The 164697-nt window shown below is 67.0% G+C and carries 185 protein-coding genes, 3 tRNA genes and 2 pseudogenes; 77 read left to right on the top strand and 113 right to left on the bottom strand.

Going from position 1 to position 164697, the window contains the following annotated elements; translation table 11 throughout:
* Both AC30PD_RS22830 and AC30PD_RS22825 read left to right on the top strand, forming a co-directional pair.
* A partial coding sequence (locus AC30PD_RS22830) for a sensor histidine kinase (protein WP_489537996.1) occupies positions 1–722 on the top strand: 722 nt, incomplete at its 5' end.
* Between the two features lie 157 nt (positions 723–879).
* Entirely contained in the window at positions 880–1482 is a 603-nt protein-coding gene (locus AC30PD_RS22825) for a response regulator (protein ID WP_489537995.1), read from the top strand.
* Here AC30PD_RS22825 and AC30PD_RS22820 read toward each other — a convergent pair.
* Positions 1439–2797 (bottom strand): sensor histidine kinase, encoded by a 1359-nt coding sequence (locus AC30PD_RS22820; RefSeq protein ID WP_489537994.1) that lies wholly within the window; start codon positions 2795–2797, stop codon positions 1439–1441. The genes AC30PD_RS22825 and AC30PD_RS22820 overlap by 44 nt on opposite strands.
* A 157-nt stretch (positions 2798–2954) precedes the next feature.
* On the opposite strand from AC30PD_RS22820, the gene AC30PD_RS22815 reads away from it, so the two are divergent.
* From AC30PD_RS22815 to AC30PD_RS22800, 4 genes are all read left to right on the top strand, one after another.
* A complete protein-coding gene (locus AC30PD_RS22815; RefSeq protein WP_489537993.1) occupies positions 2955–3656 on the top strand; it encodes a hypothetical protein in 702 nt (233 codons plus the stop codon).
* A 138-nt stretch (positions 3657–3794) separates the two neighbouring features.
* On the top strand, positions 3795–4181 hold the full coding sequence (locus tag AC30PD_RS22810) for an Hpt domain-containing protein (protein WP_489537992.1): 387 nt from the start codon (positions 3795–3797) through the stop codon (positions 4179–4181).
* The gene (locus AC30PD_RS22805) at positions 4181–6436 is read left to right on the top strand and encodes a putative bifunctional diguanylate cyclase/phosphodiesterase (RefSeq protein WP_489537991.1); all 2256 of its coding nucleotides are present in this window, start codon (positions 4181–4183) and stop codon (positions 6434–6436) included. The genes AC30PD_RS22810 and AC30PD_RS22805 overlap by 1 nt, the downstream gene beginning before the upstream one ends.
* A gap of 7 nt (positions 6437–6443) precedes the next feature.
* Positions 6444–8279, top strand: a complete 1836-nt coding sequence (locus AC30PD_RS22800) for a GGDEF domain-containing protein (protein WP_489537990.1) — start codon at positions 6444–6446, stop codon at positions 8277–8279.
* 30 nt (positions 8280–8309) lie between these two features.
* Here AC30PD_RS22800 and AC30PD_RS22795 read toward each other — a convergent pair whose 3' ends face one another.
* On the bottom strand, positions 8310–8678 hold the full coding sequence (locus tag AC30PD_RS22795) for a hypothetical protein (protein WP_489537989.1): 369 nt from the start codon (positions 8676–8678) through the stop codon (positions 8310–8312).
* 180 nt (positions 8679–8858) lie between these two features.
* On the opposite strand from AC30PD_RS22795, the gene AC30PD_RS22790 reads away from it, so the two are divergent.
* The 12 genes from AC30PD_RS22790 to AC30PD_RS22735 all read left to right on the top strand — a co-directional run bounded on the left by AC30PD_RS22790 (position 8859) and on the right by AC30PD_RS22735 (position 18978).
* On the top strand, positions 8859–9530 hold the full coding sequence (locus tag AC30PD_RS22790) for a TetR/AcrR family transcriptional regulator (RefSeq protein WP_489537988.1): 672 nt from the start codon (positions 8859–8861) through the stop codon (positions 9528–9530).
* Positions 9531–9707: 177 nt separating this feature from the next.
* Positions 9708–10283, top strand: coding sequence for a TRAP transporter small permease (locus AC30PD_RS22785; protein ID WP_489537987.1), 576 nt, complete (start codon positions 9708–9710; stop codon positions 10281–10283).
* Between the two features lie 13 nt (positions 10284–10296).
* A complete protein-coding gene (locus AC30PD_RS22780) occupies positions 10297–11577 on the top strand; it encodes a TRAP transporter large permease subunit (protein ID WP_489537986.1) in 1281 nt (426 codons plus the stop codon).
* Between the two features lie 70 nt (positions 11578–11647).
* Positions 11648–12655, top strand: coding sequence for a TRAP transporter substrate-binding protein (locus AC30PD_RS22775; RefSeq protein ID WP_489537985.1), 1008 nt, complete (start codon positions 11648–11650; stop codon positions 12653–12655).
* A gap of 64 nt (positions 12656–12719) precedes the next feature.
* Positions 12720–13625 carry a shikimate dehydrogenase gene (locus AC30PD_RS22770; protein WP_489537984.1) on the top strand — a complete coding sequence of 302 codons (906 nt, stop codon included), beginning with the start codon at positions 12720–12722 and terminating at the stop codon, positions 13623–13625.
* A 36-nt stretch (positions 13626–13661) separates the two neighbouring features.
* Complete coding sequence (locus AC30PD_RS22765) at positions 13662–14540, top strand: VOC family protein (RefSeq protein ID WP_489537983.1); 879 nt, start codon at positions 13662–13664, stop codon at positions 14538–14540.
* A gap of 49 nt (positions 14541–14589) precedes the next feature.
* Positions 14590–15456: a sugar phosphate isomerase/epimerase family protein gene (locus AC30PD_RS22760; RefSeq protein WP_489538000.1), complete on the top strand. Its 867-nt coding sequence runs from the start codon at positions 14590–14592 to the stop codon at positions 15454–15456.
* A 41-nt stretch (positions 15457–15497) separates the two neighbouring features.
* A complete protein-coding gene (aroQ, locus tag AC30PD_RS22755) occupies positions 15498–15944 on the top strand; it encodes a type II 3-dehydroquinate dehydratase (protein ID WP_489537982.1) in 447 nt (148 codons plus the stop codon).
* Between the two features lie 17 nt (positions 15945–15961).
* Positions 15962–16639 carry a 3-oxoacid CoA-transferase subunit A gene (locus AC30PD_RS22750; RefSeq protein ID WP_489537981.1) on the top strand — a complete coding sequence of 226 codons (678 nt, stop codon included), beginning with the start codon at positions 15962–15964 and terminating at the stop codon, positions 16637–16639.
* A 12-nt stretch (positions 16640–16651) separates the two neighbouring features.
* Entirely contained in the window at positions 16652–17290 is a 639-nt protein-coding gene (locus AC30PD_RS22745) for a 3-oxoacid CoA-transferase subunit B (RefSeq protein ID WP_489537980.1), read from the top strand.
* 25 nt (positions 17291–17315) lie between these two features.
* Positions 17316–18518 (top strand): 3-oxoadipyl-CoA thiolase, encoded by a 1203-nt coding sequence (gene pcaF, locus AC30PD_RS22740; protein ID WP_489537979.1) that lies wholly within the window; start codon positions 17316–17318, stop codon positions 18516–18518.
* A gap of 124 nt (positions 18519–18642) precedes the next feature.
* Positions 18643–18978, top strand: coding sequence for a hypothetical protein (locus tag AC30PD_RS22735; protein WP_489537978.1), 336 nt, complete (start codon positions 18643–18645; stop codon positions 18976–18978).
* 10 nt (positions 18979–18988) lie between these two features.
* Here the strand turns inward: AC30PD_RS22735 and AC30PD_RS22730 are convergent, their stop codons facing one another.
* Complete coding sequence (locus AC30PD_RS22730) at positions 18989–19309, bottom strand: hypothetical protein (RefSeq protein WP_489537977.1); 321 nt, start codon at positions 19307–19309, stop codon at positions 18989–18991.
* A 210-nt stretch (positions 19310–19519) separates the two neighbouring features.
* Between AC30PD_RS22730 and AC30PD_RS22725 the strand changes: the two genes are divergently transcribed.
* Positions 19520–20113 (top strand): restriction endonuclease, encoded by a 594-nt coding sequence (locus tag AC30PD_RS22725; protein WP_489537976.1) that lies wholly within the window; start codon positions 19520–19522, stop codon positions 20111–20113.
* Between the two features lie 24 nt (positions 20114–20137).
* On the opposite strand, the gene AC30PD_RS22720 is transcribed toward AC30PD_RS22725, so the two are convergent.
* The 4 genes from AC30PD_RS22720 to AC30PD_RS22705 all read right to left on the bottom strand — a co-directional run bounded on the left by AC30PD_RS22720 (position 20138) and on the right by AC30PD_RS22705 (position 23849).
* Positions 20138–20227, bottom strand: a tRNA-Ser gene (locus AC30PD_RS22720).
* Positions 20228–20263: 36 nt separating this feature from the next.
* Positions 20264–22366 (bottom strand): TonB-dependent receptor, encoded by a 2103-nt coding sequence (locus AC30PD_RS22715; RefSeq protein WP_489537975.1) that lies wholly within the window; start codon positions 22364–22366, stop codon positions 20264–20266.
* 148 nt (positions 22367–22514) lie between these two features.
* Complete coding sequence (gene nikR / locus AC30PD_RS22710; protein WP_489537974.1) at positions 22515–22997, bottom strand: nickel-responsive transcriptional regulator NikR; 483 nt, start codon at positions 22995–22997, stop codon at positions 22515–22517.
* Positions 22998–23045: 48 nt separating this feature from the next.
* Positions 23046–23849 (bottom strand): symmetrical bis(5'-nucleosyl)-tetraphosphatase, encoded by an 804-nt coding sequence (locus AC30PD_RS22705; RefSeq protein WP_489537973.1) that lies wholly within the window; start codon positions 23847–23849, stop codon positions 23046–23048.
* A 48-nt stretch (positions 23850–23897) separates the two neighbouring features.
* Between AC30PD_RS22705 and AC30PD_RS22700 the strand changes: the two genes are divergently transcribed.
* From AC30PD_RS22700 to pcaCD, 3 genes are all read left to right on the top strand, one after another.
* Positions 23898–25208, top strand: a complete 1311-nt coding sequence (locus AC30PD_RS22700) for a hemolysin family protein (RefSeq protein WP_489537972.1) — start codon at positions 23898–23900, stop codon at positions 25206–25208.
* A gap of 74 nt (positions 25209–25282) precedes the next feature.
* Complete coding sequence (gene pcaB, locus AC30PD_RS22695) at positions 25283–26674, top strand: 3-carboxy-cis,cis-muconate cycloisomerase (protein WP_489537971.1); 1392 nt, start codon at positions 25283–25285, stop codon at positions 26672–26674.
* Positions 26671–27906, top strand: a complete 1236-nt coding sequence (gene pcaCD, locus AC30PD_RS22690) for a bifunctional 4-carboxymuconolactone decarboxylase/3-oxoadipate enol-lactonase PcaCD (RefSeq protein WP_489537970.1) — start codon at positions 26671–26673, stop codon at positions 27904–27906. Before pcaB ends, pcaCD begins: the two co-directional genes overlap by 4 nt.
* A gap of 34 nt (positions 27907–27940) precedes the next feature.
* Here the strand turns inward: pcaCD and AC30PD_RS22685 are convergent, their stop codons facing one another.
* Complete coding sequence (locus tag AC30PD_RS22685; RefSeq protein ID WP_489537969.1) at positions 27941–28327, bottom strand: hypothetical protein; 387 nt, start codon at positions 28325–28327, stop codon at positions 27941–27943.
* A gap of 249 nt (positions 28328–28576) precedes the next feature.
* On the opposite strand from AC30PD_RS22685, the gene AC30PD_RS22680 reads away from it, so the two are divergent.
* On the top strand, positions 28577–29002 hold the full coding sequence (locus AC30PD_RS22680) for a hypothetical protein (RefSeq protein ID WP_489537968.1): 426 nt from the start codon (positions 28577–28579) through the stop codon (positions 29000–29002).
* Here the strand turns inward: AC30PD_RS22680 and AC30PD_RS22675 are convergent.
* The 6 genes from AC30PD_RS22675 to prfB all read right to left on the bottom strand — a co-directional run bounded on the left by AC30PD_RS22675 (position 28990) and on the right by prfB (position 35334).
* Complete coding sequence (locus tag AC30PD_RS22675) at positions 28990–29400, bottom strand: VanZ family protein (protein ID WP_489537967.1); 411 nt, start codon at positions 29398–29400, stop codon at positions 28990–28992. The genes AC30PD_RS22680 and AC30PD_RS22675 overlap by 13 nt on opposite strands.
* Before the next feature lie 69 nt (positions 29401–29469).
* Positions 29470–29545, bottom strand: a tRNA-Thr gene (locus AC30PD_RS22670).
* 61 nt (positions 29546–29606) lie between these two features.
* Positions 29607–30863 carry a 6-phosphofructokinase gene (locus tag AC30PD_RS22665; protein WP_489537966.1) on the bottom strand — a complete coding sequence of 419 codons (1257 nt, stop codon included), beginning with the start codon at positions 30861–30863 and terminating at the stop codon, positions 29607–29609.
* 19 nt (positions 30864–30882) lie between these two features.
* A complete protein-coding gene (gene pepN, locus AC30PD_RS22660; RefSeq protein ID WP_489537999.1) occupies positions 30883–33561 on the bottom strand; it encodes an aminopeptidase N in 2679 nt (892 codons plus the stop codon).
* Positions 33562–33585: 24 nt separating this feature from the next.
* Positions 33586–34230 carry an HAD family hydrolase gene (locus tag AC30PD_RS22655; RefSeq protein WP_489537965.1) on the bottom strand — a complete coding sequence of 215 codons (645 nt, stop codon included), beginning with the start codon at positions 34228–34230 and terminating at the stop codon, positions 33586–33588.
* Positions 34230–35334 (bottom strand): peptide chain release factor 2 gene (gene prfB / locus AC30PD_RS22650; protein ID WP_489537964.1). Its coding sequence is split into 2 segments (ribosomal slippage): positions 34230–35252 and positions 35254–35334, totalling 1104 coding nucleotides; the frame shifts between segments, so codons are not numbered across the junction. The genes AC30PD_RS22655 and prfB overlap by 1 nt, the downstream gene beginning before the upstream one ends.
* A 154-nt stretch (positions 35335–35488) precedes the next feature.
* On the opposite strand from prfB, the gene AC30PD_RS22645 reads away from it, so the two are divergent.
* The gene (locus AC30PD_RS22645; protein WP_489537963.1) at positions 35489–35752 is read left to right on the top strand and encodes a DUF4212 domain-containing protein; all 264 of its coding nucleotides are present in this window, start codon (positions 35489–35491) and stop codon (positions 35750–35752) included.
* Between the two features lie 9 nt (positions 35753–35761).
* Here AC30PD_RS22645 and AC30PD_RS22640 read toward each other — a convergent pair whose 3' ends face one another.
* Entirely contained in the window at positions 35762–36703 is a 942-nt protein-coding gene (locus AC30PD_RS22640) for an alpha/beta fold hydrolase (RefSeq protein ID WP_489537962.1), read from the bottom strand.
* 76 nt (positions 36704–36779) lie between these two features.
* On the opposite strand from AC30PD_RS22640, the gene AC30PD_RS22635 reads away from it, so the two are divergent.
* Both AC30PD_RS22635 and AC30PD_RS22630 read left to right on the top strand, forming a co-directional pair.
* Entirely contained in the window at positions 36780–37277 is a 498-nt protein-coding gene (locus AC30PD_RS22635; RefSeq protein WP_489537961.1) for a GNAT family N-acetyltransferase, read from the top strand.
* 13 nt (positions 37278–37290) lie between these two features.
* A complete protein-coding gene (locus tag AC30PD_RS22630) occupies positions 37291–38985 on the top strand; it encodes an acetate--CoA ligase (protein ID WP_489537998.1) in 1695 nt (564 codons plus the stop codon).
* A gap of 13 nt (positions 38986–38998) precedes the next feature.
* Here the strand turns inward: AC30PD_RS22630 and AC30PD_RS22625 are convergent, their stop codons facing one another.
* Both AC30PD_RS22625 and AC30PD_RS22620 read right to left on the bottom strand, forming a co-directional pair.
* A complete protein-coding gene (locus tag AC30PD_RS22625; RefSeq protein WP_489537960.1) occupies positions 38999–39538 on the bottom strand; it encodes a DUF1697 domain-containing protein in 540 nt (179 codons plus the stop codon).
* 25 nt (positions 39539–39563) lie between these two features.
* A complete protein-coding gene (locus AC30PD_RS22620) occupies positions 39564–40037 on the bottom strand; it encodes a MarR family winged helix-turn-helix transcriptional regulator (RefSeq protein WP_489537959.1) in 474 nt (157 codons plus the stop codon).
* Between the two features lie 106 nt (positions 40038–40143).
* Between AC30PD_RS22620 and AC30PD_RS22615 the strand changes: the two genes are divergently transcribed.
* From AC30PD_RS22615 to AC30PD_RS22600, 4 genes are read left to right on the top strand one after another with little or no spacing between them, the layout of a single operon-like run.
* A complete protein-coding gene (locus tag AC30PD_RS22615) occupies positions 40144–41355 on the top strand; it encodes a 3-hydroxybenzoate 6-monooxygenase (RefSeq protein ID WP_489537958.1) in 1212 nt (403 codons plus the stop codon).
* Positions 41356–41388: 33 nt separating this feature from the next.
* Entirely contained in the window at positions 41389–42087 is a 699-nt protein-coding gene (locus AC30PD_RS22610) for a fumarylacetoacetate hydrolase family protein (protein ID WP_489537957.1), read from the top strand.
* 1 nt (position 42088) lies between these two features.
* Positions 42089–43132 (top strand): gentisate 1,2-dioxygenase, encoded by a 1044-nt coding sequence (gene gtdA / locus AC30PD_RS22605; RefSeq protein ID WP_489537956.1) that lies wholly within the window; start codon positions 42089–42091, stop codon positions 43130–43132.
* Between the two features lie 32 nt (positions 43133–43164).
* A complete protein-coding gene (locus AC30PD_RS22600; protein WP_489537955.1) occupies positions 43165–44142 on the top strand; it encodes a Bug family tripartite tricarboxylate transporter substrate binding protein in 978 nt (325 codons plus the stop codon).
* 7 nt (positions 44143–44149) lie between these two features.
* Here AC30PD_RS22600 and arsH read toward each other — a convergent pair whose 3' ends face one another.
* From arsH to AC30PD_RS22570, 6 genes are read right to left on the bottom strand one after another with little or no spacing between them, the layout of a single operon-like run.
* Complete coding sequence (arsH, locus tag AC30PD_RS22595) at positions 44150–44872, bottom strand: arsenical resistance protein ArsH (protein WP_489537954.1); 723 nt, start codon at positions 44870–44872, stop codon at positions 44150–44152.
* Positions 44859–45314: an arsenate reductase (glutaredoxin) gene (gene arsC / locus AC30PD_RS22590; RefSeq protein ID WP_489537953.1), complete on the bottom strand. Its 456-nt coding sequence runs from the start codon at positions 45312–45314 to the stop codon at positions 44859–44861. Before arsC ends, arsH begins: the two co-directional genes overlap by 14 nt.
* The gene (locus tag AC30PD_RS22585) at positions 45295–46008 is read right to left on the bottom strand and encodes an aquaporin (RefSeq protein ID WP_489537952.1); all 714 of its coding nucleotides are present in this window, start codon (positions 46006–46008) and stop codon (positions 45295–45297) included. The genes arsC and AC30PD_RS22585 overlap by 20 nt, the downstream gene beginning before the upstream one ends.
* Positions 45999–46328: an ArsR/SmtB family transcription factor gene (locus AC30PD_RS22580; RefSeq protein ID WP_489537951.1), complete on the bottom strand. Its 330-nt coding sequence runs from the start codon at positions 46326–46328 to the stop codon at positions 45999–46001. Before AC30PD_RS22580 ends, AC30PD_RS22585 begins: the two co-directional genes overlap by 10 nt.
* Positions 46329–46359: 31 nt before the next feature.
* Entirely contained in the window at positions 46360–47289 is a 930-nt protein-coding gene (locus tag AC30PD_RS22575; RefSeq protein WP_489537950.1) for an SMP-30/gluconolactonase/LRE family protein, read from the bottom strand.
* Positions 47286–47966, bottom strand: coding sequence for a class I SAM-dependent methyltransferase (locus AC30PD_RS22570; protein ID WP_489537949.1), 681 nt, complete (start codon positions 47964–47966; stop codon positions 47286–47288). The genes AC30PD_RS22575 and AC30PD_RS22570 overlap by 4 nt, the downstream gene beginning before the upstream one ends.
* Positions 47967–48038: 72 nt before the next feature.
* On the opposite strand from AC30PD_RS22570, the gene AC30PD_RS22565 reads away from it, so the two are divergent.
* From AC30PD_RS22565 to AC30PD_RS22530, 8 genes are all read left to right on the top strand, one after another.
* Positions 48039–49826, top strand: a complete 1788-nt coding sequence (locus AC30PD_RS22565) for a SulP family inorganic anion transporter (RefSeq protein WP_489537948.1) — start codon at positions 48039–48041, stop codon at positions 49824–49826.
* A 31-nt stretch (positions 49827–49857) separates the two neighbouring features.
* Positions 49858–50433 (top strand): GAF domain-containing protein, encoded by a 576-nt coding sequence (locus AC30PD_RS22560; RefSeq protein ID WP_489537947.1) that lies wholly within the window; start codon positions 49858–49860, stop codon positions 50431–50433.
* A gap of 83 nt (positions 50434–50516) precedes the next feature.
* Positions 50517–52070 (top strand): glutamate--cysteine ligase, encoded by a 1554-nt coding sequence (gene gshA, locus AC30PD_RS22555; protein WP_489537946.1) that lies wholly within the window; start codon positions 50517–50519, stop codon positions 52068–52070.
* A gap of 43 nt (positions 52071–52113) precedes the next feature.
* Positions 52114–53169 carry an aldo/keto reductase gene (locus tag AC30PD_RS22550; RefSeq protein ID WP_489537945.1) on the top strand — a complete coding sequence of 352 codons (1056 nt, stop codon included), beginning with the start codon at positions 52114–52116 and terminating at the stop codon, positions 53167–53169.
* 4 nt (positions 53170–53173) lie between these two features.
* Positions 53174–53659, top strand: a complete 486-nt coding sequence (ybaK, locus tag AC30PD_RS22545; RefSeq protein ID WP_489537944.1) for a Cys-tRNA(Pro) deacylase — start codon at positions 53174–53176, stop codon at positions 53657–53659.
* 60 nt (positions 53660–53719) lie between these two features.
* Entirely contained in the window at positions 53720–54415 is a 696-nt protein-coding gene (plsY, locus tag AC30PD_RS22540) for a glycerol-3-phosphate 1-O-acyltransferase PlsY (RefSeq protein ID WP_489537943.1), read from the top strand.
* Entirely contained in the window at positions 54412–54765 is a 354-nt protein-coding gene (locus AC30PD_RS22535; RefSeq protein ID WP_489537942.1) for a RidA family protein, read from the top strand. The genes plsY and AC30PD_RS22535 overlap by 4 nt, the downstream gene beginning before the upstream one ends.
* Positions 54766–54781: 16 nt before the next feature.
* Positions 54782–56083, top strand: a complete 1302-nt coding sequence (locus AC30PD_RS22530; protein ID WP_489537941.1) for a tryptophan--tRNA ligase — start codon at positions 54782–54784, stop codon at positions 56081–56083.
* Here AC30PD_RS22530 and trpS read toward each other — a convergent pair.
* Positions 56077–57072, bottom strand: coding sequence for a tryptophan--tRNA ligase (trpS, locus tag AC30PD_RS22525; protein WP_489537940.1), 996 nt, complete (start codon positions 57070–57072; stop codon positions 56077–56079). The two genes, AC30PD_RS22530 and trpS, sit on opposite strands and share 7 nt — an antisense overlap.
* A 35-nt stretch (positions 57073–57107) precedes the next feature.
* Here trpS and purN point away from each other — a divergent pair, with 35 nt between their 5' ends.
* The gene (purN, locus tag AC30PD_RS22520; RefSeq protein ID WP_489537939.1) at positions 57108–57731 is read left to right on the top strand and encodes a phosphoribosylglycinamide formyltransferase; all 624 of its coding nucleotides are present in this window, start codon (positions 57108–57110) and stop codon (positions 57729–57731) included.
* Here the strand turns inward: purN and AC30PD_RS22515 are convergent.
* Both AC30PD_RS22515 and AC30PD_RS22510 read right to left on the bottom strand, forming a co-directional pair.
* The gene (locus AC30PD_RS22515) at positions 57728–58381 is read right to left on the bottom strand and encodes a DUF1345 domain-containing protein (RefSeq protein ID WP_489537938.1); all 654 of its coding nucleotides are present in this window, start codon (positions 58379–58381) and stop codon (positions 57728–57730) included. The genes purN and AC30PD_RS22515 overlap by 4 nt on opposite strands.
* Positions 58378–58620, bottom strand: a complete 243-nt coding sequence (locus tag AC30PD_RS22510) for a DUF1653 domain-containing protein (RefSeq protein ID WP_489537937.1) — start codon at positions 58618–58620, stop codon at positions 58378–58380. The genes AC30PD_RS22515 and AC30PD_RS22510 overlap by 4 nt, the downstream gene beginning before the upstream one ends.
* A gap of 21 nt (positions 58621–58641) precedes the next feature.
* On the opposite strand from AC30PD_RS22510, the gene AC30PD_RS22505 reads away from it, so the two are divergent.
* Positions 58642–59901 (top strand): RsmB/NOP family class I SAM-dependent RNA methyltransferase, encoded by a 1260-nt coding sequence (locus AC30PD_RS22505; RefSeq protein WP_489537936.1) that lies wholly within the window; start codon positions 58642–58644, stop codon positions 59899–59901.
* Positions 59902–60046: 145 nt separating this feature from the next.
* Positions 60047–61270 (top strand): DesA family fatty acid desaturase, encoded by a 1224-nt coding sequence (locus AC30PD_RS22500; RefSeq protein WP_489537935.1) that lies wholly within the window; start codon positions 60047–60049, stop codon positions 61268–61270.
* Positions 61271–61388: 118 nt separating this feature from the next.
* Here the strand turns inward: AC30PD_RS22500 and rpmG are convergent, their stop codons facing one another.
* From rpmG to trxB, 3 genes are all read right to left on the bottom strand, one after another.
* Complete coding sequence (gene rpmG, locus AC30PD_RS22495) at positions 61389–61556, bottom strand: 50S ribosomal protein L33 (protein WP_056467528.1); 168 nt, start codon at positions 61554–61556, stop codon at positions 61389–61391.
* 16 nt (positions 61557–61572) lie between these two features.
* Positions 61573–61806, bottom strand: coding sequence for a 50S ribosomal protein L28 (gene rpmB / locus AC30PD_RS22490; protein ID WP_489537934.1), 234 nt, complete (start codon positions 61804–61806; stop codon positions 61573–61575).
* 100 nt (positions 61807–61906) lie between these two features.
* Positions 61907–62857: a thioredoxin-disulfide reductase gene (gene trxB, locus AC30PD_RS22485; protein WP_489537933.1), complete on the bottom strand. Its 951-nt coding sequence runs from the start codon at positions 62855–62857 to the stop codon at positions 61907–61909.
* A gap of 201 nt (positions 62858–63058) precedes the next feature.
* Here trxB and AC30PD_RS22480 point away from each other — a divergent pair, with 201 nt between their 5' ends.
* From AC30PD_RS22480 to AC30PD_RS22420, 13 genes are all read left to right on the top strand, one after another.
* Complete coding sequence (locus AC30PD_RS22480) at positions 63059–63724, top strand: Crp/Fnr family transcriptional regulator (RefSeq protein ID WP_489537932.1); 666 nt, start codon at positions 63059–63061, stop codon at positions 63722–63724.
* A 61-nt stretch (positions 63725–63785) separates the two neighbouring features.
* Positions 63786–66167 (top strand): DNA translocase FtsK, encoded by a 2382-nt coding sequence (locus AC30PD_RS22475; protein WP_489537931.1) that lies wholly within the window; start codon positions 63786–63788, stop codon positions 66165–66167.
* Complete coding sequence (lolA, locus tag AC30PD_RS22470) at positions 66164–66775, top strand: outer membrane lipoprotein periplasmic chaperone LolA (protein WP_489537930.1); 612 nt, start codon at positions 66164–66166, stop codon at positions 66773–66775. The genes AC30PD_RS22475 and lolA overlap by 4 nt, the downstream gene beginning before the upstream one ends.
* Before the next feature lie 16 nt (positions 66776–66791).
* Positions 66792–68102, top strand: a complete 1311-nt coding sequence (locus AC30PD_RS22465; protein ID WP_489537929.1) for a replication-associated recombination protein A — start codon at positions 66792–66794, stop codon at positions 68100–68102.
* Positions 68103–68350: 248 nt separating this feature from the next.
* Positions 68351–69274 (top strand): branched-chain amino acid ABC transporter permease, encoded by a 924-nt coding sequence (locus tag AC30PD_RS22460; RefSeq protein WP_489537928.1) that lies wholly within the window; start codon positions 68351–68353, stop codon positions 69272–69274.
* Between the two features lie 15 nt (positions 69275–69289).
* Positions 69290–70375, top strand: coding sequence for a branched-chain amino acid ABC transporter permease (locus AC30PD_RS22455; protein ID WP_489537927.1), 1086 nt, complete (start codon positions 69290–69292; stop codon positions 70373–70375).
* A 13-nt stretch (positions 70376–70388) separates the two neighbouring features.
* Positions 70389–71165, top strand: a complete 777-nt coding sequence (locus AC30PD_RS22450; RefSeq protein WP_489537926.1) for an ABC transporter ATP-binding protein — start codon at positions 70389–70391, stop codon at positions 71163–71165.
* Positions 71166–71176: 11 nt separating this feature from the next.
* Entirely contained in the window at positions 71177–71893 is a 717-nt protein-coding gene (locus tag AC30PD_RS22445) for an ABC transporter ATP-binding protein (RefSeq protein ID WP_489537925.1), read from the top strand.
* 171 nt (positions 71894–72064) lie between these two features.
* The gene (locus tag AC30PD_RS22440; RefSeq protein ID WP_489537924.1) at positions 72065–73051 is read left to right on the top strand and encodes a chorismate transformation FkbO/Hyg5 family protein; all 987 of its coding nucleotides are present in this window, start codon (positions 72065–72067) and stop codon (positions 73049–73051) included.
* Positions 73048–73941, top strand: coding sequence for a MipA/OmpV family protein (locus AC30PD_RS22435; protein ID WP_489537923.1), 894 nt, complete (start codon positions 73048–73050; stop codon positions 73939–73941). Before AC30PD_RS22440 ends, AC30PD_RS22435 begins: the two co-directional genes overlap by 4 nt.
* Before the next feature lie 8 nt (positions 73942–73949).
* Complete coding sequence (locus AC30PD_RS22430) at positions 73950–74681, top strand: lysophospholipid acyltransferase family protein (RefSeq protein WP_489537922.1); 732 nt, start codon at positions 73950–73952, stop codon at positions 74679–74681.
* Positions 74678–75457, top strand: a complete 780-nt coding sequence (locus tag AC30PD_RS22425) for a glycosyltransferase family 2 protein (RefSeq protein WP_489537921.1) — start codon at positions 74678–74680, stop codon at positions 75455–75457. The genes AC30PD_RS22430 and AC30PD_RS22425 overlap by 4 nt, the downstream gene beginning before the upstream one ends.
* Positions 75458–75524: 67 nt before the next feature.
* On the top strand, positions 75525–76442 hold the full coding sequence (locus AC30PD_RS22420) for a hypothetical protein (RefSeq protein ID WP_489537920.1): 918 nt from the start codon (positions 75525–75527) through the stop codon (positions 76440–76442).
* Between the two features lie 19 nt (positions 76443–76461).
* Here the strand turns inward: AC30PD_RS22420 and fabG are convergent, their stop codons facing one another.
* From fabG to AC30PD_RS22330, 18 genes are all read right to left on the bottom strand, one after another.
* The gene (fabG, locus tag AC30PD_RS22415) at positions 76462–77199 is read right to left on the bottom strand and encodes a 3-oxoacyl-ACP reductase FabG (RefSeq protein ID WP_489537919.1); all 738 of its coding nucleotides are present in this window, start codon (positions 77197–77199) and stop codon (positions 76462–76464) included.
* Positions 77196–77651, bottom strand: a complete 456-nt coding sequence (locus AC30PD_RS22410; RefSeq protein WP_489537918.1) for a hotdog family protein — start codon at positions 77649–77651, stop codon at positions 77196–77198. The genes fabG and AC30PD_RS22410 overlap by 4 nt, the downstream gene beginning before the upstream one ends.
* Positions 77648–78475 (bottom strand): beta-ketoacyl synthase chain length factor, encoded by an 828-nt coding sequence (locus tag AC30PD_RS22405; protein ID WP_489537917.1) that lies wholly within the window; start codon positions 78473–78475, stop codon positions 77648–77650. The genes AC30PD_RS22410 and AC30PD_RS22405 overlap by 4 nt, the downstream gene beginning before the upstream one ends.
* The gene (locus tag AC30PD_RS22400) at positions 78472–79653 is read right to left on the bottom strand and encodes a beta-ketoacyl-[acyl-carrier-protein] synthase family protein (RefSeq protein WP_489537916.1); all 1182 of its coding nucleotides are present in this window, start codon (positions 79651–79653) and stop codon (positions 78472–78474) included. Before AC30PD_RS22400 ends, AC30PD_RS22405 begins: the two co-directional genes overlap by 4 nt.
* Entirely contained in the window at positions 79650–80390 is a 741-nt protein-coding gene (locus AC30PD_RS22395; RefSeq protein WP_489537915.1) for an SAM-dependent methyltransferase, read from the bottom strand. The genes AC30PD_RS22400 and AC30PD_RS22395 overlap by 4 nt, the downstream gene beginning before the upstream one ends.
* Positions 80390–81235: a polysaccharide deacetylase family protein gene (locus tag AC30PD_RS22390; protein WP_489537914.1), complete on the bottom strand. Its 846-nt coding sequence runs from the start codon at positions 81233–81235 to the stop codon at positions 80390–80392. The genes AC30PD_RS22395 and AC30PD_RS22390 overlap by 1 nt, the downstream gene beginning before the upstream one ends.
* Before the next feature lie 62 nt (positions 81236–81297).
* Complete coding sequence (locus AC30PD_RS22385; RefSeq protein ID WP_489537913.1) at positions 81298–83730, bottom strand: MMPL family transporter; 2433 nt, start codon at positions 83728–83730, stop codon at positions 81298–81300.
* A 6-nt stretch (positions 83731–83736) separates the two neighbouring features.
* Positions 83737–84354, bottom strand: a complete 618-nt coding sequence (locus AC30PD_RS22380; RefSeq protein WP_489537912.1) for a LolA-related protein — start codon at positions 84352–84354, stop codon at positions 83737–83739.
* Positions 84338–85291 (bottom strand): lysophospholipid acyltransferase family protein, encoded by a 954-nt coding sequence (locus AC30PD_RS22375; RefSeq protein ID WP_489537911.1) that lies wholly within the window; start codon positions 85289–85291, stop codon positions 84338–84340. The genes AC30PD_RS22380 and AC30PD_RS22375 overlap by 17 nt, the downstream gene beginning before the upstream one ends.
* Complete coding sequence (locus AC30PD_RS22370) at positions 85288–85596, bottom strand: ApeI family dehydratase (protein WP_489537910.1); 309 nt, start codon at positions 85594–85596, stop codon at positions 85288–85290. Before AC30PD_RS22370 ends, AC30PD_RS22375 begins: the two co-directional genes overlap by 4 nt.
* Before the next feature lie 6 nt (positions 85597–85602).
* Positions 85603–87000, bottom strand: a complete 1398-nt coding sequence (locus tag AC30PD_RS22365) for an AMP-binding protein (protein WP_489537909.1) — start codon at positions 86998–87000, stop codon at positions 85603–85605.
* 76 nt (positions 87001–87076) lie between these two features.
* Positions 87077–87742: a COG4648 family protein gene (locus AC30PD_RS22360; protein WP_489537908.1), complete on the bottom strand. Its 666-nt coding sequence runs from the start codon at positions 87740–87742 to the stop codon at positions 87077–87079.
* A gap of 10 nt (positions 87743–87752) precedes the next feature.
* Positions 87753–88022, bottom strand: a complete 270-nt coding sequence (locus AC30PD_RS22355; RefSeq protein ID WP_489537907.1) for a phosphopantetheine-binding protein — start codon at positions 88020–88022, stop codon at positions 87753–87755.
* 248 nt (positions 88023–88270) lie between these two features.
* Positions 88271–88744, bottom strand: coding sequence for a hypothetical protein (locus AC30PD_RS22350; RefSeq protein WP_489537906.1), 474 nt, complete (start codon positions 88742–88744; stop codon positions 88271–88273).
* A gap of 112 nt (positions 88745–88856) precedes the next feature.
* Entirely contained in the window at positions 88857–89840 is a 984-nt protein-coding gene (locus AC30PD_RS22345; RefSeq protein ID WP_489537905.1) for a Bug family tripartite tricarboxylate transporter substrate binding protein, read from the bottom strand.
* Between the two features lie 17 nt (positions 89841–89857).
* The gene (locus AC30PD_RS22340; RefSeq protein WP_489537904.1) at positions 89858–90427 is read right to left on the bottom strand and encodes a YceI family protein; all 570 of its coding nucleotides are present in this window, start codon (positions 90425–90427) and stop codon (positions 89858–89860) included.
* A complete protein-coding gene (locus tag AC30PD_RS22335; protein ID WP_489537903.1) occupies positions 90424–90993 on the bottom strand; it encodes a cytochrome b in 570 nt (189 codons plus the stop codon). Before AC30PD_RS22335 ends, AC30PD_RS22340 begins: the two co-directional genes overlap by 4 nt.
* Entirely contained in the window at positions 90990–92027 is a 1038-nt protein-coding gene (locus AC30PD_RS22330; protein ID WP_489537902.1) for a CDP-6-deoxy-delta-3,4-glucoseen reductase, read from the bottom strand. The genes AC30PD_RS22335 and AC30PD_RS22330 overlap by 4 nt, the downstream gene beginning before the upstream one ends.
* Here AC30PD_RS22330 and AC30PD_RS22325 point away from each other — a divergent pair.
* Both AC30PD_RS22325 and AC30PD_RS22320 read left to right on the top strand, forming a co-directional pair.
* Positions 92026–92982, top strand: coding sequence for an NAD-dependent epimerase/dehydratase family protein (locus AC30PD_RS22325; protein WP_489537901.1), 957 nt, complete (start codon positions 92026–92028; stop codon positions 92980–92982). The genes AC30PD_RS22330 and AC30PD_RS22325 overlap by 2 nt on opposite strands.
* Positions 92983–93014: 32 nt before the next feature.
* Positions 93015–93914, top strand: a complete 900-nt coding sequence (locus tag AC30PD_RS22320; protein WP_489537900.1) for an NAD(P)-dependent oxidoreductase — start codon at positions 93015–93017, stop codon at positions 93912–93914.
* Positions 93915–93924: 10 nt separating this feature from the next.
* Here the strand turns inward: AC30PD_RS22320 and AC30PD_RS22315 are convergent, their stop codons facing one another.
* Positions 93925–94515: a rhomboid family intramembrane serine protease gene (locus AC30PD_RS22315; RefSeq protein WP_489537899.1), complete on the bottom strand. Its 591-nt coding sequence runs from the start codon at positions 94513–94515 to the stop codon at positions 93925–93927.
* Between the two features lie 115 nt (positions 94516–94630).
* Here AC30PD_RS22315 and AC30PD_RS22310 point away from each other — a divergent pair.
* From AC30PD_RS22310 to AC30PD_RS22295, 4 genes are all read left to right on the top strand, one after another.
* Positions 94631–94715 (top strand) — tRNA-Leu (locus AC30PD_RS22310).
* 44 nt (positions 94716–94759) lie between these two features.
* A complete protein-coding gene (gene cysM / locus AC30PD_RS22305; protein WP_489537898.1) occupies positions 94760–95677 on the top strand; it encodes a cysteine synthase CysM in 918 nt (305 codons plus the stop codon).
* Positions 95678–95685: 8 nt separating this feature from the next.
* Positions 95686–96225 carry an NUDIX domain-containing protein gene (locus AC30PD_RS22300; RefSeq protein WP_489537897.1) on the top strand — a complete coding sequence of 180 codons (540 nt, stop codon included), beginning with the start codon at positions 95686–95688 and terminating at the stop codon, positions 96223–96225.
* A 31-nt stretch (positions 96226–96256) separates the two neighbouring features.
* Positions 96257–96484: a sulfurtransferase TusA family protein gene (locus tag AC30PD_RS22295; protein WP_489537896.1), complete on the top strand. Its 228-nt coding sequence runs from the start codon at positions 96257–96259 to the stop codon at positions 96482–96484.
* A gap of 24 nt (positions 96485–96508) precedes the next feature.
* On the opposite strand, the gene galU is transcribed toward AC30PD_RS22295, so the two are convergent.
* Entirely contained in the window at positions 96509–97375 is an 867-nt protein-coding gene (galU, locus tag AC30PD_RS22290) for a UTP--glucose-1-phosphate uridylyltransferase GalU (protein ID WP_489537895.1), read from the bottom strand.
* 81 nt (positions 97376–97456) lie between these two features.
* On the opposite strand from galU, the gene AC30PD_RS22285 reads away from it, so the two are divergent.
* Positions 97457–98434, top strand: a complete 978-nt coding sequence (locus AC30PD_RS22285) for an NAD(P)-dependent oxidoreductase (RefSeq protein ID WP_489537894.1) — start codon at positions 97457–97459, stop codon at positions 98432–98434.
* Here the strand turns inward: AC30PD_RS22285 and AC30PD_RS22280 are convergent.
* Complete coding sequence (locus AC30PD_RS22280; protein ID WP_489537893.1) at positions 98376–101333, bottom strand: valine--tRNA ligase; 2958 nt, start codon at positions 101331–101333, stop codon at positions 98376–98378. The two genes, AC30PD_RS22285 and AC30PD_RS22280, sit on opposite strands and share 59 nt — an antisense overlap.
* Positions 101334–101426: 93 nt before the next feature.
* Positions 101427–102404 carry a GMP reductase gene (locus AC30PD_RS22275; RefSeq protein ID WP_489537892.1) on the bottom strand — a complete coding sequence of 326 codons (978 nt, stop codon included), beginning with the start codon at positions 102402–102404 and terminating at the stop codon, positions 101427–101429.
* 135 nt (positions 102405–102539) lie between these two features.
* On the opposite strand from AC30PD_RS22275, the gene mdtD reads away from it, so the two are divergent.
* The 3 genes from mdtD to AC30PD_RS22260 all read left to right on the top strand — a co-directional run bounded on the left by mdtD (position 102540) and on the right by AC30PD_RS22260 (position 107611).
* Positions 102540–103964, top strand: a complete 1425-nt coding sequence (mdtD, locus tag AC30PD_RS22270) for a multidrug transporter subunit MdtD (RefSeq protein WP_489537891.1) — start codon at positions 102540–102542, stop codon at positions 103962–103964.
* A gap of 165 nt (positions 103965–104129) precedes the next feature.
* Positions 104130–105146 carry an NAD(P)H-binding protein gene (locus tag AC30PD_RS22265; RefSeq protein WP_489537890.1) on the top strand — a complete coding sequence of 339 codons (1017 nt, stop codon included), beginning with the start codon at positions 104130–104132 and terminating at the stop codon, positions 105144–105146.
* Positions 105147–105211: 65 nt separating this feature from the next.
* On the top strand, positions 105212–107611 hold the full coding sequence (locus AC30PD_RS22260) for a UvrD-helicase domain-containing protein (protein WP_489537889.1): 2400 nt from the start codon (positions 105212–105214) through the stop codon (positions 107609–107611).
* Here AC30PD_RS22260 and AC30PD_RS22255 read toward each other — a convergent pair.
* On the bottom strand, positions 107608–109137 hold the full coding sequence (locus AC30PD_RS22255; RefSeq protein ID WP_489537888.1) for an alkaline phosphatase D family protein: 1530 nt from the start codon (positions 109135–109137) through the stop codon (positions 107608–107610). The genes AC30PD_RS22260 and AC30PD_RS22255 overlap by 4 nt on opposite strands.
* Positions 109138–109150: 13 nt before the next feature.
* Positions 109151–109846 carry a P-loop NTPase family protein gene (locus AC30PD_RS22250; protein ID WP_489537887.1) on the bottom strand — a complete coding sequence of 232 codons (696 nt, stop codon included), beginning with the start codon at positions 109844–109846 and terminating at the stop codon, positions 109151–109153.
* 184 nt (positions 109847–110030) lie between these two features.
* Between AC30PD_RS22250 and AC30PD_RS22245 the strand changes: the two genes are divergently transcribed.
* On the top strand, positions 110031–112295 hold the full coding sequence (locus tag AC30PD_RS22245) for a PhoX family protein (protein WP_489537886.1): 2265 nt from the start codon (positions 110031–110033) through the stop codon (positions 112293–112295).
* Between the two features lie 233 nt (positions 112296–112528).
* Positions 112529–114436: an acyl-CoA synthetase gene (locus AC30PD_RS22240; RefSeq protein WP_489537885.1), complete on the top strand. Its 1908-nt coding sequence runs from the start codon at positions 112529–112531 to the stop codon at positions 114434–114436.
* A gap of 3 nt (positions 114437–114439) precedes the next feature.
* Here the strand turns inward: AC30PD_RS22240 and AC30PD_RS22235 are convergent, their stop codons facing one another.
* From AC30PD_RS22235 to AC30PD_RS22210, 6 genes are all read right to left on the bottom strand, one after another.
* Positions 114440–116236 carry a DUF885 domain-containing protein gene (locus AC30PD_RS22235; RefSeq protein ID WP_489537884.1) on the bottom strand — a complete coding sequence of 599 codons (1797 nt, stop codon included), beginning with the start codon at positions 116234–116236 and terminating at the stop codon, positions 114440–114442.
* 82 nt (positions 116237–116318) lie between these two features.
* Entirely contained in the window at positions 116319–117665 is a 1347-nt protein-coding gene (gene chrA, locus AC30PD_RS22230; protein ID WP_489537883.1) for a chromate efflux transporter, read from the bottom strand.
* 6 nt (positions 117666–117671) lie between these two features.
* The gene (locus AC30PD_RS22225) at positions 117672–118421 is read right to left on the bottom strand and encodes an SDR family oxidoreductase (protein WP_489537882.1); all 750 of its coding nucleotides are present in this window, start codon (positions 118419–118421) and stop codon (positions 117672–117674) included.
* 35 nt (positions 118422–118456) lie between these two features.
* Positions 118457–119293: a BPSS1780 family membrane protein gene (locus AC30PD_RS22220; protein WP_489537881.1), complete on the bottom strand. Its 837-nt coding sequence runs from the start codon at positions 119291–119293 to the stop codon at positions 118457–118459.
* Positions 119290–120279 (bottom strand): homoserine kinase, encoded by a 990-nt coding sequence (locus tag AC30PD_RS22215; protein ID WP_489537880.1) that lies wholly within the window; start codon positions 120277–120279, stop codon positions 119290–119292. Before AC30PD_RS22215 ends, AC30PD_RS22220 begins: the two co-directional genes overlap by 4 nt.
* Positions 120280–120284: 5 nt before the next feature.
* Positions 120285–120656 carry a hypothetical protein gene (locus AC30PD_RS22210; RefSeq protein WP_489537879.1) on the bottom strand — a complete coding sequence of 124 codons (372 nt, stop codon included), beginning with the start codon at positions 120654–120656 and terminating at the stop codon, positions 120285–120287.
* A gap of 56 nt (positions 120657–120712) precedes the next feature.
* On the opposite strand from AC30PD_RS22210, the gene polA reads away from it, so the two are divergent.
* Positions 120713–123448: a DNA polymerase I gene (gene polA, locus AC30PD_RS22205; protein WP_489537878.1), complete on the top strand. Its 2736-nt coding sequence runs from the start codon at positions 120713–120715 to the stop codon at positions 123446–123448.
* 106 nt (positions 123449–123554) lie between these two features.
* On the opposite strand, the gene AC30PD_RS22200 is transcribed toward polA, so the two are convergent.
* Complete coding sequence (locus AC30PD_RS22200; protein ID WP_489537877.1) at positions 123555–124418, bottom strand: transglutaminase-like domain-containing protein; 864 nt, start codon at positions 124416–124418, stop codon at positions 123555–123557.
* Positions 124419–124656: 238 nt separating this feature from the next.
* Here AC30PD_RS22200 and AC30PD_RS22195 point away from each other — a divergent pair, with 238 nt between their 5' ends.
* From AC30PD_RS22195 to sixA, 5 genes are all read left to right on the top strand, one after another.
* On the top strand, positions 124657–125157 hold the full coding sequence (locus tag AC30PD_RS22195; RefSeq protein ID WP_489537876.1) for a peptidase associated/transthyretin-like domain-containing protein: 501 nt from the start codon (positions 124657–124659) through the stop codon (positions 125155–125157).
* A gap of 102 nt (positions 125158–125259) precedes the next feature.
* Positions 125260–126141: a UDP-2,3-diacylglucosamine diphosphatase gene (locus AC30PD_RS22190; RefSeq protein WP_489537875.1), complete on the top strand. Its 882-nt coding sequence runs from the start codon at positions 125260–125262 to the stop codon at positions 126139–126141.
* Complete coding sequence (locus tag AC30PD_RS22185) at positions 126138–127193, top strand: glycosyltransferase family 4 protein (RefSeq protein WP_489537874.1); 1056 nt, start codon at positions 126138–126140, stop codon at positions 127191–127193. Before AC30PD_RS22190 ends, AC30PD_RS22185 begins: the two co-directional genes overlap by 4 nt.
* Positions 127190–129256, top strand: a complete 2067-nt coding sequence (gene ppk1 / locus AC30PD_RS22180) for a polyphosphate kinase 1 (RefSeq protein WP_489537873.1) — start codon at positions 127190–127192, stop codon at positions 129254–129256. Before AC30PD_RS22185 ends, ppk1 begins: the two co-directional genes overlap by 4 nt.
* The gene (sixA, locus tag AC30PD_RS22175) at positions 129256–129717 is read left to right on the top strand and encodes a phosphohistidine phosphatase SixA (RefSeq protein ID WP_489537872.1); all 462 of its coding nucleotides are present in this window, start codon (positions 129256–129258) and stop codon (positions 129715–129717) included. The genes ppk1 and sixA overlap by 1 nt, the downstream gene beginning before the upstream one ends.
* Before the next feature lie 12 nt (positions 129718–129729).
* Here sixA and ppx read toward each other — a convergent pair whose 3' ends face one another.
* Positions 129730–131259: an exopolyphosphatase gene (ppx, locus tag AC30PD_RS22170; RefSeq protein ID WP_489537871.1), complete on the bottom strand. Its 1530-nt coding sequence runs from the start codon at positions 131257–131259 to the stop codon at positions 129730–129732.
* A 101-nt stretch (positions 131260–131360) separates the two neighbouring features.
* Between ppx and AC30PD_RS22165 the strand changes: the two genes are divergently transcribed.
* Together AC30PD_RS22165 and AC30PD_RS22160 are read left to right on the top strand one after the other, a co-directional pair.
* Positions 131361–132233, top strand: coding sequence for a dienelactone hydrolase family protein (locus tag AC30PD_RS22165; RefSeq protein WP_489537870.1), 873 nt, complete (start codon positions 131361–131363; stop codon positions 132231–132233).
* Positions 132230–133006: a ZIP family metal transporter gene (locus AC30PD_RS22160; RefSeq protein ID WP_489537869.1), complete on the top strand. Its 777-nt coding sequence runs from the start codon at positions 132230–132232 to the stop codon at positions 133004–133006. The genes AC30PD_RS22165 and AC30PD_RS22160 overlap by 4 nt, the downstream gene beginning before the upstream one ends.
* Before the next feature lie 22 nt (positions 133007–133028).
* Here the strand turns inward: AC30PD_RS22160 and AC30PD_RS22155 are convergent, their stop codons facing one another.
* From AC30PD_RS22155 to AC30PD_RS22075, 17 genes are all read right to left on the bottom strand, one after another.
* A complete protein-coding gene (locus AC30PD_RS22155) occupies positions 133029–133463 on the bottom strand; it encodes a universal stress protein (protein ID WP_489537868.1) in 435 nt (144 codons plus the stop codon).
* Between the two features lie 115 nt (positions 133464–133578).
* Positions 133579–134436, bottom strand: coding sequence for a sulfurtransferase (locus tag AC30PD_RS22150; protein ID WP_489537867.1), 858 nt, complete (start codon positions 134434–134436; stop codon positions 133579–133581).
* Positions 134433–135326, bottom strand: coding sequence for a DMT family transporter (locus AC30PD_RS22145; RefSeq protein ID WP_489537866.1), 894 nt, complete (start codon positions 135324–135326; stop codon positions 134433–134435). The genes AC30PD_RS22150 and AC30PD_RS22145 overlap by 4 nt, the downstream gene beginning before the upstream one ends.
* Positions 135327–135349: 23 nt before the next feature.
* On the bottom strand, positions 135350–135631 hold the full coding sequence (locus AC30PD_RS22140) for a DUF2277 domain-containing protein (RefSeq protein ID WP_489537865.1): 282 nt from the start codon (positions 135629–135631) through the stop codon (positions 135350–135352).
* A 45-nt stretch (positions 135632–135676) separates the two neighbouring features.
* On the bottom strand, positions 135677–136039 hold the full coding sequence (locus tag AC30PD_RS22135; protein ID WP_489537864.1) for a hypothetical protein: 363 nt from the start codon (positions 136037–136039) through the stop codon (positions 135677–135679).
* The gene (locus AC30PD_RS22130; protein WP_489537863.1) at positions 136036–136503 is read right to left on the bottom strand and encodes a GNAT family N-acetyltransferase; all 468 of its coding nucleotides are present in this window, start codon (positions 136501–136503) and stop codon (positions 136036–136038) included. Before AC30PD_RS22130 ends, AC30PD_RS22135 begins: the two co-directional genes overlap by 4 nt.
* Positions 136500–136805, bottom strand: coding sequence for a hypothetical protein (locus AC30PD_RS22125; protein WP_489537862.1), 306 nt, complete (start codon positions 136803–136805; stop codon positions 136500–136502). Before AC30PD_RS22125 ends, AC30PD_RS22130 begins: the two co-directional genes overlap by 4 nt.
* Positions 136806–136824: 19 nt before the next feature.
* Entirely contained in the window at positions 136825–137403 is a 579-nt protein-coding gene (locus AC30PD_RS22120) for a cysteine hydrolase family protein (protein WP_489537861.1), read from the bottom strand.
* 37 nt (positions 137404–137440) lie between these two features.
* Positions 137441–137911 (bottom strand): VOC family protein, encoded by a 471-nt coding sequence (locus AC30PD_RS22115; protein ID WP_489537860.1) that lies wholly within the window; start codon positions 137909–137911, stop codon positions 137441–137443.
* 74 nt (positions 137912–137985) lie between these two features.
* The gene (locus AC30PD_RS22110; RefSeq protein ID WP_489537859.1) at positions 137986–138378 is read right to left on the bottom strand and encodes a VOC family protein; all 393 of its coding nucleotides are present in this window, start codon (positions 138376–138378) and stop codon (positions 137986–137988) included.
* Between the two features lie 44 nt (positions 138379–138422).
* Positions 138423–138971: a CPBP family intramembrane glutamic endopeptidase gene (locus AC30PD_RS22105; protein WP_489537858.1), complete on the bottom strand. Its 549-nt coding sequence runs from the start codon at positions 138969–138971 to the stop codon at positions 138423–138425.
* 8 nt (positions 138972–138979) lie between these two features.
* The gene (locus AC30PD_RS22100; RefSeq protein ID WP_489537857.1) at positions 138980–139348 is read right to left on the bottom strand and encodes a VOC family protein; all 369 of its coding nucleotides are present in this window, start codon (positions 139346–139348) and stop codon (positions 138980–138982) included.
* A gap of 20 nt (positions 139349–139368) precedes the next feature.
* A complete protein-coding gene (locus tag AC30PD_RS22095) occupies positions 139369–139956 on the bottom strand; it encodes a GNAT family N-acetyltransferase (RefSeq protein ID WP_489537856.1) in 588 nt (195 codons plus the stop codon).
* 9 nt (positions 139957–139965) lie between these two features.
* Positions 139966–140355 carry a VOC family protein gene (locus tag AC30PD_RS22090; protein ID WP_489537855.1) on the bottom strand — a complete coding sequence of 130 codons (390 nt, stop codon included), beginning with the start codon at positions 140353–140355 and terminating at the stop codon, positions 139966–139968.
* A gap of 17 nt (positions 140356–140372) precedes the next feature.
* The gene (locus AC30PD_RS22085; protein WP_489537854.1) at positions 140373–141122 is read right to left on the bottom strand and encodes a sulfite exporter TauE/SafE family protein; all 750 of its coding nucleotides are present in this window, start codon (positions 141120–141122) and stop codon (positions 140373–140375) included.
* A 19-nt stretch (positions 141123–141141) separates the two neighbouring features.
* Positions 141142–141771, bottom strand: a complete 630-nt coding sequence (locus tag AC30PD_RS22080) for a LysE family translocator (RefSeq protein ID WP_489537853.1) — start codon at positions 141769–141771, stop codon at positions 141142–141144.
* A 75-nt stretch (positions 141772–141846) separates the two neighbouring features.
* Complete coding sequence (locus AC30PD_RS22075) at positions 141847–142827, bottom strand: Atu1372/SO_1960 family protein (RefSeq protein WP_489537852.1); 981 nt, start codon at positions 142825–142827, stop codon at positions 141847–141849.
* An 86-nt stretch (positions 142828–142913) separates the two neighbouring features.
* Here AC30PD_RS22075 and AC30PD_RS22070 point away from each other — a divergent pair, with 86 nt between their 5' ends.
* Positions 142914–143993 (top strand): MBL fold metallo-hydrolase, encoded by a 1080-nt coding sequence (locus AC30PD_RS22070; protein ID WP_489537851.1) that lies wholly within the window; start codon positions 142914–142916, stop codon positions 143991–143993.
* A 6-nt stretch (positions 143994–143999) separates the two neighbouring features.
* On the opposite strand, the gene AC30PD_RS22065 is transcribed toward AC30PD_RS22070, so the two are convergent.
* From AC30PD_RS22065 to AC30PD_RS22045, 5 genes are all read right to left on the bottom strand, one after another.
* The gene (locus AC30PD_RS22065) at positions 144000–144386 is read right to left on the bottom strand and encodes a VOC family protein (RefSeq protein WP_489537850.1); all 387 of its coding nucleotides are present in this window, start codon (positions 144384–144386) and stop codon (positions 144000–144002) included.
* Positions 144387–144455: 69 nt separating this feature from the next.
* Entirely contained in the window at positions 144456–144842 is a 387-nt protein-coding gene (locus AC30PD_RS22060) for a DUF488 domain-containing protein (protein ID WP_489537849.1), read from the bottom strand.
* Positions 144843–144929: 87 nt separating this feature from the next.
* Positions 144930–145181 (bottom strand): hypothetical protein, encoded by a 252-nt coding sequence (locus AC30PD_RS22055; protein WP_489537848.1) that lies wholly within the window; start codon positions 145179–145181, stop codon positions 144930–144932.
* Between the two features lie 107 nt (positions 145182–145288).
* Entirely contained in the window at positions 145289–145708 is a 420-nt protein-coding gene (locus AC30PD_RS22050) for a DUF3052 domain-containing protein (RefSeq protein WP_489537847.1), read from the bottom strand.
* 25 nt (positions 145709–145733) lie between these two features.
* Positions 145734–146144 carry an excalibur calcium-binding domain-containing protein gene (locus AC30PD_RS22045; RefSeq protein ID WP_489537846.1) on the bottom strand — a complete coding sequence of 137 codons (411 nt, stop codon included), beginning with the start codon at positions 146142–146144 and terminating at the stop codon, positions 145734–145736.
* A 144-nt stretch (positions 146145–146288) separates the two neighbouring features.
* On the opposite strand from AC30PD_RS22045, the gene AC30PD_RS22040 reads away from it, so the two are divergent.
* Positions 146289–146774, top strand: a complete 486-nt coding sequence (locus tag AC30PD_RS22040) for a hypothetical protein (protein ID WP_489537845.1) — start codon at positions 146289–146291, stop codon at positions 146772–146774.
* A gap of 30 nt (positions 146775–146804) precedes the next feature.
* On the opposite strand, the gene AC30PD_RS22035 is transcribed toward AC30PD_RS22040, so the two are convergent.
* From AC30PD_RS22035 to AC30PD_RS22005, 7 genes are all read right to left on the bottom strand, one after another.
* Positions 146805–147164 carry a GFA family protein gene (locus AC30PD_RS22035; protein ID WP_489537844.1) on the bottom strand — a complete coding sequence of 120 codons (360 nt, stop codon included), beginning with the start codon at positions 147162–147164 and terminating at the stop codon, positions 146805–146807.
* A gap of 44 nt (positions 147165–147208) precedes the next feature.
* Entirely contained in the window at positions 147209–147637 is a 429-nt protein-coding gene (locus AC30PD_RS22030; protein ID WP_489537843.1) for a DUF1801 domain-containing protein, read from the bottom strand.
* A 48-nt stretch (positions 147638–147685) separates the two neighbouring features.
* Positions 147686–148267: a hypothetical protein gene (locus tag AC30PD_RS22025; protein WP_489537842.1), complete on the bottom strand. Its 582-nt coding sequence runs from the start codon at positions 148265–148267 to the stop codon at positions 147686–147688.
* 82 nt (positions 148268–148349) lie between these two features.
* Complete coding sequence (locus AC30PD_RS22020) at positions 148350–148742, bottom strand: VOC family protein (RefSeq protein ID WP_489537841.1); 393 nt, start codon at positions 148740–148742, stop codon at positions 148350–148352.
* Positions 148743–148877: 135 nt separating this feature from the next.
* The gene (locus AC30PD_RS22015; protein WP_489537840.1) at positions 148878–149423 is read right to left on the bottom strand and encodes a hypothetical protein; all 546 of its coding nucleotides are present in this window, start codon (positions 149421–149423) and stop codon (positions 148878–148880) included.
* 55 nt (positions 149424–149478) lie between these two features.
* Entirely contained in the window at positions 149479–149979 is a 501-nt protein-coding gene (locus tag AC30PD_RS22010) for a hypothetical protein (RefSeq protein WP_489537839.1), read from the bottom strand.
* Between the two features lie 125 nt (positions 149980–150104).
* Positions 150105–150401, bottom strand: a complete 297-nt coding sequence (locus AC30PD_RS22005) for a YciI family protein (protein ID WP_489537838.1) — start codon at positions 150399–150401, stop codon at positions 150105–150107.
* 250 nt (positions 150402–150651) lie between these two features.
* On the opposite strand from AC30PD_RS22005, the gene AC30PD_RS22000 reads away from it, so the two are divergent.
* A complete protein-coding gene (locus AC30PD_RS22000; protein WP_489537837.1) occupies positions 150652–150933 on the top strand; it encodes a DUF768 domain-containing protein in 282 nt (93 codons plus the stop codon).
* A 77-nt stretch (positions 150934–151010) separates the two neighbouring features.
* Here AC30PD_RS22000 and AC30PD_RS21995 read toward each other — a convergent pair whose 3' ends face one another.
* From AC30PD_RS21995 to AC30PD_RS21885, 23 genes and pseudogenes are all read right to left on the bottom strand, one after another.
* The gene (locus AC30PD_RS21995) at positions 151011–151403 is read right to left on the bottom strand and encodes an iron chaperone (protein WP_489537836.1); all 393 of its coding nucleotides are present in this window, start codon (positions 151401–151403) and stop codon (positions 151011–151013) included.
* Between the two features lie 25 nt (positions 151404–151428).
* Positions 151429–151539: pseudogene (locus AC30PD_RS21990) on the bottom strand (DUF4287 domain-containing protein); the annotation flags it as partial.
* Positions 151540–151591: 52 nt separating this feature from the next.
* On the bottom strand, positions 151592–151984 hold the full coding sequence (locus AC30PD_RS21985; protein ID WP_489537835.1) for a VOC family protein: 393 nt from the start codon (positions 151982–151984) through the stop codon (positions 151592–151594).
* A 112-nt stretch (positions 151985–152096) separates the two neighbouring features.
* Positions 152097–152450 (bottom strand): GFA family protein, encoded by a 354-nt coding sequence (locus AC30PD_RS21980; RefSeq protein ID WP_489537834.1) that lies wholly within the window; start codon positions 152448–152450, stop codon positions 152097–152099.
* 181 nt (positions 152451–152631) lie between these two features.
* Entirely contained in the window at positions 152632–153105 is a 474-nt protein-coding gene (locus AC30PD_RS21975) for a thioesterase family protein (RefSeq protein ID WP_489537833.1), read from the bottom strand.
* Between the two features lie 1043 nt (positions 153106–154148).
* Positions 154149–154565 (bottom strand): VOC family protein, encoded by a 417-nt coding sequence (locus AC30PD_RS21970; RefSeq protein ID WP_489537832.1) that lies wholly within the window; start codon positions 154563–154565, stop codon positions 154149–154151.
* Between the two features lie 91 nt (positions 154566–154656).
* Complete coding sequence (locus AC30PD_RS21965) at positions 154657–154989, bottom strand: hypothetical protein (RefSeq protein WP_489537831.1); 333 nt, start codon at positions 154987–154989, stop codon at positions 154657–154659.
* Positions 154990–155097: 108 nt separating this feature from the next.
* On the bottom strand, positions 155098–155466 hold the full coding sequence (locus tag AC30PD_RS21960) for a hypothetical protein (RefSeq protein WP_489537830.1): 369 nt from the start codon (positions 155464–155466) through the stop codon (positions 155098–155100).
* Between the two features lie 163 nt (positions 155467–155629).
* On the bottom strand, positions 155630–155959 hold the full coding sequence (locus tag AC30PD_RS21955; protein WP_489537829.1) for a toxin-antitoxin system YwqK family antitoxin: 330 nt from the start codon (positions 155957–155959) through the stop codon (positions 155630–155632).
* Between the two features lie 635 nt (positions 155960–156594).
* Complete coding sequence (locus tag AC30PD_RS21950; RefSeq protein WP_489537828.1) at positions 156595–156990, bottom strand: MAPEG family protein; 396 nt, start codon at positions 156988–156990, stop codon at positions 156595–156597.
* A gap of 98 nt (positions 156991–157088) precedes the next feature.
* Entirely contained in the window at positions 157089–157652 is a 564-nt protein-coding gene (locus tag AC30PD_RS21945; protein ID WP_489537827.1) for a hypothetical protein, read from the bottom strand.
* Positions 157653–157788: 136 nt separating this feature from the next.
* Entirely contained in the window at positions 157789–158313 is a 525-nt protein-coding gene (locus AC30PD_RS21940; protein ID WP_489537826.1) for a hypothetical protein, read from the bottom strand.
* Positions 158314–158401: 88 nt separating this feature from the next.
* Complete coding sequence (locus tag AC30PD_RS21935) at positions 158402–158902, bottom strand: BON domain-containing protein (protein ID WP_489537825.1); 501 nt, start codon at positions 158900–158902, stop codon at positions 158402–158404.
* Positions 158903–159012: 110 nt separating this feature from the next.
* On the bottom strand, positions 159013–159387 hold the full coding sequence (locus tag AC30PD_RS21930) for a VOC family protein (RefSeq protein ID WP_489537824.1): 375 nt from the start codon (positions 159385–159387) through the stop codon (positions 159013–159015).
* Positions 159388–160035: 648 nt separating this feature from the next.
* Entirely contained in the window at positions 160036–160275 is a 240-nt protein-coding gene (locus AC30PD_RS21925) for a hypothetical protein (RefSeq protein ID WP_489537823.1), read from the bottom strand.
* A 273-nt stretch (positions 160276–160548) separates the two neighbouring features.
* Positions 160549–161079 (bottom strand): hypothetical protein, encoded by a 531-nt coding sequence (locus tag AC30PD_RS21920; protein WP_489537822.1) that lies wholly within the window; start codon positions 161077–161079, stop codon positions 160549–160551.
* A 133-nt stretch (positions 161080–161212) separates the two neighbouring features.
* Complete coding sequence (locus AC30PD_RS21915) at positions 161213–161485, bottom strand: hypothetical protein (protein WP_489537821.1); 273 nt, start codon at positions 161483–161485, stop codon at positions 161213–161215.
* Positions 161486–161708: 223 nt separating this feature from the next.
* Complete coding sequence (locus AC30PD_RS21910) at positions 161709–162110, bottom strand: GFA family protein (protein WP_489537820.1); 402 nt, start codon at positions 162108–162110, stop codon at positions 161709–161711.
* Positions 162111–162251: 141 nt separating this feature from the next.
* Positions 162252–162875, bottom strand: coding sequence for an immunity protein Imm33 domain-containing protein (locus tag AC30PD_RS21905; RefSeq protein WP_489537819.1), 624 nt, complete (start codon positions 162873–162875; stop codon positions 162252–162254).
* Between the two features lie 124 nt (positions 162876–162999).
* Complete coding sequence (locus tag AC30PD_RS21900; protein WP_489537818.1) at positions 163000–163461, bottom strand: hypothetical protein; 462 nt, start codon at positions 163459–163461, stop codon at positions 163000–163002.
* Between the two features lie 112 nt (positions 163462–163573).
* Positions 163574–163906 carry a hypothetical protein gene (locus AC30PD_RS21895; protein WP_489537817.1) on the bottom strand — a complete coding sequence of 111 codons (333 nt, stop codon included), beginning with the start codon at positions 163904–163906 and terminating at the stop codon, positions 163574–163576.
* Between the two features lie 75 nt (positions 163907–163981).
* A complete protein-coding gene (locus AC30PD_RS21890; protein WP_489537997.1) occupies positions 163982–164281 on the bottom strand; it encodes an addiction module antidote protein in 300 nt (99 codons plus the stop codon).
* Positions 164281–164529: pseudogene (locus AC30PD_RS21885) on the bottom strand (type II toxin-antitoxin system RelE/ParE family toxin); the annotation flags it as partial. The pseudogene AC30PD_RS21885 and the gene AC30PD_RS21890, both read right to left, overlap by 1 nt.
* Positions 164530–164697 lie beyond the last annotated feature (168 nt).

The following is a 164697-nucleotide window of genomic DNA, read 5'->3' as shown; positions in this document are numbered from 1 at the left end:
ACCTGCCGCTGGCCGCCGGCCCGGGCCGTGCGCCCGACCAGCTGCTGCTGGTGGCGACCGACGTGACCGAGCAGCGCGCCGCGCAGGAAGCACGCCTCGAAGCCGCGATCGCGCAGCGCGAGATGCTGGTGAAAGAAGTGCACCACCGCATCAAGAACAACCTGCAGGGCGTGGCCGGCCTGCTGCAGCAGATCGGCCAGCGCAAGCCCGAGGTGGCGGACGTGATCGCCGAAGTGGTGGGCCAGGTGCATGCGATCGCGCAGGTCTACGGCCTGCAGGTCGGCAACGGCGGGCCGCTGCAGCTGGCGAGCGTGGTCGAGGCGATCACGGTCTCGGTGCAGCGCACCTTCGGCCGGGCGATCCGCTTTTCGGCCGCCGGCACCACGCCGGCCGAATGGACGCTGCCCGAAGCCGAATCGATCCCGATCGCGCTCACGCTCAACGAACTGCTGACCAACGCCGTGAAGCACAGCGCCCGCACGCCGCAAGACGAAGTGCTGTGCACACTCGACGGTGGAGAGATGGGCGTGCGCATCAAGGTGTCGAACCTGGCCACGCTCGGGGCCGGCTTCGACCTGATGCGCATTCCTGGCGGCGTGTCGGGGCTCGGCCTGGTGCGTGCGTTGCTGCCGCGGCGCAGCGCGCGACTCACGCTCGAACAGCACGAAGACCGGGTCGTGGCCGAAATGGTGTTGCAGCCGCCGGTGGTCACGCGAGGGTGACACCGGCGCGCCAAGGGCGTGCGTTCCGGCACGCGGTTCGCTTTCGTTCCCTTACCCACGGGGGATAAGCCCGCAGTCGCGCCGGGCCGCGTTCACGGACAATCGGCGCAGTTCGATGCGGAGCCCGGCCGGCCGCGAGGCGCCGGGCACAACAACAATGACCTCACATCCCCAAGGCACGATCCTCGTCGTCGACGACGACCGGCTCGTGCTCGCCACGCTGGCGCACGGCCTCACGCAGGCCGGCTACGACGTGATCGACGCCGACAACGGCGACGACGCGATCCTGCTGGCCCGCGAACACCGGCCCGACCTGGCCTTGCTCGACATCCGCATGCAGGGCAAGAGCGGCTTCGACGTGGCTGCCTACCTGCGCGAGTACTGCCAGATCCCGTTCATGTTCCTCTCGGCCTTCACCGACGAAGCCACCGTGGCGCAGGTGAAAGCGCTCGGCGCGGTGGCCTACCTCGTGAAGCCGCTCGACATCGCGCAGATCCTGCCGAGTGTGGCCACCGCCATGGCCGGGGTGCATGCCCAGCGCCGCGCGGCCGTGGTGGCGCCGACGGGCGAAGGCCATTCGCCGGAACAACTTCAGTGGATGGCGGTCGGCCTGCTGATGCAGCGTGACGGCCTCACGGCCGCGCTGGCCTTGCAGCGCCTGCAGCAACTGGCGACCGAGGCCGCCTGCCCGGTGGCCGACCAGGCCGCGCAGTTGCTCAGCCTTGCGGCAGCGAGAAGTGGAACTGCGCGCCCTGGTTGACCTCGGCTTCGCCCCAGATGTCGCCACCATGGCGGCGCACGATGCGCCGCACCGAAGCCAGCCCGACGCCGGTGCCCGGGAAATCGTTGGCGCTGTGCAGGCGCTGGAACACGCCGAACAGCCGGTCTGAAAAGCGCATGTCGAAACCAGCGCCGTTGTCGCGCACCGTGAACTGGTCGGCTGCCTTGGGCGAGCGTTCGAAGACGATGTGCGCTTCGGCGCATTTGCTGGTGTACTTCCACGCGTTGCCGAAGAGGTTCTCGATCACCACGCGCAGCAGGGTCGCGTCGCCCTGCACCTGCACGCCCGGTTCGATGTCGACCTGGACCACCCGCTCCGGCCACTGGCGGCGCAGGTCGTCGGCCACGTAACCCGCGAGCTGCGACAGGTTGACCGTCTGGCGCGCCAGCGGTTGCGACGACAGTTTCGACAGCGCGAGCAGCGCGTCGATCATGTTGTTCATGCGCGCGGCGGCGCCGAGCACGCGGTCGAGGTGGTCGTTGCCGACCCGGTCGAGCAGCCGCCCGTAGTCTTCCTTGACGATCTTCGTGAAACCCTCGACCACGCGAATCGGCGCGCGCAGGTCGTGCGAGATGGTGTAGCTGAACGACTCCTGCTCGGCTTCGGCGACACCGGGGTCGGCCGCGGTGGCGGTGCTCGACGCAGCCGGCTTTGCCGGTGCTGCCGCGGCCGGCACCGCCTCGAGTTCACGGAAAGTGCCGTGATAACCCGCGAAGGCTCCCGACGCGTCGGTGCGAACGCGCGCGCGCAGGTGGCCCGGGCGCATTTCGCCGGAAGCGCCGGTGTGGCGGGCTGCGACGTCGTCGAGCGCTACTGCGCCTTGCAACTGCGCTTGCAGCGCCGCCGGCTGGTCGGTTTCGAAGCGCTCCCACAGCAATTGCGGCCCGGCGGGGCTCGCCCAGTCGGCCTGAGGCGCGCCGTGGGGCGGGCGCAGGCGCACGAGACGGTGTTGTGCGTCGGTCTGCCATTGCCAGACGTCGAGCAGTTCGTCGACGCTTTGCAATTGCTGGCGGGCGGTGCGCAGCGCATCGACCAGCCGGCGCCTCTGGCCCGAGGCGCGCAGGACGATCGCTGCGAAGATCGAGAACATCAGCGCCGGCAGCACGAAGAGGAACACCAGCGCGGCGCTCAGGCCGGTCGAGCCCGGTTCGGAGCCTCCGGCCGCGAGCCGGCTGGCCATCGCGGCCCACAGCGCCCAGGCGAGCAGCAGGGTGGTGAGCAGCACGGCGCCGAACCAGACCCAGGGTCGCCAGCGGGGCTGCAGTTGCACACCGATGCCACTGACACGATTCATGCGCCGGATTGTAGGGGCGGGGTCGGGCCTGCGGCCCGGCGGTCAAGTTCGCCCGGGGGCTGCCGAAATCAAGGGCGCAGGTCTGCGTGCGCCGCTGTGGCCGCGCCTGCCGCCGACCCGTTGTCCGGCGCCCGATCAACCGATTCTTCTGGCTCTCATGTTGCTGCGTTTGTCCCGCCTGGCTTTCTGGCTCGCTGCCCTGGCAGCGGCCGTGGCGCTGGCCGTTCCGACCGGCTGGGAGACGGCTTTGACCGGGTTGGCCGTCGCCGCCAGTGCCGCGGCCTACGTCTTCTGGCGGGCCGGGCTGGGCGAGCTGCGCCGCAGCGAAAGCGTCGACGCGCTGTTGCCCGACGCCGAGCCGCTGACCAGCTCGGCCCTGAACGAGGCTGCTTCGCGGGTCGAGGCCTGCTGCACGGAAGCCCCGGGTTTCGAATCGGCCCTGCATGGCGTGGCCCGCATCCTGAAGACCGAGCTCGGCGCGTTGCATGTCGTGGTCTACCGGGTGCTGGGCAGCGACGCCAGCCACGCCCGGCTCTCCGAACTCATCGAGACGCAGCCCGGCCTGCAACTCGCCGAACAGCGGGTGCATCTGCAACGCTCGGCGCCAGGGCGGGCCATTGCCTCCGGGCGTGAGGTGATCGACGCCGGCGGCCTCGCCGCGGTGCCGGTGCTGGGCCGGGGCGACGCGGTGGCGCTGATCGAGCTGAGCGGCCTGCAGATCGGCATCGACCCCGAGGCATTGACCGCCTTGCTCGCGCTGGCGCAGGCGAGCTTGTCGCAGCGGGCCGAGCCGATGGCCAGGGCCCGCCGCCAGACGCCCGATGGCAGAACTTTCACGCGCTTGGGCGAGAATGCCTGATCTGAAACTTTCCGCACGAACGCCCTGGCGTTCGAGACGACCGGGCACGCTGGCCTCTGGCATGCTCCCCGGTGGTTTCGCGAATCGGGTCTTGATGAGATTGTTTCCAGCTTCCTGCGTGGTGTGCACGGGTTCACGATGACCAACGAGCCCCTGCCCCAGCACGCCCCTGCCGCCGGGCTCGACCCGGAAGCGCTCGCGCGCCTGACCGAGCTCGACCCGACAGGCGAGAACAAGCTGCTCGAGCGGGTGCTGCGCGCGTTCCAGACCTCGGCCGCCCGGCTGATGCCGCAGCTCGAAGTGGCGCGCCAGGCCGGAGACCGCGCCACCGTGCGGCTGGTCGCGCACACGCTGAAGTCTTCGTCGGCGAGCATCGGGGCGCTGAGCCTCTCGCAGGTCTGCGCCCAGGTCGAAGCCCTGATCCGCGCCGAATCTGCCGGCGACCTCGAGCCGCTGCTGCTCACGATGCGCAACGAACTCGATGCGGCACTGCGCGCCATCGAACGCCTGCTCGAAGGCCGCTGATGAACGCCCGTTCCGACATCGCCGCCGACGACCTGCCCGAGAGACCCCGGGTGCTGCTGGTCGACGACGACGAGGTCAACCTCCTGCTCACGTCGATCGCGCTGCGCGAGCGCGGTTTCGCGATCACCGAAGCCACCAGCGGCGAAGCGGCGCTTGCCGCCCTCGGCCACGGCCTGCCCGACGTGGTGGTGCTCGACGCGCTGATGCCGGGGCTCGATGGCTTCGAGACCTGCCGCGAACTGCGTTTTCTGCCGGGCTGCGAATCGCTGCCGGTGCTGATGCTGACCGGCCTCGACGACGACGCGTCGATCACCCGCGCCTACGAGGCCGGCGCCACCGACTTCTTCGTCAAGTCCACGCAGTGGAGCCTGCTCGCCGGCCGGCTGCGCTACCTGCTGCGCGCCGCGCGCACCCGCGCCGAGCTCGAGCGAAGCAAGTCACGCCTGGCACGCGCCCAGGACCTGGCCCGCATGGGCAGCTTCGACTGGAAGCGCGGCGCCGGCGGCCCGGTGTTCTCGGTCGAAGGCCTGCGGGTGTTCGGCCTCGGCCCGGCCGACACGCTGGCGTTCCGGCCGCTGCTGCGCATGCTGCCGCCCGATGACCGCAGCGGCCTGATCGCGGTGCTGCACGAAGTGATCCGCCACAGCACCGTGCTGGCCACCGACATCCCGGCCACGCTGCGCGACGGCCGCCAGCGCATCGTGCATGTCGAGGCAGAACCCGAGTTCAGCGAGCAGGGTGTGCTCATCGGCTACAGCGGCATCGTGCAGGACGTGACCGACCGGCGCCTGGCCGAAGACAAGATCCGCCACCTGGCGAACTTCGACACGCTGACCGGCCTGCCGAACCGGCGCCAGCTGATCTGGCGCGCCGAGCGTGCGCTTGAGCACGGCCGGCGCCTGAACCACCAGGTGGCACTGCTGCTGATCGACCTCGACCGCTTCAAGATCATCAACGACACGCTCGGCCACGGCGCCGGCGACGAACTGCTGATGGAAGTGGCGCGCCGCCTGCGCTCGTGCGTGCGCCACTCCGACCAGGTGATGGAAAGCACGATCGAGTCGATGGGCTCGCGCTCGCACCGCACCCTCGAAGCCGTGGGCCGGCTCGGTGGCGACGAGTTCGTGGCGCTGCTGCCCGAAGTGGTCGACGAGCGCGACGCCGAACGTGTGGCGCAGCGCATTCTCGAGCTGATGCGCGAGCCGATCTTCGTCGGCGGGCAAGAGTGTTTCGTGACCGCGAGCGTCGGCATCGCGCTGTTCCCGCGCGACGGCACCTCGGTGGCCGACCTCATGCGCAATTCCGACGTGGCGATGTATTCGGCCAAGGGCGCCGGGCGCAACGCAGCGTCGACCTACCGGCCCGCGCTGGCTGGCCAGGGCCGCGAGAAGCTCGAACTCGAAAGCGCGCTGCACAAGGCCATCGAGCGCGACGAACTGGTGTTGTTCTACCAGCCCAAGATCGATGTGCGCGGCGCCAAGATGGTGGGTGCCGAAGCCTTGATGCGCTGGCGCCGCAACGGTGTGCTGGTGCCGCCGGGCGACTTCATTCCGCTGGCCGAAGAAACGGGCCTGATCGTGCCGCTGAGCGAATGGGCGATCCGCGAGGCGGCGCGCCAGGCGCGCATCTGGCAAGACGGTTTCGGCTTCGCCGACTCGATCGCCGTCAACCTGCCGAGCCGCCTGTTCGAGCGCACCGATCTGGTCGAGTACATCCACAACGCCGTGACCACCTACGGTGTGCCGCACCACGCGATCGAGCTCGAGATCACCGAAACGGGCTTGATGAAAGACCTGCAGAACGTGATCCCGTCGCTGCACCGCTTGAACGAGATCGGCGTCGAGATCTCGATCGACGACTTCGGCACCGGTTATTCGTCGCTCGCCTACCTGACGGCGTTGCCGATCAGCGAGCTGAAGATCGACCGCAGTTTCATTCGAGACCTGGGCATGACGCCGCAGAGTTCGGCGGTCGTCACCGCCATCATCGCGCTGGCCCGATCGCTCGGCCTGCGCGTGGTGGCCGAGGGGGTGGAAAACCTGCGCCAGATGGAAGTGCTCCACCGCCTGGGCTGCGGCGTGATGCAGGGGTTCCTGTTCAGCAAGCCGCAGCCGCCCGAAGACATCGAGGCCTGGCTGCAGCAGACCATCCTGCCGCGCAAGGCGCCCTGGATCGGCAAGGCCGACGAAGCCGACATGGCCGAGGTGCTGCGTTTCCCCGACGTGCGAGACCCTCGCGCCAAGCCACGCGGCTGAACGAAGCATGGCGACCAGCACACAAGCCACCCGCCCCGCCGGCCTGATGCCGTCCGCCGGCGAAGCCGCGCCGGGATCTTCGCCGGCCCACATCGCCAAGGCCGCATTGCGCCGGCTGGCACTCGAGAAGCTCGAACCCACGCCCGAGAACTACGAACGTGCCTACCGCATCGAAGCCGGTGGTGCTGCCGTGGCGACGCTTCTTCCCGAGCGTGGCCAGCGCCTGGTCGAGCGTGTGGCCCAGCGAGCTTTCGACACCGAAGCCGGTGGCGCTGTTGCCGCGGCCGAGTTTGCACAGGCGGTCGCGCGCGGCCGCTGGGAAGTCGCGGAACGAAGCCTGCAAAGCTCGCCGGCGCCCGATGCTTCGGCGATCGCGGCTTTGATCGAGCGCATCGTTCGGGGCATGGAGCGCGGCGGGCGCAACTGGACCCACGCTCGCAAGAAAGACGGCCTGCAGCGCGTGCTGCAAGGCAGCCGAAGCGACCCCAAACGCCTGCAGCAGCGTCTGGCGCAGCTGGTGGCGAGCTGGGAGACCGACGTCGCCGATGCGCCCACCGAAGGGCTGCAGGAAGGCGGCGCGATGGCATCGCCCGACGCGGCCCCCGAGCTGCTGCAGCCCGACATCGCGGAGGCCTCGCCGGTCGAAGGCGAGGCGGCGTGGAGCCGAGCGCTCGAGCCCCTGTCGAAGACCCTGCAACTGGCGCTGCCCGCCGAGAACGACGTGCCACATGAACTGGCGACCGCACTCGCTGCGCTGAGCCGCCGCTTGCAGCTCGAGGGCGCCACGCCGGCGCTCGTCGACGAACTCGAAGCCCTGTGCCGGCATGCCGGCCAGGTGCTGCAACACCGCCACCACCTGCTCGACCAGCTCCGTGGCCTGTGCCAGGAGCTGACGGCCAGCATTGCCGACCTGGCCGAAGACGACAGCTGGGCCAAGGGCCAGTGCGACGCGATGCGGGTCAAGATGGACGAGGGCTTGTCGGCGCGCGGCGTGCGTGCCGTCAGCGAACTGCTGCGCGACACCCGCGAACGGCAGAGCCAGGTTCGCGACGAGCGCGCGCGTGCACGTGATTCGCTCAAGGGGCTCATCAACCAGATGCTCACCGAGCTGAACGAACTGGGCTCGCAGACCGGCAACTTCCACGACAGCGTGGGTCGCTATGCCGACGTGATCGAAAAGGCCGACTCGCTCGAAGGCCTGGCCGGCGTGGTGCGCGAGATGGTCGAAGAAAGCCGCACCGTGCAGTCGCTGGTGCGCCAGACCCAGTCGCGCCTGCAGGAAGAGCACAGCAAGGCCAGCGGCCTGACGCAGCGGGTCAACGAACTCGAAGAAGAGATGCAGCGTCTTTCCGACGAGGTCTGCACCGACCAGCTCACCCAGGTGGCCAACCGGCGCGGGCTGATGCAGGCGTTCGAGGCCGAGCGGGCGCGTGTGGAACGCACCGGCGGGGCGCTGGCGATCGGCCTGCTCGACATCGACAACTTCAAGCGCCTGAACGACGAACTCGGCCACGCCGCCGGCGACGAAGCGCTCAAGTCGCTCGCGACCCTGGTGGCAAAGACATTGCGGCCGACCGACGTGGTGGCGCGCTTCGGCGGCGAGGAATTCGTGGTCTTGCTGCCCGAGACGCCGCTCGAAGAAGCCGAGCTGATCCTGACGCGGCTGCAACGCACGCTCACCGGCGGCCTGTTCATGCACGAGCAGAAGCAGGTTTTCGTGACCTTCTCGGCCGGCGTCACCGCTTACCGGCTGCCAGAGCCTGTCGAGGTGGCGCTGGAGCGTGCCGACCGCGGCATGTACGAGGCCAAGCACAGCGGAAAGAACCGCACCTGCCGCGTCTGAAGCGGGCGGCCGGGATGGCCGCGACAGGGTTCAGCAGTCTTTCAACTTTCCGGCGCCGGTGGCGTGGCCGCTGCGCTCGAGCGCCGCGCTGACCGCTTCGCGGTCGCTCAACCTTTGCTGCTTGGCCATCGACCCTGCGAGCGTGGCCTGGTCTTCCAGCGTGTTGCGTGTCGGCAAGCCGCTGCAGGCGAGCAGGTACACCACACGACGCGAGGTGCCGAGCGTGACGCCGGTGTGCGAGGCGACCCGCGGTGCCATGGCGAGCAGGTCGTCGTAGTTCATGCCGACACGCGGCGCCACTTCGGCGAGGTGACGGGTTTCGGCCCGGCCGACGAAAAAGACCACGACGAACAGCGTCGAAAGACCGATGCCGGCGACTGTCGCGATGTGCTTGTACATGTGCGTCACCCTAAACGTTGAGCTGAAACGGGCCCGGGGCCGATCTCTCCAGGTGGAGAGTGTGAACCGGCTCGCGGGTTCTTGCACGAAACAGGCCAGGCGGGCGGCAAGTTTGGGGGAGCTTGGGCGAGCGCGTGGCGCGTTTGCCTTCTGCCGACCCGCTGCGGTACCCTGCGCGCCATGAACGAACCAGTACAAACAAAGCGGCGCGTCGGCCGGCCGGCTGCCACGGCTGCGCGCACCAACGACCCGCAACGCACGATGGCCAACATCGTCGAGGTGGCGACACGCGAGTTCGCCGACAAGGGCCTGAGCGGCGCGCGCATCGACGAGATCGCGGCGCTCACGCACACCAGCAAGCGCATGATCTATTACTACTTCACGAGCAAGGAAGGCCTCTATGTGGCCGTGCTCGAAGAAGCCTACCGGCGCATCCGCAGCATCGAGGCCACGCTCAACCTCGACGATCTGGAGCCCGAGGCCGCGCTGCGCAAGCTGGTCGGCTTCACCTTCGACTACCAGCTCGCCAACCCGGATTTCATTCGCCTCGTGATGACGGAGAACATCCACAACGGCGAGTTTCTGGCGCAATCCAAGACCATCCAGGAGCTCAACATTCCGGTGATCCACGCCGTGAAGGCGGTGTACGACCGTGGCGTGAAGGCGGGTGTGTTCCGGCGCGGGCTCGACGCCGTGGACCTGCACATGTCGATCAGCGCCCTCTGCTTCTTCAACGTGGCCAACCGCCACACCTTCGCCTTGATCTTCAAGCGCGACATGACCGACCCCGAGGTGATGGAAGGGCGGCGCAAGAACATCGTGGAGATGGTGGCGCGCTACGTCCACAAGTGAAACGGGCCGCAGCCCGCAGACGCAGGGTTTTCACTGATTCGTAAACGTACTAGTTCGTACATTATTCGATCCGAGGAGCGCGCAGAACGCTCCCATGGGGCGTGAGCCGGCTCGGTTCACGACAGCTCCCCGGCCCGCGGCGGCCGCGCACGTGAGCAACAAGACGCAGGAGACGACATGAACAAGGCCCTCGACCTCTACTGCCGTGCGCTGGAAGCCCTGATGGCTCTGGCGCTGGCCATCATGGTGGTGCTGGTGTTCGGCAACGTGGTGCTGCGCTATGCCTTCGACTCCGGCATCACGGTGTCGGAAGAGGTGTCGCGCTGGCTCTTCGTGTGGCTCACCTTCCTGGGCGCGGTCGTCGCGTTGAAGGAGCACGGCCACCTCGGCACCGACATGCTCGTCGGCAAGCTCGGGCCCGCGGGCAAGAAAGCCTGCCTCGTGGTCGCCCAGGTGCTGATGCTGTATGTCACCTGGCTGCTGATCTCGGGCAGCGTGACGCAGGCGCGCATCAACTACGACGTCGAGGCCCCCGTCACGGGTGCCTCGGTGGCGATCTTCTATGGTGCCGGCGTGTTCTTCGGCGTGTCGTCGGCGGTGCTGCTGCTGCGTGAGCTCTGGCGCACGCTGAGCGGGCAGCTCAGCGAGTCGGAACTCGTGATGGTGCAGGAATCCGAAGACCTTGCCGCACTCGAAGCCCATCAGGCGCACGACGCGCACGACGCTGCTTCTGCAGCGGCCACGAAGCGTTGAAGGAGCGCGCGCCATGACCGTCTTCATCTTCCTCGGTTCGCTGCTCGCCGCGATGGCGATCGGCGTGCCCATCGCCTATTCGCTGCTGCTCTCGGGCGTGGCGCTGATGTGGCACCTCGACCTGTTCGACGCCCAGATCCTGGCGCAGAACGTCATCAACGGGGCCGACAGCTTCCCCCTGCTGGCGGTGCCGTTCTTTATGCTGGCCGGCGAGATCATGAACGTCGGCGGCCTCTCGAAGCGCATCGTGAACCTGGCGCTCACGCTCGTCGGACATGTGCGTGGCGGCCTGGGCTTCGTGGCCATCGTCGCAGCCTGTCTGCTGGCGGCGCTGTCGGGCTCGGCGGTGGCCGACACCGCGGCGCTGGCCGCGCTGCTGCTGCCGATGATGGTGGCCGCCGGCCACGACAAGGGTCGCGCCGGTGGCCTGATCGCATCGGCCGGCATCATCGCGCCGATCATCCCGCCGTCGATCGGCTTCGTGATCTTCGGCGTGGCCGCCAATGTGTCGATCAGCAAGCTGTTTCTGGCCGGCATCGTGCCGGGGCTGCTGATGGGCCTGGCAATCGCCGGCACCTGGTGGTGGGTGGCCAAGCGCGAGAACGTGAAGCCGCCGCCGAAAGCCAGCATGGCGGACAAGCTGACGGCACTCAGGCAGGCGACCTGGGCCCTGGTGCTGCCGGTGATCGTGCTGGTGGGCCTGAAGATGGGCGTGTTCACGCCGACCGAAGCGGCGGTGGTGGCCGCGGTGTATGCGCTCTTCGTCGCGACGGTGATCTACCGCGAGCTGAAGTGGAAGCAGCTCTACGGCGTGTTTGTCGGCGCGGCCAAGACCACGGCGGTCATCATGTTCCTGGTGGCGGCGGCCATGGTTTCGGCCTGGCTCATCACCGTGGCAGACATCCCCGCCAAGATGATCTCGTTGCTCGAGCCCTTCATGGGCAACCAGACGCTGCTGCTGATCGCGATCATGGTGCTGGTGATGGCCGTGGGCACGGCCATGGACATGACACCCACGATCCTGATCATGACGCCGGTCCTGATGCCGGTCATCAAGGCCGCCGGCATCGACCCTGTGTACTTCGGCGTGCTCTTCATCATGAACAACGCGATCGGCCTGATCACGCCACCGGTGGGCACCGTGCTCAACGTGGTGGCCGGGGTGGGCCGCATGAAGATGGACGTGGTCACCAAGGGTGTCGTGCCTTTCATGATCGCCGAGTTCGCGATCATGTTCCTGATGGTGCTCTTCCCCTGGATCGTGACCGGCCCCGCCAAGTGGTTCGCCGGTTGACACCCGTTTTGCCTCCAGCCGTGCCCCCGATTTCGTTCGCCGTTCAACAACAGACCCAAGGAGACTTTCCATGACCCGATTCACCCGTCGTGCCGTCGTTGCCGCGCTCGTCGCCTTCATCCCCTTCGTGGCCGCGCAAGCGCAGGACATCAAGGAACGCGCCTTCAAGCTCGCGCTGCAGAACCCGAAAGGCCACCCGCTGGCCACCGGCGCCGAGAAGTTCGCCGAGATCGTGGCGGCCAAGAGCGGCGGCAAGCTCAAGGTCAACATCTTCCCCGGCGGCACGCTCGGCGGCGACGCGCCCAACGTGTCGGCGCTGCAGGGCGGCACGATCGAATTCGTCCTGTTGAACTCGGGCATTCTCGCGTCGCAGGTCAAGGCCTTCGAGGCCTACGACCTGCCGTTCATGTTCGCCAACGGTGCCGAAGCCGACGCGGTGGTCGACGGCCCGTTCGGGCAGAAGATGCACGCCTCGCTCGCCGAGAAAGGCATCATTGGCCTGGCCTACTTCGAACTGGGCTTTCGCAACATCACCAACAGCAAGCGCCCGATCAACACGGTGGAAGACATCGCCGGCCTGAAGCTGCGCGTGATCCCCAACGCGATCAACGTCGACTGGGTCAAGGCGCTCGGTGCGAATCCCACGCCGCTCGCTTTCCCCGAGGTCTATGCCGCGATGGAGCAGAAGGCCATCGACGGTCAGGAGAACCCGCTCAGCGTGATCCTGGCCAACAAGTTCTTCGAGGTGCAGAAGTTCCTGGCGATCACCAACCACCAGTACAACCCGCAGTCGCTGATCTTCAGCAAGAAGGTCTGGGACACGCTCTCGGCACCCGAGAAAAAGATCCTGCAGGACGCGGCAGTCGAGGCCGGCCAGTTCCAGCGCAAGGTCGCGCGAGAGGCGTCGTCCACCACGCTCGACGCGCTGAAGAAGGGCGGCATGCAGGTCACAGAACTGTCGGCGGCCGAGCAGGCCAAACTGCGCGAGAAGCTCAAGCCCGTGATCGACAAGCACGGCGCGGCGCTCGGCGACACGGTCAAGGAAATGACCGCCGAAATCGCCAAGGTCCGCAAGTAAGACCGCTGGCCGCCGGGCGCGCGCTGCGACGGGCGCGCCCGACCCTCACACGATTGAAACTGCCATGAACGCTAACGAGTCTGCGACTCGCCGCTCCGCGCATGGGAGCAAGGCCCTCGTCGGCCTGATCGGTTCGGGCATCCAGCGCTCGCTCACGCCCGCGATGCACGAAGAAGAAGCGCGCCACCACGGGCTGCGCCTGCACTACCAGCTGATCGACCTCGACGCGACCGGGGCCACGGTCGAAGCCCTGCCCACGCTGATCTCGGCCGCGCGCACGATGGGCTTCGCCGGCCTGAACATCACCTACCCGTGCAAGCAGGCGGTGATCCCGCTGCTCGACGAACTCTCCGAAGAAGCGCGTGCGATGGGTGCGGTCAACACCGTCGTGAACCGCGGTGGCAAGCTCGTCGGCCACAACACCGACGGTTCGGGTTGGAGCTGGGGCTTTTCGCGCACGCTGCCGAATGCCGACCTGGGCCAAGTGGTGCTGCTGGGTGCCGGCGGTGCCGGCTCGGCGATCGCCCATGCGGTGCTGCGGCTCGGCGCAGCCCAGCTCACGGTCGTCGACAGCGACGGCCCACGTGCGGCGGAACTGGCGGCGAGCTTGAACACCCACTACGGCGCTGCTCGAGTGAGCTCGGGCACCGACATCGCAGCGGCGTTGGCCCGCGCGACCGGCCTGATCCACGCCACGCCGACCGGCATGGACAAGCTGCCCGGCCTGCCTTTGCCCGAAGCCTTGCTGCGCCCGGACCTGTGGGTGGCCGAGATCGTCTATTTCCCGCTCGACACCGCGTTGCTGAAAGCCGCCCGCGCGCGTGGATGTCCCACGGTGAACGGCGGCACGATGGCCGTGGGCCAGGCGATCGGCGCCTTCGAGTTGTTCACCGGCCTGAAGGCCGACCCGGCGCGGGTGGAAGCGCACTTCAAGCGCATGCTCGCCGAGCGCGACGCGGCCACGGCCTGACACGACCACGGTTCATTCCCAGCAAGGAGCGCCCCGATGCAGATCACCGCCGATCGCGAATCGCTCGCCGATGCCACCAACCCGCTGGGCCTGGCCGGCATCGAGTTCATCGAGTTCGTCACCGCCAAACCGCAGGCGCTCGGCCAGGTGCTGGAGATGATGGGTTTTCGCCCGGTGGCGCGGCACCGTTCGCGCGAGGTGCTGCTGTACCGGCAGGGCGAGATGAACATCATCATCAACGCGCATTCCGGCGGCCTGCCGCGCAGCGTGCAGCCGAGCGACACGCCGGTGATCTCGGCCATTGCGCTGCGCGTGCGCGACGCCGCCACCGCCTACCGCCACGCGCTCGACCGCGGCGCCTGGGCCGTGCCTACGAACGTGGAAGTGATGGAGCTGAACATCCCGGCCGTGCACGGCGTGGGCGCGAGCCGCATCTATTTCGTCGACCGCTACAAGGACTTCTCGATCTACGACGTCGACTTCACGCTCATCCCGACCGTCGACCCGAAGCCGCCGGCGCTCACCGGCATGCACTGGTTCGGCGTGGTGCAGTACATCGGCAACGACCGCATGGAAGACTGGACAGAGTTCTACGCCGAACTCTTCGGCTTCAAGACCCTGCCAGACGACAAACGCTACGGCATCCTGCCCAAGGGCCGCGTCTTGCAGAGCCCGTGCGGCAGCTTCTACCTGCAGCTGATCGAGCCCGAGCCCGGCATTCTCGACACCGAGGGCGAAGAGTCGCTGCAGCGCATCGGCTTCGGAACACCCGACGTGCTGGCCACGGTGGCCGCGTTGCGCCAACGCGGCGTCGGCTTCGTCGAGTCGCAAGGGGTGCATTCGGAAACGCGCGGCGCGCTGACGCAGAGTTACCTGGGCGGCGCGATGTTCGAGCTGGTGCACCACGCGCGCTGAAGCAGGGGCCGCCTTGAAACACGCTCAGGTCGACATCCGCGATTTCGGCATGGACACGATCTCGCTGGCCGGCACCTTGCCGGCCAAGCTGCAGGCCATCCGCGACGCAGGTTTCACGCAGGTGATGCTGATGGCACGCGACCTGATGGGCCACGCCGAAGGGCCCGAAGACGCGGTGCGCGTGGTGAAGGCCAGCGGCTTGCGCGTCACCGGTTTCCAGGTGCTGCGGGATTTCGAGGGCCTGTCGGGCCACCTGCACGACTACAAGATCGACATCGCCAAGGCGATGCTCGAGATGTGCCATGCGGTCGGCGCCAAGGTGCTGTTGATCTGCTCGTCGACCTCGACCCACGCGAGCAGCGACCCCGACGTGCTGGCGCGCGACCTGCGCAAGCTGGCGATGCTGGCGCTGCCGCTCGGCATCCGCATCGCCTACGAGGGCTTGTCGTGGGGCCGCACGATCAACGAGTTCACGACCGCGTGGGACGTGGTCTGCCGCGCCGACGCGCCGAATCTGGGCATCGGCATCGACTCTTTCCACGCCTTCGCAACCAAGACCTCGCTCGAAGACCTGGACATGCTCGACCCGCAGAAGATCTTTCTCGTGCAGCTCGCCGACTTCATGTGGAACGAGATCCCGTCGGTCGAGGAGCGCATCAACACCGCACGGCACTTCCGCGTGTTCCCGGGCGAAGGCGTGCACAGCGAGCAGGTGGCCGAACTGGTGATGCGCCTGGACCGGCTGGGTTACCGCGGCGACTACAGCTTCGAGGTGTTCAACGACGACTACCAGGGCATTCCGCTGCCCGTGGTGGCCGAGCGCGCGCGCCGCTCGGCGGTGTGGCTGAGCGAAGACGTGCTGCACCGGTCTTTGCCGCTGCCGGGCCGCATGCGCCTGAAGCGCAGCGGGGCCTGAGCGGTAGCGCGCCTTAACATCACGGCTCACCGAAAGCCCGCATGAACAAGATCCTGATTCTCAACGGCCCCAACCTCAACCTGCTCGGCACGCGCGAACCCCAGGTCTACGGCCACACCACGCTCGCCGACGTGGAAGCGCTGATGGCCAAGCTGGCAGCCGAGCGAGGCGTCGACGCCGAGTGCTTTCAAAGCAACCACGAAGGCGCCCTGATCGACCGCATTCACGCCGCGCGCACGCAGGGCGTGGGCTACATCATGATCAACCCCGGCGGCCTCACACACACCAGCGTGGCGCTGCGCGATGCGCTCGCCGGCGTGGCCATTCCGTTCATCGAGGTGCACATCTCCAACGTGCACAAGCGCGAAGAATTCCGCCACCACTCCTACCTGTCGGGCATCGCCGAGGCGGTGCTGTGCGGCTTCGGCACCAGCGGCTACTCGATGGCCCTGCACTTCATCTGCGACAAGCTGCAGGCCAAGGCCTGACCATTCGAGGAAAAGACATGATCGACAAGATTGTTCCCAACGTCGAAGCCGCGCTCGCCGGCATCCAGGATGGCGCGACCATCATGATCGGCGGCTTCGGTGGCGCCGGGCAGCCGGCCGAGCTGATCGACGCGCTGATCGCGCAAGGCGCGAAAGACCTGGTGATCGTCAACAACAACGCCGGCAACGGCGACTATGGCTTGGCCGCACTGCTGAAGACCGGGCGCGTGCGCAAGATCATCTGCTCGTTCCCGCGCCAGACCGATTCGCACGTGTTCGACGGCCTGTACCGCGCCGGCAAGCTCGAGCTCGAGCTGGTGCCGCAAGGCAACCTGGCCGAGCGCATCCGCGCCGCCGGGGCCGGCATCGGCGCGTTCTTTACCGCCACCGGTTTCGGCACGCCGCTCGCCGACGGCAAGGAAACCCGCCAGATCAACGGCCGCATGTACGTGCTCGAACACCCGATCCACGCCGACGTGGCGCTCATCAAGGCCGAACGCGGCGACCGCTGGGGCAACCTCACCTACCGCAAGACGGCGCGCAACTTCGGGCCGATCATGGCGGCTGCCGCCAAGCTCAGCATCGCGTCGGTGCACGAGATCGCGCCGCTCGGCGAGATCGACCCCGAGATCGTGGTCACGCCCGGCCTCTATGTTCAACGTGTCGTCTGCCTGCCGCGTGCGGCGGCGGCCTGAGGAGCACACCCCATGAAAAGACTGACCCGCAACGAGATGGCCGCCCGCGTGGCGCGCGACATTCCCGATGGTGCCGTGGTGAACCTCGGCATCGGCCTGCCCACGCTGGTGGCCAACCACCTGCCCAAAGACCGCGAGGTGCTGCTGCACAGCGAAAACGGCGTGCTCGGCATGGGCCCGGCACCCGCCGACGCCGACATCGACTGGGACCTCATCAACGCCGGCAAGCAGCCCGTCACGCTGCTGAACGGCGGCTCGTACTTCCACCATGCCGACAGCTTCGCGATGATGCGCGGCGGCCACCTCGACTTTTGCGTGCTGGGCGCCTTTCAGGTCAGCGTGGGCGGTGACCTCGCCAACTGGCACACCGGTGCGGCCGACGCCATTCCGGCCGTCGGCGGTGCGATGGACCTGGCCATCGGCGCGAAGAAGACCTACGTGATGATGGACCACCAGACCAAGAGCGGCGAAAGCAAGATCGTGCCGCTGTGCACCTACCCGCTGACCGGCGTGGGCTGCGTGAGCCGCATCTACACCGACCTGGCGACGATCGACGTCACGCCGCAAGGCCTGCGCGTGATCGACATGGTCGAAGGCCTCGACCTCGCCGAGCTGCAGCGCCTGTCGGGCGTGCCGATGCAAGCTGCTTGACCACACCGAATCAGGAACCAGAGCCATGAACCACGCTTTCATCGTCGACGCCATCCGCACCCCTTTCGGCCGCTACGGCGGTGCGCTCAGCTCGGTGCGCACCGACGACCTCGGCGCCATCCCCATCCGCGCGCTGATGGCCCGCAACCCCGGGGTCGACTGGGCTGCGGTGGCCGACGTGATCTACGGCTGCGCCAACCAGGCCGGTGAAGACAACCGCAACGTGGCGCGCATGTCGGCGCTGCTGGCCGGCCTGCCGCTGGACGTGCCGGGTGCAACGCTGAATCGCCTGTGCGGCTCGGGGCTCGATGCCGTGGGCACGGCCGCGCGCGCCATCAAGTCGGGCGAAGCGGGCTTGATGATCGCGGGCGGTGTGGAAAGCATGAGCCGCGCGCCCTTCGTGATGCCCAAGGCCGAGAGCGCCTTCAGCCGCGCCAATGCGGTCTACGACACCACCATCGGCTGGCGCTTCGTCAACAAGCTGATGAAAGAGAAGTACGGCGTCGACTCGATGCCCGAGACGGCCGAGAACGTGGCCACCGACTTCAAGATCGAACGCGAAGCGCAGGACCGCATGGCGCTCGCCTCGCAACTCAAAGCCGTGGCCGCGCAGAAGAGCGGCTATTTCGATGCCGAGATCACGCCGGTGACGATCGCGCAGAAGAAGGGCGATGCGATCGTCGTCTCGAAAGACGAACACCCGCGCGAAACCTCGATGGAAGCGCTGGCCAAGCTGAAGGGTGTGGTGCGCCCCGACGGCACCGTGACGGCCGGCAACGCCTCGGGCGTCAACGATGGCGCCTGCGCGCTGTTGCTCGCCAACGAAGCTTCGGCCGCGAAACACGGCCTGACGCCGCGCGCTCGGGTGGTCGGCATGGCCACCGCCGGCGTGGCGCCGCGCATCATGGGTTTCGGCCCTGCGCCGGCTGTGAAGAAAGTGCTGGCGCTCACCGGCTTGACGCTCGACCAGTTCGACGTGATCGAACTCAACGAAGCCTTCGCGGCCCAGGGCCTGGCGGTGCTGCGCGATCTGGGCCTGAAAGACGACGACGCGCGCGTCAACCCGAACGGCGGCGCGATCGCGCTCGGCCACCCGCTGGGTGCCAGTGGCGCGCGCCTGGCGACCACCGCCGTCAACCAGCTCATGCGCACCAAGGGCCGCTACGCGCTGTGCACCATGTGCATCGGCGTCGGCCAAGGCATCGCGGTGGTGCTCGAGCGGGTCTGACACCCGGCGCCTGCGGGTGCAAACAACTGTAAAGCCGGGTGATCCCCGTCATCGCCGAAGGGGGCCGGGCAGTTGAGTGAAGTACGGCGGCCCATCGTGGCCGCGCACTTCATGGAGGCTCAGCATGCCCAAGCTCAAACTCGCCCTGGCCGCGTTTTCTGCGCTGGCCCTGTCGGCCTGTGTCGTGGCGCCGTACCCCCGATACGCCGTGGCCGACCAGGGCTATTACGAAGGCCCGGCCGTCGACGTGGCGCCACCGGCGCCGTATGCCGAGGTGGTGCCCGTCATCCCGTTCCCCGGTGCGATCTGGATCGGGGGTTACTGGGGCTGGAGCGGTGGCCGCCACCAGTGGGTTCCGGGGCGCTGGGACCGGCCACGGGCCGGCTACACGTGGCAGCCGCACGTCTGGCTGAACATCGGTGGCCAGTGGCGCCAGCGTGGCGGCTACTGGCGGCGCTGAACGAAGACGCTCAGGCGTGGCGGCGCAAGGCTGGAGGCGGGCTGGCCTGAGCTTTCCAAGACGGTGAGTTCACGAACTCGGGGCAGGGTGACGAACCTTCGCCGAAGCGCGTGGAATCGATGTAGCGCAGCAGGTGGGCGCGAGCCACTTCTTCTGGCGTGCCTTCCCAGGCGTTGAACCTGAAGTAACCGTCGGGCGCTTCCAGAAAGCGGTCGCCATCGGTCACGGTGGCCGAATACATCAGCATGTTGCCGTGCACCCCGTAGGCCGCCCAGTAACCCAGCTCGCGCCGGGTTCCGCGTTGCAGGTGCTTGCCATCGAAAGTGGCCATGGTCAGTCCTCTGAGCCGAAGAGTGAAACCTGGGTCTGAACCCTGTCTTGCGAACGAGCCTGCATCTTGGCCCACAGTGTCTGGCGAATGAATCACCCGTTCAGGTGCACTGACTCAAGGGGTGTGAGAACGGTCACGTGACCAGCGCCGCCGATCGGAGCCGGCCCGGTTCGGGCGACACTCCTGCTCTTGCCCCGCCGGAGACCGGTCTTGAAGATTCAGATGGCCAGGAAGTCGCTGTTCGCCGTGTTGCTGCGCTCACCGTGGTGGGTGAGTGCGCTCATTGCGTTGGTGGTCGGCACGCTCGGTTTTGCGCTGCTGCCCGAGACCTTGCGTGTGGGCGGCGCGCTGTCGGGTCTGCCGTTCATCGTGATCGCGTGCATCGCGGCATGGCGCCAGTGGCCGCTGCCGAGCGCGACGCAGATCGACGACACCCGCGTGGCCTTGGGCGCACTCGCTTGGCCCGCGTTTTCGAGCCTGCTCGAACAGGCTTTCCGGCGCGATGGCTACGCGGTGGATCCGGGCACGAGCGAGGGTGTGGACTACCTGCTCGAACGCCGCGGCCGGCTCACGGTCGTGAGTGCCAGGCGCTGGAAGACGGCCCGGGTGGGCCTGGAGCCCTTGCGTGCGCTGCAGGCGGCGCGCGAGGCTGCAGAGGCCACCGATGCGCTGTACGTCGCGCTGGGCACCCTGAGCGACAACGCTGCGGTCTATGCCACCGAACACCGCATCACCGTCTGGCAGGCCGCCGAGCTGACGCACGCGTTGAATGGCTTGCCGCTGGCGCTCGCGAAAGGCAGGTGACTGCGCGCAGGCCCGAGGGCGAGGTGGTGGAAACGGTGAGATTCGAACTCACGGACGGGTTGCCCCGTCGGCAGTTTTCAAGACTGCAGCCTTAAACCACTCGGCCACGTTTCCCGAAAAATCGGCAGGCCATGATTGTATCGGGCGGGCTCAGAAGTTCGCGCTGAGCGTCAGCCTCAGGCTGCGCGGCTCGACCGGGTGGAAGTGGATGTCGTTCACGCCCTCGGCGGGCTCGCCGCGCAGGCGCGAGGCGTAGTAGTAGTCGATGTCGCTGCCCTTGCGGTCGAACAGGTTGAACACGTCGAGCGCGACCTTCACGTTGTTCGTGAGCTTGTAGCCCACCCGCAGGTAGGCCAGCGTGGTCGCCTTCGAGCGCTGGCTGTTGTCTTCGATCAACGGCCGCGGGCCGAAGTAGCGCAGCTGAAACTGGCCCGACCACGGGCCCAGGTCGACCACGGTGGCGCCGAGCGACGCGACCGTCTGGATCGACCCGGGGATGTATTTGCCCACCGTCGGGTCGGCCGGGTCGGGTTCGGTGAAACGCGAGCGCGACGCGGAGATGTCGGCATCGAGCAGCAGCCACTTCGTGGCGACGTAGTGGTTGTTCCACTCCACGCCGTGGCGTTGGCTGGCGCGGCTCGGTTCGGTTTCGCCGGCATCGCCGACGAACAGCAGTTCGGAGTCGAGCTTCAGCGTCCACAGTGCCAGCGAGCTCTGCAGGCCGGGGATCAGTTCGGTGCGCGCGCCGAGCTCGAAGCCCTTCGAGCGCACCAGCGGTTTCACGGGGTCGATGGCCGGGCCGGTCGGGTCTTTCGCGGCCACCGTGGCGGTGGTGCCGCGCGCGTCGTTGCTGTGGAAGCCGTAGCCTGCGTTGGCGAAGAATTCGGTCTTGCTCCACGGGCCGAAGATGAGCGAGAGTTTCGGCGAAGCGATGCTCGCGCTCCGGCTGCCGCTGTTGGCGGCGATCGAGCTTGTGACATCGAAGTCGAAGCGGTCGGCGCGCAGCCCTGCGATGCTGCGCAGCCACGGCGTCCACTGCGTCGCGGCCTCGCCGTACAGGCCGGCGCTGGTCTGGCGCACCGTGCTTTCCTGGATCGTTGCGGCGCGCACGCGGGCCACCGTGCTGTAGAGGCCCACCGGGTCGAGGCGGTCGTGGCGCAGCTGCAAGCCTGCGGTGAAGGTGGTGTCGCGCCCGCCGAGCTGCGTGTTCCAGCTGCGGCTCGTGGCCAGGCCGAAGACGCGGCGCTGCTCGGCCTGCTCGAACTGGTCGCCGTTCACGGCGGCGGGGTCGAGGTCGATCGGGTTCTCGAGAAAGTAGCTGAAGTTGGAGAACAGGTCGAGCCGCGACTGCACGGCATAGGCGTTGAGCTTGAAGCGGCCATCGGAAAGCGTGCGCTCCATCTCGTACGAGAGGCTGTAGCGTGCGGTGCGCCCGCCGTCGCTCGTGTCGAGTGCGCCGAAGCGCCCGACGAGCCCCTGATCGACGGCTCGTTGCGGGATCTGGTCGGTCGAGTGCCAGCCGGCCGAGTAGGCCATCGCGGTGATCGCCGACTTGTTGCCGGCGTCGCCGACGGTGTAGCGCAGCACGCCGTTCGTGCGGTGGAACTTTTCGGGGTTCTCCCAGGGCCCGTCGTTGTGCGCAGCTTCGAAGGCATAGAGCAACTGGCCCGCACCGAGCGCGCTGGAGTTGGCGAGCAGGCCACGCCGGTAGCCGTTTTCGCCCAGCGTGACCGAGGCGATGCCGCTGGGCAAGCTGTCGAACAGGCGGATGTGTGCGGCGCCCGCCGAAGCGAAGTCGCCTTCGTCGGCGTAGTACGGGCCCTTCTTGTAGTTGATGCGGTTCACCAGCTCGGGCAGCAACCAGTTCAGGTCGCTGTAGCCGTGGCCGTGGGCGTGGGTCGGCATGTTGACGGGCATGCCACCCACGAAGGTGGCGAAGTCGGTGCCGTGGTCGAGGTTGAAGCCGCGCAGGAAGTACTGGTTCGCCTTGCCGTCACCACTGTGCTGCGTGACGATCACGCCGGGCACGAACTCCAGCACCTCGGCCGGCCGCAAGGTCGGGCGGCTCTCGATCAGCGCGGCGTTGACCGTGCCCTGGCTCGCCGCGTCGGAGCTGCCGACGGCGTTGTCGTAGTGGCCTTTCACGATGACCGGCGCGAGCTGGGCTGCCACTTCGGCCTGTTGCGCCCCGGCGGCCGTGGTGAGGCACAGGAAGGCTAGCGCCAAGGCGCTGCGGGCAAACGGAGGGGTCATGGCGGTGATCCGGAGTCCAAGGTAATCCTGGCCTTACGCCGGCAGATGGCCTTTGGATTCGAGATCGTATGCGAAAGTTGAAAAAGTTCTTACGGTCGCCGCACCGCTGCGCTGGCTGTGGCACGCGCGGCAGTGCCGCGCGAACCTCTCAGGTCGAGGGTTTCAGGTGCACGTGCGGCGCGGCGTGTGCAGCGCGGCCGCGTGCCGTCGCGGCGCCGTGTGGCTCGTGCAGATCGACGCTGATCAGGTTGAGCTTGCCGTGGTGCACACCGCGCTCGGCGCAGATCGCGTCGGCGAACGCACTCACCAGCGCGGTCTGGCCGCGCAGGATCACGGTCTCCAGACAGTGGTCGTGGTCGAGGTGCGCGTGCATGCTCGAGATGGTCAGGTCGTGGTGATCGTGCTGCAGGGCTGTCAGCCGCTCGGCGAGGTCACGCTCGTGGTGGTTGAACACGTACGACAGGCAGGCCACGCAGTGTTTGCCCGCGGCGCCGCCGGGACGCGACTTGCCGAGCTCGGCGCGCAGCAGGTCGCGCACCGCTTCGGAGCGGTTGGCGTACTGGCGCTGCGCCATCCACGCGTCGAACTGCCCGGCCAGGCGCTCGTCGAGAGAGATCGTGAATCGTTCCATGCGGTGCTCCGGGGCGCTGAGCGCGCACTGTAGCGTGCGCCTTCGCGCTCAGGCGCATTCGACCTGGATCACCTCGCGCGTGTCGCCGTCGATGCGCGCAGCCGAGAGCTGCCGCCCCCACACACAACCGGTGTCGAGCGCCAGCAGGTCGGGCCGATTGATCAGGCCGAGCGACGCCCAGTGGCCGAACGCGATCGGCACGCCTTGCGTGCGCCGGCCGGGGGCCTCGAACCACGCGAAGTGGCCGGCCGGCGTGGCGTCGGCGCCTTCCTTGGTCACCAGGTCGAGCGTGCCGTCGGCCGAGACGAACCGGATGCGCGTGAGCGCGTTGACAACCAAGCGGTGGCGCTCGACGCCCTGCAGCGAGTCGCTCCAGCGCGCCGGCCGGTCGCCGTACATCGCCGCCAGAAAGTCACCCACCGCGGGGCTCTGCAGCACCTGTTCGACTTCGCCGGCCAGCGCCAGCGTGGTGGCCAGATCCCACTGCGGCACCACGCCGGCGTGCACCATCAACCAGCCGTGTTCGTGCACCGCCAGGCGCTGGTGGCGCAGCCAGTCGAGCCAGCGCGAGCGGTCGGGCGCGTCGAGGATCTCGCTGAGCGTGTCGCTCTTGTGGGGCAGGCGCACACCGTGCGCCACCGCGAGCAGGTTCAGGTCGTGGTTGCCGAGCAGGCAGGTGGCGGCGTTGCCCAGGCCGTGCAGGCGGCGCAGCGTGGCCAGCGACGCCGGGCCGCGGTTGATCAGGTCGCCGAGCAGCCAGAGCCGGTCGCGCGAGGGCGAGAAGTCGATCTTCGCGAGCAGCCGCTCGAGCGCGTCACAGCAGCCTTGCACATCGCCGATCAGGTAGTTCATGCACCCATTCTGCTACCCTCGCCACTCCTTCATTGCCGCGCGCCCCGCATGGACGTTGCCCTTTTGCTCTTCCTGATCGCGCTCAACGGTTTGTTCGCCATGTCCGAAATGGCGCTCACCGCGAGCCGCAAGGCCAGGTTGCAGGTGATGATCGAAGCGGAAGAGTCCGGCGCGCAGGCGGCGATGGACCTGCACGAGAACCCGACCAAGTTTCTTTCGGTGGTGCAGATCGGCATCACCTCGATCGGGGTGCTGAACGGCATCGTCGGCGAAGCGGCTTTCTCGGCGCCGCTGGCCGAATGGCTGAGCTGGCGTTTCAACATCAAACCCAACGCCGCCGGCGTGACCGCGACCGCGCTGGTCGTGATGGTGATCACCTTCGTCACGATCATCTTCGGCGAGCTGGTGCCCAAGCGCATCGGCCAGACCCACCCCGAGGCCGTGGCCCGGCTCGTGGCGCGCCCGATGGAATGGGTTTCGCTGATCGGCCGGCCGTTCGTGAAGCTGCTGACCTGGTGCACCAACGCCACGCTGAGCCTGCTCGGCATCAAGGGCGGCCCGGGGCGCAGCGTGACCGAAGAAGAGATTGCCGCGAGCCTGGAAGAAGGGCTCGACGCCGGTGTGATCGAAGCGCAGGAACACCAGATGGTGCGCAACGTGTTCCGGCTCGACGACCGCAACGTCGGCTCGATGATGATCCCGCGCGCCGAGATCGTCTGGCTCGAAGTCTCGGCCAGCGCCGAAGACGTGTTGAAAGTCGTCGGCGAAGACGAGCACTCGCGTTACGCCGTGTGCCGCAACGGCCTCGACGACGTGCTCGGCGTGATCTCGGCGCAAACCCTGCTGCAGCAGGTGATGCGCGGCCAGCCGCTCTCGCTCACCGACGGGCTCGAACCGCCGGTGTTCGTGCCCGAGACGTTGTCGGGCATGGAACTGCTGGAGCAGTTTCGCGCCTCGAGCGCCCAGATCGTTTTTGTGGTCGACGAATACGGCGAGGTGCAGGGCATCATCACCGTGCGTGATGTGCTCGAAGCCATCACCGGCGAGTTCGCGACACCGACCTCTGAAGACTCTTGGGCGGTGCAGCGCGAGGACGGCAGCTGGCTCTTCGACGGCTTGATCCCGGTGCCCGAGCTGAAAGACCGGCTCGAGTTCAAGGAGCTGCCCGAAGAAGACCGCGGCCGCTACAACACGCTGGCCGGCATGATCATGCTGCTGCTCGGCCGGCTGCCCGTCACCACCGATTCCGTCGAGTGGGACGGCTGGCGTTTCGAGGTGGTCGACCTCGACGGCAAGCGTGTCGACAAGGTGCTGGCGAGCCGCCTCGCCGTCGAAGCCGAGGTCGAGCACCAGGCGTGACCGGCGTGGTGCCCATGGTGCTGCGCTAGCATCGCGGGCAAGCGGCCTTTGGCGCCGATACCGAGACCGTTTCCATGTCTGCTCTGGTGTTCGAACGATTCCTGTCCACGCCCGAGATGGTCGAAGCCTTCGGCGAAGTGGCGATCGTTCAGGGCATGCTCGATTTCGAGGCGGCACTGGCGCGCGCGCAGGCCGCCGCCGGCGTGATTCCGGCATCGGCGGGTGAGGCAATCGCAGCCGCCTGCCGTGTCGAAGGCTTCGACCTGAACGCGATCGTCGCGGCCAGTTCGGTGGCGGGCACGCTGGCGATCCCGCTCGTCAAACAACTGCAGGCCGCGGTGGCGCAAACCGATGCCGAAGCGGCTGGTTATGTGCACTGGGGCAGCACCAGCCAGGACGTGATCGACACCGCGATGGTGCTCGCCACCCGCCGCGCGCTGGCGCTGATCGACGTGCGGCTGTGCGACCTGGTCAATGCCTTGTTCGGCCTGGCCCACCGCCACGGCGACGTGCCCTTGCTCGGCCGCACCCTGATGCAGCCGGCGCAGGTGATCAGCTTCGGCTTCAAGCTCGTGAGCTGGGTCGCGCCGCTGGTGCGCTGCCGCGAGCGGCTGGCGCGCGCTGCGCAAGGCGCGTTGAAGCTGCAACTCGGCGGCGCGGTGGGCACCTTGTCGGTGATGGGCGATGCCGGAGGCGTGGTGGCCGACCACATGGCCGCGGCCTTGCAGCTCGGGCGGCCGCTCGGCGCCTGGCACACGCAGCGCGACGAATGGGTCGCACTCGCTTGCGAGGTCGGCGTGCTGTGCGGCGCGCTCGGCAAGATCGCGAAAGACATCTCGCTGCTGGCGCAAGGCGAAATCGGCGAAGTGGCCGAGCCGAGCGGCGGTGGCCGCGGCGGTTCGTCGGCCATGCCGCACAAGCGCAACCCGGTCGCGTCGATGATCGTGCTCGCGGCGGCCACGCGCGCGCCGCACCGAGTGGCGGCCTTGCTGGCCGCGATGCCGCAGGAACACGAACGCGGCCTGGGCAACTGGCAGGCCGAGCTGGCCGAATGGCCGGGCCTGTTCATGTCGGCGCACGGCGCGGTGCACGCGCTGGCCGATGCGGTGGGCGGCCTGTCGGTCGACCCTCAGCGCATGCGCGCGAACATCGACGCGTTGCAGGGGCTGGTGTTCGCCGAGGGCGCCTCGATGCTGATGGCACGCCACATCGGCAAGGCGAAGGCGCACGCCTTGCTCGAAACCCTGTCGAAGAAGGCCGTGGCCGAACGGCGCCACCTGCTCGACCTGACGCTCGAAGCCTTGGCCGCCGACCCGCATCTGCACACCCTCGTCGGTGCGGCCGACTTGCGCGCCGCGTTCGACGCCGACGCGGCCGCGCGGCGCGCCAGCGCGCTGGCCGCACCGCAACTCGTGGCGCTCGCCGCCTCGCACCACGCTCATTCAGAAACGGACTCGACGCCATGACCACGCCCGCCGACAAGCACCCGGCCTTGCAGGACGATTTCGACCGTGGCCTGAAGAACCGCCGCGCGGTGCTCGGTGATGCCTGGGTCGACAAATCGGTGAACAACGCGAACGAGTTCAACGCCGAGTTCCAGAGCCTGATCACCCGCTATGCCTGGCACGACATCTGGGGCCGCCCGGGCCTGGACCACACCACGCGCCGCCTGCTCGTGCTCGGCATGACGATGGGCCTGGCGCGCTGGGAAGAATTCGAGCTGCACTGCAAGGCCGCGATCCGCGGCGGCGTGCCGCTCGGCAAGATCAAGGAAACGCTGATGCAGGGCGCGATCTACTGCGGCGTGCCGGCGGCCAACACGGCGTTCAAGCTGACGATGGACATCCTGCGCGAAGAAGGCCTGCTTCCAGCGCCGCAGCCCTTGTCGGCGGGCGTCCGCGTGGCCACGCACCACACCTTCAGCCAGCCGCAGCTGCGTGCTGCGGTGCAGGGCCGGCCCGGGGGCGCGCCGGTGGTGCTGAGCCACGCACTCGGGCTCGACCTGCACATGTGGGACGGCCTGGCCGCCGAGCTGGCCGGCTCGCGCGAAGTGCTGCGCTACGACCACCGCGGCCACGGCGGTTCGGCCGTGCCGGCGGGGCCGTATTCGATGGACGATCTGGTCGACGATGCCGCACGCCTGATCCGCGAATGGGGACGCGGGCCGGTCGTGTGGGTCGGCTTGTCGATGGGGGGCATGGTCGGTCAGGGGCTGGCGGTGCGCCACCCCGAGCTCTTGAAGGGGCTCGTGCTCGCGAACACGAGCTCGAAGTACCCCGAGGCCGCGGCCGCCGTTTTCGCGCAGCGGGTTCAGGCGGTGCAGACCGGCGGCATGGCGGCCATCGCCGATTCGGTGATGGAGCGTTACTTCAGCCCGGCCTTCCGCAACGGGCAGCCCGAAGCCGTGGCAGCCGCGCGCGCCACCGTGCTGCGCTGCGACACCGCCGGCTATGCCGCCTGTTGCCAGGCGGTGGGCGGCGTCGACTGGCTCGGCCGCCTGAACACCGTGAAGTGCCCTACGCTGATCATCGCCGGCGCGCTCGACCTCGGCGCGCCGGTGGCGATGTCTCAGGCGATGGCCGAGCGCATTCCCGGTGCAGAACTTGTGGTGTTCGACGACGCTTCACACCTGAGCGTGGCCGAAGAGCCGGCGCTGTTCGCGCAGACCGTCCAGCGGTTCCTGAAGACACAGGGCTGAGCGTCGGCGCTGCGCTGCGCGGCCGCGCGCGCACTCAGATCGAGTGGGCGTGCCCGGTGTTGGGCGGCGGGCGCGAGCCGCGGCTGCGCGAAGCAGCGAGCTGGCTTTCGTCGTCAGAGCGTGGCGAGCGCACGCCGGCAAAACCGAGCAGGCGGCTCGTGACCCAGACGATGGCAACGAACAGGCCCATGCCGGCGAAAGCAAAGGCGACCAGCATCGCCGCGTGCATCCATTCGGTGCCCAGGATGGCGTAACCGACGGCCCCGACAAAGGCAGCGGCCCCGGCGAAGCCGCGTACACGCGGTGAAGAGACCAGCGCGCCCTGCGCAATCGAGTAGCCGATGCACGCGACGAAGGCCAGCAACAGCTGAAGCAGGCTCATCGACCTGAGACTGTCGAAGACCTCGCCGATCACTGACATGGCCATCCTCCGGGCGTTACCGCTTGTTGCTGTTGCTTCGATTAAACAGCGAAAGGCCGGCGTCGTGTGAGCGAGCGTGACCCCGACCCGTAGGAACTGTCCTGTTTTGCACGGAGCACGCGGCGCTTACAAAAACCCGGTGCACGATGTCGGTAAGCGCAGGTAAAGCGCGCCGCGGATCGACGGAACCCTGTCTTCGCAGCCCGCTTCGACCGCGTTGTCGATTCACGATCCACTCAGGAGAACGCCATGAAAAAGATCATTGCCCTGGCACTCGGTGCCGCCGCCTTCGGCTCGGCCTTCGCCCAGCCGAGCGTCGGCGTCTCGATCGGCATCAACCAGCCAGGCGTCTACGGGCGCATCAACATCGGCGACATTCCGCGCCCGGCGCTGGTGCTGCCGCAACCGGTGATCATTGCGCCACCGCGTGTGCACGTCGAACGCCAGCCGATCTACCTGTACGTGCCACCGGCACACCAGCAGAACTGGCGCCAGTACTGTGGGCGCTACAGCGCTTGCGGGCAGCCGGTGTACTTCGTGCAGGACCGTTGGGTCCGTGAACGGTATGAGCACGAACACCCGGGCTGGGAGCGTGGCCGCCACCGTGGTCACGACAAACATCACGACCGCCGTGACGACCGTGGCAACGGCCGCGGGAAAGATCACCGCAACTGAGCGGCAGCCCAGCGCGTGAGCAACATGGCGGCCAGTCCACCGACCGCCATGCCGACGATGTCGGCCAGCAGGTCGCCCCATTCGGCGCTGCGCGTCGGCGTGAACGATTGAGCGATCTCGATCGCGCCGCCGAAGCACAACAAGCCACCCAGTACCCACGACAGACTGCGCGGCGAGCGCGGCAAAGCGAAGATCGCCACCACCGTGAGCACCGCGAAAGCGCCGGCGTGGTTTAGCTTGTCCCAGCCGGTGTCGAGCGCTTCGGGCGGCGCGGGCGACAGTGCGAGCCACCCCACCGTGATCACCAGCCCGGCCAGAAGCCAGCGCCAGCGCTTCATGGCCATCGGGCCGGAAGTCGCGGCGAGCAAGCGGTGGCGCAGACGAGACAGGGTCGGCATGGCGAGCGCGGTGAGCGTCAGGATGACAAAAGGGTCAGCCGCCGCGAAGCCGCTGACCCTCGTCTGATCTGGTGCCGGCGAGAAGAGTCGAACTCCCGACCTTCGCATTACGAATGCGCTGCTCTACCAACTGAGCTACGCCGGCCTTTGCCGAACTGCAGAAGCAATTCCGCAAAACGAGCATTCTACCCGGTGCGGCGAACGCGTTACAGCTTGAACTTCGGCAACTTCTGCGCGACCGACAGGTTCTTGAGCGTCACGTAGACCGGCAGGCCATTCTTGTACTTCGGGTGGTCTTCACCCTGGATCAGCGGCGTGAGGTAACGCCTGCACTTCTCGGTGATGCCGAACCCGTCTTTCGTGATGAAGTCGCGCGGCATGAATTTCTCGACGTTGGCCACCTGGGCGAGAGGCGCGACGCCAATGCGGTACTTGTAGGGCGCGTCGCTGAGGCGCTCAACCGTGGGCATCACCGCGTTGTGGCCCTTCAGCGCCAGCTCCACGGCCTTCTGGCCCAGCTCGTAGGCCTGCTTCACGTCGGTCTTGGACGCGACGTGCCGCGCGGCGCGCTGCAGGTAGTCGGCCACGGCCCAGTGAAACTTGTGGCCGAGCGCGTTCTTGACCATGTTGGCCACGACCGGTGCGGCACCGCCGAGCTGCGCGTGGCCGAAGGCGTCGCGCGCGCCTTGTTCGGCCAGGAAGGTGCCGTCGGGGTGGTGGCAACCTTCAGAGACCACGACCGTGCAGTAGCCATGCTTCTTGACCAGCGAATCCACCCGCGCCAGAAACTTCTTCTCGTTGAACTCGATCTCGGGGAACAGCACCACCACCGGGATGCCGTGGTCTTCGATCAGCGCACCGGCGGCCGCGATCCAGCCGGCGTGGCGGCCCATCACTTCCATCACGAAGACCTTGGTCGAGGTGCGCGCCATCGAGCGCACGTCGAACGAGGCTTCGAGCGCCGACACGGCCACGTACTTGGCCACCGAGCCGAAGCCGGGGCAGCAGTCGGTGATCGGCAGGTCGTTGTCGATCGTCTTCGGCACGTGGATCGCCTGCAGCGGGTAGCCCATCTGCTCGGAGAGCTGGCTGACCTTGAAGCAGGTGTCGGCAGAATCGCCTCCGCCGTTGTAGAAGAAGTAGCCGATGTCGTGGGCCTTGAAGACAGCGATCAGGCGTTCGTATTCACGCCGGTTGGCTTCGAGCGACTTGAGCTTGAAGCGACACGACCCGAACGCGCCCGACGGCGTGTAGCGCAGCGCGGCAATCGCCGAGGCCGATTCCTTGCCGGTGTCGATCAGGTCTTCTGTCAACGCACCGATGATGCCGTTGCGGCCGGCGTAGACCTTGCCGATGCGGTCCTTGTGCTTGCGCGCGGTTTCGATCACGCCCGCCGCCGAAGCGTTGATCACGGCGGTGACACCGCCCGACTGTGCGTAGAACGCGTTCGTTTTCTTGGCCATGGTCTCTCTCCCTGTCTGATCAGCTTTGCAAGGCGTGCGTGACGATCTCGTTCACGTCGCTCGACAGGCCCGGCTTGGCGGCCACGCGGCCGATCGCTTCGCGCGCCGCCGTGCGGTACGGCTCGGCGAGCTGGCTCCAGCGGTCGCAGTAGCGCGCCATGCGCGAGGCGAGTTGCGGGTTGACCGAATCGAGCTCGATCACGCGGTCGGCCCAGAACACATAACCGGCGGCGTCGGCGCGGTGAAACGCGGCCGGGTTGCCGGCGCACAGCGTGCCGATCAGGCTGCGCGCGCGGTTCGGGTTGCGGATCGAGAAATCGGGGTGCTTGAGCAACTGCCTGGCGCGTGCGAACACGCGGCCGTCCATCTCGGGCGCGCTCGCCTGCAGCGCGAACCAGGCGTCGATGACGAGCGCTTCGCTGCGGAACATCGCGTGGAACTTCTCGAGCGCGGCTTCGGCCAGCGAAGAGTGCGAGTTCACCAGCGCGCCCAGCGCGCCGATGCGGTCGGTCATGTTGCCGGCGTCCTTGAAGCGCTGCAGCGCACGGCCGGGCCACACGGCGTCGCCCGCCGTGGCCGAGCCCAGGCACAGCATCATGAGCGCGCGGTTGGCCAGCGCGCGCCGCCCGGCCGAGACCGGGTCGGGCGAAAAGGCGCCGCTCACCTGGTGCGCGTCGAACGCCCATTCCCAGTCGGCCCGCAGCGCGCTGGCCAGTTGGGTGAGCATCGCGTGGCGCACGGTGTGGATGCGCTGCGGGTCGACGACCGAGAGTTGCTCTGCCACGTACGACTCGCTCGGCAGGGCCAGCACTTCGTTCTTGAAGGCGGCGTCGAGGCCGGGGTGGCGCAACACCGAGCGCATCGCCTCGATGAAGGCGTCGTCGAGCACCACCGAGGCGCCTGCGTCTTCGCTGCGAACGCCCGCGAGAATCCGGTTCAGCGCCAGCCGTTGCCCGGCCTCGCAGCGATTGAACGGGTCGCTGTCGTGTTGCAACAGCACCAGCAGGTCGGCGTCGGAAAGGCCGTCGACCAGCGTCACCGGGGCCGAAAAGCCGCGCAGCAGCGAAGGCACCGGCTCCACGTCGAGGTTCACGAAGGTGAAGAAGCAGCGCTTGTCTTCGACCAGCAGCACACGCTCGGTGGCGCCGGTGGGCGCTTCGTCTTCGAGCTGCACCGGCAGCGCGCGGCCGTCACGCCCGACCAGGCCAAGCGCGAGCGGAATCACGTTCGGCTCGTTCGTCGTCACCCCGCCGGCCGTGTTCGACTGTTCGACACCCAAGGTGTAGGTGCGCGACGGTGCGTCGTAGCGGCCGCGTGCCGTGAGGCGCGGCGTGCCGGCCTGCGAATACCAGAGCTTGAACTGCGGCAGCGTGCGCGCGAGCTCGCTCGCCGGGTTGGCGTCGGCGATGGCCTGGGCGAAGTCGTCGCAGGTCACGGCCTGGCCGTCGAAGCGTTCGAAGTAGAGCGTCATGCCGCGTGCAAAACCTTCGCGGCCCACCAGCGTGTGCATCATGCGCACGACCTCGGCACCCTTTTCGTACACGGTGGCGGTGTAGAAGTTGTTGATCTCGACATAACTGTCGGGCCGCACGGGGTGTGCCATCGGGCCGGCGTCTTCGGGGAACTGCGCTTCGCGCAGGCGCCGCACGTCTTCGATGCGCTTGACGGCGCGGCTGCTTTCGCTGCCGGCCATGTCCATGCTGAATTCCTGGTCGCGGAAGACGGTGAGGCCTTCTTTCAGGCTCAGCTGGAACCAGTCGCGGCAGGTGATGCGGTTGCCGGTCCAGTTGTGAAAGTACTCGTGGCCGACGACCGACTCGATGCCGGCGTAATCGTTGTCTGTTGCTGTCGCGGGCGAGGCCAACACGTACTTCGTGTTGAAGATGTTCAGGCCCTTGTTCTCCATCGCGCCCATGTTGAAGTCTTCAACGGCGACGATCATGAAACGTTCCAGATCGAGCGGCAGCTTGAAGCGCGCTTCGTCCCACACCACCGACGCGATCAGCGAGTTCATCGCGTGTTCGGTCTTGTCGAGGTCGCCGCGGCGCACGTAGACCTGCAGCAGGTGCTCCTTGCCGGCGCGGGTGCGGATGTTCTGCTGGCGCGCCACCAGGTCGGCGGCGACCAGCGCGAACAGGTAGCTCGGTTTCGGGAACGGGTCGTGCCACTTCGCAAAGTGGCGGCCGCCTTCGAGATCGCCTTGTTCGACGAGGTTGCCGTTGCTCAGCAGCACTGGGTAGGCCGCCTTGCTCGCACGCAGCGTGACCGTGTACACCGCCATCACGTCGGGCCGGTCGAGAAAGTAGGTGATGCGGCGAAAGCCTTCGGCTTCGCACTGCGTGAAGAAGCCGCCACCCGAGGTGTACAGGCCCGAGAGCTGCGTGTTCTTCTCGGGCGCGCAGGTGTTGCGGATCTCGAGCGTGAACTCGCCTTCGGGCAGGTTGTCGATCACCAGCAGGCCGTCTTCGTGGCGGAACGAGACCGACGCGCCGTTGGCCAGCACGCGCGTGAGGTTCAGCTCTTCGCCGTGCAAACGCAGCGGCTGGGCTTCCACGTCGGCATTGCGCACGACCTGCATGCGGCTGATGACCATGGTCTTGGCCGGGTCGAGATCGAAGCTCAGGTCGACTGATTTGATCCAGTAGGCCGGCGCGGTGTAGTCGGCGCGGCGGATCAGCGGGGCGGTGCCTTCACGCATCATGGTGGGTGCTTTCGGGTGTTGTCAGGCGGGCAGGGCGAGCGTGGTGAAATCGGCGGCGATGGCGAGCAGGTTGTCGAACTCGCCGAAGGCGGCCGCCGGCAGCGTGGTGGTCAAGGCCACCGACTTCATGCCGGCGCGGCGCGCGCCTTCCACGCCGAGCGGTGCATCTTCATACACCACGCAGTGTTCGGGAGCGACGCCGAGCCGCCGCGCCGCTTCGAGAAAGATGTCGGGATGGGGCTTGCCCCTGAGCCCGTCGGCCGGGCTGACGACCGTCTCAACCCAGCTGTCGATGCCGAACAGCCGGAATGCGAGCGCCATGTTCTGCGGCGTGGAAGCGGTGCACACCGCCAGCCGCAGGCCGGCCGCCCTGGCCCGCTGCACGAAGTCTTCCGCACCGGAGATCAAGGCCAGCGAAGGCGCCGCGAACTCGCGGTACAGCGTTTCCTTTTCGTCGACGAGCACCGCGATCTCGGCCGCGCTCGTGCCCGGCAGCATGTCGGCAAAGATCTCGTCGTTCGATCGCCCGGCGGTGGCCACGAAAAAAGCGTCGGCATCGATCTTCTGGCCCCGCCGCGCATGCCACTCGACCCAGGCCGTCTGGTGGTGCGGCATGCTGTCGATGAGCGTGCCGTCGAGATCGAAGAGAAGAGCTTCGACCGCCATCAGATGCCCTGCTTCAGGCTGGCCTCGATGAAGACATCGAGGTCACCGTCGAGCACCTTCTGCGTGTTGCTCATTTCCACGTTGGTGCGCAGGTCCTTGATGCGGCTCTGGTCGAGCACGTAAGAACGGATCTGGTGGCCCCAGCCCACGTCGGTCTTGGTTTCTTCGAGCTTCTGCTGCTCTTCCATGCGCTTGCGCATCTCGTGGTCGTAGAGCCGCGAGCGCAGGCGCTTCCAGGCCACGTCGCGGTTGCTGTGCTGGCTGCGGCCGTCCTGGCACTGCACGACGATGCCGGTCGGGATGTGCGTGAGCCGCACCGCCGAGTCGGTCTTGTTGATGTGCTGGCCGCCAGCGCCGCTGGCGCGGAAGGTGTCGGTGCGCACGTCCGACGGGTTGATCTCGATCTCGACCGTGTCGTCGATCTCGGGGTAGACGAACAGGCTCGCGAAGCTGGTGTGGCGCCCGCCGGCCGAGTCGAACGGGCTCTTGCGCACCAACCGGTGCACACCGGTCTCGGTGCGCAGCAGCCCGAACGCGTAGTCGCCCTCGACCTTGATGGTGGCGCTCTTGATGCCGGCGATGTCGCCCTGCGTCTCGTCTTCCATCGTCGTCTTGAAGCCCTTGCGCTCGGCGTACTTCAGGTACTGGCGCAGCAGCATGCTCGCCCAGTCGCAGGCTTCGGTGCCACCGGCGCCGGCCTGGATGTCGATGAAGCAGTTGAGCGGGTCTTCCGGCTTGTTGAACATGCGGCGGAATTCGAGCTGCTCGACGGTTTCGTTCAGCTTGTCGGCTTCGGCCTCGATCGCAGCCAGGCTCGCGAAGTCACCTTCGGCCTTGGCCATGTCGTAGAGCTCGGTGTTGTCGGACAGGTTGCTCGTCAGGTGGTCGACGGTCTCGACCACGTTCTCGAGCGTGCGCTTCTCGCGCCCCAGTTCCTGTGCGCGCTTCGGTTCGTCCCAGACCTTGGGGTTCTCGAGTGCGGCGTTGACTTCGTTCAGTCGCAGTGCTTTGCGATCGTAGTCAAAGATACCCCCGGAGTTCCAGGGTGCGCCGGGTCAGGTCGGCGAGCGAGTTGCCGATGGCATTGATGTGTTCGACGTCCATGGGGTGCTTTCAGTGGGTCTGGCGGTGTGCGAAGGGCGCGATTTTGACATGCGGGCGCAAGGCGCCGCCCGCCCGCCTTCGCAGCGTGCCGGTCTTGTGGCCCAATGAGGCCGGAGTCGCCGCCGGCGATGCCGTGCCTGCGCAAGCACCCGAGATGTCATTGCCCGAGAACCACCGCCAACACTGGGAGAAGAATCTCCGGATCACCGGGGCGCTTCTGGTCGCCTGGTTCGCCGTGAGCTTTGCGCTGGCCTATTTCGCCAGAGACCTCGACTTCTTGTTCTTCGGCTGGCCGTTCAGTTTCTGGGTGGGCGCCCAGGGTGCGCCGGTGGTCTACGTGCTGATCATCGGCTACTACGCCTATTGCATGAACAAGCTCGACAACGCGTGCGGCCTGGCCGAAGGCGACGAGGGCTGAGCCGGCGGTTCAGGCCAGAAAAACTTCGAGCAGGCGCGCCAGCGCTTCGGGCTGATCGTGGTGCAGCATGTGGCCGGCCGGGCCGATCACGTGCCTTTCAGCGTTGGCGACCACGCTCAGGCGCTCGTGGAATTCTTCTTTCGTGAAACGTGTGCCCCACCACTTGGCCACGTCGGTCTGGTCGCCTTCAACCCACATCACGGGTGCGGTGATCAGCTTCCAGCATTCGAGCACCTCGTCGCGCTGGTACAGGTGCGGGTTGATGCGCTTGTGCGCCGGGTCGCCGAGGATTTCCCAGCGGCCGGGCTGCCCGCCGCTGCCCTCGCGCTGGCGCGACCAGTGCGGTGCGAGCCAGGCCGCGCGCTGGGGTGAAAGCAGCGGGTTGGTCTTGCGCAAGCGCTCGGCCACTTCGTCGACGCTGGCGTAGTCGCGCATCAGCGCGGGTTGCTTCAGCTCGTCGAGCCATTGCTGCAGCCGCTTCGGCGCCTGCGTGGGCTTGGTGCGTGGCATGCCGAAACCTTCGAGGTTGATCAGCCGGCGGATCCGTTCGGGCCGCACGCCGGCGTAGAGCATCACCACGTTGCCGCCCATGCTGTGGCCGAGCAGGTCGATCCTGCGGTCGGCCGGCGCGTCGGCGAAGAAGAGCTGGTCGAGCGCCGCATCGAGGTCGCCCAGGTAGTCGGGCATCCAGTAGGTGTCGGCGGCCGGGCTGTCGGTCAGGCCGAAGCCACGCCAGTCGAGCGCGACCACGTGGCGGTCGACGGCCAGCGCATCGACGACGAACTGGAACGACGCGGCCACGTCCATCCAGCCATGCAGCATCACGAGTGGCGGGCGCTCGGCGCTGGCCAGAGTGGCGTCGCCCCATTCGAGCACGTGGTAACGCAGGCCACGCACGCTGATGAAGCGGCTGCGGCCGGGGCGGCGAACGGGGTAGGCGTCGAGACTCATGCGGCGCACTGTACGCGGCGTGGCCGCCCGGGTCTGTCGATGCGGCGACACCACAGCCCGGTGCGAGAATGAAGCCATGAACCCCGCTCCCCCGACCTTCACGCTGCGTGCCGCCGTTGTCGGCGACGTGAGCGCCATCGTGCAACTGATCCGCGACCTGGCGGAGTTCGAGCAACTCACGCACCTGGTGCAGGTCACGCCCGAGAAGCTGCGCCCGCAACTGTTCGGCGAAAAGCCTGCGGCCGAGGCCATGGTGGCCGAGCGTGACGGCGAGGTCGTGGCGTTCGCGCTGTACTTCACCAACTTCTCGACCTTCCTGGCCCAGCCCGGCCTTTACCTCGAAGACCTGTACGTGAAACCCGAACACCGCGGCCACGGCATCGGCAAGGCCCTGCTCAAGCGCATGGCGGCGCTGGCGGTCGAGCGCGATTGCGGCCGCTTCGAGTGGAGCGTGCTCGACTGGAACACGAACGCGATCACCGTCTACGAGAAGATGGGCGCGACGGTGATGCCAGAGTGGCGCATCTGCCGCACCACCGGCGACGCGTTGCGGGCCATGGCGAAAGCGGAGTGAGGCCGTGAGCGCCATGCCCGACGACCACGCCGCGCTGCACGCGGGTTTTCGCTGGCAGGTGCCCGAGCAGTTCAACATCGCCGAAGTCTGCTGCGCGCGCTGGGCCCGAGACACGCCGCGCGCCATCGCGATCCGCTACGAACACGAGAACGGCAGCACCTCGAAGCACAGCTACGCCGACCTGCACCACCACGCCAACCGCCTGGCGAATGCGCTGCGGCGGCTCGGCGTGGCGCGTGGCGACCGCGTGGCCATCGTGATGCCGCAGCGGTTCGAGACCGCGGTGGCGCACATCGCGCTGTACCGGCTCGGCGCGGTGGGCATGCCACTCTCGATGCTGTTCGGGCCCGAGGCGCTCGAATACCGTCTGAACGACAGCGGCACGCGGCTCGCCATCGTCGACGAAAGTGGCATGGCCAACCTGCTGGCCGCGCGGCCGCTGTGTGCGGGCTTGAAGACGATCGTCGCAGTGGGCGCGGCGCAGGGGCAGGGGGACATCGACTGGCGTGCCGCGCTCGAAGGCGAAGCCAGCAGCTTCACGCCGGTCGACACGCGAGCCGACGATGCCGCCGTGCTGATCTACACCAGCGGCACCACCGGCCCGCCGAAAGGCGCGCTCATTCCGCACCGCGCGCTCATCGGCAACCTGAGCGGCTTCGTCGCGAGCCAGAACTGGTTTCCGCACGTCGATGCGCAGGGCCCGCACGTCAGCCATGACGCGCCGGTGTTCTGGTCGCCCGCCGACTGGGCCTGGACGGGCGGGCTGATGGACGCGCTGCTGCCCACGCTCTACTTCGGTTGCGAGATCGTCGCCTACCAAGGCCGTTTTTTCGCCGAGACCGCGTTCGAGTTGATGCAGCGCTACCGCGTGACGCACACCTTCCTGTTCCCGACTGCGCTGAAGGCAATGATGAAGACCGTGCCGCTGCCGCGCACACGCTACGACCTGCGCCTGCGCGCGGTCATGAGCGCCGGCGAGGCGGTGGGCGACGCGGTGTTCGCGTACTGCCGCGACAAGCTCGGTGTGGTCGTCAACGAGATGTTCGGCCAGACCGAGATGAACTACATCGTCGGCAACAGTTCGCAGCGCTGGCCGGCCCGCCCGGGCAGCATGGGCCGCCCCTACCCGGGCCACCGTGTCGCGGTGATCGACGACGCAGGCCACGAATGCGCACGCGGCACGCCCGGCGACGTGGCCTTGCGCCGTCTCGACGTGCACGGCCACCCCGACCCGGTGTTCTTTCTCGGCTACTGGAAGAACGACGCGGCCACCGCGGCCAAGTTCACGGGCGACCCGGGCAACAGCTGGTGCCGCACCGGCGACATGGCGGTGATGGATGCCGAGGGCTACCTCTGGTACCACGGCCGCAGCGACGACGTCTTCAAGGCCGCCGGCTACCGCATCGGCCCGAGCGAGATCGAGAACTGCCTCGTGAAGCACCCGGCGGTCGCGAACGCCGCCGTGGTGCCCAAGCCCGACGCCGAACGCGGCGCCGTCGTGAAGGCGTTCGTGGTGCTGGCGGCCGGTTTCACCGGCGACGCGGCGCTGGTCGCTTCGCTGCAAGCCCACGTGCGCGGCAAGCTCGCGCCTTACGAATACCCGAAAGACATCGAGTTCATCGACGCCTTGCCGATGACGACCACCGGCAAGGTGCAGCGCCGCGTGCTGCGGCTGCAGGAAGAAGCGCGCGCCAGAAAGGGCGGTTGACGGGCAGAGTGCTTCAGGCCGGGTGAAGGGCCGCGAGGCGCTGCACGGTCTTGATGCTGCGGAAGGTGGCGCGCAGCCCCAGCGCCCGCTCGAACGCGGCGTTCGAGAATTTCGATTCGCTCTGCTTGTTGCGGCTCATCCAGTACAGCTCGCGCCCTTGCGGATGAAAGGCGTCGAGTTCGTTGTTGAAGCCTTTCACGATCTTCTGCTGGGCGGCGTCGAATGGCCGCGCCACGAAGCCGACCACGAACGAGGCCGCGTTGTCGAGCTCTCGCGCGTCGAAGGGCCGACACACGGCGATCTCTGCCACTTCGGCCACGCTGCGCACGAAGCTGTGCACCTCGAAACCGAACGCGCCGTAAAGCTGCTTCTCGATCTTCTGTTCCAGCGCCGCCATGTCGCGCGCCCGGGTCTCGAAGACCACGTTGCCACTGGCGATGAAGGTGCTCACGCTGGTGAGCCCCAGCGCCTCGAACTGCGCCTTGAGCGCGTCCATCTTGACGATGCGACCGCCGACGTTGACGGCGCGCAGAAAGGCGATGCAGCGAGACATGGGTGACGAGAGTCGCAGAGCCGGGCTACTGAACGTCGCTCGGCGCGCGGCTGAGTTCGTTGTTCGCTTCGACCAGCGTCTTCAGCATCGCCATGAAGCGCACCCGGTCGGCCGCGGGCAAGGGCGCGAGCATGCGCTGCTGGGCGCGCAACATGCCGGGCACCAGCTCGTCGAGCAGCGCTTCGGCCGCCGGCGTGAGCGTGAGCAGGCGCACGCGCTTGTCGTCGGGCGAGGTGCTGCGCTGGATCAGCTCGCGGCGTTCGAGCCGGTCGATCACGCCGGCGATGGTCGAGGTGTCGAAGCCGATGGTCGCGGCCAGCGTGCGCTGGTCGAGCCCCGGCTGGCGCCGCACCGTCTGCAGCGCTGCGAACTGCACCGGCGTGACGCCGAAAGCTTCGGTCTCTTCGAGGAACACCGCCACCGCGATCTGCTGCAGCCGGCGGATGTAGTGGCCGGGCAGGGTGTCGATGTCGATCTGAGCGGCGCTGCTTTTCTTCATGTGGCTCGGTGACTGCGGGTAAACCCTTTTGCGTTCAGGAATGTTATCACTATACTAATCGTCAGTATGCTGTTAATCAGCACGCAATTCATCAAGCGAGGTCGGCATGAACTCCAGCAACACGTCACCGCCGTTATTGGTCGCCGGTGGCGGCATCGGCGGCCTGGCGGCGGCTTTGGCGCTGGCGCGCCAGGGTTTCAGCGTCAAGGTGCTCGAACAGTCGCCGCAGATCGGCGAAATAGGCGCCGGCATCCAGCTCGGGCCGAACGCGTTCGCGGCTTTCGACGCGCTGGGCGTGGGTGAGCGTGCCCGCGCCGCGGCCGTGTACACCGAGCGCATGGTGATGATGGACGCGGTCGACGAGACCGAGGTCGGCGCCATTCCGGTCGGCGACGCGTTCCGCCAGCGCTTCGGCAACCCGTACGCAGTGATCCACCGCGCCGACGTGCACGGCGCGCTGTTCGACGCGGTGAAACAGACCGAGCGCATCGAGTTCTGCACTTCGACAAAGGTCGAGCACATCGAGCAGCACGCCAGCGGCGTGACGGTGTTCGACGTGAGTGGCCAGGCCCACCGCGGCGCCGCATTGATCGGCGCCGACGGTGTGAAGTCGGCGGTGCGCCAGCAGCTCGTGGGCGACCCGGTGCGCGTGTCGGGCCACGTGGTCTACCGTGCGGTCGTCGATGCCGCCGACTTTCCCGCCGACCTGCGCTGGAACGCACCCGCCGTCTGGGTCGGCCCGAACTGCCACCTGGTGCACTACCCGTTGCGCGGCGGCGAGCAGTACAACCTGGTCGTCACCTTCCACAGCCGCGATGCAGAGACCTGGAGCGTCAGCGAAGGCAGCGCCGAAGAAGTGCAGTCGTACTTCGCTGGCATCGGCGAGCGGCCGCGCCAGTTGCTTTCGCTGCCGAAGAGCTGGAAGCGCTGGGCCACGGCCGACCGCGAACCGATCGCGCAGTGGAGCTTCGGCCGCGCCACGCTGCTCGGTGACGCCGCACACCCGATGTTGCAATACCTCGCGCAAGGCGCCTGCATGGCGCTCGAAGACGCGGTGACGCTGGGCGAAGCGTTGCGCGCGAACGCCACCGCGCACAACGGCGACTTCAGCACCGCGTTTGCCCACTACGAACGCTCGCGCGTCGCCCGGACCGCGCGTGTGGTGCTGTCGGCGCGCGAAATGGGCCGCATCTACCACGCCAAGGGCGTGGAGCGCCTCGTTCGCAACGACCTCTGGCGCGGCCGTGCGCCCGAGCGTTTTTACGACGCACTCGAATGGCTCTACGGTTGGCGTGCCGAACATTGCCTCGCTGCCTGATCTGCTCAAGAATTTCTGCTGGAGACCCTGCTCATGAACTTCGCTCTCGACCCCGAACCCCGCGTCACCGTGCCGGTGGCCGGCACCGACACCGTCTTTCCGGTGCGCCGCATCTACTGCGTCGGCCGCAACTACGCGGCGCACGCCCGCGAAATGGGTTTCGACCCCGACCGCGAGCCGCCGTTCTTCTTCTGCAAGCCCGACAACGCCACCGTCGTCGCATTGCCCGGCCAGACCGTCGACGTGCACTACCCGAGCCAGAGCAGCGACTACCAGCACGAGATCGAGCTCGTTGTGGCCATCGGCAAGGCCGGGCGCGACATTTCGGCCGAGCGCGCCAACGAACACGTGTTCGGTTATGCCGTGGGCCTCGACATGACCCGCCGCGACCTGCAACTCAAGCTGCGCGACAAGGGCCGGCCGTGGGAACTGGGCAAGGCTTTCGATGAATCTGCGCCGATCGCACCGATCCACGCGGCCTCGAAGGTCGGCCACCCGACGCAGGGCGCGGTCTGGGTCAAGGTCGACGGCGCCGACCGCCAGCGCAGCGACATCGCCAAACTCATCTGGTCGGTGCCCGAAGTCATCGCCAACCTGTCGACCTACTTCGAGCTCAAGCCGGGCGACCTGATCTACAGCGGCACGCCCGAAGGCGTGGGCAAGGTCGAACGCGGGCAGACGATGCACGGCGGCATCGACGGCCTGGGCGAGCTGAAAGTGCGGGTGGTCTGAGATGGACCGCGCGCCCAACAACCAAGCCGAGCGCGAGGCCTTCTACGGCCGCGCCGACACGCAGAACATGGCGCCGCTGTGGACGCGCCTGAAGTCGCTGGTGCCGGCCGAACCCACGCCCGTCGGCGTGGCCCACCACTGGCGCTACGAAGACGTGCGCCCCTACGTGCTCGAATCGGCCCGGCACATCAGCGCTGCCGAGGCCGAGCGCCGCGTGATGATTCTCGAGAACCCCGGCCTGCGCGGCAGCTCGCAGATCACGAGCTCGTTGTACGCCGGGCTGCAGCTCATCATGCCGGGCGAGGTGGCGCCCGCGCACCGCCACACGCAGAGCGCGCTGCGTTTCATCATCGAAGGCAGCGGCGCCCACACCACGGTCGACGGCGAGAAGACGCTGATGCAGCCGGGCGATTTCGTCATCACGCCGTCGTGGACCTTCCACCACCACGGCCACGAAGCGAGCGGCCCGATGGTGTGGCTCGACGGGCTCGACATCCCGATCGTCGCGCTCTTCAACAGCACCTTCCGCGAAGACCACCACACGATGGAGGCCGAAGTCACACGACCGGTGGGCGACGCGCTCGCGCGTTACGGCAGCGGCTTGCTGCCGGTCGGTTACCGCTCTCCGTCGCTGAATTCACCGGTGTTCAACTACCCGTATGCCCGCACCCGCGAAGCGCTGCATGCGCTCACCCGCGCCGGTGCGCCCGACGCGCACCTGGGCCACCTGATGCGCTACGTGAACCCGCTCGACGGTGGCTGGGCGATGCCGACGATGGCGACGATGATCCGCGTGCTGCCCAAGGGTTTCGCGACGAAGCCGTATCGTTCCAGCGACAGCATGGTCTTCGTCGCGGTCGAAGGAACCGGCGAGATCCGCGTCGGCGCGCAGCGCTTCGTGCTGGCGCCACACGACGTGGTCGTGGTGCCCGGCTGGCTGGCCTACACCCTGCACGCGAGCGACGACCTCGTGCTGTTCTCGTACTCCGACCGCGTGGCGCAAGAGAAGCTCGGCTTCTTCCGCGAACAACGCCTGGCGAACTGACTTCGATACCAAAAACCACCAGAGACAGACCCATGAAACACAACACGATCTTCGCGGCGCTGCTCGGCGCTTCCGCCTTGTTTCACGCGCCTGCCTTTGCACAGGCCGACTACCCGAACAAGCCGGTCACGCTGATCACCGCGTTCGCGCCCGGCAGCGGCCCCGACGCCACGCTCCGGCTCGTCGCCGAAAAACTCGGCAAGCTCTGGAACCAGCGTGTGCAGGTCGAGAACAAGCCCGGCGGCGGTGGCCTGATCGCGATGGACGCCGTCAAACGCGCCACGCCCGACGGCTACACGCTACTGCAGCTCGACAGCGACCACCTGGCCGCCGTGCCGCACCTCTACAAACAACGCGGCGCCGACGCGGTGAAGAGTTTCGAGCCGGTGGCCTCGATCTTCCGCACGACGTTTCTGGTGGCGGTGCCCACCGACTCCAAGTTCAAGACCCTCGCCGACATCGTCGCCGCCGCGAAGGCCGCGCCCGGCAAGGTGAGCTATGGCTCATGGGGCGTGGGCAGCCCGGGCCACCTGGGCGGCACGCTGCTCGAGATGCAGACCGGCATCGACATGCAGCACATTCCCTACCGCGAGGTGAGCCAGCTCTTCATGTCGGTGGGCGCGGGCGACGTGAGCTGGAGCCTGGGCACGCTGCCTTCGAGCTCGGGAGCCTACAAGGCCGGCAAGCTGCGCTACATCGCGGTGGCCGCGAACAAGCGCTTGCCGCAGGTGCCCGAGGTGCCGACCGCGGCGGAAGCCGGCGGCCCGAAAGACTTCGACGTGAACGCTTTCGTGGTGCTGGTCTCGCCCAAGGGCCTGGCGCCGGCGGTGCGCTCGAAGATCAACGCCGACGTGGCCAAGGTGCTGACCGACGCCGAGGTCAAGGCCCGCTTCGACACCTTCGCGTTCGAGCCGATCGCCTGGTCGCCGGAAGAGATCGGCCGCAACGCCGAAGCCAAGTCGAAGGTCTACGAGCAGCTGGTGAAGAAGGCGAACATCAGCCTGGAGTAGGCGAGCCTCAGATCGCGCGCTGGTCGACCCGTCTGGACAGCATGTCGGCAGATTCCTTGCGCTCGCTGTAGCGGTCTACGAGGTAAGGAGCCACGTCGCGCGTCAGCAGCGTGAACTTCATCAGCTCTTCCATCACGTCGACCACGCGCTCGTAGTAGGCCGAAGGTTTCATGCGCCCGGCCTCGTCGAACTCCTGGTAGGCCTTGGCCACCGACGACTGGTTCGGGATCGTGATCATGCGCATCCAGCGGCCGAGCACACGCAGCTGGTTCACCGCGTTGAACGACTGCGAGCCGCCCGAGACTTCCATCACCGCGAGCGTCTTGCCCTGCGTGGGCCGCACCGCGCCGATGCTGAGCGGTATCCAGTCGATCTGTGCTTTCATGATGCCGGTCATCGCGCCGTGGCGTTCCGGCGAAGTCCAGACCATGCCTTCGGCCCAGGTTGTCGCTTCGCGCAGCTCCTGCACCTTGGGGTGGGTGTCGGGTGCGGCGTCGGGCAAGGGCAGGCCAGCCGGGTCGAAGACCCGGACCTCGCCGCCCATGGCGATGAGCAGGCGTGCGGCTTCGAGCGCCAGCAGCTTGCTATACGAGCGCTCGCGCAGCGAACCGTAGAGCACTAGAAACCGGGGCGGGTGAGTCGATGTGCCGGCGCCAGCCAGGCGCGTGCGGCTCGGCTTGTCGAGCAGCGTGGCATCGAGGTTGGGCAGGCTCAGGTCAAGCAACGACACGACGACCCCTGTTGTCGATGACGGGCTCGCCGTCTTCCTTGCTGAAGGCGCCGAGCTGCGGCGAAGGCAGGATGTCGAGCACGGTCTCGGACGGGCGGCACAGCCGTGTGCCCAGCGGCGTGACGACGATCGGCCGGTTCATCAGGATCGGGTGCGCGACCATCGCGTCGATCAACGCGTCGTCGCTCAAGCCCGGGTCGCCGAGCTCCAGTTCGTCGTAAGGCGTGCCCTTGGTGCGCAGCACCGCCCGCACCGGCACCCCGAGTGCCGCGATGAGTTCGACCAGCTTCGCGCGGCCGGGAGGCGTGACCAGGTAGTCCACGATCACCGGTTCGACACCGCTGTTGCGGATCAGCGCCAGCGTGTTGCGCGAGGTACCGCAAGCGGGGTTGTGATAGATCGTGATCGAAGCGCTGGTCGCTTCAGTGTGCGGGTTTGTCATGTCCGAGCCCGTGGTGGATGGCTGTGCCGATGGCGGCGCCGGCGCATTGCGCCAGCACGAAGCCGAAGACGCTCGCCGGCGCGATGCCGGCGAAGCTGTCGCTGAACATGCGGCCGAAAGCAGCGGCGGGGTTCGCGAACGAAGTGGATGCGGTGAACCAGTACGCCGCGCCGATGTAAGCCGCGACCATCGCCGAGGCCTTGCCGGGCGGCGCGCGAAGAATGACCAGTAGCAGGCCGGCGGTGGCCACGGCTTCGGCGAGCCACTGCCCGGTGCCGCTGCGCAGCTTGCCCGAGAACTGCAGGATCGTCATGTCGAACATCGCGTGGGCCAGCCACGCGCCGAGCATCGCACCGACGAGTTGCGCCGCGATGTACGGAACGAGCGCAGCCTTTGGCAAATCGCCGCGCCACGCCATGACGGCGCTGACCGCCGGGTTGAAGTGCGCGCCGCTGACGGGGCCGAAGACCTCGATCAGAACGTACAGCCCGCCGACCGTGGCCAAGGTGTTCGCGAGCAGCGCCAGGGCCATGTCGCCACCCGACAGGCGCTCGGCCATGATGCCGGAGCCGATCACGATCGTGAGCAGGAGCAACGTACCGAGCGCCTCGGCGAAGAGTTTGCGCGGCAGGGCGCGCGCTCGCTGCGCAGCGAAATCCGTCGCTTCGCCGCCGGCGCCGCCGGTCAGCAACATGCCGACGCGCTGGGCTGCGTCGTCACCAGGCAGTCCTTGCCCTGGCAGCAGTGCGCAGTGAGGTAGGCCAGCACCGCGTTCATGCGTTCGTAGGCGGCGCGGTAGATCAGGTTGCGGCCGTCACGCTGTTGCGAGACGAGGCCGGCGTTCATCAGTTCCTTGAGATGGAACGACAAGGTGGTGGCCGCCAGGCCGAGCTCTTCGCTCAACGCGCCCGGCGTGAGGCCGAGCGGGCCGGCAACCACCAGCGTGCGGAACACGCGCAGCCGGCTTTCCTGCGCCAGCGCGGCGAGAGATCTGACGACGTCTTGTTCTTCCATAATTCAATAATGCTTGAATTATAAAAGTCTGTCAAGCCTCGTGATTCAGCTTCAGCCCGGGCACCGGCCAGTCGTCGATCGCGATCAGCCGGCCGCTGCCCGAGAGCGTGACGAACGCGGTGCGCCGGTCCTTGCCGCCGAAACAAAGGTTGGTCGTGAATCGGTCGGGCAGCGGCACATGGCTCGTCAGGCTGCCGTCGGGCGAGACGATGCTGATGCCGCCGTGCATCAGTGTGGCCACGCACACGTTGCCGAGCGCGTCGACCGCCATCGAGTCGAAGCGTTGCCAGTGGTTGCCGGGTGAGGCTGCGAGCAGCCGGCCGCCGTGGGGTGACGGCCACGCGTCCTTGCGCACCTGGCCCGGCGCGCTGATGTCGAAGGCCCACAGGCGCGCGCCTTCGGTTTCGGCGTAGTAGAGCGTGTGACCATCGGGCGAAAGCGCGATGCCGTTGGGCGTGAGCACCGGGCGCGCGATCACGCTGACGGCGCTGCCGTCGGGCTGGCCGTAGTAGAGGCCGCCGCGGTCCATCTCGGTTTCGCGCACCTTGCCGAGGTCGGTGAAATAGAAGCCGCCGTGCGCGTCGAAGACGATGTCGTTCGGGCCGCGCAGGCCCAGGCCCTCGACCGATTCGTACAGGCGCTCGAAGCGGCCGCTTGCCAGGTCGACCCGCTCGATGCGCCCGCCGGAATAGTCTTCGGCCTGGCCGATCGGCCGGTGCGTGCCGTCGGCCTCGCGCGTCCAGCGAAAGCCGCCGTTGTTGCAGACGTAGACCGCGCGGTCGGGGCCGATGGCCGCGCCGTTCGGGCCACCGCCGAGATCGGCGACGACCTGCACGCGGCCGTCGGGCATGACGCGGCTGAGCGTGCCGCGCGCGATCTCGACCAGCAGCACCGAGCCGTCGTCCATGGCGACCGGGCCTTCGGGAAACTGCAGGCCGGTGGCGATTTCGCGAATCTTCATGGGGTGTCTCCGCTTGTGTTCTTGGCTTGTTCGGGTGGCCGCTTCAGCACGCCGCTGGCAATGAACACACCGCCAGCCATCATGGCTTCGACTTGCAGTTGCTGCAGATGGGGCGCGAGCAGGCTCCAGGGTCTGGCGAGCCCGGCCAGTGTCGTGACAGAGTGGCACGCCGCGCCGAACACGAACAGGTTCACCGGCCAGGCCCAGAAGCGCGCCCACTGCAGGCCGCAGGCCACCACGTGCGCGCCCGGCTGCAGGTGGCGCAGCACGTTCGCGATGGCCCGCGGTTCACGCAGAATGTCGTGAGTGAAATGGAACAGCGCGGCATCGGCCCGACCTTTGAGGCGCGCGGTTTCAACCGGCGCTTCGATCAGCGCCACGTTCTTCCAGCCGCAGCGCGCCACGCGCTCGCGCGCCAGCGCGATCATCTCGGGGCTCTGCTCGATGCCGACAATGCGACCCGCCGCGCCGACGGCAGGGTGCAGCTGCGGCAGGCTCAGGCCGGTGCCACAACCCACGTCGAGCACCTGGTCGCCGTTGCGCAGCGCGAGCCTCTCGATGGCGCGCTGCCGCACCGGCTCGAAGAAGGCCAGTTCCAGGTCGTAGACCACCGCGCGGCGCCGGTATTGCGCGAGCGCTGCGCTGTGGTCGGGAGGCGGGCGGTGAGCGGGGGTCATGGAAGATGCGGCTATCTCGCAGGCCATGCTACGCCGCCAAATCGCCTGCCCGGGCAACGCACAATGCCAGCCATGCAGGATCTGCTTTCGCGAACCTTCGGCCCCTGGGTGCGGCACCTCAGCCCCCAAACGTTGCGTGCCGACCTGGTCGCCGGTGTGCTGGGCGCGCTGCTGGTGCTGCCGCAAGGTTTTGCTTTTGCTGCGCTCGCCGGCTTGCCGCCCGAATACGGCCTGTACACCGCCATCGTGCCGTGTGTGGTCGCGGCGCTGTTCGGTTCGAGCTGGCATGTGGTCTCGGGCCCGACCAACGCCAACTCGCTGGCGCTGTTCGCGATGCTCGCGCCGCTGGCGGTGGTCGGCTCGCCGGCCTACATCCAGCTCGCGCTCGCGGTCACGGTGCTGGTGGGTGTGATGCAGTGGCTGATCGGGGCGCTGCGGCTCGGCTCCATCGCCAACTTCATTTCGCCCTCGGCCCTGCGCGGCTTCACCAGCGGCGCGGCGGTGCTGATCGCGCTGCACGCGCTGACCGATGCCCTCGGCCTGGGCGGGCCGGCGGCACACGGCACCGGGGCGCTGCTGATGCATCTGGGCGAACGGTTCGGCACGCTGCGGCCGGCGGCGCTCATGGTGGCGGCCTGCACGGTCGTGGTGGTGTTGCTGGCCCGGCGTGTGGTGCCGCGCTGGCCGGGCATGCTGCTTGGGCTGGTGGCCGGCACCACGCTCGCGTTCGTGTTGAACAGCGCGTCGCCGTGGCCGCAGTGGGGCAGCGTGGCCGTGGTGGGCAGCCTGCCGGCGATCTGGCCGCGCTTCCAGCTTCCGGCGCTGCCGTTCGGCAACCTGCCCGAGTTGCTGTCGATCGCGTTCGCGCTGACGATCGTGGCGCTCGGCCAGTCGATCTCCATTGCCAAGCTGGTGGCCGCGCGTTCGGGCCAGGCGATCGATGCGAACCGCGAGTTCCGCGGGCAGGGCTTGTCGAACATCGTCGGCGGGTTTTTCTCGTCGTACGTTTCCTGCGGCTCGCTGAACCGCTCTTTGCCGAACCTCGAGGCCGGCGCACGCACACCGCTGGCCGCGGTGTTCGCGTCGATGTGGCTGCTGCTCCTGCTGGCGTTCACGGCGCCGCTGCTGGCGCTGATCGCGTTGCCGGCGATCGCCGGGCTCTTGCTGGTGGTGGCATGGTCGCTGCTCGACGTGCCCGGCTGGCGCCGGCTGTGGCGCGACGGCCGTGACGACTTCGCCATTGCAGCCGTCACGGCATTGGCGACGGTGACGATCCGCATCGAGATGGCGATCGTGCTCGGCACCTTCCTGTCGCTGGTGGTTTACCTGCACCGGACCTCGCGGCCTTACATGCGCGTGATGGGTTTCGACAAGGTGAGTGAAAAGGGCGTGGCCGCCGAGCGGCCCTTTGTCGTGCGCGCCGACGTGCCGGCGGCGCTGCCCGAATGCCCGCAGCTGAAGATGATCCGCATGGAAGGCGAGGTCTATTTCGGCGCCGTGCCGCACGTGGCCGACCAGCTGCGCGACATGCGCGCCGCACCCGACGCGGCAAAGCACCTGCTGGTGATGGCCAAGAGCATGAACTTCATCGACCTGCCGGCCGCAGAGCTGTGGCGGGCCGAGCTGCAGACGCGTCGCGCTGCGGGCGGCGACCTGTACTTCCACCGCCCGCGCCCGCCGGTGCTCGAACTCTGGCAGCGCGTCGGGTTCACGGAGGAACTGGGCAGCGACCACATCTTCCCGACCAAGCGCATCGCCATCCACACGATCTTCGAGCGGCTGGACCGCAACATCTGCGCGCGCTGCCCGGTACGCGCGTTCGAGGAGTGCGCCACGCTGCCGCCGCCCATGGCGCTTTGAGTCGGCGCTGAACTGCGGCCATACTTGCTTCATGGTGACACGCTTGCCCGGCTTCGCACGTCTGCAGGACATCGGCGCCGCTTTTTACGCCGGAGCCTGCAGCCGCGACGAAGCCCGCGCGGCGGTGATCGACGTGATCATCGGCCAGCTGCAATGCTCGCGCGTCAGCCTGTGGCGCTTCGACGGCACGCCGGGCGCGCTCAGTCTGTTGTGCCTGGCCTCGAAGGCGGCCGGCGGTGAGCTCGTCACCAGCGAACGCCACCTGCTGGAGACCGAGTACCGCGACTACTTCGACGTATTGGTGCGCACCGGCATGTACGTCGGCCACGACACGATGCACGACCCGCATCTTCAGCCGATGCGCGAGAACTACCTGCTGCCCAACGGCGTGCTGTCGATGCTCGACGCCGCCTTCACCGTCAACGGGCGCGCTTACGGCATGGTGTGCTGCGAGCAGACCGATCGTGTGCGTGAATGGCGCGCCGAAGAGATCCGCGACCTGCGCGCCCTCGTCGCCAAGCTGGCGCTGCTGATGGCCGCGGCCGGCGACGAGGCGCTCTGGGCTTCACCCTCGCGCCCGATGGCGCCGATCTTGCGCAGGCCCTAGCCGATTTCGCTCCGGCCTTGCGCCAGCGCGTCGGGCACAGGTCTGGTACCTTCCGCCCCAAGACAGATTCTGAGGAGACGCGCATGAGCGTTTTGCACCAACGCCTGCGAGCGCTGCCGGAAGCGCAATTGCGCGGCATGCTGCGCGGAGTCGAAAAGGAGAGCCTGCGCGCGCGCCCCGAGGGCGGCCTGGCGCTCACCCCGCACCCGGCCGCGCTCGGTTCGGCACTGGCCCACCCCAACATCACCACCGACTTCAGCGAGTCGCAGCTCGAGTTCGTGACCGGCGTGCACCCTAGTGCGCAGGAATGCCTGGACGAGCTGACGCAGATCCACCAGTTCACCTACCGCGCCCTGAAAGAGCAGGGCGACGAGATGCTGTGGGTCTCGAGCATGCCCTGCGGCTTGCCCACCGACGAGACCATTCCGCTCGGGCGCTACGGCTCGTCGAACGTGGGGCGCGCCAAGAGCGTGTACCGCATGGGCCTGGGCCACCGCTACGGCCGGCGCATGCAGACGATCTCGGGCATTCACTACAACTGGTCGATGCCGGGCGTGTCGACCGAGCAGTATTTCGACCTGATCCGCAACTTCCGCCGCCACTCGTTCCTGCTGCTGACGTTGTTCGGCGCGTCGCCGGCCTTGTGTTCGACCTTCGTGGCGGGCCGCGAGCACGAGCTGCAGCCGCTCAAGGGCCACACGCTGCACATGCCGCACGGCACCTCGTTGCGCATGGGGCGGCTGGGTTACCAGAGCGACGCGCAGTCGTCGCTTTCGGTCAGCTACAACAGCCTCGAGAGTTATGCCGCGTCGCTGCAGGAAGCCCTGACGAAACCCTACCCGGCCTACGAAGCGGTCGGCATCCGCAACCCGGGTGGCGACTACAACCAGCTCGCCACCAGCCTGCTGCAGATCGAGAACGAGTTCTACGGCACGATCCGCCCGAAGCGCGTGATCTTCCCCGGCGAGCGCCCGCTGCACGCGCTGCGCGAACGCGGTGTCGAATACGTGGAAGTGCGCTGCATGGACCTCGACCCGTTCGAGCCGGTCGGCATCGGCGCTTCGACGATGCAGTTCATCGACCTGTTCCTGCTGCACTGCCTGCTCAGCGACAGCCCGCCCGATTCGCCGGATGAGATCAAGGCGCTGGCACGCAACCAGCAGAAGGTGGCGGCACGCGGGCGCGAGCCGGGCCTGAAGCTGGAGCGCGGCGCGAGCGAAGTGAGCCTGGTGGACTGGGGCGGCGAGTTGCTGGCGGCGTTCGAGCCGATCGCGGCCACGCTCGACGCACTGCACGGCGGCTCTGACTACCGCGACACGCTGGCCGCCGCATCGGCCACGCTGGCGAATACCGACACCGCCCCGTCGGCGCGTGTGCTCGCCGCGATGGCGCGCGATTTCGACAGCTCCTACGTGGCTTTCACCCGCGCGCAGTCGGAGCAGACGCGCAACCGGCTGCTCGCCTTGCCCTACCCGAACGAACTGCAGGCGAAGTACGCTGCCCTGTCGAAGGCCTCGGTCGAGGTGCAGATGAGCATCGAGGCCAACGACAGCATGCCGTTCGAGATCTACCGGCAGCAGTACCTGTCGGTCGAGCGGCTCGGCGTTTCGGGCAAGCGGGTGCCGGCGCACGCCTGAGTCGCCCGGCGCACGCGTGGCGCCGGCGCTAGACTCCGGCGCCATGAGCACCTTCAACACCGTCCCCCTCGGCCGCAGCGACCTGCGTGTCACCCCCATCTGCCTGGGCACCATGACCTTCGGCGAGCAGGTCGACGAGCCGACGTCGCACGAGCTGCTCGACCATGCGCTGGCGCGTGGCATCAACTTCATCGACACCGCCGAGATGTATTCGGTGCCGGTGCGGCGCGAGACCTCGGGCTCGACCGAACGTTTCATCGGCAACTGGTTCGCCAAGCGACCGGGCGCGCGCCAGAAGGTGGTGTTGGCGACCAAGGTGGCCGGCCCGTCGCGCGCGTCCGACTGGATTCGCAATGGCAGTGGCAACGTCACGCCGTCAGAGATCGCCGAGGCCTGCAACGACAGCCTGAAGCGCCTGCAGACCGACGTGATCGACCTGTACCAGATGCATTGGCCGAACCGCAACACGCCCTCGTTCGGCGCGGTGTACTTCGACCCGTCGAAAGACAAGGAATTCAGCAGCATCCGCGAGCAGCTCGAAGCTTTTGCCGGCCTGGTGCGCGCCGGCAAGGTGCGGCACATCGGCCTGAGCAACGAAACGCCCTGGGGCCTGTCGGAATTCATCCGCCTGGCCGACGAGCTGGGCCTGCCGCGCGTGGCCACGGTGCAGAACCCGTACACGCTCGTGAATCGCTCGGTCGACAACGGGCTCGACGAGGTGATGTACCGGCAAGGCGTGTCGCTGCTCGCATATTCGCCGCTCGGTTTCGGCACGCTCACCGGCAAGTACGACACGGGCCTGTCGAACCAGGGCCGCATCGCGCTGTTCGAGTCGGTGCGCAAGCAGCGCTGGGGGCGGCCCGAAACCTTTGCCGCGGCACGCCTCTACAACGAACTCGCGGTGGCCAACGGCCTCACGCCGACGCGCCTGGCGCTGGCTTTCTGCTACACCAACTGGCGTGTGGCGAGCACGATCATCGGCGTGACGACACGCGCGCAGCTCGACGAGAACATCGACGCTTGGGGCACGACCTTGTCGCCCGAACTGCTGGCGAAGATCGACGCGATCCGCTGGACGCACCGCGACCCGGCGCAGTGAGGCCGTGAAGAAGAAGGCCCACGTCAGCGAAACGCCGGCAACGCAGTTCCTGCGCGAGAACGGCGTGGCGTTCACCGAGCACGTCTACGAGTATGTCGAGCACGGCGGCACGGCCGAATCGTCACGACAGCTCGGCGTGCCCGAGGCCGAAGTGATCAAGACGTTGGTAATGCAGGACGAACGCGCCCAGCCACTGATCGTGCTGATGCACGGCGACAAGCAGGTCAGCACCAAGAACCTGGCGCGCCAGATCGGCGCCAAGTCGGTCGAGCCCTGCAAGCCCGAAGTGGCGCAGCGCCACAGCGGCTACCAGGTCGGCGGCACCTCGCCGTTCGGCCTGCGCAAGCCGATGCCGGTGTACGTCGAAGAGACGGCGCTGGCGCTCTCGCGCATCTGCATCAACGGCGGGCGGCGCGGTTACCTCGTCGGCATCGAACCGGCGGTGCTGACGCGCCTGCTCGGCGCGAAGCCGGTGAACTGCGCGCTCTGAATCGGGCCGCGCCGTTACCAAGCGCAAAATAGCGGACCTTTTCTTTTCGCCCTGTCTCCCATGCAGACCCTGTACCCGGCGCTCGCCACCCTGGCGGCCTACCTGATCGGCTCGCTCTCGTTCGCCGTGATCGTGAGCCGGCTGATGGGCCTGAACGACCCGCGCACCTACGGCTCGGGCAACCCCGGCGCCACCAACGTGCTGCGCTCGGGCAACAAGGCGGCGGCGGTGCTCACGTTGCTGCTCGACGCGCTGAAGGGCTACGTGCCGGTCGTGCTGGCCGATCAGTTCGGCGCGCGCTTCGGCCTGGGTGAAGGCACGGTCGCCCTGGTCGCGCTGGCCGCGTTCCTGGGCCACCTGTGGCCGGTGTTCTTCCGCTTTCAGGGCGGCAAGGGCGTGGCCACGGCGGCCGGCGTGTTGCTCGGGCTGAACCCGTGGCTCGGGCTGGCCACGCTGGCGACCTGGGTCATCATCGCGGCCTTCTTTCGTTACTCGTCGCTCGCCGCCATCGTGGCTGCGGTGTTCGCGCCGTTCTACCAGCTGCTGATCTGGGGCGGAGGCCCGGCGGCCATCAGCGTGGCGGTGATGGGCCTGCTGCTCGTCTGGCGCCACAGCGCCAACATCCAGAAGCTGCTCAAGGGCACCGAGAGCAAGCTCGGGCAGAAAGCGGCCGGTGCGGTGGGGCCCGCAGCGGCTGCGAAGAACGCGCATAAACATTCACGTCAACATTCCAACAAGCACGGAGAGAAAACATGAGCCAGGGCCTGCGCCGCTTCCACGTCGGCGACCGACTGTCGGAGATGACCATCCACAACAACACGGTCTACCTGGCGGGGCAGGTGGCTGCCGACGCGAGCCAGGACATCCGCGGCCAGATGACGCAGGTGCTCGCCGCGATCGACAAGCTGCTGCATGAGGCCGGCACCGACAACGCGCACATCCTGATGTGCCAGATCTTCATCCGCGACCTGGCCGACTTCGCGGTGATGAACGAAGTCTGGGAAGACTGGCTCGCGCCCGGCGACGCGCCGCCGCGTGCCACGGTGCAGGCGAACCTGGCAAAACCCGAATGGCGCATCGAGCTGGTCGTGACCGCGGCCATCTGAAGCGGCGGCTGCCTCCATGACACAACGCGTTCTCACCGGCATCACCACCACCGGCACACCGCATCTCGGCAACTACGTGGGCGCGATCCGGCCGGCGATCGAGGCCAGCCGCGAGCCGGGCGTGGAGAGTTTTTTCTTTCTGGCCGACTACCACGCGTTGATCAAGTGCGACGAGCCGGCGCGCATCGAACGCTCGCGCCTGGAGATCGCCGCCACCTGGCTCGCGGCGGGCCTGGACACCTCGCGCGTGACCTTCTATCGGCAGAGCGACATCGTCGAGATCCCCGAGCTGACGTGGCTGCTGACCTGCGTCGCCTCGAAAGGCCTGATGAACCGGTCGCACGCCTACAAGGCCGCGACCGACGCGAACACGGCCGCTGGTGAAGACCCGGACGCCGGCGTCACGATGGGCCTGTTCAGCTACCCGATCCTGATGGCCGCCGACATCCTGATGTTCAACGCGCACCGCGTGCCGGTGGGGCGCGACCAGGTGCAGCACATCGAGATGGCGCGCGACCTGGGGCAACGTTTCAACCACCTGTTCGGCGCCGGGCGCGAGCTGTTCGTCCTGCCCGAAGCGAACATCGACGAGCGTGTGGCCATGCTGCCGGGTCTCGATGGCCGCAAGATGAGCAAGAGCTACGACAACACCGTGCCGCTGTTCGAAGGCGGCGCCAAAGGCCTGCGCGAAGCGCTGGCGCGCGTGGTGACCGACTCGCGCGCACCGGGCGAGGCGAAAGAGCCGGAAGGCTCGCACCTCGTGGCGATCTATGAAGCGTTTGCGAACGATGCCGAGCGCGCGAAGCTGCGCGCCGACCTGCGCGCAGGCATGGCCTGGGGCGACGCCAAGGCCGTGGTGGTCGAGCGCATCGAGCGTGACATCGCCCCGATGCGCGAGCGATATGCGGATCTGATCGCGCACCCCGAGCGCATCGAAGAAACGCTTCTCGAAGGTGCGCGCAAGGCGCGGGCCGTGGCGGCGCCGTTCCTGGCCACGCTGCGCGAGGCGGTGGGCTTGCGGCGCATGGTGGCGGTGGGCGCACCGGCGAGTTCGACGGTGGTCAAGGCGAAAGCCGCGCTGCCGACTTTCAAGCAATACCGCGAGACCGACGGCAAGTTCTACTTCAAGCTCGCGGCGGCCGATGGCCGTTTGCTGCTGCAAAGCGCCGCCTTCGAGTCCGGCCGCGATGCCGGCCAGTGGGTGAGCCGGCTCAAGACCGACGGTGCTTCGGCACTCGGCGAAGCGCCGGTGTCGCGCAGCGAAGGCGTGAGCGCGCAAGACGTGAGCGACGCGCTCGCCGCGTTCGCGGCTCAGTAGTTCAGGCCCATCGCGCCGCGCACTTCGCGCATCGTCTTGCGCGCGACGGTGCGGGCACGCTCGGTGCCGACCTCGACGATCCAGTGCACGTGCTTCGGGTTGGCGAGGTAGGTCTCGGCCCGCTCGCGCCAGGGTTCCTGTTCTAGTCTGATCGCGTCGATCACGGGCTGTTTGCACTCCAGGCAACCGATGCCCGCCGTGGTGCAGCCCTTCACGACCCACGCTCGCGTGTCGGCATCGGAATACAGCGTGTGGAACTGCCAGACCGGGCAGCGCTCCGGGTTGCCGGCATCGGTGCGGCGCACCCGGTCGGGGTCGGTCGGCATGCGTTTGATCTTGCGTTCGACCTCGGCCGGCTCTTCGCGCATCGCGATGTCGTTGCCCAGGCTCTTGCTCATCTTCGCGCCATCGAGGCCGGGCAGCCTGCTGGTCTCGGTGAGCAGCGTCGCAGGTTCGGGCAACACCGTCTGCCCTTTTCCGTACAGATGATTGAAGCGGCGCGCCACCTCGCGCGTGATCTCGACGTGCGGCGCCTGGTCTTCGCCGACCGGCACGAAAGCCGCCTTGTAGATGAGGATGTCGGCTGCCTGCAGCAGCGGGTAGCCCAGAAAGCCGTAGGTCGCGAGGTCACGACCTGCCAGCGCCTTCATCTGGTCCTTGTAGGTCGGCACACGCTCCAGCCACGACAGCGGTGTGCCCATCGCGAGCAGTGTGAACAGCTCAGCGTGTTCCGGCAGTCGGCTCTGGATGAACAGCGTGGCGCGGTCGGGGTCGATGCCGGCGGCGAGCCAGTCGACCACCATGTCGTAGACGTTGCGTTCCAGATCGGCGTGATCGTCGTAGTGCGTGGTCAGCGCGTGCCAGTCGGCGACGAAGTAGAAGCACTCGTGCTCGTCTTGCAGCTTCACCCAGTTCTTCAGCGCGCCATGGTAGTGGCCGAGATGCAATGCGCCGGTGGGGCGCATGCCGGAGAGCACGCGGGGTTTCATCGGCGCAAATTGTAGGCAGCTACACTGCGCGCCCCATGAAAAATATCGTCATCCTCATCTCGGGCCGCGGCTCCAACATGGAGGCCATCGTGCGCGCTTGTGCCGCCGAGCGCTGGCCGGCGCAGGTGGTGGGTGTGCTCAGCAACCGGGCCGATGCGCAAGGGCTGGAATTCGCGCGCGAGCATGGCATCGCCACCGCGGTGGTCGCTCACCAGGCCTTCGCATCGCGCGAGGCCTTCGACGCCGAACTGGCGCGCACGATCGACGCCTTCGCGGCCGACGTGGTCGTGCTGGCGGGCTTCATGCGCATCCTGACCGATGGCTTCGTCGAGCGCTACGCGGGGCGCATGGTCAACGTGCACCCGTCGCTGTTGCCGGCGTTCACGGGTTTGAACACGCACCGCCGGGCGATCGAGGGCGGTTGCAAAGTGGCGGGCGCCACGGTTCATTTCGTCACGCCCGCGCTCGATCACGGGCCCGTCATCGCGCAGGCCGCGGTGCCGGTGCTGCCTGGCGACACGGCTGATGTGCTGGAAGCGCGGGTGCTCGAGCGCGAGCACGTGATGTACCCGCGCGCGGTGAGCTGGCTGGTGCGTGGCGAATTGAATGTCGTCGGGGGCGTGGTCACGCACAAGCGGGGCGAGGCCCAGCTGTTCTAGAACAGGCTCGCCGCGATGTTGATCGTGAAGGCGAGGATGCTCGTGTTGAACGCGAACGACAGCAGCGCCTGCAACAGCACGAGCCGGCGCATCGCACGCGTCGAAACGATCACGTCCGAGGTCTGCGAAGCCACGGCGATCGTGAACGAGAAGTAGAGAAAGTCGCCGTAGTCGGGCTTGAAGTTCTTGTCGGCGTCGGGGAACTGCAGGCCTTCGCCTTCGTGCTTTCGATAGAACAGGCTCGCGTAATTGAGCGAGAACAGGGTCGGCACCAGCAGCCAGGAGCCCACCACCGTGGCCAGCACGTAGAGCAGCCGTGGCCAGGCCTGGGCCGAACCCGGCGACTTGGCGATCGACAGTTCGTAGACCACCGCGGCCAGGCTCACGGTGGCCGCCAGTGTCACGATCACGAGCACGGCGAGTGCGCCTTCGGCCTGCGCCATCGCCACTTGTTTGACCCGCTCGGGGCCGGCGTGCGTCATCACCCACGCCACCAGCACCAGGTACAGCCAGACGCTCACGTTCCAGCCCAGCAGCGCGCGTGTCACCGGGTTCGCGATGCCGGGTGCGGCGAATGCAGCCAGAACGCCGACCGCGCCCGCGAGCATCAGCCGCGGGTGGGCGCGCAGGTGGCTGACGATCACTTTCACGGGCTGGCGACCGGTTCGAAACGCGGGCGCAGAGCGCCATCGATGACGATGCTCTCGAAGAACATCGCGTGCGGCCGCGCCCACCAGCCGGTGGCGTTGTAGAGCGGCCGGTAGACCACCATCGGCTCGTTGCTCTCGCTGTGGCGGGCCACGCCGATCACTTCGTACTCGCCGCCCTTGTAGTGGCGGTAGCGGCCGAGGGGCGTGTGGGGCAGGGCGGGCAGGTCGTCGTCGCTCATCGACCCAAGGATAATCCGCCGATGCACCCGAACGCCTTGCTCGAACTCGCCACCGAACTGCTGCACCGCGTGTTGCAGCTGCAGCACCCCGCCGATGGCGTGGTGTCCGACTTCTTTCGCCAGCACCGCGCCTTGGGCAGCCGAGAGCGGCACACGTTGGCCGAGACCACCTATGCCGTGCTGCGCCAGCGCCCGTTGTTCCAGCACCTGGCGCAGTCGGGCAAAGGCGAGATCGAACGCCGGCTCGTGGCGCTGGCCTGGCAGGGCAACGACGGTTTTCTGCGTGCGGCCCTGAGCGAGACCGAGCAGCAGTGGCTGCAGCAGGTCTCGGCGGTCGACCGTTCGGCGCTGCCGGAAAAGCTGCGCCACAACCTGCCGGAGTGGCTGGCCGACATCCTGAAACCCGCGCTCGGCGACGAGTTCTGGCCGCTGGTCGAGAGCATGAGCGCGGCCGCGCCGCTCGACTTGCGTGTGAATACCTTCAAGGCCAAGCGCGAGGCGGTGCAGGCCGCGTTCAAGGCCGAAGGCATCGAAGCGTTGCCGACGCCTTATTCGCCGCTGGGCCTGCGCATCGACGGCAAGCCCGCGCTGCACAAGCTCGACGTGTTCATGCGCGGCGATGTGGAAGTGCAGGACGAAGGCAGCCAATTGCTCGCCCTGATGCTCGGCGCCAAGCGTGGCGAGATGGTGATGGACTTCTGCGCCGGCGCCGGCGGCAAGACCCTCGCGCTCGGCGCCGAGATGCGCAACACCGGGCGCTTGTATGCACTCGACACTTCGGGCCACCGGCTCGCGTCGCTCAAGCCGCGGCTGGCACGCAGCGGCCTGTCGAACGTGTTCCCGGCGCAGATCGCGCACGAGCGCGACGATCGCATCAAGCGCCTGGCCGGCAAGCTCGACCGGGTGCTGGTCGACGCGCCCTGCTCGGGCCTGGGCACGCTGCGCCGAAACCCCGATCTGAAGTGGCGCCAGACGCCGCAGGCGGTCGAGGAACTGCGGGTCAAGCAGGCGGCGATCCTGGCCAGCGCGGCGCGTCTGCTGAAACCGGGCGGCCGCCTCGTCTATGCCACCTGCAGCCTGCTCGAGCTTGAAAACGAGGAGATCGCCCGCCATTTCACGGCGGAACACGAGCGTGATTTCCAGGTGTTGCCGGCGCTCGAAGCCTTGACGCGCGCCCATGTGGGTGACGCCGAATCGCTGGTCCGCGGCGATTTCATGCGCTTGTGGCCGCACCGCCACGGCACCGACGGCTTTTTCGCGGCGGTGTGGGAGCGGCTCTGAAGCGCGGAGTACCGGATCCAGCTGCATTGGGACCCGGTTTGCGATACCTCAATTTGCCCTTCTCCAGCCCGGTAAATCGGGGCTTCCAGGCGGAGCGCTCGCATACAATCTGTCACCCGCACTTCATCGCGGACATAAGGACCTCATGAACTCGTTGATCTCGGTCTGGGACGCCACCGTGGCCTTGCTGGCCCATGGTTTGATCGAAACGACCTGGTGGGAAGTGCTGCTGGTCACCCTCGTGATGACCCACATCACGATCGCCTCTGTCACGATCTTCCTGCACCGCGCCCAGTCGCACCGCGCGCTCGACCTGCACGCGATCCCCTCGCATTTCTTCCGCGCCTGGCTGTGGCTGACCACCGGCATGGTGACGAAGGAATTCGTGGCCATCCACCGCAAGCACCACGCCAAGTGCGAAACCGAAGAAGACCCGCACAGCCCGCAGACGCGTGGCATCAAGACCGTGCTGCTGACCGGCGTGGAGCTCTACCGCGCCGAGTCGAAGGTCAAGGAGACCATGGTCAAGTACGGCCTCGGCACCCCCGACGACTGGCTCGAACGCAACCTCTACACCCGCTTCAGCTGGCAGGGCGTGGGCGTGATGCTGCTGATCGACCTGGGCCTGTTCGGCGCCATCGGCCTCACCGTCTGGGCGGTGCAGATGCTGTGGATCCCGATCATGGCCACCGGCGTCATCAATGGCCTGGGCCACTGGTGGGGTTACCGCAACTTCGAAGCGCCCGATGCGTCGACCAACGTGTCGCCGTGGGGCATCGTGATTGGCGGCGAAGAGCTGCACAACAACCACCATACCTACCCGACCTCGGCCAAGTTCTCGGTCAAGCCGTACGAGTTCGACATCGGCTGGGGTTACATCCGCGCCCTCGAGATGATGGGCCTGGCCAAGGTGCGCAAGACGCCGCCGACCCTCAAGCTGGGCAGCATTCGCCCCGTGGCCGACGACAAGACGCTCGAGGCGGTCATCGCCAACCGCTACGAGGTGATGGCCAAGTACGCGCGCAACCTGCGCGAGGCAAGCCACGCGGAAGCGCAGCGCCTGAAAGCCGAAGGCGCGGCAAGCGCTGCCAAGCTCGAGAACATGCTGCTGGCCAAGCGCTGGCTGCACCGTGACGAAGACAAGATCCCCACCGCCGTGAAGGCGCGCGTGGCCGCTGCCGTCGAGCACAGCCCGGGTCTGGCCAAGCTGGTGGCGATGCGCGAAGAACTGCGCCAGCTCTGGACGCGCACCAATGTGTCGGCCGAGCAACTGGTGGTCGACCTGCAGGCGTGGTGCAAGAAGGCTGAAGACAGCGGCATCGCAACGCTGCAGGAGTTTTCGCTCAAGCTGCGCGCCGCACACGCGTAACGCCTTCGGCGGTTGACGACAGCGGGGTCGCTTTGCGACCCCTTTTCTTTTGCTTCTCAGTTCTCGCGCAACAAAAAACCCGCCTCACGGGCGGGTTCTTCGTTGAAGCGCCTGGCGCTTACTTCAGCTTCGTTTCCTTGTAGGTCACGTGCTTGCGTGCCTTCGGATCGAACTTGATCATTTCCAGCTTTTCGGGCGTGGTCTTCTTGTTCTTGTCGGTCGTGTAGAAATGACCGGTCCCGGCGCTGGATTCCAGCTTGATCTTTTCGCGTCCACCTTTTGCCATGATCAGCTCCTAGTGTTCAGATTTCACCGCGGGCACGGAGGTCGGCGACGACCTTCTCGATGCCCACCTTGTCGATCAGGCGCAGAGCGGCGTTCGTGATGCGCAGGCGCACCCAGCGGTTCTCGGCCTCGATCCAGAAGCGGCGGTACTGCAGGTTGGGCAGGAAGCGGCGCTTCGTTTTGTTGTTGGCGTGGGAAACATTGTTCCCCACCATCGGGCGCTTACCCGTGACTTGACAGACGCGTGCCATAACGCACTCCCCTAAATATGCCGAAATGAGTATTGCCGAAATGAATGTTGCCGTCGGTTTTCGGCAAAGACGACGATTATAGCCCGATTTGGGCCGTTGCCTACTGCTCCAGGAAGCGCTGCGCGTCGAGCGCCGCCATGCATCCGGTGCCGGCGCTCGTGATGGCCTGGCGATACACGTGGTCCTGCACGTCGCCGGCGGCGAAGACGCCCGGCACGCTGGTCATCGTGGCCATGCCGGCCAGGCCGCTCTTGGTGACGATGTAGCCGTCCTTCATCTCCAGCTGGCCCTTGAAGATGTCGGTGTTGGGTTGGTGGCCGATGGCGATGAAACAACCGGTCAGCTTGATCTCCGACGTGCCTTTGTCTTGCGTGCTCTTCAAGCGCACCCCGGTCACACCCGACGCGTCGCCCAGCACTTCGTCGAGCGTGCTCCACAGGTGCAGCTCCATCTTGCCGGCGGCGACCTTCTCGTGCAGCTTGTCGACCAGGATCGCTTCGGCGCGGAACTTGTCGCGGCGGTGGACCACGTGCACCTTGCTCGCGATGTTCGAGAGGTACAGCGCTTCTTCGACGGCGGTGTTGCCACCACCCACCACGCAGACTTCCTGCCCGCGGTAGAAGAAGCCGTCGCAGGTCGCGCAGCCGCTCACGCCTCGGCCCATGAAGGCTTCTTCCGAGGGCAAGCCGATGTACTTGGCCGAAGCGCCGGTGGCGATGATCAATGCGTCGCAGGTGTAGCTGCCCGAGTCGCCTTTCAGCGTGAACGGGCGGCGGCTGAAGTCGACCGTGTTGATGTGGTCGAAGACGATCTCGGTGTTGAAGCGCTCAGCGTGTTTCTGGAAGCGTTGCATCAATTCGGGGCCTTGCACGCCGTCGACATCGGCGGGCCAGTTGTCCACGTCGGTCGTGGTCATCAATTGGCCACCCTGCGCGATGCCGGTGATCAATAGCGGCTTCAGGTTGGCGCGGGCGGCGTACACCGCGGCAGAGTAGCCGGCCGGGCCCGAACCGAGGATCAGGACTTGTGCGTGGCGGGGAGTTGAGCTCATGGGGCTGGGTGTGAAGGGTTGGATTCGGCGTGTGCGCGACACATGCCGGGCCGAGAGTCTGACATGGGGTTGATTCCGGCTGACGCCCAGCCCCGTAATCGTCACAATAGCGAAAATCTGAAAAACGTGAGCTTCTACCGAAGAATGCCGCAACAGGGTGATGCGGCACATTGACAGCAACAACACGAAAGGCGTTCCCGTATGGCCATGCTTTCCAACCTCGACCTGATCCGGCGTGTACCGCTGTTTTCGTTACTCACCAACGACCAGGCGCAGGGCATTGCCGACAGCGTCGTCAAACGGCGCTTCAGGCGTGGCGAGATCGTGGTGGAACACAACAAGAAGTCGAACGCGCTTTTCATCCTGCTGACCGGCCGGGCGCGTGTGCTGACGGCCGACTCGCGTGGCCGCGAGGTCATCCTGGCCGTGCTGCAGCCGGGTGACTATGTCGGCGAAATGAGCCTCATCGACAACGAACCGCATTCGGCCACCGTGCGCGCCGAAGTCCAGACCGACATGCTGATCCTCGGCCGCGCCGAGTTCGCGCGCTGCCTGCCCGAGAACTCCAGCCTGTCTTACGCGATCATGCGTGGCCTGGTGCAGCGCTTGCGCAGCGCCGACCGCCAGATCGAATCGCTGGCCCTGCTCGACGTCTACGGCCGCGTGGCCCGCACCCTGCTCGACATGGCCGAGGCCGATGGCGACACCAAGACCATCCGCAACAAGGTCTCGCGGCAAGACCTGGCCAAGGTCGTGGGCGCGTCGCGCGAGATGGTCAGCCGGGTCATGAAAGACCTGGAAGAGCGCGGCATGATCGAAACCCAGGAAAACGGCTCGGTGATCATCAAGGAACAGCTCACGGGCTGATGCTCCGGGCAGTGCGGCGGGCCTGGGCCGAAGCGCCCACCGGATCGTCCACAATCCGCCCATGACCTTTCCCCTAGGCTCGCTCCGTTCCGAAGGCGGCCCCTCTGCGGCTGCCGCAAAAGCCGGCTCCTACAGTCGCGATGCGTCGGCACCCGCAGGCGCGGCACCCCACGCCGCAGGGTGGCGCGCACAGTTGCTGCTGCTGGCCACCGGCGTGCTGTGGCTGCTGGCGGTGCTGGCCCTGGCCACGCACAGCGCGGCCGACCCGGCCTTCTCGACCTCCGGCACCGGCGCGCCGCTTGCCAACAAGGCCGGCGTGGCTGGTGCCTGGTTCTCCGATCTGGCGTATTTCATCTTCGGCTACTCGGCCTGGTGGGCCGTGCTGGTGGCGCTGCGCACCTGGCTGGGCGCGCTCGCCCGCGTGTTGCGTGGCGACGTGGCTTTCCCGCCTGGCGCGGCGCCGGCGCGCCATCCGGTGTGGTTGTTCTGGCTCGGGCTCGGCTTGTTGCTCGCTGCCAGCGCGTCGCTCGAATGGACGCGCCTTTACCAATGGGAAGCGCGTGTCGCCGGGGGCAACGCCGGCGGCGTGGTCGGTTATTCGCTCGGCAAGCTGAGCCAGCACGTGCTCGGCTTCGCCGGTTCGGGCGTGTTGTGGATCGCGGCGCTGGTCGCCGGCATTTCACTGGCGCTGCGGTTTTCCTGGCTGCGTGCGGCCGAGGGCATCGGTGCCTGGGTCGAATCTCTGCGCGAACGACGTGTCGAGCGCATCGAGCGCGCCGAAGACGTGCGCGCTGGCGAGAAGGCCCTTCGAGAGCGCGAACTCGTCGTCGATGTGGAACACCAGTTGCACGAAGACCACCTGCCGATCGTGATCGAAGCGCCGGTGATCGAGGTGCCGCCGAGCGCGAGGGTCGTGAAGGAACGGCAGAAGCCGCTGTTCGTCGAACTCGCCGACACCAAGCTCCCGCAGGTCGACCTGCTCGATGCCGCGCCCGGCCGCATGGAGAGCGTCGCGCCCGAAACGCTCGAGATGACCTCGCGGCTGATCGAGAAGAAGCTGAAAGACTTCGGCGTCGAAGTGCGCGTGGTCGCGGCCTCGCCCGGCCCGGTGATCACACGCTACGAGATCGAGCCCGCCACGGGCGTGAAGGGCTCGCAGGTGCTGAACCTGTCGAAAGACCTGGCGCGTTCGCTCAGCCTGATCAGCATCCGCGTCGTCGAGACCATTCCCGGCAAGACGACGATGGCGCTGGAGCTGCCCAACGCCAAGCGCCAGATGATCCGCCTCTCGGAGATCCTCGGCTCGCAGGTGTACAACGACGCGGCCTCCCAGCTCACCATGGGGTTGGGGAAGGACATCGTCGGCAACCCGGTCGTCGCCGACCTCGGCAAGATGCCGCATTGCCTGGTGGCCGGCACCACCGGCTCGGGCAAGTCGGTCGGCATCAACGCGATGATCCTGAGCCTGCTCTACAAGGCTGAAGCGCGCGATGTGCGGCTGATCCTCATCGACCCGAAGATGCTCGAGATGAGCGTCTACGAAGGCATTCCGCACCTGTTGTGCCCGGTCGTCACCGACATGAAGCAGGCCGCCAACGCGCTCAACTGGGGCGTGGGCGAAATGGAGCGCCGCTACAAGCTGATGAGCAAGATGGGCGTGCGCGGCCTCGCCAGCTACAACAAGAAAATCGACGACGCGAAAGAACGCGGCGAGTTGATTCCCAACCCCTTCAGCCTCACGCCCGACGAACCCGAACCGCTGGAGCGCCTGCCCTTCATCGTGATCGTGATCGACGAACTCGCCGACCTGATGATGGTCATCGGCAAGAAGATCGAAGAGCTGATCGCGCGGCTGGCGCAGAAGGCGCGTGCTTCCGGCATCCACCTGATCCTGGCCACGCAGCGGCCAAGCGTCGACGTGATCACCGGGCTGATCAAGGCCAACATCCCGACGCGCTTGTCGTTCCAGGTCAGCAGCAAGATCGATTCGCGCACCATCCTCGACCAGATGGGCGCCGAAGCGCTGCTGGGCATGGGCGACATGCTCTACATGCCTTCGGGCACGGGCTTTCCGGTGCGGGTGCACGGCGCTTTCGTCAGCGACGAAGAAGTGCACCGTGTCGTCAGCTACCTCAAGAGCCAGGGCGAGCCGAACTACATCGAAGGCATTCTCGAAGGTGGCACGATCGACGGCGAAGGCGGCGATGTGTTGACCGGCGAAGGCGGCGTGATGGGTGGCGGCGAAGGCGACGCGATGTACGACCAGGCCGTGGCCATCGTGCTGCAGCACAAGCGCGCGTCGATCTCGCTGGTGCAGCGCCATTTGCGCATCGGCTACAACCGCGCGGCGCGCCTGCTGGAACAAATGGAGAAATCCGGGCTCGTATCGAGCATGTCCACCAACGGCAACCGCGACATCATCGTGCCTGCCCGATCCGAATGAAGAAGAGCCTTTTCGCCGCGTTGCTGTTCATGCTGGCCTCATTCGCCGCACACGCTGACGCCGTCGACACGCTGCGCGAGTTCATTCGCGACGTGAAGACCGGCCGCGCGCAGTTCACGCAGACCGTCACCTCGCCCGACGGTGCCAAGAAGAAGACCTCGAGCGGCAGCTTCGAGTTCTCGCGCCCGAACCGTTTCCGCTTCGCGTACGCCAAGCCCTTCGAACAGGTCATCGTGGCCGATGGCCAGAAGGTGTGGATCTTCGACGCCGACCTTAACCAGGCCAGTTCGCGCAAGTTTTCTTCTGCGCTCGGCGCCACACCGGCCGCCTTGCTCGCCGGTGGTTCGCTCGACAAGGACTTTTCGCTCTCGGCCCTGCCCGCGAAAGACGGGCTCGAATGGGCGCAGGCCACGCCGAAGGCCAAGGACGGCGCGTTCAAGTCGGTGCAGGTCGGCTTTCGTGGCAAAGACCTGGCGGCGGTCGAGATCGTCGACGCTTTCGACCAGCGTTCGTTGTTGTTGTTCAGCCAGTTCGCCGCGGGCGTGAACTTGCCCGCCGACACCTTCCGCTTCACGCCGCCGGCCGGTGCCGATGTGATCGAGCAGTAGGGCGGCGTCGCGCGCGATGAGTTCGCTGCCCCTGCCGCTCGATCAGGCCCCGGGCCACGCGCCGCTGGCCGAACGCCTGCGCCCGAAGACGCTCGACGAAGTGATCGGCCAGCAGCACCTGCTCGGCCCCGGCAAGCCCTTGCGCACCGCGTTTGAATCGGGCCGGCTGCATTCGATGATCCTGTGGGGCCCGCCGGGCGTGGGCAAGACCACGCTGGCCTTGTTGGTGGCGCAGGGTTTCGACGCGCAGTTCATCGCGATCTCGGCGGTGCTTGGCGGCGTGAAAGACATCCGCGAAGCGGTCGAGCGCGCGCAGGTGGTGCGCGCGAGCGGGCGGCGCACGGTGGTGTTCGTCGATGAGGTGCACCGCTTCAACAAGGCGCAGCAAGACGCCTTTCTGCCGCACGTCGAATCGGGCCTCTTCACCTTCATTGGCGCGACCACCGAGAACCCATCGTTCGAGGTCAACTCGGCCCTGTTGTCGCGCGCGACCGTGCACGTGCTCAAGCCGCTCGAAGCCGCCGATCTGGGCGAATTGCTGTCCCGCGCCGCGGCCTTGCTCGAAGCGCCCGCGTTCAGCAACGCAGCGCGCGACCGCCTGATCGCGTATGCCGACGGCGACGCGCGGCGCTTGCTCAATGCCTTCGACAACCTGGTCAGCATGGCCGGTGGTGTGGCGCTCATCGACGAAGCCTTGCTCGAAAAGTCGCTCGGCGAACAACTGCGCCGCTACGACAAGGGTGGCGAGCAGTTCTACGACACCATCTCGGCCTTGCACAAGGCGGTGCGGGGCAGCGACCCCGACGCCGCGCTGTACTGGTTCGTGCGCATGCTCGACGGGGGTGTCGACCCGCGGTATGCGGCGCGCCGGCTCGTGCGCATGGCCAGCGAAGACATCGGCCTGGCCGACCCGCGCGCGCTGCGCATGACGCTCGACGCTGCCGAAACCTACGAGCGCCTCGGTTCGCCGGAAGGTGAACTCGCGCTCGCGCAGGCGGTGGTCTACCTCGCTGTGGCGGCCAAGAGCAACGCCGTCTACACGGCCTACAAGGCAGCCAAGGCCTTCATCGCACAAGACGGCACGCGGCCGGTGCCCTTGCGTCTGCGCAATGCACCCACTTCGCTGATGAAGACGCTCGACTACGGCAAAGGCTACCGATACGCCCACGACGAGGAGGGCGGCTTCGCCGCCGGCGAAAGCTACTGGCCCGACGGTATGGAAGCGCCGCAGTTCTACCGCCCCGTGGATCGAGGCCTGGAAATCCGTATCAGCGAAAAGCTCGCCGAACTCAAGCGTTTGAACGACGCCGCGCAGAAGCCGCGCTGAAGGTCAAGCCCCGGGAAAGTCTGAGGCGGGCGCGCAGAATGGCGAACCTAGAATTCGCTGCGCTCGGGGCGGCGGTCATGCCGGCCGGCCCCGGCGTTTCGAGACCGTGGCCGGAATATTGCTACCGGCAACAGACACGGCATGGACCCCGCAACAAGGCAGGTGCCCAAGGGTCGGCGAGACCGGGTTTCGTCTGAAGCCACGTCGCTTCAGCGGCGGCCCGGGTTGACAACGCAGGAGAGTCAGGAATGGACACCTTCATCCAGCAGATCATCAACGGTCTGGTGCTCGGCAGCGTGTATGCGCTGGTGGCACTGGGCTACACGATGGTCTACGGCATCATCAACCTCATCAACTTCGCGCATGGTGAAGTGTTGATGGTCGGGGCTCTGACGAGCTGGACCGTCGTCGTCTCCCTGGCAGGCCTGGGCCTGCCCGGCTGGCTGCTGCTGCTGATCTCGCTGGTCGCCGCCATCGTGGTCTGCTCGGTGCTCAACTACTCGATCGAGAAGATCGCCTACCGGCCGCTGCGCAACGCACCCCGGCTCGCGCCGCTGATCACCGCGATGGGCATGAGCCTCTTGCTGCAGACGCTGGCGATGATCATCTGGGAGCCGACCTACAAGTCGTACCCGATCCTGCTGCCGAGCGAGCCGTACCACATCGGCGGGGCGGTGATCAACAACGTGCAGATCATGATCCTGACGGTCACCGCGATCACGCTCACGGGTCTGATGTACCTGGTCAACCGCACCAAGCTCGGCCGCGCGATGCGCGCCACCGCCGAGAACCCGCGTGTCGCCGGCCTGATGGGCGTGCGGCCCGACACGGTGATCTCGGCCACCTTCGTCATCGGTGCCGCGCTCGCCGCGCTGGCCGGCGTGATGTACGCGGCCAACTACGGTTCGGTGCAACACACCATGGGTTTCCTGCCGGGGCTGAAGGCGTTCACGGCGGCGGTGTTCGGCGGCATCGGCAACCTCGCCGGAGCGATGGTCGGCGGTGTGCTGCTCGGGCTGATCGAGTCGCTCGGCGCGGGTTACATCGGCGTGCTCACCGGCGGTGTGCTGGGCAGCAACTACCAGGACATCTTCGCGTTCATCGTGCTCATTCTCGTGCTGACGCTGCGCCCGCAAGGCCTGCTCGGCGAGCGTGTCGCTGACCGCGCCTGACCAGGAGCCCACACCATGAAGACCAACAAGCTCGTTCAATACCTGCTCATCGGCGTCGGCCTGCTGATCCTGCCGCTGATCGCGCAGCAGTTCGGCAACGCCTGGGTGCGCATCATCGACATCGCGCTGCTCTACGTGCTGCTGGCGCTCGGCCTGAACATCGTGGTCGGTTATGCCGGTCTGCTCGACCTGGGCTACGTCGCCTTCTACGCGGTCGGCGCCTACATGTTCGGCCTGCTCGCGTCTCCGCAGCTGACCGATGCCTTCCCCGCCATCGCGGCCATGTTCCCGAACGGCCTGCACACGCCGTGGTGGGTGGTGATCCCGCTCGGCGCGGTGCTGGCGGGCCTGGCCGGCATGCTGCTCGGTGCCCCCACGCTGAAGCTGCGCGGCGACTACCTCGCCATCGTCACGCTCGGTTTCGGCGAAATCGTGCGCGTGTTCATGAACAACCTCGACGCGCCGGTCAACATCACCAACGGCCCGAAAGGCATCGCGCAGATCGACGACATCTCGATGTTCGGCGTGCACTTCGGCAAGACCCAGGAACTGTTCGGCATGGAGTTCCCGAAGGTCACGAACTACTACTACCTGTTCCTGGTGCTGGTGCTGATCGCGATCGTGGTGTGCTACCGCCTCGAGCGCAGCCGCATCGGCCGCGCCTGGATGGCGATCCGCGAAGACGAGATCGCCGCCAAGGCGATGGGCATCAACACCCGCAACCTGAAGCTGCTGGCCTTCGGCATGGGCGCCACGTTCGGCGGTGTGTCGGGTGCGATGTTCGCCACCTTCCAGGGCTTCATTTCGCCCGAGTCGTTCAGCCTGCAAGAGTCGGTGATGATCGTCGCGATGGTCGTGCTCGGCGGCATCGGCCACCTGCCCGGCGTGATCGTCGGGGCCCTGCTGCTGTCGGCGCTGCCCGAGGTGCTGAGGTACGTGGCTGGCCCGCTTCAGCAGATGACGGGCGGCCGTCTCGACGCCTCGATCCTGCGCCAGTTGCTGATTGCCTTGGCGATGATCGGCATCATGCTGTCGCGACCACGCGGCTTGTGGCCGGCGCCCGAGCACGGCAAGGCCGCGCCCATGGCCCCTTCGAAGTGACCGGGAGCACACCATGAGCGAAACCATCCTCAAGGTCGGCGGTGTCTCCAAGCGCTTCGGCGGGCTGCAGGCGCTGTCCGAAGTCGGCATCACCATCATGAAAGGTCAGGTCTACGGCCTGATTGGCCCGAACGGCGCCGGCAAGACCACCTTCTTCAACGTGCTCACCGGCCTGTACACGCCCGACTCAGGCTCGTTCGAACTCGGCGGCAAGCCCTACAAGCCGACGGCGGTGCACGAGGTGGCGAAGGCCGGCATCGCGCGCACCTTCCAGAACATCCGCCTGTTCGCCGAGATGACGGCGCTCGAGAACGTGATGGTGGGGCGCCACGTGCGCACCGAATCGGGCCTGATCGGCGCGGTGTTCCGCACCAAGACCTTCAAGGCCGAAGAAGCCGCGATCGCCGCGCGCGCGCAGGAGCTGCTCGACTACGTGGGCATCGGCCGCTTCGCGCACTACAAGGCACGCACGCTGAGCTACGGTGACCAGCGCCGCCTCGAGATCGCGCGCGCCCTGGCCACCGACCCGAAGCTGATCGCGCTCGACGAACCGGCGGCCGGCATGAACGCGAGCGAGAAGGTGGTGCTGCGCGAACTGATCGACCAGATCAGAAAAGACGGCCGCACGATCCTGTTGATCGAGCACGACGTGAAGCTCGTGATGGGCCTGTGCGACCGCCTGACCGTGCTCGACTACGGCAAGCAGATCGCCGAAGGCACCGCCTCCGAAGTGCAGAAGAACGAGAAGGTGATCGAGGCCTACCTCGGCGCCGACCACAAGAATCACTGAGGGCGCACGACATGGCCAACACATTGCTCAAGGTCACCAGCCTGAAGGTCGCCTATGGCGGCATCCAGGCGGTCAAGGGTGTTTCTTTCGAAGTCCACGAAGGTGAACTCGTCAGCCTGATCGGCGCCAACGGTGCCGGCAAGTCGACCACGCTGAAGGCCGTCACCGGCCTGCAGCCGGCGGCGGCGGGCGACATCGAATACCTCGGCAAGTCGATCAAGGGCCAGGGCCCCTGGGACCTGGTCAAGCAGGGCCTGATCATGGTGCCCGAAGGCCGCGGCACCTTCACCCGCATGACGATCACCGAGAACCTGCAAATGGGCGCCTTCGTGCGCAACGACGACGCGCAGATCGCGGTCGACATCGAAAAGGTGTTCACGATCTTCCCGCGCCTCAAAGAGCGCCGCAACCAACTCGCCGGCACCATGAGCGGCGGCGAACAGCAAATGCTGGCGATGGGCCGCGCGCTGATGGCGCAGCCCAAGGTGCTGCTGCTCGACGAGCCGTCGATGGGCCTGAGCCCGATCATGGTCGACAAGATCTTCGAGGTGGTGAATGACATCCACAGCCGCGGAACGACCGTGCTGCTGGTCGAGCAGAACGCGAGCCGCGCCTTGCAGCTGGCTTCGCGTGGCTACGTGATGGACTCGGGCGAAGTGACGATGAGCGGCGAGGCCAAGGCTTTGCTCAACGACCCGAAGGTGCGCGCCGCCTACCTCGGCGAGTGAAGGTTTCGCCCGGCGGCGGGCGCCCGGTCACGCCGAGGGCGGGCGATACAATTCGCCCGCCATGAATCAGCCTGCGAACCTCTTTCACGACCGCGCTTTCCGAGGCGACTGTCGCCCCGTTGATGTCTCGGCGCCGGCCCTGTGACGATCGAACTGCAAACCCCTGTCCCCGTGTCTCTCGCGCCGCTGGTGTTTCACCGTGTGCAGGCGGGTGACACCGAGCCGCCGCACGTGCTCGGCGGGCGCCGGGTGGGCCCCGGCACGGGTCTGTTCGAACACGACCTGCTCGCACCCGGCGGCGCCGTGGCCGATCTCTGGTCAGCAGGCACCGTTGCCCACGCACAAGGCCATGGCTGCGTGCAGTTCGCGAGCGACGGGCAGTGGCTGCACGGTTACGCACAGATCGACGACGCCACGGCCAGCGGCGGGCTGCACGCCGCGGCGCGCCAAGCCTATGCCGACCTGTTCGAGGTGCTCGCCGCGAGCGATTGCCCGCACCTGCTGCGCCTGTGGAACTACATCGCCCACATCAACGCGCCCGATCACGACGGCGTGGAACGTTATCGCCACTTCAACGCCGGACGTCAGCAGGCCTTCATCGACGCGCGCCGCAGTGCGTTCGACGGCACGCCGGCCGCCTGCGCGCTCGGCACGGCCGAAGGGCCGCTGCGGGTGTTTTTCCTGGCCGGGCGGCAGGCGCCGCTGGCGATCGAGAACCCGCGCCAGATCAGCGCCTACCGCTACCCGGCGACCTACGGTGCGCGCAGCCCCACGTTCTCGCGCGCCGCGCTCGCCGCGGTCGGCGCGGGCCGCCAGGCGCTGTTCATCTCGGGCACCGCCAGCATCGTCGGTCACACCACGCTGCACATCGGCGACGTGCGCCGGCAGACAGAAGAGAGCCTGGCCAACATGGCCGCCGTGCGCGGGGTGGCCGCCTTGCGTGCCGGCTCGGCGTTCGATGCCGCCGACATGTTCTACACGGTCTACGTGCGGCACCGCCAAGACCTCACCACGGTGCGCGAGGTCTTCGAGCGTCACGTCGGCGCGCACAGCGCGGCTGCGCGCGAAGCCGTCTATCTGCAGGCCGACATCTGCCGCGCCGAACTGCTGGTCGAGATCGAAGCCCATGCCTTCGTGAACCAGGAGTCGCCGGTTTGAAGCTGCTGTCGTGCGTGGCCGCGGCACTCGCAGCGCTGGCTTTCGGGAACGCGGGCGCCGCTGAACCGGGCGAGCCGCCGCAGGTCGGCCTGCAGGTTCCGAAACCCGCCACGGAGACCGCCACCAGCGTCAAGCGCCCGCTCTGGGAGCTCGGTGTCGGCGTGGCCGGCCTGAGCCAGCCCGACTACCGCGGTTCTGACCAGAGCAGCGTCTACCTGTTGCCCTTGCCCTATGTGGTGTACCGCGGCACCTTCCTGAAGTCCGACCGCGACGGCACACGCGCCTTGCTCCTCGAATCGCAACGCGTGAAGGTCGACCTGAGCGTGGCCGCCTCCACCCCCGCACGCAGCCGCGGCAATGAAGCACGCGAAGGCATGCCCAACCTGCCCGGCACGTTCGAGATCGGCCCCAACGTCAACATCACGCTGCTCGGCACGGCCGACCAGAAACCGCGGCTCGACCTTCGCCTGCCGCTGCGGGCGGCGATCACGCTGCAACGTTCGCCCAAGTCGGTGGGCGCCACGTTCTCGCCGCACCTGAACCTCGACCTCGCCACGTTTGCCGGCGGCTGGAACGTGGGCTTGCTGGTCGGCCCGCAGTTCGCCGACCGCCGCTACAACCGCCAGTACTACGGCGTCGACGCGGCCTATGCCACGCCGCAGCGCGCGGCCTACGAGGCGCGCGGTGGCTATGCGGGCTGGGACGCGATCGCCGCCACCTCGCGCCGCTTCGGCAACATGTGGGTCGGTGCCTTCGTGCGTTACGACAACCTGCGCGGCGCGGTCTTCGAAGACAGCCCGCTGGTGCGGCGCAGGTCGGGTGTTACGGCGGGCTTCGGTGTCTCGTGGATTCTGGACACGTCGTCCGAGCTCGTCGACAGCCCGAACTGAGGTGCCGTTTGAGGTTTTTGCGGCGCTTCGTCCACAGCGTGATGTTCTACGTGCTGCTGACCCACCTGGCGATGATGTCGCTCACGTGGAGCCTGGTCGCGATCGTGCTGTACCCGCTGCTCTCGCGCGAGAACGGTGTGATCGTCGGGCGCGCGGCGATCTCGTCGGTCTACCGTGGTTTCTGGAGCTGCGCGCAGGCGCTCGGGTTGATGCGCATCGACTACGAAGCGCTCGACGTGCTGAACGAAGACGCCGGCCTGATCATCGCCGCCAACCACCCGAGCCTGCTCGACGCGATGCTCGTCGTGGCGCGGGTGCCGCGCGGCATCTGCATCATGCGTGCGAGCCTCATGCACAACCCGTTTCTCGGGGCCGGCGCACGCCTGGCGCGCTACATCCGCAACGACCCGCCGCGCGGCATGATCCGCAGTGCGGTGCGCAACCTGCAGGCGGGCGGCCAGCTCGTGCTGTTCCCGGAAGGCACGCGCACCGTCACGTCGCCGATCAACCCTTTTCGCCCCGGCATGACGCTGATGGCGCACATGGCGCAGGTGCCGATCCAGACGGTCATCATCGAGAGTGAATCGCCGTACCTCGGCAAAGGCTGGCCGATCTGGCGCACACCGCAATTCCCGGTCGTGTTCAGCGTGCGCCTCGGCAAGCGCTTCGCGCCCGAAGCCGACCACATGGCGCTGCTCAAGCGCATCGAAACCTACTTCTCCGAAGAACTCCGCACATGACGGCCGCCTCGACCACGCACCTGGTGTTGATCCCCAGCTACAACACCGGGAGCACGCTGCTCAAGACGGTGCGCGCGGCGCGTGCGCAATGGAGCCCTGTGTGGGTCGTGATCGACGGCAGCACCGACGGCAGCGCGGCCGGTGTGCGCGAGCTCGCGGCCAGCGACGCGGGCCTCAAGCTGATCGAGCTCGAAGTCAACAGCGGCAAGGGCGCGGCCGTGCTGCACGGCCTGCAGGCCGCACGTGACGCCGGCTTCACGCACGCGCTGACCATGGACGCCGACGGCCAGCACCCGGCCGACCTGATCCCCGCGTTCATGCAAGCCTCGTTGCAGTACCTCGACTCGATGGTGCTCGGCCGGCCGGTGTTCGATGCCTCGGCGCCGCTGCTGCGCGTGCGCGGCCGCAAGGTCTCGAACTGGTGGACCAACCTCGAGACGCTGGGCGCCGGCATCGACGACTCGCTCTACGGCTTTCGTGTCTACCCGGTCACTGAGCTGATCGCCGTGATGCGGCGCCAGCCCTGGATGCGCCGTTTCGACTTCGACACCGAAGCCGTCGTGCGACTGGCCTGGCGCGGTGTGGCGCCGCTCAACCTCGCCGCGCCGGTGAAGTACCTGACGGCCGATGAAGGTGGTGTCTCGCACTTCCGCTATGGCCGCGACAACGTGCTGCTCACATGGATGCACTTGCGCCTGATGCTCGAGTTCGTTCTGCGCCTGCCGTGGCTGCTGTTCCGGCGCCTGACCGGGCGGCCACCTTTCCAGCACCGCTGACCCTGCGCCAGCAGCGCCACGCGCGCTCGTGTACCGTGAAGTGTTGTGCCACTTCGCGAGCCCGCCGATGAACCGCCCCGACCTGCTGCGCCGCCGCCTCGTGCAAGCCTCGATCGCGCTGCCCGCTGTGCCCTTGCTGAGCGCGTGCGCCGCGCCCTTGCCCGTGTCGCTGAACGCCAGCACCACACCGGCCGCGCGAGCGCTGCTGATGGAAAGCGCGCGCGCCCACGGGCTCGAGGCCTTCCAGGCCCTGCGCGATGTGAGCGTCAGCTATTCCGGCGAGTGGCGTGCGCTGATCGGGAGAATCCAGCCCGCCATCGTCGACGCGAGTTTTCGCGCCAGCTCCGAAGAGCGCCTGCTGCTGCGCGAAGGCATCGTGGCGCAGGCCCACACCGGCCCCGGTGGGCGCAAGCAGGTGCTGCGGCGCACGGCGCCCGGCGGGCAGGGCGAGATCAAGGTCTGGTTCAACGGCGAAGAAGCGCGTGATGTCGAGCGCCGCTCGGCGGCGGCGATCGTCGTCGACAACTACAGCCTGTTCCTGCTCGGCCCGCTGCTGCTGGCCGACAAGTCGTTCGCCGACAGGTTGTCGGGCATGGAGATCGGCGGTGTCGAGTGGGTCGAAGACCAGGAGTGTGACGTGCTGCGGCTGCGCATGGCGCCGGGCAACGGCTTGTCGTCGCAAGATCAGCTGGCGCTGTTCATCGACCGCAAAGAGCGGCTGATGCGCCGCATCCGCTTCACGCTCGATGGCTTTGCGGGCACGCAGGGCGCCATTGCCGAGACCGAAACCTTCGACCACGTCACGCTGCATGGCGTGCGCTGGCCGACGCGCTTCTATGAGCGTGTTGTGCGGCCGATCAGGCTGCCGGCGCACGACTGGCGCCTGACCGGGCTCGACGTGAACCGCGGCTTGCAGGTGAACGATCTCGACGGCCCGGTGTTCGGTGGCGCGGCCGCGGCGCCGGCGGCGCGGCTCAAAAGCTGACGACCGGGCGGCCGCCCGCTCAAACCATCGCGCCGTTGACCGAGATGATCTGGCCGCTGATGTAAGCGGCTTCGGTCCCGGCCAGAAACGCCACCAGCGCCGCCACTTCGTCGGCGGTGCCCGCGCGCTTCATCGGTACCAGGCGTTCGATCAGCGCCTTGTCGAACACCGCTTCGGCCATGCCGGAATCGATGATGCCGGGCGCGACCGCGTTGACCGTGATGCCGCGGCTCGCCACTTCGAGCGCGAGCGCCTTGGTCGCGCTGTTCAGCGCACCCTTGGCGGCGGCGTAGTTCACCTGGCCGCGGTTGCCCGTGAGCGAGGCCACCGACGAGATGTTGATCACACGCCCCCAGCGGGTGCGGATCATCGGCAGCATCAGCGGCTGCGTGACGTTGAAGAAGCCGTTCAGCGACACGTCGATCACGTGTTGCCACTGCTCTTCGCGCATCGCCGGGAACACCGCGTCGTCGTGGGTGCCGGCGTTGTTGACGAGGATCTGCACCGGGCCGCCGAGCAGCAGTTGTTCGCAGGCGGCGAGCGTGGCGGCGCGGTCGGTCAGGTCGAACGCGCAGGCCTCGGCGCTGAAACCCTCGGACTTGATCTTTTCGGCCAGCGCTTCGGCCGCGTCGAGGCGCTTGTTCGCGTGCACGATCACGTGCGCGCCGTCGCGCGCCAGGCGCGTCGCGATGGTGCTGCCGAGGCCGCCGCTCGCGCCGGTGACGAGGGCACGCTTGGTCGTTGTGGTGGGGTTCATGCGAGTGGGGTGTTGAGCACGACCGCGGCGCGGCCTTCGGCCACCGGTTCGCCGGCGTGGCTGACCGTGAACGCGTAGAGGATCTGGCGCGCGTCGCCAGCCTGGCGTGTGGCGGTGATGTGCAGCTCGCCGGGCAAGTCATCGAGACGCAGCCGGTGCAGCTGAACACCGCGGGTGCTGGCCAGGTAACCCGGCGTCGCCGGCACGCCGCTTTCGATGCCGATCAGCGCGCCGTGCAAGGCCATCGCCTGCGCCGCGTATTCGATCGCGTTCGGTGCCAGCAAGCCACTGCGTGTGCGCAGCGGGTTGTGCGGGTCACGGTGGCTGTCGGCGTGGCAAACGATCTGCTGCTGGTCCCAGGCGTCGAGCGTTTGCAGCAGGCACATCGTGCCGCTGTGCGGGATCAGCTCGGCGATCTGCGCCTGCGTGAGCGTCTGCGCCGGCGTGGTCATGCCAGGGCGTGCAGGTCGACACGCTGCACCTGGACCTTCAAGGTCAGAGTGGGCAGGTAGGTGAGCGCGAGTGTCTGCAGGCGCTCCTCGCCACGGGCCAGCGCCTGCAGCAGCGGCAGGCTGCAGGCCGCGGGAATGGCGAGGCGCAGCGCTTCGAGCGACGCGTCGTTGCAGGCGGTCGGTGCGCTCGCGCCGGGCGCGAGCTCGATCGACAGCGAAGCGAGCGAACGCGCCGAGCGCGCAGCACTCAGCACCAGCGCCACGCCGAAGTTGTCGGGCAGCGGGCGCGCCGCATGCAGCGGCTCGGGGTAGGGCGTGTCGCTCGCGACGAGCAGGATCGGCGCGCCGCTCAGCGCCACGCTCGTCGCCGCTTCGATCAGGCCGGCGCCGAAGCTGGCGTCGAAAGCGCCGAGGCTCGTCGACGCCGCGCGGCTCGCCACCGCGATGTGCCAGTAGCCGGCCGCCGCGTTGTGCACCGAGTTCGTGAAGCGTGTGGGCGACACCATCGGCGTGTCGGTCGCCAGCGTCTCGCACAGGATGTGGCAGTTGCCACCTTCGCCACTCGACGCGCTGAACACCGTGGCCAGCGTGTGCGGGTCGGCGCCGGCGTGGGCCACCGCTTCGTCGGCCACCGCCATCGCGAGCTTCACGGCCGCACCGGCGCGGCGCCGTTCGGCCGGCGGCAGGCGCGCCGGTGGCGGCAGCACCGAAGGCACGAAGACGTGCGGCTGTTCGCCACGCAAGGTGGCGAGCGAAGCGGGCCACGAGGCCAGCCCCGGGCCGAGCACACCCACACCGTCCACCCACACCGTGAGGCCGCTCATCGTGCCGCTCCGAAAACCAGGCTCGCGTTCGAGCCGCCAAAACCGAAGGAATTCGACAGCACATGGCGCAAGGCTGCGCTGCGGTTGTGCTGCAGGTAGTTCGCGTGCAAGGCCGGGTCGAGCGTCTGCACGTTCAGGCCGCCGGGCATGAAACCGTGTTGCAGCGCGAGCAGGCAGATGACCGCTTCGACGCCACCGGCCGCGCCCAGTGTGTGGCCGGTCGCGCCCTTGGTCGAGCTGCAGGGCGTGCCGGTGCCGAACACCTGGCCCACGGCGCGGTCTTCGGCCGAGTCGTTGCTCGGCGTGGCGGTGCCGTGCAGGTTGATGTAGTCGATGTCGGCCGGCGTGAGCGACGCGTCGGCGAGCGCCATCTGCATCGCTGCGATCGCGCCCGCGCCTTCGGGGTGCGGTGTGCTCATGTGGTGGCCGTCGTTGCTTTCGCCGACGCCGAGCAGCCAGCCTTGTGGTGCGTCGCTGTCGCGTTCCACCAGCGCGAAGGCCGCGGCTTCGCCGAGCGACAAGCCGTTGCGCGCAGCGTCCCAGGGTCGGCAGATCTGCGGCGACAACAGCTCCAGCGAGTTGAAGCCGTGCAGCGTGGTCAGGCACATGCTGTCGACACCGCCGACGACGGCGGCGTCGATCAGGCCCGCGCGGATCATGCGTGCCGCGTTGCCGAACACCTTGGCGCTCGACGAACAGGCGGTCGACACGACCGAGCTCGGCCCTTCGAGGCCGAGCGCCTGCGCCGTGAAGGCGGCGAGCGAGTGGGCGTTCTGTGTCGTGGCGTACAGGTAGTCGGGCGGCAGCGAGCCGTCGGGTGCGCGGTGGTGGTAGGCGAGCTCGGTCTGCAGCAGGCCCGAGGTGCTGGTGCCGAGGAACACACCGACCCGGTGCGCGCCCCAGCGCTCTCGCGCAGCTTGCACCGCCTCGACGAAGCCGTCTTGTTGCAGGCCGATCCAGGCCAGCCGGTTGTTGCGGCAGTCGAAGTCGCGCAGCGCCGACGGCAGCGTGACGGCATCGACCTCGGGCACTTCACCCGTCCACGTGGGCAGCGCCACGTTCATGAAGCGCGCCGGTGCCAGGCCGGTGCGGCCTGCTCGCAGGCCTGCAAGCGTGACGTCGCGGCCGGCGCCCAGGCCGGTGGTCAGCGTGCTGGCGGTGATGCCCAGTGGCTTCATGCCGCCGCTCCTTCGCGCGCGACACGCGCCGTCAGCAGCACGTTGGCGAACGGTGTGCCCTGGCTCATCGGCAGGCTTTGCACCTCGAAGCCGAGCGACTCGAGCTGCGCGATCCAGAGTGGCAATGTTCGGCCGTAGACCGGCGTCACGCGGTGACCGCGCACCCGCGTGACGACGCGGTCGACCCACTGGCTGATGGCGAAGCCGCGCCGCGCCGCCGCGTCGCCGACGCGCAGCAGCAGCAAGCCACCGGTCGGCAGCGCACGCCGCACGCGTTGCAGCACCTCGTTCTGCTCGGCGATGCTCACGTAGTGCAACACGTCGAGGATCACGACGGCGTCGACATCGGGGAACGGCGCATGGCGCATGTCGCCGCAGACGAACTCGGCGCTGTCGCCGAGTGCGGCCTGGGCGCGCGCCACGTCGCGCTGCATCAGCTCGATGCCGTGCACCCGCGCATCGACTGGCGCGCTGGCCCACCCGTTTGGCCACTGGCCCCGTTTGGCGCGGGCATGGGCTTCGCGCAGCAGGCTGGCGAGCAGGCCCTGGCCGCAGCCGATGTCGAGCACACGCGCCTTGGGCGCGATCAGGCCGTGCCGCATCATGTGCAGGAACACCGGGTCCATGCCGAGCTTGCCGCGTGCGAAATGCCAGGCGAACTGCCCGTGGGCGCGGTAGGGCACGCTCGCGGCGTCGACCAGCGATTTCCAGTCGCTGCGGGTGGAGGCGGCGGCCATCACGCGGCCAGCTCCTTGCGGGTGGCTTCGGGCAGCGTCACGCTGCGCAGCCCGTTCTGCGCGAACGCGCGCAGCAAGGCCGGCAACACCTCGAGCACGACCGGGCGGCCCGTGGTGGTGCGCGCACCGTTGTGATCGTGCAGCAGCAGGATGTCGCCGGCCGCGAGTGAATGCGTCAGGCGCGACAGCACGCGCTCGGGTTCGCTGCGAACGGTGTCGAAGCCGCGCCGCGTCCAGCTCACGAGCTGCAGGCCGAGCCGATGCAACACCGGCGCGAGAAAGGGGTTGCGCAGGCCGGCCGGCGCGCGGAAATAACGCGGTGCTTCGCCGGTGATCTGGCTGAGCGCGTCTTGCGCTGCTTCGATCTCGCGCTGCATGCCACGCAAGCCGAGCAGCGAAAAATTGTGGCGGTGCTGGTGGCTGTGGTTCTGCACGCTGTGGCCGCGGCGCACGATCTCGCGGCACAGCTGCGGGTGCGCCTGCGCGTGCTGGGCGATGCAGAAGAAGGTGGCGCGTGCGTCGTGGGCGTCGAGCAGGTCGAGCACGGCGGGCGTGACTTGCGCGTCGGGGCCGTCGTCGATCGTCAGCGCCACTTCACGGCGCGCCGCGGCGGTGGCCGGCAGGCGCCGCATGTTGCTGCCGAGCCAGGTCGAGCGTGGCCACAGGCCGGTGCCGGTGAGCACGGCGTGGTCGAGCGCGACGGCGCCGAGCGCCCAGGGCCACGATCCCGGAGCGGCAGCGACCGCCAGGCCGGCCCCCAGGTGGCAGGCGACGCTGGCCTTGATGAGGAGCGGTGGTCGCCAGGGCGCGGGTGCCGGGCGGGCAGGGGCAGGATGAACGTGCATGCGATGACAGGGATGGGCCACGTTGCAGGCTGGCGCCCGGGGGATGCCGGACGCGGATCCGCTCAGGCCTGCAACGGTGGCGGGATTTTCCCATAGCCGCCGCGCTCCCGCGTAGGGATGAACGCGGCCGCCAGCAGCAGGCTCAGCAGGATGCCCGGCGCCACCACCTGCCCGATGGCGCGCAGTGCCGGAATGTTCGAGAGCGCGAGCAGGCAGAACGAGATCACGGCGGTCAGGTTGGCCAGCGCCAGCGAGGCCAGCGTGTCGTTGTCGGCGCTGCGGCCGGTCTGCTCGAAATCGACACGGATCTGGTCGAAGAACAGCGCGTAGTTCGAACCGATCGCCACCATCAGCAGCAGCCCCACCAGGTGCAGGATGCCGAGCGCCACGCCCGCGAACGACAGCGCGGCGAGAACGATCAGCAGCGCAGCCGCCACCGGCAGCGCGACCCGCAGCAAGCGCTTGAGCGAGCGCTGGTGCAGGGCCAGCAGGGCGCACACGGCCAGCGCGCCGAGCAGTGCCTGCACGATCGCTTCGTGCAGGTAGCGGGTGTAGAGCGAGTTGAGTTCGCCCTTGATGTTGACGACCTGCGCGCCCGGCACGTCGGCGAGCGCCGCACGCAGCTGCGCCACGTCGATCTCTTTGGCGCCGGGCTGCAGGCTCAGCAAGGCGCGCCAGGGGCGGCCGCTTTCGCCCGGCACCAGCATCGCGTCGAGCGCGCTCGCGAGCGGCGTGTTGCGCAGCGCTGCGCGGTCGAGCAGCGGCTGGCCACGCGCGGTTTCCACGTCGGCCAGGAAGGCGCCGAGGCGTGGCGCCGACAGCGGGCCGTCGACGGTGGCCTCAAGCAGGCGCTCGGCCAGTACTTTCGGCTCGGGCAGGGCGGCGCGGCGGGCGGCCTGCATGGCGGGGCTGGGCAGCAGACGCGCTGGCGACTCGTAGCCTTGCAACGCGCCATCGGCAACCAGCTTGTCGAGCCGCGCGCCCGCGGCTTCGGCACCCGCGAGCGCACCGGCCTCGTCGCTGGCCGAGACCGCGACCAGCGTGCTCGCATCGCTCGCGCCGAGGTCGGCACGCAGGTCGGCGTCGACCTTCATCGCGGCGGCGCCGACCGGGTTCAGCGAACTCAGGTCGCCGCGCCATGCCGAGGGCATCAGCACCAGCGCCGCTGCCGCGGCGAGCGTGACGGCGGCGAGCGGCCAGCGCACGCGGGGCAGTACCGCGGCGCAGGCGCCGGTGAACCGGCCGAGCTGGCGGCGCACGCCCATGCCGGGCGCGCCGTCGGGTGCCAGCACCGGGAAGACGCAGCGGGTCGTCAGCGCCGCAGCGGTCAGCCCGGCGATCGAGAACACGCCGAGTTGCGCCAGCCCGGGGAAGCCCGAGAACACGAGCGCCGCAAAGCCGCACAGCGAGGTCAGCAGGCCGAGACGCACGGTGGGCCAGTTGTCGTGCAACCAGCGCTGCGAGCCAGAACCGGCAGTGCCGCCGGCGACGGTGCGCGCCTGGATCAGGTAGTAGATCGCGTAGTCGACCGCCTCGCCGATCAGCGTGGTGCCGAAGCCCAGCGTGATGCCGTGCACGTTGCCGAAGACGAGGCTGACGACCGCGATGCCGGCGAGCACGCCGCTGGCCACCGGCAGTGTGGCCGTGATCAGGGTGCGCAGCGATCCGCCGAAGGCCAGCAACAGCAGGCCGATGATCGCCACGCCGCCGGCGATGGCCAGGCGCTCGACCTCGCTCTTGATCTGGGTGCGCGAGCTCACCGCGAAGGTGCCGGCGCCGGTGACGATCAGGCGCAGGCCCTGGCCTTCGCCTTTGCCCTCGAAGGGCGCGAAGCTCGTGCGCACGAGTTGCAGCGTGCGTTCCTGCGCGTCGAGGTCGGCACCATCGGCGTGCGTGGTCGCCAGCAGCACGGCACGCCCGGCATCACGCGAGACCCACACGCCGCCTTCGCTGCGTGGCGACTGCGAGGGCAGCATGGTCTCGGCCATGCGCACGGTCTCGCCGGTCGGGTCGCGCAGGATCAGCGGCTTGATCATGTTGCCGGCCGGCGTGCCGAGCAGGCTCGTGGTCTCGTCGATGGCATTGCGAATGCCCTCGACGCTGAAACGTGGTGCGTCGACCGCCGGGCTCAGCAGGTAGCGGTGCTCGAAAAGGAACTTGCCGGTGGCTTCGAACTGCGAGTTGTCGCCGTTGTGCACGGCGTCGAACGCGCCGCTCTGGCGCAGCGCGGCGGCCAGCTTCAGCGAGGCGGCCGTGCGCTCGGGCAGGCTGCCGCCTTCGATGCCGACCAGCACCAGCCGCGCGGCGATGCCACTGCGCAGCTGGTCGAGCAGCACGGCCTGTTCGGCGGTGGGCGCCGAGGGCAGGAAGGCCGACAGGTCGGCCACGTAGTGCGTGCGCACCGTGACCACGGTGGCGGCGATCACGCCCACCAGCCACAGCACGAGCGCGCGGCGGCGCGCAAAAGCAGCGAAGCGGCTCAGACCTGCGCCCATGGACGCTCAGCGCGCGGCGCTGGCCGGTGCGGCCAGGCTCGTGACCACCGGCTCGATCGTCATCACCGAACGGTCGCCGTCGGCCATCACGACCAGCACCTCGCGCACCAGCGCGCGCACGCCGCTCATGCGGATCGAGACGACCAGTTCGCGCAGCAGCACTTCGCGTGGCACGAGTTCGAGCGACCAGCGCTCGGCGTTGCCGGTGACGTTCGGTTTGAAGTGTTTTTCGAGCGCTTCGCGGTTGCCGGTGAGCGTGCCGCGGATCGCCTCGAAGATCAGCGAAGCCTCGGGCGAGGCGTCGAGCGAGACCGTGCGGCTGCGGCTGCCCTGGCTCATGGTCACGTTGTTGCCCACGACCTTGACGCTTTCGCGCCGCGGCTTGAGGGTTTCGCGCACGAAGGTGTCGGGCGCCTCGAAGGCGATGCGGCCCGACGAGACCAGCGTGCGTTCGAGCATTTGCACCGTGCGCTGCTCGACGAAGGTGCCTTCGCCCGACTTGACCTGCGCGAGCGCCTGCATCAGCTGCACCAGCGTGAAGCCGGCCTGGGCGTGGGCGTGCGGCGCGCAGGCCAGCGCGGCGAGGGCGATCAGCGCGTGGCGGCGGTCAGTGCGAAGTGGCATCGGCGGCCCAGAAGTCGAAGAAGTTGAACCAGTTGTATGGTGATTCGCGGCACAAGGATTCGAGCAGCGCCACGTAGGTGCGCATCGCGTGCTGGATACGCTCTTCCTGTTCGGCGGCACCGCCGGCGGGGCGCTCGCGAAAGTCGGCCAGCTCGGTGAAACGCAGGTCGTAGCGGCGGCCACCCTGGTACAGGCCGGTCATGAAGATCGCCTGCCGGCGCAGCATGGCGGCGAGGCGAAATGGCCCGTCGGAGAAGCGCGCCGGCGCGCCGAGGAAGGGCAACACGACGGTGCGCGAACGCTCGGTCGAGGCCGCGCCCCGCAGCAGCCGGTCGCCCAGCAGGCCGGCGATGCCGCCCTGGTCGAGCCAGTCGCGCACTTCGAGCATCGCGCCGGGGTGCCCGAGGGCGATCGTGCGCAGCTTGGCTTCGGGGGCGATGGCCTGCAGCGTGGCGTTGATCAGGCGGGCGTTGTCTTCGTACATCAGCATGGCCACGTGGATGCCGTGTTCTTCGCCCACGGCGCGCAGGGCCTCGAAGCTGCCGAGATGCGCGCCGACCATCAAGGCGCCCTTGCCGCTGGCGATCGGGATGTCGATCGCTTCGGTGCCGACCGCGTGCACGTCAAAGGCTTCGAATCGTTCCTGCAGAAAGTAGACACGGTCGAGGATGGTCGATGCAAAACAGTGGATGTGCCGGTACACGTGGGTCCAGCCCACCTTGTGCCCCAACGCACGCGCCAGGTATTGCGCCGACGCGCGGCGTGCCGCGCCGTGCACCAGCAGGAAATAAATCGTGATCGGGTGCAACACGAGCCGCGCCACGCGCCGGCCGGTCTTGATCGCGATCCAGCGCATCGTGGCCAGCACCCAGAGGTTGCTGCGCTCTTCGTGCTCCGACCAGTGGGCCGTGCCCGCGCGCGGTGCCGGTGTGCTCACCGCGCTGCGCCCGCTTCGAAGTGGCCCGACGCGACCAGGCGCTCGTCGCCCCAGACCTCGAAACGCAGCGTGCGCTCAGCCGCTGTCAGCTGCAGCCGCAGCTCGGCGCCGGGCCGCACGGGCGCCAGGAACTTGGCCGCCCCGACCCGCGGCGCCGTGCCGACCAGCGCGGCCAGCGCAGGCTCGGCCAACGCCGCTTCGAGCACTTCGGACAACAACACCACGCCCGGCAGCAAGGGCTGGCCGGGGAAGTGGCCGGCGAATGTGGGGTGGTCGTGCGCGACCCGCAGGACGAGGCTGTGCATGGGCGGTCAGCCGCGCGGCTTGGTCGGCGAAGACGTGCGTGGCAAAGCCTGCTCCAGCGCCGCGGCAGCCCAGCTGTTGAACAGCCCGGTGGGCAGCTTGCCGGTGGGCTCGCGCGGCAGGGCCGGCACGTTGATCACGCGGCGCGGCAGAAAAGCCGCGTCGACACGCTGGCGCAGCGCAGCCACGATGTGCTCGTGCAGCGCGCCGGCGTCGATGCCGGGTGCGACCACGAAGGCCGTGAGCCGCACGATGCCGTGCGCCGGCTCGTCGGGCGGCAGCCAGAAGCTGCCGTCGTGGATGCCGGCGATCGAATTCAGGTGGTAGTTCAGGTGCGACAGCGAACTGCGCTTGCCGGCGATGTTGATCAGGTCGTTGGAGCGGCCGAGCAGGCGGAAGGTCTGCGCGTCGATCACTTCGAGCACGTCGGCCAGCAGCGTGGGCTGGGGCACATGGCCGCCCTGCACGACCGATTCGGCACCGTCGCCGGTGAGGCTGAGGCCTTCGTAGGTGTGCCACTCGGGGCCGTCGGTGGTGCGGCGCGAAGCGACCTGGCCGGCTTCGGTGCAGCCGTAGATTTCCATCAGCGGCGCGGCCAGCGCGGCTTCGGCACGCGCCGCGAGCTGCGGCGAGAGCGGCGCGGTGGCGCAGACTGTGAGATCGATCGGCGGCAATTCGATACCCGAGTCGAGCAGCGTCTTCAGGTGGAAAGGCGTCGTCACGAGCATGCGCGGGCGCGGCGCACGGGCCAGCGCGCGGGCGATGTCGGCCGGGTAGAACGGGCGCTCGACATCGAACGCGGCGCCGCCGAGCAAGGCCACCAGCACCGTCGACTCGAAACCGTACATGTGCTGCGGCGGCACCGTGGCCACGAGCGTCACGCCGGCCAGGTCGGCGCGGCCCATCTGCTCGGCCAGGCGCTGCACGCCGGCGCGGGTGTTGTTGACGAGCAGGCCCCAGCGCTTCGGGTGCGGCACCGGCGCACCGGTGGAACCCGAAGTCAGCACCTGGGCGACGAGCAACTCGGTGTCGAGCTCGGGCACGGCGCCGCCGGCCGGTTCGGCGACCGGTGCGTGCGGGTGCCAGATCATCGGCAGCTTCACGGCCGGCGCAGCTTCGTCGGTCAGGCCATAGGTTTGGGGGAACAGGCCGTGCAGCCGCGCCACCATGTCGGGCGTGTGGTTCGGCGGCATCAGGTTGTCTTGCCCGCGCAGCATGGCGGCGCCCAGGCCCACGGCGAAGTGGTAACGGTCGGCGGTCACGTTGAGCATTGGCCCGGCGCCGGGCAGCAGGCTGCAGAGCGCTTTCACGTCGGCCAGGTAGCGGCGGCGGGTGATCGGCTCGCCGTCGCGCCACGCGATCGGCAGCGCGAGGTCGTCACCCCGGATCAAGGGCAGGGCGTTCACACCCGGCTCCCGCCGGGCCGCCCCAAGGGGCGGGGTACCCCCTCGGGGGGCAGGAGCGAAGCGACGTGGGGGCTGTTCATTTCACGGGGTCGGTGCGTGCCGGTGGGGCGACGACGACGGTATCGTCACCCGTGCCTTGCCGGTAGGCGCGGATCGCGTCGCCGAGCGTGGTGCGCTCGAACTCGGGGTGCAGGCGGTAACGCAGCAGGTATTCGCCGACGAACATCGCGCCCACCGCCACCGGCGTGCCGACGTTCGCGAACAGTGCCCAGGTGTCGAACGGCGCGAACAGGTACAGGCCGACCGAGATCGAGACGAGCGCGACGAAGAAGATCACCCATGCGAACGTGAGCTTGCGCGTGTAGAGCGCCTTGCCGGGTGTGAGGTGCCGCACCCGCGCGGCCAGCTGCGAGATCAGGGCCTGCTTGCCCGGGCGCAGCGTGCTGGCGAACCACGCGCCCAGAAACAGGTTCACCCCCAGGTGCTGGGCCAGGTAGAGCAGTGGGGCCGAGACATGGGCGCCGAACAACGCGGCACCGCACAAGCCGATCAGCAGCGCCGTGGCGCCCACGGCGAGCCAGCGGTGTTTGGCACCCCAGGCCGCGAGCACCACCACGAGCAGCATCGGCGAAAGCAGCACCACCGCGACCCAGGCCGACTCGGGCGCTGTGGTCATCAGCCACTGCGAGCCGAAGATGTAGGCGGCGGCAAGGAGCGCGATGACGACGTAGCGCATGCGCATGCGACGCAACTCAGCCGACGCGGTGGGCGGTGATGTGCTCGGTCAGGCTGGCCAGCGACGTGAAGATGCGGATGTTGTCTTCATCGTCGGAGCGCAACTGGAAGCCGTAGCGCTGCGACACGACGAGGGCCACCTCGAGGATGTCGATCGAATCGAGGCCCAGGCCTTCGCCGTAAAGCGGCGCTTGCGGGTCGATGCTGTCGGCGGGGATGTCGAGGTTCAGGGCCTCGACGAGGAGGGCGGCGACTTCGCGCTGCGAATCGGTTTGGACAGAAGTCATGCGTGCGTGGAGTCCGTGTGGCGTCTGTCGTCGTGGCGTCGAAACTTCGGGCGACGCCGGGAAGCTGGGGTCAGTGGGCTGGTCAAAAACAGCAGCGGCCGAGTTTACCAAAGCGTGCTTCGCGAAACGCCATGGTGGCGCGCCGCCACAACGCCCTGGCGCCCGACCCGAAACCGGGTTCGGCAGGCCTGAAACGACAGAGCCGACCTGGCGGTCGGCCCTTGGGCGCAATCGGCGTGCCGCGCCGATCAGCGGTAACCACCCTCCGAGGCGTTGTGGATGATCCAGATCAGATTGCCCGAGCCGCCGCCCCCACGCCAGCCGTTGCCGCCGGCGAAGATCAGGCGGCCCTGGCCCTTGTAGACCAGCTCGTGGCGGTAGCGGTCACCGCCGTAGTAGAACGGGATGAAAGCCTTGCCGGTGACGTAGGCACCCTGGTCGGTGGGCGCGCCGACCAGGTCAGTGACCTGGCGCATCGGCATGCCGATCTGCAACTGCGTGAAGCGGCTGCCCGGGGCGGGTTTGCCGGTGATGTCGCCTTCCCAGTCGTTGATGCCTTTGACATGGCGCGTGTCGCCTTCGGCCGGCTTGGCCGGCACGGGGGCCGCGGCGGTGGGTGCCGGCGCGGGGGCCGGCGCTGCGCCGCCCTGCGTGGTCTGGCAAGCGGCGAGCACCACGGCTGCCATCAGCGCCGCAGTGACTTCGAGACGATGTTTCATCATGTTGGAACCTCCGTGGGTGGGCAAGTCTTCTCCCGGATCATAGAGGCGCACCGCGAGCGCTTCAACGCCGGCCGACCGTCGGGATGGGGGGATTTCCCCGGGCCTCGGCGGCTCACTCGACCCGCGCGCCAGACGCCTTTACCACCGTTTCGTACTTCGCGAGTTCGCTCTTCACGAACTCGCCGAACTGGGCCGGTGTCGACGCCATGGGCTCGGCCAGCAAGGAGGCCAGGCGAGCGCGTACATCGGGCGAATTCAGCGCGTCGACGAAGGCCCTGTTCAGACGCTGCGTCACCTCGGCCGGCAGCCTGGCCGGACCGAACAGGCCAAACCAGGTGTGGATGTCGAAGCCGGCCAGGCCGAGCGCCTTGCCGGCTTCGGCGATGGTCGGCAGCTCGGGGCTGGTGCTGGCGCGGGCCGCGGTCGTGACCGCGATCGCCTTGAGCTTGCCGGCCTTCACGTTGGCCGAGGCCGCCGCGAGGTTGTCGAAGTTCAGGTCGACCTGACCCGACAGCAGCGCCAGCTGCGCCGGGTTGCCACCGGCATAAGGAATGTGGACCATGAAGACACCGGCGCGGGCCTTGAACATCTCGCCCGCCAGGTGGCCGGCGCTGCCGATGCCGCCCGAGCCGTAGTTCAGCTTGCCCGGGTTCTTGCGGGCATAGGCCACGAGGTCGGCCACGCTGTCGATGCCGAGCTTGGCGGCGTTCTGCGGGTTCATCACCAGCACGTTGGGCACCTGGGCCACGCCGGTGATCGGCGTGAAGTCGCGCGCCGAGTCGTAGGGCATCTTCGCGTAGAGCCAGGGGTTGATGGCGTGCGTGGCCACGGCGCCCATCACGATCGTGTTGCCGTCGGGCGCGGCCTTGGCGACGAGGTCGGCGCCCACGTTGCCGCCGGCGCCGGGCCGGTTCTCGACGATCACGGTGCCGAGCGTGGGCTGCACCTTCTCGGCAAGCGCCCGCGCCACGATGTCGAGCGGGCCGCCGGGCGGGTAGGGCACGATCAGGCGCAGCGTTTTCGGCTGGGCTTGCGCGATACCTGCGGGCAGGAGGCCGGTGGCCAGCGTCGTGATCAGCAGTGAGCGTCTTTGCATGGTGATGAGGCGGGTGGTCAAAGCGGGCCGAGCCCGGTGAGTGCGAGTTTGAATCGAACCTGAACGTCGTTGGCGACGATGGAGGTGTCGCCCCAATCGCCTTCGCCGACCTTGAACTCGAGGCGCTTGATCGTGAAGCTGCCACTGGCGACCGACGTGCCGGCGTTCTGCGTCAGGCTCACCGGCACGACCACGTCACGCACCTGGCCCTTGATCGTGAGCTTGCCGGTGACCTCGAACCTGCCGCTGCCGGCGCCCTTGATCGTGCTCGACTGGAACGAGGCTTGCGGGAACTTGCGCGTGTCGAACCATTCCGGCTTGGGCAGCTCGACGTCGGTCTGCGCAATGCCGAGCGTGGCGCTGCCGGTGTCGATCGTGAAGGCCACGCTGCCGGCTTCGGGCTTCTTCGGGTCGAGGCTGATCTGCGCGTCGAACTTCTTGAACACGCCCTCGACGGGCACGCCCATCTGCTTGCTCACGAAGTGGATCTCGCTCTGGGCCGGCAGCAGCTTCGCCGGTGTCTGGGCGTGGGCAACGGCGGTGCACGCGAGCGCGGCCCAGGCCAGCGTCAGCAGTACTCGAGTCACGTTGTTTCTCCTCGCGGCCACATGCGCCAGAACAAGCCGTCGCGGTCGATGAACTGGTGCTTCACGGTGGCGGCGACGTGCAGCAGCACCAGCGCGCCCAGCGACTGCGCCGCGGCGGCGTGCAGCGGCTTGAGCACGGCATCGGCCAGACCCTTGTTCACGCTCACCCAGTCGGGCAAGGGCAGCACGCCGAACCAGACGATCTGAAAGCCCGCCGCCGAGCTGTAGGCCCAGCCGCTGAGCGGCACGGCGAAGAAGAGCAGGTACAGCAGCGTGTGGGTCATGCTGTGCGCACGCCGCTGCCAAGCGGGCATGGCCCCGAGCACGGGCGCCGGCAGCACGGGGGGCTGGTGCGAAAGACGCCACAACAGACGCAGCGCCGACAGCAGCAGGATCGTGATGCCGGCCCATTTGTGCCAGTTGTAGAGCTTCAGGCGAAGCGGCGAAAACGGCAGGTCGGTCATGAAGAGCCCCACACCGAGCGAGCCGAAAATCATCAGTGCGAGTAACCAGTGAAAGCCGATGGCGATGACGCCATAGCGTGCACTTGCTGCGTGCTGGTTCATGCGCCGTGTTTATCCGCTTCAGACGTGAACGAGTCGGCATAGAACTCGTCGTCCGGCAGCCCGGCCTTCATCACGAAGTCTCGCTTCGCTGACTCGACCATGATGGGCACGCCGCAGGCATAGACCTGGTGGTTCATCAGGTTCGGGTGGTCGTGCATCACGGCCTGGTGAACGAAGCCGGTGCGGCCGGCCCATTCGTCTTCGGGCTTGGGCTCCGACAGCACCGGGACGTACTTCAGGTTGGGCATGTGCTCGGCCGCGGCCAGCGCCCAGTCGTGCAGGTAGAGGTCGGCCTTGCTGCGGCAGCCCCAGTACAGCTCGGCGTGGCGCTGGCTGTTCTGGTGGCGCATGTGCTCGATGATCGCCTTGATGGGCGCGAAACCCGTGCCCGAAGCGAGCAGGATCATGGGCTTGTCGGTGTCTTCGCGCAGGAAAAAGCTGCCGAACGGGCCTTCGATGCGCAGGATGTCTTTCTCTTTCATCGCGCCGAACACGTGGTCGGTGAACTTGCCGCCGGGCAGGTGGCGCAGGTGCAGTTCGATGCCGGGTTTTTCGGCTTGGGTGTGCGGCGCGTTCGCCATCGAATAACTGCGGCGGGAACCGTCGCGCAGGATGAACTCGACATACTGGCCCGCACGGTACTGCAGCACGTCGTTGGCCGGCAGTTGCAACTGCAGCACCGCCACGTCGGGTGCGGGCCTGGCGATACTGGTCACGCGGCTCGGCATCTTGCGCACCGGGAACTCGCCCGCGCCGGGCACGCTGCGCGCTTCGATCACCAGGTCGGTCTGCGGTGCGCCCTGGCACGTGAGCATCCAGCCGGCCGCTTCTTCCTCGGCGCTCAGGGCCTTGGACTGGTGCACGCCGTGGATCACGCGGCCTTCGAGCAGCCGGCTCTTGCAGGAGCCGCAGGCGCCGTCCTTGCAGCCATAGGGCAGGCCCACGCCCTGGCGGATCGCGGCAGAAAGAACCGGTTCGTCGCGCTCGACGCTGAAGCTGCGCCCGCTGGGCTGAACGGTGACGGTGAAGGTCATGGTGATCTTTTGGGAGAAACTCGGAGCCGAGGGGCGATTCTGCCCGCACATCGATGGCCCCGTGACCGACCCCACCCCGCGCCCCAAACGACCCACCTTGCTCATCGTCGGCTGCGGTGACGTGGGCCTGCGTGTGCTGCGCCTGCTGCGCGAGCGCTGGCGCGTGCTGGCGCTCACGTCGAGCGCCGCGCGCGTCGACGAGTTGCGTGCGACCGGCGCGGTGCCGCTGCTCGGCAACCTCGACGACGCGGCCACGCTGGCGCGCCTGGCAGGCCTGGCCGATGCGGTCTTGCACCTGGCGCCGCCACCCAGCTCGGGTGCCACCGACGCGCGGACGCGCCACCTGCTGTGCGCGCTGGCCCGGTACGGCCGCGTGCAGCGCATCGTCTATGGCAGCACGACCGGTGTGTACGGCGACTGCGCGGGCGCTCGCTTCGACGAAACGCGCGCCGTGAACCCCGCCACCGACCGCGCGCGCCGGCGTGTCGACGCCGAGCGCCGGCTGCGGTGGTTCGGCCGCGCGTTCGGAGTCACGGTGACCATGCTGCGCATCCCCGGCATCTACGCCGGTGATCGTGCAGGCGGCCACCCGCGCGAGCGGCTCGCCCGCGGCGCGGCCGTGCTGCGCGCCGAAGACGACGTCTACACCAACCACATCCACGCCGATGACTTGGCGCGAGCCTGCGTCGCGGCGCTGCACCGCGGCCTGCCGCAGCGCGTGCTGCATGTGTGCGACGACACGCAGATGAAGATGGGCGACTACTTCGATCTGGCGGCCGACCTGTGCGGCCTGCCGCGCCCGCCACGCATTTCACGCGAAGAAGCCGCGGCGCAGATGTCGCCGATGCAGTTGAGTTTCATGGGTGAGTCGCGGCGCTTGCTGAACGGGCGGCTCAAGCGCGAGTTGCGCTTGCGCCTGCGTTACCCGGCCGCCGCCGACGGCCTGATCGCCTGAACAACCGAAGCCACACTGCGCCCAACCGACCGATGAAAACGCTGCTGCTCACCGACCCGATGCCCGCGGGTTACTTCACCGCGGCGATCCACGCGGTCGACCCGGCCGTCGACCTGCTGCCCTACCGCGCCGACATGAGTGACGACGAACTCGCCGAAGTCGATGTCGTGCTCGGCTGGCGCTTTCCGCGCGGCGTGGCGGCGCGGCTGCCGAAGCTGAAATGGGTGTGCGCCGTGGCGGCCGGGGTCGACAAGCTGCTCGTGCCCGAGCTCGCACCCGGGGTGATGGTCTCGCGCATCGTCGACGCCGAGCAGGCGCGGGGCATCGCGCAATTCGTGGCGATGATGGCGCTGCGCCATGCGCGCCAGCTGGGCATGTACGAAATGCAGCAGCGCGAGCACGCGTGGCGGCGCCAGCCGGTCTCGGCGCTGCACAGCCGCGTGGCCGTGCTCGGCATGGGCGCGATGGGCACGGTGGTGGCCAAGCTGCTGAAGACGGTCGGCTTCGACGTGTACGGCTGGAGCCGCAGCGCCGGCGGCGCGCTCGACGCGCGCCTGGCCGCCAGCGACATTGTGGTCTGCGCGCTGCCGCTCACGCCAGAGACCCGCGGCCTGCTCGACGCGCGGGCGTTCGCGACGATGCCGAAAGGCAGCTACCTGATCAACATCGCGCGCGGCGAGCACGTGGCCGAAGCCGACCTGATCGCGGCGGTGCAGAGCGGCCATCTCGCCGGCGCCGCACTCGACGTGCAATGCCACGAACCGATGGCGGCCGACGACCCCTTGTGGGACGTGCCCGGCATCACGATCACGCCGCACATCGCGGCGCAGTCGTCACCCGAGGCGATCGCCACGCAATTCGTCGCCGGGCTGCGTTGCCTTGCGCGTGGCGAGCTGCCACCGCAGACGGTGGACCGCTCGCGCGGCTACTGAAGAAGCCGGCTCAGCGCCTGCCGAACGGCGAGCGCCCCTGCCAGTAGCGAATCATCAGAAAGCCGCCGAGCATGCCGCCCAGGTGGGCGAAGTGCGCCACGCCGGGCATCGCGCCCGAGACGCCGAACAGCAGTTCGAGCCCGCCGAAGACCGCGACGAACACCTTCGCCTTCATCGGGATCGGCGGGAACAGCGGCACGATCGTGCGGTTCGGAAACATCATGCCGAAGCCGAGCAGCAGGCCGAACAAGCCGCCCGAAGCACCGACCGTCGGGTAGATGCCGCCGGTGATCGCCGCGACTGCGAGCTGCGCCGCCGCGGCCGTGAGCACGCTGGCGAACCAGAACTGCAGAAAGCGTTTCGGGCCCCACAGCCGTTCGAGTTCGGCGCCGAACATCCACAGGCCGAGCATGTTGAAGAACAGGTGCATCACGTCGCCGTGCAGGAACGAGTAGCTCACCACCTGCCAGGGCAGGAAGCCGGCGCCCAGCGGCCAGAGTGCCAACAGCTGCCTCAGTATGTTGCCGAGGAACAGGTCGATGCAGAACATCGCCACGTTGATCAGCAGCAGGGCTTGGGTGACGGGTGGCATTGGCGGCATGCGCGGGTTCCGTGTGGTCGGCGGGAATGCAGAGTCTAAGGGTCGGGTCGGGCGGGGGCATTTCAAGGTCGCGGGTCGTGTGCCGTGTGGCAGAATTCGCGGCTCTACAGCACCGGCCTCGGTGGCGAAATCGGTAGACGCGCGGGACTCAAAATCCCGTTCCGCAAGGAGTGTCGGTTCGATTCCGACCCGAGGCACCACGCGCTTTCTCTGCCCCTGCGACAATCCGCGGCGAGGAGCGTCGATGAGCACAACAACACCCCACTACGGCAGCGTCGAAGACATCATCGGCAACACGCCGCTGGTGCGCCTGGTGCGTTTGCCGGGCACCGAGAACGCCGCGCGCGGCAACGTCATTCTCGGCAAGCTCGAAGGCAACAACCCGGCCGGCTCGGTGAAAGACCGGCCCGCCATCAGCATGATCAAGCGCGCCGAAGAGCGTGGCGACATTCGTCCCGGCGACACCCTGATCGAAGCCACCTCGGGCAACACCGGCATCGCACTCGCCATGGCCGCCGCGATCCGCGGCTACCGCATGCTGCTGATCATGCCCGAAGACCTGAGCATCGAACGTGCGCAGACCATGAAGGCTTTCGGCGCCGAGCTGATCCTCACGCCGCGTTCGGGTGGCATGGAATACGCCCGAGACCTGGCCGAACAGATGCAGCGCGACGGCAAGGGCAAGGTGCTCGACCAGTTCGCCAACGCCGACAACCCCCGCATCCACTTTGAATCCACCGGACCCGAGATCTGGCGCGACACGGCGGGGCAGGTCACGCATTTCGTGAGCGCGATGGGCACGACCGGCACCATCACCGGCACTTCGCGCTTTCTGAAGCAGCAGAGCAAGGCCGTGCGCGTGATCGGCGCGCAGCCGAGCGAAGGCTCGCGCATCCCGGGCATCCGCAAATGGCCCGAGGCCTACATGCCGAAGATCTACGACCCGACCTGGATCGACGACATGGTCTACGTGAGCCAGCTTGAGGCCGAAGACATGGCGCGGCGCCTGGCGCGCGAAGAAGGCCTGTTCGCCGGCATCTCGGCCGCGGGCGCGTGCTGGGTGGCCTTGCAGATCGCGAAGACGGTCGAGAACGCCACCATCGTGTTCATCGTGTGCGACCGCGGCGATCGTTATCTCTCCACCGGTGTGTTTCCTGCCTGAGGTCTTCTGTGGCTCATCAATTCAACTTCTGCCCCAACTGCGCCACGCCGCTGCAATTGCTCTCGCAGGACGAAGACGGCGGCCCGAAAGCGCGCATGCGCTGCCCCGCCTGCGACTGGACGCACTGGAACAACCCGACGCCGGTGCTCGCCGCCGTGATCGAGATGGCCGACCGTGACGGCCAGGTGCTGCTGGCGCGCAATGCGGCCTGGCCCGGCAAGATGTTCGCGCTGATCACCGGCTTCATGGAAGCCGGTGAAACGCCCGAAGGCGGCATCGCGCGTGAAGTGCTCGAAGAAACCAGCCTGAAGGCCGAATCGGTCAAGCTGATCGGCGTGTACGACTTCCAGCGCATGAACCAGGTCATCGTCGCCTACCACGTGGTCGCTCGCGGTGAGGTGGTGCTCTCGCCCGAGCTGGCCGAACACCGCTTCTACCGCCCCGAAGACATCAAGTGCTGGCGCGCCGGCACCGGCTACGCGGTGGCCGACTGGCTCACCTCGCGCGGCATCACGCCGCAGTGGGCCGAGCTGCCGCCGCGCACCTAGAATTCGCGCATCACCCGAAGGATCATCAGCGATGCACGCCCAGAAAGAACTCGACACGCGCGGACTCAACTGCCCGCTGCCCATCCTGAAAGCCAAGAAGGCGCTGACCGACATGCACAGCGGCGAAGTGCTGAAGGTGGTGTCGACCGACCCGGGTTCGACGCGCGACTTCCAGGCCTTTGCCCGCCAGACCGGCAACGAACTCGTCGAGCAGACGAGCGAGAACGAAGAATTCGTGCACTACATCCGGCGCCGCTGAGCTGCCAGCCCGCGGCCGCGGCGCTCAGATGTCGAGCGTCTTGAGGTAAGCGCGAAAGCCCGGCCCGAGCTCCGGGTGGTCGAGCGCCAGTGCCACGTTGGCTTCGAGAAAACCTTCCTTGCTGCCACAGTCGTAGCGCCGGCCCTCGTAGCGGTAAGCGAACACTTTCTCGCGGCGCAGCAAGGCGGCGATGCCGTCGGTGAGCTGGATCTCGCCGCCCACGCCACGCTGCTGCGTGGCGATCTCGTGGAACACCCCAGGGGTCAGGATGTAGCGGCCCGCCACGCCCAGGCGTGAAGGGGCGGCTTCAGGCGCGGGTTTCTCCACGATGCCGGTCACGTCGAGCAGCTGATCGTTGATCGGCGTGCCGGCCACGATGCCATAACGTCGTGTGTGTGCGGCGGGCACTTCCTGCACCGCCAGGATCGAGACGCGCCATTCGTTGAACTGCTCGACCATCTGCTGCAGCACCGGCTTCTCGCCGACCATCAGGTCGTCGGCCAGCAGCACCGCGAACGGGTTGTCGCCCACCAGGCGTTGCCCGCACAGCACGGCGTGGCCGAGGCCCAGCGCCTGTGCCTGGCGCACGTAGATGCATTCCATGTCGTCGGGCTTGACGCTGCGCACCACCTTGAGCAGCTCTTCCTTGCCCGACTGTTCGAGCGCCATCTCGAGCTCGTAGGTCATGTCGAAATGGTCTTCGATCGGGCGCTTGTGACGGCCCGTCACAAAGATCATCTGCCGCACCCCGGCCGCGTAGGCTTCTTCGACCGCATACTGGATCAGCGGCTTGTCGACGACGGGCAGCATCTCTTTCGGCTGGGCCTTGGTGGCAGGCAGAAAGCGGGTGCCGAGGCCGGCCACGGGAAAAATCGCGCGAGTGACTAACATCTACTTACAATCCGGTCGAGTCATGCTTGAATTCTGGCATGGCACCACAATCGCTCTCGTAAGACAACGCCCCCTTTCCGCATGGACCTGTTGATCGTCGACACGCTCGAAGCCGAAGTGATGGATTGGCTGCATGCGCGCCACGAACTGCACGTCGCTCCCGAACTCGCGCTCGACCCACGGGCCTTTCGAGACGCGCTGCACGATGTGCGGGCGACCATCGTGCCGCCTTCGGTCACGCTTGACGCGCAAGCCCTGTTCAGCGCGCCCTTGTTGCGCGCGGTCGGGCGCGTGAACGCCGGCGCCGAGAACATCGACCTCGACCTGTGCGCTCGCGCGGGCATCGAGGTGGTGCGCAGCTTCACCGCCACGGCGCGCGCCGAAGCCGAATTCATGATCGGTGCGGTCTTGCACCTGCTGCGCCGCATCCCGGCCGAGGGGCCTGACAGTGGCTGGGTCGGGCGCGAGATCGGTGCCGCCACGGTCGGCCTGATCGGCATGGCGCCGGCCGCGCGCACCACCGCGCAGATGCTCGCCGGCTTCGGCTCACGCGTGGTCGGCTACGACCCGTCGGTGCACGCGACTGACGCGGTGTGGGGCCGCTGGAAGATCCAGCCGCTGGGTTTGCGCGAGCTGCTCGCGCAGTCTGACGCGGTGTGCGTGCAGCTCAACTACTTCAGCCGTTACCGCGGCTTGCTGGGCGAGCGGCTGCTGCACTCGTGCAAGCCGGGCCAGGTGCTGGTCAGCATCGCACATTCAGAGTTGTTCGACGAAGCGGCGCTGGCCCTGGCCTTGAGCAGCGGCCGCATCGCCGCAGCCTGGTTCGACAGCATGGAGCCCGGCGCGATGGAAGCCGACCGGCCCTTGTCGCGCGCCAACAACCTGCAGGTCACGCCGCGCCTGGCGAGCACCACGCGCGAGTCGCGCCTGCGCAGCGCCTGGGCGGTGGTGAAGCGGATCGACGAACTGCTGACCGGCGACCCGCCCTCTGCGCGCGGCTTCAGGCCGACGTCGCCAGGCGTGCCGCTTGATCTTGCAGGCGAGCCACAGTCGCGCTGAATTCCGCCACGCGCGCTTTTTCCTGCTCGACCACGGCCGCGGGTGCGCGGGCCACGAAACTCTCGTTGCCGAGCTTGGCCTGCGCTTTCGTGATCTCGCCCTGCAGGCGTGTGATCTCTTTGCCGAGGCGCTCGGTTTCCGCGGCCACGTCGACCTCGACATGCAGCGCCAGACGCGACTCGCCCTGCACCACCACGGCGGCGCTGCGCGTGGCCTGCGCAAACGTGGCGTCGTCGGCGAAGAGCGTCACTTCAGAGACCTTGGCGAGCGCCTTCAGCAGCGGTGAAGCCTGTTCGATGAACGCCGCGTCGCCGGTCACGTAGAGCGGCACGCGCGCCGAAGGAGACAGACTCATTTCGCTGCGCAGCGCACGCGAAGCGCCGACCACGCCCTTGAGCTTGGCGACCCAGGCATCGGCTTTCGCGTCGACACGCTCGAGCTGCGCCTTCGGGTAGGCCGCTGTCACGATGCTCGCGCCGGGCGCCATGCGGCCGGCCACGGGCGCCACCGTTTCCCACAGTTCGGCGGTGATGAAGGGCATGATCGGGTGCATCAGGCGCAGCACCGTTTCGAGCACGCGGATCAGGGTGCGGCGGGTGGCGCGCTGCTGTGGTTCGTTGCCCGCTTCCTTGGCCACCGCGATCTGCGTCTTGGCGATCTCGATGTACCAGTCGCAGTACTCGTCCCACACGAAGGAATAGATCGCGTTGGCCACGTTGTCGAGCCGGTAGTCGGCGAAGCCTTGTTCAACCGCCGCTTCCACACGCTGCAACTCGCTCGTGATCCACATGTCGGCCGGGCTGAACTTCAGGTAGCCGTGCGCCGGCATGCCGGGTGCGCATTCGGCCTTGGTGTGTTCCTTCAGCCCGCAGTCTTGCCCTTCGCAGTTCATCAGCACGAACTTGGTGGCGTTCCAGAGCTTGTTGCAGAAGTTGCGGTAGCCCTCGCAGCGCTTGGTGTCGAAGTTGATGTTGCGGCCCAGGCTGGCGTACGAAGCCATCGTGAACCGCAGCGCGTCGGCGCCGTACGCCGGCATGCCTTCGGGGAACTCTTTCTTCACGCGTGCGGCGACCTTCGGCGCCGTTTCGGGCTTGCGCAGGCCGACCGTCGACTTCTGCACCAGTGTCGCCAGGTCCACGCCCTGGATCAGGTCGACCGGGTCGATCACGTTGCCCTCGGACTTGCTCATCTTCTTGCCGTCGCCATCGCGCACCATGCCGTGGATGTAGACGGTGCGGAAAGGCACGCGGCCAGTGAAGTGCTTGGTCAGCATGATCATCCGCGCGACCCAGAAGAAGATGATCTCGTAGCCGGTGACGAGCACGCTCGATGGCAGGAACAGCTCCAGCTCTTTCGTCTGAGCCGGCCAGCCGAGCGTCGAGAACGGCACCAGCGCCGACGAGTACCAGGTGTCGAGCACGTCTTCGTCGCGCGTGAGCGTGCCGGTGTAGCCGGCGTTCGTGGCTTTGGCGCGCGCTTCTTCTTCGTTGCGGCCGACGAAGATCTCGCCGCCCGCGCCGTACCAGGCCGGGATCTGGTGGCCCCACCACAACTGCCGGCTGATGCACCAGTCCTGAATGTTCTTCATCCACTGGTCGTAGGTGTTGACCCAGTTCTCGGGCACGAACTTCACTTCACCCGACGCCACCGCGTCGATCGCTTTCTGCGCGATGCTCTTGCCGTCCGGCCCGGGCTTGCTGACGGCCATGAACCACTGCTCGGTCAGCATCGGCTCGACGATCTGCCCGGTGCGCGCGCAGCGCGGCACCATCAGCTTGTGCTTCTTCGTCTCGACGAGGAAACCCTGCGCGTCGAGGTCGGCCACGACCTGCTTGCGCGCAACGAACCGATCAAGACCTTGCAGATGCTTCGGAATGCCAATGTCCGTTGCCAGCGAACCGGAGCCGACAGCTCCGATCTTGCCTCCGCCGGCGAGTGGCGCACGATCTTTGTCCCAACCTTCGTTCAATGTCCTTAAGTCGTCCGAAATGATCTTCGCGTCGAGCGTCAGCACGCCGATCATCGGCAGCTGGTGGCGCAGGCCGACCGCGTAGTCGTTCGCGTCGTGTGCCGGCGTGACCTTCACGACGCCGGTGCCGAAGGCGCGGTCGACGTAGTCGTCGGCGATCACCGGGATCTCGCGGTCGCAAAGTGGCAGCTTGACGGACTTGCCGATCAACGCGGTGTAGCGCTCGTCTTCGGGGTGCACCATCACCGCCACGTCGCCGAGCATGGTCTCGGGCCGCGTGGTCGCGACCACGATCTCGCCCGAGCCGTCGGCCAGCGGGTAGCGGATCATCCACAGGAAGCCGTCTTCCTCTTCGCTTTCGACTTCGAGGTCGGAGACGGCCGACTTCAGCTCAGGGTCCCAGCTCACGAGGCGCTTGCCGCGGTAGATCAGGCCTTGTTCATGCAGTTGCACGAAGGTGTCGGTGACGATGGCCGAGAGTTTCTCGTCCATCGTGAAGTACTCGTGTGACCAGTCGACGCTGGCGCCCATGCGGCGCATCTGGTTCGTGATGATGGAGCCCGACTCTTCCTTCCATTCCCACACCTTGGCCACGAAGTTCTTGCGGCCCAGGTCGTGGCGGCTGATTTTCTTCTGCTCCAGCTGGCGCTCCACCACGATCTGGGTCGCGATGCCGGCGTGGTCGGTGCCCGGCACCCAGAGTGTGTTGTCGCCGCGCATGCGGTGGTAGCGCGTCAGCGAGTCCATGATGGTCTGGTTGAACGCGTGGCCCATGTGCAGTGTGCCGGTCACGTTCGGTGGCGGCAGCTGGATGCTGAACGACGGCTTGCCCGCGTCGAGCGTGGGCGCGTAGACGCCGCTCTGTTCCCACAGCGGCGCCCAGCGGGCTTCGATGGCGGCGGGTTCGAACGATTTGGCGAGCTCGGTCATGGCAGGGCGCCCGGGGCAGCCGTCACACGACCACCTCCCGGAAAATGCGAAACGGGGAGGCCTCGATTGTAGGTGCCGCCCCTTGGGCCCGCCCTACATCAGCAGGTGCTCGCCCGCGTTGTCGCCGCCGAGGATCACGTAGTTCACCTTGCGGATGTCGGCCAGCTTGGTGCCGCCGCCGTAAGAGATCGAGCTCTGCACGTCTTCGCGCATCTCGCGCAGCGTGTCAGCCAGCTTGCCCTTGATCGGCTCGAGGATGCGCTTGCCCTCGACGTGCTTGTACTCACCCTTGTTGAAGTCGCTGGCGGAGCCGTAGTACTCCTTGAAGAGCTTGCCGTCGACTTCCACGGTCTTGCCCGGCGACTCTTCGTGCCCGGCGAACAGCGAGCCGATCATCACCATCGACGCGCCGAAGCGCACGCTCTTGGCAATATCGCCATGGTCGCGGATGCCGCCGTCGGCAATGATCGGCTTGGTGGCCACGCGCGCGCACCACTTCAAGGCCGACAACTGCCAGCCGCCGGTCCCGAAACCGGTCTTCAGCTTGGTGATGCAGACCTTGCCCGGGCCCACGCCGACCTTGGTCGCGTCGGCACCCCAGTTCTCGAGGTCGATCACCGCTTCCGGCGTGGCCACGTTGCCGGCGATCACGAAAGTCGCCGGCAGCTTCTTCTTGATGTACTCGATCATCTTCTGCACGCTGTCGGCGTGGCCGTGCGCGATGTCGATGGTGATGTAGTCGGCGCCCACGCCTTCGGCCGCCAGGCGGTCGATCACCGCGTAGTCGGGGGCTTTCACGCCCGAGCTCACCGAGACGTACAGACCCTTGTCGCGCATCTTTTTCGCATAGGCCACGTTGTCGACGTCGAAGCGGTGCATCACGTAGAAGTAGCCGTTCGCCGCCAGCCACTCGGTGATCGGCTCGTCGACCACGGTCTTCATGTTGGCCGGCACCACCGGCAGGTTGAAGCGGTGCGCGCCGAACTGGATCGACGCGTCGCACTCGCTGCGGCTTTCCACGCGGCACTTGCGTGGCAGCAGCAGCACGTTGTCGTAGTCGAAGATTTCCATGGTGTGTTCGCGCCGCCCAATAAAAAACCGGGCGCGAAAAATTCGGGCCCGGTGGCAAATTCTACGCCGCCCGCGCGGCCCGGCCCGCCGCCTACACTGGGCCTTCGAATCGACACCACCGCCGGAAGCCGCCTCTTGCTCGACCCCGCCACCCAACGCCTGCTGCCCTGGGTCGTCGCGATCGCGTTCTTCATGCAGACGCTCGACGGCACGATCCTCAACACCACGTTGCCGACGATGGCAAAAGACCTGGGCGAAAGCCCGCTGCGCATGCAGTCGGTCGTGATTGCCTACATGCTCACGGTGGCATTGTTCATCCCGGCTTCGGGCTGGCTGGCCGACCGATTCGGCACGCGGCGTGCGTTCATCGCCGCGATCGTGCTGTTCAGCCTGGGCTCGTTGTTGTGTGCGCTCTCGCCCTCGCTGCCCTGGCTGGTGGCCGCACGCGTGGTGCAGGGCGTGGGCGGCGCGCTGCTGCTGCCGGTCGGGCGCCTCGCGATCCTGCGCGCCTACCCGCGCGCCGAGCTGCTGAAGGTGCTGTCGTTCGTGACCATCCCCGGCCTCGTCGGCCCGCTGCTCGGCCCGCCGCTCGGTGGCTGGCTGGTCGAAGTGGCCACCTGGCACTGGGTGTTCCTGATCAACCTGCCGGTCGGCGTGCTCGGCGTGTTCGCGGCGCTGCGCTACATGCCCGACCTGCGTGGCGCCCCCGGCCAGCGTTTCGACTGGCCCGGCTTCGTGATGTTCTCGCTCGGCCTGGTGATGGTGTCGCTCGGCTTGCAGGGCCTGGGAGAGCACGCCTTGAGCGCCGCCGTGTCGATCCTGCTCGTGATGGCCGGCCTGGCCGCCATGGCGGCCTACTGGGTGCACGCGGCGCGCACCGAGAAGCCGCTCTTCAGCCTGGCGCTGTTCCAGATCCCCACGTTCTCGGTCGGCGTGTTCGGCAACCTGTTCGCGCGGTTGGGCAGCGGTGCCATGCCCTTTCTCACGCCGCTGTTCCTGCAGGTCGGGCTCGGCTATTCACCGAGCGTGGCGGGCCTGACGATGGTACCGACCGTGCTCGGCGCGATGCTGATCAAGTTCTTCGCCGAGCGTGTGATCCAGCGCTTCGGCTACCGCAACGTGCTGGTCGGCAACACGCTGCTGCTCGGCCTCTTCATCGCCGGCTTCTCGCTGGTCGACCGCAGCACGCCACACGCTTTGATCCTCGTGTATCTGGCGCTCTTCGGCATCGTCAACTCGCTGCAGTTCACCGCGATGAACACGCTCACGCTCGGTGACCTGGACGACGCACGCGCCAGCGCCGGCAACAGCCTGCTCTCGGTCGTGATGCAGCTTTCGATGAGCCTGGGCGTGGCGGCGGCCGGTGCGCTGCTGGCGGCTTTTGCCGGGCCGGTGGTGATCCCGATCGCGAGCAGCGTGGGCCCGAACAACGTGGTGCACACCTTTCATGCGACCTACCTGTGCATGGGTGCGCTGTCGGCCCTGGCGGCGGGCATCTTCTTTCAGCTCGGGCGCAGGGAAGGGCCGACGGGTGCGGCGGCGGTGGTGGACGAGTCGTGAGGCGTGTCAGCGCGGGGCTTGCCGGCCGGCAGCGGACCACGGCGAACCTTCTGTGCGAGAGCGTCTAGACTGGCAGCGTTCATTTCAATCCGATCTGCATGAGCAGGTTGGATGCATCGTTGCAACCTTTCTTGGGCATCGGGTCGTTCACCTTCGATGATGACGATGGGCATCACCTCAAGCGTGGAGCTGGCGCGGCGCCGCGTCTTCGTCATCGGGGCCACCGGCACCATCGGTCAGGCCACGGTGCGCGCGCTGCTGCGCCGAGGTCATGAGGTCGTGTGCTTCGTGCGCCCGCGCGCCGGGGTGGGCGGCCGGCTGTCGTCCGAAGACAGCGCGAAGCTCTTGCGCGGCGCCACGGTGCGCGTGGGTGACGTGTGTGACAGCACTTCGCTGGCGAGAGACGGTTTCTGCGGCGAGCGCTTCGACGTGCTCGTGTCGTGCCTGGCCTCCCGCACCGGCGTACCCAAAGACGCCTGGGCCATCGACCACCGGGCGCATGTGCTGGCCCTGGAGGCAGCAAAGGCGGCCGGCGTGACACAGGTTGTGCTGCTGTCGGCCATCTGTGTGCAGAAGCCCCTGCTGGCGTTCCAGCACGCCAAGCTGGCCTTCGAGAAGACGTTGATCGAATCGGGGCTGAGTTATTCGATCGTGCGCGCCACGGCCTTCTTCAAATCCTTGTCCGGCCAGATCGAACGCGTCAGGGCCGGCAAGCCCTTCGTGGTCTTCGGCGACGGCACGCTCACGGCCTGCAAGCCGATCAGCGACGACGACCTGGGCGCTTACCTGGCGGCCTGCGTGGACGAACCTTCACGCCGCGACCGCGTGATGCCGATCGGCGGGCCAGGCGACGCGATCACGCCGCGCGAGCAAGGCGAGCAGCTCTTCACGCTGCTCGGTCGGCCGGCTCGCTTCAAGCAGGTGCCGGTCGCATTGCTGGACACCATCATCGCGGTGCTCTCGCTGCTCGGTCGTGTCGTGCCGCCGCTGGCCGACAAGGCCGAACTGGCGCGCATCGGCCGCTACTACGCCACCGAATCGATGCTGGTGTGGGACGCGGCCGCCGCCCGCTACGATGCGGAGGCGACGCCTTCCACCGGCTGCGAAACGCTGTTCGACTACTACGCTCGCCTGGTGCGCGGCGAGGGTGTGGCGGAGCGCGGGGACCACGCCGTGTTCTGACGGCATGCCGGTGGCGCCAGCACTCGATGCGAGACGTCCGCACCCGCGGTGCCCGACAATGGCGCATGCTCCCAGAACCAGATTCCGCCTCCGCGCCCGGCCACCCCGGCTCGCCGCTGCTGCACAACCTGAACCCCGAGCAGCTCGCCGCCGTCACGCTGCCGGCGCGGCCGGCGCTCATCCTCGCCGGTGCTGGCTCGGGCAAGACGCGGGTGCTCACCACGCGCATCGCGTGGCTTATACAGACCGGCCAGCTTTCGCCCGGCGGCGTGATGGCCGTGACCTTCACCAACAAGGCCGCGAAAGAGATGCTCACGCGCCTGGGTGCGATGCTGCCCATTCCCGTGCGGGGCATGTGGATCGGCACCTTCCACGGCCTGTGCAACCGCTTCCTGCGTGCGCACTGGAAGCTCGCGGCGCTGCCGCAAGGCTTTCAGATCCTCGACTCGAGCGACCAGCTCTCGGCCGTGAAGCGCGTGGTCAAGGCGATGAACCTCGACGAAGAACGCTTCGTGCCGAAGCAGGTCACGTGGTTCATCGCCGGCCAGAAAGAAGACGGCCGGCGCCCGAAAGACGTGGAAGTGCGCGACGAACAATCGCGCGTGTTGGTGCAGGTGTACCAGGCCTATGAAGACCAGTGCCAGCGTGAAGGCGTGGTCGACTTCGCCGAGCTGATGCTGCGCACCTACGAGCTGATGCGCGACAACCAGGCGCTGCGCGAGCATTACCAGCGGCGCTTCAGGCACATCCTCGTCGACGAATTCCAGGACACCAACAAGCTGCAGTACGCGTGGCTCAAGGTCTTTGCCGGCCCCGACGCTGCCGTGTTCGCCGTGGGTGACGACGACCAGAGCATCTACGCCTTTCGTGGCGCGCAGGTCGGCAACATGGCCTCGTTCGAGCGTGAGTTCAAGGTCGAGCAGGTCATCAAGCTCGAGCGCAACTACCGCTCCTTCGGCAACATTCTCGACAGCGCGAACGAACTGATTTCTCGCAACACACGCCGCCTGGGCAAAAACCTGCGAACCGAGGCCGGCCCGGGCGAGCCGGTGCGCGTGCGCGAAGCCACGAGCGATTTCGCCGAAGCGCAGTGGTTCGTCGAAGAAGCCCAGCAACTGCACCGAGAAGGCACGCCGCGCAGCGACATCGCGCTGCTCTACCGCAGCAACGCGCAGAGCCGCGTGATCGAGAGCGCGCTGTTCAACGCCGGCATGCCATACAAGGTGTACGGTGGCCTGCGCTTCTTCGAGCGCGCCGAGGTCAAGCACGCGTTGAGCTACCTGCGGCTGATCGAGAACCCGAGCGACGACACGAGCTTTCTGCGCGTCGTGAACTTCCCGACCCGCGGCATCGGCGCGCGCACCGTCGAGCAGTTGCAGGACGCGGCGCGCGCCAGCGGCCGCAGCCTCTATCAAAGTGTCGGTGCGCTTTCAGGCAAGGGCGGGGGCAACCTGCAAGCCTTTGTCGCCATGATCGACAAGATGCGCGACGCCACACGCGGCCTCACGCTGCGCGAGATCATCGAGCACATGCTGCACGCTTCAGGCCTGGTCGACTTCTACAAGACCGACAAGGAAGGCCAGGACCGGCTCGAGAACCTGGAAGAACTGGTCAACGCCGCCGAAGGCTTCGTCACGCAGGAAGGCTTCGGCAAGGACGCGGTGGCGCTGCCGGTCGACGAGCATGGCAGCAGCGAGGCAGGCCGCGCCGAGTTCAACACGCCCGGTGCGCAGGCCGCTGAGGGCCGCATCGTCACGCCGCTGCCCGATCTGGCGCCCGACGCCGAAACCGGCGAGATCATGTCGCCGCTGGCCGCCTTTCTCACGCACGCTTCGCTCGAGGCCGGCGACAACCAGGCGCAGGCCGGGCAAGACGCGATCCAGCTGATGACGGTGCACTCGGCCAAAGGCCTGGAGTTCGACTGCGTGTTCATCACCGGGCTCGAAGAAGGCTTGTTCCCGCACGAGAACTCGGCCGCCGATGCCGACGGGCTCGAAGAAGAGCGCCGCCTGATGTACGTGGCGATCACGCGCGCGCGCAAGCGCCTGTACCTGAGCTTCGCGCAGACGCGCATGCTGCACGGCCAGACGCGCTACAACATCAAGAGCCGCTTCTTCGACGAGCTGCCCGAAGCGGCGCTGAAGTGGATCACGCCACGCAACCAGGGCTTCGGCTCGGGCTTCGTGCGCGACTACCAGGCGGCCTGGGCACGCGGTTCGGGCCTGGGTTCGATGGTCGGCGCGGGCAACGTGAGCGGCTTGTCGAACGCCGCCCCGCCGGTGGTGCCCAAGGCGCCGAGCCACGGCCTGCGCTCGGGGCAGGGCGTGTTCCACAACAAGTTCGGCGAAGGCGTGATCGTCACGCTCGAAGGCTCGGGCGTCGATGCGCGCGCGCAGGTCAACTTCGGGCGCCACGGCATGAAGTGGCTGGCCTTGTCGGTGGCGAAGCTGACGCCGGTGAACTAGGCGCTCACCGCGCCCGGCTTGTCTGCCTCGACCACGAAGCGCGCCGCCGTGGTGACGCCGCTCGCCGGGTCGAGCGCATCGCCCACGACCTGCAACTTCACCTGCAACTGCTGCGCGTCGAGCGTGAAGTGCATGTAGCCGCGCTGGTCGCCGCGCCCGTACTTCAAGTGCGGGTTGAAGGCGCGCGCCTTGTCGATGCGGTCTTGGGCCAGGCCCAGGCTCGTGATCGAGGTGCCGCAGAACTCGGTGGCGATGACCTTGCCCGCGGCGTCGTCGAAGTCGGCCTTCAGGTCGGCCACGTAGTTTGTGTGCACGTCGCCGCCGAGCACCACCACGCCGGGCACCTTGCGTTCGGCCACGGTGCCGAGCAGGCGGTTGCGGGCGGGCGCGTAGCCGTCCCAGCCGTCGGTCCAGTAGGTGGCGCCGCCGCTGCTGGCTGGGTCAGTCCAGGAAAAGCGCGCCATGAGGGTCTGCTGGGCCAGCAGGTTCCACGGCCGGTCGAGGCTCCAGCTGTTCGCAAGCCAGCGTTCCTGCTCGCTGCCGAGCAGCGTGCGTTTGGGGTCGAGCAATTCGGGGCAGGACTTCAGCGTCACGGTGTTCGAGCCGCCGCGGTCGGGGCGCGGGCAGGCTTGCACGTTGCGGTACTGGCGGTCGTCGAGCAGGTGGATGCGCGCAAGCCGGCCCCAGTCGAGCCGGCCGGTGATGCGCATGTCGGCGCCGTTCGGCCGCGCCGAGTTGGGGAAGGGCATGTGTTCCCAATACGCCTGGTAGGCGGCGGCGCGCTGCAGCTTGAAATTGGGCTGCAGCGTCTGGCCTTGCAGGTTGGCGTAGTCGTTCGCCACTTCGTGGTCGTCCCACACCACGAGCCAGGGCGCGGCGGCGTGCGCGGCCTGCAGGGCCGGGTCGCTCTTGTGGGTGGCGTAGCGGGCGCGGTACTGGTCGAGCGTGGTCACCGTGGCCTTGCTCTCGGTCTGGCGCACCGAGTCGGGCCGCGATGCGTATTCGTAGATGTAGTCGCCGAGGAACATCACCAGGTCGAGCTCTTCGGCCGCCAGGTGGCGCCACGCGGCGTAGTGCCCCACGTCCCAGCGCTGGCAGCTGGCGATCGCGAACTTGAGCGAAGCGGCCCCAGCCGCCGCCGGCGCGGTGCGGGTGCGGCCGACGGCGCTCTGCTGGCCGAGCGCGAAGAAACGGTACCAGTACCAGTGGCCCGGCTCCAGCCCCGCCACTTCGGCGTGCACGCTGTGGGCCCAGGCGCCTTCGGCGGTTTCGACGCCGAGCGCGGCGATCTCGCGGAATTGTTCGTCACGGGCCAGTTCCCAGCGCACCGGCACGCGTTCGGGCAGGTCGGCGCCGATCAGGCGCGTCCAGAGCACCATGCCGTCGGTGCGCGGCTGGCCCGAGGCCACGCCGAGCGCGAACCGCTGCACGTCGGCGGCGCGCGTGTCGTGCAGCAGCCAAGGGGCGAAGGTAAGGGCGGCCGTGCCTTGCAGCAGGGTGCGGCGCGCGCGCAGCGGCAGGGTCATCGCAGGCCCGGGTTCAGACGCCCACGTCGTCGATCTCGCGGTACACGTCGCGCAGCCAGGCCTTCACACGCTGGCGGTCCATCAGGCCCAGGCCACCGGCGGTCGGGTCTTGCGGGTTCTTGGCTTTCCAGAAGCTGCTGCTGCCGGCGTCGATCTTGTTGATGACGCTGTCGCCGAGCTTCTTCACCGACACCACCTTCGCGCCGAGCTGCATGGCGCGGGCCTGCTCGCCCGACTGTTCGAGCACACTGAAGTCGTTGCCGCGGATCTGGTTGCGCACCAGCACGTACTTCATGCCGGTGCCGAAGCGGTCGAGCAGCTTCTTCAGCAAGTCGACCGAGTCCTTGCCGGAATCCATCACGTGCCAGTAGTGGATGGTCATGCCCATCTCGTCGGCCAGGTTCAACACACCGGCGTCGTCCATCCACTTCACGAGCGGGTCGTGCGTCTGCGCGGCCAGGTCGACGAGCACACGGCGCTCGGGCTGCTCGGCGGCGGCTTCGATGATGCTGTCGAGCGCTTCGATGTTGTCGACCAGCACCGACGAGGCGTAGCCGGAATAGAAGCGCATCAGCGCGCCGTGCGAGCGGTCGGTGTCGAAACCGATGAACGGGATCTCGCGGTCGATCATGTACTGCGCCAGCACGCGCGACATCAGCGACTTGCCGACGCCGCCCTTTTCGCCGCCGATGAAGTGAATGTGGGCCATCAGAAGGTCCTTTTGTCTTGTTGAAGTCGATTGTCCACGGTTCGCGCCGGGCGCTGCAACGGCAGCAACTCGCGTGCCCAGGTGGGCGGTGACACGAAGTGGTCACGCGCTTGTCACGACCCGTTCATGAACGCTTTCTAAGCTCCCGGCCAGCCAGGACTCTCATTCACCCAGCAAGGACATTATGAACAAGGCAGTCGACCTCCCGCTCTCCGCTCTGCACGCCGATGACACCGATCACAACACCTCGGGCAATGCCGACTTCCAGTCGGTGCTCGAAGCCCGCCTGAGCCGCCGCTCGGTGCTGCGTGGCGGCGTGGGCACGGCCGCGACCGCCGTGCTCGGCGGCTGGGGCCTCGCGGCCTGCGGCGGCAGCGACGACGACGAAGTGGCGGCCGCGCCGCCGCCGGCACCGATCACCACCCTGGCCTTCGCCCCCGTGGCCAAGAGCCTGGCCGACGCCGTGAGCGTGCCCGTGGGCTACACCGCCACGCCGATCTACGCGCTGGGCGACCCGTTGACGGCCACCACGCCGGCCTACAAGAACGACGGCACCGACACCGACTACGCCAACCGCGCCGGCGACCACCACGACGGCATGGAGTACTTCGGCCTCAACGCCGCCGGCACCGCGCGCGACGCCAACGGTTCTGACCGTGGCCTGCTGGCGATGAACCACGAAGCCACGAGCAACACGATCGACGTGCGCTCGTACTACCTGCACGCCAACGGCGGCACGCTGAACCCGCGGCCGAAGAGCGAGGCCGACAAGGAAATCCCGGTGCACGGCCTGTCGGTCGTCGAAGTGCGCAAGACCGGCGGCGCCTGGGGTTACGTGCAGGGCTCGGCCTACAACCGGCGTGTCACGCCGCTCACGCCCGTGATGCTGTCGGGCCCGGCCGCCGGCAACGCCTTGCTGAAGACGAAGTACTCGGTCTCGGGCCTGAGCGTGCGTGGCACGCTGAACAACTGCGGCACTGGCTACACGCCCTGGGGCACCTTCCTGACCGGCGAAGAAAACTGGTCGGGTTACTTCACGCGTTCGGCCACCGACAACGCGGCCCGCGCCGACAAGAGCGTGGTCTCGCTCAACCGATACGGCCGCGCACAAGGTGCGGCCAGCCGCCACGGCTGGGAAACGGCGGGCACCGAAGAAGACTACGCACGCTGGATCATCAGCAAAGTCGGCACCAGCACCGACGGCACCGACGACTACCGCAACGAGCTGAACGGCTTCGGCTACATCGTCGAGATGGACGCCTACGACAAGACCGCCGCGATCAAGAAGCGCACCGGCCTCGGCCGCTTCGCGCACGAGAGCGCGTCCTTCAGCAAGCGCAGCGTCGGCAAGCCGCTGGCCGTGTACATGGGCGACGACTCGCGCGGCGAGTACATCTACAAGTTCGTCTCCACCGCCACCTGGATCGCCGCCGACGCGAACCCGGCGAACCGTATCGCCACCGGCGACAAGTACCTCGACAGCGGCAAGCTCTACGTGGCGAAGTTCAATGCCGACGGCAGCGGCACCTGGATCGAGCTCAACATCGCCAACGCCCTGATCGCCGCCTACGCCACCTACACCTTTGCCGACCAGGCAGACGTGCTCGTCAATGCGCGCCTCGCTGCCGACGCGGTCGGCGCCACGAAGATGGACCGCCCCGAGTGGTGCGCCGTGCACCCCGGCACCGGCGAGATCTACTACACGCTCACGAACAACAGCAACCGCAAGCTCGAACCCAGCGGTTCGGGCCAGCAGGGGCTCGACGCCGCCAACCCGCGTTCGTACAGCGACTCGTATGCCGGCGGTGCCGCCGGCGCGCCGGGCAACATCAACGGCCACATCATCCGCATGGCCGAAACGGCCGGCGAGCAGGGCGCCACCACCTTCGCGTGGGACGTGTACCTGTTCGGTGCGCAGTCGGACGCCGACGCCACGAAGATCAACCTGTCGTCGCTCACCGCCGACCAGGACTTCTCGAGCCCCGACGGCCTGTGGTTCAGCCAGAACACCGGCCTGTGCTGGATCCAGACCGACGACGGCTCCTACACCGACACCACCAACTGCATGATGCTCGTGGGCGTGCCCGGCCAGGTGGGCGACGGTGTGGCCACGACGCTCAACTACACCAAGACCGACCTGAGCACGGTGACCATCACCACCCGCGTCGGCAAGAAGCCTGCGGCCGATACGCTGCGCCGCTTCCTCGTCGGCCCGGTCGATTGCGAGCTGACCGGCTGCACCGAAACGCCCGACGGCAAGACGCTGTTCGCGAACATCCAGCACCCGGGCGAAACGCTCGGCGCCGTGGCCGACATCCTCGACCCGAGCAAGTACAAGAGCCACTGGCCGGCCAACGCCGGTTACGGCGCCGGCGGCGCCACGACCGCCCGGCCGCGCTCGGCCACGATCGCGATCACCAAGAACGACGGCGGCCGCATCGGCAGCTGAACGCGCTGCACAGAAGCAAAAAACAGCGACCGGGCGCGGGCCCGGTCTCCTCGAAGAGGAATGGCCACGAGCAAGACGCTCGTGGCCTCTTTTTTTGGGGGAGCAGGATGGGGCGCCGGTTCAGGCCAGTGAGGCTTCGGCCCCGAGGGCAGCGCATGGCTACGGGTTGATCGGGAGGCCGGCGCGTCGCGGCCCGCCTACGATGGCTCGACCACGAACGCGCGGAGGAACCGATGGCTCAAGCCCACCCGCTGGACCGACTGATCGGTGCGCAGATTCCCTCGTTTCGAAGCGCGGCCGAGGTGGCGGCCTTCGAGGCCGTGCCTTACGCCGAGCGCATCAAGGCCCAGAGCACGTACGAAGCCCTGCAACTCGGTGCGGCGGTCGACCCCGATGCGGCGGCGATCCGCTTCCTGAGCAAGGGCGACCCGGAAGAAACGCCGGTCACGGTCAGCTACGCGCAGTTCATGGCACGGGTCACGCAGTCGGCCAACCTCTTCGGCCAGCTCGGCGTGGGCCCGAACGATGTGGTCAGCTTCCTGATGCCGCTCGTGCCGCAGACCTTCTTCGCGCTGTTCGGCGCGCAGGCGGCGGGCATCGCCAACCCGGTGAACCCGCTGCTCTCGGCGGCGCAGATCGGCGAGATCCTGCGCGCAGTGAATACGAAGGTGCTGGTCGCGCTCGGCCCGGTGCCGGGCACCGACATCTGGAGCAAGGTGCAGCAGATCAGGGGCCAGTTGCCGAACCTGAAGGCCATCGTCGTGGTGCACGGCGCGGCCGACGAAGCCAACGCGGTCTACAACTTCGACGCGATGGTCGGCCACTTCCCGGCCGACCGCCTGACCAGCGGCCGATGCATCCAGGCCAGCGACGCGGCCGGCTACTTCCACACCGGTGGCACCACCGGCACGCCCAAGCTCGTGCGCCACAGTCACGCCAACCAGGTCTACCAGGCCTGGGTGATGAACCTGATGCTGCCCTTCGGCCCCGGCTGCAACCTGCTGTTCGGCCTGCCACTGTTTCACGTCGGCGGCGCGCTCACACAAGGGCTGGCGCCGCTCGCGGGCGGCAACACACTCGTCGTGCTGGCGCCTTCGGGCTGGCGCGAAGTGAACGCGATCCGCAACGTGTGGCGCCTGGTCGAGCGCTACAAGCCCGAAGTGTTCGGCGGCGTGCCCACGGTGCTGGCCGCGGCGATCCAGGTGCCGGTGGGCTTGGCCGACACCTCGAGCATCCGCTGCGCGTCGGGCGGTGGCTCGGCCATACCGGTGGCGGTGGGCAAGGTCTACACCGAACAGCTCAAGGTGCCGGTGCTCGAGGTCTACGGCATGACCGAAACCTCGAGCGTGCACACCATCGCCTACCGCGACCGGCCGGTGCGGCTGGGTTCTGCGGGGCACCCGGTGCCTTACAGCCAGGTGCGCATCGTGAAGGTCGACGGCGAAGGCTGCCTGACCGGCGCGTGCGCGACGAACGAGATCGGCGTCGTCGCGATGGCCGGGCCGGGGGTGTTCTCGGGCTACCTGAGCGCAGAGCACAACCGTGGCGCGTTCGTCGAACCCGGCTGGGTCAATTCCGGCGACCTGGGCCGGCTCGACGAAGACGGTTACCTGTGGATCACCGGCCGCGCCAAAGACCTGATCATCCGCGGCGGCCACAACATCGACCCGCTGGCGATCGAAGAGGTGTTCTTCCAGCACCCCGGTGTGGCGCTGGTGGCCGTGGTGGGCGAGCCCGATGCGTATGCCGGTGAACTGCCGGTCGCGTTCGTGCAGCTCAAACCCGGCGTGGCGCTCGACGCCGGCGAACTGACCGAGTTCGTGCGCGACAGAACACCTGAGCGCGCCGCCGTGCCGGTGCAGGTGTACTTCATCGACGCGATCCCGCTCACGGCGGTGGGCAAGGTCTTCAAGCCGGCCTTGCGCTGGGACGCGGCGCAGCGCGCCGTGGGCCGCATGCTGGCCGACCTCGTGCCGGCAGGTGCCACGCTCGCTGTCGAAGCCGGGCCGCACGCGGTGCATGGCGGTCTGATCAGCGTGCACATCACCGGCGTGGCCGATGGGGCACGCGCGTCACTCGCGCAGCACGTCGACCAGCGGCTCGACCCGCTGGTGACGAAGCATGAAATCGTGTGGGGCTGAACCTCAGGGCTTCTTCGCGGCCAGCAACTCGCCGACCCAGCCGTCGACCGCGCGTTCCAGCACCGGCAGCGGCACCGAGCCCTGGTCGAGCACCATGCGGTGGAACTGGCGGATGTCGAAGCGCGCGCCGAGCTTTGCCTTCGCGCGGTCACGCAGCTCGATGATCTTCAGCTCGCCCGTCATGTAGGCCAGCGCCTGGGCCGGCCACGAGTAGTAGCGGTCGACCTCGGAGTTCACGAAGTTCGGCTCCCAGCCGGTGCGCTCGATCATGTAGTCGACCGCCTGCTGGCGGCTCCAGCCGAGCGCGTGGATGCCGGTGTCGACCACCAGCCGCGCGGCGCGCAGCGCCTGCCACTGCAGGTGGCCGAAGCGGCTCAGCGGGTCCTTGTACAGCCCGAGGTCGAAACCCAGCGTTTCAGCGTACAGCGCCCAGCCTTCGCCGAACACGTTGTAGCCGCCGCCGCGCCGAAAGCGCGGCAGCTCGCCGAGCTCGACCGCGCGGGCGATCTGCAGGTGGTGGCCCGGCACGGCCTCGTGCGCGACCAGCGTTTCCATGGCCCAGATCGGGCGCTTGCCGAAGGCCTGCGCGTTCGCGTTGAACCAGCCGGCGCGCGTGCCGTCGAGCCCCGGGCCGGTGTAGTACTCGGCGCGGTCGGTGCTGAAGTGCGAAGGCATCGCGCGCACCCCATAGGGCGCGCGCGGCAGTTCGGCAAACAGCTTCGGCAGCTCGGGGTCGATGCGTTTGGCGATGTCGCGGTAACCGGCGAGCAGCGCTTCGGCGCTCTTGTGAAAGTACTTCGGGTCGGTGTTCAGGTGGTTCACGAAAGCCGCGAAGCCGCCTTCGAACTTCACCTCTTTCATCACCGCTTCCATTTCGGCGCGCAGGCGCGTCATTTCGCGCTGGCCGATGGCGTGGATCTGCGCCGGCGTCTGTTCGGTGGTGGTGCTCGACAGCACCTGCGCCGCATACACCTCGGCGCCACCCGGGTAACTGCCGAGCGCGCCACTGGCCGGCGCGGCGGGCAGGTATTCGTCGACCACGAAAGCACGTAGGCGGCGCAGCGCCGGTTCCACCTGGTCCTTGATCGCACGCCGGGCCTGTGCGCGAAGCGCTTCCTGCTCGGCGACCGGAATGTCCTTGCCCAGCCGCGTGAACGGTTCAAAGAACGGGCTCTTGTCGATCTCGGCCGCAAACTGCCCGTCGATCGCCGGCAGCACCCGCTCGAGCACGGCGCGCGGCGGCACCCAGCGCAAGCGCATGCCTTCGCGCAACCACATCAGTTCCTGATCCACCCGCTTCGGCCAGGCCGCCATGCGCGCGAGCATCTGCTCGACCTCGCGGCGCTGGCTCACCGGGCTGGCGCCCAGCAGGTCGGCGAAGTCGGTGTGAAAGCCGCTGAGCGCACCCAGGCTCATGGTGCGGAAGCCGACGAAGGGTTCGAAGCGCAACTGCTCTTCGAGTTGCAGCACGAAGATGTCGAGCGAGACACGGTCTTTCGGCGAAAGGCTGTCGCGGCGGATCGCCCGCGCGGCGGCCAGGTCGCTGCGGGCCTGGGCGTGGATGGCCACGTCGGCCTCGCGCGAAGCGTCTCCGAGCCGGTCACCGTAGCGGTGGTCGCCGGTGAAGGTGGCCCACTCGGGGAAGGTCTTCATCGACCATTCCCAGCGCGCGTCGAAAAGCGCGTGCAGGCGTTTGGTTTCGGCCGGGTCGGCGGTGTCGGCGGCGCGCGCGGGTTGCAGCGCGAACACAAGCGCGGCACCGGCCGCGACCAGCGCTTTCAGGATGACGCGGTACTTCAATCTGTGGCCCCGCTGTGTGAACAAGCGGGCGACGCTAGCGCAGGCCGGACGTGAGCGCAATCCTCACGGCGGAGCATCGACGCTAACGCAACAGATGCACGGCCAGCCCGATTGCCGCGCAGGCCGCGATCACCTCGATCACGCCGCGCTTGAAGCGCAGCAAGGCCACGGCCGCGCCGAGTGCGATCAGCGCCGACACCGCGTCGAACGGGCCCGACCAGCCTGTCGGCCACAGCACGTGGTAGCCGAAGAAGAGCGCGAGGTTCAGGATCACACCGACCACGGCGGCGGTGATCGCGGTGAGCGGGCCGGTGAACTTCAGGTCGCCGTGGGTGGCTTCCACCAGCGGCCCGCCGGCCAGGATGAACAGGAACGAAGGCAGGAAGGTGAACCAGGTGACGAGCGTGGCCGCCACAGCGCCGGCGAGGAAGAGCCGGTCGGTGCCGAACATGGCCGCGAGCTCGCTGCTCTGGTAACCGCCGACGAAGGCGACGAAGGCCACCACCATGATCAGCGGGCCGGGCGTGGTTTCGCCGAGCGCGAGGCCGTCGATCATCTGCGTCGGCGTGAGCCAGCCGTAGCCCGACACGGCGCCCTGGTACACGTAGGGCAACACGGCGTAGGCGCCGCCGAAGGTCAGCAGCGCGGCCTTGGTGAAGAACCAGCCCATCTGCGTGAGCGTGCCGGCCCAGCCTTGCAGCGCGTAGAGCAGCGCCATCGGCGTGGCCCAGAGCACGGCGCCGGCGGCCACGAGCGCCAAGAGCCGCGAAGGCTTGAAGCGCGCGTGCGCCGGCGTGGGTGTGTCGTCGTCGATCAGCGCGGCGCCGAACGACTTTGCGGCTGAACCGTGCGCACCACCGGCACGAAAGTGCTCCGGCGCCACACGCCCGCCGACGTAGCCGACCAGCGCGGCCACGGCCACGATCGCCGGGAAGGGCGTGTTCAGCGCGAAGATCGCGACGAACGAGGCGGCGGCAATGGCCCACAGCACGTTGTTCTTCAGCGCTCGCGAGCCGATGCGGTGCGCCGCCTGCACCACGATGGCCGTGACGGCAGGCTTGATCCCGTAGAAAAGCCCCGCCACCAAGGGCACGTTGCCGAAGGCGATGTAGACCCACGACAGCGCGATCAGGATGAACAGCGACGGCAGCACGAACAGCGCGCCGGCCACGACGCCACCCCAGCTGCGGTGCATCAGCCAGCCGATGTAGGTGGCGAGCTGCTGCGCCTCGGGGCCAGGCAGCACCATGCAGTAGTTGAGCGCGTGCAGGAAGCGCCGCTCGCTGATCCAGCGGCGGCGCTCGACCAGCTCGGTGTGCATGATCGCGATCTGCCCGGCCGGCCCGCCGAAGCTCACGAAGCCGAGCCTGAGCCAGAAGCGGAAGGCCTCGCCGAAACTCACCGCCGGCGGCGGTGCACCGGTTTCCAAGCCGCGTTACCCGCGCCCCACGAACGGCATCTTCGTCGCCATCACCGTCATGAACTGCACGTTGGCTTCGAGCGGCAGGCTGGCCATGTGCACCACGGCGTTGGCCACCACGCTCAGGTCCATGCGAGGCTCGACCATCATGCTGCCGTTGGCCTGCGGCACGCCGGTCGTCATGCGCTGGGTCATCTCGCTGGCGGCGTTGCCGATGTCGATCTGGCCGCAGGCGATGTCGTGGGCGCGGCCGTCGAGCGAGGTCGCTTTCGTGAGGCCGGTGATCGCGTGTTTGGTGGCCGTGTAGGGCGCGCTGAACGGCCGCGGCGCGTAGGCCGAGATCGAGCCGTTGTTGATGATGCGGCCGCCGCGCGGGCTCTGGCTCTTCATCATCCTGAAGGCCTGTTGGGTGCACAGGAACACGGCGGTCAGGTTGATGTCGACCACGGCCTTCCACTGCTCGAACGTCAGCTCGTCCATCGGGATCGCGGGTGCGCCCGTGCCGGCGTTGTTGAAGAGCACGTCGAGGCGGCCGTACTTCTGGTGCACCGTGTCGAACAGCGCTTTCACGGCGGCCGGGTCGGTGGCGTCGGTGGGCACGGCCAGGGCGTTGCCGGCGAGCGCGCCGGCCATCGTGGCGGTTTCTTGCAGCGCGTCGGCGCGGCGCCCGGCCAGCACCACGTGGTAGCCGGCGTTGATGAGTGCGAGCGAACTGGCACGGCCGATGCCGCTGCCGGCGCCGGTGACGAGGGCGATCTTCATCATGGTCTCCTGGGGTTGTCGTGGGTTCGTTCGGTCGGTCAGTCGAACGGCGGTGGGTCGGCGGGCACCGGCGGCGCAGCGGGCGCGACGGCTTCGAAACAGTCGGCAAAAGTGAAGTAGAGCGAAGCGTAGAACACCGTCGTCAGCATCAGCGAGAACGGCGTGGCCGCCAGCGCGAACAGCGGCAACTGGCCGAGCAGGTGGAACACCGTGCTGCCGAGCGTGGCGAACAGCAGCACCGCCGCCACCCAGGTGAGCATGTAGACGGTGAAGGCGCCCTTGTTGCGCCAGCAGGCCAGCGTGCTCGAGAAGAGCGACTGCGCGCAGCCCTGGCCACCCCAGTACACCAGCGCCGGGGCGTGCCAGAAGGGCACCGAGAGCAGGCCGGTCAGGCCGGTGCGGATCAGCAGGCCCTGGCTGAGGCGCGGGTCGGCCAGCGCGGCGTTGAAGGCGGCGGGCTTGGTCTGCACCTCGGGCAAAGCTTCCATCAGCGCGTCGAAGGCGCCACCGTCGACCAGGTCGCTCAGCGACAGGATGGCGAAGGTCGTGACCGCATAGATCGCGCCGAGCTTGAACATGGCCAGGCGGCGCGGCCGGTCCATGCGCAGCGGCTGCGCCAGGGCGCCCGGCGACGCCAGCTCGCCGGCGAGTGCTGCCTTGGTGGCGAGCATGAACATCAGCGTGACCATCGGCAGCAGCGCGAGCAGCAGCACCGAGCCGATCAGCGGCAGCAGCGCCAGCGCGAACACCACGAACATGAACATCGCGAACAGCGCGGCGAAGACCATCGGCCGCTTGAAGAACACGGCGAAACCCTGGCGGGCCCAGGCAGAGCCGCGGGCGGCGGGAACGGTCTTGAGGGTGAAGGGGATCATGCGGCAGAGGTCTCGGCGCGTGCAAAGTGCCAGGGTGCGGCCACACGTTCGCGCAGCACCCGCTCGAAGTGGCGCGGGTCGTGGGCCGTGAGCAGGCTGGCGTCGCGCGGCAGGTGCAGGTCCCACAGGCGCGAGAGCCAGAAGCGCAAGGCGGCCGAGCGCATCAGCGCCGGCATCAGGCGCAGCTCGCCGCTGGCGAGCGGGCGCACGGCGTCGTAGGCGGCCACGAACGCGGTGGCCCGTTCTTCGACCAGCCGGCCCGAGTCGAGATCGATGCACCAGTCGTTCAGGCACACGGCGATGTCGAACAAGAAAGCGTCATCGCCGGCGAAATAGAAGTCGAACAGGCCGCTGAGCACGTCGGCGCCATCTTCGCCGGGCTCGAACATCACGTTGTCGCGGAACAGGTCGGCGTGGATCGCGCCGCGCGGCAAGGCGGTGTAGGCGGCCGAGCCAGCCACCTGCAGCGCGAACGCGAGCTCGCTCTCGATCAGGGTGCGCTGCTCGGGCGTGAGGTAGGGCAGCACCACGGGCACGGTCTCGGCCCACCACGCGGCGCCGCGCAGGTTGGGCTGGTGCTTCGCGAAGTCGGCGCCGGCGATGTGCATGAGGGCCAGCACGTTGCCGACGCTGGTGCAGTGCGAAGCCGCGGGCGCGAGCTGGTGCCCGCCCGTCAGCCGGTCGACCACGGCGGCGGGCTTGCCGAGCAGCGTGTGCAGGATCGTGCCGGAAGCGTCGGCTTTCGGGTCGGGCACCGGAATGCCGCGCCCGGCCAGGTGTTGCATCAGGTGCAGGTAGTACGGCAGCTGTTCGTGCGTGAGCCGCTCGAACAAGGTCAGCACGTAGCGGCCACGGTTCGTGTCGACGAAGTAGTTGGTGTTCTCGATGCCGCTGCGGATGCCGTTCAGCGCTGTGAGTTCGCCGATGTGCAACCGGTCAACGAGCGCGGCCGCCTCGGCGTGCGAGACCTCGGTGTAGACCGCCACGGCCGTCAGAACTGGAGCACGTTCCAGACGCGCTTGCCGGCCGAGCTGCGAGCGCCGCCGGTGCCGTCGAAAGCATCGCGTGCAGCGTCGCCGGTCATGATCTCGTAGCTCTTGCGGATGCCGAATTTCGGCGTGACGACGATGCGCTGCGCTTCGCCGCGCACCCGCAGCTCTTCGATGCGGCTGCCCTCGTCTTCGATCACGGTGCGCTTGACCTCGGGCTCGCCGTCGCGGCGGGCCGGCTCGACGCTGGCTGCGACCGGGCTTTTCGCCGCCGCGTTGGTCTGGGGCTGGGTCTGGGCCTGCGCCTGCGCCTGCGCCGCTGCGCAAAGGCAGAACGCGGCCAGCACGGGCCCGAGCGCAAATGTCGAGTTCATGCGCCATTCTAGGTTGCCGCTGTCGGAGGCCCGGCCCGAGACAGCACAATGGCCCCATGAGCGACAAAACCTTGCTGCTGGTCGACGGTTCCAGCTACCTCTACCGTGCCTTTCACGCCTTGCCCGACCTGCGCGGCCCGGGCAACGTGCCGACGGGTGCGCTGCGCGGCGTGGTCTCGATGCTCAAGCTGTTGCGCGAGCAGCACCCGGCCGCGCTCGGCGCCTGCGTGTTCGACGCCAAGGGCAAGACCTTTCGCGACGACTGGTACGCCGAGTACAAGGCGAACCGTGCGTCGATGCCGGTCGATCTGGCGCAGCAGATCGAGCCGATCCACGAGGCGGTGAAGCTGATGGGCTGGCCGGTGCTCACGGTGCCCGGCATCGAGGCCGACGACACCATCGGCACGCTGTGCAAGGTGGCCACGAGGGCCGGCTTCAAGGTCATCGTCTCGACCGGCGACAAAGACCTGGCGCAACTCGTCGACGACAACGTGACGCTCGTCAACACCATGAGCAACGAGCGGCTCGACCCGCCCGGCGTGCTGGCCAAGTTCGGCGTGGCGCCCTCGGCCATCGTCGACTACCTGACGCTGGTGGGTGACACGGTCGACAACGTGCCCGGTGTCGAGAAGGTCGGCCCCAAGACCGCGGCGAAGTGGATCGCCGAATACGGCTCGCTCGACGGCGTGATCGCCGCAGCGCCTTCGATGAAAGGCGCAGCCGGCGAGAACCTGCGCAAGGCGCTCGACTGGCTGCCCCAAGGGCGCCGGCTCGTCACCGTGGCGACCGACTGCGATCTGACCGACCATGTGCCCGGCTGGCCGGCGTTCGATTCGCTCGCGTTCACGCCGCCCGACGCGCCACGGCTGATCGCGTTCTACGAACGCTACGACTTCAAGACGCTCAAGCGCGAGCTCGAGAACGCTTCGGGCCTCGGCGCGGCGGCGGCCTCGGCCGAGGCCGCGCCGGTGGCGGCGAGCAGCGTCGACAAGCACTACGAAACTGTTCTGAGCTTCGATGCGTTGAACGCCTGGATCGCGAAGATCAAGGCGGCAGCGCTCACCGCCATCGACACCGAAACCGATTCGCTCGACGGCATGCGCGCGCAGATCGTCGGCATCTCGCTCTCGACCGCGCCCGGCGAGGCGGCCTACATTCCGCTGCGCCACACCTACCCCGGCGCGCCCGACCAGTTGCCGGCGGACGAAGTGCTGGCCCTGCTCAAGCCCTGGCTCGAAGATGCTGGCGCCGCCAAGCTCGGCCAGAACATCAAGTACGACACGCACGTGTTCGCCAATGCTGGCATCGCAGTGCAGGGCTACGCGCACGACACCATGCTCGAGAGTTACGTGCTCGAAGCCCACAAGCCGCACAGCCTGGAAAGCCTGGCGCTGCGCCACCTCGGGCGCACCGGCTTGAGCTACGAAGACCTGTGCGGCAAGGGGGCACACCAGATCTCGTTCGCCCAGGTCGAGATCGACAAGGCCTCGGAGTATTCCTGCGAAGACAGCGAGATGACGCTGCACGTTCATGGCAACCTGTGGCCGCAGGTGCAGGCGAGCCCAGGGCTGCTCGACGTGTACCAGCGCATCGAGATGCCGGCCGCGGCGATCCTCGGGCGTATCGAGCGCACCGGCGTCTTGATTGACAGCGCCCGGCTCGCGGTGCAAAGCCATCAGCTCGCCGAGCGCATGGTCGCGCTGGAACAGCAGGCCTACGAGATCGCGGGCCAGCCCTTCAACCTGGGCAGCCCGAAGCAGATCGGCGAGATCCTGTTCGGCAAGCTCGGCCTGCCGGTGAAGAAGAAGACCGCGAGCGGCGCGCCCAGCACCGACGAAGAAGTGCTGGCCGAACTGGCCGCCGACTACCCGCTGCCGGCCAAGCTGCTCGAACACCGCAGCCTGTCGAAGCTGAAGGGAACCTACACCGACAAGCTGCCGCTGATGGTGAACCCGCAGACCGGGCGTGTGCACACCAACTACGCGCAGGCGGTGGCCGTGACCGGGCGCCTGTCGAGCAACGACCCGAACCTGCAGAACATCCCGATCCGCACGCCTGAAGGCCGGCGGGTGCGCGAGGCCTTCATCGCGCCCCCAGGGCATTCGATCCTGAGCGCCGACTACTCGCAGATCGAGCTGCGCATCATGGCGCACATCAGCGGCGACCCGAGCCTGCTGGCCGCCTTCGCCGAAGGCATGGACGTGCACCGCGCCACCGCCAGCGAAGTGTTCCGCGTGTCGGCGGCCGAGGTCACGAGCGAGCAGCGCCGCTACGCGAAGACCATCAACTTCGGCCTGATCTACGGCATGGGCGCGTTCGGCCTGGCGCAGAGCCTGTCGATCGAGCGCAGCGCCGCGGCCACGTACATCGAGCGCTACTTCGAGCGCTTTGCCGGCGTGAAGCGCTACATGGACGAGACCAAGGTGTCGGCGCGGGAGAAGGGTTATGTCGAAACGCTGTTCGGCCGGCGTGTCTACCTGCCCGAGATCAACGGCGGCAACGGCCCGCGCAAGAGCGGCGCCGAGCGCCAGGCCATCAATGCGCCGATGCAGGGCACGGCGGCCGACCTGATCAAGCTCGCGATGATCGCGGTGCAGAAGCTGCTCGACGACGAGCAGCGCGGCACCCGAATGATCATGCAGGTGCACGACGAACTGGTGTTCGAGGTGCCCGAGGCCGAGCTCGGCTGGGCGCGCGAAGCGGTGCCGCGCATCATGGCCTCGGTGGCGGAACTCAAGGTGCCGCTGCTCGCCGAGGTGGGCGTGGGCGCGAACTGGGACGAAGCGCACTGACGGAACCCCCGGCGACGGGTACGCCGCCACTCCCCGAGGGGGTGCGGGACGGCTTGGGGCGGCCCGGCGCTCGGCCCGCTCGCCGCCGCGACGCCGCGTGGTTGCGTCAACCGTCGGTCGAGATCGCCTCGACGCAGTGGTGGGGCACGCGCAGCTGACCATCCCCGCCCGGTACCGCCTCGATGTGGATGATCGGTGCGGCCGACTGCACCGAGCCGAAAATCGTGGCGAAGGCCACGTCGGCAGCGTCGCGGCCGGTGCCGAAGCGCACGAAGCCCATCGGGATCGCGGTGCCCGACGGGTCGAACATGTACCAGCGGTCGCCCAGGTACACCTCCACATACGCATGGAAGTCGGTCGGCCCGAGGGCCGGGTCGGCGCCGTAGTCGACGCCGGTCGCGAAACGTGCCGGGATGTTGATGGCGCGGCACAGCGCGATCATCAAGTGTGCGAAGTCGCGGCACACGCCGGTCTGCTCCAGCAGCGTGTCGAGGGCCGAGGTCTGCGAGTTCGAGGTGTTCGATGAAAACAGCGTGCGCTCCAGCACCCAGTCACGAATGCCCTGCACGCGGCTGTAACCCTGCCAGCGCTGGCCGAATTCGCGGGTGGCGAACTTGTGCAGGCGGTCCGACTGGCAGTAGCGGCTCGGGTAGATGTAGCCCAGCACGTGCGCCGGCACACGCGCTACCGGCACTTCGGGCACGTCGGCGGGCAGCGCGAAGTGTTGGTCGATGTCGACCGTGGTGTCGTAGCGCACGCTCAAGGGGCCGGGCAGTGCCGTCAGGCGCAGGTAGCGGTTGCCGGTGGCCGGGTCGGTTTCGAGCATCGAAGGCACGTTCTGGCTGATCGTGAGCGAGTCGTGCAGCACGCGCTGGCGCGCGGTGTGGGCGGCGTGGATGTTGAAGACGAAGTCGCAGCCCGGGTTGTAGACCTCGTAGTCGAGCTGGAGCGAAAGCTGGAGTCTGATCATGGCTGGCCACCGTGGTTGAACGGGTGGCGCGGTCGCGGCAGCCCGAGTCGTTTGTCGACCAGCATTCGCCGGAAACCCCGGGCGCCACACACGGTACCACTTGCGCCCCGGCCGATGTGAATGCGCGGCAAATTGCACGACGAGGCGCTTGCCGACCCGCGAGCGTCGCGTGCCGGCGACGAAAGCACCGTGTGTTGCCCTAGCCTGCGGCTCCCGAAACCGAAGTGGAAAGAAAGACATGAAGCGCGCCTTTGCTGCCAGTGCCGTCGTGTTCGCGTTGTCTGGCTGTGCCAGCATCTTCAATGGCCCCACCCAGGTGGTCACGATCCGCAGCGCGCCCGAAGGCGCAGGCGCCACCGTGACCAACCGGGCCGGCGAGAAGATCCACACCGGCAGCACGCCCGTGACACTCACACTCAAGCGCGGCGCCGGTTACTTCAGGTCCGAGACCTACACCGTGCTGCTGACCAAGGAAGGCTTCGCCGACAAGGAACTGACCATCGTCGGCACCGTCAGCGGCTGGTACATCGGCAACATCCTGATCGGTGGCCTGATCGGCATGCTCGCTGTCGACCCCGCCACCGGAGGCATGTACGCCTTCCCTGATTCGGTGAGCGGAACGCTCGAGCCCCTTCCAGCCAAGACCTCTTCTGCCGGGCAGACACTGACCATCGTGTCGACCGACAGCCTCACGCCCGAGCAGATGAAGGGCGCACGCTTGCTGGTGGCGGGCCGGTAAACGCAGCAGAGCCGGGCGTCCACGGGGCGCCCGTCGCCGCGTCACGCGGCCGACACGCCACGGCCACAGCGCCGTCATGGGAGGTGTGCACGATCCGAGCCTATGGACCGCGATCCCGCTTTCGTGAACGCCTGGGCTCGATCTGCCGCCGCGCAGGAGCGTGACGACGACGACATCGTCGTCGGCCACAAGCGCCGCTACCGCACGCTGTGGATTTCCGACCTGCACCTGGGCACGCCCGGTTGCCAGGCCGAAGCCCTGCTCGGTTTCCTGAAACACAACGAGTGCGACACGCTCTACCTCGTGGGCGACATCGTCGATGGCTGGCAACTGCGGCGCCAGTGGTACTGGCCGCAGGCCCACAACGACGTGGTGCAGAAGCTGCTGCGCAAGGCGCGCAAGGGCACGCGGGTGATCTTCATCCCCGGCAACCACGACGAGTTCGCGCGCCGTTATGTCGGCCACGACTTCGGCGGCATCGAGGTCGCCGAAGACTGGGTGCACGAAACCGCCGACGGCCGCCGGCTGTGGGTCACGCACGGCGACCTGTTCGACGGCGTGATCCAGTGCGCCAAGTGGCTGGCGCACGTGGGCGATTCTCTGTACGAGTTCACCCTGCGCCTGAACCGGCACCTGAACTCGCTGCGCGCGCGGATCGGGCTGCCGTACTGGTCGCTCTCGAAGTACCTGAAACTGAAGGTCAAGCGTGCGGTGAGCTACGTGGGCGACTTCGAGGCCGCGCTCGCCCGCGAGGCCCGCAAGCGTGGCGTGCAGGGTGTCGTGTGCGGCCACATCCACCACGCCGAACTGCGCCTGATCGACGGCATGCTCTACGCCAACGACGGCGACTGGGTCGAGAGCCTCACAGCACTGGCCGAGCATGCCGACGGCCGGCTCGAGATCATCGACGGCAGCATCCACGCGAGGGCGACGCGCAGCGCACCGCGTGCCCCGGCCGCGCAGGTCGGACTGGTCGGCGCTTGAAGATCGCGATCGTCACCGACGCCTGGCTGCCGCAGGTCAACGGCGTGGTGACCACGCTGGTCGAGCTGCGCCAGGGCCTGATCGCGCGCGGCCACGAGGTGGTGATGGTGGAACCCTCGGGCTTCCGGCGCTTCGCGTGCCCGGGCTACCGCGAGATCGAATTCGCCTGGCGGCCGGCGCGGCGGGTGGCGGCCTTGCTGAAGGCCGCCGACGCCGATGCGATCCACATCGCCACCGAAGGGCCGCTCGGCGGCGCGGCGCGCGCCTATTGCCAGCGCCACGGGCTGGCCTTCACGACGGCGTTCCACACCCGCTTTCCCGAGATCCTGGCGAAGGCGCTGCATGTTCCGGAACGCTGGGGCTACGCGTGGTTCAGGCGTTTTCATGCTGCTTCGTCGGGCGTGATGGTGCCGACCGCGGGCATGCTGGAAATCCTGCGCGGCCACGGTTTCAAGAACCTGCGGCCGTGGTCGCACGGTGTCGACCTCGACCTGTTCGAGCCGCTGGCCGGTGCCGAGATCGACCTGCCGCGCCCGGTCTTCCTGTACGTGGGCCGCATCTCGTACGAAAAGAACCTCGACGCCTTCCTGAAGCTCGACCTGCCGGGCTCGAAGCTGGTCTATGGCGTCGGCCCGCTGCTCGAACGCCTGCAGCGCGAACACCCCGAGGTGCATTGGCGCGGCGTCGTGCCACGCAGCGAACTGGTGCGGGTGTACAGCAGCGCCGACGTGTTCGTGTTCCCGAGCCGCAGCGAAACCTTCGGCCTCGTGATGCTCGAAGCCATGGCCTGCGGCACGCCGGTCGCCGCCTACCCGGTGGCCGGCCCGCTCGACGTGGTGGGCGGCTCCGCCGGCGGCGTGCTCGACGCCGACCTGCGCAGTGCCGCGCTGCGGGCGCTGGCGCTGCCGCGGGCCGGCGCGCGCGCCCGGGCGCTCGAATTCGACTGGAACGCCGTGTGCCGCCAGTTCCTTCAATTCCTCGTGCCGGCGCGGGGCCGGGCTTTGAGCCCTGTCACGAACCTGTCGCAAAAGCTTCATAAACTCGAACGATGAACGATGCCGCTGTTTCCACCGCGCTGGCGATGCCGGCGCTCCTGAACCGCGAGCGCTCGATCCTCGAGTTCAACCGGCGGGTGCTCGCGCAGGCGCGGCGCACCGACGTGCCCTTGCTCGAACGCCTGCGCTACGTGTGCATCGTGTCGTCGAACATGGACGAGTTCTTCGAGGTGCGCTTCGCCGACTACCTGGAAGCGGCGCGCCGCCCGGGTGCCGGTGTGTCGAAGCGAGACCTCGAATCGGTGGCCGCCGATGCGCACGCGCTGATCGACGACCAGTACGCCGTCTTCAACGACGACGTGGCGCCCAAGCTGAAGAGCGAAGGCATCGTGATCCTGAACCACGCCGACCGCGACGACGCGCAGCGCCGCTGGGTCGCCAGCTTCTTCGAGCGCGAGGTTCGGCCGCTGCTGGTGCCGGTGGGGCTCGATCCGTCGCACCCGTTTCCGCAGGTGGCGAACAAGTCGCTCAACTTCATCGTGCGCCTGGGTGGCAAAGACGCTTTCGGGCGCGCCAACGGCATCGCGATCGTGAAGGTGCCGCGCGTGCTGCCACGCGTGATCAAGTTGCCCGAACGGCTGAGCGCCGGTGGCCAGGCCTTCGTGCTGCTCACGAGCGTGATCCGCGCCCACCTGGGCGAGCTGTTCCCGGGCCGCGAGGTCGAGGCGTTCTCGCAATTCCGCATCACCCGCGATTCCGACCTCGATGTCGACGAAGACGATGTCGTCAACCTGCGCCAGGCGCTGCGTTCGGGGCTCACCACACGCCACTTCGGCCGCGCGATCCGGCTCGAAGTGGTCAACACCTGCCCGCCCGAACTGGCCGAATTCCTGCTCACGCAGTTCGGCTTGCCGCCGGCGGCGCTGTACCGCGTGAACGGCCCGGTGAACCTGGTGCGGCTGAACCAGCTGATCGACCAGGCCGATGCCCCGGCGCTGCGCTTCGCGCCCTACGAGCCGGCCTGGCCGCAGGCCTTGCCGCGCCAGCAGTCGATGTTCGACCGGCTGCGCGAAGGCGACGTGCTCCTGCACCAGCCTTTCGAGTCGTTCGAGCCGGTGGTGCAGTTCCTGCGCGAAGCGGTCTACGACCCCGACGTGCTGGCGATCAAGCAGACCATCTACCGCACCGGCAGCGAGTCGCCGCTGATGGACCTGCTGATCGAAGGCGCGCGCCGTGGCAAGGAAGTGATGGTCGTGGTGGAGCTGAAGGCGCGCTTCGACGAAGAGGCCAATATCAACTGGGCCGAGCGGCTCGAAGCGGTGGGCGTGCAGGTGGTCTACGGCATCGTCGGCCTGAAGACCCACGCCAAGCTGCTGCTGGTGACACGCCGCGAAGCCGGCAGGATGAAACGCTACGCCCACCTGTCGACCGGCAACTACAACCCGAAGACGGCGCGCCTCTACACCGACCTGGGTTACTTCACGGCCGAAAGCGACCTCACGTCGGATGCCGACGCCGTGTTCCAGCAGCTCGCGAGCCTGGGCCGCACCAAGCCGCTGCGCGCCTTGCTGCAGGCGCCGTTCACGCTGCACAAGCAGATGCTCGTGCACATTGCGAAGGTGAAGACGGCGGCTGAAGGCGGCTTGCCGGCACGCATCGTCGTGAAGGTCAACGCGCTGACCGACCCGCCGCTGATGCAGGCGCTGGTGCAGGCAGCGCAAGCCGGGGCCGACGTCGACCTGATCGTTCGTGGCGCGTGCATGCTGCCGCCGGGCATTCCCGGTGTGACCGAGCGCATCCGCGTGCGTTCGGTCGTCGGCCGCTTTCTCGAACACTCGCGCGTCGCCTACTTCCGCTTCGGTGCGCAGGAAGAAGACGAAGCGCTGTTCCTGTCGAGCGCCGACTGGATGAGCCGCAACATGTTCGGCCGCATCGAAGTGGCCTGGCCGGTGCGCGACGCAGCGCTGCGCCAGCGCGTGATCGACGAGTGCCTCGTGCCTTACCTGCACGACCGGCAAGACGCGTGGATGCTGCTGCCCGACGGCCAGTACGAGCGCATCGGCCACACCGGCCCGAGCGCGCAGCAGGCGCTGGCCGAGCGTTACGCCAGCCGCGCGTGATGGACCTGATCCTCTGGCGCCACGCCGAAGCTTCGGAGCTGCACGAGGGCCGCGAAGACATCGACCGTGCGCTCACCGCCAAGGGCGAGCGCCAGGCCCACCGCATGGCCGAGTGGCTGAACCAGCGCATCGCGCACTCGACACGCATTCTCGTGAGCCCGGCCGTGCGATGCCAGCAGACGGCCAAGGCCCTCGGCAAGAAGTTCAAGACCTTGCCCGAGCTCGCACCCGACGGCAACGGCGAAGCGCTGCTCAAGGCCGCACGCTGGCCCGACGCGAGCGAGCCGGTGTTGATCGTCGGCCACCAGCCGGTGCTCGGCCTGGTCGCGTCTTACCTGCTGACCGACACGCCGCAGCCGTGGACGATCAAGAAGGGCGCGGTGTGGTGGATCCGCGGCCGCAACCGCGAAGACACCGAGCAGGTGATCCTGCAGGCGGTGCAGGCGCCCGACCTGCTGTAGCCCGCAGGCGGCTCAGCGCCGCAGTTCGAGCTTCAGCGGCCCGTTGCGCTCCCACAGCGCCAGTTCTTCGTTCAGCAGGTGGCGGGTGCGCGGGTTGGCTTCGCTCCAGCCCGGCGAGAACTCGATCTGCGCGCTCGCGCCGTTGCGTCGCAGGCTCATGGCCTCGGCCACCACCTCGCCGCGCGCGTGGCACTTGATGACCCCGAGGCGCAGGCACAGCACCTGCCAGGCGAAGTCTTCGCGCGTCAGGCTCTCTTCGATCTTGCGCAGCCCGCCACGTTGCCCCAACACCAGTTCGCCGACGCGGCGCAGCTGGCTTTGCGAGAAGCCGGCTGCGTCCACATGCGAAAGCACGTAGGCGCTGTGGCGGTGGTGGTCGTGGTGCGAGACCATCATGCCGATCTCGTGCAGCGCGCAGGCCCAGAGCAGCTCGCGCCGCGCTTCGACCGTGGCGCGCGGCTGCACGCTCGCATACAGCGTTTCGGCCACGCGGCTCACGCGGGTGGCCTGGTGGGTGTCGACCATGAAACGGCGCTGCAGCTCGCGCACCGAAGCGTCGCGGATGTCGTGCCCGTCCTGCGGCAGCTCGGTGGCGTGAAGGCGTTCGTCCAGGTCGAAGATCACCCCCTGGCGCAGCGCGCCACGCGCCGGCATCAGCGCCTGGATGCCGAAGTGCGTGCACAGCGTGTAGAGGATCGACAAGCCCCCGGCGATCACGGCGCGGCGGTCGTCCTTCAACCCCGGCAGGGCGAGCTTCTCGACCTTGCCGGCGCGCAGGCACTGCTCCATCAACCAGCGCAGCGCGTCGGGTGTGATGCGGCCGTCGGTCACGCCGCTGGCGCCCAGCAGCTGCGACACGGCGCCCACGGTGCCCGACGAACCCAGCGCTTCCTGCCAGTGCACGGCGGCGAAGGGTTCGAGCGCTTCTTCGAGCTCGGCGCCAGCCGCCACTTGCGCCTGGCGGAAAGCTTCCTCGGTGAAGCGACCTTCGCCGAAGTACTTGAGCGACAGGCTCACGCTGCCGACCTGGAACGACTCGGCGCGCACCGGCTTGCGGCCCTGGCCGAGGATCATCTCGGTCGAACGCCCGCCGATGTCGACCACCAGGCGCGGCACGTTCGACGGCTGCAACCGCGCCACGCCGGCGTAGATCAGGCGCGCTTCTTCGCGCCCCGAGATCACCTCGATCGGAAAGCCCAGCTCGGCCTGCGCGCGCGCGAGAAACTGGTCGCGGTTGCGGGCCTCGCGCAGCGTCTGCGTGGCCACGGCACGCACCTGCGGCGCCACGAAACCTTTCAGCCGCTGGGCGAAGCGCGCCAGGCAGGCCAGGCCACGCATCGTGGCTTCTTCGGTCAGCAGGCCGTTCGTGTCGAGCCCGGCGCCCAGGCGCACCGTTTCCTTCAGGTAGTCGATGCGGCGGTAGCGGCCGTCGAGCAACTGGCCGATCTCGAGCCGGAAACTGTTCGAGCCCATGTCGATGGCGGCCAGCTGGCCGGGCCAGCGCGAAGCCGGTTCGGGGCTTGGAGACAGAGTGCGGTCCATGCGGCATTGTCAGTGCAAACAGCAGGGTCGACGGCGCGCGCGACGCCGCGCGGCGCCTCCTAGAATGCCGCTTCCATCGACCTCATCGCCCGGACCCACCCATGCCGTCAGACCACGACGAAAGCACGACCCGCGTGCCCGAACTCACCCGGCGCGCTTTCGTGCGCGCCACGGTCGGCAGCGGTTTCGCGGCGGCCGTGTTGCCGGTGACGGCGCAGACGATCAAGACCGACAGCACCGGCCTCACGGCGGGCGAGGTGAGCATCCCGGTCGGTGACTTCAGAATGCCGGCCTACCGCGCCATGCCGGCGGGCCGCAGCAACCTGCCGGTCGTGCTCGTGGTCTCCGAAGTGTTCGGCGTGCACGAGCACATCGCCGACGTGGCGCGGCGCTTCGCCAAGCTCGGTTTCCTGGCGATCGCGCCGGAGCTGTTCGAACGCCAGGGCGACGCGCAGTCTTACGGCGAGATCGCGAAGCTGATGAGCGAAGTGGTCAGCAAGGCTTCCGACGCGCAGGTGATGGGCGACCTCGACGCCTGCGCCGCATGGGCCAAGACCAACGGTGGCGACGCCTCGAAGCTCGGCATCACCGGCTTCTGCTGGGGCGGGCGCATCACCTGGCTCTACGCCGCGCACAACCCGGGCGTGAAGGCCGGCGTGGCCTGGTACGGCCGCCTCGTGGGCGCCCCGACACCGCTGCAGCCAAAACACCCGATCGATCTGGTGGCCGGCCTGAACGCGCCGGTGCTCGGCCTGTACGGCGGTGACGACCCCGGCATTCCGCCAGACAGCGTCGACGCGATGAAAGCGGCGCTCGCCAAGGGCAGCATGGCGGCGCAGAAGTCGCAGTTCGTCGTGTACCCCGGCGCACCGCATGCCTTCCACGCCGACTACCGGCCCAGCTACCGTCAGCAGCCGGCCGACGACGGCTGGAAGCGCTGCGTCGCGTGGTTCAAGGCGAATGGCGTCGCGTGACGCTCCTCTACATCCTCATCGCGACCTTCGTCGGCGGCCTGCTGTCGGTGCTGATCGCTGCCAGCCTCACGGCGAGCGTGCTCACACGGGTGGTGCAGCACCTGGTGAGCCTGTCGGCCGGTGTGCTGCTGGGCACGGCGCTGCTCGACGTGTTGCCCGAAGCCTTCGAGAGCAAGGCGAGCCCGCAGGCGCTGTTCGGCACGCTGCTGGCCGGGTTGTTGTTCTTCTTCCTGCTCGAAAAAGCCGAGCTCTACCGCCACAGCCACCACCACGAAGGTGACGATCACCACCACCACCACGGCTTTGACCACGAGCAGGCCGGGCGCGGCGGCTGGAGCGTGATCATGGGCGACAGCATCCACAACTTCTGCGATGGCATCATCATCGCCGCGGCGTTCCTGGCCGACACGCGGCTTGGCGTGGTCACGTCGCTCGCGATCATCGCGCACGAGATTCCGCAGGAGGTAGGCGACTACATCGTGCTGCTCAACGCCGGCTTTTCACGCCGCCGCGCGCTGTTCTACAACGCACTCTCGGGCATGGCCGCGGTACTCGGTGGCGTGGTCGGCTATTTCATCGTGGGCCCTTGGGAGGCGGCGTTCCCCTACCTGCTGGTCGTTGCCGCGAGCAGCTTCATCTACGTGGCTGTGGCCGACCTGATCCCGCAGCTGCAGCACCGCCTCACCTTGCGTGAAACGGCAGCGCAGCTCGCCTGGCTCGCCGCGGGTTTGCTGATCGTGCTGTTCGCGGTGCAACAGCTGCACGCGCACTGAATGCCGCGTGCGGCGCGCCGTTCTAGCGCACCACCAGCACCGGCACTTTCGAGTGCGTGAGCACCTTCTGCGTTTCACTGCCGAGCAGCAGCGCCGACACGCCACGGCGGCCGTGCGAGGCCATCACGAGCAGGTCGCATTCCATGCGATTGGCGTGGTCGATGATGGCTTCCCAAGGGTGCAGCGCTTCCACCGTGTGCGCGTGGCACACCAGGCCGGCGGCGGTGGCGAGTTCGACGACGTGCTGCACACGCTTGGCGGCAATGCGCTCCTGCGCGTCGAAGAATTCCTGCGGCGGCGTGGGCTGCATTTCAGAAATGGCGCTGTACGGGAATGGCTCTTTCACGCTGATGGTGTAGAGCTGCGCGTTCACCGATCGGGCGAGCGCGATGCTGGTCTCGACGGCCTTGCCGGTGATGTCGGAACCGTCGGTCGGAACGAGGATGCGCTTGAACATGGTCATCTCCTTGCGTTGCATGAACCGTAGAGACATCATGCTCCGCCCGTCGTTCCTTCGCGAGTGGTTTTGCAAGCCTTCTGTTGACGTAGGACAAGGACTTGGCGGGGGTCACTCAGCCGCGCGCGACCGGCCGTGACGGGTCGGACGACCACTCGCTCCACGAGCCGGCATAGAGCACCGAACCGCTCAGCCCGGCGTGTTCCATCGCCAGCAGGTTGTGGCAGGCCGTCACGCCCGAGCCGCACTGGTGCACCACCTCGGCGCCGGCCGACGCACCGAGCAACGGCGCGAATTCGGCGCGCAGTTGTTCGGCGGGCTTGAAGCGTCCGCTGGACGCGTCGAGGTTGTCCTTGAAGAAGCGGTTCGACGCGCCGGGAATGTGGCCGGCGGCCGCATCGAGCGGCTCCACCTCGCCCCGAAAACGCTCGCCGGCGCGTGCGTCGATCAGGCGGACGCGGCCCAGGCCCTTGGCGAGCGCATCGGCGTCGACCGTCGCAGCGAGCGGGGCGCGCTGCGGGTAGGGCGGGGCGGTGGCGGCAGCGCTGATGTCGGTGACGAGCGTACCCCCCGCGGCCACCCACGCGGCCACGCCACCGTCGAGCACGGCGGCGGCCGAATGGCCCATCCAGCGCAGCATCCACCACAGGCGTGCGGCGTACATGCCGCCCTGCCGGTCGAAGGCGATCACCTGCGTCTGCGGCGTGATGCCGCAGCGGCCGAGCGTGGCAGCGAACGCCTCGCGCGTGGGCAGCGGGTGGCGGCCATTGCGGCCGGTCTTGGGGCCGCTCAGGTCATGGTCGAGGTGCAGGTACAACGAGCCCGGCACGTGGCCTTCGCGCCAGGCGCGTTCGCCGGCGGCCACGTCGGCCAGGTCGAAGCCGGTGTCGATCAGCGCGACCGGCCGGCCCGAGCCGAGCAGGTTGCGCAGGCTGTCGGCAGAAACGAGGGTGGTGTGGTCGGTGGTCATCATGATTCCAGTGGGGCGCTCTTGGTGTCGATGGGGGTGGCGCGGCTGCGCAGCAAGGTGGCCGACAGGCCGGCGACCACGATCAGCAGCATGCCGAGCAGCGCCATCCAGGTCACGCGGTCGTCGAACAGCAAGACGCCGTAGGTGAACGAGAACGCGATGCCCAGGTATTGCAGGCTCGCGTTCACCAGTGTGCGCCCGTTGCTGTAGGCGCGTGTCATCAGGAATTGCGCCACGGTGGCGAGCGCGCCCACCGCGAACAGCAGGCCCGCGCCCTTCCAGGTGTGGGCGTGCAGGCCGCCGTTGAAGAACAGCGTGAGCAAGCCGGCGGCCACGCCGCCGAGCGAGAAGTAGAAAACGATCCGGTACTCGGGTTCGCCGGCCCGGCCGAGCGCGGTGACCTGCAGGTAGGCAGTGGCGGCGATCACGCCCGAGAGCAGGCCCATCAGGCCGTACCAGAGCTGCTGCTCGTCGATGGTGGGGCGCAACACCAGCGCCACGCCGGCGAAGCCGAGCAGCACGGTCGCAATGAGCCGGCCGTCGACGCGTGCGCTGCCGAGCACGACCGCACCGCCGACGAGGAACAGCGCCATCCACACCGACGACATGTAGTTCAGCGTCATCGCGGTGGCCAGCGGCAGCTTGCTGATCGCGTAGAACCACAGGCACAGCGAGATCACGCCCGACAGGCTGCGCCAGAAGTGCATCGAGGCCACGCCGGTGCGCAGCGTGCCGCCCTGCCAGCGCGCCAGCAGCAGCATCAGCACGGCGCCGGTCAGGCCGCGGTAGAAGACGATCTCGCCGGGTGGGTAGTCGACCGAAGCGAGCTTGACGCACACGCCCATGGTGGCGAACAGGAACGACGAGAGAACGATGAGCCAGGGAGAAGCCATGCCGGGATTCTGCCCGGCGTTTTCTAGCCGGCCTCGCTGCGCCCGAAGCGTGCTGCCGAACGCGCCTTCGCGCGCGCGGCCTCGATCTCGCGGTCGCGCGGTTCCGCGGTCGTGACGAGCGACGCGATCAGCGTGCGCGCCGAAGCCGCCACCTCGTCCACCGCGTGTTCGAACGCTTCGGCGTTGGCCCGAGAGGGCACGCTGAAGCCACTGAGCTTGCGCACGAACTGCAGCGACGCGTCGCGTATCTCAAGCTCGCTGGCGGGCGGCTCGAAGTTGAACAAGGTCTTGATGTTCCTGCACATGGTGGCTGCTTCCGTGGAATGGCGGCCGGCGCCGGCCGAAGCCGTTCACTGCTTCTTCTTGGCCGCACCCTGGGCCTCGGCCCACAGCGCCTGGCACTGGTGTTCGATCGGGCTCGACGCGGCCGGTGCCGCGCCCTGCGCGTTGCGCTTCTGCACCGCGGCCTGCTCGCTGCGGTAGGCCGCCGTCTTGCGTGCCGCAGCGAGTTCGGCGCGAGCCTGGGTGTCGGCCTTCACTTTCCACAGGCTCAGGTAGGCCTGGTCACGCTGCCCCTTCATCGCAGGGTTCTTTGTTTCGCACACGGTGTAGCCGTGGTCGAAGCGGGCCAGCGCTTTCGGGTCGACCGTCATGGCCTGCGCCACGGAAGCGGCCAGGGTGAGCAGGAACAGCAGCGTGGCGTGGCGTTTCATCGTGCGGCCCGTGTCGAAGAGGGCCTCGATCTTACGGGCTGCGTTCCCGCCCGACGAAGCATGAAGTGTTTGACGATGCCGGGGCCGAAGCCTTCAACGCTCACCACGCTCTCGTAGCCGAGCGAGCGGTACAACGAAGGCGCCTGGAAACTGAAGGTCTCCAGGTAGAACGTGTGGCAGCCGCGGGCCGCGGCACGCGCTTCGAATGCCCTGACGAGGTCGGCCCCGATGCCCTGACGGCGATGCGCCGCATCGACCCACAGCTGCTGCAGTTCGCAGCAGGCGCCCCAGGTGCGCCCCACCGCGCCACCGACCACGGTGCCGCCGGGCAGGCGCGCAAAACAAGAGAGCGGCACCACCTCGTGCAGCGGCGCGGCGGCCGCGTTCGCCGCGCCAAGCCCGGCGTCGACGAGCGCGGCTTCTTCGTCGGGCACGTGGTCGTGCGTGGTGAAGACAAGTTTCATCTCGAGTCCCTGCGGCATTGGGTCTGCTTCTCGAACCAGTAGGCGATGTTGCCCGCGACCACGATGGTGCCCGAGATCACGGCCGACGCCGCCGAGACCACGCCTGCCCCCACGACCAGCGCCACGCAGCCCTGGTTGGCGCACTGCTGGATCGCCGCGACCTGCACCACGTCGAGCACCATGTGGTTGGAGACGACCTGGCATTCCGGGTCGAAGACCTGGGTGGTGCGCGGCAGCACCATGCAGGCCTGCAACAGCAAGAGCAGGCCCGCCACGAGCAGGCGGCGGCCGTGCGCCGTCATCGTGCGGCCTGCCCGGCGCTCAGGCGCGCACGCCGCCAGGCCGGGCGAAGTCGACCTCGGCCGCCGTGGCCGTGCCGTTGGCGCGGCCGGGGTAAGCGAGCCAGGTCATCGCGATGTTGAGTTCCTCGATCACCGCGGCCGCTTCGATGCGTTGCCCGTCGTCGAGCTCCATCGTGCCGGTGGTGTGCGCGTCTTTCACGAGCGTGAGGTCGTAACCGCGTTCCAGCGCGCCATAGGCCGTGGCACGGATGCACCAGTTGCTCGCCGCCCCGGCCAGTGTGATGTGGGTGGCGCCCAGCCGGGCCAGATCGGCTTCGAGCGTGGTCTGCTCGAACGACGAGTTGAAATGTTTGTGCACCCGCACCTCGCCTGCGGCCGGCACCAGTTCGGGCACCCACTGCCATTCGGCGCTGCCGTGGACGAGCTGGTCGTCGGAGTGCTGCACCCAGACCACCGGCACGCCCTGAGCGCGGGCGCGTTCGACCGCGAGCGCCACGTTGCCGACGACGCGCGGTGCTTCCCAGGCCTCGCGCACCACGCCGACCTGCACGTCGACGACCAGCAGCACACCTCGATTGCCGTCACGTACCGTGGCCATGGGTTTCGCTTTCGAATGAAAGGGTTGCGGAACAGGTTCAGGCGCCAGGGGCCACCTGAAGGACTGCGTTCTTCCGGGCCGGCGGGCCCTTGAGTTCGACGACGTTGTCTTCCGGGTCGCTGAGGTAGATCGACGGGCCTTCGCCTTCGGCACCAAAGCGTGATTCGAGCGGCCCGGCGGCCACGCCGTGCGCCGCCAGATGCTGCCTGATCTGTGCTTCGTCGAAAGGCTCGACGCGCAGGCAGAAGTGGTCGAGGTTGCGCGCTTCGCGCCCCGGCGCCGCACCGCCGGCACGGCCCAGCGGGCCGTCGACCGGCACCAGGTCGATCATCGTGCGGCCGGCGCGCAATTGCACCAGGCCGATCTCGTCTTGCCGGCGCTCGACGTGGCAGCCGAGCACGCCGCCGTAGAACGCCAGCATCGGGCCGAGCTCGCGCACGCGCAGCACCAGGTGGTCGAGCCCGACGATGCCGAACGCGGGTGTCGCAGCAGGTTCTGGTGATGCCAAGCGCTGTCTCCGGGAAACGATGCGAAACGATAGCGCAAACGCCGTGGCGTCTTCAGCGCCGCGCGTGGTCGGTGTCAGGGCAGCTGTTCGCGCAATTGCAGCACGTTGCCTTCCGGGTCGTGCCCGTCGCAGGCGCGAAAGCCTCGTGCTTCCCATTCGCGATCCGGCGGATTCAGCTCGCCGCCGAGCGTGGCGGCTCGCGCCCGCGCGTCGGCGATGCTGGCGACGAAGAAGTACAGCTTGATCGGCGTTTCGCTGCGCCGCTCGGGCGGCACGGCGATCGTGAAGGTGTCTGCGATGGCTTTCGGGATCGCGTGGATCACCAGTTCGCAGTGGGCCGACGTGAGCACCACGTGGTCGCTTTCGCTGTGCGTTGCCGTCAGGCCCAGCAGCTTCTCGTAGAAGGTGGCGACACGGTGCAGGTCCTTGGCGAAGATCACGGCACCGGCTCTGGCGGGATTCGTCATGCGGTCTCCGGGTGGGTTGGCGGGTGATTCGATCAGCGTGCGCCTCAGCGCGCGAGCGACTGGCTGATGGAGAACAGGTTGCCGGCGATGTGCATGACGATCGGCACCCAGAGCGAGCCGCACAGGTGTCGGGCCGCGCCCAGCACCAGCCCATCGACGAAGATGAGCATCAGCAGCAGGGGCGCGTATTGCACATGCAGGGCCGACCAGGCCGCGGCGCACACCACGATCGCGCCCCGCACGCCGAGCCGGGTGCGCCGCAGCCATGACAGTGCGAAGCCGCGGAACGCGAGCTCTTCGGCGAAGGGGCCGAGCACGCCGATCGCCAAGATGCGCAGCGACACGATGAGTGCCGAGTGGTCGGCCCAGGGTTTGGGGCGAGCGCCGTCGACCGAGGCCGACAGCCATTCTTCGGCGGCGATGAGCGCTACCCACAGCACGAAGAACACCAGCGTGGCCAGTGGCCTGGGCCGCGCGAAGCCCAGGTCGCTGCTGAACGAGACCTTCCTGCGCCGTGCGGCGAACAGCATCGCCGCGATCCCGATGGCGGGGAGGGCGGCCTTGCTCAAGGTCGACAGGAGCGGGTCGGCCATGTGGCTGGTCAGCCTTCGGGCCGGTGGCACACGGCCTCGACGTTGTGCCCGTCGGGCCCGATCACGAACGCGCCGTAGTAGTTCGGGTGGTAGTGCGGGCGCAAGCCGGGCGCGCCGTTGTCGGTGCCGCCGGCCGCGAGTGCGGCGCGGTGGAAGTCATGCACCTGCTGGCGGTTCTCGGCCGTGAACGCGATGTGCAAGGGCGCGGGCCGGTCGCTGGTCTGGAACAGCCAGAGGGCCGGCTTGCCTTTCGGCCCGAGGCCCAGGCCGTGCTCGCCTTCCATCACGATGCCCACGCCGAGCGGCTGCAGCGCCTGCAGGAAGAAGGCCTTGCTGGCGGCGTAGTCGGTCACACCCAGACCCAGGTGATCGAACATGTTGTCTCCTCTTGTGGGGGTCACTCCGGCCGGTCGCGCTCGACGAGCGCGAGGTACTCGACGAGTGTGCCACCGGCCAGCGGCTTGAACATCACCCGCAAGGTGTTCGTTTGCCGGCCGATCGCGACGCCGTGGCGGGTGCGGGTCTCGACGAAACCCATGCTCTGCCAGAAGCGCTCGGCCCGCTCGTTGCCTTGCACCACCCCGAGCCGGAACCATGCTGCACCGGCGGCCCGGGCCCAGGCTTCCAGCGCGCCATAAAGCGCCCGGGCTTCACCGCGCCCCTGGTGCGCACTGGCCAGCATGAACAGGCCGATGTGCCAGACGCGCGGCGCCAGCAGGTCGCTCACGAGATGGGCCATCGCGACCAGGCTTGTGCCGTCGTCGACAAAACCAAGCAGCCATCTTTTCGTGAACGGCCAGCCCGCGGGCAGTTCTTCGTGGATCTCGTCATGGGCCGCTCGTGGCCCCGCAGGCTCACCCTGCACGGCGATGAAGTAGGCCGGGTTGGCTTCGAAGAAACGCTGCAGCGCCGGCTCGTCGGCCGGCCCGAGCTCGACCGTGCGAAGCCCGGTGATCGGTGAGCGGGGCAGGGCGTTGAACGGCATGCCGGCGTGTCAGCTGCCCTTGCGCGCGTAGCTCACGGTGAGCATTTCCCACTGGTGGCCGTCGGGCTCGTTCCAGTAGACCATGTTGCCGCCGTAGTCGGTGCTGATCTTCATGTCGACCGGCCCGCGCACGCTGCTGCGGTAGTCGATGCCGGCGGCGCGGATGCGCTCGAGGATGCTGTCGAACCGGGCCTGGTCGACACGAAAGCAGAAGTGGTAGATCGGGAAGGGTTCGGCGGTCTCGACGAAGTCGAGCGTCAGGCCGTCGTTCACGAACACCGGCGAGAACGGGCCGGCGCCGCTCTCTGCCCACGGCACGCCGAGCAGTTCGGCCAGCAGCTTGGCCGACGCCAGCTTGTGGTGTGAAGGCACGAGCGTGTGGTCGAGTTCGATCGGCATGCGGTGGCTCCGTTGGTTCAGGGGCGCAGGATCGACGAAAGCGCCGCCGCCATCATCGCCACGCCCGACGCAGAGAGCAAGCACAGGATCAGCTGTCGAAACGCGGCGGGGCTCAGGCCCACGTACACCTTGGCGCCCAGCATCGACGGCAGGATCAGCGCCGGCGCCACGATGGCGAACTTGGGCCACATCTCGGCCCGCACCGCGCCCGACAGCAGCAGCGCCACCATGGTGGCGCTGAGCGCGGCGAGGTTGAAGTTCTGCAGCACGGCGCGGTGCGCGTCCTTGTCGTAGCCGCGCAGCGTGCACCACAGCGCCGGCACCACGCCGGTGAAGCCGCCGATGCCGCCCATCACGCCGCCGACCGCGCCCGCGGCGGCGTCGCCGAGCCGCCCGCCGCGTGTGAGCGGTGGCATGCGCGGCGCCAGCAGCATGGCCGGGCAGCACACGAGCAGCATCGTGCCCAGCGCGAGCTTGAAGTGCGTGGGGTTCAGGTGCGGCAAGGCGAGCACGCCGATCGGCACGCCCACCACACCGCCGGCCAGGAACGGCAGCAGCAGCTTCAGGTGCAGGCCGCGCCGCACCGTGGCGGCCGACAACAGTTGCCCGGTGAGGCCGCCGAACACCGACATCACCGCCGCGAGTTGCGGCTCGACGCCCCAGACCCAGAACGACATGGCCACCATGCCGAACGCGAAGCCCGACATGCCCTGCACGAAGCCGGCGACGACGGCGCCGAGCGCCAGCAGCGTGATCTCGGCGCTCACCGGGCGAACGTGAAGACGGTCACCGCCGCTGGCCCAGCGCCAGGATCGAGATGCCCGACGCGATGAAGGTGGCGCCGGCGCCGCGGTTGAGCCAGCGCGTGGCGCGCGGCCGCTGCGCCAGCCAGCCCGAGAGCCGGGCCGCATGACAGCCCAGCACCGAGAAGATCAGCGCCGTGAGCAGCGCGAAGATCGCGCCGTACACCAGCATCTGCGTGCTGACCGAGCCGCGCGAGGCGCTCACGAACTGCGGAATGAAGGCGAGCACGAACAGCCCGGGCTTGGGGTTGAGCACGTTCGACAGCAGGCCCGTGGCGAACACCCGCCACGGGCTCTGGCGTGCCGTGGGCGTGAACGAGACGAGCGAGTGCGACATCAGCGCCATGACGCCCAGCCAGATCAGGTAGGCCGCGCCCACCAGCTTGACGACCCAGAAGGCGGCCGGCGATGCCTGGATCACGAACGTCAGCCCGAGCGCAGCGGCCAGCGTGTGCACCATGATGCCCAGGCCCGCGCCGGCCGACGACAGGATCGCGGCGGCGCGGCCCTGGCTCAGGCCACGGCTGATCGCCAGGATGTTGTCGGGCCCGGGTGCGATGACCACGAGCAAAGTGGCGGCGAGGTAGGCAGTGAGGGTGTCGGTCGGAAACATGGCACCACTGTAGCGGGCTCGGCCCGCTGCCCGTTCGCCGGCTGGCAGCGCAGGTTCTTGCCGATGCCCGGCTGCTCAGGTGCGCTTGACTTCGATGGTGGCCTTCACGGTCAGCGGCACGCCCTTGCGCAGCGACGCCACGCCGACCACCGAGCGCGCGTGAACGCCGCCGGCCGGGCCGAAGACCTCGACCAGCAGGTCTGAGGCGCCGTCGAGCACCCGGGCGTGGTCTTCGAAAGCCGGCACGCTGTTCAGCGAACCGTGCAGCTCGACGATGCGCGCGACGCGGTCGAGCGAGCCCAGCTCGCGGCGCACGACCGCCAGCAGGTCGAGGCAGGCCGAGCGCGCGAGCCTGTACCCGTCTTCGGCCGAATACTCCTGGCCGAGCCGGCCCTTCGGCAGCTGGCCGTCGACGGGCAGCGGCGCCTTGCCCGACAGGAAGAGCAAATCACCCGACTGCACCGCCGCCGCGTAGTTGCCGGCCGGTGCGCTGGCGACGGGCAGTTGGAGCCCCAGGGCCTGGATGCGCTTTTCTGCACTCATGTCGATGTCCCCGTTCGTTGGTCTGGGCAGCGTGATGCCCACCGACGCCGCCGCCGCCCGAACCTGCTCGGGCCAGTTGATCGTGCCCGGCTCGTGGCCGCTGGCCATGCCCATCAGCCAGGCCGTCTCAGAGCCCACGTTGCGAAAGCCTCTGGAAACACCGGGCGGCACGCTGACCGTGTCCCAGGGTTCCAGAGTCAGCTGGCGTTGCCCCAGCGGCCCCCAGAACACTTCCCAGCGCCCGGTGAGCGCGACGAAGACTTCCTGTGTCAGGTGGTTGTGCAGCGGCGCGGCCTTGCCGGGCTCGCACTGCACCAGGCTCATGTGAAAGCCCTCGGCCGCGAGCGGTGCACCCGGGCGGTGGCCGAGCACACGCAGCGTGGTGCGTTCGCAGCCCGGCATGCCCGAGTCCACGTAGTCGTCGGTCGGCTGCAGGTGGCGAAAGCGCGCGACCCGCGCTTCCATCTCTTCGACCGTCGGGTTCGCTTCGGTGATGGGTGCGGTCTGTGTCATGGTCTTCGGCGGCAACAGCGTTGTGCGGGCTTCGAGATCGTCGACGAGCGTGGCGGGCCGGCACCCGCTTCGGGCAAACTCGCCGCATGAAACCTTCACTCGGCCTCGGCCTCGCGGCATTCTGTCTGTTCATGGCCGGCTGCGCCAGCAGTGGCGACTGCAACGCGCCTTACGCCGGCTCGCCGCAGTTCAAGGGCTGCCTGTTCGCGAACCCGCCCAACCCGCTCACACCGCCCGGCGCCGGCACCTGGACGATCTGGTCGCGCTTCTTCTTCAGCACCAAGGTCGGCACCGTGCCGGTCGACCCGATCCCGGTGCAGCCACTCACCACCGCCCAGCTCGACGCGCTCGATGCGCAGGCCAACCACCTGGTGCGGCTCGGGCACTCTTCGCACCTGCTCAAGCTGCGCGGCAAGTACTGGCTGATCGACCCGGTGTTCGGCGAACGCGTGTCGCCGCTCAGCTTCGTCGGCCCGAAGCGCTTTCATGCACCGCCGCTCACGCTGCAGCAACTGCCGCCGATCGAAGGGCTCATCCTTTCGCACGACCACTACGACCACCTCGATGTGCCGACCATCGAATACCTGGCGCAGCGTGTTCAACGCTACTTCGTGCCGCTGGGCGTGAAAGCCCGGCTGGTCGAGATGGGCGTGCCGCCCGAACGTGTGCAGGAATTCGACTGGTGGCAGGCCACCACGCACGCCGACGTGCAACTCACCGCCACGCCGGCACAGCACTTCTCGGGCCGCAGCCTGACCGACCGCAACCGCACGCTGTGGGCTTCGTGGGTGCTCCAGAGCGGCGGGCAGCGCATCTACTACAGCGGCGACTCGGGCTACTTCGGCGGCTTCAGGCAGATCGGCGATCGCTTCGGCGGCTTCGACCTGGCGCTGATGGAAAACGGTGCCTACGACGCGTATTGGCCTGCGGTGCACATGACGCCGGAAGAAAGCGTCCAGGCCTTCCAGGACCTGCGCGGCAAGGTGCTGTATTCGGTGCACAACAGCACCTTCGATCTCGCGTTCCACACCTGGCAAGACCCGCTCGAACGCCTGGCCGATCTGGCGGCGGCGAAGAACATCGAACTCGCCACGCCCGAGATCGGCGAGGTGCTGACCGTGGGCCAGCCGCGCGTCAACAAACTCTGGTGGCAAGGCCTGAAGTAGAGTGGCTCACTGGCCGGCCGGCGGTTGCCACAGTTCCACCTTGTTGCCTTCGGGATCGATGACCCACGCGAACTTTCCGTAGTCGGAGTCGTCGGTCTTGTCGAGCACGTTGCAGCCTTCTTCGCGCAAGACCTTGACCAGCGCGTGCAGGTCTTCGACCCGATAGTTGATCATGAACGGGGCTGCACTCGGCGCAAAGGTCTCGGCCTGCGCCGGGCCGATCGACCAGATCGTGCTGCCTGCCACCGGCTTGCCGTCGGCGTCGGCCCAGCTGAAAGCCGTGCCGCCCCAGGCCTGCACGTCGATGCCGAGGTGGCGCTTGTACCAGGCCTGCAGCGCAGGCGCGTCCTGGGCCTTGAAGAAGATGCCGCCGATGCCGGTCACGCGTTTCATGGGGACTCCTTGGGCAGTGGGTTCATGTTGTCTTGACAAGGGTCGGGTCGGGCGCTGGTGCGGCCATGTTCACAGGACCTTCGCGCCCATCTCGACCAGCAGCGCTCTCAGCGTGGAACGATGGCACCGATCTTCATGCTCACAGTAACAGCCGATCGAAAAGTCGTTGTGCTGCGACAGCGCCGCCAGCAGGCCGAGTGCGTGCTTCGCTTCCGGTTTCGACATCTCTGCCTTGTACTTGCGCATGAAGACCGCCCACTCGGCGGACGTGGTGGCCGCTTGCCCAAGCTGCATGGTCTCGACGCTCGGCGCGAGCGTCGGAAACCACACGTCGTACCAGTTGCGGGAACCGAACTCGGCCTTCGGCACGCCGCGCGGCGGGCGGCGCACTGTGCCGATGCGCGTGCCTTCGCCTTCGAGTCTGGCGCTGCCCAGCCTCACGACACGAATCACCATGGGCTGGCTCAGCCGTGGCGCGGGCCGGCGTGCGACACGGCGTGCCGTGTCTCGCACGCCGCCAGCGATGCGTTCAGCGCCGGCACGTCAGTGCGCATTCCTGGCAGCCCAGAGCACAAAGAGAACAGCGCCCGTCGCGCCCTGCAACCACAGCGCGAGCCGGGTTGCCCTGGCCAGCGGCGCACCGAGCGACGACAGCGAAGCCAGAACCAGGCCGAGACCCAGGCTCGGAAGAAAGAGCACGACCCACGCGAACCACGCGATGCCCACACCCGAGCATCCGAAGCCTTCGCAGCGGATGCGAAAGATGGCCGCGGCGCCGAACAGCAGTGCGCCCACGGCAGCGATGTAAGCGATGGCGAAGGCCTTGCCCATGCGATCAGCCTAGCACGAGAAGACCTGCCCGATCTTGCCCGCCACCGGCTCGCAGCCACCGGGCCGCATGCTCAGCGAAGCTCCTTGCGGACCACCAGCTTCAAGCCCGACCAGACGTCGGTGACGGCGCAGACCTTCACGTCGACCCACCCCAACGGAAGCGCCAGTTCGCGAACCGTGTCTTCGGTGACGGTGCTCGGCACCCCGGACGACTTCTTGGGCCACGAGACCCACAGCGCTGCGTCGGCCGCCAGCTTCTGGCGCAGCGCGCTCAGCAGGCTTTCGAGCGCTTCCCTGCGGGTGACGAAGGCGTGCGCAAGGGCCACCTTCGCATCGGCCCGGCCAACGAACCGCACGCCCGGCGGCAGCGGGGCCAACCAGCTCTGGTAAGCCACGGGCGCATCGACGAGCAGCACACGATGATCCGCCTGGATGCCGAGCTTTCTGACCAGCGGCGTGGCGGAATAACCCGCGCTGCTCGAAGTCGTCATGCCGAACCTGGCCCGCTGCTTCGCGCTAGCGGGAACACCATTGCCGCTCGCACGGGACCCCGTTCCCGTCGCCGTCCATCGTGACGCCGGGGCAGTTGGCGAGGAAGTATCTGGCTTCTGCGCACGAGCGCATCTGGCCGCAGGTCTTTCTTCCGTCGCATGAAAAGCCGGCAGCGGCTGCAGGCGCAGCGGGCGCGGCCTTCTCGATCGGCGCGGCCCTTTCGGCCGGTGCCGAAGCCGCGGCCTCGCGCTTCTTGCGGGATTCGGCGTTCAATTCCTGCACCGTGGGCGTCTTGCGGGGTTGGTCCGATGCGCAAGGCCCCTGCTGGTAGGTGACCGTGCCGTTCACGGTGCACTTGTGCAGCGGCGCAGCCGACGCGGAAGCCGCCACCACCAGGCCCGCTGCGGCGGCCAACATGAACATGCGGAGCGACATGATTTCCACCTGATCCGGTTGAAGAGAGAGGGGTGGAACGCACGACGCTCGTGCCCGGCCCCACGAAGCAGATCATGACCCAAGCGGCATCGACGGCCAAGCCGGTGCCGTGCTTCAATCGGCGCTGAAGCCGAGGAAACCACCATGAGAAGCACGACCGTTGCTGTCCTTTTGCTGTCCACCGCGCTGGCCGGTGGCGCCATGGCCCAGGGCGCCGACGCCCGCAAGACCAAAGATCAGCTCACCGGTGACGCCAAAGGCAGCGCCGCGGCCAACCCGCAGTGCAGGCTCTTCAGCCCGGCCGAGATCGGTGCCTACCTGGGCAAGGCGGTCGGTGCCGGGCAGAACGCAGCGGGCGGCGCCGGCTGCAGCTGGACCGACAAGGACGCCGACGTCCAGGCGCTCTTGACCGCTGTGGGGCCGAGCCAGTTCACCGAGCCTTCACTGGTGAAAGGTTTCAAGCGGCTGCAGGGCATCGGCAAGAAGGCCTGGGTGGCGCCCGACTCCGGGTGGAGCGCGGGGGCGCTGCTCGACGACGCCGCCGTTCTGGTCAACCTGGACGGCCAGCAGGCGAACGAGGCGGCGGTGATCTCTTTCTTGCAAGAAGCGGTCAAGCGGCGAAAGAAGTGAGGGTTGACGCGGCCGCGCCTGCGCTGCTGCTCAGCCCAGATACTTCCAAGTGTCGGCGCCGTCGAGCAAGCGGATCTTGACGGCACCCAACGCTTCGGGCTCGAAGTTGCGCGCGTTCACGCCGGCCCAGGTGTTCGCGCCGACGGTGTACTTCTTCCACTGCATGACACAGCCGCAGCGCTTGCAGCGAATGAAGCGTTGCGTCTTTCGGCCCCAGTCGTATTCGTCGGTGGCGCCGGCTTCGGCGACGAGCCGCACCTCGGAGTCTTTGTAGTAGGCCCAGAGAACGCCGTAGCGCCTGCACATCGAACAGTTGCAGTTGGTCAGGCTTCTTGGCTTGCGAGGCACCTCGACGCGAACCTGGCCGCAATGACAAGTGGCAGTGAGCATGGCAAGGTGCTCCAACTCTCGAAAGGGCGTGATCGCGCGACGGGTCAGGTGCCCGGCACGGCGTGACGACGCCCGGTCTCTGCCACCGAAGCGGAGACCAGCGTTTCCAGAACCCGGGTGTCGATGTCGGCGAGGCGCTTGAAGTACAGGCAGGCCTTGCCCATCTTGTGCTTGCCTAGCCGGGCCAGCAACGCCTGTTGTTCCGGGCTTTCGGCGACGAGGTAGACGACCAGGTCTTTGCCGCGCACGGCAAAGCCGGTGAGGCACGACTCGCCCGTGCGGCCGCTCTCGTACCGGTAGCTGTAACTCCCGTAGCCCACGATGCTGGGCCCCCACATCTTCGGAGCCTGCTTCGTGACGCGGGCGAGCAAGCCCATCAGGGCTTGGCAGTCGGCCAGTTGCTCCGGGCTGGCCCGCGAGGCGAGATACGCTTCGACGCTCGCCGAAGTGGGTTGGGTCTTGGCTTCAACCATGAACGGCCTGGGCTACGTGATGCGGGCGGGGCTGGCTCGAAGGCAGGCTCAGGCACCAGCTTCGGCATAGGCGCGAATGTCGGGAATGAGCACGGCCAGCAGGCGGCGCACCAGCTTCACCTTGCCCTCGGATGCGTTCGTCGTCCACTTGTCGCCGGTCGACGCGCCTTCGTCAGACACCGCGAAATAGTCCTTCGTGAACGGTGCGGCGCCACCCGTGATGACCATGCGAAGCGACATGGCGAAGGAGTTGTGGGCCCCGCGCACCACGCTCTTGTATTCCAGCCGGATCAGCACGTCGGAAGCCGTGCCTGGGGACTGCATGGCCACGCTGCGGAAGACCCGGAGCCTGTCGAGTTCGGATCGGAGCTGCGCCGCAAATTCCGCCTGATGCCCTTTGTTGAACTGGTGCGTATCGCCTTCCGAGACCAGCAGCGGAACGAACACGACGCCCGCCGGAACCATCAACTGGTTGCTGCCCTTGACCACGTCGATCTCGTTGTGAGCGACCGAAGCCGCCTTGTCCAGCGTTCGCCCCGGCGTGCCGGGGTACTGGACGGTGTGGAACGGAATCTGTGAGACGCATCCGGAGAGCACCCATGCCGACAGAAACAGTGCGGGCAGTTTCATGGCGAGAGCGGGCCTGCAAATGTTATGCATGCGGTGCGGCCGTTCAGTGGAACCAGAGGGCGATGTGTGTTGGCCTGCGCAGTCACTTGGGCCGGTGCAGCGCACAGAGCTTGTTGCCGTCCGGGTCGCGCACATAGGCCAGGTGCATGGCGCCCATCTTGCCTTCGCGCAGCCCCGGCGGGTCTTCGATCGAGGTGCCGCCGTGCGCGACGGCCACGTCGTGGAAGCTTCGCACCTGCTCGGGCGAACTGCACTTGAAACCGATGGTGCCGCCATTGGCGCCAGTGGCCGATTCGCCGTCGAGCGGCTCGCTGATGCAGAACGAACTGCCTTCGTGCCGATAGAACAGGCGGGTCTGCCCCGTGGCGTTCTGATTGCGCAGCGGCTCACCGGCGCCCAGAACACCGAGCACCGCGTCGTAGAAGCGCTTCGAGCGATCGATGTCATTCGAGCCGACCATCACGTGACTGAACATTCCTGGGTCTCCTGTCTTCGGGTTGAAGCGGGCCGCGGGCGGCCCGCGCGTCGGGTTGATCTGGTCACATTCTGCGGCTACACGCAGCGACGGACAACCGGCTCCTGCAAACGCGTCGCCGGATCGCGTCGGCCCTCAAGGCGCAGGCTTGACGACCAACTGATGGAGCGCGGTGAGCCAGAGAATGATGCCCGTGCCCAGGGCGGCGAGCGGGCTGGCCGGGCTGACCGCTGCCAGCCAGGGCCCCAGAGCAGCCAAAGCCACCAGGGCGCCGGCAGCCACCAGGTAAGGCCGGTAGCGAAGCGCGAACGCGAGCGGTACGAAGTGCAAGCCGACAATGAAGATGACGCCGGGGACGAACCAATGAGTGTGGGCTTTGGGCAGCACGGCAGCGAACAGGAAGATCAAGATCCACTGCGCCGCATTGACAAGGCCAAGAACCATGGAACTTCGTTTTCCTTCGGGGGACTGTCGATAGACGGCGTAAGCCGCAGCGTTGCCACGGTAGAGCCTGACGGCGAAAGCCGCCAGCACCAGAAGAACGAACGCGATGAAGCCGAGCTCGGCTTTGCCTGTGCCGGGTGTGTTGAGGCACCAGGCTGCGAGCCACACGAAGCCGAAGACCGACAGGAAGAAGGCTCCGATGGCGTTGTTGGCTTGGGTTGCGCTGGGCATGGTCATCACCGCTGGGAATCACCGAGTTTGGCAAGAGCGGGCTGGCGGCCTGAGTGCGCGTTCACACATTGTTCTGCGCGCGTGCATGAACTTCCCGGCCGTTGAAATGCAGCGCCACCGACGGCGCAGAAGACTTGACCCTGCGCAGCCAGGCATCAAGCGCCACTTCGTCAAAGCCTGGCGACAGCCTAGAAGCGACTGTGCCCGACACGGTGTTGCCGGTGTTCCCGGGCGCTTCTTCCAGCCGCTGCTGATGTTGCAGGTGCCCGTGTTCGAACTGCATGCGCAGCGTCATGCCGGGCTGGCGGACGGTGAGCGTCAGCTCGCTGCACAGCGCGTTGATGAGCGACATGCCGATGCCTTGCAGTTGTACGGGTTCTTGCGCGTCGGCGGCGAATGGATAGTCGAAGTGCGTGTAGATGAACTTCAAGTACGGCGACCCGGCCACGGTGCGATCAATCGCGTGGCCGCGACCATTGTCTGAAACGCTGAACGACCATTCCCTCGCTTCGACACGAATGACCGTGCAGTGGCCGAGCTGATGCTCTGCCAGCGAGTACAACACCAACGCCTGGACGACAGAGGCCGCAGCGTCGCGGGGAGAGGTTGGAGCGCTCACCTGTTGGCGTATCAGCTGAGCAGTTTCAGCACCGTTTGGCGTGCCTTGGCGTCTGTGGACCCAAGGGCTCACCGCTTCATGCCAACGAGCCAGGGTCGGAGTTCGGCTGTGAGCAAGCCGGCCTTGACCGCGGGGTCGGCCTGCGCAAACTCGATGAGTTCTTGCGCCGGGATTCCTTCTTCGCCGATCATCATCCCACCGCCTGCGCCGTCCAGGAATGGGCCGCCCATGAAGAGCTTTCCGTCGCCCTGGAGCTTGCGATAGTGATTCACATGGTCTTGAACACCGTCTTGCTCAAACAGGCTCTTGCCCGGCACCCAGTTCGGGCCTGCTGCATGGAAGATGACGTAGCGAGTTTCTCTCATTTGGAAGCCTCGACTCGTTGAATTGACGCGTCTTGCATCGTGCCATACGTCCGCCGGCGTGAGCGGCTGCGAAAGCTGCGATGCCTAACCTTCGATACGAGCGAGCTCGCTCGATAGAGCAGTTAGGCGTCACGACCCACCTCAATGCCATGCAGTATGCTCGTTTTCCAGTGAGCCCGAAGAATCGGGCACAGCAAAGTAGGCTGGCGAAACCGGCGCCGAAATTGGCGCGGCAAATGGACGGGCAATCATGAGCAAGCGCTTCCTGCGGTGGGCCGAAACATGGGTCGAGGAAAACATTCCTCCGGGCGCCAATCCTGATCTTGAGAGCCATGAAGCGAGGGCGAAGAGGCTGTCGGAGAAACTGTTCGCCGAAGCGACCGCGGCCGGCTTCAGAAGCGTCGAGACCGAGGAAGAGCGGGAGCATGTTTCGTCCGTTGTGCTCACAGCGGTCTCTGACAGCACCGATTTCGACATCGATACGTATCGCCTCAAGTCGCAGCTGGCGCAAGAGAATGAAGATGGCGACTGAGCGCCGAATGACGGGCTGTTTCGTGAAGCCTTGCGTCTGCTCGACCGAAGCTCAGGGGCAGCTGCTTTGCGCGAGGTTCATGAGCTGGCCTTCTTCCGCTTGGCTTGGCTCTTTGCCGCATCTTGCCTGACGCGCAGTGCGGTGATTCGAGCGATGAGATCGTATGGAATCGGCTCGGTGTATGGAAACCGAAGATTGCCCTTTTCTCCCGCGTAGGGCGCGATCGCCTTCTGGAGCCTGGCGTCTCCGGTGATGGGTGGATACAGGCCGATGTGACCTTTGAACGCCGCGAAGAAGACGAGTATCCCGTTCTGCTTGAGCGCAGGCATTCTGTAGCTGATGACTTCTCGAGCAAGCGGAGCCGATTCGCGAACCACCTGCCTTACTCGACGAAGAATGGCTTGCACATCAGGCGAGAAGCCGTCGATGTACTCGTCGACGTTGTGCGGGGCTGTTCGGGCTTGATTCATGATCCGTGACTGGACGATTTCTTGTTCAGCGCTTGGCCACGTGGTAGGCCACGACCGCATTGGCGTGGCCATGCCCGAGGCCGTGTGCCGACTTGAGCAGGCCAACGAGTCCCATGTGCTTGAGGTCGCCGGCATCTCGCTGTGATGCGGTTGACCTGAACCTTGGCCGGAAGGAGCTTCACTGTTCGCTACTCGCGAGGAAGTGGTTGAAGCATGCTGACCCGGTTGTTCTCTGTGTCCATGAACGAGACGTAGGTTCCCACGCCTGGGATCTCCATCGGTTCGCCGAGTACGGTGCCGCCCGCTCGGGAAACTTGCACCATGGCCTCGACGATGCTCTCAACAGCTATGACAACGGAAGGGTATTGCGCGGGCCAATCAGGTTTCTTCTCGAAGAAGCCGCCGTTGATCGCACCTGGTTCGGCCGGGCGGCCATCTTTGATGGCGGTGGTGGTCGCGAGAACGTAGTTGCCCATTTCCTCGCCCATTGCTTCAGTCTGCCAGCCGAACGCCTTGGCGTAAAAGCTCGACACGCGCGCTCTGTCCTCGTAGGGCATCTCGAAGTGAACGACCGGATTCATGCTCTGTCTCCTTGGGTGTGCAATGGCTGTGGGATTCTGATTCGGAGCCTGACGTTCGGGCCGCAGCGGGTCTTCGCCCTGATCGAGGTCTCGGGCGTCACCGCGCCGTGGCTCACACTGACCTCCCGTCGTACTCGTGGAGCGGGATCTTCGCGAGGTCAAGGTTCTCGACGCAACGGAGATTGATCGCCGCCATGGCATTGCCATTTTGATCCGTGCCCTCTCCGAACGGGTGAATGCCGCAGCTTGAACAGAACCTGTGTTTGATCGCGTGCTTGTTGAACAAGTACGTGCTCATCGCATCCTCGGGCGTTTTCAGCTTCAGGTTCTGACGCGGGATGAACCAGAGCAAGGAGCCCTTGCGAGAGCAGATGGAACAGTTGCAGGCGAGTGCGCTGTCGATCTCGCCTTCAGCCTCAAAAGCAATGCGGCCGCAGTGGCAGCTCCCGGTGTATGTGCTGGTCATGGCGATGCTGGGTAGCCGAAGGATGGCCCTTCAAGCCTATGACGAGCGAGCGCGCTCGCGTTCGACACAATGCGCAAAGGAAAAACCCTTGGTTCGAGCGTGTGGGCTCGTCACCGTTCCGCCTTATGTTTGACTTAAGCGGACCGCCGTAGTCGAGCCCGCTTGAAGAAGTGGTCAGACCTCACGCCATTGCCTCCAACGATTGGTCCCATCTCTCGATGTGCAGCGGCTTTGCCGATGCGCAGGGGCCGACAACTTCGATCGGGCGAACTGTTACCGCGCCCTTCTTGAACTTCACTTTCACCAGAACCTCTCCGCATTGACGATCGCCTACGAACAGGACGTGGGAGAAGTACGCACATCTTTCGTCAGAACAGACAATCTCTGTCTCAACGCGCACGCGCTCGAAGAGGCGAATCGGCTTCATGAATTTCACCAGTTGCGAAGCATTCACGAATGCAATACCGCCGCGCAGGAGCTTGCCGAGCAGCCTGGTCTTGACCAGGAAGTCCAGCTGAGCCGCCTCGGCAAGCTGCAAGTACTTGTCGCTCTTGAGCACGTGCGTCCCCGAATCGAAAGGCGTGACCCAGTAGTGCGATGTGATTTTCGACTGGCCCGTGAAGATGCCCCGTGCGAGCATGGCCTGAATGATCACGACGAGATTTCTTAGCAGGCCCGACATCTGTCGCCTTGAGTGAGGTTCAACGTTTGACTTGAACGGCCCGCCGCAGGCGAGTCCGCTTGAAGGAATGGTTGTTGGGCGTCATTCCTTCTCTTCTGTGAGCATGAGAGTGGCCACGAGTGCCGTACCCATGTCTCGCGCTCGGGCAGAGGCGAAGCATTGGCAGCAACAACCAGCAGGCTTTCGCCATCCGGCGCGATCGACGAGGTCTGAATGCCGCGCAAAGCTGCGGCCTCTCGGAGCGATGGCGGTGGAACGCTTGCAGGGCTCGCATTCGCCAGACTGTAGCCGTTGCCCAGGAGCCGCACAACGAACACCTTGCGCAAACGCGCCAGGCGGCTTTGCACCGCTAAGCACTGATACCGCAACGTTCGAGGTAACCGGGTGGCCTGCCGTTGACGCTCCGGTTGACCGAGGGGTCTGGCGTCACTGTATGCACTGCACGTAGGTGACCTGTGTTTGCTTGAAAGAGAAGCCTGGCACTTGCGTTGGCGTGTTGTCGATGAGTAGCGGCGGGAGCTCTATGGAGAGTTCGGGCAGCAAGTGATGTGACAACTCTGCCGCCAGAGACGGAGGAAGCGTTGCTCGTGGGGTCAAGACACGTTCCTGAGGTTGGCGGCCAGGCTCAATGAACAACAGCGCTTGCCTACTCCAGGCCGTAGTGACGCCCGGCGGGCTGCTCACCCACACGTACAGGTGCAAGGACTGCTCTGCTCGGTGCGACAGCGCTACCTTGACCTCGACAGCGTCACGAAGTCGCAAGCCGTACTGCCCGGTTGGTCCGCTACACGCACTCCCGTATTCCGTCCAAGATGACGCTGAGCTAAGTACATACGACTGCTTCGTGGCTGTACAACTGGCGAGAAGTATCGAAGCTGCGGCTAGTGTGGCGCGGACTGACAATGCGACTCCCAACGTTTGACATGAGCGGCTCTCGGAGGCAAGACGGCTGTGGCTCAGAATGATATGGCGCGCCTGAAGCCGGCATGCCGTGGAGCGCCTCGTTGACCGAAGGGTCAGGCGTCGGCATTTGGTTGCTGCGCATTGGGTTGCAGAAGATCCCACAGATTGCCATAGAGGTCTTTGAAGACGGCGACTTCTCCGTAAGGCTCTATCTTTGGCTCGCGGACGAACGTGACGCCCTTCGACTTGTAGGTCTGACAGTCGCGAGCCAGGTTGTCGGTGTAGAGAAAGAGGAAGACGCGGCCACCGGTTTGATTGCCTATGTGAGCTTCTTGCTCGGGACTGGACGCTCGCGCCAAGAGCACGCGAGATTCAATTGAGCCTGGCGGTGCGACGACAACCCAGCGCTTGTTCTGCTCTGGAATGAACGTGTCTTCGACGAGATGGAACCCAAGGACACCAACATAGAACGCGATCGCTTCGTCGTATTCGCGAACTACAACTGAGACGAGGCCGAGGGACTGGTTCATTGCCGATGCACCTTGCGACGCCTAGCGCTTGAAATGAGCGGCTCTCTGCCGGAGCGAGTTCGCTCGATGGAAGGGTTAGTCGCCACCGTGCTCACGCTACTGGCCGGCTTTCCCACGCTGCTGAAAGCGACTGACGCTCCGCATACCAACCTTCCGGTAGATCGGCCAGTTCCAACACCGTTGGATCGAGCTCGGTAATGCTGATCAAGGAGACTACCTTGGCTTGATACGCCTCCACTTGCTCACCCGTAAGGAACTGCCAACCGCCGTCGCTAGCGTCGTGCACTACGCGAAGAATTGGCTTTTCACCGCTGACGATTGATTCAACAGTGATAACCGCTTCGTTGGGTGGACCTTGGAACGGCCAACCGTTGTTGTCGGCGACCGTCACTGCCTTCTTGCGACCAAACATACCGAAAAACATGGGGCTTTCCTTCTGGGGCCTAGCGTTTGACTTAAGCGGGGTGCCGAAGGCGGGTCCGCTTGAAGGAAGGGTGAGGCGACACTGTGTGCATAGTCAACGCGAGGAATATCACGGCAGCTTGCCGACCAGGAGGAGGTACGGTGTCTCGCGATCTTCGTGCGCGTAGGCAACCCACAACCTTCCTTCCTTGGTTTGCCACAAAGACGCGCCACCGACGCCCGACAGTGGAACCCAGCGGGTTTCATCGTATTCCTCGGACACAAGAGGCTGACCGAACTCCTTTTCCAGCTCTGAGGTTGCGTCTAGCCAAGCTCGCTTGAACTCAATTTCCAGTCTTGCTTGAAGTTCGTCATCGTGGGCCTCGCGGTCGCCTTCAAAGTAGTACACGAGCAATGGAGCTGATTTGCTCTCAGGGGCACTCAGGCACTCGCGAGCGAGAGAAAGAACTCGGCTCTTATTTTCGGCGTATTCGTGCATGGGGGATGCGTTTGTGGGGCCTAACGTTTGACGTGAGAGGCTCGACCCGCTTTGCTGGGGCGAGTCCTCTCGATGGAAGGGTTAGGCGCCTGCTTGCATGGAGTGGCTGCTCTCACGAACAGCCAGTCGACAGAGATCAGAATCTTGCTTGCAACGAGAGCCTTCATTTCTCGGTGACCTCTTCTCCATTGCGGTAGATCACGGCTTCCTCTTGTTGGCCTGTCGAACCCCAGAAGTGCCAGGTGCCTTCTTCCCTTCCGGCTACGTAGTGCCCTTCAGCAGCCTTCTGGCCGTTTGCATGAAATGAGCACCAAAGACCCTCTTCCTTCCCATTGCTGTAACTGCCTTCCGCGATAACGCTTCCCGATTCACTGTACTCAACAAACAAGCCATGACGTGTCCATCGTGTTCCGTCTTCTGAGGGAACTCTTGAATACCGAAAGTGAATCGCCCCGGATTCATATGGGATCTCGGCAACGTGAAGGTCTTGCATCGTGTGTCGTGGGGTGCCTGACTTTTGAGCTGGGGCGACCGGATCGGATTGGCGCTTGGGCTGCGAGGCGGATGATCAAAACAAGCGCCTCGCAGCCCAAGTGCCAAGCCGTGTAGGGCCGCGTCGAGCGAAGGGCTAGGCCTCACCTCAGCCACAACAAACCGATTGTTGCGACGAATGCGGTGCCGAGCAGTAGCCAGCCCATGATTCTCTTGATCGCTTCTCGCCGCGCGCAGGCACTGCAGACACGAGCCTTGGTCGTGATGGTGGGCCCACCAGCGACGGGAATGTGTGATGAGGTTAGTGGTTCAAGAGACTTGCCGCAGTGAAAGCACTGCCAAGATTGTCGGATGCTTCTCGCTCGACGATAGCGGCTCCGGTCGACTGCAAATGCCACGACAATTGCAGAGGTGAGGGCGACGAGGATGAGCGATTCTGCGTTCATGACTTGATGTGCGATCTGGAACGCAAACTACGCGGCGACGAGAGTCTCCTCGGTTGCACGAGCCTGCGAGGTCAGATGCTAGCGGGTACGCAGGTACGCAGACCGAAGTGGTAGGTGCCGTGAGATTGAACGTCTGACAAGAGGGGCGGCCAAGGGCGATAGGCCTTGGACGTCCCTCTCGATGGAAAGGTTAGGCCCCACCTGCTGCACGCCAAATGCACCAACCCCCGAAGCCAAGCACCGGAACGAAGGTGAGGATCATTCCGATGGCGCGGGGGAGCCCCCAACCGCGGATGACCAAGTTGGCCGCGTGCATTAGGCGACCCACCAGTAGTGATAAGCCGCCACCCCAGAGCAACCACGCGGGAGCTCCCGTCAACTCTGCCGCGGCCATTGCGAGCAAGATGATCGGCACGGTCTCTGTGTAGTTGCCATGCGCGCGCATTCGACGTAGCAGTGTTTGGTCGCCTCCGTCGAAGAATTGAATGCCCGTGACAGCGCGTCTGTAGCCAACCATCACGGTAAGGGGAATCTGAAGCACTGCAAAGATTCCGATGAATAGCGTGGTGACCTGAAGATTGATCATGCTCAGCCCTTCGATTGCGAAGTGTCTCCAGTGCGGCCTAACGTTCGACGCAGTGGGCTAAGTGCGGCTTGCCGGACTTTGTCCCCTTGACGGAGGGGTTAGGCCAATCCATGAAGAACGCGACTTGTGACTTGATTGGCTCGAACGATTTCACAGTAGTTGCCACGGATCATCTCCTCTGGATCGAGGACGACGTAGGTGAATGGGTGCCCACCCAGCGCAGAGCCAAAAAACGGGGCATTGATCTTGTAGTCGTTCAAGATCTCGGCTACCTGCCGATCCAACAGTACTTCAGCACTGAGGAGGTAAAGAAGATGGGCTCTGTCAGCTCGACTCGAGTAATCACTGTCGGCGATTTGATGATAGAAGCTCAGAGCCACCGATGCCAACGCGGAGAGTTCCTCATCACGGGGACCGCTCAACGACGACAGAAAGCCGGCAAGCGACCAGTCTCCAATCGAAAGACTTCGGCCCTCACCCATGGTTCTGAGTGATACCTCCACGTAGCCCTGCTGTAGATGGAGATCAAGCGAAATGGCCGTTACTGGACGAAAGCCTCTTGGTGAAAGAGGGATGCCCTCAAAATTCGATCTGGCGGCGCGAAGCGCGTGCACAAGACTGCTACGCAACGCGCCGAGAAGGGAAGCGGAGATTCTGCTCATTGGCCTAACGTTTGAGCCGAGGCGCCCGGAGCGGATTGGCGCTTGGGCTGCGAGACCGATGATAAGCAACACGGTCTCGCAGCCCAAGTGCGAAATCGTGGAGGATCGCCACGAGCGAAGGGTTAGGCCTCACCGTTCACCCAATTGCCCAAGAGCAGCCTTGTGTGGGATGTTCTGGCTCCCCCCACGGAGCCCTGGCTTCGCAAAGCCGGATCGAGCAAGCCTTTTGAGGCTGCGAGTTGCAATGTTTGAACTGCGGTGAGGCCAGGATTTCCGCCACAAAGCTGGCCACCGAGTCCTTGGCCCAACACGCATAGCATGCAATTGGCGACTTGATCTGGAAAGTTTCAAGCGTGGGCCGGAAACAGATGCCGAAGTGAAGTACGTGCGCAGGCACCCATGCTTGATGCGGAGCTTCGTCAGCGAGGGCAGTGCGCATGATGCGGTTGATGCCGAACTCGAAGGAGATTCCCTTGCGATCGAGGAGTTCGAAGTAGGCGACCAATCCGTCTCCGCAATGTTCCCTCGTTCCTTCGATAGTCGTCGAGGCCCAGAAGTCCGTTGCCAGTGTCAGGACGTTCGCTGCGGTGAGGGCTTTGAGCTGCAGCTCTCGGCTCCGCAAGTGCTTGCGGAGAGCAGCTTCGGATTCAGATGCCTGCATGGTCTCTGTGAGGCCCAACGTTAGAGTCAAGCGGCCTGCCGGAGCGAGTCCGCTCGAACGATGTATTAGGCCTCGCTTTCACTGCGGGCTACCTCTCTACGAAGCGCTTGTACGGCGGCTTTTCACCCAAGTTTGCGGTGACGATGGCAATGGCTTGCTGTACGTTTGGCAGTGACCGAACGAAAGCCTCGATTGCGGTGACTTGGGACTCACTCTCGACGCAACCTTCAACGTAGACGACTCGTCCTTGAACTGTGACCCAGAGCGTAGTGTTTTGCAACAGCGACCGGCCTGAAACGGCGGCCAGAATCTCCGCAGCAATTTCACCGTCGTACGCGTAAGCGTTTGGTCGCTCGCACTCTTTGGCGAGCCAACAAGTCGTGCCCTTCTCGGCTCGGCGATGCGACTGTAGTTGACGGTCACCTTCAGTAACGCGCGGGCCAGCCGGTTCAGGGCAACCTACGATGGCTGTCGTGATCTGAAAGAACGGATCGCCAAACCAATTCCTCAACTCCTCGCCAGCGATGCTTGCGATGGACAATGGCACCAGCGTTGCGACAAGTGCTGAGCGGCGCAGCAAGGCTGGCATGCGAGGCCTAACGTTTGACATGAGAGGCGCGCGGAGGCAGCGCGGGCTTGGCCCAGAGTGAAATGAGGGCCAAGCCTGAGCTGCCGGATCGAGTGCGCTCGATGGAAGGGTTAGGCCGCACTTGGGTACTCTACGAGTTGGAGTTCGTTTCCTGCCGGGTCTCGCATTGTGGCAAGAGTACCTCCCCAAGGCTGCCGCTCTGGCTGGCCAGTGAATCTCACACCCTGCTCCGCGAGCTTCTGGCAAAACTGCCGAATGTTCGTGACGTTGAACGATAGCCCGGTGAAGCGACCGGCAAGACTCTGTTCTTCGGGCGGCGCGCTTGCTGAGACTCGTTCTACTACTAGATCACAAGCCTGAGCCTCGAATACCACGTAGTCTGCTTCGGGCCCTGCTGCTCCGACTCTCAGGCCCAGTGTCTCTTCGTAGAAAACTCTGGCTTCTCGGAGATCTCTGACGAAGATTCGAACTGCGGCTAGTTTCAACAGGTTCTCCTGGAAGTCATGGCCGAGGCGGAAGCGAGGCGTGTGGTGTGCGGCCTAACGTTCGAGCTAAGCCGAGAGCGCCGGTATGCTGCTTGGCCCGCTGGACGAATGGTGGACTACACCGGGAAGCGGGCCAACTGCCATTTCGGTGCGAGTCGGCTTCAGCGAAGGGTTGGGCGTCATTCTCGGGACGGTGCTAGGGCGACTTGGAGGGTCGTGCGCTCACGCACTTGCTCCGAGACGTACGCAGGACGTAGGGGTGCTTGGAAGGAGAAACTCTGCCGCTGTGAGTGAAACCAAGGAAAGAACGAAGAGAACGAAGAAGACGCGGACCTTTGTCCCTATCTGACTGAGTGTGCTGTCACCGAGATCCCTGAACTTGCCCGACGCGACATAGGCCGGAGTTGCAATCTCTTGCGGAGCGCCGTCGAAGTCGTTCTCTCGGGCGCGCCCTTTCACACCAAGCGTGTGCCAGGTCGCCTTGTGGTGAGTGCGCAGGCGGCTATGAAACCCTGCCAAGTACAAGCAGGACAGCACGGCGCTCAGTATGGCAAGCGCAACTGCTACTAGCTTCAAATAGTCTGCAGCGCTGCACATCGTGACGCCAAACGTTTGACATGAGCGGCGGAGGTCCGCTCGATGGAAGGGTTAAGCGCCGCTTGCCAACCGGTGAAGCATTGCATCGCAGCTCTCCTGCAGGATTTCAGGTTTGGCTTTCTCAAGTAGCTGTGCGTCGATGATCGCGACGGCCTGAGTATGAAAGGTGAAGTTCTGGTTTGACCTCGCTGCCTCTGCCCGCAGGAATGACTCACCGGATACAAGGCGCGCTTGATTAGCAGCCGACCACTCGGCATACAGCGGATCGAACTTCGCTGAATAGTCGGCCATTCGTGCTGAGCACACTGATGCTCTCTTTGGCATTGCTATTGACTCGAGGTACAGCATTCCTTCCTGCTCTGGTGCTGACTGAGCGAGGACGGCCTTTGGTACTGCGAGCGAAAGGCAGCAGAGCACGCAAAAGAGGGAGGTTCTGCGCATATGTGTCTTCGCGGAGTCAAACGTTTGAGGTAACCGGCGCGGAACGGCATGACGGCATAAGGCCCAGAATGAAATGGATAGCCTGAAGCCAGAATGCCGTGCCGCGTCCGCTTGACCGAAGGGTTAGGTGTCACTCGCGCGCGACTTGGCCACTGCAAGTAGTGTTTGCTCATACTCGGAGCCGAACTCAAGCCTCGTGATATCGCGATAGCGGAACGGGCGATCATCGTTGTGCCAACGTGCCTTTGCATCAAGCCATCGCAGAAAATAGGTTTCGTCCGAGTTCAGGCGGATGGTACCTACTTCGACTTCGCCAGGAGTGACCGCCTCCCGCTCGATAACGAGCACACCAAAGGCAAGCTGTGCTGTCTGCATCAGGCTTCGCATCGACGATGTGTCGAGTCTTTCCGGTGCGAGTGGCGTTTGACTCTTGAGGCGCAGCGCCCGGTCCAGCAACTCCAGTTCTGCAAAGAAGGTTGTGGTTGCCTTGATGGCAGACCGTGGAAATGCGCAATATCCATCAAGGTCGAACCTGTCGCTGACGCGGTGGATGACTACAAGTGCAGGGCTGTCCGCGACAACGAAGCCATGCCACGGCCGGTCATCAAACGATGACGTGAGTTCAACCAGTCGTGTGCCTGAGCTCGCGTGCATTTGGTATGGCGCCTAACGTTCGAGCCAAGCGGGCGACGACGGCCGGACGCCAGGCCCGGGCGGGCAAAAATGTACCGCGCACCACCAGCGTGGGCCAAGTGGCCTGCTGCTGACGCTCTGCTTGAGCGAGGGGTTAGGCGTCGCCGCTGCTGCTGCTGCTCGGCAGGTACACATTGCTTTCTTGCAAAGCGTTTTTTTCGTCGAAGAGCTTTGGCGCTTGTTGCACGCTCAACGTACTTTCTAGTGCCGCCGCCATTTCTGGGTGAGGCAGTGCTTCAGTGCCTAGCGCTTTGGTATTGACAACAAGCGTACTGCTGATAGTGGGCGCGACGTCTTGGCGCACTGTCAGTTCCGCCACTGGGCGATTGCTGACGACCGGTTTGGGGTGAAAAAATGTGCCAAACATTTAAGGTTGAAAGTGGTGTCAATTGGAGACGTGAGGAAATGAGGTCGTCTGGCACAAACTTCAAGGCGTCACGAAACTGGAACTGTGTTGACTTACCCAGGCGGGCTTCGGTCTCATTGGGTTAAGGCAAACCTCGGATGCGTTTTGCGATGCCTAACGTTTGACATGAGGGGCGCAACAAAGGGCGCGAAGCGGCCTTTGTGCCGTCCCCTCGACGTAAGAGTTAGGCGGCGCCGGCGGCCGGTGCACTACCTTGAGTTTCCAGCTCATCGAAGAACTTCCAAGTGTTCGCTCCATCGAATTTCCGGACTCTGACGGACGCCATGAGCGTGGGTTCGAAGTTCCCCAGGTTCACTCCGTGCTTGGCTCCTTCAGTTGAAACCAAAGGCTCCCAGTGCGTTACGCAGCCGCACGTGCGACAGTGGATGGTTCTCATGGTTCCTCCAGCTTGGATGTACGCGGCGGTGGCTTCCGGGTGGCCCTCGATTCTTACTGTACCGAACTCGTAGTACACCCACGGACCACCGATGCGGCGACAAAGAGAGCAGTTGCAGTCCGTGGCCACGACCGGTGTGGATGGCAACGTCAGCCGAACAGCACCGCAGTGACAAGAGCCTTCATGCATTTGGGCACCTCTACAGCGAGATCTTGGAGGGGGATCGGGGAAGATGATGCGTTCCTGGTGGCTCACCAGATGAGCGAGCCCACTGTGGAATACCCGCTCTTCAGCGACGCGCTGCCGGAGCGAGTCCGCTCGATGGAAGGGTTAGGCGTCACCGGGCGTTCGCAGGTATGTGTTCGACCTGGTATCGAGCACGAAGGCGGCTCCTACTTCAGAGCCAAGCAGATGAATGAAAGCGTCTGTGGACGAGAGCACGCGGCCGAGAGAGACATACTGAATGTTGCTCTTTTCATCCATGTACTCCTGAGACTCGTCGTTGGCCGTGAGGCGCCACCCGCTGTCGTCTTCATCGTCAGGCGTCTCTCTGTACAAGTAGCCAACAGCTGCGCCGTCTTTGAGAATGCGCTGCGTCGCGAAGCAGCGCTTTGAGAATCTGTCGACGATATTGTCCGGCTCGGAATGCTTCGTGCTGATGATGTGTCGGGCCTGAAATGCTACCTCGTCACCCGCCTTGAGATCTTTGATCCAGTACGGTTCGTTGTCGAGGCTTCCAACGTACGAGCCATCTGGGTTCATCTTGTTTACGATGACCCACATTCGCTCCGCTTCTGGCGCGTCCGCCATTTCGCTCTTGAAGCGAAAGATCAGCTTGACGTTCTCTCCGACCTGGACTTTCGAAATTGTTTCAGAGGAAGGCTTGAAGAACGTGTATTTGTGCTCTCTTGCGAGTGCCTCGGCATCGACAAGGCTCCAGCTTGGATCGGTCATGTATGTGACGCCTAACGTTTGAGGTAACCGGCGCGGAACGGTATGACGGCGTAAGGCCCAGAATGAAATGGAGGGCCTGAAGCCGGCATGCCGTGGAGCGTCCGGTTGACTGAAGGGTTAGGCGTCATTGTTGCTCCAGACGAACGGTGTCGTTGGCAGTTCCGGTGCTCGACCTTCGGATCTTGAACACTGAAGCAGAGCGAACATAAGCCTTACCGCCAGCATTCGGCTCGAACTGGCCATTTGCCAGTGCGTGCAGTTCTGTGTGCGTAAGCTGGTTGTTCAGAGCAAATGCGAAGGCCATTGAGTCGTTGGGCACGAACTCGTAGCGGATGATGCGACCGCATACATTTCTCCCCGCTCCTATGAACTCGCAGATTTGGGCACGCGTTGTTCCGGGTTTGAAGACGTAGAACTCGTCCCAACCAAAGGTGGTGAGCTTCGCTACGTCGACTTCTCGCGCCGCTGGATCATGAACGACCTCTCCGATCCTCTTGCTGATTTGGCCCGTGCCATTTGTAGCCTCGCTGCATGCGGCGGCTGATATTGCGGCAATGAGCAAAGGTACTAGACAGGAGCGGGGCATTCTTGACGCCTAACGTTTGACATGAGCGGCTCGCGGAGGCGGCGCGGGCTTAGCCCAGAATGAAATGAGGGCCGAGCCTGCGCCGCCGGAGCGAGTCCGCTCGATGGAAGGGTTAGGCGTCTCCGCGTGGTCGCGGGGTTTCATACTTCCAGCCCTTCAGCTTGGTGAGTTTGGCGTCGATGGTTTGCTGCCTGTCGTGAAGCCCCATGCTAGCGGCCGCTAGCGCCAATAGCTCAAAGACTCTCTGCGACTCCCATTGACTCTCGTTTGCGAGCGACTCCAACGTGTCGAATGCGAGGACGAGTTCATTGTGTTCTATGAATTGCTCGAACTCTGAAAGTTCATCGTTGAACTCTGTCTCAGCGATTTGAGAAAGGTGTGCTCTGGCGTCGCGCAAGTAGCCTTCTGTTCGCGCCCAGGATCGCAGCAACTCGGGTGTTGTCATGAGACGCCTAACGTTTGACATGAGAGGCGTGACCCGGCTTGCCGGGGCACGTCCTCTCGATGGAAGGGTTGGGCGTCACGCGGGATGCGCGGAGAACTTGACGCCGAGCGCGCGGGCGACCTTCAGGATGGTGTCAAGGCGCGGCTTTGCACCTGGAGCGAGGGCCTTGTAGAGACTCTCTCTGCCAAGACCTGCGTCTTTGGCGACTTGCGCCATGCCTTTGGCACGCGCGACATCACTGAGTGCAAGGAGAAGAAGATCGGTGTCTTCGGCTTCCAGCACTGCGGTCATGTACTCGGCAATAGCCTCTTCGTCCGTGAGATAGCGAGCTGCATCGAACGGGAGAAGCTTTGCCTTGGCTTTAGAGGTAGTCATCATTCGAGCTCCAACTGCTGCAAGATTTTCTGGGCCCGCTTGATATCTCTTGCCTGGGTTGATTTGTCACCGCCAGCGAGCATGACGACAAGAATGTTCTGGCGCTTCGTGAAGTACAAGCGGTAGCCTGGGCCAATGGCGACGCGCATCTCCGATACCTCGCCACCGACGGACTTCCAGTCACCGAGACTTCCTGCCTCTGCCAGCCGCAGCCTGGCGACGATGCGCAACTGCGCCCTTACGTCCTTGAGGCCATCAAGCTAGTCTTGGAACTCTTGCGTTTGACGTACCGTGAACATGCCAACACTGTATCTATTTGGATACGAATGTCAAGCGGCAGATTTGCGGCCTTGTGACGCCCAACGTTTGACATGAGCGGCTCGCGGAGGCGGCGCGGGCTTGGCCCAGAATGAAAT

The sequence above is a fragment of the Rhizobacter sp. genome (assembly GCF_032229685.1).
Taxonomy (GTDB): Bacteria; Pseudomonadota; Gammaproteobacteria; order Burkholderiales; family Burkholderiaceae_C; genus LMDS01.
This window is presented reverse-complemented; position numbering and strand designations above follow the sequence as displayed.

What these genes read in the sequence shown, in the direction of transcription:
- AC30PD_RS22825 (WP_489537995.1), top strand. Translation starts at nt 880, where the DNA reads ATGACCTCACATCCCCAAGGCACGATCCTCGTCGTCGACGACGACCGG.
- AC30PD_RS22820 (WP_489537994.1), bottom strand. Translation starts at nt 2,797, where the DNA reads ATGAATCGTGTCAGTGGCATCGGTGTGCAACTGCAGCCCCGCTGGCGA.
- AC30PD_RS22815 (WP_489537993.1), top strand. Translation starts at nt 2,955, where the DNA reads ATGTTGCTGCGTTTGTCCCGCCTGGCTTTCTGGCTCGCTGCCCTGGCA.
- AC30PD_RS22810 (WP_489537992.1), top strand. Translation starts at nt 3,795, where the DNA reads ATGACCAACGAGCCCCTGCCCCAGCACGCCCCTGCCGCCGGGCTCGAC.
- AC30PD_RS22805 (WP_489537991.1), top strand. Translation starts at nt 4,181, where the DNA reads ATGAACGCCCGTTCCGACATCGCCGCCGACGACCTGCCCGAGAGACCC.
- AC30PD_RS22800 (WP_489537990.1), top strand. Translation starts at nt 6,444, where the DNA reads ATGGCGACCAGCACACAAGCCACCCGCCCCGCCGGCCTGATGCCGTCC.
- AC30PD_RS22795 (WP_489537989.1), bottom strand. Translation starts at nt 8,678, where the DNA reads ATGTACAAGCACATCGCGACAGTCGCCGGCATCGGTCTTTCGACGCTG.
- AC30PD_RS22790 (WP_489537988.1), top strand. Translation starts at nt 8,859, where the DNA reads ATGAACGAACCAGTACAAACAAAGCGGCGCGTCGGCCGGCCGGCTGCC.
- AC30PD_RS22785 (WP_489537987.1), top strand. Translation starts at nt 9,708, where the DNA reads ATGAACAAGGCCCTCGACCTCTACTGCCGTGCGCTGGAAGCCCTGATG.
- AC30PD_RS22780 (WP_489537986.1), top strand. Translation starts at nt 10,297, where the DNA reads ATGACCGTCTTCATCTTCCTCGGTTCGCTGCTCGCCGCGATGGCGATC.
- AC30PD_RS22775 (WP_489537985.1), top strand. Translation starts at nt 11,648, where the DNA reads ATGACCCGATTCACCCGTCGTGCCGTCGTTGCCGCGCTCGTCGCCTTC.
- AC30PD_RS22770 (WP_489537984.1), top strand. Translation starts at nt 12,720, where the DNA reads ATGAACGCTAACGAGTCTGCGACTCGCCGCTCCGCGCATGGGAGCAAG.
- AC30PD_RS22765 (WP_489537983.1), top strand. Translation starts at nt 13,662, where the DNA reads ATGCAGATCACCGCCGATCGCGAATCGCTCGCCGATGCCACCAACCCG.
- AC30PD_RS22760 (WP_489538000.1), top strand. Translation starts at nt 14,590, where the DNA reads ATGGACACGATCTCGCTGGCCGGCACCTTGCCGGCCAAGCTGCAGGCC.
- aroQ (WP_489537982.1), top strand. Translation starts at nt 15,498, where the DNA reads ATGAACAAGATCCTGATTCTCAACGGCCCCAACCTCAACCTGCTCGGC.
- AC30PD_RS22750 (WP_489537981.1), top strand. Translation starts at nt 15,962, where the DNA reads ATGATCGACAAGATTGTTCCCAACGTCGAAGCCGCGCTCGCCGGCATC.
- AC30PD_RS22745 (WP_489537980.1), top strand. Translation starts at nt 16,652, where the DNA reads ATGAAAAGACTGACCCGCAACGAGATGGCCGCCCGCGTGGCGCGCGAC.
- pcaF (WP_489537979.1), top strand. Translation starts at nt 17,316, where the DNA reads ATGAACCACGCTTTCATCGTCGACGCCATCCGCACCCCTTTCGGCCGC.
- AC30PD_RS22735 (WP_489537978.1), top strand. Translation starts at nt 18,643, where the DNA reads ATGCCCAAGCTCAAACTCGCCCTGGCCGCGTTTTCTGCGCTGGCCCTG.
- AC30PD_RS22730 (WP_489537977.1), bottom strand. Translation starts at nt 19,309, where the DNA reads ATGGCCACTTTCGATGGCAAGCACCTGCAACGCGGAACCCGGCGCGAG.
- AC30PD_RS22715 (WP_489537975.1), bottom strand. Translation starts at nt 22,366, where the DNA reads ATGACCCCTCCGTTTGCCCGCAGCGCCTTGGCGCTAGCCTTCCTGTGC.
- nikR (WP_489537974.1), bottom strand. Translation starts at nt 22,997, where the DNA reads ATGGAACGATTCACGATCTCTCTCGACGAGCGCCTGGCCGGGCAGTTC.
- AC30PD_RS22705 (WP_489537973.1), bottom strand. Translation starts at nt 23,849, where the DNA reads ATGAACTACCTGATCGGCGATGTGCAAGGCTGCTGTGACGCGCTCGAG.
- AC30PD_RS22700 (WP_489537972.1), top strand. Translation starts at nt 23,898, where the DNA reads ATGGACGTTGCCCTTTTGCTCTTCCTGATCGCGCTCAACGGTTTGTTC.
- pcaB (WP_489537971.1), top strand. Translation starts at nt 25,283, where the DNA reads ATGTCTGCTCTGGTGTTCGAACGATTCCTGTCCACGCCCGAGATGGTC.
- pcaCD (WP_489537970.1), top strand. Translation starts at nt 26,671, where the DNA reads ATGACCACGCCCGCCGACAAGCACCCGGCCTTGCAGGACGATTTCGAC.
- AC30PD_RS22685 (WP_489537969.1), bottom strand. Translation starts at nt 28,327, where the DNA reads ATGTCAGTGATCGGCGAGGTCTTCGACAGTCTCAGGTCGATGAGCCTG.
- AC30PD_RS22680 (WP_489537968.1), top strand. Translation starts at nt 28,577, where the DNA reads ATGAAAAAGATCATTGCCCTGGCACTCGGTGCCGCCGCCTTCGGCTCG.
- AC30PD_RS22675 (WP_489537967.1), bottom strand. Translation starts at nt 29,400, where the DNA reads ATGCCGACCCTGTCTCGTCTGCGCCACCGCTTGCTCGCCGCGACTTCC.
- AC30PD_RS22665 (WP_489537966.1), bottom strand. Translation starts at nt 30,863, where the DNA reads ATGGCCAAGAAAACGAACGCGTTCTACGCACAGTCGGGCGGTGTCACC.
- pepN (WP_489537999.1), bottom strand. Translation starts at nt 33,561, where the DNA reads ATGCGTGAAGGCACCGCCCCGCTGATCCGCCGCGCCGACTACACCGCG.
- AC30PD_RS22655 (WP_489537965.1), bottom strand. Translation starts at nt 34,230, where the DNA reads ATGGCGGTCGAAGCTCTTCTCTTCGATCTCGACGGCACGCTCATCGAC.
- AC30PD_RS22645 (WP_489537963.1), top strand. Translation starts at nt 35,489, where the DNA reads ATGTCATTGCCCGAGAACCACCGCCAACACTGGGAGAAGAATCTCCGG.
- AC30PD_RS22640 (WP_489537962.1), bottom strand. Translation starts at nt 36,703, where the DNA reads ATGAGTCTCGACGCCTACCCCGTTCGCCGCCCCGGCCGCAGCCGCTTC.
- AC30PD_RS22635 (WP_489537961.1), top strand. Translation starts at nt 36,780, where the DNA reads ATGAACCCCGCTCCCCCGACCTTCACGCTGCGTGCCGCCGTTGTCGGC.
- AC30PD_RS22630 (WP_489537998.1), top strand. Translation starts at nt 37,291, where the DNA reads ATGCCCGACGACCACGCCGCGCTGCACGCGGGTTTTCGCTGGCAGGTG.
- AC30PD_RS22625 (WP_489537960.1), bottom strand. Translation starts at nt 39,538, where the DNA reads ATGTCTCGCTGCATCGCCTTTCTGCGCGCCGTCAACGTCGGCGGTCGC.
- AC30PD_RS22620 (WP_489537959.1), bottom strand. Translation starts at nt 40,037, where the DNA reads ATGAAGAAAAGCAGCGCCGCTCAGATCGACATCGACACCCTGCCCGGC.
- AC30PD_RS22615 (WP_489537958.1), top strand. Translation starts at nt 40,144, where the DNA reads ATGAACTCCAGCAACACGTCACCGCCGTTATTGGTCGCCGGTGGCGGC.
- AC30PD_RS22610 (WP_489537957.1), top strand. Translation starts at nt 41,389, where the DNA reads ATGAACTTCGCTCTCGACCCCGAACCCCGCGTCACCGTGCCGGTGGCC.
- gtdA (WP_489537956.1), top strand. Translation starts at nt 42,089, where the DNA reads ATGGACCGCGCGCCCAACAACCAAGCCGAGCGCGAGGCCTTCTACGGC.
- AC30PD_RS22600 (WP_489537955.1), top strand. Translation starts at nt 43,165, where the DNA reads ATGAAACACAACACGATCTTCGCGGCGCTGCTCGGCGCTTCCGCCTTG.
- arsC (WP_489537953.1), bottom strand. Translation starts at nt 45,314, where the DNA reads ATGACAAACCCGCACACTGAAGCGACCAGCGCTTCGATCACGATCTAT.
- AC30PD_RS22585 (WP_489537952.1), bottom strand. Translation starts at nt 46,008, where the DNA reads ATGTTGCTGACCGGCGGCGCCGGCGGCGAAGCGACGGATTTCGCTGCG.
- AC30PD_RS22580 (WP_489537951.1), bottom strand. Translation starts at nt 46,328, where the DNA reads ATGGAAGAACAAGACGTCGTCAGATCTCTCGCCGCGCTGGCGCAGGAA.
- AC30PD_RS22575 (WP_489537950.1), bottom strand. Translation starts at nt 47,289, where the DNA reads ATGAAGATTCGCGAAATCGCCACCGGCCTGCAGTTTCCCGAAGGCCCG.
- AC30PD_RS22570 (WP_489537949.1), bottom strand. Translation starts at nt 47,966, where the DNA reads ATGACCCCCGCTCACCGCCCGCCTCCCGACCACAGCGCAGCGCTCGCG.
- AC30PD_RS22565 (WP_489537948.1), top strand. Translation starts at nt 48,039, where the DNA reads ATGCAGGATCTGCTTTCGCGAACCTTCGGCCCCTGGGTGCGGCACCTC.
- AC30PD_RS22560 (WP_489537947.1), top strand. Translation starts at nt 49,858, where the DNA reads ATGGTGACACGCTTGCCCGGCTTCGCACGTCTGCAGGACATCGGCGCC.
- gshA (WP_489537946.1), top strand. Translation starts at nt 50,517, where the DNA reads ATGAGCGTTTTGCACCAACGCCTGCGAGCGCTGCCGGAAGCGCAATTG.
- AC30PD_RS22550 (WP_489537945.1), top strand. Translation starts at nt 52,114, where the DNA reads ATGAGCACCTTCAACACCGTCCCCCTCGGCCGCAGCGACCTGCGTGTC.
- plsY (WP_489537943.1), top strand. Translation starts at nt 53,720, where the DNA reads ATGCAGACCCTGTACCCGGCGCTCGCCACCCTGGCGGCCTACCTGATC.
- AC30PD_RS22535 (WP_489537942.1), top strand. Translation starts at nt 54,412, where the DNA reads ATGAGCCAGGGCCTGCGCCGCTTCCACGTCGGCGACCGACTGTCGGAG.
- AC30PD_RS22530 (WP_489537941.1), top strand. Translation starts at nt 54,782, where the DNA reads ATGACACAACGCGTTCTCACCGGCATCACCACCACCGGCACACCGCAT.
- trpS (WP_489537940.1), bottom strand. Translation starts at nt 57,072, where the DNA reads ATGAAACCCCGCGTGCTCTCCGGCATGCGCCCCACCGGCGCATTGCAT.
- purN (WP_489537939.1), top strand. Translation starts at nt 57,108, where the DNA reads ATGAAAAATATCGTCATCCTCATCTCGGGCCGCGGCTCCAACATGGAG.
- AC30PD_RS22510 (WP_489537937.1), bottom strand. Translation starts at nt 58,620, where the DNA reads ATGAGCGACGACGACCTGCCCGCCCTGCCCCACACGCCCCTCGGCCGC.
- AC30PD_RS22505 (WP_489537936.1), top strand. Translation starts at nt 58,642, where the DNA reads ATGCACCCGAACGCCTTGCTCGAACTCGCCACCGAACTGCTGCACCGC.
- AC30PD_RS22500 (WP_489537935.1), top strand. Translation starts at nt 60,047, where the DNA reads ATGAACTCGTTGATCTCGGTCTGGGACGCCACCGTGGCCTTGCTGGCC.
- rpmG (WP_056467528.1), bottom strand. Translation starts at nt 61,556, where the DNA reads ATGGCAAAAGGTGGACGCGAAAAGATCAAGCTGGAATCCAGCGCCGGG.
- rpmB (WP_489537934.1), bottom strand. Translation starts at nt 61,806, where the DNA reads ATGGCACGCGTCTGTCAAGTCACGGGTAAGCGCCCGATGGTGGGGAAC.
- trxB (WP_489537933.1), bottom strand. Translation starts at nt 62,857, where the DNA reads ATGAGCTCAACTCCCCGCCACGCACAAGTCCTGATCCTCGGTTCGGGC.
- AC30PD_RS22480 (WP_489537932.1), top strand. Translation starts at nt 63,059, where the DNA reads ATGGCCATGCTTTCCAACCTCGACCTGATCCGGCGTGTACCGCTGTTT.
- AC30PD_RS22475 (WP_489537931.1), top strand. Translation starts at nt 63,786, where the DNA reads ATGACCTTTCCCCTAGGCTCGCTCCGTTCCGAAGGCGGCCCCTCTGCG.
- lolA (WP_489537930.1), top strand. Translation starts at nt 66,164, where the DNA reads ATGAAGAAGAGCCTTTTCGCCGCGTTGCTGTTCATGCTGGCCTCATTC.
- AC30PD_RS22465 (WP_489537929.1), top strand. Translation starts at nt 66,792, where the DNA reads ATGAGTTCGCTGCCCCTGCCGCTCGATCAGGCCCCGGGCCACGCGCCG.
- AC30PD_RS22460 (WP_489537928.1), top strand. Translation starts at nt 68,351, where the DNA reads ATGGACACCTTCATCCAGCAGATCATCAACGGTCTGGTGCTCGGCAGC.
- AC30PD_RS22455 (WP_489537927.1), top strand. Translation starts at nt 69,290, where the DNA reads ATGAAGACCAACAAGCTCGTTCAATACCTGCTCATCGGCGTCGGCCTG.
- AC30PD_RS22450 (WP_489537926.1), top strand. Translation starts at nt 70,389, where the DNA reads ATGAGCGAAACCATCCTCAAGGTCGGCGGTGTCTCCAAGCGCTTCGGC.
- AC30PD_RS22445 (WP_489537925.1), top strand. Translation starts at nt 71,177, where the DNA reads ATGGCCAACACATTGCTCAAGGTCACCAGCCTGAAGGTCGCCTATGGC.
- AC30PD_RS22425 (WP_489537921.1), top strand. Translation starts at nt 74,678, where the DNA reads ATGACGGCCGCCTCGACCACGCACCTGGTGTTGATCCCCAGCTACAAC.
- AC30PD_RS22420 (WP_489537920.1), top strand. Translation starts at nt 75,525, where the DNA reads ATGAACCGCCCCGACCTGCTGCGCCGCCGCCTCGTGCAAGCCTCGATC.
- fabG (WP_489537919.1), bottom strand. Translation starts at nt 77,199, where the DNA reads ATGAACCCCACCACAACGACCAAGCGTGCCCTCGTCACCGGCGCGAGC.
- AC30PD_RS22410 (WP_489537918.1), bottom strand. Translation starts at nt 77,651, where the DNA reads ATGACCACGCCGGCGCAGACGCTCACGCAGGCGCAGATCGCCGAGCTG.
- AC30PD_RS22405 (WP_489537917.1), bottom strand. Translation starts at nt 78,475, where the DNA reads ATGAGCGGCCTCACGGTGTGGGTGGACGGTGTGGGTGTGCTCGGCCCG.
- AC30PD_RS22400 (WP_489537916.1), bottom strand. Translation starts at nt 79,653, where the DNA reads ATGAAGCCACTGGGCATCACCGCCAGCACGCTGACCACCGGCCTGGGC.
- AC30PD_RS22395 (WP_489537915.1), bottom strand. Translation starts at nt 80,390, where the DNA reads ATGGCCGCCGCCTCCACCCGCAGCGACTGGAAATCGCTGGTCGACGCC.
- AC30PD_RS22390 (WP_489537914.1), bottom strand. Translation starts at nt 81,235, where the DNA reads ATGCACGTTCATCCTGCCCCTGCCCGCCCGGCACCCGCGCCCTGGCGA.
- AC30PD_RS22385 (WP_489537913.1), bottom strand. Translation starts at nt 83,730, where the DNA reads ATGGGCGCAGGTCTGAGCCGCTTCGCTGCTTTTGCGCGCCGCCGCGCG.
- AC30PD_RS22380 (WP_489537912.1), bottom strand. Translation starts at nt 84,354, where the DNA reads ATGCCACTTCGCACTGACCGCCGCCACGCGCTGATCGCCCTCGCCGCG.
- AC30PD_RS22370 (WP_489537910.1), bottom strand. Translation starts at nt 85,596, where the DNA reads ATGCACAGCCTCGTCCTGCGGGTCGCGCACGACCACCCCACATTCGCC.
- AC30PD_RS22360 (WP_489537908.1), bottom strand. Translation starts at nt 87,742, where the DNA reads ATGCGCATGCGCTACGTCGTCATCGCGCTCCTTGCCGCCGCCTACATC.
- AC30PD_RS22355 (WP_489537907.1), bottom strand. Translation starts at nt 88,022, where the DNA reads ATGACTTCTGTCCAAACCGATTCGCAGCGCGAAGTCGCCGCCCTCCTC.
- AC30PD_RS22350 (WP_489537906.1), bottom strand. Translation starts at nt 88,744, where the DNA reads ATGATGAAACATCGTCTCGAAGTCACTGCGGCGCTGATGGCAGCCGTG.
- AC30PD_RS22345 (WP_489537905.1), bottom strand. Translation starts at nt 89,840, where the DNA reads ATGCAAAGACGCTCACTGCTGATCACGACGCTGGCCACCGGCCTCCTG.
- AC30PD_RS22335 (WP_489537903.1), bottom strand. Translation starts at nt 90,993, where the DNA reads ATGAACCAGCACGCAGCAAGTGCACGCTATGGCGTCATCGCCATCGGC.
- AC30PD_RS22325 (WP_489537901.1), top strand. Translation starts at nt 92,026, where the DNA reads ATGGTGATCTTTTGGGAGAAACTCGGAGCCGAGGGGCGATTCTGCCCG.
- AC30PD_RS22330 (WP_489537902.1), bottom strand. Translation starts at nt 92,027, where the DNA reads ATGACCTTCACCGTCACCGTTCAGCCCAGCGGGCGCAGCTTCAGCGTC.
- AC30PD_RS22320 (WP_489537900.1), top strand. Translation starts at nt 93,015, where the DNA reads ATGAAAACGCTGCTGCTCACCGACCCGATGCCCGCGGGTTACTTCACC.
- AC30PD_RS22315 (WP_489537899.1), bottom strand. Translation starts at nt 94,515, where the DNA reads ATGCCGCCAATGCCACCCGTCACCCAAGCCCTGCTGCTGATCAACGTG.
- cysM (WP_489537898.1), top strand. Translation starts at nt 94,760, where the DNA reads ATGAGCACAACAACACCCCACTACGGCAGCGTCGAAGACATCATCGGC.
- AC30PD_RS22295 (WP_489537896.1), top strand. Translation starts at nt 96,257, where the DNA reads ATGCACGCCCAGAAAGAACTCGACACGCGCGGACTCAACTGCCCGCTG.
- galU (WP_489537895.1), bottom strand. Translation starts at nt 97,375, where the DNA reads ATGTTAGTCACTCGCGCGATTTTTCCCGTGGCCGGCCTCGGCACCCGC.
- AC30PD_RS22285 (WP_489537894.1), top strand. Translation starts at nt 97,457, where the DNA reads ATGGACCTGTTGATCGTCGACACGCTCGAAGCCGAAGTGATGGATTGG.
- AC30PD_RS22280 (WP_489537893.1), bottom strand. Translation starts at nt 101,333, where the DNA reads ATGACCGAGCTCGCCAAATCGTTCGAACCCGCCGCCATCGAAGCCCGC.
- AC30PD_RS22275 (WP_489537892.1), bottom strand. Translation starts at nt 102,404, where the DNA reads ATGGAAATCTTCGACTACGACAACGTGCTGCTGCTGCCACGCAAGTGC.
- AC30PD_RS22265 (WP_489537890.1), top strand. Translation starts at nt 104,130, where the DNA reads ATGGGCATCACCTCAAGCGTGGAGCTGGCGCGGCGCCGCGTCTTCGTC.
- AC30PD_RS22260 (WP_489537889.1), top strand. Translation starts at nt 105,212, where the DNA reads ATGCTCCCAGAACCAGATTCCGCCTCCGCGCCCGGCCACCCCGGCTCG.
- AC30PD_RS22255 (WP_489537888.1), bottom strand. Translation starts at nt 109,137, where the DNA reads ATGACCCTGCCGCTGCGCGCGCGCCGCACCCTGCTGCAAGGCACGGCC.
- AC30PD_RS22250 (WP_489537887.1), bottom strand. Translation starts at nt 109,846, where the DNA reads ATGGCCCACATTCACTTCATCGGCGGCGAAAAGGGCGGCGTCGGCAAG.
- AC30PD_RS22245 (WP_489537886.1), top strand. Translation starts at nt 110,031, where the DNA reads ATGAACAAGGCAGTCGACCTCCCGCTCTCCGCTCTGCACGCCGATGAC.
- AC30PD_RS22240 (WP_489537885.1), top strand. Translation starts at nt 112,529, where the DNA reads ATGGCTCAAGCCCACCCGCTGGACCGACTGATCGGTGCGCAGATTCCC.
- AC30PD_RS22225 (WP_489537882.1), bottom strand. Translation starts at nt 118,421, where the DNA reads ATGATGAAGATCGCCCTCGTCACCGGCGCCGGCAGCGGCATCGGCCGT.
- AC30PD_RS22220 (WP_489537881.1), bottom strand. Translation starts at nt 119,293, where the DNA reads ATGATCCCCTTCACCCTCAAGACCGTTCCCGCCGCCCGCGGCTCTGCC.
- AC30PD_RS22210 (WP_489537879.1), bottom strand. Translation starts at nt 120,656, where the DNA reads ATGAACTCGACATTTGCGCTCGGGCCCGTGCTGGCCGCGTTCTGCCTT.
- polA (WP_489537878.1), top strand. Translation starts at nt 120,713, where the DNA reads ATGAGCGACAAAACCTTGCTGCTGGTCGACGGTTCCAGCTACCTCTAC.
- AC30PD_RS22200 (WP_489537877.1), bottom strand. Translation starts at nt 124,418, where the DNA reads ATGATCAGACTCCAGCTTTCGCTCCAGCTCGACTACGAGGTCTACAAC.
- AC30PD_RS22195 (WP_489537876.1), top strand. Translation starts at nt 124,657, where the DNA reads ATGAAGCGCGCCTTTGCTGCCAGTGCCGTCGTGTTCGCGTTGTCTGGC.
- AC30PD_RS22190 (WP_489537875.1), top strand. Translation starts at nt 125,260, where the DNA reads ATGGACCGCGATCCCGCTTTCGTGAACGCCTGGGCTCGATCTGCCGCC.
- ppk1 (WP_489537873.1), top strand. Translation starts at nt 127,190, where the DNA reads ATGAACGATGCCGCTGTTTCCACCGCGCTGGCGATGCCGGCGCTCCTG.
- sixA (WP_489537872.1), top strand. Translation starts at nt 129,256, where the DNA reads ATGGACCTGATCCTCTGGCGCCACGCCGAAGCTTCGGAGCTGCACGAG.
- ppx (WP_489537871.1), bottom strand. Translation starts at nt 131,259, where the DNA reads ATGGACCGCACTCTGTCTCCAAGCCCCGAACCGGCTTCGCGCTGGCCC.
- AC30PD_RS22165 (WP_489537870.1), top strand. Translation starts at nt 131,361, where the DNA reads ATGCCGTCAGACCACGACGAAAGCACGACCCGCGTGCCCGAACTCACC.
- AC30PD_RS22155 (WP_489537868.1), bottom strand. Translation starts at nt 133,463, where the DNA reads ATGTTCAAGCGCATCCTCGTTCCGACCGACGGTTCCGACATCACCGGC.
- AC30PD_RS22150 (WP_489537867.1), bottom strand. Translation starts at nt 134,436, where the DNA reads ATGATGACCACCGACCACACCACCCTCGTTTCTGCCGACAGCCTGCGC.
- AC30PD_RS22145 (WP_489537866.1), bottom strand. Translation starts at nt 135,326, where the DNA reads ATGGCTTCTCCCTGGCTCATCGTTCTCTCGTCGTTCCTGTTCGCCACC.
- AC30PD_RS22140 (WP_489537865.1), bottom strand. Translation starts at nt 135,631, where the DNA reads ATGTGCAGGAACATCAAGACCTTGTTCAACTTCGAGCCGCCCGCCAGC.
- AC30PD_RS22135 (WP_489537864.1), bottom strand. Translation starts at nt 136,039, where the DNA reads ATGAAACGCCACGCCACGCTGCTGTTCCTGCTCACCCTGGCCGCTTCC.
- AC30PD_RS22130 (WP_489537863.1), bottom strand. Translation starts at nt 136,503, where the DNA reads ATGAAACTTGTCTTCACCACGCACGACCACGTGCCCGACGAAGAAGCC.
- AC30PD_RS22125 (WP_489537862.1), bottom strand. Translation starts at nt 136,805, where the DNA reads ATGACGGCGCACGGCCGCCGCCTGCTCGTGGCGGGCCTGCTCTTGCTG.
- AC30PD_RS22120 (WP_489537861.1), bottom strand. Translation starts at nt 137,403, where the DNA reads ATGGCCACGGTACGTGACGGCAATCGAGGTGTGCTGCTGGTCGTCGAC.
- AC30PD_RS22110 (WP_489537859.1), bottom strand. Translation starts at nt 138,378, where the DNA reads ATGACGAATCCCGCCAGAGCCGGTGCCGTGATCTTCGCCAAGGACCTG.
- AC30PD_RS22105 (WP_489537858.1), bottom strand. Translation starts at nt 138,971, where the DNA reads ATGGCCGACCCGCTCCTGTCGACCTTGAGCAAGGCCGCCCTCCCCGCC.
- AC30PD_RS22100 (WP_489537857.1), bottom strand. Translation starts at nt 139,348, where the DNA reads ATGTTCGATCACCTGGGTCTGGGTGTGACCGACTACGCCGCCAGCAAG.
- AC30PD_RS22095 (WP_489537856.1), bottom strand. Translation starts at nt 139,956, where the DNA reads ATGCCGTTCAACGCCCTGCCCCGCTCACCGATCACCGGGCTTCGCACG.
- AC30PD_RS22090 (WP_489537855.1), bottom strand. Translation starts at nt 140,355, where the DNA reads ATGCCGATCGAACTCGACCACACGCTCGTGCCTTCACACCACAAGCTG.
- AC30PD_RS22080 (WP_489537853.1), bottom strand. Translation starts at nt 141,771, where the DNA reads ATGTTTCCGACCGACACCCTCACTGCCTACCTCGCCGCCACTTTGCTC.
- AC30PD_RS22075 (WP_489537852.1), bottom strand. Translation starts at nt 142,827, where the DNA reads ATGACACAGACCGCACCCATCACCGAAGCGAACCCGACGGTCGAAGAG.
- AC30PD_RS22070 (WP_489537851.1), top strand. Translation starts at nt 142,914, where the DNA reads ATGAAACCTTCACTCGGCCTCGGCCTCGCGGCATTCTGTCTGTTCATG.
- AC30PD_RS22065 (WP_489537850.1), bottom strand. Translation starts at nt 144,386, where the DNA reads ATGAAACGCGTGACCGGCATCGGCGGCATCTTCTTCAAGGCCCAGGAC.
- AC30PD_RS22060 (WP_489537849.1), bottom strand. Translation starts at nt 144,842, where the DNA reads ATGGTGATTCGTGTCGTGAGGCTGGGCAGCGCCAGACTCGAAGGCGAA.
- AC30PD_RS22050 (WP_489537847.1), bottom strand. Translation starts at nt 145,708, where the DNA reads ATGACGACTTCGAGCAGCGCGGGTTATTCCGCCACGCCGCTGGTCAGA.
- AC30PD_RS22045 (WP_489537846.1), bottom strand. Translation starts at nt 146,144, where the DNA reads ATGTCGCTCCGCATGTTCATGTTGGCCGCCGCAGCGGGCCTGGTGGTG.
- AC30PD_RS22040 (WP_489537845.1), top strand. Translation starts at nt 146,289, where the DNA reads ATGAGAAGCACGACCGTTGCTGTCCTTTTGCTGTCCACCGCGCTGGCC.
- AC30PD_RS22035 (WP_489537844.1), bottom strand. Translation starts at nt 147,164, where the DNA reads ATGCTCACTGCCACTTGTCATTGCGGCCAGGTTCGCGTCGAGGTGCCT.
- AC30PD_RS22030 (WP_489537843.1), bottom strand. Translation starts at nt 147,637, where the DNA reads ATGGTTGAAGCCAAGACCCAACCCACTTCGGCGAGCGTCGAAGCGTAT.
- AC30PD_RS22025 (WP_489537842.1), bottom strand. Translation starts at nt 148,267, where the DNA reads ATGAAACTGCCCGCACTGTTTCTGTCGGCATGGGTGCTCTCCGGATGC.
- AC30PD_RS22020 (WP_489537841.1), bottom strand. Translation starts at nt 148,742, where the DNA reads ATGTTCAGTCACGTGATGGTCGGCTCGAATGACATCGATCGCTCGAAG.
- AC30PD_RS22015 (WP_489537840.1), bottom strand. Translation starts at nt 149,423, where the DNA reads ATGACCATGCCCAGCGCAACCCAAGCCAACAACGCCATCGGAGCCTTC.
- AC30PD_RS22005 (WP_489537838.1), bottom strand. Translation starts at nt 150,401, where the DNA reads ATGAGAGAAACTCGCTACGTCATCTTCCATGCAGCAGGCCCGAACTGG.
- AC30PD_RS22000 (WP_489537837.1), top strand. Translation starts at nt 150,652, where the DNA reads ATGAGCAAGCGCTTCCTGCGGTGGGCCGAAACATGGGTCGAGGAAAAC.
- AC30PD_RS21995 (WP_489537836.1), bottom strand. Translation starts at nt 151,403, where the DNA reads ATGAATCAAGCCCGAACAGCCCCGCACAACGTCGACGAGTACATCGAC.
- AC30PD_RS21985 (WP_489537835.1), bottom strand. Translation starts at nt 151,984, where the DNA reads ATGAATCCGGTCGTTCACTTCGAGATGCCCTACGAGGACAGAGCGCGC.
- AC30PD_RS21980 (WP_489537834.1), bottom strand. Translation starts at nt 152,450, where the DNA reads ATGACCAGCACATACACCGGGAGCTGCCACTGCGGCCGCATTGCTTTT.
- AC30PD_RS21970 (WP_489537832.1), bottom strand. Translation starts at nt 154,565, where the DNA reads ATGAACCAGTCCCTCGGCCTCGTCTCAGTTGTAGTTCGCGAATACGAC.
- AC30PD_RS21965 (WP_489537831.1), bottom strand. Translation starts at nt 154,989, where the DNA reads ATGTTTTTCGGTATGTTTGGTCGCAAGAAGGCAGTGACGGTCGCCGAC.
- AC30PD_RS21960 (WP_489537830.1), bottom strand. Translation starts at nt 155,466, where the DNA reads ATGCACGAATACGCCGAAAATAAGAGCCGAGTTCTTTCTCTCGCTCGC.
- AC30PD_RS21955 (WP_489537829.1), bottom strand. Translation starts at nt 155,959, where the DNA reads ATGCAAGACCTTCACGTTGCCGAGATCCCATATGAATCCGGGGCGATT.
- AC30PD_RS21950 (WP_489537828.1), bottom strand. Translation starts at nt 156,990, where the DNA reads ATGATCAATCTTCAGGTCACCACGCTATTCATCGGAATCTTTGCAGTG.
- AC30PD_RS21945 (WP_489537827.1), bottom strand. Translation starts at nt 157,652, where the DNA reads ATGAGCAGAATCTCCGCTTCCCTTCTCGGCGCGTTGCGTAGCAGTCTT.
- AC30PD_RS21940 (WP_489537826.1), bottom strand. Translation starts at nt 158,313, where the DNA reads ATGCAGGCATCTGAATCCGAAGCTGCTCTCCGCAAGCACTTGCGGAGC.
- AC30PD_RS21935 (WP_489537825.1), bottom strand. Translation starts at nt 158,902, where the DNA reads ATGCCAGCCTTGCTGCGCCGCTCAGCACTTGTCGCAACGCTGGTGCCA.
- AC30PD_RS21925 (WP_489537823.1), bottom strand. Translation starts at nt 160,275, where the DNA reads ATGGCCGACTATTCAGCGAAGTTCGATCCGCTGTATGCCGAGTGGTCG.
- AC30PD_RS21920 (WP_489537822.1), bottom strand. Translation starts at nt 161,079, where the DNA reads ATGCACGCGAGCTCAGGCACACGACTGGTTGAACTCACGTCATCGTTT.
- AC30PD_RS21915 (WP_489537821.1), bottom strand. Translation starts at nt 161,485, where the DNA reads ATGTTTGGCACATTTTTTCACCCCAAACCGGTCGTCAGCAATCGCCCA.
- AC30PD_RS21910 (WP_489537820.1), bottom strand. Translation starts at nt 162,110, where the DNA reads ATGCATGAAGGCTCTTGTCACTGCGGTGCTGTTCGGCTGACGTTGCCA.
- AC30PD_RS21905 (WP_489537819.1), bottom strand. Translation starts at nt 162,875, where the DNA reads ATGACCGATCCAAGCTGGAGCCTTGTCGATGCCGAGGCACTCGCAAGA.
- AC30PD_RS21900 (WP_489537818.1), bottom strand. Translation starts at nt 163,461, where the DNA reads ATGCCCCGCTCCTGTCTAGTACCTTTGCTCATTGCCGCAATATCAGCC.
- AC30PD_RS21895 (WP_489537817.1), bottom strand. Translation starts at nt 163,906, where the DNA reads ATGACAACACCCGAGTTGCTGCGATCCTGGGCGCGAACAGAAGGCTAC.
- AC30PD_RS21890 (WP_489537997.1), bottom strand. Translation starts at nt 164,281, where the DNA reads ATGACTACCTCTAAAGCCAAGGCAAAGCTTCTCCCGTTCGATGCAGCT.